The organism is Janthinobacterium sp. GMG2, assembly GCF_033949445.1.
In the GTDB taxonomy this organism is placed as follows: Bacteria; Pseudomonadota; Gammaproteobacteria; order Burkholderiales; family Burkholderiaceae_D; genus Janthinobacterium; species Janthinobacterium aestuarii.
The window spans coordinates 57,672-288,357 of record NZ_JAXAWA010000004.1 but is presented as its reverse complement, the minus strand read 5'-3'; the positions used below and the strand labels follow the sequence as shown (position 1 = coordinate 288,357).

Genomic DNA, 230,686 nt, shown 5'->3' with positions numbered 1-230,686 from the left:
ACCATGCCGCTGTTCGTCAACAGCAAGGTCGGATCGTTGCCTGGCACCAGGGAGCTGGAACGGACGATGGAATGGCCCTTGGACTCGAAAAATTTGAGGAACTTGTCGCGGATTTCAGTTGATTTCATGTTTTTTTGGCAAAGAGTGGCGGCAGCTTTAAAGGGAAGATTATACGTGATCTAGGTACGGGAATTGGCGCCGGGCAGCCAGCATTGTTGCAAGCCTGCCCACGCATGCCGCCCCGCCCGCTCAGGCCGGGTCGTGGTGGCTGGCGCAGGCGTGTGGCGCGGGCTTGGCCTTGGCGGCCGCAGCCCCCGTGACGCCCGCGGCGGCGTTGCAGTCGGCGCAGCGGCCGTACAGGGTCAGTTCATGGCGCTCGACGACAAAGCCTTGCGGCGCCATGCGCTTCAAGTCGCCCGGGCAATCATGCACGTCGAACACGCGCTGGCACGTGGTGCACTGGAAATGGTGGTGATGGTGATTGGCCGCCGTGTTCGACTCGTAGCGCGGGTTTTCACCGGGCAAGGTCACCACATGCACCTTTTCTTCCAGCACCAGGGACTTCAAGTTGCGGTAAACGGTGGCGATGCCCAGCTGCGTCACTTGCAAGCTGGCCTGTTCGAGGATTTCCTGCGCCGACAAGGGGCGCTGGGCCGACTCGATGGCGGCTTGAATTGCGGTTTTTTGACGTGTTGTGCGTTCCATAGCCGACAGAATACACCATCCGCCTGTATCTACCGCCCGGAAAAACTGTCACACAGTAATGATAATGGGTTATCATTATCAACTTAGGGCAGGCATTTACCTGTCACGCGCTGCCCCAACCCTGCCAATACCGATAGCGAATAAGGAACTTTTGCCCATGTCCGTCCGTCCTCACCAACCCACTCCCCTCGCGTTGGCCATCATGCTGGCCTTTGCCGCTCCCGCCAGCGCACTGGCGCAGCAGGCGACAACCTTGCCCGCCGTCACCGTCTCGGCCAGCGCCCTGGCCCTGGGCAGCGACGACATGAGCACGCCCGTTACCGTACTCGAAGGCGACGCACTGGTGCTGGCAAGGGCGGCGACCCTCGGCGAAACCCTGGCCGGCCAACCCGGTATCGCGTCCAGCCATTTCGGCGCCGGCGCCAGCCGTCCCATCATCCGCGGCATGGATGGCCCGCGCGTCAAGGTGCTGTCCGATGGCGCCGAAGTGCAGGATGCGTCGACCATCAGCCCCGACCATGCCGTCGCGGCCGAACCGATGCTGTCGGAACAGATTGAAGTCCTGCGCGGCCCCTCCGCGCTGGCCTACGGCGGCGGTGCCGTCGGCGGTGTCGTCAATGTGATCGACAAGAAAATCCCCACGCGCGTGCCCGCAAAAGGTTTTGAAGGCAGCGCGGAAGTGCGCGCCAACTCGGCCGCGCGCGAAAAGGCGGGCGCCTTTGAAGTGACTGGCGGCTCCGGCAACATCGCCTTCCACGCGGAAGGCGTCAAGCGCGACGCAAAAGAATACAAGGTCGGCAGCGGCTGGGAGGGCGGCTCGAAAGTAGCCGGCAGCTACAACAAGACGGACACGGGCAGCGTGGGCGTGTCGTGGGTGAGCGAGCGCGGTTTCCTGGGCCTGGCCTTCACCAGCCAGCACGCGGAATATGGATTACCCGGCCACAACCACGAATTCGAAAGCTGCCACCCGCACGGCACGCACCTGCATTGCGGCGGCCACGAAGGCCACGATCACGGTGATGAAGAGGAACATGATCACGACCACGAAGATGGTGCCGTTCCCTACGTGAAACTGAAGAGCGAACGCTGGGACGTGCGCGGCGAATTGCGCGATCCCGTACCCGGCTTCGCCAAGCTGCGCCTGCGCGCTTCGTTCACCGATTACAAGCACGATGAAATCGAAGGCACGGAAATCGCCACCACCTTCAAGAACAAGGGCCGCGATGCACGCCTGGAAATGGAGCACCATCCCGTCTTCGGCTGGCGCGGCGTGGTCGGCCTGCAAACGTCGAAACGCGATTTCTCCGCCTTGGGCGAGGAAGCGTACGTGGCGCCGACGGTAACGAAGAAACACGCGGCTTTCCTGGTCGAGGAATACAAGCTCGACCAATGGCGCTTCGAGGCGGGCTTGCGCCACGAATGGCAAGACATCACGGTCGACAGCGCCACCCTGCAAGACCGCAGCGCCAAGGGCACGTCGGTCTCGCTGGGCGCCGTGTGGAAATTCGCGCCCCAGTATTCGCTCGGCTCGACCATTTCCCGCACGCACCGTTTGCCCAGCGCCGAGGAATTGTATGCACACGGCGTGCACATGGCCACAGCCACGTATGAGCTGGGCAATGAAAACCTGGGCAAGGAAACGTCGAACAATATCGACTTGACCTTGCGCAAATATGCGGGCGCCACGACGTTCTCGGCCAGCGCCTACCGCAACAAGGTCGATAACTACATCTTCGGCTCCACCCTGGACAGCCACGAAGGCTTCCAGCTGATCCAGTACGCCCAGCGCGATGCCACGTTTACGGGCGTGGAAGGCCAGATCCGCCAGCAACTGAACCCCATGTTCGGCGCCAGCGTGTTCGGCGACTACGTGCGGGCCAAGCTGGCCGACGGCGGCGGCAACTTGCCGCGCATACCGGCCCAGCGCGTCGGCGTGAAATTCGACGCCAACTGGCAGGCATGGAGCGGCGTGGCCGAGTTCTACCGCGTGGGCAAGCAGGATAAAGTGGCCGCATTCGAAACGGCAACGCCGGGCTACAACATGCTGAACCTCTCCGCCAACTACGACACGCGCATCGGCACGACGCCGGCCCAGTTCTACATCAAGGCGAACAACCTGACGAATGAACTGGCGTACAGCCATACTTCGTTCATCAAGAATGCGGCGCCGTTGATGGGACGTAACTTGACGGTCGGCATGCGTGTAACGTTCTAAGCTGTTTGAAACGTAGGTCGGCTTAGCGCGCAAGCGGGTAAGCCGACAACACCAGCGGCGCCAACAATGTTGTCGGATTACGGCGCTGCGCGCCTAATCCGACCTACGCCATGGATGGAATAATATCTATCCTGTCCGTACAAAACCCATCCACGCCCCAGGCCAGCAATTCGCTGGCCCGCTCGGGTGTGTTGACGGTGTAGCAGAACAGCCCGTATCCCGCCTCCTTGACCTCTCGCGCCAGTTCCGGCGTCAGTTGCTGGTGGTCGCAATGGATGGCCACCACGTCCAGTTCCTTTGCTTTTTTCGCCCAATCAGAAGGTATCTGTTCGACCAGCCAGCCGCGCGCCAGTTCCGGCGCCGCCTGGCGCGCCTCCTGCAAGGCTTCGATGCTGAACGACGACAGCAGCGGCAGCAATTCGCCAGCGGCGATTTCCTGTGCAAAGTGGTCGCGCGTGGCGCGCGCCACCACCGTCCCTGTCTGCGCGTCGAAGCCGGGCGCCGGTTTGATTTCGATATTCATCCAGATGCGCTGCGCCTTGCAATACGCCACCACGGCGTCAAAAGTAGGCACGCCTTCGCCCGCGAATGCGGGGCCGAACCAGGCACCCGCCTCCATCGTCCCCAGCTGCGCGGCCGTGTAGTCATTGATACGGCCGCTGCCGGCCACGGTGCGGCCCAGTTCGGGATCGTGCACGACGACGGGTACGCCATCGGACGCCAGCATGACGTCGAATTCCACGGCACGGTAGCCGTAGGCCAGGCCGCAGCGCAGGGCGGCCACGGTGTTTTCAGGCGCCAGGATGCCGCCGCCGCGGTGCGCGAGGGTGCGTGGATAGGGCCACATGGGATTCCTTTAAGCAATTCTATGGAGGCAAGACAGTCTTGCCATACTATCGCGTGCCAATGCTGAAAAGTAAAGCGGCCGCCGTTTGACGGCCCGCCGCAGCGATTGGCGCCCCGCCAGCCCCGTTTCGTCGCAGCCCGGTTGCGCGCTGGCCTGCGCTGGCACACAATGCCCCATCGCTACCAGCAGACACTTCCATGAAATCCGACGTCCCTTTCGCCGAAGCCCCCGCCAGGCGCCGCTTCCCCTACTACCGCATGCTGCTCGACGCGCGCTACGCGGTGGTGCTGAACGTGATCTGCGCGCTGGTCATTACGTTCATGCTCAATCCAGGCAGCCATTTTGGACAAAACCTGGTCGCCTCGATGTGCATCGGCACGATCGCCTTCCTGCTGATCGACGGCATGCGCCTGACATTATGGGGTGCAGGCCAGCGGCCCAGATTCCTGCCCTTCATGCTCATCATCCTGCTGTCCGTGCCCGTTGCGCAAATGCTGGGTTTGCTCCTGTTCGGCTGGCTGACGGGTGTGGACGTGGGCGGCTTCGAAAACCTGCTGCCCACGCAAATGATGGGCACACTCGTATTCACCCTGCTGGCCACGGGCGGCGCCGTGCTGTTTTTCTCCAGCCGAGAAAAGATTGCCCGCCTGCAAATGGCGGCTGCCGAGGAAAAAGCCCGCGCCGAATCCGTGGCGCGCCAGGCCATGCAGGCGCAACTACAATTGCTACAGGCGCAGATCGAACCGCACATGCTGTTCAACACCTTGGCCAACCTGCAGGGCCTGATCAGCTTTGACCCCGACCGCGCCCAGTTGCTGCTCGACCAGCTGATCCAGTACTTGCGCGCCACCCTCTCTTCCTCGCGCGCCGAGTCCACCACCCTGGAACAGGAGTTTTCCCTGATGCAAGCCTACCTGGGCCTGATGTCGATACGCATGGGCGCGCGCCTGCGCTTTACGCTGGACTTGCCCGCAGCCTTGCGCCAAATCAAGGTGCCGCCCATGCTGTTGCAGCCGCTGGTGGAAAACGCCATCCAGCATGGCCTGGAACCAAAGATCGAAGGCGGCCACATCCACGTGCAGGCGTCCACGGATGGCGGCGTGCTACTGCTCACCGTCAGCGACGACGGCCTGGGCCTCGACCATCCGGGCCAGACCAAGGGCACGCAGCTGGGCGTGGCGAATATCCGCGAGCGCCTGCACGGCATGCATCGCGATGCCGCCAGCCTGTCACTGGACGCCAATACGCCGGCAGGCGTCATCGCCCGCCTTCAATTACCGATTCACTCCACCACCGCGAGCCCCACGCCATGACCAGCCCCACCCCGCGCGCCCTGATCGCCGAAGACGAACCCATACTCGCCGCCGCCCTCACGCACGCCTTGCAGCGGCTGTGGCCGGAACTCGACATCGTTGCCACCTGCCCCAACGGCGTGGAAGCCTTGCGGCAAGGCCTGGCGCTGCAGCCCGACATTCTGTTTCTCGACATCAAGATGCCAGGCAAGACGGGCCTGGAAGCGGCCGAAGAACTGGCAGAGCAATGGCCGGACGGCGTCCCGTTTCCCCACATCGTGTTTGTGACCGCCTACGACGAATACGCGCTGGCCGCCTTCGAGCATGCGGCCGCCGACTACGTCTTGAAACCCGTCAACGATGCGCGCCTGGGCAAGACGGTGGAACGTTTGCAGCAGCGCTTGCGCGACAGCAGCGTTGGCAAAGGCGTTGGCAACGGCACCGCTACAGCAACAGCAACAGCAACAGCAACATCAACATCAACATCGACCTCAGCGCCAGCGACGACCGCCACGGCAGCGCCGGCAGCCGGAACCGCCAGCGATGACAACATGGCCCGCCTGCTGAGCCAACTGCAAGCCATGCTGCCGCCGGCGCCGCGCCTGCAGATGATACGGGCGGCCGTGGGCAACAGCGTGCGCATGATCGCCTTGGCCGACGTCGTGTATTTCGAAGCGCTGGACAAATACATCAACGTCGTGTGCCAGGACAGCGAAGCGCTGATACGCACGAGCCTGAAGGAGCTGCTGCCCCAGCTGGACCCGCAACAATTCTGGCAAATCCACCGGGGCACCATCGTCAACGCCAGCGCCATCGCCACGGCCGTGCGTGACGAGGCCGGCAAGCTGTCGCTGACCCTGCGCCAGCACCCCGCGCAACTGCGCGTCAGCCCTTTATATGCGCATCTGTTCCGCCAGATGTAAAACGTTCAAGAGCCAATGCCTAGTGCATCTGGTGCTTCAAGTCAGACAACTCATCATGCACCTTGAGCACGGCGCTCTTCATTTCCGGCGTCACGCTGGTCGCCGTGCCGCACGCCCGCTTGGCGCGGTCGCCCAGCGATTCCATCTGGTCGACTGCTTGCCGGATGCGCGCATCGTCTTGCGTGTCGATGGCTTGCCGCACGGCGCTCTTTTGCTGGTCCAGCTGGTTGATACAATCCTTCAAGTCCATCGGCATGCCCTGCTGCTGGCCGCACAGCTGGGCCGCCTGGCCGATCGCGTGTTCGATGGCGCCAAAGCGCCGTGCCACTTCCTTTACCTGCATCATGATGTGTCCTCCCATGGTGTCTGTAGTTGGATCGTCACGCCGGCACAGGGTTCCCCACCAGCGGCCATGGGGGTCGAAATTTCCATCAGGCACTTTTTTGTAAGCGCTTGTGACATTTTAGATAATGATCAAATCCTTCAGATACATTGGCGTACCTGAACCCCCATGCCGCCCATGATCTCGTTGCCGCCCCTGCCCCGCCGCGCTCCCGGCCTGCTGCTGATCGTTCTGCTGCACGGGGGCCTGGCATACGTCGTCTTGCAGTCACGGCCCCGCACCGTCACGGACGAGAACCTGCCGCAGGGCCCGGCCATCACCTGGCTGCGCTACAGTGCGCCTGCGCCGTCCAAGCCCGTACCCCTAGCGTTACCCAGCACCAAACCAGCCACCGCAAGAGTGCCGCGCCTGCCAGCACCCATCAGCCGTCCCCTGCCGCCAGCAGCCGCCGAGCCGGCGCCAGCGCCAGCAATGCTAGAAGCGATCATGCTCGTCCCGCCACCGAGCGCGGCCGATATCCTGGCGCAAGCCAAGCGCGACGTGGGCAAGATCGACAAGGATTTACGCAAAGAATTCCCGCAACGGGGTGGGGAGAAATTCGACGACACGGGCTACAAGCGCATGCAGCAGGGCTTTGCCGAAGCCTACGCGGCCGTGCCGCCGAAATGGTACGAGGCGTCAAAGATCGAGGAAATCGGTGCCAATGAGGCCAGGGGCAGCCGCACGTATAAAATCACCAGCGCGCTGGGCAGCTTGTGCGTGACCACGCGCGCCGGCAAGAGTGGGGAAACGATGATCGGCATGTGTCCCAAGTAGCGGCTCAGCCCACCGCTTCGCGCGCCCCCAGCGGCTGCAGATGGCGCAGACGCAAGGCGATCAGCACGCCGCCACCGAGGCACAGGCCCAGCATGATGACCACGCCCGTCCAGCCGTCGAAGCCCCACATCATGCCCGAGGCGGAACCGATCAGGCTCGAACCCAGGTAGTAGAACAGCAAGTAGAAGGCCGAGGCCAGCGCCTGTGGCGCGCGCGCGCGGCGGCTGACCCAGCTGCTGGCGATCGAGTGCGAGGCAAAGAAGCCGAAGGTGGCCAGCGCCATGCCGATGACGATCAGCGGCAGCGAGTCGAACAGCGTCAATAAAATGCCGGACAGCATCAGCAACAGCATGATCCACAGCACCCCCCGGCGCCCCAGGCGGTCCACCAGGCGCCCCGCCCAGACGGAGCTGAAAATGCCGATCAGATACAAAAAGGCCAGCAAGCCGACCGTGCTCTGGCGCAAGCCAAATGGCGCGGCCAGCAGGCGGTAGCCGATATAGTTATACAGGCTGACGAAACAGCCCATCAGCACGAAGGCGAGGCAAAACAGCCACGGCAAGCCCCGGTCGGAAAAATGCTGGCGGATGGCGTGCGGCAAGGCGTTCCAGCCTTTTGTACTGGGCACGAAATTTTTCGATGCGGGCAGGCTGCGCCAGAATTCCGCCGCCGCCAGCACGCCGGCCACGCCCAGCACGCCCAGAGCCCAGCGCCACGACAGGAAATCGCTGAGCATGGACGCCACCAGCCGTCCCGACATGCCGCCAAACGCGCTGCCGGCAATATACAGCCCCATCGACAGGCCCAGGGAAGGACCCTCGATTTCCTCGCCCAGGTAAGCCATGGCCACGGCCGGCATGCCGCCCAGGGCTACGCCCAGCGCGGCGCGGATGGCCAGCAGCTGCGCATAATCCTGCGCGAAGGCGGACAAAATCGTGAGTATCGCGGCGGAAAACATCGACGCCACCATCAAGGGCTTGCGGCCGACACGGTCCGACACGGCGCTCAGCAGCACCAGCGAGATGGCCAGCAAGCCGCTCGACACGGAGAGCGACCAGCTGCTTTGCGCCGGCGTCAGATGGAACTGGTGCGACAGCAAGGGGAACAGGGGCTGGATGCAGTACAGCAAGCTGAAGGTGGAAAAGCCGCCAAAGAACAGGGCGCGGTTGCTGCGCTTGAATTCGATGGAACCCTTGGCGATGGCCGTGCGGGGAGCGGGAGCGGAAACCGGAATGGCGGATGAGGCAGCGGGGGCAAAAGCAAGCGATGAATCAGACATGGCCATGTTTCAAAGAGGAGCGAGTCTTCATCTTAGGATTGCCAACTCATATCGTCCAATATATATTCAAGGCCCAACTCATACTTTAAAACGATTACTGAACATGGAACTGCGCCACCTCCGTTACTTTGTCGCCGTCGCCGAGGAGCTGCACTTCACGCGCGCGGCCGAGCGCCTGCACATCGGCCAGCCGCCGCTGAGCCAGCAAATCCAGGCGCTGGAAGCGGAATTGGGTGCGCAGTTGTTCGAGCGCAACAAGCGCTCCGTGCGGCTGACGGAAGCAGGCCGTCTTTTCCTCGACGATGCGCGGCGCATCCTGGCCCTGTCGGAACAGGCAGCCGTGACGGCGCGCCGGGCCCAGCGGGGCGAAGCGGGCGAATTGCGCATCGGCTTTACCTTTTCCACGCCGTTCACGCCCTATTTCGCCACCGTCATCAACCGCTACCGCCAGCAGTTCCCGCACGTCACCTTGACCTTGCACGAAATGGCGACCTTGCATCAACTGGAAGCGATCTCGGGCAGGACGATGGATCTGGGCTTCGTGCGCCCGCCGGAAACGACATATCCATCCGATATCAAGCTGACGCAACTGCGCCAGGATCCGCTGTTCCTCGTCTTGCCCGTCGACCACGCGCTGGCGGCCAAGGACGCGATCGCCATTGCCGACATGGCGGGCGAAGGCTTTGTCATGTATCCCAAGGATGCGGGCACGGGGATTTATCCGCAGATCTTCCGCCTGTGCAAGGCGGCCGGCTTCGTGCCCCAGGTGGCGCAGGAAGCGGGCGAGGCATCGACCATCATCGGCCTGGTCGCTGCCGGCTGCGGTATTTCCGTGCTGCCCGCCTCATTCGACCGCATCCGCATGGATGGCGTGTGCTACCGCCCCATCGCCGACCCGCAGGCGACCACCAGCCTGTTACTGGCGCAAAGAGAAGAAGAGACGTCGCCGCTGGTGGCGGCGTTTGTGAAACTGGCCGAGGAAGCGGCCATGGAAGAGAAAGAATAGGCCGATGAGGCCGGCGTAGGTCGGCGTAGGTCGGATTAGGCCGCAGGCCGTAATCCGACAATCGCATGCGTCAAGTCGCAGGTCGGATTAGCCCAAAGGGCGTAATCCGACACCAGCGGTCACGAGTAATCCGCGTCCAGCTCCGAACCCGCATAATTTTCCAGGTCCTCGAACAGGCTCTTCATGCTGGCCCGCGTGAGGATTTTATGCACGACGGTGCAGCTGCGGCGGTACGACTCGATGCGGTCGAGCAAGACCGGATGGTGCTGCACGGGAACCTTGGCCACCAGGGCGGCCCAGCCTTCCTCGAAGTCGGGCTTGTTCTTGCGCACGGAACGCACGAAGCGTTCAAACTCCTTTTGACCCGTGCGCGCGATGATGCGTCCGCCGCCTTCGATGGCGAAGATGATGGCCAGCGCGATGACGCCCTCGGCATTCAAGTCGCTGTCGCTGACGGGGCCGTTGTCATGGTGGCGGCGCAGCCAGCTTGCCAGGCGCACGACGGCTTGCACTTCCTTGCGCTGTTGCAATTGAACCGCATACTTTTCATAGCCGGCCCAGTTCTGGTTCGGGTCGGCCTGGCAAATATCGATGAACAGCTCCCGCAGGCGCCGCTGCAGGTAGACAGGGTCCTGGTCGTATTCGCCGACGAGGGCGTCTTCGGGCAGCTGCGACAATTCCTTGATCAGGCGAAAGCCCACCTGGAACGCGTGCTCGGCGCCGTGCTCGACGAGGAAATCGAGCGCGGCCTGGTCGCCCTCATGCGTGACGGCCTGCTCCAGGCCCAAGGACACGCCGCCCACCGTCAGGTACAGCGCTTTCTGGATGCCGTCGGCCGTGCGTTCATTCGTGAACTTCTCGGCCACCATGGCCGTGATGCCCGTCAATTCGTCGGCCAGGTTCAGGGCCGCGTCCTCGCGCGGGTCGCCCGGCAACAGTTTGATGGCGCGCACGAGGCGCGGAAGATTCTCTACAACAATTGCTGGCAGCATTAGACGTTCCCTGCTTTCATTACGAGAAAATGCCCGTGCCCAGGCTGCGGCGCGTGCTGGAACGCGGCGCGCTGCGCGTGCTCGGCACTTGCTTGCGCAGGCGGTACAGCAATTCCTTGGTGCTCCGCTGCAACATGGTCGGCTCTTCGTCCGGGTCATCCGAGTATTCCGCGTCGGCCAGGTCGGCGCTGTGGCGGAAGTCGGGGAACAGTTCGAACAGCGAGCGGTCCCAGCCGTCTTCATTCGCTTGCGCCAGTTCGATGGCCAGCGGCACGACGTCGTTGTCGGACGAGGTCACGCCCGTCACGTACGGTCCCTTGATGACGATCTCGCCCGCCACTTCGAGGATTTCCTTCGGCGCCATCGAGAACAGGATGGCGAACGCCGTGGCGCCCCAGTCGGTGGCGGACGCTTCGAGCAGCAGCTCGCGGCGGCGCTCGGCGTCGTCGGTGGAAAACACCACGCCGTGGATGTGCGCGAACAGGGCTTCGGCGATGCGTTCAGGATCGTCCTCGATCTGGTCGTCGCTCCAGGTGGCGGCGATGAAGGCCAGGCTGTCGGCCCACGCCTTCGGCGGCACCAGCAGGGTTGCCAGCGACATCTTGCCGCCATCAAAGCCGGCCAGGTGCAGGGCCGTTACCTGTGGCGGGATCGCGCTCAGCACTTCCACCACGGCCAGGTCGCCATACTGGTCGGCCGCGTCGGCAAACGCCTGCTCGGCGTGGCCCAGCGAACCGGACAGCACCAATTCCGTGACCTGTTTCGTCAGCGCGGGAAGATTGCTCTTTTGTTCCGTGTTATCGGCCATGGTCATCTCCATCCTGGTCAAACATCTGGGCGAAATCGTCGGTGGCTTCGTCTTCGTCGTGATCGTCGTCGCCGTCGTCATTGGCAGCCAGCTGGTCGAGCGACTGGTCGTCGTCGTCCCACAGGCGCGGATTCTTGTGCAGGAAAGCCGTGATGATGGCCTGGCGCGCCAGGTCGGGGAAGCTCTCTTCGATGGCGGCGTACATCTTCGCCGCTTCCGGCGCGGCGCAGGCGGCCATGGAAAACACGCGGGCCGGGTCGCCGAACTCGTAGTCTTCGCTTTCGGCCAGCAAGCCTTTCGGGTCGCTGAAGGTGATGTGGTCGACCAGCGCGAAGGCCAGCATGTTCACGTCTTCGATGCCGCCGCCGCTCGCGTATTCACCGACCAATGCATCGACCATGCTCTTGTAGTTCTTGCGGTTCGGCGGGTCGCCGAGGATGCCTTCGATCTGGCCTTCCAGCTCGCGCGACTGGTACGCGAATTCAGGGTGTACTCTTCTCATGCTGTGCTTTCCAATGTAATGCGCGGCGCTGATAAAAGCGCCGTTGTTGTTGTTTTCAAGTAATTCGGGCCGGCTGATGCGGGCCGCATCGTTTTAGTCGGCAGGTAATACTGTGCCATGTAAACGAAACACGCCGCACCACAGCGCATACGCTTCCGCTTCCGGATCGATGATGATGCGGTGGTTCACGCTCTGGTCGTATTCGGCGCGCTTGGCCGGGTCGGCCAAGATTTCATACGCCTTGGTGACGCTCTTGAAGCGCGCCTCGGCGCCGGGGGCCTGGTTGCGGTCGGGGTGGAAGCGCATGGCCAGCGAACGGTAAACCTTCTTGATTTCATCGTCGCTGGCATTGGGCGCGACACCGAGGACGTTATATAAATTTTCCATAAAAGGCTCCGGGGTCACGTTTTTCTACTAATTAAAGGCGAATTATCCTATAGAACGGCGTCGGCGTCGCTTGCATGCCGGGAAATGGGGGTAAATACGTGCTTATAAAGCGCTTGCGGTACGGTAAAATGCTTTTTACTGTCACTCTTCCGCATTGATCAATGAGCAACGATAAACCGAATACCGCCGCGCCAGCGCTGGCGCCCAATTTCTTGCGTAACATCATCGAAGCCGACCTGGCTACCGGCGCCCACGTGCGTCCCGGCCTGCCCCAGGTGATCACGCGTTTCCCGCCGGAGCCGAACGGCTACCTGCACGTGGGCCACGCCAAGTCGATCTGCGTCAACTTCGGCCTGGCGCGCGATTACGCCGGCCAGTGCAACCTGCGCTTCGACGACACCAATCCGGCCAAGGAAGAGCAGGAATACGTCGACACCATCATGGACAGCGTGAAATGGCTGGGCTTTGACTGGGAGCCGAAACAGGCCGATGGCCAGAGCCACCTGCACTACGCGAGCGACTATTTCGACCAGCTGTACGCGATGGCCGAGTACCTGATCACGGCCGGCTTTGCCTACGTCGACAGCCAGAGCGCCGAAGACATGGCCGCCAACCGCGGCAATTTCGGCCAGGCCGGCAAGAATTCGCCGTTCCGCGACCGTCCGCGCGACGAATCGCTGGCCCTGTTCCGCGCCATGAAGGCGGGCGAATTCAAGGATGGCGAACACATCCTGCGCGCGAAGATGAGCGAAGATGCCATGAGTTCGCCGAACATGAACTTGCGCGACCCGGCTATCTACCGCATCCGCCATGCGCACCACCACCGCACGGGCGACGCCTGGTGCATCTATCCGATGTACGACTACACGCACCCGATCTCGGACGCGCTGGAAAACATCACGCATTCGATCTGCACCCTGGAATTCCAGGATCACCGCCCGTTCTACGACTGGCTGCTGGAAACCCTGTCGGCCGGCGGCTTCTTCGCCAAGCCCGTGCCGCACCAGTACGAATTCTCGCGCCTGAACCTGACGTACATCGTCACCAGCAAGCGCAAGCTGCGCCAGCTGGTGGAAGAAAACATCGTCGACGGCTGGGACGACCCGCGCATGCCGACCCTGGTGGGCATGCGCCGCCGCGGCTACACGCCGGAAGCGATCCAGCTGATGTGCGAACGCACGGGCGTGACGAAATCGGACGGCTGGATCGACTACAGCGTGCTCGAAGGCTGTTTGCGCGAAGACCTGGACCCGAAAGCGCCCCGTACGGTGGCCGTGCTGCGTCCTTTGAAACTGATCATCGACAATTTCCCCGAAGGCGAAAGCGTGGAATGCACGGCGCCCGTGCACCCGCACTTCCCCGAGCGCGGCTTGCGCACCTTCCCCATCTCGCGCGAGCTGTGGATCGAGGAAGACGACTTCATGGAAGTGCCGAACAAGGGCTATTTCCGTCTGTATCCGCCGATCGACGACAAGCCGGGCAGCCGCGTGCGTTTGCGCTACGGCTACGTGATCGAGTGCACGGGCTACGACAAGGATGACAACGGCAAAGTCATCGCCGTGCATTGCACCTACTTCCCGGACAGCAAGTCGGGCACGGAAGGCAGCTCCAACTACAAGGTCAAGGGCAATATGCACTGGGTCAGCGCGCCGACGGCCATTGCCGCCGAAGTACGCCTGTACGACCGCCTGTTTACGGACCCGCAGCCGGATGCGGGCGGCAAGGACTTCAAGCTGGCCCTGAATCCGCTGGCCAAGGAAGTGGTGCAAGCGTGGCTGGAACCGGGCGCTGAACTGGCCCAGCCGGAAGAGCGCTTCCAGTTCGAGCGCCACGGTTATTTTGCGGCCGACCGCGTCGACAGCCAGCCTGGCAAGCCCGTCTTCAATCGCATCGTCACCCTGAAAGACAGCTGGCAACCCGCCAAATAAAGGCTGATGGCACACGAAAAAAACCGCTGCGGCGGTTTTTTTCGTTTCAGCGAGAAATATTGCCTGTTGACTATAATAACGATAATTTTGTATATTAGGCAGCTATTGAGCAATTTGCAATTTTAATAGCGCTTACACAACGCAGCCTAGCCTCCGCCGCCCAGGCGGCACCCGATTCCTCTTCCTGATGCGGATGGCGATGTCTTCTACTGCCGGCGAACACCCCTTATCTGCTGAAAAAAGACCACTGTGGCTGCTCGGCTTCGTGATGTCGACGATGGTGGGCCTGCTGTTCTATATGGCCGCCTCGCTGTCGATCGAAAACGATGCCAGCGAGCTATTCAACAATCTGGCCCGCAATACCCAGAAAAACATCGAATCGCGCGTCAAGTCGTATGCCAACCTGCTGCGCGGCACGGCCAGCCTGTTCCACGCCAACGAACACGTGAGCCGTGAGCAATTTCATCGCTACGTGGCGAACATCGCCCTGCAACAGAACTACCCGGGGGTGATGAACCTCAATTACAGCCAGGAACTGGACGAGACGCAGCGCGCCGCCGTCGAAGCGGCCATGCAGCGCGACTATCCGCCCGGGCGCGACGGCTATCCGGCGTTTGCCATCCATCCGCCCGCCCCGCGCGCGCACTATTCCGTGCTGGTGTATATCGAACCGATTGCCAGCGCCCCTGAAAAATATGGCTATGACATCGCCTCGCGCCCCCTGATCGCCGAAATGCTGGCGCAGTCGCGCGATTCTGGCCACATCAGCAATTCCGGCGTGCCCGTGCCGATGCAAGGCCGCCCCCAATTGACGGGCATGGCCATGCGCCTGCCCGTGTACCGTTTTGGCATGCCGGTCGATACGGTGGAGCAGCGGCGCGCGGCGTACCAGGGTTCCGTCGGCATCGGCTACGACCTGGTGACGATGATGCGCAGCGCGCTGGCGGACATGCCGGTACGCAACGTCCGCCTGACCCTGTTCGATATCGGCCCGCAGGCGCGCGCACCGCTAGACTTACCGCACGACATGCGCCCCATCTTCGACAGCACGACGGCAGGCATGCATGCGCCATGGTGGCTGCCCGGCAATTCCGGCCGCTACCTGAGCAGCACGATGCTGATCGAACATAATAGCCGCGTGTGGCAAGCACTGTTCAGCGTGCGCAAGAGCGACCTGTATACGCGCTTCGACGCCTTTTTGCCCTGGCTGGCCCTGCTGATAGGCTTTGCCAGCACCATGCTGCTGTACATGCTGTTCCACACTCTGGCATCGTCGCGCCGGCGCGCCATCCAGATGGCGAACGGCATGACGGAGGAATTGCGCGCCAGTCAGATCCGTCTGCAGCTGTCGCACCAGAAACTGCGCCGCTTGGCGGCCCATGCCGACCAGATCAAGGAAGAAGAGCGCAAGCGCATCGCGCGCGAAATCCATGACGACCTGGGACAGAACCTGCTGGTGCTGCGCATCGACGCAGACATGCTGGCCTCGCGCACGCATCGCCGCCACCCGCGCCTGAATGCCCGCGCCCGCTCGACCCTGGAACAGATCGACGCCACCATCAAGAGCGTGCGGCAGATCATCAACGACTTGCGCCCTACCGTACTGGACCTGGGCGTGAATGCGGCCGTCGAATGGCAGGTGGCGCAATTTCGCCAGCGCACGGGCATCGCCTGCGAAGTGAGCGAAAGCCATGACGACATTTGCCTCAGCGACCAGTGCGCGACGGCCCTGTTCCGCATCCTGCAAGAGTCGCTCAGCAACATTTCCCAGCATGCCCATGCCAGCCGCGTGCAGGTCAAGCTGGAAAAGTGCCGCGATACGGTATCGATGAGCATCAGCGACAACGGCGTGGGCGCCGCCATCGACGGGCGCAACAAGCTGGGCTCGTTTGGCCTCGTGGGCATCGAGGAGCGCATAAAATTGCTGGGCGGCACTTTTTACATCGAAAGCAGCCCCGGCGCCGGCATGAGCGTGCACGTCAGCGTACCGCTGGGCGCGGATGCCACCGCCTTTCCCTACCAGGAAGAAAGCCGGGTCAGCAACTGACCGGCGCCCGCCCGCATGAAGCAAGCTCAGCTTGCATATTTCGTAATTAGATGCAATATTAATGTGGAACAACTCAGCGCCCGCCCGCCATGGGCCAGGCATTCCTCGACTACTTGCCAGGAGTACGCACCCGCCGCTTTCCCTTGTTTCACCGTATTTCCCACAACGCTCTTTACAAAAGGACATTCATGGATACGAACGACAGTTTCAAGGCAATTGCCGATTTGAATTTGGACGCGATCAAGGTCAAGCTGATGCACCGGGAGTCAGGCGAGGGATGGAGCCTGGAAAAAGCAAATGCGGTGGAATTCGAATACCGCCGCTTTCTGATCCTGATGAAACAGTTTCCGGAAGAAGAAACGGCGCCGCTGATGGACGTTGATACCTTCTGGCACTACCACATTCTCGACACCCTGAAATATGCGGCCGACTGCGAACAGGTATTCGGTTACTTCCTCCATCACTTCCCCTACATCGGCTTGCGCGGCGAAGACGACGAAGCGGCGCACCATCGCGTGGGCGAGCGCATGAAGCAGCTATATGAGCAAACGTTCGGAGAAGACTATATCCGCGCGGCGACGGCGTATTCGGGGCGCGCCGTACAGGCGGCGTATTCGGGACGGGCTGTGCAGGCTGCGTATTCAGGACGGGCTGTCCAAACAGCATTTTCCAGTGCGGCGGTACAGGCAACGGCATACTCGGGCCGGGCCGTGCAAACGGCGTTTTCCAGTGCGGCCGTGCAGGCGACGGCGTATTCGGGCCGCGCGACCGGGGCTGCCAGCACCGCATTTTCCAGCGCGCCTGCCTCACTTACCGCAGCGGTGGTCAAATCGTCTTCGACTGGCCTGGAAATGGGGCGCTTCTATGTTGATCGTCCGGTATTGAACCGCGATCCGCAATAGAAAAGCGGAAAACAGATGTGGCTGCCGCACGCGGCAAGCCTGACTTACCCAGACGGCACCTCTCAGTTTGCCGTCTGTCAGGCGCTCTTAGGCAGCCATCAACTCGCGCAGTTCACGAATGCTGAAATCGCTGATTTCATGCATGCGGATGAGGATCGTGGCGCCGATCGGCAAGGTGTTGTGACGAATCTTGCTGATAACAGGTGGCGCCACTTCCAGAGCTCGCGACAAGGCGGCATCGTTTTTCAGTTGCAGCTTGTCGATGATCGCATCGAGGACGCGATTCGGGTTGTAGGTAGGCAAAGAGGTAATTTGTTTGAGAGACATGATCAAAAATCCGTACTTGTTGTATTAGGGCAATAAAAGACAGAATGTCCCTTCTGCACTAATTCAGGGTAAACACACTAAAAAGCGCCATCACTTATGCGGCTTTTACGCCACAAACAATATAATACACGCTATTGTTGATTTTTGCGTAACTTAGAGCAAAATTGTGATAATTGAAGAGAATTGACGCACTTGGAATGTGCTAGAGGATAACTCAAATCGGAAAAATTTGCTGCACGTCATCAATTTTTACGATGAGCAACACCGCTATGCATGAGCCAGGCTATGGCCATGAGGGTGCCCAGGCGGGCCATTTCCGTAGATAAATGCCAGCCTTGCGCGGCCACGCCGGCCGGGGTGGCAAGTGGGCAAATGCATGGGGAATCGTCCGCGCAGCACCAGGCCAGTTGCCGGCGAATTTCATCGGGCGGTGGTGGGGGTTGCAGCGCATGTTCGCGCCGGCGCATATAAGCGCGCACTTGCTCCTTGCTGGGGTGACTCGTTGCTCGCATGGCTCGCTCCTGCTGACGGGAAACAACGTCACGCTGGTTGTAGATGCAGAGCCCGCCACAAGAGCCCAGACGCGTGACGACATTGCTCACCATATCGCCAGCGCGCCATGGCGCGTTTGCGGTGCATCAAATGGCACGGCCCCGGTGTTGCGCCGGAACCCGTACTGCCCCACGGCCTGCTTCCGTCTTATTTCTTTTGCTGGCGCACGCGCTGTTGCTGTTTTTCCTGCGTTTGCTGGCGGTTCTGCTTGCGCTCGAACAGGGTGACCGCATCTTTCTTGGCTTGCTCGACGGTACGCATTTCTTCATGCGCATCGTGCGGGACGAAAAATTCGGCGTCCTGCGCCGCCACGACCAGCTTGATGGCGGCTTCGTCGTCGAGGTCGTACAGTTCCGTCAGGACGGTGGTGACCTCGTCCAGGTATTCTTCGTAAGTGAGGGTGCTCATGCTGTCTTCCTTAAGTGAGTGGCGCAGCGCGGGAACGGCGCGCTGCGCGCCGGCCCAGCAAAGTGCGCAGATAACCGGCCATTTTACCCGATGCCGGCGCCATCGGCGGACAGCGCCCGCAAGGCATCGGCCACGCGCGCGTAGCGCAGGCGCACGCCCAGCTCGCGCTTGATGCGCGTATTGTGCAATCGGCGCGATTCGGACATGAACGACAACAGCATCGGCGTGACCACTTGCCGCAGCGCGGCACGGGGCAGGCGCGGCGGGCGCGGCAGGCCGAACGTGTCGGCCACGGCATCGAAATACTCGGCCATCTTGAGTTCGCTGTCATCGCTGGCGTGATACACGCGTCCCGGCTTGCCGCGCCACAAGGCCCGTTCGATGATGCGCGCCAGGTCGTCGGCATGGATATGGTTGGTGTACACATCGTCATCCGCGGCCAGGGCCGGTGTGCCTTCGCGCAAGCGTTTCAAGGGCAAGCGGTCGTCCGCATAGATGCCGGGCACGCGCAGGATGGCCACCTTGGCGCCGCGTCGCGCGCCCCAGCCGCGCAATACCTGTTCGGCGTCCACCCTCCGCTTCGCGCGCGCATTCGCCGGCGCCGTCGTGCGCGTTTCATCGACCCAGGCGCCAGCGCAATCGCCATACACGCCGCTGGTGCTCACATACACCATGCGTGCATGCTCGGGTAAAATGGCGGCCAGATTGCGCGTGCGCCGGTCCAGCAAGCCCGACGATAGGGGCGGCGCCAGGTGCACGATCATCGTCGCCAGTCCCGCCAGCCGTTTCAGGCTGGCGCGGTCGTCGAGGTTAGCCACGATGGGCACGGCGCCGGCTTCCCGCAACTGCGCGCAGCGCGCCGGCTGGCTGGTGACGGCAAAGACGCGAAAGCGCGCGCGCAGCAGGGGCAGCAAGCGCATGCCGACGTCGCCGCAGCCCAGGATCAGCAGGCGCGGCAAGCCTGACGGCTTGCGCAAAGAGTGCATTAACATATTTTTCATCTCAAGGATTGTATGACTTTTCAAGTTACTGTTCAGCCCAGCGGCCACCAGTTCAGCTGCGAAGCGGACGAAACCGTGCTGGCGGCGGCGATACGCGCCGGCGTGGGCTTGCCGTATGGTTGTAAAAATGGCGCCTGCGGTTCCTGCAAGGGCAAAGTGGTTTCCGGCACCGTCCAGCACAAGGCGCACCAGCAGCGCGCCCTGACGCCGGAAGAGGAAGCGGCCGGCTTTTCCCTGTTCTGCTGCGCCACCACGGACGCCGACCTCGTCATCGAAGCGCGCGAAGTGGCGGGCAGCAGCGACTACCCGATCAAGAAAATGCCGTCGCGCGTGACCACCATCGAAAAAGTCGCGCCCGACGTCGTCGTGCTGACCCTGCAGTTGCCGGCCAGCGAGCGCCTCAACTACCGCGCCGGACAGTATATCGAAATCCTGTTGCGCGACAACAAACGCCGCAGCTACAGCATGGCCAGCGCGCCCGCCGACGGCGGCCCCGTGACCCTGCACATCCGCCACCTGCCGGGCGGCCTGTTTACCGACCAGGTATTTGGCACCATGAAGGAGCGCGACATCCTGCGCTTCGAAGGCCCGATGGGCACTTTCTTCCTGCGCGAAGATTCCGACAAGCCCGTCGTGCTGCTGGCCTCGGGCACGGGCTTTGCACCCTTGAAAGCCATCGTCGAGCACATGATCAACGAGCGCTCCACGCGCCCGATCACCCTGTACTGGGGCGGCCGCCGTCCGCATGACCTGTACATGGATGCGCTGTGCCGCCAGTGGGCCGCCGACTTGCCGCAGTTCACCTATGTGCCCGTCGTGTCGGACGCCCTGCCGGAAGACGCGTGGGAAGGCCGCACGGGCTTCGTGCACCAGGCCGTTATCGCGGACTTGCCCGACCTGTCAGGCCACCAGGTATATGCCTGCGGCGCGCCCGTGATGGTCGATTCGGCCCACCGCGACTTCGTGCAACTGTGCCAGTTGCCAGCCGACGAGTTCTACGCCGACGCTTTCACCACGGAAGCCGACCTGGCCAAGTAAGCGTCACCGTCCAGACAGCGGGGCGCGGCTGGTGCGGCGCCCGCTGCCACCACCGCTCTACCCCGCTGCTTCCTGGAAATTTCATGTCTCTCGCCTCTGCCGGCAACGGCTTCAGCATCCTGCGTCACCGCAACTTCGCCTTTTATCTTTCCGCCCGCGTGCTGGGCACGGTGGCCGTGCAGATGCAAAGCGTGGCCATCGGCTGGCAGGTGTACCAGATCACGGGCAGCCTGTTCGACCTGGGCTTGATCGGCCTGGCGCAATTCGCCCCCTTCCTCGTATTGATTTTGCCGGCAGGCCATGTGGCCGACCGCTACAACCGCCGCAACATCATCGCCTGGTGCCTGGCGGCGCAGCTCGCTTGCGCGCTGGCCCTGCTGGCGTTCACCCTGAGCGGACTTTCCATCGTGTGGCCCGTGTTTGCCGTGCTGGTGCTGTTCGGCAGCGCGCGCGCCTTCATGATGCCGGCCACGCAAGCCGTGCTGGTGAACATGGTGCCCACGCAACACTTCAGCCGCGCCGTCGCGCTCAGCTCGTCGAGCTCGCACGTGGCCATCATCCTGGGCCCCACCCTGGGCGGCTTGCTGTATTACTTCGGCCCCAAGGTCGTGTATTTGATCTCGTCCGCGCTGCTGGTCGTGTCCGTCCTGCTGATGCGCGCCACCACGCCGGCGCCGCAGGTGGTCAAGCGCGAACCCGTCAGCTGGCATACCCTGCTTGAAGGCTTGCGTTTCGTCTGGTCGAAACCCATCGTGCTAGGCGCCATTTCACTCGACCTATTCGCCGTGCTGTTCGGCGGTGCCACGGCCCTGCTGCCGGCGCTCGCGCACGACGTGCTGCATATCGGCCCCAGCGGACTGGGCCTGCTGCGCACGGCGCCCGGCGCCGGCGCGGCCCTGTGCTCGATCGCGCTGGCCATCTTCCCTATCACGCGCAGGGTGGGCCCATGGATGTTCGGCGGCGTGGCCGTCTTCGGCCTGGGCACGCTGGTGCTGGGCAGCACCAGCTATTTCCCGCTGGCGCTGGCGGCGCTGTTCCTGATGGGCGCCGGCGACATGGTCAGCGTCTACATCCGCCACCTGCTGGTGCAATTCGAGACGCCCGACGAAATCCGCGGCCGGGTCAGCGCCGTGAACGCCGTCTTCATCGGCGCCTCGAACGAGCTGGGCGAATTCGAGTCGGGCCTCACGGCCGGCTGGTTCGGCCTCGTGCGCGCCGTGCTCTTCGGCGGTGCCTCCACCCTGGCCGTGACGGGCATCTGGGCCGTGCTGTTCCCCGTGCTATCGCGCATGGACCGCTTCCCCCACCACGAGAAGGAAGCGGCCGCCAGGACGGCCACCACGGCGGCAACTTAAGCGCTAAGATGCGCTATCCCAACAGATGCATCCTGGCACCATGAAAATCACGCTTCCGTTCCGCAGCTTCATCCGCAGCCGCCCCCACCTGAGCCTGGCCACGGCCATCGGCGTGGCGGCCGGCCTGCTGCTGCCCGCATCGTGGCAACAGATGACGCGGTTGCTGACGGCGTGGAACGTGGCCGTCTGGTTCTACCTGGCGACGATGGCCTGGATGATGATGCGCGCCAACCACCACCGCGTGAAAATGATGGCGGCGCGCCAGGACGAGCGGGCGGCAACAGTCTTGTCGGCCCTGTCCGTCGCATCCGTGATGAGCCTGGTGGCCATCGTCTCGCAGCTGTCTTCAATGAAAGACCTGGCGCCGGACGAGCGCGCACTGCACTACGGCTTGACGATCCTCACCCTGGTCGGCTCCTGGTTCCTCGTCGGCACCCTGTTCTGCTTCCACTACGCCCACCTGTATTACCAAGCCGATCCCGCACTGCGCCCCCTGAAGTTTCCCGACGACGAGCAAAACCCCGATTACTGGGATTTTCTGTATTTCGCCTTCACCATCGCCGTGGCCGTGCAGACGTCGGACGTTTCCGTGCAGACGCGCATGATGCGGCAAATCGTGCTGGGGCAATCCGTGCTGAGCTTTTTCTTCAACCTGGTCGTGCTGGGGCTGTCGATCAATATCGCCGCCGGTCTGATCAATGGTTGAAATAATTTCGTAGTGGAAACTTGACCTGGCTGAAGGGTTAAGCTCATCTTAATCGTGCGCACCCTCTTGAAATACTGGAAAGAGGAGTAAGATAAGTTCCATGCACAGAGGTCATGTGCATGGGGCAGCAACCAGGCCGCAGCTCGCCTGAGATGGGTTTTTTTTGAATTGACAGGAGTAAGCATATGCAAATCAATATTCATACCGACAGCACCATCGCCAACACCGCTGGACTGAACGAACATGTGCAATCCGTACTTGAAAGCGCACTGAACCGCTTCCGCGACAACCTGACCCGCATCGAAGTCCACATCAGCGACACGAATGGCCCGAAAGGCGGCGCCGACGATATTCGCTGCGTCATGGAAGCACGCGTTGCTGGCTACCAACCGATCGCCGTGACCGAACAGAACGCCACCGTGCATCAATCCGTTGCCGGCGCCACCGACAAACTGAAACGCGCCATCGATAGCGCCCTGGGCCGCCTGCAAGACAGCAAGCGCCACGCCACCGGCAAGAATGCCGTGATCGATACGGCCGAAGCGGAAGAAACCGCCGAGTAATTCCCCACCTGCAGGATTTCCAGAGACTGAGGCAGCCGTTCAAGGCTGCCTTTGCACATCTGGACCCGCCTTCCTGCGCGACAATATCCATAGCAGAACAGCAAGCATTCCGGCGTATTAACACCGCAATGAAATAATTGTCGTATTTCTCACAGTAAGTGACATCAAGCAAGCCTTTGGCGTTACAGCCAAGGCCGCTTTACGCTATCATGAAGCTACCGGCCCTCTGCTCGCGCGCGCCGGCTTTTTGAAAGTGTGATTGTGGAACAGATCGGCAACTTCGGCGCTTCAGGCTGCAACATCGGCGATTTACAGCTATTTCGCGATGGGGCGGATAGCCAGACGGCCGCCATGCTGGCGCCCTGCCCCGTCATGCGCCTCGAAGCGGGCGAAGCCATTGCCGACACACAGGGTACTTGCCTGTACATCGTCCTGCGCGGTTCGCTGGCCGTGGCCGCCGACATCCACACGGGCATGGATGACGGCACCGTCAGCAAGGTCTTGCCCGGCGAAAGCGTGGGCGAACAATCAGTGCTCGATGAAGCGAGCAACCTGGCCGCCATTTCCGCCCTGGAAGAAACCGACTTGCTGGTGATCGACGCGGCTGTCGTCTGGGAATTGATCGAGCAATCGAACGGCCTGGCGCGCAACCTGCTGCGGCTGCTGTCTTTCCGCATCCGCGCCGCCAACGCCCTGCTGCGCCGCCGGCAGAAACTGGGCGAGTTCTACCGCCAGCTGTCGATGGTCGACAGCCTGACGGGCCTGTACAACCGCGCCTGGCTCACGGATTTACTGCCGAACATGATCGTCACGGCCCACGCCAGCGGCTCGCCGCTGTCGCTGGTGATGATAGACCTCGACCATTTCAAGCGCTTCAACGACACGCACGGCCACCAGGCGGGCGACCAGGCGCTGCGCATCGCCGCGCAAGTGCTGGGCGCGGCCCTGCGGCCCACGGATTTTGCCGTGCGCTACGGTGGCGAGGAAATGATGGTGATTTTGCCCGATACCAATGAACACGTGGCCCTGCGGGTCGCCGAACGCTTGTGCGAACGCATGCAGCAAGCCGTCATCTTCGCCGACATGCGCAGCGCGCTGCCGCACATCACGGGCTCGTTCGGCGTGTCCAGCCTAGCGGCCGAACAGGATGACCATGCGCTGATCGCGACGGCCGACGCGGCGCTCTACCGCGCGAAGGCAGGCGGACGCAACCGGGTAATGCTATAGATCAGGCGGCCTTGCTGTCGGCCGGCTTGGTCGCATCCGGCTTGGCAGCGTCATCCTTCTTGCTGCTGTGCGCGGCGATGAAATCCGCATAGCCCTTCTGCACCAGTTCATACGTCTTGTCGATATTGCCGGCGATATCACCACCTAGCACTTTCAAGCCTTCCAGGATATCGCGCGCTTCCTTGAAGCCTTTTTCCATGCCGCCGCTGATGGTATCCATGAACTTGGTCAAGGCCGCATCGTCATCCAGGTCGGGATTCTGTTTCTTGAAGGCGTCAAAAAACCCGGTCGACAGCGATACAATGCGGCTCGCCGTCGCTTCGGCGCTATTGTCCTGCGACGCCGCGTTCTGGATCGCATCGTCGCCGTATTGGCCCTTCAGCGCTTCATTGATGTTGGTGATGGCCGTCTTGTACAGCAGCGCCAGCGGCTCGTTCTCGGAACCGATCGACACGTTCAGCGACGCCTGCATGATGGAGGCGTTCAATTGCAGCTTCGTGCGGTCGTTGACGCTCATTTCAGCGTTGATGCCGTCCTTTTGCTGGACTTTATCGTCCTTGCCGGCAACACCCGTACTGACGGATGTCACGGAAGGGTTGGAATTGCCGCCTGCGGCGATGGGAATTGACACGATAGACCTCCTTGAACGGGCAATGTATGCCACCATGCGGGAAACGCGATGATGACCATCCTCTCGTGTAGTATCGGCAGGTTTTCAGAAAACTGTAGCAGCGGCGCGTTTACGGCCCGGATAACCAATCAAGTAACCAAGTAATGACCATCAATGACTAACCAGACCTTTCTTTGGCACGACTACGAAACCTTTGGCGCCCAGCCGCGCCGCGACCGCCCGGCCCAGTTCGCCGCCATCCGCACGGATGCCGAACTCAACGAGATCGGCGAGCCGATCATGCTGTATTGCCAGCCTGCCAATGATTTCCTGCCCGATCCGCAATCGTGCCTGATCACGGGCATCACGCCGCAGCAGTGTCTGCAGCTGGGCGTGCCCGAACACCAGTTCGCCGCCACCATCGAAGCGGCCTTTTCGGAGCCGGGCACCATCGGCGTGGGCTACAACACCATCCGTTTCGACGATGAAGTCACGCGTTTCCTGTTCTGGCGCAACCTGATCGATCCGTATGCGCGCGAATGGAAAAACCATTGCGGCCGCTGGGACATCCTCGACGTCGTGCGCATGACGCATGCGCTGCGCCCGGAAGGTATTCAATGGCCGAAGCGCGACGATGGCCAGACCAGTTTCAAGCTGGAACACTTGAGCAAGGCCAACGGCCTGGCCCACGAAGCGGCGCACGATGCGCTGTCGGACGTGCGCGCCACCATCGCCCTGGCGCGCCTGATCAAGCAGAAACAGCCGAAACTGTTCGAATTCTGCCTGGCGCTGCACAAGAAGGACCGGGTCGCCAGCGAAATGGGCATGCACCTGGCCGCCGGCGAGCGCCAGCCTTTCCTGCACGTGTCGGGCATGTTCCCTGCCGAACGGGGCTGTGTGGGCGTCGTCTGGCCGCTGGCCACGCATCCGAGCAACAAGAACGAGATCCTCGTCTGGGATTGCGCCTACGATCCGCGCGAACTGTTCAGCCTGGACGCCGACACCATCCGCACGCGGCTGTTCACGCGCAAGGAAGCCATGCCCGAAGGCATGACGCGCCTGCCCGTGAAAAGCGTGCATCTGAATAAGTCGCCCATGCTGGTCGGCAACCTGAAAACGTTGTCGCCGGCCATGGCCGCGCAATGGGGCATCGACGTGGACGCCGCGAAGGTCAACGCGCAATTCGCCGCCACGGCGCCGAACATGGACGCGATCTGGGCCGAAGTGTTCCAGCGCCCGGGCGCGAATGTCGCGCTGGACGTGGATGAGGATCTGTATAACGGTTTTGTCAGCAACGACGACCGCCGCCTGCTCGAATCCTTGCGCCGCGAAACGCCGGCCAAGCTGGCCACGGCCCGCCCCTCGTTTGCCGACGAACGCCTGCAGGAATTGCTGTTCCGCTACCGCGCCCGCAATTTCCCGCAAACCCTGAGCGAAGCGGAAAGCCTGCGCTGGGAACAGCACCGCGCCGCCCGCCTGTTCGACGGCGACAGCGGCGCCCGCACCATCGAAATGCTGTTTACGGAAATCGACGTGCTGTCGGAATCGGTCGATGAGCGGGGAGAAGAGATTTTAGGCGAGCTGTACGACTACGCGGAGATGGTGGCGCCCATGCGCGACTGAAAGAGTGCGCGAGCCGGGTAGGTCGGATTAGCGGGCAGAAGGCCCGCGTAATCCGACAACATTGTTGACGTTACCGGTGTTGTCGGGTTACGGCCGCTGGCCTAACCCGACCTACATTTTTTATGGATGGCGCTTAAACCGAACGGTGCGCATTGATCGCATCGCGCGTTTCAATGGCCACGCGGCGCGCCGCGTCGGCGAAGTCTTCGCCAGCCTGCGGCGTGGCGTAGATGATGGCGCGCGACGAGCTGATCATCATGCCCATGCCGTTCGCCGTCTGGCCCGCGCCGACGGTGGCGGCGATGTCGCCGCCCTGGGCGCCGATGCCGGGCACCAGCAGCGGCATGTCGCCGACGATGGCGCGCACTTGCGCCAGTTCTTCAGGGAAGGTGGCGCCAACGACGAGCGCGCACTGGCCGTTCTTGTTCCATTTGTCGGCCACCAGGCGCGCCACGCGCTGGTACAGCGGTTCGCCGTCCGTATTCAGGAATTGCAGGTCCGAGCCGCCCGGGTTCGAAGTGCGGCACAGGATGATCACGCCGCGGTCTTTCCACGCCAGGTAGGGGTCGAGCGAATCTTCGCCCATGTAGGGATTCACGGTGACGGCGTCGGCGCCGTAGCGCTCGAACGCTTCGCGCGCGTATTGCGTGGCCGTCGCGCCGATGTCGCCCCGTTTCGCGTCGAGGATCAGCGGGATGTGCGGGTAGTTCTCGCGCACGTAGCGGCAGATGTCTTCCAGCTGCTTTTCCGCGCCCAGCGCGGCAAAATACGCGATCTGCGGCTTGAAGGCGCAGGCCAGGTCGGCCGTGGCGTCGATGATGCGCGTGCAAAAGGTGGTGATTCCATCAGGCAAGTCGCGCAGTTCGGCCGGCAGTTTCGCCAGGTCCGGGTCCAGGCCTACGCACAGCAGGGAATTATTGGCCGTCCACGCGGCGGATAATTTATTGATGAAATTCACGGCACACCTTCTCTATATTCAGTTGCAAACCCCGTATTGTAACGCGGCATGGACCCGGGAAGGCAGGCAGGGGCGGCGGCCAGCGCTTATTAAACCGACATTGCGGGCCGTTTCAGGTATATTTGCCTCACCTCCTTTACTCTGCACGGAACCCATCATGCAAATCACCAATCAATTCACAAAATGGCTGCGCCTGGCGCTGAGCGTCACCGTCCTGGCCGGCATCCTGACGGGCTGCGGCTACAACGACTTCCAGAGCAAGGACGAAGCAACCAAGGCCGCCTGGGGCGAAGTGGTCAACCAGTACCAGCGCCGCGCCGACCTGATTCCCAACCTGGTCAACACTGTCAAGGGCTATGCCACGCACGAACGCGAAACCCTGGAAGCGGTGACCAAGGCGCGCGCCGCCGCCACCAGCTTCCAGATCACGCCCGAAGTGCTGAACGACCCGGCCGCGTTCGAAAAATTCCAGCAAGTACAAGGGCAGCTGTCGTCGGCCCTGTCGCGCCTGATGGTCGTGTCCGAAAAATACCCTGACCTGAAGGCCGATACGAGCTTCCGCGATTTGCAGTCGCAGCTGGAAGGCACGGAAAACCGCATCACCGTGGCGCGCCAGCGCTACATCGTTGCAGTGCAGGATTACAACGTGCATGCGCGCAGCTTCCCGAACAACCTGACGGCCATGGTCTTCGGCTACAAGGTCAAGCCATCGTTCACGGTGGAAAACGAAAAAGCCATCTCGACCGCACCGACCGTCAACTTTGGCAAATAAGATGAAAGCCTGGTCTTATCTGGCGGCGCTGGCGACGGCGCTGCTGCTGTGGACGATGCCGCCAGCCGGCGCGCAGGGCTTGCAGCCTGTGCCGCCGCTGGCGGCGCGCGTGACGGACAACGCCGGCATGCTGGACACCAAGCAGAAAGCGGCGCTGGAAGGCGTGCTGGCCGATTACGAAGCCAAGACGGGCAGCCAGATCGCCGTGCTGCTGGTCAAGAGCACGGAACCGGAAGCCATCGAGCAGTACAGCATCCGCGTGACGGATGCCTGGAAGCTGGGCCGCAAGGGCGTCGATGACGGCGTTCTGCTGATGGTGGCGAAGGACAATCCATCGTCGCTGCGCCGCCTGCGCATCGAGGCGGGCCGCGGCGTGCAGGGCGTGCTGACGGATGCGCAATCGAAACGCATCCTGCAAGACGTGATCGCCCCCCATTTCAAGCAAAACGATTATTACGGCGGCCTGGTGGCCGGCGTGGGATCGATTGCCACCCTGCTGAACCAGGAGCAATTCCCCGCACCGGCCCAGCAGAAGGCGCCGGCCACGGTGGACGCGGGCGGCATGACCTTCTGGCTGCCGCTGCTGTTCTTCGGCTTTCTCGTCGTGCTGACCCTGTTCCGTTCGCGCGGCGGGCCTAACCGCCTGCAGCGCGGCAGCAACTGGTCCAGCGGCGCCACCGGCGTCGTGCTGGGCAGCATCCTCAGCCAGGCCCTGAACAACCGGGGCGGCGGTGGCGGCTTCGGCGGCGGAGGTGGTTTTGGCGGTGGCGGTGGCGGCGGTGGTTTCGGTGGCGGCGGCGGCGGATTTGACGGCGGCGGCGCCTCGGGAGATTGGTAATGACGAAACAACTGACATTCGGACAGCGCTGCGGACGCGCCTTGAAACATTTGCGGGGCACGCCGGCAACGGCGCGCCAGGCGTTTCCGGAACGCACCCTGAAAGCCATCGAGACGGCGATTGCCGACGGTGAAACGATGCACCGGGCCGAAGTGCGCCTGATCGTCGAAGCGGCCCTGACGCCAGGCATGGCCTACCAGGGCGTGAGCAACCGCGAGCGGGCGCGCGAACTGTTCGCCCAGTATGGTGTGTGGGATACGGAAGACAACGTTGGCGTGCTCATCTACATCAACCTGGCCGAGCACCAGGTCGATATCGTTGCCGACCGCAACGTGGGCCGCCGCGTCACGCCGGAACAGTGGCAAGCCGTATGCCGCACGATGACCAAGGGTTTCAAGGATGGCAATTACCACGACAGCACGCTCGATGCCTTGCAGCAGTTGAATACTTTGCTGCAAAGCCACTTCCCCGCTGACGGTACGCGCGGCAACCAGTTGCCGAACGAACCCATTCTCCTCTGATTCCTGCCCAGGGATTAAAATCTGCCCATTGCCGCGCAAGCCCGTGGCCTGGGCAGCGCCCCTATTATTCGCCGAGGAGCACACATGAAACTGATCAATAAAACCGCCATCGTCACGGGCGCCACGCAAGGCATCGGCCTGGCTTGCGCCACCCGCCTGATCGCCGAAGGGGCGCAAGTGATGCTGGTCGACATCAAGGAAGAAGGCGCGCAAGCGGCCGCGGCCCTCGGCCCGCAGGCGCACTTCTTTTGCGCCGACGTCAGCCAGAAGGCGGACGTCGATGCCATGCTGAAGGAAACGCTGGCCCAGTTCGGCCACATCGATATCCTCGTCAACAATGCGGGCGTCACGCACGCGGCCGATTTCCTCGACGTGTGCGAAGACGATTTCGACCGGGTCATGCGCATCAACCTGAAATCGATGTTCCTGTGCGGCCAGGCCGTGGCGCGCGAGATGGTCAAGCGCAACAGCGGCTGCATCATCAATATGTCCAGCGTGAATGCGGAACTGGCGATCCCGAACCAGGTGCCATACGTGGTGTCGAAAGGCGCCATCAACCAGCTGACCAAGGTCATGGCCTTGAACCTGGCACCGCACGGCGTGCGCGTGAACGGCATCGGGCCAGGCACCATCCTGACGGAACTGGCCAAGCAGGCGGTGCTGTCGAGCCCGGAGGCGCGCCACACGATATTGTCGCGCACGCCGCTGGGCCGCTGCGGCGAACCGGAAGAAGTGGCGGGCATCGCAGCCTTCCTGGCCAGCGACGACGCCACCTACATGACGGGCCAGACCATCTATGTCGATGGCGGGCGCATGGCGCTCAACTACACGGTAGCCGTGAAAGAATGAGGGCAAGACGAGGCAGTTATATCAAAAAACGATAATGGTTATCTGAAAAGACCATTAGACACATATCGTGCGACGCAGCATAATGCACCTGTCTCCACTATTCTCCTCCAAGAAAATAGTTTTAAGCCCGCTTTCACCAGCGGGCTTTTTTTTTCGCTATCAGTGCTGAAACACGGCCATTCTTGCCATGACGCACAATCTTCCCGGTCATTCTGCCTGCCGCAAAAAAAATGTTGCGACGTGTCATCAGGCCGTCATTTTCGCCCCCTATACTTGCTTCATCTGCTGTACAGGCAACCGATATGCCTGACTACAGACAGGTGTGCCGCGATGGCACACCACTCCACTTTCATGACCATGGCGGGCGCCGGCAAGACGCGCGACATGGTGAGCACCGAGCAACTCTCAACTCTTGACCCATTTCATTTGGGTTTTTGGCCCGCGCCCCCGCGGGCCTTTTTTTGCCCGCACGGCAAGCTATTGCGCAAAAACACGGCAGCCCGCCACGCACATGATATTGTGACTGCCTTTCCAACCGTCCTCACGCATCATGCCCGCACCATTGCCCGAACTCTGTTTTTCCGACCGCTATGAACGTCTGCGCTACCGCACCGCGCTGCTGCTGTATGCCCTGGTGATCCTGATCGGCGACATCCCCGGCGTGCGTGCGGACGTGGGCCAATATGCGTCGGGCGGCGTGCTGCATTCCGTCGGCTATGGCGTGCTGGCCCTGATCCTGTTCAGCGGCACGGCAGGCGGCATGGCGCGCCGGGCGCTGCTGTCGGTGCTGATGGTGGCGGCCATGGGCGCGCTGGACGAATTCATCCAGAGTTTCCTGCCTTACCGCCGTGGCGCCGTCAGCGACTGGGTGGTCGATATCACGGCCGCCGTGGCCGTGGTGCTGCCGCTCTACTTTTGCTGGCCCGGCATGGCCGCCGCCGCGCTGAAGAAACAGCAGGGCTGATCATGGCGCGGCGTCATCGCCGGCACCGAGCGCCAGCGGCAACTGGCCCTGGCCCGTTGCCGCCCGGCCGGCGATGCGGCGCAGCACCGTGCGCATCTCGCGCCGGCTGGCCGCTCCCGCCGCACGCGCCGCATCGCGCTGCATCTCCATCAACTGTTCCGACCGTGACAGCCTCGTCAAGGCATGCAGGGCCTGGGTCAGCGCATAGCGGGCGCGCGCACCGTTCGCTGCGCCCGGGGCGCCGTACACGGCAATCACCAACTCATTGATCAGCTTGACGCTATGGAAATCGGCAGACATTTATTCTCCTGAAATAAGCAACGGGGAACAAGGGAATGCGCGAACGCCGTGCCCGCCCTGCGCAAGAATGTCTTTTATACCAAGCTCGACAATTGAAGCACTTGATGTACCTCAATGTGAAATAACAAGTACCGAACATCTCAGTCCTCCTGCGCTCTTACTAGCAGCAGTTGCGGCCATGCCTGGCATGCGCCATTGACGCTGACCTCCGCCACACCCTGGAAACAGGGTTAACACTTTGTCAGACCAAGAGGAGAACAAGATGAGAGTAAAAAAAACCATGGCGCTGGCTGGCCTGCTGTGTACGCTGGCCGCCTGCAGTTCGGATCCGAATCGCACCAGCATGAGCAGCACGAACGGCCGCAGCGGTGAAAGCTACAGCAATACGGCCGGGACGGGCAGTGCTGGCAGCACGTCGGCCGGCACCGGCACCAACAGCACCATGAGCGACACCGGCACGGGCAGCAGCGGCACCGCAGGCACCGGCAGCGCCGACGCGCGCACCTCCACGGCCAACAATGCCATGAACATGGACGGCAGCCAATCGGGTGTGAGCATCGCCTCCGCCACGGTGCAATCGATCGAGCCGGTACCGCGCGGCATGGATCAGGGCAGCAGCGACATGCAATCGGGCAGTTCCGGCACGGCAGGCACCACCTCGGGCAACATGCAATACCGGGTCACCCTGCGCCTGGACGACGGCAGCACGCGGGCCATCATGCAAAACTCCCAGCCCGGCTACCAGATCGGCGATAGGGTCAAGGTGGTCAACGGCTTGCTGCAGCGCTATTAGCGATACCGGGGATCAGCACAGGGATCAGCGCGGCATGCACTGATTACGCCTGACCACTGGCGTTCGGGGTACTGAACGCCAGTGGCCTGCCGCGCCGCCAATGCCCGGGCAACAAACAAGAGGCAAGGCAGGATTCCATCTGCCTTGCCTCTTGCCTCTTGCCTCTTGCCTCTTGTCTCTTGCCTCTTGTCTCTTGCCTCTTGTCGGTTGCCCCTGGTGACTGTTGTGCCTATTGCTAGTCCCTCCTCCTCATCGTCTCCCTCATGTCCATCGTGCTCATCGTGTCTACCTCGCGCCGGGAGCGCCATTCCCGTGCTCCCGGCGCAAACGCCTACTCCACCATGCCTATCTTGCGCTGGCTTGCCGCCAGCCCGGCGATCAGTTCCGCCGCTTTTTTCCCGGCCAGGAAGGCGTGGTCGGAATTGTAGTATTCCCACTCACTGTAGCGTCCGGCCAGCACGATGTCCTGCGTGGACAGCCATGCTTTCACCAGCGCCACGTTGGCGGCCCGCGCATGGTCGTACACCACATAGGCGTAGGGCATGTCCACCTGATTGGCGGCCAGCAGGCGGTCATCGTCGCGCAGCAAGCCCACCGCAATGCAATCGGCCACGCAGCGGTCGATCAGGGCCTGTCCATCGAGCGGCAACGGTTTCCAGGGCGAATAACTGATCTCGCACGTGAGGCCGAAACCGCCCGGCGCATTGCAGTGGGGGCTGGCATTCCCTTGCAGGAAGATACGATGGAATATCGTCTCTTCCGGATAGTAAATCCAGTGTTTCTCGCTGATGTTTTCGCGTGCCACGCCCAAGTTGACGCAGCGCACGGAAATATGCCGCAAGGCGCGCGCCGCCGCCTGTACCTGCGGCGGCGCCTGCTCGCCGATCAGGCGCACCAGCTGCGGCAAGGGCATGGTACTGAGCAAGTGCTGGTAACGGAAGCGGCGGCCGTCGCCCAGCACGACCACATGCTGGCGCGGCAAGACCTGCACCACATCGGCATTGAGTTCCAGCTTGCCTTGCAGGTGCGGCAGGAAACCCGACATCAAGGCCTGGAAACCGCCGCGCAAGGGATAGCCGAAGCGCGCATTCGGGCCCATCGGCCTGGCCACCGGTTCCAGCGCCCCCTCGATGATTTCTTCCAGATTCGGCAAGGGAACACGCCCGCCCAGCCACGACGTTTCCATCTCGGCCAGGGGCACGGTCCACAATTTCTTGTTGTAGGGAATGGCGAAATGGCGGGCGATGCCACTGCCCCATACCTGATGGATGAATTGCTCGAAATTGGGCGCGCTCTGGGCTTGGGCTTGGGCTGGTGCCGCCACGGCATCGTGCACCTGCTCCAGCCCCGTGCCGCCGTCGGCGCAGCAGTCTTCCACGGCGCAGGCCGCTGCCGCTGCATTGCCGGGGGCCGCCGGCGCCTTGCCGTAGCGCGCCTCGATGGCGCCGACGATGCATTCCTTGATGACGGCCGGAGGCAAGCCGTACAACGCTCCCTGGAATGGATAGCGCGTGTAGACCTGCTTGCTGTAGACCCAGGCTTCGCGGTTTTGCCAGTGCAGGTTGGCGCCCAGCAAGGTGCGGTACATCTCGAGCACATAGTCGTCGTTGGAAAACATGATATGGCCCGCGTGATCGAAGGTAAAACCCCGGTCCTGGATGGAGCGGCACCAGCCGCCCACGGCGGCATTTTTATCCAGCAGCAAGGTATCGGCGCCCAGGTGATAGGCGGCGCTCAGTCCCGTCGGGCCGGCGCCGATGATGGCGCAGGCCACGGCTTGCGGCGCACCGGGGGGATGCAGCAGGTTGACATCGGCGCAGGCGCCAGGTGTGGCGGCCTGCGCCGTGCTGGCGGTGGGCACCTGCTGGCGTGCGCCCTGCCCCGGCGGTGTCGTGTCGAGCAAGGTGCGCATCTGCTCCACCGTGGCATCCCAGGAGGTGGCCTCGGCGATGGCGCGCATGCTGGCGGCCATCGCCGCGCGCTGTTCCGGCGTCGCGGCCAGCGCCGCCTCGCAGGCGGCAACAAAGGCTTCCGGCGTATCGGCAATGGCCACGATGTCGCCATACGGCACGGCCACATCGGTGATCGACGTGCTGACGATGGGCAGCTGTGCCGCCATGTATTCGAGCACCTTGGTCGGACTGATGAAGCGGGTCGCTTCATTTCTGGCGAAGGGCAGCAGACACACGTCCCAGCCGGCCAGGAAATGCGGCAGCGCCTGGTAAGGCTGCTGGCCCAGGTAATGGATATTCTGCCGCTGCGGCAGGCTGGCCGGGTCGATCTTGAGGATGGGACCGACCAGCACGATTTGCCAGTCGGGATGGGCGTCGGCCAGCGCCGCCACCAGGGCCGGCTCGAAACGCTCGTCGATCACGCCATAATAGCCGAGCCTGGGCCGGCCGATCTCCGCTTGCGCGGGATGGCCATTGTGGCGGTCCAGCGCCTGTTCGAAGTGCACGGTATCGACGCTGCTGGCGAAGCAATGGACGTTGGCGTGGCGCGTGCGCTTCGCCTCGAACAGGCTGGGGCCGCCCGCGAACACGAGGTCGGCGCGCGCCAGCAAGGCCGTTTCGCGCTGCAGCAGTTGCCGAGGCGCATTCTTGAATGCAGCCAGTTCATCCATGCAGTCATACACGACCAGATCCGCGTGCAGGGCCGGCAGCAGCGGCAGCGCCATCGGCGTATAGAACCACACGATGGGATCGTCGGCAGGCGTGATCTGGCTCAGCAGGGGCTGCAGCACGGCCAGCTGGTCGTCGTGAAAGCCGGGCGCCTGCACGGCCGTACGGGGCTGGCACACGGTCACGTTCGGTGCCGGCGTGGACAGTTCCAGCGTGCCGGGCCCATCGTGCCAGACGGGTTCCTCGACGAAGACCACGCGGTAGAACTGCGCCAGCCGTGACAGCAGCTGCTGCGGACGCTGATACACGAAATTCCAGCGCAAATGGGAAAAAACGATGATGGTTCGCATGCCAGTTCCTTTCTGCCCCGCCAGGGCAAACGTTGAACAAAGTTGTCCGGTCAGGCGCTGTGCCTGCCGTAGTGCCGCCGCGTAAGGGGGCACGAGGATGCGCCGCAGCCGCTCTCCCCCCTCGCCTTCCAGGCCGACATCCCACAGGCCGCTGTGGTGCCAGTGGCTGGCATCATCCCAGTCGGGCCGGTCGATAATGGGATAGATGCAGATGCCGCGCAGTGCGGCGCCATGCTGGACGGCCAGCGCCGCCTCGGCGGCCACCTCGCGTATCCACGCACCGCGCCCGCTGCCCACGTGGCTCGTTTCCGCCAGCAGCAGCGGCCGCTGATAGCGGGCCTGCACTTCCAGCAGCAGCTGGTGCAAGGGCATGCGGCGCGGTTCGCCCAGATGCCACCACAGGCGCAAATTGCTGCCGCTTTCCCACTGGTTGCTGTGGTAATAGTTCAGGCCGATCAAGTCCAGGTAGCGCGGCGCGCCGCCCAGTTCCGGCGCTTGCCGGCCGCACAGCATGTCCCACGCTTCGAACTGCGAGGCGCGCCAGGCCGCCGCCTGTGCAACCCAGTCCGTGCGTCCGGGCGGCGCGGTCACGTGGATCAGGGGATCGCATTGCAGGAAGCGCGCCTGCGGGCTGACGGCGCGGATGGCGTCGCAGCCGGCCACGGTGGCGCGCACCAGCTGCCGCTTGCCTTCGTGGCCCGCATCGGGCCGGTACATATTCAGGCATTGGAACATGTGCACCGACAAGCCCCAGCTGGTAAACGAGATTTCATTAATGGGCGAATACACGGGCGCGCGCCCCGCATATGGCGCGAGGAACTGCGCCGCCGCCCGGCAATAGCGGGCAAAGCGCGGCACGAAGTCGGGTGAAAACAGGTCGAGCTCGGGCGGCCAGCCGTAGTGGCAGAAAGTCCAGTTGATTTGCAGTCCCAGCTCCTGCGCCACGGCGGCGCGCTCCTCGATGCCGGAAAAATCGAACTGGCCATCGCGCTCGGCCAGGCGCCAGCCTATGCTTTCGCGCACGCTGCGGATGCCGAACTGGCGCAGCAGCAAATAGTCTTCGCGCACCCGGCCCAGGTGGCCCGTGGCACGGTTCATGTCCAGCGCCTGGCCGCCATGGGTAACGTGGTCGGCGCCCTCGTAGCCCGCCTGCCAGTAAGTCGGGAACGGCGCTGCCGCGCCATCGGTATCGGCCATGCCTGCTCCTCTTGATGTGATGAACCAGATGAAACTTGCCGGGCCCGGCTCGCGGTCAATTGAGCCGGATATTGCGGGTGGCCGCGCTGAGCAGCTCCAGCGCGGCCTTCGGCGTTCGGTCCGCCGTCAGCAAGCCATTGGTTTCCTGGAACGTGTCGGCGAACTGCGTGTAGCAAAAACCGCTGAACATCTGCGCCGTATTGACGACGTTCATCAGGCGCCGGTAAATATCAAGGAAGGCCGCCTCGTTGCCCACGCGCGCATAGCCCCAGGTTTCCGCCGATTCGCTCTGTTCCCTGTCAAAGGCAATGCCGCCAAATTCCGTGAGGACGATGGGCTGGCCCCGGTGCGGAAAGCCGTCGAGCGTGAGGATGCGTCCGCCCGGGCGGCGCTGGTCGAACAAGGTGGTGCGGGCCGAATCGCTGATCGCATAGCGCGCCTGCAGCCGTTCCGGATCGCAGTCGTAATCGTGGATGCCGAGGATGTCCGTGGCCGACGCTTCCCAGCCGTCGTTGCCGATCACGGGCCGCGTGGGGTCGAGCGTGCGCGTCAGGTGATACAGCGCCTCGACGGCGTTGCGGTGGGCCTGGATGGCCGTCAGGTTGGGCACGCCCCACGATTCATTGAACGGCACCCAGACGAGGATGCACGGATGGCTGTAGTCGCGCTCGATCACGTCCGTCCATTCGCGCACCATGCGCGTGATGGCCTTGCTGGAGAAGCGGTACGTCGATGGCATTTCTTCCCACACCAGCAAGCCCAGGCGGTCGGCCCAGTACAGGTAGCGCGGGTCTTCGATCTTCTGGTGCTTGCGCACGCCGTTGAAACCCAGGGCCTTGGCCAGCTCCACGTCGCGCCGCAGGGCGTCGTCGGAAGGCGCGGCCAGCAGGGTGTCGGGCCAGTAGCCCTGGTCGAGCACGAGGCGCAGCGGATACGGCCGGCCATTGAGCATGAAGCGGTCGCGGTTGATCGCCACCGAGCGCAGCGCCGTGTACGATTTGACCGTATCGAGCAGCTCGTCGCCATGCCACAAGGTCACTTCGGCATCGAGCAGGATGGGCCGTTCCGGACTCCACAGCAGTTCGTTGCGCGAATCGTCGATGCCGGGGTCGGAAAGGGCGATCTTGCGGCTCGCTTCGTTTTCGATCAGCTTGTACTGGTCGTCGGCCAGCAGGTTGTCGCCATGCCAGATGCGCACGGCCACCGTGAGGTCGTCCTGCAAGTCGCCCGTGGCGAAGACGTCGCAGCCGATCTCGTAGCCTTCGAACACGGGCGTCCAGCGCAGCTTGCCGATATAGGTGGCCGCCACGCGCTCGATCCACACGCTTTGCCAGATGCCCGTGGTGCGCGGATACCAGATGGAATGGGGCAGCAGCTGCCAGTCCTGCTTGCCGCGCGGCTTGGCCAGGTCGTGCGGATCGTCCTCGACGCGCACCGTCAGCACTTGCGGCCCGTCGGACAGCAGCGCATGGCTGATGTTGGCGACAAACGGCGTGTGGCCACCCTCGTGGTCGGCTACCACGTGCCCGTTCAGCCATACCTTGGCATGGTAGTCGACGGCACCGAAATGCAGCAGCACGCACGGGCCGCCCGGCTGCAGCAAAAATTCGCGCTGGTACCAGCAGACGCGGTGAAAACCACGATCGCCCACGCCGCTGGCCTGCGATTCCGGTGGGAACGGCACGATGATGTCGTGCGTCCATTCGATGCCGCCATCGGGCAGCCGGTAACGCCGCTCATTGTCGAAGGTGAAACGCCAGGCGCCGTTCAACGATTGCCAGTTTTCGCGCACCATCTGCGGGCGGGGATACGCGAAGCCGCCCTCGCCAGGCAGGGCTGTCCCGGCCTGGGCATCATTCGTATCGGATGGGGAGAGATGGTCATTGAGCATGCCTGTTGGAGGCATGCGGCACTGAGCAAGTTCCAAAGAAAGAGGCTTGCTTTTTTACGCATGAGCGAGATCAAGCCACGCTCAATTCAGCGGAACCACCATGCGTGCGCTGTGTCCTTCGGCGTTAAAGCGCTGCACCACCGTGCGCCCCGTACTGGCCGCGCACTGCTTGCGGCACAGGGCCACGCAGGCGCCGCCAAAACCGGCCCCCGTCAGGCGCGCGCCATACACGGCGGACTGCGCCGACAGCAGCGCCACCAAGGTATCGAGCACCGGCAGCGACACTTCGTAGTCGTCGCGCAGGCTGGCGTGCGACAGCGTCATCAACTGGCCGAAAAGCACGGGACCATGCTGGCCGCACGCTTGCAGCACGCGCAGGTTTTCGCTGACCACGTGGCGCGCGCGGCGGCGGTACGGCTCGGGCAAGCCTTCCACCACGGACGGCTCGCGCACGTCGCGCAACGCCGCCACGCCCAGCAGGCGCGCCGCCTGTTCGCACTCGGCGCGCCGCACGTTGTACGCGCTGCCTGCCAGGGTGCGCGGCACGCCGCTGTCGATGACCAGCACCTCGCTGTCATGGGGCAGCGCCAGCAGTTCATGGCGCAGGGTGCGCGCATCGAGCAGCAGCATATGGCGCTCGTCGGCCAGGCTGGACGCCATCTGGTCCATCACGCCGCAATTGACTTGCGCGTAGCGGATTTCCGCCTGCTGCCCCATCAGCGCCAGCGACACGTCGTCAATCTGCAGTCCCAGCAGCTGGCGCAGCGCGCGCAGCATGGCGATTTCCAGCGCCGCGCTGCTCGACAGGCCGGCGCCCGGCGGCACGTCCGAATCGATATGGCCACGCACGGCCGGCACCGCGACGCCGCGCTCCTCAAGCAGGCGGATGCAGCCTTCCAGGTAGCGGCCGAAACCGGGCGGCGCGGCGCACTGGCGCTCGAAACGCACGAGTTCGTCAAGGGTCGCCGAATAGAACTGATGGTGGCCGTCGGCGGCCAGCGCCAGCATCACGCGCGTGCGCTGCGGCGTGGCGCACGGCAGCATGTAGCCATCGTTGTAGTCCGTATGCTCGCCCAGCAGGTTGACCCTCCCGGGCGCCGAGGCCGCCACCACGGGGACGGCGCCGAAATACGCGTCGGGGGTGATCATGGCAACTCCAGGGTTAGCGGACGCAGCCGTCCCTCCACCGAGGTGACCGGCCAGTCCGGGTCGCAAGTCAGGTTGTGCAGGCGCCCGCCGCTGAGCAGGAAAGTGTCTTCCACCATGCTGCCGGGCAAACTGGGATGGAAAGCCAGGGCCATGCCGTCCTTCAGGGCAATTTCCGTGTGCGCGCCGGCGGCCACCTCGGGCGCGCGGTAGCCGGCGATGCCGCCCTGCCGGAATTCCTGCACCGTATCGGGCTGGCCCGCATACGCATAGGCGCTGTCGAGGGCGTGATACACCATGCTCAGCGCATGCCCCGCCACGCAGGCGTCGAGCGCCACCGCTTCCAGCGCGAGGATGGCCGCATCCGCTTCGCCGATGCCGTCGCGCGCGGGGCGGAAGCGGCGCTGGCGGCTCAGGCTGGCGCACAGGCCGTAAGCTTGCGCGCACAGCGCCAGCACGGCCCGCTCCCCCAGCGGCGACGCGGCCGGTGGCGCGCGCCGGTATCGCTCGAAGCGCTCGGCGCCCGCCGCCAGCACGTACACGGCGTGCAGGCCGCGCGACCACAGGGCACGGGCGCAGGCGCCGGCCAGGTCCTGCTCGCTCCAGTCGGGACGCGCGGCGCGCAGCGCTTCGCTGGCGGCCGCGGCGGCCAGGCGCCCCACTTCGCGGTAGCGCGCCTGTTCCGGCGCCAGCAGGGGCAGGCGCTCCTCGCGCAGGGCAACGGGCAGACAGCGTTCTTGCAGGCCGGGCCGGTCGCACAGCACGGGCCGCCCTCCCGCCGCATGCTGCACGAAATGCTCGCGCAATTCGGCCAGCCGCGGCTGCATCCACGGCGTCACTTGCCACGTCCAGCTGCCGCGCACTTCTTCCTGACGCAGCCGCTGCGCCTCGGCCGCATCCGTCAGGATGTAGGCCGCATCGCGCGTGACGAGCACCTCGGCACAGCCGCACTCGGCTGAGTGGCCGGCGCTGCCCGACGCCCCCGCCGTGGCCCAGGCGAACCAGTCCACGCCGCGCAAGCGCACCGCGCCAGCCCTTTCCTGTTCCAGCCAGCCGCGCATCTGCGCCAGCTTATGTGCAATTTCCAATTCCACATTCCAGTTCATGCGATTTCCTCTGACATTTCCCATGTCACGCGCACTTGCTGCAGCTGCCGCGCCGACTCCTCGGGCAAGGCATCCATGGCGTACATGCCGGCGGCCAGCTCCGTGCCGGCCAGGTATTTGAGCCGTTCGCGCGTGCGGTACGGCGGATAAAACTGTGCGTGCAGCTGCGTTTCCGGATGTGCGCGGCCGTCTGTCGGCGCCTGGTACCAGGCCATCAGATAGGGCATCTCGCGTTGCCACAGGCCGTCGTATTTCAGCAGGACGGTTTTCAGGGCGCGCGCCAGATCCTCGCGCTGCTCCACCGACAAGGCCGCAAAGCTGTCCGTCTGCCGCCGCGGCATCAGCCACGCTTCATACGGGTAGCGGGCACAGGCGGGAACAAAAGCGATGGCCTCCGGCCCCAGGTACAGCAATCGCGCGCCGCCATCGGCTTCGCGCCGCGCCATGTCCACCAGCAAGGCCTGGCCATGCTCGGCGAAATACGCGTGCTCCTGCTCCAGCATGCGCGCCGGCACCGGAGGAACAAAGGGATAGGCGTAGATCTGGCCATGCGGATGGTGCAGCGTCACGCCCACTTCCGCGCCACGGTTTTCGAACGGAAGCACGTAGGCGATGCCGGGCCGCTTGGCGAGTTCTTGCGTGCGCGCGGTCCACGCTTGCAGCAGCAAGACGATGTGACTGACGGGCAAGGTGCCCAGCGAGGCGCCGGCATCCTGGGCGAACACCACCACTTCGCACTGGCCGCTGGCGGGCGCCGTGGCGACCGTCAGGTCGGGCGGGTCATGGGCGCTCAGCGCCAGGGTGGGAAAGCGGTTGTCGAAGACGGCGATATCGTAGTCGCCGGCAGGCAGTTCCGTCGGATGCGCGGGATCGCGCGTGGGCGCCAGTGGGTTGTACTCTGGCGGAGGGAGGAAGGTGCGGCCCTGGCGATAGGCCGCGTACGCGACCCACTCGCCGCGCAAAGGATGCCAGCGCAAGTGCGGATTGGCTTCCTGCGGCAAGGGGAAAGGGCTCGGTGCAACGCCAGCGACGACGATGGGACGCCTACTGTAAAGGGTCAGCTGGCGCCCGTCGGGTTTGACGAGTTGCTCGCAATACATGATGTTTCACAATCTTAAGGCACGAATTCTTAAGACTGGGGCTGGCAAGGAAAGTTCCAGAGTTTGCGGCAACTCCGCCAGTTCAAGCAGCACCGATCCCGACCGGCACGAGTTTTTTACCGATCAGTACGCAAATTCCCGATTCGCATTATCATGTGCACAGCCTGTCATCCCTGCCGCTTTCAAGGCCGACCCTATTGTCGTCAGGGGATAGACAAATCGTCCATTGTGATTTTCCACCACGTCCCGATATCGCTACCATGATTCCATTTTCCATACTCGACCTGGCCCCCATCGCCGAAGGCAGCGACGCCAGCCAGTCGTTCAAGAACACGCTCGACCTGGCGCAGCACGGCGAACGCTGGGGCTACAACCGCTACTGGCTGGCCGAACACCACGGCATGCCCGGCATCGCCAGCGCCGCCACGGCCGTCGTCATCGCCCATGTGGCGGCCGGCACGACAACCATCCGTGTGGGTGCAGGCGGTGTGATGCTGCCGAACCACTCGCCGCTCGTCATCGCGGAACAGTTCGGCACTCTGGAAGCGCTGCATCCGGGCCGCATCGACCTGGGCCTGGGCCGCGCGCCCGGCTCCGACCAGACGACGGCGCGCGCGCTGCGCCGCGACTTGCAGTCCGACGCGGAACAGTTCCCGCAGGACGTGCTGGAATTGATCGACTATATGTCCGACGAGCCGCGCCAGCGCGTGCTGGCCGTACCCGGCAAGGGCGCGAAAGTGCCCGTGTGGATACTGGGCTCGAGCCTGTTCGGCGCCCAGCTGGCCGCCCACCTGGGCTTGCCGTATGCATTCGCCTCGCACTTCGCGCCGCAGATGATGATGCAAGCCGTGGCCTATTACCGCGAGCATTTCAAGCCGTCCAAGCAATTGGCGAAACCGTACGTGATGCTGGGCTTTAACGTGTTTGCCGCCGATACGGATGCGGAGGCGCACTTGCGCGCCACGTCGATGCAGCAGGCCTTCGTCAACCTGCGCACGGGCCGCCCGTCGCGTCTGCAGCCGCCCGTGCCCGGCTACCTTGAGCAATTGGGCCCGCAGGAACGCGCCATGCTCGACTCCGTCCTATCCTGCACGGCCATCGGCGCGCCGGACACCGTGAAGGCGAAGATGGCCGCCTTTATCGCCGAAACGGGCGCCGACGAGCTGATGATCACTTCGCAGATCTTCGAGCACCAGCACCGGCTGCGCTCGTATGAAATCACGGCGCAGGTGCATGCGGAGCTGGCAAGCGCGCAGTAAGTTTTAACTCTCCCTCGGTATATATCCCCATATACCCTTTTCCCGGCCGTCGGCAACGATCGCCGGGATTTTTTTGCCTGCTCGGCAAGAAATGCGCAGCCCCGCTATCATGCTTATCCAAAAGCATCACTCGAAGAAAGTTGTAACCGCATGAAATCCGCACCCTCTACCGTCGATGCCAGCGCCCTGCTGACGTCGACCCGCATCCTGCTGTTCGCCCTGTCCGCCGGCGTGCTCGTCGCCAGCCTCTACTATGTGCAGCCGCTCACCTCCATGCTGGCCGCCTCGTTTGGCGTCAGCGTGCCGCAAGCCGGTTATCTGGTCACGGCCACGCAGATCGGCTATGTGCTGGGCATCGTCTTCCTGGTCCCCCTCAGTGACGTGCTGAACCGCCGCAAGCTGCTGACGTGGATGCTGATCGCCAAGATCGGCGCCCTGCTGCTGGCCGCCACCAGCCAGAACATCATCGTCTTTGCCATCGCCAGCGTGCTGATGGGCATCACGTCCAGCGCCTTGATGGTGGTCACAGCCATGGTGGCCTCGTACGCGCCCGATCACAGTCGGGGCCGCATGGTGGGCACCGTCATGACGGGCTTGTTGCTGGGAATCTTGCTGGCGCGCACCGTGTCCGGCACGGTGTCGCAGATCAGCGGCGGCTGGCGCACCGTCTACGTGCTGGCCGCCATCGTCGTCGCGGCCCTGCTCGTCATGCTGCGCCGCATCCTGCCGAACGAGGCGCCACGCGGCAAGCTGCAATACGGAAAATTAATGGCTTCCCTGGCCGACATCATCCGCCAGGAACCATTGCTGCGCCAGCGCGCCCTGTTCTCGGGCCTGGGCCTGGGCACCTTCAGCGTGTTCTGGACGGGCCTGACCTTTTTGCTCAGCGGCGAACCCTATCACTATTCGGAAATGCAGATCGGCCTGTTCGGCCTGGCCGGCGCCACGGGCGCGTTTGCCGCCAACACGGCGGGCCGCATGGCCGACCGCGGCTACGCGCGCCAGGCCACCTGGCTGCTGGCCGTCGCCTCGATCGCAGGTTGGGCTCTGATCGGCTTTGGCGCCCATTCTCTCGTACTATTGCTGATCGGTATCGTGCTGCTGGACATGGGCGTGATGGGCTTGCAAGTCACGCACCAGTCCATCATCTATAAATTGGCGCCGCATGCGCGCGCAAGGGTGACCACCGTGTTCATCGCGGGCGGCTTCATCGGCGCATCGGCAGGCTCGGCCCTGGCCAGCGCCAGCTTTGCCGCCGGCGGCTGGCCCGCCCTGTGCATGGTGGGCGGCGCCATGCCGCTGCTGATGCTGATCGTGTGGAGCAAGTACCGGCACACGCAGCGGCGGCTGGAACGGGCAGCCTGATCCGACGCTACGGCGCCAGCCATGTTGTCGGGTTACGCGCTGGCGCGCTAACCCGACCTACGTGGCTTGTTTCACCAGTATCAGGCGTAGGTCGGATTAGCTCGTAGAGCGTAAGCCGACAACATTGTTGGCACAAACCACGCCTTACTTTGCAGCCTGCTCGCGCGCCTTGCCGAACGCATCGCCCGCCTTCCAGGCCGGCATCTTCGCCGCGTTGGCCACGGCTACACCCAGGTTCAAGGTAAATTGCGCCTGCTGCGTCATGCCCGACAAATCCCAGCTGGCGTCGTACTCATCGGTGACTTGATGGTAGCGGGGGCCATAGGCGGCCGCCTTGGCTTTCGACTTTTCCACGTCCTTGATGTACTCGCGTCCGCCATTGATGGAAAACGCGGGCACACCCGCCTTGGCAAAGCTGAAATGGTCGCTGCGGAAATAGCCGCCAGCCAGGTCGGGACGCGCTTGCGCGATGTGCATGCCCATGGCTTTGGCGGTTGCCGCCGCCATGGCGCCCAGCTCCGTGCGCTCGCTGCCTTGCGCACCGATGTCGTGCGTGGCGCCAACAAAGTTCAGGCTGTCCAGATTCAGTGCGGCCGCCGTCTTGTTCAAGGGCCACAGCGGGTCGGCCGCATACGCGGCGCTACCTAATAAACCCTGCTCCTCGGCCGCCACCCACAGGAAGATCTGCGTGCGCTTCGCAGGCTTTTTCACGGCTTCCTGCGCCATGGCCAGCAAACCTGCCGTGCCCGAGGCATTGTCGACGGCGCCGTTGTAGATCGTATCTCCCGCTTTTTCGTCATCCTTACCCTGCTTGCCCAAGTGGTCCCAGTGGCCGCTGTAGATGACGGCTTCCTCCTTCAATGCCGAATCCGTGCCCGGCACCATCCCGGCGATATTGAATTGCTCCACCTTGCGCACGATGGACTTCATTTCCCCGCTCAGCTTGGCGTTCAATACGACGGCCTTGAAGTCCTTGCTTTCCGCCTGCGCGCGCAAGGCGTCCAGGTCCTGGCCGCCGGCCGCAAACAGGCGGCGCGCAGCGTCTTCCGCGATCCAGCCCTGCAGCGGCGTACCGGCCGTGCGGTCCGCCAATTGGAAGCGCTCGCTGCCGCTCCAGCTGTTCTGCACCACGCTCCAGTCGTACGAGGCCGACGGTTTCGTGTGGATCAGCAATACGCCAGCGGCGCCCTGGCGCCTGGCTTCCTCGAACTTGTAGGTCCAGCGGCCGTAATAGGTCAGCGCCTTGCCAGCGAAACGGTTCGGATCAAGAGCAGTCGGCTGCGGGTCGTTGACCATCATGACGACGATCTTGTTTTTGACATCGACACCCTTGAAATCGTTCCAGCCTTCTTCCGGCGCCGTGATGCCGTAGCCGACAAATACCAGTGGCGCGTCGAACGTGTGCGCGGCAACGGAGTCGCCCGTGGCCCAGACCCAGTCCGGACCGAAGGCCAGCGGCACCGCCTTGCCGCCGGCCACCGCCTGCAGGCTGCTATCTTGCGGCAAGGATTTCACACCGGCGATTTGCACGCTCTGGCGGTAACTGTTGCCGCGCAAGGGTTTCAAGCCGGCCATCTGCGCCTGGGTTTCCAGGTACGCCACCGTCAGGTCGGCGCCGCGCTGGCCCGTGCCGCGGCCTTCCAGCAAATCGCTGGACAGGAAAGCCAGATGAGCGCGCAAGGGCGCTTCCTGCACCACGGGCAGACCGGTCGCGGCGTGGGCGGAAAACGCCAGCGCGGTCAAGGTCAGGGAAGAAAACAGCTTCTGCATAAGATCCTTTGGGTAAGAGGAGGAAAGCGGTACGGCGGATAGCCGAGCCGGCGATTGTATGCCATGGGGAAAGGCGCATCAAAATGCGGACGAAAAAAATCCCCGCGGCAAGGGCGGGGATGATTCAGGAAGAACGCTCAGACCAGCAGGGCCGCCGCCAGGGACTCGATCTCTTCCGCCGATTCCTCGAGGATGGTGTGCAAGGTGCTGCCACCGATGCCGAAATCGATCTTCGCCGCTGCCTGGCGCCGCGCGGCGCTTTCCGGCGGGTGCAAAGGCGAACCGACGGGCGACAGATCGTTGGCCAGCACCAGGGTCGCGCCCAAGGTGCGGGGCGGGAACGTGCTGCCGCCGTGCCACATGCCCTCCACGGCCTGCAAGACCAGGTCCGGCACTTGCAGCTGGCGCAGCACGCCGCGGCCGATCAGCTTTTCGCCGTATTCGATCCAGTCTTCCGTATTGTCGTCCAGCAAACCCGGATATTCCTCGGCGCGCGACAGCAGATAAAAGCCGCCCACTTCGTGCACGATGGCGGCGAACATGGCCGTTTCCACGTCCACGTGCGTAACTTTCTTGGCGATCACCTGGCTCAGCGCGGCCACATGGGCCGTGTGTTCCCACAGCCGGGCCGCCTTGGCGCGCAATTGCGGGTCCGTGATCTGGCTGCCCAGCTGGCGCACGATGACGGACGCCACCATCGATTTCAAGGTGGCAAAGCCCAGGCGCGAGACGGCCGCGCGCACATTGGCGATTTCATTGCCGGAACGGTTGTAGGCGGCCGAATTGGCCAATGCCACGACCCGGGCCGACAGCAGCGGCTCGGCCATGACCATGCGGGCGGCCGCTTCGATATGGCAATCGGGGTCGTCCAGCGCTTCCTGCAGCTTCAAGGTGGCCTTGACGTTGGCGGGGAACGTCAGCTCACCCTTGCTCGCTTGCAACGCGATAATCTTGAATACTTCCAATCTGTCCATGGGTCAATCTCCGGTACGGGCCTGTTCAGGCGCTGCTGTGTTGGACGGGCCGGGAATGCGCTCCCCGGCCCGGCTCCCGTTTCCGGCAATATTACAGCAAGTTTATACTCAAACCTATTACTTTCCGGAAACTTTCCCGGCCACGCCTTCGACAAAATAATCCATCTTCGTCAGCGCCGCATCGTCCAGCACGCCTTTGTCCAGGCGCACCTTGCCATCGTTATCCTTGATCGGCGCACTGAACGGATTGAGCTTACCAGCTACCAACTCTTTCTCACGTGCCAATACGAACTGTTTCACGTCGGTCGGCACGGCGGCGTTAATGCCTTCCAGCTTGACCATGCCATCCTTGATGCCGCCCCAGGTGCTGCTGGACTTCCACGTACCGTCGAGCACGGCTTGCGCCTGCTTCGTATAGTAGTCACCCCAGTGGTGGGTGACGGCGGCCAGTTGCGCTTTCGGTCCGTACTTTTTCATGTCCGAGTGGTAGGCGATCGCATACTTGCCTTTCTCTTCCGCCGCCTGCACCACGGCGGTCGAGTCCGTGTGATGGGTGACCACGTCGGCGCCCTGGCCGATCAGGGTGATGGCCGCGTCGCGCTCCTTGCCCGGATCGAACCAGCTATTGACCCACACCACTTTCACTTCCGCCTTGGGGTCGACGCTGCGCATGCCGCGCGTAAAGGCGTTAACGCCCTGCAACACTTCCGGGATGGGGAATGCCGCCACGTAACCGGCCACATGCGTCTTGCTCATCTTGCCTGCCAACACGCCGGCCAGGTAGCGGCCTTCGTAGAAACGGGCATTCGTGTTGGCCACGTTGACGGCCGTCTTGTAGCCCGTCAAATGAATGAACTTCACATTAGGAAATTGTTTCGCCACTTTCAAGGTGGGATTCATGTAGCCGAACGAGGTCGTGATGACCAGCTTGCTGCCCGTTTGCGCCAGGTCGCGGATCACCCGTTCCGCATCCGCGCTTTCCGGCACGTTTTCCACGTACTTGGTGGTGATCTTGCTGCCCAGCGCCTTTTCCATTTCCTTGCGCGCCTGGTCATGCTGGGTGGTCCAGCCCGCGTCGCCGATGGGGCTAATGTAAACAAAACCGACATTCAGCGGAGCGGCGGCGGGCGCGGCGGCCATGGCGGGCATCAAAATCGCACTGCAAACGGCGGCGCACAACAATTTCTTGGACATGGTTTTCCTTGTGGTCAGTGATTAATTTCCGGGATTGAAATTTTTCCCCAGCGAAGCGGGCATGTTGAGCTTGATGTAATTGGCGTTGCTGGAAATGAGCACGAGCACGACGATGGCCGCCACGTAGGGCAGCATCGACAGCAATTGCGACGCAATCGGTACGCCCAGCGCCTGCGCGTGGAACGTCAATATCGTGATGCCGCCGAACAAATAGGCGCCGCCCACCACGCGCGCGGGACGCCAGGTGGCAAAGGTCGTCAGCGCCAGCGCGATCCAGCCCCGCCCCGCCACCATGCCCTCGACCCACAGCGGCGTGTAGACGAGCGACAGGAAGGCACCGGCCAGACCGCAACAGGCGCCGCCGAACAGCACGGCCGCCAGGCGGATGCGGCGCACGGGGTAGCCGAGCGCATGCGCGGACGCGGGCGACTCGCCCACGGCCCGCAGCACCAATCCCGCCCGCGTGCGGTACAGAAACCAGGCGATGGCCAGGCACAGCAGCAAGGACAGATACACCATCGGATGCTGGCGGAACAGGGCCGGGCCCAGCACGGGAATGTCTTCCAGGAAGGGGATGCCGAAGCGGCCGTTCTGCAAGCTGTTGCCCACGTACTTCAAGCCGATATACGTGGACGCGCCCGCGCCAAACAGCGACAAAGCCAGACCCGTCGCATACTGGTTCGTGCCCAGCCACACGGTCAGCCAGGCAAAGAAGCCGGACAGCACCATGCTGGCGCCCGCTCCTGCCAGGAAGCCCAGGGTGGGACTGCCCGTGTTGACAGCCACGGCAAAGCCCGTGATGGCCGAGACCAGCATCATGCCTTCCGCGCCTAGGTTGACCACGCCCGCTTTTTCATTCACCAATAAACCGAGCGCGGCCAGCATCAGCGGCGTGCCCGCATTGATGCTGGCGGCGATCAACGGCGCGATGGTCAGCAGCAGGTTATCCATGTTTTCTCCAGCGCAGTTTGTATTGGATCAGCACGTCGCAAGCGAGCAAGGCGAACAGCAAGATGCCCTGGAACACGCCCGTGATGGCGCTGGGCAGACCAAGGCGCGACTGCGCCAGTTCGCCGCCGATATAAAACAGGGCCATGACGAAGCTGGAAAAAATCACGCCCACGGGATGCAAGCGGCCCACGAAGGCGACGATGATGGCGGCAAAGCCGTAGCCGGGCGAGACGGTGGGCGTCAACTGCCCCATCGGTCCCAGCACTTCGCAGGCGCCCGCCAGGCCCGACAGGGCGCCGCAGATCAGCAAGGAAGACCACAAGGTCTTGCGCGAGGAAAAGCCCGCATAGCGCGCGGCGGCGGGCGCCATGCCACCTACGCGCAGGCGGAAGCCGGCGATGCTTCTGGACAGGTACAGCCAGCCGCCCAGCGAGGCCAGCAAGGCAAACACGATACCCACGTGCAAGCGTGTGTCGCTGATCACCATCGGCAGCAGCAAGCCGTCCGACAGCAGTTTCGACTGGGGAAAATTGAAACCTTCCGGGTCGCGCAGCACGCCATACACAAGATAGCTGAGCAGCAATTGCGCGATGTAGACGAGCATCAGCGAGACGAGGATTTCGCTGGCGTTGTAGCGGTCGCGCAGCCACGCCACCAATCCCGCCCACGCCATGCCGCCCGCCATGCCGGCCACCAGGGACACGCCGATGATGGCCGCGCCGCCGACGCCATCGTCGAGGTACAGCGCGGCCGCGCCGCCGCAGATGGCGCCCAGGGTCAACTGCCCTTCGGCGCCGATGTTGTAGATGTTGGCGCGAAAGCAGATGGCCAGGCCGACGGCGATCAAGAGCAAAGGCGCCACCTTGAGACCCAGCTCGGACCAGCCGTGCGCGTCGCGCAAGGGTTCGACAAAGAAGACGGCCAGTCCCGCCAGCGGATCGTGTCCCAGCACAATAAACAGCAAAGCGCCGCACAGCACGGTGAGCAAGACGGCCAGCACCGGCGACAGCCACGACATCAGCCGCGACGGGGACGGACGGGCTTCCAGGCGCAAGGCAAACTTAGCCATGGGCTGCCTCCTGCGGCCACAACCCGCTCATCCATTGCCCCACCTGCGCCACGCTGGCCTCGCCCACGTCGAGCGACGGCGAGATTTTTCCCTTCGCCATCACCAGCAAGCGGTCGCTGATGTCGAACAATTCATCGAGTTCCTCCGATACGACCAGCAGCGCGCAACCGGCGTCGCGCAGCGCCAGCAATTCGGCGCGGATTTGCGCGGCCGCGCCCACGTCCACGCCCCAGGTCGGCTGCGCCACGACCAGCACCGTGGGCTCGCGCATGACTTCGCGGCCGACTATGTATTTCTGCAAGTTGCCGCCCGACAGGCTGCGCGCCAGCGCCTGCGGCCCGCCCGCTTTCACCTGGAAACGGGCGATGATGGCGGCCGCCCGCTGCGCGATGACGGTATGACGCACGAAGCCGTGGCGGATGGTGGCCGGTGTCTGCAGGCTCAACAAAACGTTGTCGGCCAGCGCCATGTCGGGCACGGCGCCGCGTCCCAGCCTTTCCTCGGGCACGAAGCCGAAGCCCAGCGCGCGCCGGCGCCCCGGCGGCAAGCGTCCGGCCGGCGTGCCGTTCAGGACGATGCTGGCGGCGGGGGCGCGCATGTCCTCGCCCGACAGGGCCGCCAGCAATTCCTGCTGGCCGTTGCCGGACACGCCCGCGATGCCGACGATCTCGCCCGCGCGCACGTCGAAATTGATGTCCGTCAACTGTGTGGCAAACGGGTGGCTCTTCGGCAGATCCAGTCCCTTGACGCTCAGCATGGCCGCACCGGGCGTGCGCGCCACGCGCGTGACGGCGGGCGGCTCGGCGCCGATCATCATGCGCGACAGGCTGGCCGCCGACTCTTGCGACGGATCGCACACGCCCGCGTTCTTGCCGGCGCGCACGACCGTGCAGGTATGGCACAGGGCGCGGATCTCGTCGAGCTTGTGGCTGATGTAGAGGATGCTGCAGCCTTCGGCCGCCAATTGGCGCAAAGTGGTAAACAGTTTTTCGACGGCGCCCGGCGTCAGCACGGATGTCGGCTCGTCGAGGATCAACAGTTGCGGCTTGGCCAGCAAGGCGCGCACGATTTCCACGCGCTGGCATTCGCCGACGGACAGGGTGTGAACGTGGCGCTGCGGCTCCAGGTCCAGGCCGTACTGGCGCGCCGTGTCTTCGATGCGCTGCGCCAGCTCCGCCATATTGGTGCCGGCCGGCAAACCGAGGGCGATGTTTTCCGTCACGGTCAAGGTGTCGAACAGGGAAAAGTGCTGGAACACCATGGCGATGCCGAGCGCCCGTGCGGCCGACGGGTTGGCGATCTCCACTTCGCGGCCATTCCACAGGATGCGGCCGCCATCGGGCTGCACGGCGCCGTAGATGATTTTCATTAAGGTCGATTTGCCGGCACCGTTTTCACCGAGCACGGCATGGATCTGTCCGGGCGCGACGGTGAGACAGATGCCGTCGTTGGCCACCACGGCCGGATAGCGCTTGCTGATATCGAGTAATTCCAGGCGTGCCGTCATTGTTTTTTTCGTGCCTCGCTGCATGGTATGCGGGATGTTGATCGGTGAAAAAAATCAACACTCTGTCTCTATCGTATCGGCATCCGCAGCGCTTGGGGGGCGGGCACGGCGGCGCGCATTTCTATTTCCGCAAAAAAACAACACCTGTATACAATTTTGAAAAAAATTATCAGCTTTACAGCGGCTGCCTTGCCCCGCAAGGGCGGGAAGGTGCGATGATTATATGCAGGAACTGATAGTAAGTATGCAGACAAGACATATCGCCCGACGCGGCGCTTCTCGCATCATGGATTGAACGGTGCGCAATTTTCCTCATCGCAACGCTTCGTGCGCACTACGCACCCTGCTATCCCCGTTCCCGTTTTCTCACACCATCAGGAGCCGAAAGTGCCAAAAAACCTACCGTGTCTGTTGCTCTGCCTCACTACCACTCTCGGCGTGGGCGCAACCGCCCAGGCTGCCGAATGGAGCGATACCGCGCTGAGCTGGCGCGCCGGCAATGACTACCGCGAGCCGTTCAATCCGGACGACATCAAGAAAAACATCTTCGCCATCACGCACGCCAGCGGCTACAAATACGGCAGCAATTTCGTCAATCTCGATTTCCTCATGTCCGACAGCAAGGACCCTGGCGCGCTCGGTAAAACGTCCGGCGCGCAGGAAGCGTATCTCGTGTACCGCAACACCATCGACATCGGCAAGGTGCGCGGCAGCGACATCAAGTTCGGCCCCGTGCGCGGCGTCGGCGTTACCCTGGGCTTCGACGTCAACACCAAGAACGACGTCGGCTACAACTCGCGCAAGCGCATGCTGGTGGCCGGCCCTACCCTGATGTGGGACGTGCCCGGCTTCTTCAACACCAGCCTGCTGTTGCTGCGCGAAAGCAACGCCCCCAGCGGCGCCTTCCCGCCCATCTCGCAAGTGACGGGCCGCTACACGTATAAAACGCACGCCATGCTGACGGGCGCCTGGGCCATCCCCCTGTCGCCGCTGTTCTCGTTCGAAGGCTTCTTTAACCTCATCGATTCGAAAGGCAAGGATGAAGTCGGCCGTGATACGGCGGTGGAAACAAACATCGACATGCAGGTGATGTTCGACGTGGGCGCGGCCCTGGGCAGCGCCAAGAACACCTTCCGCGTGGGCCTGGAATACCAGTACTGGAAGAACAAGTTCGGCAACTCGCCCGCCACCACGGGCAACGTGGGCCAGACGGCGAAGACGCCGATGATACGTGCGGAGTATCATTTCTAATTGCAGCAATCAATACCCACGAACGTAGCGAATGCCGGCATGGAAACTTTGTACTGGAGAGACTACGTTCGTGGACAGCCACTACAATATGACAAAGGCAAACGGAGCTGATTGCACACGCCCGTGCGCTTTCCGCATTTGACACGTCTGATTCCCTCCACGATACTTGACGCTTGCTCCACTCCGGTTAACAAGCGCCGTCGCCGCTTTGCCAGCACGCATGAACAGTCTTCTCTCCTCCTCCCCCTACATCGGCCGCTTCGCCCCCTCCCCCTCCGGTCCCCTGCACATGGGCTCGCTCGTTGCCGCCATGGCCAGTTATCTTGATGCGAAGGTGCATCGCGGCACGTGGCTGTTGCGTATCGAGGACCTGGACTATGACCGCAATGTTGAAGGCGCCGACGCCGGCATCCTGGCCAGCCTGCAGCGCTGCGGCATGCATTGGGATGGCGAGGCGACGTGGCAGAGCCGGCGGTTGCCGCTGTACGAGGCGGCGCTCAAGCAGTTGCAGGACGATGGGCTCGTGTATGCGTGCGGCTGTTCGCGCAAGGAGATCCAGGATTCGAACTTGCAGGCGGGAACGCCGAAGAATGGGGCCGCCGTGTATCCGGGCACGTGCCGTCACGGTTTGGCGCCGGGCAAGGCGGCGCGGGCCTTGCGGCTGCGGGTGCCGCAGGGGGCGGATGCGATGTACGCTTTTGCCGACCGCTGGGCGGGTCCGCAGCGGCAGGACCTGGCCAGCGAGGTGGGCGACTTCATCGTGCTGCGCGGCGACGGTTACTGGGCGTATCAACTGGCCGTGGTCGTCGACGATGGCGCGCAGGGTATCACGCAGGTGGTGCGCGGCGCGGACTTGCTCGATTCCACGCCGCGCCAGCTGTATCTGCAGGATGTGCTGGGCTTGCCCCATCCCGGCTTCCTGCACGTGCCTGTCGTCACGAACGACAGCGGCGAAAAGCTGTCCAAGCAGACGGGTGCCCTCGCCTTCGATACAGGAACACAAGCCGAACTACTGACGTCGGCGCTGCTGCCGGCCGCCCGCTTCCTCGGCCTCGACGTGCGTGCCGACAGCGTGGAAGATTTCTGGCGGCAAGCCATTCCCGCCTGGGCGCAAAGGCTGGCACAACTTCCCGAGCGGGCATAAAAAAACCCGCCGCGGCGAACCGTCGGCGGGTAGCAATGCAGGCGCCAGCCGCAAGGGCCGGCGCCTGGTATCAGGCAATTAGAAGTTGCCCTTGAACTGCACACCAAACTGACGTGGCTCATTGATGAAGCCCGTGCGGTTGTTGAAGTCGATGGCGCCCGTGATGCGCTGGGTGTCGGTGATGTTGCGGCCAAAAACGGCCATTTCATACTTGCCAGCATCCCAGGTGTAGCCTACGCGCAAGCCGCCTTCGACCATTGCCTTGCCGGTGAACTCGGTCGCTTCATACAGGAAGAAGTTGATCTTGCTGCGGTAAGCCCAGTCCGTGAAGACGAAGAATTCGCCGTTTTCCATCGGGATCGAATAACGGCCCGTGGCGGTGATCGTCCACTTCGGCGCTTGCGGCAATGGATTGCCATCGATGATGGCACGGTTGCCGGTGGTCAGCGAATCGGTCACGGTGCAACGCGTTTGGGCGCAGGTAGCGATCGACAGGCTTGGATCCTTGATTTCCGTGAAGTTGTAGCTGCCGCCCAGGGACATCTTCAGGCTCGGCGTGACAAAACCTTCCAGTTCCAGTTCCGCGCCGCGGCCGTTCGTCTTGGCTGCATTGATCAAACGCGTCACGTTCGAGGTACCGCCCACAACCGTCAACTGCTGGTTCTTCACCTGATAGTTGTACAGGCTGAAGGCCACGCGGGCGCGGCGCTCGAACAGGTCGGCCTTGATACCGGCTTCGAACGAGGTGATCGTTTCGGCATCGGCCACGGTGACGGGCACGCTGGTGCTGGCCGGAGCGATACTTGGCGCGCGGAAACCGGTGGCGACGCGGCCGTAGAAGTTCACGTCCTTGTTGTATTTATAGGTGCCGCTCAAGTCCCAGTTGACCTTGGCTTTGCTGACATCGGCGCTGGTCGGGCTGACCTGCACGATGTTGGTCGCTTCCACCGTGTTGAAATCCTTCTTGTCCTTGGTGTAGCGCAAGCCGGCGCGCAGCATGAAGTCATCGTTGACGGCGTAGTTGACGGAACCAAACGTTGCCCAGGCCGAGTTCTTCTGGCGGCTGGCCAGGTGTGTGGTCAGCACATGCGTGTTGGTATCGAAGTTGTCGGTGAAACCATTGGCATCTTCATTGAAGTAGTACACGCCAGCCTGCCAGTTGAGCGGACCGGCATTTTTCGATTCGGCGCGGAATTCTTGCGAGTATTGCTTCACACTGGTGATGCCGCCAGCCGTCTCAACCTGGAAAGGAATGAAGTTGGGGCTGGTCGGACCAAATCCGTTCGGCGTGCCGCCATCGATGTCGCCATGCGACACGTAATTGCCGACCTGTTCAAAGCCGGTGACCGAGTACAGTTTAATACCATCCAGGTCCCAGCTCAGGCGGGCGCTGGCGCCGTTGGTGCGCAGGCGCTGGAAGTTCGGTGCATTCGTGAACGACTTGTTCGGGTCGAAACCATCGACGATATCGTTTGTGCCCTGCTTGATCATGTTGGCGTAGAAGATGCGCGCGCTGCCCGTGGTGCTGCGCTGGTGCACATTGAACAGGGCGTTGAACATGGTGTTCGGTGCGTACAGCAGTTGCACGCGTTCGGCGTGTTCGTCGTAGCCGTCCAGCGCGTTTTTCTGGCCCGTAAACGTGTTGTCGACGTAATCGTCGCGGTGTTGGCGCAGGGTCGAGAAGCGCAGCGCCCATTCTTTGCTCAGCGGCACGTTGACGGCGCCGTCGAAGTTGGTCGTGTTGTGCGTGGCGGCGGAAACGTTGTAATAGCCTTCAACCTTGTCCAGGTTCGGCTTGACGGATTCGAACTTGACCACGCCGGCAGGCGTATTGCGGCCAAACAAGGTACCTTGCGGGCCGCGCAATACTTCCACGCCAGCCACGTCGAAAATCGGATAGCCCTTGAGGATAGGATTTTCTTGCACGACATCGTCGTAAATCAGGGAAACAGGTTGCGATGCAAAGATGTTGAAATCGGTGTTGCCGTAGCCGCGGATGTAGAAGCGGGGGAAGGTGCGGCCGTTCGACGATTCCACGTTCAGGCTCGGCACTTTGCCAGCCAGCACGCGGATATCCTGACCGCTGGAGACCAGCACGTCGAGCTTCTCGTCGCGCAGCAGCGAAACAGAGACAGGCACGTCGCGGATATTTTCCTTGCGGCGCTGCGCCGTCACGGTCACGGTTTCCAGCTGGCTGGCGGCAGGCGCCGTCTCAGCAGCGACTTCATCTGCATACGCCGCACCGATAGGCAGGGCTGCGGACAGTGCCAGCATGGCGGCGCTTTTGGCGCACAACCGCTTGTGCATCTTGGACATCTTGATCATGTTGTTTCCCAGAAGTTTAAAAAAAGAATTGCGAAACCTGTCTCCGGCTTATGTACGGCGCTGGATGATCGTGTGCACCATCACGGTGCAACAGCGCGAGCGGATGTCTCTCCGCTCCTGGCGTCACTGGCTCTGCCCTGGCTGTCGTGCTGGCTGACAGCGGTAGCGGCCGCATCTCCGGGATGTCTGATGAACACCAACTTTTGAGTAAGGCGCCAATTTAATTCAAGCGCCTTATGCGCTGCAAGAATATTGTTATGTAAAATATTCATTCATCAACATAAAGGGCCCACTAGTGGTTATTCAGCCACAATAACGCCCTTGCCTTGCGATTTGCCCTGATGACTTGCCGTATGGCATGCCTTTTTCGCCAGGCCAGACGAAAGCGGAATTGGCATCCTGCAAGACAGCCCCGACGGTAAAAATAGTTGTAATATCGCCAGACTTGCGCTGCCATGCCGCCCCATTCCAGTGCGGTGGCGGCCCCCTGCACCATCGTTGATCGCCGCCATGCCAGAACCCAGCCTGCCCAGCAATGCCGTCCCGTCCTCCACCGTCGCCGCCCAGGCGGCGCATTTACTGTTAAGCGCCCACTGCGACATCGTCTGGAGCACGAAAACCTTTGGCCAGTTCGATGCCGACCAGCCCACCTGGCGCGCCTTCACGGGCCAGACCGAGGCCGAACTGCTGGGCCGCGGCTGGGTCAATGCCCTGCATCCGGATGACCGCAACTTGCCTTACGTCGTGCCCTCGCATCTGACCAGCGTGTTCGAAGCGGAATACCGGCTGCGCCACGTCAGCGGCGCCTACCGCAACATGCTCGTGCGCATGCTGCCGGTATTGGCGCCCGATGGCAGCATCGTTGAATGGCTCGGTTCGCATTGTGACGTGACGCAGCAACGGCAGACGGAACAGCGGCTGCGCCTGGCCATGCAGGGCGGCCGCATGGGCACGTGGGAAATCGACCTGGGCAGCGGCAGCATGGCCTGCTCCGACGCCTTCAAGGCCAATCTGGGCCTGCCGCCTGACAGCCACATCGATTACGCGCAGCTGACGGGCGCCATGCTCGACGGCGACCTGCAGCACTGGCAAGCCGTAGTGCACGCGGCCATCGCCAGCGCTGGCGATTTCGAAATCGACCTGCGCGTGCGCTGGCCCGATGGTTCGCTGCACTGGGCGCACATGCGCGGCACCTGCGCCAGCGACGGCGCCGGCAACGTGATCGCCCTGTCCGGCATCTCGCTCGACCTGACGGCCAGCAAGCAGAACGAGGAAACCCTGCGCCTGACCCTGGCGGCCGGCGAAGTGGCCACCTGGAACTGGGACATCGTTGCCGACCGGGTCACAGCCGACAGCAATATGGCGCGTTTGTTCCCCGTCAATGCCGATGCGGCCACGGCGGCGCCGTTGGCGCGCTACCTGGACATCATCCATCCCGATGACCGCGAGCAAGTCAGCGCGCAGATTACCGAGGCGCTGCAGGCGCACACGCCGTTCGAGGCCAGTTATCGCGTCGGCGCCGGCGATGGCCAGTACCGCTCGGTCATCGCGCGGGGCCGCGCGGAATACGCGCCCGATGGCACGCCCCTGCAATTGCCCGGCGTCCTGCTCGACATCACGCGCCAGAAGCAGGTGGAAGATGCGCTGCGCCGCAGCGAGGAACGCTACCGCACCCTGATCGAGCTGATGGACCAGGCCTTTTGCGTGATCGAAATGCTGTACGACGAGCAGGGCCGCCCCGTCGATTTCCGCTACCTGGAAGGCAATCCCTCCTTCGTCAAGCAATCGGGGCTGGAAAACGCCATCGGCAAGACCATCCGCAGCTTCGTGCCCGACCACGACCAGCACTGGTTCGACCTGTACGACCAGGTCGTCAAGACCGGCGAGCCCGTGCGCTACGAAAACGAAGCCGTGGCCATGGAGCGCTGGTTCGAGGTCTTCGCCGCGCGCCTGGGCGGCCCCGGCAGCCGCCTGCTGACGGTATTGTTCAGCGACATCAGCGAGCGCAAGCGCTCGGAGCAGCAATTGCGCCAGCTGGCCGACAACCTGTCCGAAATGGACCAGCGCAAGACGGAATTCCTCGCTACCCTGGCGCACGAACTGCGCAACCCGCTCGCGCCCATCCGCAATGGCTTGCAGATCATGCGCCTGGCCGCCGACAAGCCCGCCACCGTGGCGCGCGTGCGCGACGTGATGGAGCGGCAAGTCAATCAGATGGTGCATCTGGTCAATGATTTACTGGACGTGGCCCGCATCACGCGGGGGCAGATCGAACTCAAGCTTGAACGCACGGACTTGAAAACCATCATCGCCAGCGCCGTGGAAACGAGCATGCCGCTGATCGAAGCGGGCCGTCACCAGTTACAAGTGGAACTCGACGAGCAGGCACTGCCGCTCGAGGCCGACCCCACGCGCCTGGCGCAAGTACTGGGCAATTTGCTCAACAATGCCGCCAAGTACACGCCGGCCGGCGGCCACATCAGCTTGCGCGCATTACGCGATGGCCACGAGGCATTGATCGAAGTCAAGGACAGCGGCGTGGGTATACCCGCTGAATCGATCGCGACCGTGTTTGACATGTTCACACAGGTGGGACAAAACATGGGCAGGGCTCAGGGCGGCCTGGGCATCGGCCTGTCGCTCGTGCGTCGCCTGGCCGAGTTGCATGACGGCAGCGCCACGGTGGCCAGTCCCGGTGCCGGCCTGGGCAGCACCTTCAGCGTGCGCTTGCCGCTGCTGGCGGCGGCGCCAGCAACACCCGCATCACCCGCCGCGCCCGCCGCGTCCGCCATTGCCGCCAGCGGCCCGCAATTCCGCGTGCTGGTGGTCGACGACAATGTCGACGCGGCCGTTACCCTCGCCGCCGTACTCGACATGATGGGCCATGCCACGCAGGTGGCCCACGATGGCGCGCAGGCCCTGGCTGTGGCGCCGCAATTCTTGCCAGACGTCATCTTCCTCGACATCGGCCTGCCCGGCATGAACGGCTACGAAGTGGCGCGCGCGCTGCGCCGGATACCGGCCGGCGCCAACGTCGTGCTCGTTGCATTGACAGGCTGGGGCGCAGAAAACGACCGCAGCCAGTCGAGCGCGGCCGGCTTCGACCACCATCTGACCAAACCGGCCAACCTGCTCGCCATCGGCGAACTGCTGGCCACCCTTTCCACTCCAAAAACACTGACAGACCATGACTGAATCCCTGAACCACGTCCGCCGCAACCTCCTGCTGGCCGGCGGCGCTACCCTGCTGTGCCCGGCACCGTTGCTGTTTGCCGCGCCCGCCACCAGCATCGCCACCGCCCAGACGCAACTGGCCGCGCTGGAACAAGCCGCAGGCGGACGCCTCGGCGTTGCCGCCTGGCGCCAGGGCAGCGAGCTGCGCGTTACCTATCGCGCCGACGAACGCTTTCCCTTGGCCAGCACTTTCAAGGCCATGCTGGCGGGTGCCGTGCTGGCCCGCAGCGCCAGCCAGCCGGGCTTGCTGGACCAGCACGTGCGTTACGAGAAAAAAGAACTGGTCACCTATTCGCCCATCACGGAAAAGCACCTGGCCGACGGCATGAACGTGGCCGATCTGTGCGCCGCCACCTTGCAATACAGCGACAATAGCGCGGCCAATTTCCTGATGACACTCTTGGGCGGGCCGCAAGCCGTGACGGCGTTTGCGCGTAGCATCGGCAATACGGTGTTCCAGCTGGAACGCTGGGAAACGGAATTGAACAGCGCCATCCCCGGCGAAGTGCGCGATACGGCCAGCCCCGCGTCGATGGCGCACAGCTTGCAGCAATTATTATTGGGAAATAGCTTGCCGGCACCACAGCGCCAGCAACTGGACACCTGGATGCGCGGCAACACGACGGGCGACAAGCGCATCCGCGCCGGCGTGCCGGCCGGCTGGCAAGTGGCCGATAAAACCGGCTCGGGCGCCTATGGCAGCGTCAACGATATCGGCGTGGCCTACCCGGCCAGCGGCGCACCGCTGGTGATCGCCGTGTACTACACGCGCGAACAGAAAAATGCGGACACGAACCAGGACATCATCACGGCCGCCACGCGCATCGTGACGGCCGCGCTGGTGTAATTACTTCGGCAGTGCCGCCATGAACCCCGCATACGTCGACCAGGCGGGGTCGGCCGCGCTGCGGATTTCGATCGGGAACTTTGGACGCGGCGCCAGCGCCGTGTTCAGGCGATTGAAGAATTCTTCGCCCGACTGCGTGTAATAAATCCATTCGCGCAAGTTTTCGCCCGTGGACACCAGCGCCAAGGTGGCGAAGCCGTCTTCTTCCACCACGGGCGCCAGCGCCGCTTCCAGTTCCTCCATGTGCTCGCGCTCGTTCGGCGCGGGCATGCCCGTTTCGTCCTCATAACGCCAGGCAATGATGATGCGGTCCGGCTGCGACGACAGGTCCCAGTCGTCATGGAAAGTATCGACATAGCGGTAGATGATGGCCATTTCGTCGCTATGCGTGACGATGGTGCCCCAACTGCGGGCGGAAGTGGAATTTTCGTTCATGGTTGCAACAGTCAAAAAAATAAATCGAGGGTGCGCAGCTTACAGCACCGGCGGGCAAGTCACATTCCATGCATCATACTGGGCACCGCTCTTGCGCAGCCAGACGCGGGCGTAGCTGTCGCGGTCGCTCTTGAACACGAGCGCATAACGCTCTTCCGCACGCGCTGCGGCGGCGCCCACGTCGACGGCCGCCAGCGAAAACTTCAGCGCCCGCAACGGGGCGCAGGCCGTATTGCCAGCCATCAGCAAGCGCGCCCGTTCCAGCAGCGACTTTTGATAAAGCAACACGCCTTCCAGTTCCCCATCGGGGACACGCTGCAGCATGCGCACGGGTTCAGCCACAGGCCGGCAGGTGCCACGGTCGAGCCAGGCGTAATACTCCATCCCCGCCTCCTGCCAGCGCGCCTGCTTGCCCTCGCCGTGCAGCACGAACTTGGTGCGCTGCGTCCGGCACAGTGCGCCATGGCCGCGATACGGCGAGGTTTCCACGCTGCCCACCACTTCGCTGCCGCGTCCGCCCACCACGGGCACGCTCTCGAACACGGTGCGCGCAGCGGGCTCGCCCGGATATTGCTGCGCATAAAACTCCAGCAAGGACGCGCGCTGCTGCGCATCCACCGCCACCGCCTCGGCGGCACTGGCAGAGAGGCACATGGCCGACACGACACACAGCGCCAAGGGGCGCACGAAATAAGCTGGCATGTATCCTGGCATGGCATTCCTTCAATCGACGTTCAGGGGCGGGTATCGCCCAAGCGCAGATTATATAGTTAGCAGGAAATACCGGGAGAAGTGCGCGTCAGGACGTGTGCAAGCTGACGTCCTCGGGCGCGACGGGGCACAGCGCACGTTCCAGTATAAAAATGGGGCGCAATCGCTGCGCCCCACTATCCAAGCTGCAACTTCCTCACGCCATCAGCGCTGGTAATTCTTGAAGAAATTCCAGCTGATCACGGTGGCGTCCGGGCCCAGTTCATCGCTGAAGGGCCAGCCGGGAGGGCCGCCGCTCCAAGCGTGGTTCATGCCCTCGACCGTGTATTTTTGCGCAATGACGGCGCCGTTGCGCAGGTACGTGTCGATGGAGTAGCTGCGGCCGTACGGCACCGTCTGGCGCACGATGCTGTCGGCACGGTAGCGCACGCTGTCATTGTCGAGGCCATCGTCGCCGTAGTCGCTGGTCTGCAGGAATTGCTCGATGGTTTGCTCGCCGTTGACGGGATTGACGACGATGTCGGACGTGCCGTGGAATACCATCGTCGGCATCAACCGGCGCGGCGAGCCGGAGCAGCGCCACGCATCCTTGCCCCGCACTTTCGGGTCGAACGAGCTGCCGTTGAACAGCGAGTCGGCGGCCGTGACCAGGCCGGTGGCACCCTTGTACATGCCGCCCGAATGCACCATCACGGCGGCGAACACGTCCGAGTAGCAGGCGGCCATGATGGACGCCATGGCGCCGCCCGCCGAGATGCCCGTCACATACACGCGGCTATCCTGCACCGCATATTGGTTCTTGACCTTGTTCAATATGCCCATCAGCACGGCCGGCTCGCCCGTGCCCCGCTCCTGGTTCAGCGGCAACATGAAATTCCAGCAGCGCATGGGGTTGGCCGTGACGTTCTGGCGCGGATAAACGACGATGAAGTTTTCACTGTCCGCCAGCTGGTTGTAGCGGCTGACGGCGGCCATGCTGTTGGGCTCGGAACCGCAGCCGTGCAGCATCAGCACCACGGGCAGCGGCGTGTTCGGATTGTAGTTGCTCGGTAGCCAGACCTGGTATTCACGCGAGCCCCACAGGCTCGCGTACAGGCCGAAGTCCCACTGCCCGGCGGCAGCCGGCAGCGCAGCCAGCAAGCCGCAGGCGGCAATGAGTGCGGATACGAAGTGACGCAGTTGGTGATGCAGATGTGCCATGCCAGTCTCCTGATTGTTATTAAGGACGAAAACAGCGACAACAAACCAGCCTGGCGCTAACCAGGCTGGCACTTCAACAACCTTTTAGAACTTGTAGCCAGCCTTGGCGATGATCTGGCGCGGCGGACCGTAGAAACCGTCAAGGATGAACACGGCCGGAATGTTGTAGCCATCCGTGCGGTAGCGCTTGTTGCCCAGGTTGCTGCCGTGCAGGCTGAAGGTCCAGTTCTTCGGTGCTTCCCACACGACGCCAGCCGTCCAGATGCTGTAGCCGCCCTGCGCCAGCGTTTCGCTCAAGTCCGTGGTCGGGTAGACCTTGCTGCGGTAGCCATAGCCGACCATGCTGCGCAAGGCGCCGCCGAAGACGTCGCGGTCCGTGCGCATCAGGTTCAAGCCCACTTGCCGGGCGGGCGTATTGCTGAACTTTTGCGTGTCCGCGATGTTCTTGCCACCGCTCATGAACTCGTCATAGTTGGCGTTCAGCAGGGCGAGGAAACCGTTGACTTCCCACTGGCGGTTTGGCCGCCACGAAAATTCGAACTCGGCGCCTTTCACGGTCGCCTTGCCCGCATTCGTGAAGTCGCCATAGAAGCCCGGCACGCCGCCCGGCTGCACATAGCTGGTAAACACGGACAACTGGATATCCTTGTAGCGGTTGTAAAACAGGGCCACGTTGGCGTCGAAGGTATCGTCCGGCGCCGCGTACTTCATGCCCACTTCCAGCGCGTCGAGTTTTTCATCCTTGTACGGCCGCGCCGAGTCCGGCACCACCAGGTTGTTGGCGCGCACGTTGTAGCCGCCCGACTTGAAACCGCGCGACAGGTTGCTGTAGAAATTCGTCGTCTTCGACGCTTCGTAGCGCACGGACAATTTCGGCGAGGTATTGCTGACTGACAAAGATTTGTCGAAATCGGCCGCCGTCTGGATGGGCCGCGTAAAGCCCACGTCCGCAAAAGCGCGGTTGAGCACGATGGCGCGCTTTTCCTCGCGCGTGTGGCGCAAGCCCGCATTGATGCTCCACACCTTGCCCAGCGGCCAGGTCCAGTCCGTGTACAGCGCCGTGCTGTCCGTCTCGACCGTGCTGACGGCGGCCGTGAACTGGCGCCCCAGGAAATTGTTGTAGATGCCGCCGCCGGCCGTGCCTTCGAAGCGGTACAGGCCGATCACGCCGGCGCCGTAGTCGCCGCTGTACGAGGCCTGCAACTCCAGGCTCTTCTGCTCGTCGCGCGAGTCGCCGAACACGTCGGCAATCGGCTGCGGCAGGCCGTCGAAGTCGATGGTTTGCTCGGACGTGCTGCGCCGCTTGGCGCCAATCACTTTGACGGACCAGTCGTTCGACAAGGTGTAGTTGGCCACCAGCGAGCCGCCCCGGTTGTGCGTGAAGTTATGGCCCGGCATGCCGCTCTGGATATCGTACGCATCCGTGCTGGCCGGCCGCCTGAGCGGGTCGAACGCGCTCACGCCCATGCGCTGGAAGCCGCGCACGCCGGACTTGTCATCTGTGGCGTCCAGGCTCAGCACGACGGTCAAAGGGATGTCTTGCGGAAAATAGCCGACGGACAGGCGCGCGGCCGTGCTGTCCTGGTCGCTGACCTGTTCGCCATTGAAGGTGTTGCGGCCGAAACCATCGCGGTCCAGCTTGGCGGCGGCCAGGCGCGCGCGCCAGGTGCCGCTCTCGTTGGCCAGATTGAAGGCGGCCTTGAAGTTGCGCTGGTTGTAGTTGCCGATACCCACTTCCGCCGACGCGCCGTTTTCCTTCGCCAAGGGGCGCGAGATGTACTTGATGGCGCCGCCGATGGTGTTCTTGCCGTACAGGGTGCCTTGCGGACCGCGCAGCACTTCGATGCGCTGCACGTCGAACACGTCGAGCAAGGCGCCTTGCGGCCGGGCCATGTAGACGTCGTCGAAATAAATGCCCACGCCCGGGTCAACGCCCCAGACGGGATCGGCCTGGCCCACACCGCGAATGAAGGCCGTCAAGGTGGTGTTCGTGCCGCGCGACGCGTACACGGTCAGGTTCGGCACGCGCTCCTGCAAGTCGGCCAGGTTCTGGATATTCGCCCGTTCCAGGGCCTTGGCGGAAAACGCCGTGACGGCCAGCGGCACGTCCTGCAGGCGCTCTTCGCGGCGGCGGGCAGAGACCGTCACGGTTTCCATGCGTTCTTTCGCCTCGCTGGCTTCCTGGGCGCTGGCGGCGGTGGCCGGGATGGTTTCCTGCGCCTGGGCCTGGGTGGCAAAAGCGCCGGCAACGGCGAGGGCGGCGGGCATCAATTTCAAAGCAAGTTTCATAGCGTCTCCAATGTCAGGCTTGCCTGCCACCAGGGAAGACGACCGGATGCCAGGATCGCAAGACGTAGCGGTACCCGCGCGCGCAATGCGAGCACCTGCCCTGCGATGACTGTTTCCCGGCCCTCGGCCCGTGCGGCGAGTGGCCTGTTTATTTTGAATTTATAGTAAGGAAGGACTGCAACAAGGTATTCACACGCTGCGCCTGGTCCAGGGGCGTGGCGTGGCGCGAGTTCGCGATGATCTCGATCTCGCACTGCTGAAACTGTGCGGCAAAGGCCCGCTTGCTGGCGACGGGCGTGTAATCCTGGTCGGCCGCCATGATGAAAACGGGCATGGCCAGGGCCTGGAAGTGAGGATCGATATCCCAGTGAAAAATGGCGTCCAGCGCGGCCAGGTAGGCGCGCTTGTCCATGCCCGCCATCTGCGTGGCGAAGCGCTCGACGAGGGCCTTCTGGGCAGGATCGGGAAACAGCTTCTTGCCGATGATCTTGCCCATGGTTTTCAGGCCAAACGTGGCGATCACCGTGCGGCGCAGCCAGTAGGCAAACAGCAGCGCGGCAGGTTTTCTGCCTTGGAACGGTTGAGAATTGATCAGGCACAAACTGGCCACCCTGCCCGGCGCACGGTTGGCCATTTCCAGGCCCACCATGCCACCCAGGGAAAAGCCGACGATGTGCGCGCGCGGCACGTCGAGCTGGTCCATCAGGTTGAAAAGGTCGTTGGCGAAGTCGCCGATCTGCCAGTCGCCATTCGGCGCGGGACTGGCGCCATGGCCGCGCAGGTCGGGCACGATCAGACGAAAGGTACCGCCAAGGGCGTCGATTTGCGGGCGCCAGTCTTCGGCGCAGGAACCGAGGCCGTGCAGCAAGAAAACGGGCTCTGACTGCGCGGCTTCGCCCTGCCCCGTCTCAGTTCCGAGACCCAGGTCGAGGTAATGCAATGGAACATCGGATGTCGTGTGACGCCGCATTCTGTCTCCTTGCTGTTGAACATGCTTTGTGTTCAGGTGCAGGAATATGTTTTCCCGCTGTTGGAAAACATAATACGGAATCCGAATTCCGATTTCAAGTTAAATCGCTAAATAGTTCAAGTCAGGTAATTTAAAGCAACACGCACCAGTTCATCCTCGAGCGCCGCACCCGACAAAAAGGACAGCGAGCCCGTCAGGGTGTGCTGGTTCAGGATGCCCAGCAGCACGGGCGGCACCACCATCATCGCCTGTGTCGGGTTCGGGTGGCGGATGCTCGATGACTTGCTGGCCAGCACGGCTACAGTGCGTTGCGAGATCAGATGATTGATCTGATGCACCCTGTCGCGAAATTGTGCATCCTGCGACGCGCGCGTGATCAAGGCGCGCAAGACGCCGCTGCGCCCGCCATTCACGGCCACGAACATGGCCACCATGGCGCGGATGAACTCTTCCAGGCTGCGCCCTTCCCACTGGCGCAGCTCCGTCAGTGTCTCGACCTTTTCCACCATGTCGGAAAAAAAGCGCTGCAGCAGCAAGCGGCTCAAGGTGTCCTTGTCGCCCAACAAACGGTAAAACGTGCCCACCGAGGTTTCCGCCAGTTTCGCCAGGTCGGCCACGCCGATTTCATCGAAACGGTTTTCCGCCAGTAACTGTTCACCGACCTGTAGCAGGCGCTCGAACGCCTGCTTGCTGCGCGCCTGGGTGGGCTCGGGGGGAACGATCATTTGCGGGAAGGGCATCGGAAAGGAAGGCATGCGGCGTCGGCGTCTCTCGATAGTGGAACCGTGGTTCCGTTATGGGTGCGCGTATTGTAACGCGGGAGACGGACGATGGGTGCGTTCAAATGTGCTACCTGCCCTGCCACTCCATATAGACGTCGGCGCGCTGGTAATGGGCGTCGCCGGCCGGCCGCGCCACGTGGACAAAACCGCTGCTTTCATACAGTCGGATGGCGGGTGCCAGCTTGCTGTTCGACTCCAGGAACAGCAGTTGCGCACCGCTGGCCTCGAAGGCATCGAAAGCCCGTTCGATCAGCCGGCGCGCGATGCCCAGCCCTTGGCACTCTGGCGTGACGGCCATTTTCGACAGCTCGATGCTGACGTCATCGGCGCGGATCAGCGCGCAAGTGCCAACGATCCTGCCATCGAGGCGCGCGAGGAAAATCTGCCCGCCGGCGTCAAGTATCGAGCTTTGCGGATCGGACAGCACCTTGTCGTCCAGCGCCTCGACATAGAAATAGCGCTCCAGCCATGCGATATTCAGGCGCTTGAAGTCGGCAGCATAGGGCGCGGCGTAATCGATGATCTCCACGGCGGCCCGCTCGCGCTGGCGCCGGCAGGCGGCGATCGTCTCGCCGAAACCTTGCGCCTGCAAGCGCGCTTCCGCCCGGTCCAGGCTGGCCATCAGCTGCGGCGTGCCCTGCTCGAACACGCTATCGACGGCCGCGCGCACATCGTCCCACAGCGGCGCCATCTCGCGCAGCAAGGCTAGTCCGGCGTCGGACAGCGCCAGCAGGCGCCGCCGCTCGTCCTTGGCATCCGGCATCTCCACCACCATACCGGCATCGAGCAGCTTGCGTCCCAGCTGCACCACCACCGGATGCGTCTGCCCGATCTGCGCGGCCAGGGCCGTGATCGATGTGGGGCCGTTGTCGCGCAGCAGCAATAACAAAGGGAAACAGCGCGACGTCAGCTCGACGCCAGCCGCCACATAACTGGTATCGACACCGGCATACAGTTGATCGGAAAGACGGCGCAGGCGGCTGGCCAGCATCAGGGAGCCGTAGGTTTGCAGGGTGGAGGTCATGATTAGCAAGATATATGTAAGCAGTTACGTATACCGTAACGTAAACCAGCTTTACCGGTCAAGCGCAGACTTACTCCTCTTCCATTGCCTCTTGCAGCCTGGTCTGGAATACCGCCTCGGCCAGTTCGCCCAGTCCCGGCCACACTTGCGTCAGCCAGCGCCTGCCCTCCTCGCTCGGCTCCACATACGGCGCGTCGCGCGTGGCGCAGGCCAGGCCGATCGCGATGACCTGCCCCGCATTGTCCAGGCCGCCGGCGATCATGGCGTCGATGGGCAAGGCGATCAGCTCGGCAGTCAAATGCGGACGCAGCAGGCAGGCGGGCGCGATGATGGCGAACGATGCTTCCACATAGCTCCAGCAGTTGGTGGGCCAGTGGGCATTTTTCACGCTTTCCAGGAAGACAGCATCACTGAACGTTTCCGAATGGGCTTGCGCCTGCGCATAAAAGGCGGCAAGGGCGACGAGTTGGGGTGGGGAAGTCCAAGTGGGCATAGCGCATGATCCAGAGGGCGCCGCTCCTGCTTGGCGGCAATGGCGGACTGTAGCATGTTCAACCGGCACGCTGAAACACGGCTGGCCCGGGCATCCTGCCGGCATCGCTCTCGCCCTTTTAATGAGGAAATCCATGTCGGTCTACGGCATCACCATCCCCGGCTTTGCACAGATGCCGCGCTCCCTGACGACGCTGTTAGCCAAAGGCGAAGAACGCGCCCAGGCGCTGGGTTTCGATGCGAAAAACCTGCTCGACGCGCGGCTGGCGCCCGACATGCACACACTGGCGCGGCAGGTGGAATCACGTGCACCCAGGCGAAGGAAGCCGTGTGCCGGCTGACGCGGCAAGCGCTACCCCAGCTCGCCACGCCCGCCAACCTGCGACAAGCCGGGGCGCTGTTTCCGGCGTAAAGCCTAAAAGCGCTCGTCGCGCAGCGCCGGCATCACCAGTTCGCGCACAAACGAGGCATTCGACAGGCTCAGCAGCATACGCACGACGGCGACGACGTCATGCACGGGAATCAGCTCGCCTTCGCCACGCGCGGCAGCGTCCGCCAGCGGCACGGCCAAGCCATCATAGGTATTCAGGTAGCCCAGCTGCAATGCCGTCACGGCCAGTCCCTGTTCGCGGAAACCTTCGCGCAAGGCGTCGGCGATGCCGTTCAGGGCGAATTTCGACGCGCTGAACGTCACTTCCGGGCGGCCGCTCTGACGCAGGCCTGACGTGGAGCCCGTGAGTATCAGCTGCGGCTTGCAGCTGGCCAGCAAGCGGGGCACCAGACGCTTGAGCAGCAATATCGTTGCCGTGATGTTGGTATTGACCATGTCGACGATGGCGTCGTCCGCATCGCCGAGAAAAGCGTAGTCATCGCTGAAGGCCTTTTCTTCCCACACACCGAGGTTGTAGATCACGGCGTCCAGTGCGGCAGGCGCTTCGCGCGCGATGCGTTCGACGGCCTCGGCGGGTGCCGCCAGGTCCGCGCCGATCCATTGCAGCTGCGTGCCCTGGCCGGCGGGCAAGTCGACAGGTTGCTGGCGCGATACGCCGATGACGGCATGTCCGTCAGCGAGCAGACCATCCACCAGCGCGCGTCCCAGGCCCCGGCTGGCGCCCACGATCATGATGTTCATGCAGTATCCTTTCCAATGAAGTCAACGCTGATGATAGCGGCGTTGTATTAAGCACAGCTGAGGCTGCTCCCCCTACCCGCGCGCCTGTCACAGCATTTACTCACGCGGCGGAAATGCGTATGCTAGATCTGGCAATCTCCGATAACACACAAGAACGAGACACATGCCTACTTCCAACACCGCCGCAATCAACGCCGCAAGCCGTCCCCTCACCCAACAAGACTACAAAACCCTGTCGCTGGCCGCCCTCGGCGGCGCGCTGGAATTCTACGACTTCATCATCTTCGTCTTCTTTGCCAACGCCATCGGCCAGTTGTTCTTCCCACCGGAAATGCCGGAATGGCTGCGCTTGCTGCAAACCTTCGGCATCTTTGCCGCCGGTTACGTCGTGCGTCCGCTGGGCGGCATCGTCATGGCCCACTTCGGCGACTTGCTCGGCCGCAAGCGCATGTTTACTCTCTCCATCCTGATGATGGCCGTGCCGACACTGCTGATCGGCCTGCTGCCGACGTATGCCACCATCGGCCTGGCCGCCCCGCTGCTGCTGCTGTTGATGCGCATCTTCCAGGGCGCGGCCGTGGGCGGCGAAGTGCCGGGCGCCTGGGTGTTTGTGTCCGAACACGTGCCGAGCCGTTTCACGGGCTTTGCCTGCGGCGTGCTGACGGCGGGCCTGACCGTCGGCATCCTGCTCGGTTCGCTCGTCGCGACGGGCTTGAACACCGTCTACACGCCGGCAGAAATCACCGATGGCGCCTGGCGCTATCCATTCCTGCTGGGCGGCATCTTCGGCTTCGGCGCCATGTATCTGCGCCGCTGGCTGCATGAAACACCGGTGTTTGCGGAAATGCAGCAGCGCAAGGCGCTGGCCACGGAAATGCCCTTGAAATCCGTGCTGCGCAGCCACCGCGGCGCCGTCGTCGTCTCGATGCTGCTGACGTGGATGCTGTCGGCCGGCATCGTCGTCGTCATCCTGATGACGCCTGCCCTGCTGCAAAAGATCCACCACATCGCGCCGCGCACCACCCTGGTCGCCAATACCGTGGCAACACTGTGCCTGGCCTTCGGCTGCATCATCGCCGGCATGCTGGCCGACCGCCTGGGCGGCAAGCGCGTGATCTTCGTCGGCTCCGTGCTGCTGGCCATTTCCACATATATCTTCTACACCACCGTCGGCAGCCGCCCCGACCTGCTGCTGCCTTTGTACGCAATGACGGGCCTGTTCGTCGGCGTCGTCGGCGCCGTGCCCTATGTGCTGGTGCAAGCGTTCCCGGCGCAGGTGCGCTTCTCCGGGCTGTCGTTCTCCTACAATTTGTCGTACGCGATTTTTGGCGGCCTGACGCCCGTGGTCGTGACCCTGATGCTGAAGAACAACGTGCTGGGCCCCGCCTATTATGTAATCGGCGTGTGCGTGGTGGGCATGCTGACGGCGCTGTTCATCAAGGATCAGCGGCAGACCGTGGGACGCTAGACCCGTTCCCCTGCGGCAATCACTCCGGCAATATTCTCCAGGCAGGCGCCAAGTGCGCCTGCCATCCATTCCAGGCTACCAGCATGCATGCCCACCATCCCGCACTGATCATCATCGACATGCAACAAGGCATGGCCAGCCCCGCTGCCGGGAGCCGCAACAATCCCGCTGCGGAACGCCAGATTGCCGCCCTGCTGCAAGCCTGGCGCGCGGCAGGCGCCACCGTCGTGCACGTGCGCCACATTTCCAGAACACCAGGCTCGCCATTCTGGCCCGGCCAACCCGGCGTGGAATTTCAGGCAGCGCTGGCGCCTTTGCCGGAAGAGCATGTCGTGGAGAAAAATGTGCCCGATGCCTTCATCCACTCGGGACTGGAACGCTGGCTGCGCGTGCGCAGCATCAGCAAGCTCGTCATCGTGGGCGTCAGCACCAACAATTCCGTGGAGTCGAGCGCACGCACGGCGGGCAATCTGGGCTTTGCCACGCAAGTCGTCGCCGATGCGTGTTTTGCATTTGCGCAAGTCGATTATGCGGGCACGCCGAGAACGGCGGACGAGGTGCATGCGATGGCGCTGGCCAATTTGCACGGCGAGTATGCGCAAGTGGTGACCGCTGCGGACGTGATCGATGCGCTGTCCCGCCCCTGACCTGCGCCAGCGCCCCATCTTGACTACCAGGCTGTTGCCGGCACACGACAGTCACGCTGGAACAGCCCTCCCACAAGGCCTCCCGCCCATTCCCTGCAGACATGCACAAGCTTGCGCCACCTTCGGGTGGCTTTTTTTCGCCCCGATTTGTCGCGCTGCACCAAATTCTGAAAAGACGTTTCACATCGCGGAATTTCCGACAACAGACTCAGCCAGAAACTCTCTCACTTTTTGAAAATTCATTTCATATCATGAAAAATAATAATTAATCACTTTAAAAACAAAGACTTAATTTAAGTTATATGTCTTATATAAGACTTGAAAATCAATACGGATAAGCCTACTATTTAGTCATGCAGTTCGCATCGACACAGCGGCGCACTCGACGATTTTCTCAAACTTAGTTTTTCTTTAGGAGATACACATGTCCCAATATCAAGACGACATCAAGGCTGTTGCCGGTTTGAAAGACCAACAAGGTAGCGCCTGGAACGCCATCAATCCCGAGTCCGCCGCCCGCATGCGCGCCCAGAACAAATTCAAGACGGGCCTGGACATCGCCAAGTACACGGCGAAGATCATGCGCAACGACATGGCCGCCTACGATGCGGACCCATCGAAGTACACCCAATCGCTCGGCTGCTGGCACGGTTTCATCGGTCAACAGAAGATGATCTCGATCAAGAAGCACTTCAACAGCACCGACCGCCGCTACCTCTACCTGTCCGGCTGGATGGTCGCCGCCCTGCGCTCCGAGTTCGGCCCGCTGCCAGACCAGTCGATGCATGAAAAAACCGCCGTCTCGGCACTGATCAAGGAACTCTACACCTTCCTGCGCCAGGCCGATGCCCGCGAACTGGGCGGCCTGTTCCGCCAGCTGGACGCCGCTCAAGGTGCTGAGAAGCAAGCCATCCAGGCCAAGATCGACGGCCACGTCACCCACGTCGTGCCCATCATCGCCGACATCGACGCCGGTTTCGGCAATGCCGAAGCGACCTATTTGCTGGCGAAACAGTTCATTGAAGCGGGCGCCTGCTGCATCCAGATCGAAAACCAGGTGTCCGACGAGAAACAATGCGGACACCAGGACGGTAAAGTCACGGTGCCGCACGAAGACTTCCTGGCCAAGATCCGCGCCATCCGCTACGCCTTCCTGGAACTGGGCGTGGACGACGGCATCATCGTCGCCCGCACCGATTCGCTGGGCGCCGGCCTGACCAAGCAGATCGCCGTCACCAATGAACCAGGCGACCTGGGCGACCAATACAACTCCTTCCTCGACTGCGAAGAAGTGTCGGCCGACGCGCTGGGCAATGGCGACGTCATCATCAAGCGCGAAGGCAAGCTGCTGCGTCCTAAGCGCCTGCCGAGCAACCTGTTCCAGTTCCGCGCCGGTTCCGGCGAAGAGCGTTGCGTGCTCGACTGCATCACCTCCTTGCAAAACGGCGCCGACCTGCTGTGGATCGAAACGGAAAAACCGCATATCGCGCAAATCGGCGGCATGGTCAGCGAAATCCGCAAGGTCATCCCGAACGCCAAGCTGGTGTACAACAACAGCCCGTCGTTCAACTGGACCCTGAACTTCCGCCAGCAAATCTTCGACGGCATGAAAGCGGCAGGCAAGGACGTGTCCGCCTACGACCGCGCCCAGCTGATGAGCGTGGAATACGACCAGACGGAACTGGCGATCGCCGCCGACGAGAAGATCCGCACCTTCCAGGCCGACTCGGCCCGCGAAGCCGGCATCTTCCACCACCTGATCACCCTGCCGACCTACCACACGGCAGCCTTGTCGACCGACAACCTGGCCAAGGAATACTTCGGCGACCAGGGCATGCTGGGCTACGTGGCCGGCGTACAGCGCAAGGAAATCCGCCAGGGCATCGCCTGCGTGAAACATCAAAACATGTCCGGCTCGGACATCGGCGACGATCACAAGGATTACTTCAGCGGCGAAGCGGCGCTGAAGGCGGCTGGCAAAGACAACACCATGAACCAGTTCTGAGCTTTTGGATTGGCTGTAAAGTGAAAAACCCGCTTCGGCGGGTTTTTTTTCGTTAACCGAACGGCAATCCCGCTTGCTGATGAATGTTAATGCTTGATAGGCATACCGCGAATCGATAGCGCCGATGCTAACGGCAATCGATATCGTTCTACCCGGCCGTGCTGCCATTCCTGTCATTAAATTCGTAAAAATTAATTAATACCGTCGTTTATCCAGCTCGACAGTGTTATTTCACCGCTGCATTGCAGCCCCTTCCTGCATTTCCTCTATTTGCCGATGACAAAGCCTTAAAAAATTATTGATCATTTATTTCTCCGCAAGGTCTGGTCTGGCGAAGCCGAAGATACGGTGGAGCGCGGGATTGCCTGCCGGTCCAGAAGGAATTGATTGGGACGCCATGGCCGGCTGGAAGCGGATGTCCCTTATCCAGTGCCTCGCATCCCTGCTGCCGGGTTTATGCAAGCGGCTGGCTGAAAATTGGCCGCACCGGAAAGTATCGAGGATTTTCCCCGAAACTTTATGTGAAATATCGGCTTGACCGCCCTTGATAGGGTCTCATCCTTCAAGATATGATGACAAAAAAATTGATTTTGGGAAATATACACAATACACCGACATTTCGCTCCCGCACTTAAAAAGCTAAAGCGAAATATTTTGCAACCGAGCGAGAGTAGCTCAATAAGAAACACTCAATACAAAGGACTTTCAAGCATGGCAAATGATTTGGACGAAGTAACCGGCCCGATAAATGAGCAGGGGCGCGACATCAACGTCATCAGCAAGCAGATTTCCGTCCAAGTCGGCACCGGGTCGCTAATATTTGAAATCGCCCTGTGGACCGTCCTTCCGCTGATCGGAGGCTTGGCGCTGCTGACCGGTGCGTTGCCGCAAACGTACAGCTTGGCACTCCTGGTGCTGGGGGCACTGCCAGGCCTGGTCTTCCTGTTCATGAAGATCTCCGCCTTGGCGTATCTGCGCAAGCTGCAGCAGAAAATCCAGGCCGATGCTTCACAGATCGACAATTACCTGGAACAGCGCGTCGTCGTCCTGAACAACGTGGTTGGCCTGGTCGCAAAAGCGATCGACCTCGACAAGGACGTGATGAAGTCGGTAGCAGCTTACCGGAGCGGACAGAACCCCGATGCCGAACGCAATCAGGCATCCCAGAAAATCGACGGGATTTTTTCCCGCATCAGCCTGGCGTGCGAAGCCTATCCCGATCTGAAGGCACAAGCCGTCATCGCCGACGCCATGCGCCAAAACAGTTATCTGCAAAAGGAAGTGACCGCCGCGCGCACGCTGTATAACGATACCGTAGGCATGTGGAACCAGGACGTCTTTGCCTGGCCGACCAAGCAGATCGTTGCGGCGCGGCAAGGTTATACCACCCGCATTCCTTTCACTGCCTCCGCCGAAACCAAGGCTGCCGCCCGGAGCGTCTTCTTTTGATCAACGACGTCCATGAACCATTGGAGCAGTATTCTTCCCATTTCAAAAATGCTCACGCCAGCAATACGTCGGACTTTTTCGAAGACCTCGTGCACCAGTCCGGCGTGGACGAGAACGCCAACATCACGACGGTGCAGGAACTACGCGTGCTCGAAAAGCAGGCCGCGGGCGCCGGTTCCAGCAACAAATGGTGGCGTATCCTGCGCGGCGCCAGCATCGTGGCCGCGCTACTGGCGGCACTCTATATCTACGCCTATCACGCATGGCCATGGCTCATGGTCCCGGCGATTGCGCTTGCCGCTGCGATTCATACGCTCAACCGCATCATCAACGATTCCGACGCGCAGTTAAAGCGGCTGCAGGAAGCCTGCGACGAAAAGCGTGCCGTGGCCTGGGGCCAGATGGTGCCGCTGAACCGCCTGTACGACTGGGATATCGTGGCGAAGCTGATGCAACAAACAGTGCCTCGCATCGCATTCGACCCGTATTTCAGCAACGGCCGCATGGAAGAGCTACGCAACAGCTTTGGCTGGTATGGCAATCTTGGTGAGAACCACTCGATCGAGTTCTCGCACAGCGGCGTACTGAATGGCAACCCGTTCATTCTTGCACGCACCTTGTCACACTCGATGGGCAGCAAGACATACCATGGCTCGCTGGCTATCAGCTGGACGGAACAGTACCGCAATTCGCAAGGCAAATCGGAAACCAGAACCCGCCACGAAACTCTGCGGGCATCGATCGAGCGTCCGATGCCCGAGTACGAAAACCAGACATTTATCGTCTACGGCAACGAAGCGGCGCCGGATCTCGTGTTCAGCCGCCACCCGTCAAAACTCTCCGGCCTGGAAGACGGCTTCTTCGACAAATGGCGGAAGAATCGCGCCATCAAGAAGCTGGAAGAAAAGTCCCGCGATGTCGACGAGGGGCATACTTTTACGGTGATGGCCAACCGCGAATTCGACGCCTTGTTCGATGCCACGGACCGCAACCATGAAGTCCAGTTCCGGCTGTTGTTCACGCCATTGGCGCAACAGGAAATGCTCAAGCTGCTCAAGGATAGTCAAACAGGTTTTGGCGACACCTTCGTATTCGAAAAAACCCGCATGATCAACGTCCTGGAATCGGGCCATATGCGCGCTACCGATATCAGCGGCGCCCCGGAGAAATTTCTTGCCTACGAACTCGCCCAGGCGCGCATGTTTTTCAACGCCTATCACAACGATTTCTTCAAGTCGTTCTACTTCGGGATCGCCCCGCTGCTTGCCATCCCCTTGTACCAACAGCATCGACCGCACTCGGACATCTATAAAGACACGTATTCGCACAAGCCCTGTTTCTGGGAGCATGAAGCGATTGCCAATTACCACGGCGAGGCGATGTTCAAGCATCCCGAGTGCGTCACGCGAAGTATCCTGAAGACATCCATGCAACAGGAGGCCGACGGATCGCAGAAAGTGCAGGTAACGGCCAGCGGCTTCCGCAGCATCGCGCGAACCCACTACGTTTCGGTGAGAGGCGGAGATGGCCGCTCCCATCAAGTTCCAGTGCATTGGGACGAGTACTTCGAGGTCGAGAATAGCGCCAACATGCTGGTAAAGGAAACGGCTTCGCCAGGCAACACTGCTGCGGATGAAGTCGCGTTGCCGCCGGCGTTTTCACAGCGTGGCATCGATGCCGGGAAGACCGTGCTTCGCCGCTCGATTGTTTCGGCGGTTTTGGCTGGTTAGGGCAGCTTCGCGGATTGCAGTGGCAGAAGTTGACCGCTTTAGTATGAAATCATAAAGCTGTGTGCCGGCATAGACGCGGGGTCACATAGACGCGGGGTCAGGTCCGCCATTTGGACACGAACTGTTGCGCTAGGTGCCGTAAAAACATGCTCACTCACAAAGCTGATTAGAACCACGAACGCGTGCCACAGGCGTGCGGGGCTGCCGCGCAGCGGTAGCAGTTGGTCGATTCGGAAAGGGCCGGTAGGCCCGATCCTTCGAATCTCCCACGCAGAGCGCGCAGGGTGAAGCAGAGAATTCGCAGAGCATCGCCCTGCGCCTGCGGAACGAAGTGCTTCTCTCCACGTACAGATGAAAAAAAAGCTACCCGAGGGTAGCTTTATGTTTTTTCGAGAGGGGGATTCGAATCATGGCTGAAAATGCGCATGAATAGCCGATTTCGACGGATATTAACTTGAAGAATGCCCTCAACGATGACCTTAACAAAAAATTACATAAAACACCACGAATTAATGCGAAAAAATATCCATTCGAGCAAAGGATTGAAAATCCTTGTGTCGTGGTTCGATTCCGCCCCGGCCACCAAGAATGCTTCAAAAAGAACGCCAACCGTAAGCCCTGTCTCACAAGAGGCAGAATGGTACGGTCCTCGTTTCGATAGCAATTGTCGCTAGAAATCCCAAAAACTAGTCCTTGCAAAATTGGACACACGCCCATAAATTTAGAAGGCCGGTCCTACTACACCCGGCAGCATGTAAGAGAGCAGCAACCTCCAACCTAAAAAATTGGAGGATTACTTGAACAAAATTAATCGCTTGAAGCGGGTCACTGACTCGGTTCTGAAGCATGCCTACAGCAACACCACGATCTACTTAACCATGATTGGAGCATTGTTTAACGAAGACTACCCCACCGCGCTTGCCTGCCTGAAGGCTGTCATCCTCCGAACTGTATTCGGGGCCGCCATTAGTCGCATCAAACGACAGAAGGATTTCGATGAAAAACCAAAGACCTAGCACTTCCACCCGTTAAGCTTTTCGTGCTCGGAGGTTGAACCTCCAAACCACTGCGCGGCTTAGACAGCGGCACAGAGCGGTAGTGTAGTTAGGGTATTTAGCAATCGACGTGACCAATGATAAATCCACTGTTACCTTTGAGAATCGGCAATGATGACCGGCACGAAGTTGTGTGGGCAGAATTGACTCATTGGTTATCACTTTACGAACATCTCGTCCAGCGTCAACAATACGTTAATGTCGAGGTGAAGGATTCGCCATTTGTTAGTAGCGTACTATTTGTACTGCTTCGTCGACTTGCAGAACTGAGAACGCAAGGCCAGCCGCCTCAGCAGCAAATTTTTCTTTGCCCGAAGATTCGTCCAGTACCTAAGCTTGGCCCCAGCGCGCGCGGTCCGCCGTGATTCGTGAAAAACCCAGAGGTTGATCTGCTAACCCTTCAATTTCAAGCTTAACCCTCTGGTCGTTCAAACTCGCCCCCGCAGGTAAGGCATTTGTCCCATTCTGTACTGATCACGTTACCATTGCAGTCAGCGTCAGTACATTCAGTTCGCTCGACATTCTCGGTTTGGTTGCAAATAAAGCAATGCAACTCTTCGCAAGTCGGCGATTTGGTCAAAAGCGTTGCGGAGCGAGACTGAAAACCATCTTCAGCGCAAGTAGAAAAAGTACAGTTAGAACATAGATATGCGCGACGTTTTTTATCAAAGCCAAAATTCTGCAGCACTGACTTTGGTGTCAATAGGTCTTTGATAGCATTAAATTCACGTACAACGCTTACCTCTACGCCCTCTGCAGTCCACAGGTGAGACGCAGACGAATCGGATAGAGCCTCACGCCGAGCATCTACCCATCTGATGGCTGGCATCAGTGAGTTGTAAATTTTTAGTATTTCGTCTATAAGCATCGTAGCGTTCACCTTTAAGTCAGGATTCACGGAATGCATAATAGAATTGCGCCTTATGCGCAGGGCTTCGAAACTTGTCGCGAAATCCTTGTCAAGTGGGGTAGCAGCGCAACTATCGTGCAAGCGCACGATATCTTGAGCGTCAACAGTTCGAAACTGCGAGAACGCAATATTGCCATCGGGACCCGGTTTCGGCCATTCTCGCGGTGCATTTAAGATCAATAGAAGAGGGCTTACATCAGCGATTCGACCCTTTAGCAGGAATTCTGCGCCCTGATGCGCAATCGCTAAAGCTGTGGAAAGTTTTGTATTCGACAACCGCCAATAAGCGTCTTCTTCTTCAACATCGATCCAGTCTTTGGCATCCTGTAACTGTGTGAGCAGAACTGCCACGATGTCCCAGGACTGATCCAATAATGCGCACCCAATTGCATCGAAGTCGCTCTTTGTCGGTATATCCTTGATCATCTACACCACCTTAGTACGTTGCCAGTCACTTCCCAACTGAACAAGCGTTGGGAAGGAATGGTGAAGCGAAAGAAAAAAGCGTTTTCCCTACTCCAAACTACTACGCCAAAATGGAGTAGCGCAAAGCGGAAAAACAATTTAAATTCAATTACTTACAGATTGCTCAAAATCCTGGCAGGGGGAGGGATTACTATCATAAACGAATCCATTTGGCGCATAATTGTCGGCTATGTTCAGATTGCCGCATACCCCAAAACATACCCTCACCGGCACCTAGACCTTCCGTATTTCACTTTATAAAATTCTAGGTCAAGTCATGTTTCGATATATAAATTTTCGGTTTAAGATTAAAACTTTTTACTAATTTCCGCCAAGCTTCTATTGCCAATAAAAACTGAACTGAATTTATATCCGTAATTTTTTCAACATCGCCTTCAAATACGAACCACAATCCTGCAGAAACCAACTGATGTTCAAAATCAACAGACTTCCTCATTATTAACTCAACCGAGTCTTTTGATTGCTCTATATTATAAATAAGATCATGGTTAGCTTCAGATATTTTAACGGAAATTATTTCATTTTCTTTATATAGGTCAGCAATTTCAACCTTATATTTCTGCCTTCCCTCGCTCAATGACCGTATTTGCGTAAGTTGCCGATCCAGCAATTCATAACCATGGTCAGTACATAGTTTTTTATTGAAATAACTTTCTCGATATACCACCTTATCATCAACATCTTCTTTTGCTAAAATCTTCCTTTCCTTCTCGGCCTTCCACGCAAGGTAATCTTTTTCGCTCAGATCAATCATTTTAACTAACTCGATGCTCTCAAGCGAGCGCTTAAGATAATCCATGAATATTTGATTGAACTTATACCACTCTCCATTTCGGAGGAAGTAGTATGAATTATCATGGAATATAGGAAGATCTAGGACCTCCTTGAGTCCTTTTGTAAAACTTCCAAGTTCATCATTCTGAAACTGGACTCGAATTGAATTAACATCAACAATATCCCTGTTTTCCTCAAGGAATTCACGAATGGCAGAAATTTCCAACGTGTTTCCGATATTTTTCTTATGATATTTATCTTGACCTGGATTCTTGGCTGACAGTCTATACTCATAGTCGTGAAAACTAAAGCAAATCGCTACTCCGTGAACGGAAAATTCTTCAACATTTACCTTCCCCTGTTCATCCCTTAGACATGCAAGCAGCAAACCATCTAAATCATCCCCCAATTCATTTTCCACCTGTTCAAGTTTTGGCAACTGAATTATTTCTTCCTTAACAGAATGAGCGTCAATCTGTTCGAAAACAGATGATAGATTCGACGGATGAATGTCCATATCCATTTGTATGGAATCAGCAAAAATTATATTTTTCTTTCCCCATATTTCCTTATCCGACGCTTTGAGTTTTAAATGGTCTACTGACTCCCCTGGCTCATAACTATCTTTTTGAAATTTCTCGTACGAAGAAACATCTTGTCGTTTGGAACCCGCGAAATATCGACTTTTCTTTAAAAGAATAGTATTTTCGTCAGCCATACGAACTGCTAAATTTATGCCGAAATCCGAACTAATGAACTTAGATAAATAGAAGTGAGCTTTACCTAAACTGATGGCATATATTCTTTCCTCGTTCTTAGTATCCGAGCAAAGCAGAACACCAAAATAAAAATAATTTTTAGGTTCATCCAGTCCATCTTTGAAAAAATCACGGTATGTTTGCCACCACCAAATAGGATTCCCCTCCACCTTTTCAGAAAAGTAAAATTTCATTTCGTATTCTTTAGACTGCAATGTCTTCTGTTCGAAAAGGCCGACCATTTCTAACTTTTGTTTTAGATCATTTAATCGTTCATGACGAATCTTATATATGTTGTAGGTATTGTGCATAATGACCCTCTCGATTCGCATGAGTCTAAAAAAATTAACAGATATGATCAGGATAGCATCTTGCCCAGTAGAAAAATACATAAAGTGTCACCGCGAAACGATGCTTGCAACAAAAGATGGCCAATACTTGTCCACCGTCCGCCGCTCAACTGTTCCGAAATTGTGGCAATGCACCATTCAGCGCCTGTCAACGCGCTAGAGGCACGACTTGGCGTCGGCGATGCTAAGGTCTCTCGCACGAAGCTTTGCGCATAGGACAACCGAAGCGAGGGAGCGAGGGTCAGGTCCGCCATTTAGACACAGACTGATGTATTGAGCGCCTTAGAAGCATGCTCGGTCGAAAACCTGATTAGAACCACGAACGCGCGCCGCAGGCGCGTCGGACTGCCGAGGAGCAAGGGGCAGGCTGCCATACGGACACGGACTCACGCAAAGGTGCAGTAGATGCATGCTCATTCGAAAGTCTAATGTGGGGTGTTACGTTGAGCACGAAGTGCGAATAAGCAGGTGGGAAGTTAGCTAACCGAAGGTTAGCTAACTTCACCTATCCTGCCCCGCTTCGCGCAGCGACTAAACCACAAAAATCGTCGGACACAACTTCGACCAAACCATTTTTTTACAGGTACGAAAGCAAATTTAGCAGGAATGTATGCCGAAACTAGCACGGTAGTTCCGCCCTTTACAGCGACTGAAACCCTTAAATCACCGGGTAATACCTCGGTCGAACCATTTTTTTGCAGGTACGAGAGCAGATTTAGCAGGAATGTATGCCGAAAGTAGCACGGTTGATCAGCGGCAATAGGCAGCGTCCAAGTGGGAACATTTGACATGCATCTGGGCCGACCTTGATCAATGTCAGCAACAAATTTTCATAGTCTGCTGTACGAGTACTACACGGCAATAGCGCGCTTCTCCTCCGATGGCTGCGCCTTTCCGCGTGGACAGAAAGAGCTCCCCACTGGAGGCGGTCAAAACGATTGCTAACAGGTATTGATGGCGTGAAATGCCAGCAGTCGCATGCACATGTGGCGGCGATACAGCAACAGGATCAATGAAATCGGGGCCGCGCCAATGCATCTATCGCATGAAGAATGCGCTGTCGATTGCCCAATTTTTAGCTGCTAAAGCTTCCACGAACCCGCTCCTGTGTCCAGCTTTGATCTCACACAAAGTGCGCGACAGGCTTGATCTAAGTGGCATGGCAGACCGATTCTTGTTGCACCAGTGATTCCAGCATTCGATACTGGAATCGCTTTTTCGGAATAATGATTGCGAGCGCGTTTAGACGAAGGACGAATCGGTCGCAGGGCAAGGCCTGCGGCATATGCCATTCGCCCCGGTGCTGCCGCTGGCATTTTTGATTCACGAAGGGGGACGCCATGAAAGCAGCGACAGCAGAATACCTGAAAGAGCGCCGCGTTGAACCTCGCATGGGCGAAGAGCGCTTCATCCGCCTGGGCGAAGTGCTGGCAACCTGCGGCAAGTCGCGCAGCAGCGTTTATGCGGGCATCAAGGAAGGCACCTTCCCTGCCCCCGTCAAGCTGCAGGGACGCTCCTCTGCATGGCTCAGGAGCGAGGTGCTACGCTGGATGCAAGCGTGTATCGAGGCCCGCAGACCTGCAGACACGGTATGCTCGATAATCGACACTTCATCAAGCACCAGGCCAATCGGCAACAAAGGGACCAGAGCCGAATGAAGCCGGGAAATATCGGGATACCTGCGGCATAGCGCCGTTCACTTCCGACGCTGCGCCACCCTGGCATCCCTCATGGCCTCATTCAAATCATCTTCATCAATGCCCAATCCAAGGCAGCCAAAGATGCTGTCGGCACAGTAGTCGTACAGCAAATCAATCACCTCTGCGCTGCGCTCCTTCTGGATTTTCTCCAGCATGACCTGCATGTCGCTTCGCACGGTTTCGTCGGCCTCGACGCGGCTCAGCGCCGGGAATACAAGGCCGTGCAACCGCTCCAGCGCTTGCCTGCCAACCTGGCTTACGCAGCGCTCTACCTTTCTATCATCCATGGCAACTGGAAGCAGGCAATGCCGCCTGACGGGCTTCGGTGGACGCATATGGGCCGCGTCGAACTCTGTGCGCGGATCCAGCCCGTCATGCAGCATCTGGCGGGCGACTGCGCGGCGGCATCGAGCAAGCGCCGACGAGACTTCCGGATAGTGGCCGAATGTCAGGGCATTTTCCTTGCCGTCCTTCTGGCGAAATTTCATGCGCCAGACCTTCGAGCCAGTCGGCATGACTTCAACATACAGGCCGTAGCCGTCGAATAACCTGAATGGTTTGTCCCCAGGCTCGGCCTGTATCAGCTGTTGCTCTGTCAGAGGTTCAATTCGTCTTGGCATGGCTGTCTCCTTAACGACGCGGCGCTGGCCACACCAGTTCCAGCGATCCATGATGGCCTGGCTTCGGCGTATCGCCGCGCTCGACGGCTTCCAGGTAGTCGGCCCACTCCTGCATCATCTTGCGGCGCTCCGCCAGGAACTGGGCGCGGTCGTAGGCGCTGGCCACCTTGTCCTTGGGCGCGTGCGCCAGCTGGCGGTCCACCACTTCATGGCGGTAGCCCAGGCGCTCCTTGATGGTGCTCATGGCCAGCGCCCGGAAGCCGTGGCCGGTCATGCGGCCTTTGTAGCCCATGCGGGCCAGCGCCACCAGCAGCGTGTTGTTGCTCAGCGGCTTGTCGTGGTCGCGCTGGTTGGGAAACAGGTACATGCCGCGGCCGGTGATGGTGTGCAGCTGGCGCAGCAAGGCCAGCGCCTGGCGCGAAAGGCAGACGTGGTGATTGGTCGTGTCGGGGTTGACGGTCAGCTTGCCGCGCTTCATGCGCTGCCAGGGAATGATCCACTCGCCGTTCTCCAGATCGACTTCGCTCCATGGCGTTTCTATCAGTTCGCTGGTGCGCACGAAGACCAGCAGCATCAGGCGCAGCGCGATGCGCGTCGGCTCGAACATGCGCGCCTCGTTGCGCGCCAGCGCGTCCAGGAAGGCGGGCAATTCATCGGCATCGATGGCGGCATAGTGCGAGGCGCGCTTGGTCTTTAGGACGTCCTTCATGTCCACCACCAGGTTGCGGTCGGCCAGGCCGCACTGGATGGCGTAGCTGAATATCTGCGAGCAGACGGCCTTCAGGCGATGCGCGATCTCGGTGGCGCCACGCGCCTCGATCTTGCGCAGCGTGGCAATCAATTCGCGGTGCCGGATTTCCGTGATCGGCCGGTCGCCGATACTTGGGAAAATATCGGCTTCCAGGCGCTGCAGCATGTTCCGTGCAGTACGCTCGCTCCATGTCGGCACCTTGTTCGCGTACCACTCGCGGGCGATTTTCTCGAAGGTATTGGATGCCTTTTCGGCGGCGAGCCGCCTGGCGTCGTCGCGGTGCTTGCCGGGATCGATTCCCTGCAGCTGCAAGCGGCGCGCCTCCGTGCGCTTTTCACGCGCCACCATGATCGAAATTTCCGGATAAGGTCCGAAGGTCAGCGTATTTTCCTTGCCATTCGATTGACGGAATTTCATGCGCCAGATCCGCGAACCGCTGGGCATCACTTCAACGTACAGGCCGCCACCATCGAACAGCTTGTATGACTTTTGCCTGGGCTTGGCATTTTTGACCTGGAACTCGGTCAGGGGAGGGATAATCTTGGCCATGGCTGTCTCCTCAGCATATGCGTCAGAAATCACTTTAGACCGGCGAATGAGGGCTTGGTTGCCAGACTTGGGGTAAGCTGATCTGTATCTAGCTCCGATTTTTGCTGGCTGCAGCTGGACAGTACTGGACGCCAGAATACAAAAAAACCGCTTTAGCACGGGCTAAAACGGTTTTTTCTGGACGTTCTTGGACTTCCTTGAACTGGCCAATGTGTATCCTTGGCGGAGAGAGGGGGATTCGAACCCCCGATAGGCTATGAACCTATACACGCTTTCCAGGCGTGCGACTTCAACCACTCATCCACCTCTCCTGCAGGCAATGTGTCTTACTTACATTGCGTACTATTTCTCGCTTGTCGCGAAGCCGCAGATTATAGCAAAGAATCTACGGACTGCCAAAGTTATTTACCGTTGGGTAAAAGTTGCGCTTCTACAGTAACCAAGTAAAGGCCGGGGTCGGACCCTCAGGGTCCGACCCCGGATGCTGGTTTGGGTTTGGGCTACCCAAGCAACATCAGGACGCTTCCTTCAACTGATCCAGAATCGCCGGATTCTCCAGGGTCGACACATCCTGCGTAATCGTCTCGCCCTTGGCCAGCACGCGCAGCAGGCGGCGCATGATTTTGCCGGAGCGGGTTTTTGGCAGGTTGTCGCCGAAACGGATTTCCTTCGGTTTCGCGATCGGGCCGATTTCCTTGCCGACCCAGTTGCGCAGCTCCAGGGCCAGCTTCTTGGCTTCCTCGCCCGTCGGACGCGCTTGCTTCAGCACCACGAAGGCGCAGATCGATTCGCCTGTCGTATCGTCCGGACGGCCCACCACGGCGGCCTCAGCCACCAGCGGGTTGGCAACCAGGGCCGATTCGATTTCCATCGTGCCCATGCGGTGGCCCGACACGTTCAAGACGTCATCGATGCGGCCCGTGATCGTGAAGTAGCCGGTGTCCTTGTTGCGGATGGCGCCGTCGCCTGCCAGGTACATCTTGCCGCCCAGCTCTTCCGGGAAATAGCTCGACTTGAAACGATCCGGGTTGTTCCAGATCGTGCGGATCATCGATGGCCATGGGCGTTTCACCACCAGAATACCGCCCTGGCCGTTCGGCACGTCCTGGCCCGCTTCGTCGACGATGGCGGCCATGATGCCTGGCAATGGCAGGGTGCAGGAACCGGGGACCATTGGCGTGGCGCCCGGCAGCGGGGTGATCATGTGGCCGCCCGTTTCCGTTTGCCAGAAAGTATCGACGATCGGGCATTTCTCGCCGCCGATGTTTTTGTAGTACCACATCCACGCTTCCGGATTGATTGGCTCGCCGACCGTGCCCAGCAGGCGCAAGCTCGTCAGGTCGTAGTTGCTTGGATGGACTTTCGGATCCACGTCGGCCGCCTTGATCAGCGAACGGATGGCCGTGGGGGCTGTGTAGAAAATGCTGACGTTGTGCTTCTTGATCGTTTCCCAGAAACGGCCAGCGTTCGGATAGGTCGGGATGCCTTCGAACACCACTTGCGTGGCGCCCACGGCCATCGGGCCATACGCGATGTAGCTGTGGCCCGTCACCCAGCCGATGTCAGCCGTGCACCAGAACACGTCGTCCGGCTTGATGTCGAAGCTCCACTTCATCGTCAGCGCGGCCCACAGCAGGTAGCCGCCGCTCGAGTGCTGCACGCCCTTCGGCGTGCCCGTCGAACCGGAGGTGTAGAGAATAAACAATGGATGCTCGGCATCGACCCATTCCGGCTCGCATTGCGCGCTCTGGCCTTCGACCAGCTCGTGCAGCCACGTGTCGCGGCCGGCCACCATCGGCAGGTCGCTGCCCGTGCGTTTATAGACGATGACGTTTTTCACGCAGTCGCAGCCGCCCAGCGCCAGCGCTTCGTCGACGATGGATTTCAATGGCAGCTTTTTGCCGCCGCGTAATTGCTCGTCGCCCGTGATGACGGCCACGGCGCCCGCGTCGATGATGCGTTCCTGCAAGGATTTGGCCGAGAAGCCGCCGAACACGACGGAATGGGTGGCGCCGATGCGCGCGCACGCTTGCATGGCGGCCACGCCTTCGACGGACATCGACATATAGATGATGACGCGGTCGCCCTTGGCGATACCCTTGGATTTCAGGCCGTTGGCGAACTTGCAGACTTTTTCGTGCAGTTCTTTATAGCTTGCTTTGGTGACGGTACCGTCGTCCGCCTCGAAAATGATGGCCGTCTTGTCGCCCAGGCCATTTTCGATGTTGCGGTCCAGGCAGTTGTATGACACGTTCAGCTGGCCGTCTTCGAACCATTTGTAGAATGGGGCGTTGTCTTCGTTCAGGGTGCGGGTGAACGGCTTTTTCCAGCTCAGGTTCTCGCGCGCCAGTTTGGCCCAGAAGCCTTCGTAGTCGCGTTCGGCCTCGGCCACCATGGCGCGGTAAGCGTCCATGCCGGAAATCGTTGCCTGTGCGGCAAATGCTGCCGACGGGTCAAATACGCGTGACTCTTCTGGTCCCTGCTGCTGTGTGCCCTGCCCTTGGTTCTCTGTAGCGCTCATGCTTGTCTCCAGTGTAGTAATTGTTTGCTAACACGATAGGCCCCATGTCTTACGGACGCCTTACATGTCGCGTTTATGCAGCGTTTACCCCTATCAAGGCTAACCATAAGCGCCTTCAGCAATAGGAGTCAAGGGGACGCCGTACAGTATTTTCGCTGGGAAAATGCGCGGTGCACCGAAGGTTCAATACCACTTTGTGTTTCATCAAACCTAATAATCAGAAGCAAGGCCATGCGCAGTAATCAACAGCAAGTGTAAAATGTCGGGCATGCCAAAAATTGGTATTTACTCCCCCAGGAAACCCCACATGATCGACCACCTACCACCGACTACCAAGCATACCAAGCTGCATCCGCTGTCCGCCTTCATCTTCATGTCGCGCTGGCTGCAGTTGCCGCTGTACCTGGGCCTGATCCTCGCACAATGCGTGTATGTATTTCATTTCTGGGTGGAATTGTCCGACCTGATCGGCGCCGTGTTCGGCAATGATGCGGCCCTGCAGCACGTCATCAGCGCCGTGACCGTGCCTGGCGTGCCGCCGCCGGTCAAGCTGAACGAAGCGACCATCATGCTGGTGGTATTAGGCCTGATCGACGTGGTGATGATTTCGAACCTGTTGATCATGGTCATTATCGGCGGCTACGAAACCTTCGTTTCGCGCATGCACCTCGATGACCACCCAGACCAGCCGGAATGGTTGTCGCACGTAAATGCTTCCGTGCTAAAGACGAAATTGGCGATGGCCATCATCGGCATCTCGTCCATCCACCTGCTGAAGACCTTCATCAACGCCACCGCGTACGCCAAGGAACCGAATGTGGTCATCGCGCAAACGGTGATCCACATGGTCTTCATCCTGTCCGCCATGGCGATCGCGTACACCGACCGCATCATGACGGTGACGCAGAACCAGGCACGACCGCACTAAACCCGAAGCCCATGGCTGCCAGCGGCGGCCATGGGCTTTCAGCAAAGAGTCCTACCCTTCTTATTCACCGCGAGAACACCATGACTGTCATAAAGCAAGAAGACCTGATCGAATCCGTCGCCGCAGCGTTGCAGTACATTAGCTACTACCACCCTGCTGATTACATCGAGCACTTGGCGCGCGCCTACGCGGCCGAGCAAAGCCCGGCGGCAAAAGATGCGATCGCGCAAATCCTGACCAACTCGCGCATGTGCGCGGAAGGCAAGCGTCCTATCTGCCAGGACACGGGTATCGTCAACGTCTTCCTGAAAATCGGCATGGGCGTGCGCTTCGAAGGCTTCTCCGGCACCGTCACCGACGCCGTCAACGAAGGCGTGCGCCGCGCGTACAACTTCGACGACAACAAGCTGCGCGCTTCCATCGTGGCCGACCCGCATTTCGACCGCAAGAACACCAAGGACAACACGCCAGCCGTCGTGCACATGGAATTGGTCGAAGGCAATACCGTCGACGTGAAAGTGGCTGCCAAGGGCGGCGGTTCGGAAAACAAATCGAAGATGATCATGATGAACCCGTCCGACTCGCTGGTCGACTGGGTTATGAAGACCGTGCCCACCATGGGCGCCGGCTGGTGCCCGCCTGGCATGCTGGGCATTGGCATCGGCGGCACGGCCGAAAAAGCCATGCTGATGGCAAAAGAAGTGTTGATGGAAGACATCGACATGTTTGAGCTGAAACAACGCGGCCCGCAAAACAAGCTGGAAGAACTGCGTATCGAGCTGTGCGACAAGATCAACTCGCTGGGCATCGGCGCGCAAGGCCTGGGCGGCTTGACGACCGTGCTCGACGTGAAAATCATGATGCACCCGACGCACGCCGCGTCGAAGCCCGTCGCCATGATCCCGAACTGCGCCGCCACGCGCCACGGCCACTTCGTGCTGGACGGCTCGGGCCCTGCCTACATGGAACCGCCATCGCTGTCGTCGTGGCCGGAAGTGCACTGGACGCCGGACACGGAAAAGTCCAAGCGCGTCGACCTGAACACCCTGACGAAAGAAGAAGTCGCTTCGTGGACGCCGGGCCAGACCTTGCTGCTGAACGGCAAGATGCTGACGGGCCGCGACGCCGCGCACAAGCGCATCCAGGACATGCTGGCCAAGGGCGAAGAATTGCCGGTCGACTTCAAGAACCGCGTGATCTACTACGTCGGCCCGGTCGACCCGGTACGCGACGAAGCCGTCGGCCCGGCCGGTCCGACGACCGCCACGCGCATGGACAAATTCACCGACATGATGCTGGAAAAAACCGGCCTGATCGCCATGATCGGCAAGGCCGAGCGTGGCCCCATCGCCATCGAATCGATCCAGAAGCACCAGTCGGCCTATCTGATGGCCGTGGGCGGCGCCGCCTACCTGGTGTCGAAAGCCATCAAGCACGCCAAGGTGCTGGGCTTTGCCGACATGGGCATGGAAGCGATCTACGAATTCGACGTCGTCGACATGCCGGTGACGGTGGCCGTGGATGCGAAAGGCACCTCGGTGCACAACACGGGCCCGAAAGAGTGGCAGGCGAAGATCGAGCAACTCAATAGCGTGAGCAAGATTCCCGTGACGGTTGCTTAAACAAGCTCTACCATTAACGCCGCGCAGCAATCAGCGCGGCGTTTTTTTATCTACTCCGGTTTCCCATGACTTCTATTGCAAGCAATGCCCACCCTGACGCGCCCATCGGCATTTTTGACTCCGGCGTGGGCGGCCTGTCGGTGCTGCGCCATATCCGTGCGCAGCTGCCGCAGGAAGACCTGATTTACTTTGCCGATTCCGGCCATGCGCCGTATGGCGACAAGACGGAACAGCAGGTGATCGACCGTTCACTGGCAGTAGCCAGCTACCTGCTGCTGCAGGGCGCAAAAGCACTGGTCGTCGCCTGCAACACGGCCACGATCGCCGCCATCAAGGCGCTGCGCGCGCGCTACCCGGACCTGCCCATCGTCGGCGTCGAGCCGGGCCTGAAACCGGCGGCCGCCATCAGCCGCAACGGCAAGATCGGTGTGCTGGCGACCGAGCGCACCTTGCGCGGCGACAAGCTGCTGGCCTTGCGCGAACAAGTCAGCAGCGCGACGGGCGCCACGTTCATCTTGCAGCCCTGCGTCGGCCTGGTCGAACGCATCGAACAGTCCGCGATGGGCAGCGACCCGCTCGACGCCACCAGCGCCATGCTCGACCGCTATATCGCGCCCCTGCTGGCGCAAGGCGTCGATACCCTCGTCCTCGGCTGCACCCACTACCCTTTCGTACAGGACGCCATCGAACGCACGGTACGCGCGCATACGCAGGAAAAGATCACCCTCGTCGATACCGGAGAAGCCGTGGCGCGCCAGCTGACCCGCTTGCTCGACGCTGCCAGCCTGCGCCGCAGCGGCAACGACGCGCCACAGCTGCAGGGCTACACGACGGCCAAGGTCGAAGCCCTGGAGCAAGCCTTCGCCGGTTTGCTGGACTTGCAGCCGCCTGTCGAACACCTGTCCGTATGAGGGAAAACAGGCGTTTTCATGCAATCTTTCGATTCTTTAAAAAAGACTGCATTTAGATTTGCCACTTTGCCGAGTTCTTTGTATAATTCGGCACCTGTTCAGCAAAACAGCTAAACAGGTAAGTAAGACAGTGGTGGCTGTAGCTCAGTTGGTAGAGTCCAGGATTGTGATTCCTGTTGTCGTGGGTTCGAGCCCCATCAGCCACCCCACAGAATGCGTAGAAAAATCAAAGGGTTACATGCTTCGGCTTGTAATCCTTTTTTTGCATTTTCCAACTAATTTTCGTATTTCCCAATGGGTTCTCGCCGTACCCCGCCCGTATCACTTATCTGCACAACTTACATTATCAAGTATGACTCTCCGTCTAATTGCACCCGAAGTTCTGCACTAATAAGCCCTAGCAACCCGATATAAGGCCCCAAGTTACGTTCAAGCTTGTCCGTTGTCGACGCGACATCCTGAAGCCAACGCACTTACCACAGTGCCGCCCGCATATCGGCCGAGTTGTTGCGTACTCCGATGGCCTTCAACTGCAAGTTGTTCAGGGAAAGCATAAACCTACTCATAATCAACCTCCTCTAGCCGTCACCACAGAGAAGGGCATAACTTCCTGCGGCGGTCGCATACAATAAATTCCATACGCCATTCTGCAGGTAAGTTGGTCCATTTTTGCCCTCCTGATCACCTTCACGCTGCCAACCTCGCCATATCAAAAAACAATCGCGCATCCCAGCACAACCCTCCGCATGCAATCGCGGATACTTGTGGTCATTGCGTCAGAAGAATATGCCACACCGCAATCTTGTCTGTGTCGCGATATTCCCTTACTTAACTAGGTTCAGGGCGGCCAAGGTGCGCCTTTTTCATATATCAGGCGTGACACGCGACCAAGTGTGCGTAATTAGTGTCAAACGAAAAAAGGCGAAAAAGAAGTATTCGAGTTGCGAGAATGGTCGAGCAGATTACGGGTTATTGTTACGCATGCAAGACAGTAAAACAATCAAAAATACAATTGCCTTTTACATAACTAAAAGGCGGTGCCTACACTCGCAGCGGATGGGAGTCGGTATGGAACGACGCAATGTTCGCATGGACCGCTTCAATCGATCCAGTAGCACCCCATAAACTCAAGGCGCGAAAATAATGAGATTACTCTTAATAGACAGCTTGCGATAAAAGTATTAAACTAAATAAGGAATTCGAATCCACTTTTAAATTAATTTAACATACTGTATATTTTTCGCTACAAAATGTCTTCCCCGCCGAAATAACCACAAAACCAGATCGACCAACATAAAATTCATAAAGGCGAGCACAACAGAATGAAATTCAAAAAACATACAAATTCTACACTGGATTCGGCTTTGGCAAGGTACGAAGATTTATATTTAATTTCTCTTTTATTAATTTGTGATTTTTTTCAGGGATAACAAGACTAACTGCCTTTCGTAAATTAGAATTGCTCGCGCCTTGCAAATTATATTTAAACATTGTAAGAAATATAGTATTCAGAGCAATTAAGGCGTTACGTTCCCTAGTCGACCAAGCACCTAAATCTGCTATGGAAATAACGTTTAGTCCTTCGATACTTCCATTTTTTGTTACTCGGAAAGAGTTCGAAGAGCCATGTACTGCCTTCGACAAAGTAGAATATTCTGATTTAATGGCTTCAATTCCAGAATCTTGCTCCCCGATCTCCTCAAAATTAGGATGCTTTCCTAAATAGTTAACAACCTCCGTAAATCCGATTCTAAATTTTCCAACCTGCCATTGAGACAATTCAACTGGATGCTCAAAATAATAAAGTCCGTAGAGAGAATTCTCTATACACGATCTAAGGGACATTAAGGCAACACGCCAAGCACCTTGCCTTGCCAACGAATGGGACATAATTGCATCATTTTGCGCTTCCTTGAAAAAAGATTCCGCCCCTTCAGATGCAATTTTTTCAATTAATTCTCCACGCCAAGCCTGAAGAGAAACTAATCGCCTATAACTAATTTTGAATTTCTCGTTATACTCTGCCAAACCTGCAATGGCGGAATTAATACCATCCGGCAGAGCGTTATAAAATCGACTGAAGTTTTCATCAACCTCTTCAATATAGTTCTTCATTATCACTTCAGTAAAATAGTTAACGCTTCCGCCAATTCACTAGATGCCGACGCCACTGGCTTTCCTTTTTTCGCTGTTAAACGAAGTCTCTCAACTGGATTATTGCTTAAATATTTTAATAATTTTCCATATATATCTCGATTGGCATCTCTTGGTCTTATCTCTATATCAAAACCATACTCATCGATTAAGTCAATCCACTGTTGCTTAGGGACATTATTAAGCCCGACAAGCATTCCGAGGGCTTGAGGCATATCTTCTGGCCGCACCGTAGCCTTATCGCTTGCCGTAGGTGAAAGCGTTGAAACATCAACATCTTCCAATTCCACATTTGGTCCCGACTTTAAAACTTTTGCCATCATAATAAGATGTTTGGCAAAATCGTGACTTTTCATTTTTACGCCTCCACATTAGCTAATATTGCTTTACAAACTTGATTAAAATCATATATCGCTTCTGCATCGCCGGAATCAAAAATTGGCCGATGTAAGGCCGCCGATTTACTAACCGAAACCCGCTCTCGAATAGCCGTTCTTAATACCGATTTTTTAAATTGATTTCTCAATGTAACTTCTGTTTCTTCGCGATGAATTGCTGGGCGCCCAACTCTGGAAATTACAATTCCTGCATTAGTTGGTGCTTGATCTAAATCTGCACCAAAATCAGAAACTCGGCTCAATAATAAACTCACACCTATGCTTGACAGGAAATCAAGCGATACCGGCACTACATAGTGGGTGGATATGGCGAGGGCATTCTGTGTCGGCAGAGTAAGATTGGGCGGGCAATCACATACAATTATATCGTAATCATCCATCACATCTGCCAATGCTTTCTTCAACCTTAATTCCCGGAATCTGGCGCTGGCTAAATCTAAGTCAACAGTAAATAAATCGATATGCGACGGGATGAGATCGACATTAAGGAAAACATTTTCAATTACGACTTCAGCTACCGTCTTTGTGGCCCCTCCAGCATCTACGTGCTTGCGTGCCCCAAGAAGATCGGAGATCGTTCCATTTGCTTTCGCTATCTCCCATGCAGGCACACCAATTGTTGAAAAAGTTGCATTTGTCTGAGGATCTAAGTCCACTAGTAAAGTTTTATAGCCTTTCAGGCCACAGTAGGCGGCAAAGTTGACAGCAAGAGCCGTTTTACCCACACCGCCCTTGAGATTTATGCAAGATAGAACTTTTGCCACTTTTTACCCCTTTAATCGTATAAAATTACCAGAAAGAAAACTTTTACGTTTGTTTGCAACTTTAGCATATGCAAAACATCAAGTGTGACTTTAGAATAACTAAGATCGAAAGTTCGAAAGGTTTGGGCCGCATACAGTTAGCTGAGGAGAGTTGAAAAAGGTACCACGCAGTAAGAAGCGAGAGTATCTACGTTTTCTAATATTTTTCCAACAGCTGAGTGCAAGCTCGCTTGAATAGGGGATAAATTATTTCAATTCGCGGCAAAAATAAATCATAAGCAATTGATTTTAAACAATAAATTATGGAAATCATCTTGAAATGTGCTTCCTGTTGTCGTGGGTTCGAGCCCCATCAGCCACCCCACAGAATAAAGAAGAGCCCGGTTTTCGAACCGGGCTTTTTCTATTCCGGCGCCCGTTTTATCTCTCCTCACATACCCGCCCCGGTATCGCTTCCTGCAAAAAATTCATTAGTGCAAATTTGACCATCGCCCTACTCTGGGGTGCGGCCTGGACCGCCCCATAAAAACAGTACGGAGACAACGATGAAGCAAATCCTGGCAGCACTGTGCCTGATGTTCTGCGCCCATGCGCAAGCGATCAACCTGGCGGGCGTGCCCAACGCGCACGACCCCGGCACTCTCACGCGCGACGGCGACACGTATTTCAATTTCACGACGGGCGACGGCATCTGGTATTCCACCTCGACGGACCTGCTGAAATGGTCAGCCGGCCCCGCGCCCGTGTTCAGCACGCCGCCGGCCTGGATCGCCAATAAAATCCCCAATTTCAGCGGCTCGTATTGGGCGCCGGACGTGATCCACATGAACGGCTACTATTATCTGTATTACTCGGTCTCCACCTTCGGCACGTCCGTGTCGGCCATCGGCGTGGCCCGTTCCGCCTCGCTGAAAAACCCGAGCTGGACGGACCTGGGCATCGTCGTGCAATCGTATGGAGGCGGCGCGGAAATCAATGCCATCGACCCGGCCCTGTTCCGCGATTATGACGGCAAGGTCTACATGTCGTATGGCTCGTTTTTCGGCGGCATCGGCGTGACGGAAATCAACCAGGCCACGGGCAAGACGAGCGGCAACGTGACGACCATCCTCGGTGGCGGCGGCAAGGATATCGAAGCGCCTTACATCACGCACGACGGCGAGTACTACTATCTGTTCGTCAACCGCGGCAAGTGCTGCCAGGGCGCCGCCAGTACGTATTACGTGGAAGTGCAGCGCGCCAGCAGCGTGACAGGGCCGTACAGCGGCACGCGCACGGTGCTGCCTAACCTCGACGGCAAGTACAAGGGCCCGGGCCATATCGGCGTACTCAAGCAAGATGGCTGCAACTACACCTCGATCCACTACTACGACGTCAACGACAATGGCGCGGCCAAGCTCGATATTTTAAAGATGACGTATGACAGCGGCTGGCCCAGCCTGACGCGCAATTTCTCCATCGCCAGCTGCGGCGGCATCTCGGATGGACCCACGGTGCTGCGCTCGCGCCTGAGCGGCAAGGCGCTGGCTGTGGCGGGCGCCGGGACGGCGAATGGCGCGCTGGTGCAGCAGCAAACGTATACGGGGGCAAAACACCAGCAATGGTATGTGGTGGGACACGGCGATGGCTACTACAGCCTGATCAATGCGAACAGCCTGCTGGGTCTGGACGACTACAACAACTCGACCACGGCCGGCACGAATATCGCGCAATGGAGCTACTGGGGCGGACTGGGCCAGCAATGGCGCTTCGCCAGCCCTGCTGCCAGCTACCAGACGATCAGCAACCGCTACAGCAACCTGACCCTGGATGTACTCAACTTGAGCACGGCGGAAAATGCGCAGATCATCCAGTGGAATCTGACCAATGCGAACAACCAGCAGTGGTCGCTGAGCCGGCCGTAAGTCAGCGAACTACCCCGCCAGCACCGACTGCACCGTCGTCGCCAGGTCTTCCAGGCGCACGGGTTTGACGAGGAAGTGGCGGAAGCCGACGGCCAGCGCGTCGTCCATGTACATGGGCAGGCTGTGGCCGGTGACGGCGATCAGCACGGCGTTGGCCGTCTCGGGATTGTGGTGCAGGCGGCGGCCGATTTCGATGCCGCTGATGCCAGGCATTTCGATGTCGAGGTAGACGGCGTCGGGCACGCACAGCTTGACTTGCTCGACGGCCATCTGCCAGTTGCGCACCACCACGGCGTGGTGGCCCAGCGCTTCGAGCAGCATGGCCAGCGATTCGCCCACTTCCTGGTTGTCGTCGACCACCAGCAGATTCAATTTGCGCGCAGCACTTGCCGGCTGGTCGCCCTGGCGGCGTTCCACGGAGGAAATGCCTGGTGTCGTTTCAGTTGTCTGGCTCATTGTACGTTCACGTCTGACGGCTGCAAAAGCGGGAGTATACAAGAAGCGCCCGCAATGCCGCCGCACCCGAGCAATGGTGCCAAGCGGCAATCCAAACCGCCCACCGTACCGCGCCAGCAACACTTCCCCATCACACAGGCAGGCATATAGCCACTACGCAACATTCGCAATTGACGGATAAAATGAGAATCATTATCATTCTTATCCCCTTGCGCCGGATGTCCACGCCACGATGTTGTCGCGCCGCCCGATTGCCCGCGCAAACATTGTCACTACGGAGATCCATGCATGGCCGCCACATTTTCCACACTGCCCTTTTCGCTGCGCCCGTGCGCGCTGGCCATCGCCCTCGCTTGCCTGAACGCGCCCATCGCCGCGCAGGCACAGCAAGCCAATACGGCCGATAACGCCGGCCCCATCCTGGAATCGATCCAGGTCAGCAGCAACCTGCTGGGCACCAGCATGGCCGCCAGCACGAAGAATTTCGCGGGCGCCCGCACCGTGGTGCAAAAGGACGACATCGAGAACTCGGGCGCAACCAGCCTCAGCGACGTAATGCGCCGCATTCCCGGTGTGCAGATCAGCGACAACTCGGGCAGCGCCGGCAGCGCCATCTCCCTGAATATCGGCGTGCGCGGCCTGGCCGGGCGCTATTCGCCGCGCAGCACGGTCTTGCTGGACGGCATCCCGATGTCGGTGGCGCCGTATGGCCAGCCGCAACTGTCGTTCGCGCCCGTCAGCCTGGCCAATGTCGAGACGGTCGACGTGGTGCGCGGCGGCGGCGCCGTGCGCTTCGGCCCGCAAAACGTGGGCGGCATCATCAACTTCAAGACGCGCCGTGTGCCCACCACGCCAGGCATCACGGGCGACGCCACCGTGCGCTACAACTCGTACAGCGAAGTGGGCCACAACACGCAGGCCAGCTTCTTTGCCGGCACCCAGCTCGACAGCGGCCTGGGCCTGGCCGTGCTGTATTCGGGCATCCGCGGCAGCGACTGGCGCGTGGGCAGCGATGAAAAAGTCAACGACTTCGCCCTCAAATTCCGCTACGACCTGAGCCCGACGGCCGAGGTGTACGGCAAACTGTCCTACTACGACGTGACGTCGCGCACGCCGGGCGGCCTGACCGCCGCGCAATACAAAGCCGACCCGTTCCAGAACACACGCCCGACCGACTTCTGGAGCGGCGAGCGCAAGGCCTTCGACATCGGCTACCTGAATGCCATGTCAAACACGCAGGAATTCGAGGTGCGCGCCTATTACAACAAGAGCTCGCGCGAAAGTACCCTGATCAATGCGAACCGCACCGGCCTGGGCCGTCAGCCGCGCAACTATGAAACGACGGCCATCGAGCCGCGCTACACGCAGCGCTTTACGACCGGCAAGGTATCGCAGGACGTCACCGTCGGCTACCGCTACCTGGCCGAGCGGGCTGACGAAAGCATCTACAACGTCGTCATCGCCACCGGCGTGCAACAAAAGCCGACGCGCTTCGCCGACAACTCGACCGATGCGCAAGCCGTGTATATCGACGACAAGATCGCCATCGACGCGTGGCGCATCACGCCGGGCGTGCGCTACGAGCACATCAAGACGGAACGCTTCAACCACTTGCCGACTGACCAGAAGATCGATCTGCTCAATAACAAGGCCCTGCCCTCGCTGAACGTGGCCTACTTGCTCAACAACAACGTGACCCTGTTCGGCAACTACAACAGCTCGTTTGGCGCCGTGCAAAATACGCAGCTCAATGCGCAATCGAGCAAGAACCCGTTGCAGCCGGAGCTGGCGAAAACGGCCGAGCTGGGCGCGCGCTGGAAGAGCGGCCAGCTGTCGGCCGAAGCGACCTTGTTCAACATCAAGTTCGACAACCAGATCCAGTCCATCGGCAGCGGCGAGAACGTCGTCTTCTACAACGTGGGCGCCACGCACCACCGGGGCCTGGAATCGGCCGTCGACTACCACTTCGACAAGTCCGGCCCGCTGGCCGGCTTGAACGCCTACGCCACCTACACCTACACCAAGGCGACCTTGCAGGATGGCGTGAACGCGGGCAACGACGTGCCCTTCTATTCGCGCACCACGGATACCGTCGGCGCCCACTACCAGCTGGGCGCCTGGGGCTTCGACCTGTCGAGCAGCCACCAGAGCCGCCAGTTCGCCGACGAAGCCAACACCGTGGCGGAAAATGCGGCAGGCAGCCTGGGCGTGATTCCCGGCTTCCGTACCTGGAACACGCAAGTGAAATGGAAAGTACCGGGGCAAAATGGCCTGGAACTGGTTGCCGGTGTCAACAACCTCGCCGACAAGCGCTACTTCACGCGCACCTCGGACGGCAACCTGGGCAAACTGGTGGGTGCACCGCGCATGGTTTACCTGCAGGGCCGCCTGGCGTTCTGATGTCCTTGCACAGCTGCGCCCGTCAAAGCGCAGCGGACGTACAAATGCCGCCCCGCCGTATGGCTGGGCGGCATTTTCCCTAAAAAATGAGTGCACCACATCAATAAATGTTGCCATAAAGAATTAAATTGGCGCTACAATAGCGGGGTATCAAGCAATGCCAAGCATCGCTCCGCCAGGGCCCCTACCCCGCCCTGATCATCAGCACGCATTTATTGAACAGGAAGGCTGGCACCGCCGGGCCCGATCGCGCTCCCGGCACGGCCACCGCACACGCACCATGTCCGCAGAAAAAACCATTACCGAAACGAGTTCCTACGGCAAGGAAACGCCCGTGGGACGTCCCGACATCGATGGCCGCGCCGGCATTTTCGTGCCCACGGCAGAATTCGACATCAGCAACAACACCACCATCCGCAAGGGCGCGGGCATTGTCGGCTTCGGCAACCTCGATGGCACCCTGACCGTGTATTTCGAAGCGAACCGCTTCGACGAAAGCAATCTGCACAAGTGGGAACACAAGGCGCGCAAGGCATATGACCGCATGGTCATGGGCGCGCCTACGGTGTCGAAAGCAAAAATCGATGCGCGCATGCTGGAACAGGTGGGCATCATCGATGGCATGGGGATCAATCTCAAGCACCCGGAACGCCTGACGCACTGGCTGACGATTTCGAACGTGCCGGACACGGCGCCGGAAGAGCCGGTAGTGCGCTGGAAAAACCGCTAGACGCCCGGAAAGCGAGGCGGGGCGCCAGGCGCGAGGTGTTGTCCTACATCGTGGCGGACATTCATCCGATGCCCAAAGGCATCAACTCATCCTATGATGAAAGCCTGACAACACACCTCATTCCACTCAGGAGTACGACATGTCCCGCCTCATCCCGATCAGCTTTGGCGCCTTGCAAATAGGTCTGGCAGCGGCGGCGATGTACATCCTGTGCTCGGCGGACGTGCTGCACCAGACGGCCGTGTATTTCCACTAATAAAATGAAAAAGCCGGGCAAGCAATGCTTGTCCGGCTTTGTCCTGCCTACGACCGCAATAGACTAGCGGCGGCCGTGGTAGCGGCCATGCCCGCCCCAGCCGCCGCGGTGTCCACCGTAGCGCCCAAAGCCAAACATGAAGTCCAGCCCGATTGTCACGGGCGGATTGTAATAATACGGTTGCGGTGCGTACACGGGCGCCGGCACATACACGGGCTGCTGAACGTAGACAGGCTGTTGCTGCACATACACGGGCTCATTCGTATATTCCACTCGCGGTGCGCTCATCACGCGACCCGACTGCACCGGCTCGGACGAGACCGTATGCCATTCATAGGGATTGTAGGCCCCCTGCGGCGCGCGCGAACCGTAATACGCGGGACCGGGGGGCGCCACGGCGCAGCCACCCAAGGCGGCCAGCGAAATTACTGCCAACAGGGTTTTCATCGCAATTCTCCTAATGTGTACTACTTAATTAAGCACTATAAGAAATTACGCTGAGCTTTGCTGCGCTTTTACCGATTGTTACACCCCGACGCACGCCGCAACATGAAATGTGGCAATGGCGCCACAAGCGACCCGCACCGCATGTTTCCTCAAATAAACGGAATCGCGCACGTATCGATGGCCTTGCCGGCAGCATCGTAGCGCTGCACGCACACCTGGTAGCGCACGCCGTAATCGAGCTCGACCTGCTCGACCTTGCCATACTTCAATTTCCAGCTGGGTTGCACCTGTTGCCGGCCTTCCAGCGCGGCCACGTCCTGGGGAATCGCCATCGCCGTTTGCGTCTCGCCCTGGCGCGCATCCTGGCGTCGCGCCACGTCGATCGATACGCTTACGGCCAGGTCCACGCCGCCATCCGCATAGCTGAGCGTGGGCGCGCCGCGCTGCGCCCGCATCACGCCCCAGGCGCAAGGCTTGCCGCCGGCCTCGCATTGCTTCAGCTGCGCCAGCGGGAAATACTCAGGGGCAATCTTTCCATTCTTGATGGGCCAGCTTGTGCGCACGCCGTCGCGCTTGCCCGTCAGGGGATTGTCCCAGCTCAGGCTATTGACGACGGCCACGGTCTGCCCCGCCTGCAAGCCCACGGGCGTGCCCAGCGATGCGCAGGCGGAAAGCAGCAAACCGGTGGCGGCCAGGGAGGAAAGTGTCAGGATGCGCTGCATGATAGGCCTCTTGTGGTGGGAGATCCCGAAGATATGTTTCGAGGGTAACAGAATCGGCGGCAACAGTGCCGTTGGCTGACGCACATAACAGTACGGGCGGCACCCTTGCAGGCGCCGCCCGTAGCGGATACGGCCATGCCGGGAGCCTGGCTCCCGGCGATACGCGGATCAGTCCAGCTTCCAGGCGTAATCGACCTTGGTCCAGGTTTGCGCTGCGGCGCCATCCTTGGTGCCCGGCTTGAACTTGCATGCGGACAGGGCCTTGATGGCGGCCTTGTCCAGGTTCTTGAAGCCGCTGCTCTTCTCGACTTTCGAATCGGCAACGCTACCATCGGCATTGACCAGGAAGGACATCGACACGGTGCCCTGCTCTTCGTTCATCAGCGAGGCTTTCGGATAGTCGGCCTTGCAGTTCTTGGCATCGAACGACGCCGGCACCTCGGCCGCGAAGGCGGCGGAAGAAACGGACACCAGCAAGGCTGCTGCAACACTCATCAAACGCTTATTCTCAAACATGTGCTTCCCCATGATTATTATCAAATACGGTAGTTACCATTTCCTGTGCGCTGTTGGCCGCGCTTAAAACTCTTCCCACTCGTCATTGCTGCCGGCGCCTGCCGCCTTGCGTGGCGCCGCAGCAGCCACGGGAGCGGCCGCTTCCGTCTTGCGCGTCAGCGACTTCACCGGGCGCAATGCCGGCGCCGGCTTGCGCACGGCCACCGGTGCCGCAGCGACCGCTACCGGTGCCGGCACATACGCCGCCGGTTTCTCTTCGCCTTCGACCAGTTTGAAGATGCTGACCACGTGGGCCAGTTCGGCCGCCTGGTCCTGCAAGCTTTGCGCCGCGGCGGCTGCCTGCTCCACCAGGGCCGCATTTTGCTGCGTCATGCCATCCATCTCGATGATCGACAGGTTGACCTGTTCGATGCCGGCGCTTTGTTCCTGGCTGGCACTGGCGATCTCGCTCATGATGTCGGTCACGCGGCGCACGCTGTCGACCACTTCACCCATCGTTACGCCAGCCTGGCCGACCAGACGCGTACCGCGTTCCGTCTTCTCGGCCGAATCGTCGATGAGGATCTTGATTTCCTTCGCGGCGCCGGCGGAACGCTGGGCCAGGTTGCGCACTTCCGACGCCACCACGGCAAAACCGCGGCCTTGCTCGCCGGCACGTGCCGCTTCCACGGCAGCGTTCAGCGCCAGGATGTTGGTCTGGAAGGCGATGCCATCGATCACGCCAATGATGTCGACAATCTTCTTCGCCGACTCGTTGATCGAGCTCATGGTGTCAACCACTTGCGACACCACGGAACCGCCCTTGATGGCGACATCCGAAGCGGTGGCGGCCAGCTTGTTGGCTTCGCGCGCATTGTCCGCATTCTGTTTCACGGTCGAGGTCAGCTCTTCCATGGCCGACGCCGTTTTTTCCAGCGCGCTGGCTTGCATTTCCGTGCGCGACGACAGATCGATATTGCCATCGGCAATTTCACGCGAGGCCGTGCCGATGGTTTCCGTACCGACGCGCACCTGGCCGACGATGCCCACCAGGCTGTTGCGCATTTCCTTCATTTCCGCCAGCAGGCTGGACGTATCGGAAGGCTGCGTGTGGATGCCGATCGACAAGTCGCCATTGGCGATGCTGCCGGCGATCGATGCCGTGTAGTCAGGTTCGCCGCCCAGCTGTTTCAGCAGGCCGCGGGTAATCACCAGTGCCGCCGCCACGCCCATCGCCACGGCCAGTACGCCGAGGATGATCATGAACAGGCGCGCGCTGTCGAAGGCCTTGCGGGCATCCGATTGCATCTGCTCGTTGAGCTTGTCTTCCAGCACGGCCAGCTGCTCCAGCGCTTCCATCCATTTTTTCTGTACCGGACGGATTTCCTTGATCATCACGCGCGTGGCGCCTTCCGCATCGTTGGCCATCCACAATGCGGATGCCTTGGCGATGGCCGGCATGGCGGCCGCTTCGTATTCCTTGATCGAGGTCAGCAGCGCTTTTTCTTCAGGAGTGGACTCGACGGCGAATTTCTCTTCGAGCTTCTTCTGCGTTTCCTGATAGGTGCTCGTCTGCGTCTTGATACGCGCCATCTCTGGCTCCATATCGCCCGCATCGGTCATCAGGGTCAGGATGCGCAGCGAGGTGATGCGGTCGCTGACGTTGCCACGCATGTCGATCACGAGGCGGGTGACGACGTTGTTGACATTGATCACGTGATCGAGACGCTCCTGGATTTGCGCCATGCGCGCGATGCCGAGGACGGTCACGGCCACCAGCAGAACCAGTACCAGGGCGAAACCCAGGCCCAGGCGGGTACCAACCTTCATTTTTGCTAAATTCATTTCGGCTCTTCGTAAATGAAACTATTGATAAGGATTTTTGCCCGGCACGACAAGACGAAGGCTGCGCAACACCGGTGTCCGCCCTTACCCATTGGTATGCTGGCGGTATCCGGCCGCACGCAGCCCGGGGTACTTCCTGGTCTTTCAGCAGCCCTGGAAATGCCAGTGACTGCGAATGCAAACTTGCTCCGCACGCTGAATTTTTGACACCGTTGATGTGAGATCAACATCAAACATTCATATGAGAAATATTTGTCTATAATCAATTATAGGTGTAAATTTTGCCTCAAAGCAAGCAATATGTACCCGAATAAATGGCTGATTAACTTTCTTCGGGGAAATGGCAACAACGCCGTTTCTTGCCTCTTAGAAATGCCCCACGACAGTGCGGGCATGCGCCGAAACAGCGCATTTACAACACATGGCGTAGCCATATTGCATCGTTTTGGGAGAGGTACTCAGAGGAAGGGGAAGTGCGGACAATACCAGTGCGCAGCGGCACCGGTATAGACAAGTTGGCTCAGCTGTCCCAGCTGCACTGCATCACATAGGTGTGGCACTCTGTGCCGAAGACAAAGACGCTCCAGATGGCGCCCAATTGACCGGCCAGGCTGCGCTGGCCAGACGATACCAGTTGATACCAGCGGGGCTCGGCGTCCAGCAGTTCGGCCAGTTCGCGCTCGAAACCGTCATATAAACGGGCGTCGAGCGGCTGGCGGTCCGCCTCGCTCGTCGGATGGAGGCGCTCGAGCAGCCACTGGCGCGGCGTGCACAAGACGCCGCTGCACACGACCGTTTCGAGCGGCTGCAGGCGCAAGCCGTCGGGCGTCACATCCAGCGCACGGCACAAGGCATCGAACGATGCCTGCGGCGCGGCGGGCCCCAGATACGTGCAGAGCAAGTCGCTGCCGTCATCCTTGAGCGCGCTGACGGCTTGCAAATAACCGTCGATGTGGCGCGCATGGCCGTGGAAATCGTCCATTACGCAGGCAGCGACAAGCGCGCGGCCGCTTCCAGCAGCAACCGCGGGTCGCCCGAAGCCAGCTTCTTGGAATCGGACAAGGTCTGGCGGAAGCCGCGCGCGCCGGGCAGGTTTTGCATCAGGCCCAGCATGTGGCGCGTGACGCTGTTCAGCTTTAATCTCCCCGCTTCTTTTTCCAGCTGTGCGCTGATATACGGAATCATCGCTTCGAGCACCTGTTCGCGCGTTTTGACAGGAGCATCGTCGCCGTAATAGCGCTGGTCGAACTGCGCCATCACATACGGGTTGTGATACGCCTCGCGGCCCAGCATCACGCCGTCCAGGTGCTGCAGGTGCAGGTCGATCTCATCGAGCGTCTTGATGCCGCCATTGATGATGAACTCGAACTGGGGAAAGTCGCGCTTCAAGCGGTAGGCATAGTCATACTTGAGTGGTGGCACTTCGCGGTTTTCCTTCGGGCTCAGGCCTTTCAGGATGGCGTTGCGCGCATGTACGATAAACGTCTTGCAGCCGGCGTCGGCCACGGTGCCGACGAAGTCGCGCACGAAGTCGTACGACTCGCTGTCATTGATGCCGATACGGTGCTTGACGGTCACGTCGATGTCGACCACGTCGCGCATGGCTTTCACGCAGTCGGCCACCAGTTGCGGTTCGGCCATCAGGCAGGCGCCGAATGCGCCCTTTTGCACGCGCTCGGACGGGCAGCCGCAGTTCAGGTTGACTTCGTCGTAGCCCCACTGCTGGCCCAGCTTCGCGCTGGTGGCCAGATCCTTCGGATCGCTGCCGCCCAGCTGCAGTGCGACCGGATGCTCTTCCTCGTTGAAGCGCAAATGGCGCTCCACGTCGCCGTACACAAGCGCACCCGTCGTCACCATCTCGGTGTAGAGCCAGGTATGGCGCGTGATTTCGCGGTGGAACTTACGGCAATGGCGGTCAGTCCAGTCCATCATCGGGGCGACGGACAGGCGGCGGGAAGGCAAAGAAGTGGAAGTCATGGTGTCTACAAAAAACAGGGGCTGCAAATGACAAACCCGCTGCGCGCCTCACCGGTGAAGGAAAGGCGGAGCAACGGGCTTGAGCGCGGCATGGCCCGCAGGCCATGCTCTACAACAGATTACGAATCACGCGACGCTTTTTTACGCTCGTGCTCTTTCAGGAAGCGCTTGCGCAGACGGATCGATTTAGGCGTGATTTCCACCAGTTCGTCGTCCTCGATGAATTCGACTGCGTATTCCAGCGACATCTGGATTGGCGGTACCAGGCGCACCGCTTCGTCGGTACCCGACGAACGCACGTTGGTCAGCTGCTTGCCCTTGATCGGGTTGACGACCAGGTCGTTGTCGCGCGAGTGGATACCGATGACCATGCCTTCGTAGACTGGGTCATTGTGCGACACGAACATGCGGCCGCGGTCTTGCAGTTTCCAGATAGCGTAGGCAACAGCAGCACCGTCATCTTGCGAGATCAGCACGCCGTTACGACGGCCAGCCATTTCGCCACGGGTGTTGTCGACTGGCGCGTATTCATGGAATACGTGGCTCATCAGGCCGGTGCCGCGGGTCAGGGTCATGAATTCGCCCTGGAAGCCGATCAGGCCACGCGCCGGGATCAGGTACTCAAGACGCACGCGGCCCTTGCCATCCGATTCCATGTTTTGCAGGTCGCCGCGACGACGGCCCAGTTCTTCCATGACGCCGCCCTGGTTGACTTCTTCAACGTCAACGGACAGGTTTTCAAACGGCTCGTGGCGCACGCCATCGACCATCTTGAAGACCACGCGTGGACGCGATACGGCCAGCTCGAAGCCTTCGCGGCGCATGTTTTCGATCAGAATCGTCAGGTGCAGCTCGCCGCGGCCCGATACTTCGAAGATCGTGTCGTCGTCGGTTGGTGCCACGCGCAGAGCAACGTTGGCTTTCAATTCTTTTTCCAGACGGTCACGCAGTTGACGCGAGGTAACGAACTTGCCTTCGCGGCCAGCCAGTGGCGAGTTGTTGACCATGAAGTTCATGGTCAGGGTCGGCTCGTCGACGGTCAGCATAGGCAGCGCTTCAGGCGTGTCCAGTGCGCACAGGGTCGAACCGATGCCGATTTCGTCGATACCGTTGATCAGGCAGATGTCGCCGGCGACGGCTTCGTCAACCAACACGCGCTCCAGGCCCTTGAAGTTCAACACCTGGTTGATGCGGCCCTTGATCGGGGTCGCGCCTGGGCCATTGATGACCAGCACGTCCTGGCCGACTTTGACGGTACCGCGGTTGACGCGGCCAATGCCGATCTTGCCGACGTACGACGAGTAGTCCAGCGAGGTGATCTGCATTTGCAGCGGGCCTTCAGGATTGTCGTCGCGTACTGGAACGTGTTCCAGGATGGCATCGAACATCGGCTTCATGTCGCCGCCGCGCACGTCTTCGGTCAGACCGGCATAGCCGTTCAGGCCCGATGCGTAAATGATAGGGAAATCCAGTTGTTCGTCGGTAGCGCCCAGCTTGTCGAACAGTTCGAACGTCTGGTTGATGGCCCAGTCCGGACGTGCGCCTGGACGGTCGATCTTGTTGACGATAACGATAGGCTTCAGACCCAGTGCCAGCGCTTTACGCGTGACGAAACGGGTTTGCGGCATCGGGCCTTCCTGTGCATCGATCAGCAGCAGAACCGAGTCCACCATCGACAGAACACGTTCCACTTCGCCGCCGAAGTCGGCGTGGCCTGGGGTGTCGACGATGTTGATGTGGGTGCCTTCGTACTCAACGGCGCAGTTCTTCGACAGAATCGTAATGCCGCGCTCCTTTTCCAGGTCGTTCGAGTCCATGACTCGGGTGTCGACCGCTTGGTTTTCACGGAAGGTGCCGGACTGGCGCAGCAGCTGATCCACCAGCGTGGTTTTGCCGTGGTCAACGTGGGCGATAATGGCGATATTACGAATTGCGCGTTTTGTATTTGACATGGTCGTAGTAGTTACTGAAAAACTGCGGAGTGCGTACAAGGTGTACGAGATACCCGAATGCTAATCTATTTCCGGAACCGCGTAGTATAGCATGTTGCGTTGCAACGCTATCTAAAAATGCTGGCGGCTCTTGCAGTCGGGGACGATTTGTTTAAAAAAGCGACACTGGTTCAAGAGTGTCGCTGGGTAATGTGACGTTGCCGTGACTTATTGGTGCGCCGTGGCAATGAGACGTTCCGGCGCCAGGATGCTGTATTCCTGCAACTGGCCCGTGCCCAACAACTTGCTGTCGTGATACACGCGCACCCTGCCCGGCTCGGCTGGCACGACGACGTCTTCCTTGCCCAGCGCGATGCGCTGGCCATGCAGGAAGCGCTTGGCCAATTCTTCCGTCAGCTGGACGGCAGGGAAACTCGACAGCAAGGCATCGACGGGAGCCAGCAAGCTCAGCGGCGCGGCATGCGCCGTCAACTCATCCAGGGTAACGACGCCGTCAAGCGTCAGGTTGCCCACGTGCGTGCGGCGCAAGGCGTTCAGATGGCCGCCGCAACCGAGGGCATGGCCGATGTCTTCGCCCAGCACACGGATATACGTACCCTTGCTGCACATCACGGACAATTTCAGGAACGGGGCTTCATAGCCGAGGAACTCGAGCTTGTGGATAGTCACCGGGCGCGCTTCGCGCTCCAGGGTGATGCCTGCCCTTGCATACTCATATAGGGGCTTGCCGTCCCGTTTCAAGGCAGAGTACATGGGCGGCGTCTGCAGGATAGGCCCGCGGAACTGCGCCAGCACGGCTTCGATCTGCTCTTCGGTGACGTTGACGTCGCGCGTTTCCAGCACGTCGCCTTCCGTATCGCCCGTATCCGTCGTCTGCCCCAGGTGCACCAGGGTTTCGTAGGTTTTGTCGGCTTCCAGCAAGTCCTGCGAGAACTTGGTCGCCTCGCCAAAGCACAGCGGCAGCAAGCCCGTGGCGAACGGATCCAGGGTGCCCGTATGGCCCGCCTTCTTTGCGTTCAAGACGCGCTTGGCCTTGATCAGGGCGTCATTGCTGGACCAGCCGACAGGCTTATCCAGCAGCAAGACGCCATCGACCAGGTCGCGCACCCGCTTGATGCCGGGCGGTTTCTTCGGACCCGCCACTGTTATTGCTCGTCCGCTTCTGGTTTGGCATCCGGCTCGGCGTCGGCCGCGCGCGTGGCGTTGGCCTTGTCGATCAGCAGCGACATTTCCATGCCGCGCGAGGTCGAGCTGTCGTGCACGAAATGCAGCATCGGCAGGGTGTGGATGTGCAGGCGCTTGCCCAGCAAGCCACGGATGAAGCCGGACGCGGCCATCAGGCCTTCGGTGGTGTTCTTGATGGCTTCCTTGCTGTCTTTCAACATCGTGAAAAACACCTTGGCGTGCGCGTAATCGGGCGTGATCTGCACTTCGGTGATGGTGATCATCGTGCCGACGCGCGGATCCTTCAATTCGTAGGCGACGATTTCAGCCAGATCGCGCTGGATCTGGTCGGCCACGCGCAAGCCGCGCGCTGGCATGGTTTTGCTATGTTTAGCCATGATTTTATGCTGTCCTAAGTGCCGCAGGGCGCATGGGTCAAACGGTTGCCCGTTGACCAATGCGCCCCACGTGTTTGCGCGGACATCACTATGTCCGCGCCATTGCTTCTGTGATTACAGGGTACGAGCGATTTCCTGGACTTCGAACACTTCCAGCGTGTCGCCAACCTGAATGTCGTTGTAGTTCTTCAGCGACAGGCCGCACTCCAGACCGGCGCGAACTTCTTTCGCATCGTCCTTGAAGCGTTTCAGGGAGTCGATCTCGCCGCTCCACACCACGATGTTGTTGCGCAACAGGCGGACGGAAGAAGCACGCTTGACCACGCCATCGGTGACCAGGCAACCGGCAATCGCGCCGACTTTCGAGACCAGGATAACCTGGCGGATCTCGACTTGGCCGATAACGGTTTCGCGTTTCTCTGGTGCCAACATGCCCGACAACGCCGATTTGATCTCGTCGATCGCATCGTAAATGATGTTGTAGTAGCGAATGTCCACGCCATTCGACTCGGCCAGCTTGCGTGCCTGGGCATCAGCACGGGCGTTAAAGCCGATGATGACCGCTTTCGAGGCGACTGCCAGGTTGACGTCCGATTCCGTGATGCCACCGACGGCCGCGTGAACCACTTGTACGCGCACTTCGGAGGTCGACAGTTTCTGCAGCGAACCGACCAGCGCTTCTTGCGAACCTTGCACGTCGGTTTTGATGATCAATGGCAAGTTTTTCACTTCGCCTTCGGCCATCTGGTCGAACATGTTTTCCAGTTTCGCAGCTTGCTGTTTCGCCAGTTTCACGTCGCGGAACTTACCTTGACGGAACAGACCGATTTCACGCGCTTTGCGCTCGTCAGCCATGACGACGACTTCTTCACCGGCAACCGGCACTTCCGTCAGACCCTGGATTTCGACCGGAATCGAAGGACCCGCTTCAGCGATCGACTTGCCGTTCTCGTCCAGCATGGCGCGAACACGGCCATACGAAGAGCCAGCCAGAATCACGTCGCCGCGTTTCAGGGTACCGGACTGCACCAGGATCGTCGCGACAGGACCACGGCCCTTGTCCAGACGCGCCTCGACGACCAGGCCGCGCGCAGGCGCATCGACCGGTGCCGTCAGTTCCAGCACTTCGGCTTGCAACAGCACTTGTTCCAGCAGGTCGTCGATACCTTGACCCGTTTTCGCCGACACCGGCACGAATGGCGATTCGCCACCGTATTCTTCCGGTACGACTTGTTCTGCGACCAGTTCCTGCGTCACGCGGTCAACGTTGCCGCCTGGTTTGTCGACCTTGTTGATCGCCACCACCAGCGGTACGCCGGCTGCTTTCGCATGGGCAATCGCTTCTTTCGTTTGCGGCATCACGCCATCGTCGGCGGCAACCACCAGAATGACGATGTCGGTTGCCTTGGCGCCACGGGCACGCATCGCGGTAAACGCTTCGTGGCCCGGGGTGTCGAGGAAGGTGATCATGCCGCGTGGCGTATCGACGTGGTAAGCGCCGATATGCTGCGTAATGCCGCCCGCTTCGCCGGAGGCAACCTTGGCGCGACGGATGTAATCGAGCAGCGAGGTCTTGCCATGGTCGACGTGACCCATGACGGTGACCACCGGTGCGCGTGGCTTGGTTTCGAAGTGCGCGTGTTCGCCCACATCGGCCAGCAGCGCTTCCGGATCGTCCAGTTCGGCGGCGAACGCCTTGTGGCCCATTTCTTCCACCAGAATCATGGCGGTTTCCTGGTCCAGCACCTGGTTGATCGTGCACATCTGGCCCAATTTCATCAAATGCTTGATGACTTCGGATGCCTTGACGGACATCTTGTGTGCCAGTTCGGCCACGGTGATCGTTTCCGGTACGTGCACGTCCTTGACGACGGCTTCCGTAGGAGCCTGGAAGTTCGATTCACGGTCGTCATGGTGCGTCGGGCGACGGCCCTTCGCGCCACCGCGCCAGCTGTCACGACCGCCTGGGCCGCTATTGCCGCGTGGTTTCGGACCACCGGTGGTGCCGCGTTTTTTCGCGTCATCGGACCAGGTGGACGACACATTGGCCGACTTGATCGATTTCTTGTCTGCAACAGCAGGCTTCTTGTCGCCCGGCTTGTCGCCAGGTTTCTTGTCAGCAGGCTTGTGCAGGGTGCCTTCCGGCGCCTTCGGCTTGACGGGAACCGGTACGGGTTCCGGTGCCTTGATGGCGCGGCGTGGCGCGTTCATCATGGCCTTGATCTGGGCAACTTCGTCGGCAACGGCCTTGCGTGCACGCTCGGTGGCTTCCGCTTTGTCAGCGGCTTCCTTGGCGGCAACAGCAGCGGCAGCCGCTTTCTTCTTCGCTTCTTCAGCGGCAGCAGCTTTCTTCGCTTCGGCGGCGGCGTCGTCAACGACAGGCGCAGCGGCGCTGGCGGCAGGCGCGGCAGCAGCCTTGGCAGCGGCTTTCTTCGCTTCTGCTTCAGCTTCTTTCTTCGCAGCCAATTCAGCCTGTTGCGTGGCTTTCGCCTGGGCTTCTTTTTCCGCGTCGAGCTTGGCCAGACGTTCTTGCTTTTCGCGCAGATCGGCTTCCTGGCGGGCGATCAGTTCAGCCTGTTTACGGGCTTCTTCTTCACGGCGCGCCACGTCGGCGGGATCGATCACCGGTGCGGCAGGCGCGACCGGTTCTGCTGCGACCGGCGCAGCTTCGTCACGCTGGACGAAAGTGCGTTTCTTGCGCACTTCCACCTGGATGGTGCGCGATTTGCCGGTGGCGTCAGCTTGCTTGATCTCAGTCGTTTCCTTGCGGGTCACGGTGATTTTTTTCTTTTCTGTGTCAGCCGCTGCGCCGTGTGTGCGGCGCAGATGATCCAAAAGCTTGTCCTTATCATCTTTCGACAATGGATCTGACGTCGAACTTTTCTCGACGCCGGCAGAACGCAGCTGCGTCAGCAGCAAATCTGCAGGCATCTTCAGTTCGGTGGCAAATTGGGCTACGTTGTTACTCGCCATTCAGTCCTCTTTTCTATGTGTCGCGGAGATGATAAAGATACTCAAATTAAGCCTTTGCGGATTCGGCCAGACTCCATGCCTTGGCTTGCAACGCCTTGGCACGATCGTCGTATTTCGAGTCAACCAACTTCATCTCATCGTCGGTCACATCTTTAAATTCACTTGTAATCAGTTCACGCGCACGGTCCGCAGACAAGGCCAGGATTGCGCCAAATTCGTCGTATGCCAGTGCTGCAAATGCTTCAACGGTCTTGATACCAGCCAGACCCAGCTTGCCGGCGGTAATGCGGTCCATGCCTTCCAGACCCACCAACGCCTCGTCCATGCCTTCCAGACCCTCTTCCGAAGCAATCGCTTCGGTAACCAGCGCATCACGCGCACGGGTACGGAGTTCATTGACGGTATCTTCGTCAAACGATTCGATTTCCAGCATTTCGGAAATTGGCACGTAAGCGATTTCTTCCAGACTGGCGAAACCTTCTTCCACCAGAATATCGGCCACTTCCTGGTCGACATCGAGCTTTTCCATGAACAGGATGCGCACGGCAGCCGTTTCCTGGGCAGCTTTGTCAGCCGATTCTTCGGCCGTCATGATGTTGATCTTCCAGCCGGTCAGGTCCGAGGCCAGGCGCACGTTCTGGCCGGAACGGCCGATCGCGATTGCCAGGTTTTCTTCGTCCACAACGACATCCATCGCGTGTTTTTCTTCATCGACCATGATCGACGACACGTTCGCCGGAGCCAGGGCGCCGATGACGAACTGCGCCGGATCTTCCGACCACAGCACGATGTCGACACGTTCGCCACCGAGTTCGCCGGTCACGGCCTGCACGCGCGAACCGCGCATGCCGACGCAAGTACCGATCGGGTCGATGCGCTTGTCGGCCGTGTAGACGGCGATCTTGGCGCGGACGCCGGCATCGCGGGCTGCGGATTTGATTTCCAGCATGCCTTGCTCGATTTCCGGCACTTCCAGTTCGAACAGTTTCATGATGAATTCCGGCGCGGTGCGCGACAGAATCACTTGCGGGCCGCGCATGTTGCGGTCGATGCGCAAGATGAAGGCACGCACACGGTCGCCGATACGCAGATTCTCTTTCGGGATCATCTGGTCGCGTGGCAGACGCGCTTCGATCTTGCCCGATTCGACGATGGCGTCGCCGCGTTCCATGCGCTTGATGGTGCCGGTGACGAGCGAATCGCCGCGTTCCAGGAAGTCGACCAGGATCTGTTCGCGTTCGGCGTCACGTACGCGCTGCAGGACAACCTGTTTGGTATCCTGGGCGAAACGGCGGCCGAATTCGACAGATTCGATCGGTTCTTCGATATGGTCATCGACTTCGATATCGGCGATCTGTTCTTTTGCCTCGAAATGCAGGATCTCCTGATCCGGCAATTGCAGGCCCGCTTCATCGGGCACGACGTGCCAGCGGCGGAACGATTCGAATTCGCCCGTTTCGCGGTCGATCGAAACGCGGATGTCTACCTCACCCTCATACCGTTTCTTCGTGGCTTGCGCCAACGCGAATTCGAGGGCGCCGAAGACGACATCTTTATCGACGTTTTTTTCGCGCGCCAGCGCGTCAACCAATAATAAAACTTCGCGGCTCATGCTTTGCGTCCCTTAAAAACCACCTGCGGCACCAAGCGTGCCTTATCCACATCGGCGAGCGTAAACTCCAACATCGCCGGACCATCCTTACCTTCAAATTCCAACGACAATTTATCGCCCACGGGTTCTTGCAGAATCCCCTGGAACGATTTCCGGTTGTTCGTACCCGGCATCGCCACAGTCAGCTTGACGATGATTTCCTGGCCTGCGAAACGGACAAAGTCTTCCAGCTTGCGCACCGGACGATCGAGACCCGGGGAAGAAATCTCGAGACGCTCGTAAGGAACGTTCTCTACCGTCAACACATGCGATAACTGGTGACTCACCGTGGCACAGTCTTCGACCGTGATCGGACCTTTTTCAGCGGCATCGGCGGCGCTGAAATCAATAAAGACGCGCAGCAGCCCGCGCTCGGCACGTTCGACATCAACGAGCTCATAGCCCAGACCTGTAACTGTCTTTTCAATTAATCCCAACTGCTGCAAAAAATTCTCCAGAAATAAGGCCCGTTTTCGGCATGACGGCGCCGCAATGAGCGCCGACACCATGCAAAAACACGCATTCAAGTCATATATGGCCCCTTGCGGAGCCATTACAAACGGTTCAACAAAAAAAAAAATGGGCATCTGCCCATCTTCTTGTATTTCCCCAACCAGATGAAAGCACTCCCCACCAAACAACCCTGCGGAGAACTTTTATTAGGCTGCAGATTATAACCTCTTATTAACTTCGCCGCAATGCCGCACACGAGGAGCGGCCCGGCTTACAACAGTTACAAGAGCGCGCACCCGCGGCAGATCGGCGGGCGCGCAAGAAGAAACTCTTCCCGATTAACCTTTGCTGCGGCGGCGCGGCATGCCATCCATGCCGCCACGATCCATGCCGCCACGCGGCTGTCCACCGGAACGCGCTTGCCCACCGGCGCCACCACCCGTATTGCGGCGCGGACCCGTGTTGGCGAAGCCGAATGCCGTTTGCAGCGGATCGGGCTGGCGCGGACCGCGCTGCGGCGCGCGGCCTTCGCCGCCACCGGCCGGACGGCCTTGACCCTGGCCTGCCGCACGCGGCGGACGGCCCTGGCCTTGCGGCGCGCCTTCGAACGAGGCCGACGAACGGGGCTGGCCGCCCTGGAACGGGCCTTGCGGCTGGCCACGGCCAGGACCACGGGCTTCGCCTGGACGACCGGCGCCGCCTGGACGACCCTGGCCTTGCGGACGGGCAAACTGGCCTTGCGGCTGGCCACGGCGCGGCGCGACCGGGAAAGGATCGGCGTTGCGGTTGCTCACATCGATACGGTTGCCATTCGGCTCGTCATCGCGGCTCGCCTTGCGCGCTTCGCGGCCCTTGGCGGCGCCAGCGGCACGGGGGTCGCCCGATGCCGGCATTTTCTTTTCGATGCCGTAGGCGGTCAACAGATCGCGCACGGTGTTTTCATCCATCTCTTCCCAGCGGCCGCGTTTGAGGCCGCTCGGCAGGGTCATGGCGCCGTAGCGGGTACGGATCAGGCGCGACACAGTCAGGCCGATCGCTTCGAACATGCGGCGCACTTCGCGGTTACGGCCTTCGCCGATCACCACGCGATACCACTTGTTGATGCCTTCGCCGCCGCCATCGGCGATCTTCGAGAACTGCGCCAGGCCGTCTTCCAGCTCGACGCCGGCCAGCAGTTTCTGGCGCATGCCCTCTTCCAGCTCGCCCAGGGTACGCACGGCGTACTCGCGGTCGATGCCGTAGCGCGGGTGCATCAGACGGTTGGCCAAGTCACCGGAGGTAGTAAACAGCAGCAAGCCTTCCGTGTTGAAGTCGAGGCGGCCAACGGCCAGCCACTTGCCCGCTTTCATGGTCGGCAGGCGGTCGAATACGGATGGACGGCCGTCCGGGTCGTTGTGGCTGACGATTTCGCCGGCCGGCTTGTGGTAGACCAACACACGCGGCGGCTTCTTGCTGACGCGGCGCTGGATCAACTTGCCGTTGATGCGCACGTGGTCGCTCGGCAGGATGCGCTGGCCGATGTGGGCCGGTTCGCCATTGACGGACACGCGGCCCGAAATGATCAGGTCTTCCATGTCGCGGCGCGAACCGAGACCGGCTTCGGCAAGCACCTTGTGCAGCTTCGGCGCGTCGTCGTCGGACGTCAGGTCGCGGCGCACGGCCACTTTCTGTACGCGGCCCGTGCCGCCTTCTTCGCTGTCGAACGCGTCGGAAGTGACGAACGAGAACACGGCATCAGCGTCGCTGAGTTTACCTGGCGCAGCCTGGCGGCCCTTGCCCTTTTTACGGCTCTTGCCGGCATTCTTGCCAGCGCCCGGCACGTCGTTGCGCGGACCGCGCGGCAGGCGCGGGCCGGAAACGAGGTTGCCTTCGGCATCGAACACGTCGGCGACAGGCGCGGCGGCTTGCTCGACGACAGGTGCTGCTGCAACGGCGTCGGCTGCCTGCGGCGCTTCGGCGCGCGGCGGCTGGCGCAGTGCGCGTTCCGCCTGCACGCCACGCATCTGACGCGGACCACGGGTAGGACGTGCTTCGGCCGGCTTGTCAGCGACGGCTTCGGGTGCCGTTTCAGCGACGGCGGCAGCGGCCTTGACGGCGGCGCGGGCGCGCGGCGGACGCGGCGCAGGTGCGGCAACGGCTTCGGCGGCCGCTTCGGCGGCGTCGGCCACGGCCTTCAGGGCTGGCTTGGCGCGGGTTTTCTTGGCGGCTGGCACAGCTTCAGCAGCGGCGGCGGCAACGGGCGCGTCGGCGGCCACGTCGGCTTTCGTGCGGCGCTTCGGCTTGGCAGCGGCGGTGTCGCCTGCAGCAACGGCAGCGGCCGTATCAGCTTCGATCTGGGCCTTGGTGCGGCGCTTGGGCTTGGCAACGATGGATTCGTCGCTGGCGGTAACTGTCTCGGGTGTGTTCGGATTATTCATTCTTCGTTTCTTGGCTGTGCTGACCTGGCGCAGCGTCAACCGTTAGTTCTGGCGCAGGGTCGTGAGTGTAGGCTTCGTCCGTGGGCGAAGCATCGGGGCCGGCATCAAGGCTTGCTGTCACATCTACATCTGTCACAGCCGTATTGCTACCTGCACCAAGCTGGGGGACAAGCTCATTGCTTGCCTTGTCAAAATTTTCCTGCAGGGCCGCTTCCAGGGCTTCGAGCCCATTGCCCTGCATCTCGCTGATTTGCTGCAAAGGCGGCAGCTGGGACAGCGATTGCAAACCCAGGTCATCCAAAAATTGCTTGGTGGTGGCCAGCAAGGCCGGCCGTCCCACCACGTCGCGGTAGCCGATGGCATCGACCCAGCCACGGTCTTCCAGCATCTTGATCGTCTGCGAATTGACGGCAACGCCGCGAATTTCCTCGATATCGCCGCGCGTCACCGGCTGGCGATAGGCGATGATGGCGAGGGTTTCCAGGGTCGCCCGCGAATACTTGGGCGGCCGCTCGGGCGTCAAACGGTCGAGATACATCTTCATTTCCGGACGGCTTTGAAAGCGCCAGCCCGATGCGAGACTGACGATCTCGATGCCGCGCCCTTCCCATTCATCGCGCAACTCTTCCAGCAACTGCTTGATCGTATCGGCGCCAACGCCGACACCGCGCACGCGACCATTCTCGTCCGCATCGACGAACAGCTTCTTCAAGCTGTGGATCGTCAGCGATTCACGAGCGCACAGCAACGCGGTTTCGAGGACTTTTTTAGCCTCAATTGTATTCATAGCAATTCTGTGCGGATGTGTGTTGCAATTCGTATGCAGAGAAAGAAATCAAAAACGTTCATTTCAACGTAACAGATGGCAGACATCGATGATGACGCCGTGCTGGGTTACTAGTTGAGGCTGTTTTTCCGACGCCTTGGCCGATGCGCGCAAAGCGGGACTAAAGCGGATGCAGTGAAAGTCCTGCCATCCATGGTGCTGGCCTTAAATAACCAGCAATGAAACGAACTCCGGAGCAGCTGCTTTTCCCGTGGCGGCGAACCAGCCAGACAGGAGAGCGACAGTCGTCGTTTCATCCAACGATGCCAATTGTACCTGATAAAAAGCGGAAAAGCGCAAAACCGGGCAAAACACGCGTTTTACCCGGCACTGGCGCGACATATCGGCCCCTACTCGCACATCACTGGGAGGCGAGTTTCTCCGAGAGAATGGCCGATGCGCCCAGGAAAGCTGGGTACTGCGCCGTGATGACGAAGGTCGGCACTTGCGAGACGTAATTGGCGAAGCGGCCCTTGCGCTCGAAGCGGGCGCGGAAACCGGAGCGGTCGAAACGCGCACCCAGACGTGGCACGATGCCGCCGCCGATATAGATACCGCCCAGCGCGCCCAGGGTGACGGCGACGTTGCCCGCCACGGTGCCGAGCATGCAGCAGAACGCTTCGATGACGTCGTCGCACAGCTGCGATTCACCGGCCAGCGCGCGGCGCGTGATTTCCGCCGCTGTCAAGTCTTCGGCCGGCACGCCCGCGCGGTCGGCCAGGGCACGGTAGATCAGTTCCAGGCCATCGCCGGAAATCAGGCGCTCGGCCGAGACGTGCTCGTATTCGCGCCAGGCGAATTGCAGGATGCTCACTTCCACTTCATTGAACGGCGCAAAGCTGACGTGGCCGCCTTCGCTTTGCAGGGCGATCCAGCCGCCGTGCGATGGAATCAGACCCGACACACCCAGGCCCGTGCCGGCGCCGATCAGGCCGATGGCCGTGTTCGGACGGGCCGTGCCCGCGCCCACCTGGTGCTTTTGCTCGCTCGACAGTTGCGGCAGGGAGCGCGCCAGGGCCGTGAAATCGTTGACCACGTCCAGAGTCGTGAAGCCGCACTCTTCGCGCATGGCGCGGATCGAGAACGACCAGTGGTGGTTCGTCATGCTGAGGAAATCGCCGTCGACCGGGTTGGCGATGGCGATCACGGCATGGCGCACGGCTTGCCCGCCAGCGGCAGCGATGTGCGGCAAGGCCAGGTAGGCTTGCAGGGCGGCGGACAGGCTAGGGTAATCGGCACAGGGCAATACTTCCACCAGGGTGATGTGGCCAGCGGCCACTTCCAGGGCGAAACGGGCATTGGTGCCGCCCACGTCGGCCAGCAGGCGCGGTCCATCGGCGAAGGCGGAAGTCGGCAGTACGGGAGAAGACGAAGCGCTCATGATTTTAAATGATGAAGTGGGACGCATGGGACGCCAAGCTTAAAGGATGAATGCGCCCGGAGGCAAGCAAAGTTTGTAGTTTAAGTACATCAAAACAAGCCTTTATTGGTAGTTCCACTCCAAATGCAACAGGCAACGCCAAAATTGCTTAGAAACAATGATTTATAGTAAGTGCTCGCACTCATCAGGCACACGAAAAGCATGCTGCACAGCAGCAGGAGCCGCCTTGAAAACAGAGTATGCCGGAGTTTGCGCAAAGCCGCTTTGTACGCGGCGGCGCGGGTGCGGCGCCGCCGTCCTGACGCTGCCGCAAAGCGGTTTTCGTATTATTACTACCGGTTTTTGACTGCCCGCCTGGCGAGCAGGAAGCAGTGCGATCAGGAGGGCAAGCCTTCGCCCAGCAGGCTGGCGGGCGCCGGCTGGTCCGAGCGGTAGGCGGCATTCCAGGCGTCCAGGCCGCCATGCAGGGGCTTGGCGCGGTGAAAGCCGTGCTGGTGCAGCAGCTTGGCCACTTGCGCGGCCGTCACGTCGTTGGGACAGCTGCAATACACGATGATGTGGCGGTCCTTGTCCATGGCGATCATGGCGGGCACCGGCTCCTTGCCATTGAAGAACAAGGCGCCCGGTACGGCCGGTTCCAGCGCCTGGGCCGTGGCACTGCGCGCGTCGACCATCAGCGGCTCCTCGCCCTGCTCTATGAGTTCGAGCAATTCATCGATGCCGATGCGCTCGATCTGCAAGGCCTGGCGGAAACGCCGGCGTTCAAGGAATTTGTACAGCAGGAACAAGCCCAGCAAGGTGGCCAGCATCAGCAAGGCCGTGCTGCCCATGGTGCTGAGCAAGTCGAGCACCTGCTGCACGCTGGAATGGAAAATCACGCCGACGACGATGCCCGTACCGCTCCACAGCAAGGCGCCCAGGCCCGCGTACAGGAAGAACAGGCCCGGCGGCGTACCCAGCGCGCCCGACATCGGTGCGGCGACGGTATTGAAGCCCGGCACGAACTTGGAGACGATCAGGGCTTTCGGGCCCCAGCGCTTGAATTTGTCTTCCGTCTGGCTGACGCAGTAATCGGGCGACAGCGAGATGCGACACAGCAGCCGCAGGATGCGCTTGCCGAAATGGCGGCCCGCGCGGAACCACGTGAAGTCGCTGATCAGGCAGGCGCTTAGCGCGGCGGCCAGTACCAGCGCCCCATTCATGTCGCCATCGACGGCCAGTGCCCCCGCCACCACGAGGATGGGAAAAGCGGGAATCGGCAGGCCGAGCTGCTCCACCAGCACGATGCCAAAGACTATCAGGACACCGTAATGTTCGAGCAGGTAAATGAGGTTGGGCATGGTCGCTATCTTACCGTAAAAGCGTGTTTAGATTTGCACGCCCTTCGGTATGGCGCTCAATAAGGTACGCGTGTACGGATGCACGGGATTGCGGTACAGTTCATCCGAATCGGCCAGTTCCACCACTTGCCCCTTGTGCATCACCATCACCTGGTCGGCGATGTATTTCACCACCGATAAATCGTGTGAAATGAAGATGTAGGACAGGCCGAACTCATCCTGTAAGTCCTGCAACAGATTGAGCACCTGCGCCTGCACCGACACGTCCAGCGCCGACACGGATTCGTCGCAGACGAGGATTTCCGGCTGCATGGTCAGGCAGCGGGCAATGGCGATGCGCTGGCGTTGACCACCCGAGAACTCGTGCGGATAGCGGTGGAAGGCCTGTTCCGGCAAGCCGACCTTATCGAGCAGCCAGTAGGCCTTGGCGATGCGTTCCTTGTCATCGGCGCCGATGTTGTGGATGCGCATCGGTTCGAGCAATATCTGTCCGACGGTAAACCTGGGATTCAAGGACGCATACGGATTCTGGAAGATGATCTGGATGCGGCGTTTATACGGCAAATACTCCTTGTTCGGCATGGCAATCAGGTCCTTGCCGTGAAACATGGCCGTGCCGCCCGTTGCCTGGTGCAGGCGCAGCAGGGTCAGGCCCACCGTCGTCTTGCCGGAGCCGGATTCGCCCACCACGCCCAGGGTCTTGCCGCGCGGCAAAGTGAACGACACATCCTTGACGGCCTGGAACTCGCGTTTGCCGAACAGGCCTTCGCGCGTATAAAAACTTTTACTTAAATTGTTGACCACCAGCACCGGTTCGTCACCGGGCGTGTAGCCACGCGTGCGCTGCTTCACCTCGACACCGGGACCCGCCTTGCCTTCCATGTAATCGGCAATCACGGGCAGGCGCCACGGGCGCTCATCGAGCGAGGGGCGGCAATGCAGCAGGGCCTTGGTATAACTGTCTTGCGGCGCTTCGAATACCTGGCGCACCTCGCCCGTCTCGCGCACTTCGCCATGGCGCATGACGATCACCTGGTCGGCGATCTCCCCCACCAGGCCCAGGTCGTGGGTAATGAACAGCACGGACATCTGATGCTTCTTTTGCAGCGCCGCGATCAAGTCCATGATCTGCTTCTGGATCGTCACGTCCAGCGCCGTCGTCGGCTCGTCGGCGATCAAGAGTTTCGGTTCGCAGGCGATCGCCATGGCGATCATCACGCGCTGCTGCTGGCCGCCCGACATCTGGCTCGGGTAGGCATCGATCTTCGTGGCCGGGTCGGGAATGCCCACTTCCTCGAGCAGCGCCAGCGTACGCGCCCGCGCCTGCTTGCGGTTCATGCCCATATGCTGACGCAGCACTTCGGCGATCTGGAAACCGACCGTAAACACAGGGTTCAAGGACGACATCGGCTCCTGGAAGATCATCGAAATATCCTTGCCGCACATGGTGCGCCGCTCGGCGATAGACAATTTGAGCAGGTCGCGCCCGCCAAAATGGATGCTCGAGGCGGGATCGATGATGGTGTTATCCGGCGGCAGCAAGCCCATCACGGCCAGCGAACTGACGGACTTGCCGCTGCCCGATTCGCCCACCAGCGCGACGGTGCTGTTGCGCGGCACGTTGAACGAAATGCCCTTGACGGCTTCGAACGTGGTCTTCTTGTCCAGGCGGAAGGTGACGCGCAGGTCGCGCACTTCCAACAGGTTATTCTGGTCCATGAGCAACTCCTATTTCACTTTGGGGTCGAGCGCATCGCGCAAGGCATCGGTAAACAGCGAGAACGCCGTCACCAGCACGGCCATCGCCGTGGCGGCGGCTGTCAGCTGCCACCATTTGCCCAGGATCAGTTCATTTTGTGCCTCGTTAAGCATGCTGCCCCACGAGACGGTACCCACCGGTACGCCAAAGCCGAGGAAGCTCAAAATCACTTCCGCCTTGATGAAGCCCACCACGAGGATGGACATTTGCACCAGCGCCACGTGACTGACGTTCGGGAAGATATGCGAGAACATCTTGCGCCAGTGCGAGGCGCCGATGGCGTCGGCCGCCATCACGTATTCGCGCGCCTTGTGCTTGATGTATTCGGCGCGGATCAAGCGGTACGGCCCCGTCCAGCCCGTCAAGCCGAGGATCAGCACGATGGTCAGCACGCCCTTCTGTTGCAGCACGGCCGCCACCGTCAAGATCATCAGGATGGATGGAATCGACGTAAAGATGCTGTAGAACCAGTTGAAGAAATCATCGACGACGCCGCCGAAGTAGCCGGACACGGCGCCAAACAAGGTACCCAGCACCACGGCCAGCAAGGCTGCCACCAGGCCCACGACGATCGACGTTTCACCGCCCTTGATGGTTTTCTGGATGATGTCATGACCCCACTTGTCGGCGCCGAACGGCAGTGTCGCCGCCTTGTGCGTGACGAGTTTCTTGGCCTTGCCCATGCCGGCGCGCAAGGCCGTCAAGTCGTCGGCCAGCGGGTCGGTGACGCCGTACATCTCCACGCCAGCCGATGGATTGCTACCCATCTGGGCGCGCAGTTCGGCGATGTCGTCGGCCAGCGGATCGAGCACGTTGACGGGGGTGGGCGCGCTGCGCTCATCAGGCAGGGGAATGGCGCCATCGGCGGCCACGTCCTTGTCGGCGCCGACAAACGTGGGCGGCGCATAGCTGACGGCCACTTCGTCTTCCCAATTCGAGGCGACCAGGCCGCTGGCCGATGCCAGCACCAGCAGGAAAAAGGCGCCGACCACGGCCAGCGATACCATTGCAATCTTGTCGCCGCGCAAACGGCGCCACGCCAGGGCCCACAGGCCGGGCGATGTATGAGGTTTCGACATCGTCTCTTTCTACTTCAGTTGTACGCGAGGATCGACCGCCTGGTACAGCAGGTCGGTGAGCAGGTTGAAGAGCATGGTGGCGGCGGCAACATAGACGGTGATCGCCTTGATCACCGGAAAGTCGCTGCGCTCGACGGCCAGGATCACTTCACGCCCGATACCGGGGATGCCGAAGAAGCGCTCGAGCAGGAAAGCGCCGATCAGCAGGGCCGGCAAGTTCGACATCACATAGGTAATGATGGGAATGGCGGCGTTGCGCAGCACGTGCACCCACATGATGCGGCCTTCCTTGAGGCCCTTGGCGCGCGCCGTGCGCACGTAATCCTGGTTCGCCTCGTCCAGCACGAAGGTACGGAACAGGCGCAGGGTCGGCGCGATCGAGACGGCCAGGCCGATCAGAATCGGCAAAGTCGAATAGCGCAGCAGGTTTTCCCAGAAGCTGTCGCCCCAGCCCTGCACGGGGAACAGGCCCAGTTTATAAGCAAAGCCGTACTGGAAGACGATGATGTAGACGAGAATGGAAATCGACATGCCCACCGTGCAGGCGATCATGACGGCGCGGTCCGTCAGCGAGCCGCGCACGAAAGCGATGGCCAGCGCCAGCGCCACGCCAAAAAACGTTTCCAGCACGGTCAGCGGGATCAGTACCATCATCGACGGGCCCAGGCGCGAGGTGATGATGTGCGACACGGATTCGCCCGTGGCCCAGCTCTGGCCGAAATCGAACGTGACGATCTGCTTGATGAAGATCCATAGCTGCACGTAATACGGCTGGTCGACGCCGAGCTGGCGGCGGATGTTGGCGATGCTTTCCGCACTCGACATCTTGCCGGCCAGGATATAGGCGGGGTCGCCGCCCACCCAGTTAAACAGGATAAACACCAACAGGACGACGCCCAGCATGGTGGGCAGCATCTGCCACAGGCGGCGCAGGATATAAGCAAACATAATGATTCCTTGTTGTTATAAGCTGCGCTTATTTTTTAGCCGAGTCGGCAGCTGGCGCCACCGGCGCACCGTTGCTGTCGATATCCATGTACGCCCACTCCTGGAACAGGATCGGGTGCTTCTTGTAGCCGAGCACCGACTTTTGCGCCAGCATGTTGCGGTAGCGCGCATAGCCGATCAGGGCGCCCGCGTTCACTTCCAGGCGGCGCGCCATCTTGTGGAACAGCTCGTCGCGCTCGGGGCTGGCCGGCATGGCCTGGCTGGCCGCATACCACTTGTCGTATTCGGGATCCTGGTAGCAGCCATTGTTGTTCTGGTGCGTGTTCGGGCCGTAGAACAGCTGCATGAAGTTGTCGCCGTCCGGATAGTCGGCCAGCCATGGCGCCGTGCGCGTCTGCATCTTGCACTGCTTTTCCGTCTTTAAAATGTCGGAAAAGATCATGCGGTCGTTTTCCATGCGGATGCCCAGCGAGTTGTAGGTCTTGCGCCACATTTCCGCCTGCAGCACGCCATTGGCTTCATTGCGCGAAGCGTAGCGGATCAGCAGCGGCTTGCCGTCCGGCAAAGTGCGCCAGCCATCGGCACCCTTCTTGTAGCCGAATTTGTCGAGCAACTTGTTCGCCAGCACGGGATCGTATTGCAGCAGGGATTTGTAGTGGGGATCGTAGCCGACGACGCCGGGCGGGATCGGATAGTCGAGGCGCTTGGCCTGGCCATTCCAGATGATGCGGATTTCTTCGTCGATGTTGTGCGCCATGGCAATGGCACGGCGCAGGGCGATCTTTTCCTTGCTGAAACCGCCCAAGGTCGGATCTTCCATATTCCAGTAGTAATAGCTGATCTCGGGATCCAGCAGGCGCGACAGTTGCACGCCCTTCTCCGCCAGCTCGGGACGCAGCTTGCCGTTGAGCAGCGCTTTCGGCGCCAGCGGGCCATCGAGCCAGAACACGTCCGTGCCGCCGCTCTGGAACGACAGCCAGCGCGACTGGTCCTCGATCATGACGGAAATTTCAATGCGGTCGATGGCGGGAATGCGCTTGCCCTGCATCTGGCGCACGATGCGCTGGTCGTCCGGGTCGTCGCCAGCCAGGAAATTCCACGTTTCCGGCAAGTGCTGCGGGTTGCGATTCAACACGATGCGGTTGCCGCGCGTCCATTCGCCCAAGGTGTAGTAGCCGGTACCGACGGGATTCGAACCCACTTCGCCCTTCACGTCGCCGTATTTCTCCACCACTTCGCGCGCCACGGCGGACGTCGGCACGTAGGCGAGGATCATGGGGAAATTGAAATCGGTCTTGGTGAGGGTCACGCGCAGGGTGTACGGGTCGAGGATTTCCAGGCCGGCCACCTTCTTGCTGTAGTCGAGCTTGTTCGACTTGGCCGCATCCTTGGCCAGGTCGTCCAGTCCCACTACCTTGCCTTCGAACAGCCAGCTGTGCGGCGAGGCCAGGCGCGGGTCGAACAGGCGCTTCCACGAATACACGTAGTCGGCCATCGTCAGTTCGCGGCGCTTGCCGCCGAACGCCGGGTCGGGCGTGTAATACATGCCTTTTTTCAGGCGGATGGTGTAGGTCTTGCCGTCGGCGGACACTTCCGGCATGGCAGCCGCGGCACCGGGCACCACCTTGACGGGGCGCGCCAGGTAGTCATAGGTGTACAGGGTGTCGAAGACGGCCTGCGTGATGTGGTTCGAATACAGGTCGCGCGCGGTGGCCGGATCGAAACCCGTCTCGGCGGCCGGCAAGATATAGCGCAAGGTTTTCACCGGCGCGCCTGCGGCAGCAGGGGCGGCATCGGCGGCAACGGCCGCCAGCGGCAGGGTGGCCAGGCAGGCGAGCAGCGCCACGCGCCGCATCCATGGTGACTTCATGTAATACCCTTCATCTCGATTATCTGTCGCACCGTATTGGTGCGCTTGTACTGGCTTCCCCCTGGGATACAGGATTCCACCGCCAAAACCAGTCCATCCTCGCAAGATCTATGCCTTGTTCATGGCCAGCCGCGTCTACATACGGGCGAGCCGGAAAAAGGCGTAACGATAACGCATATTCTGTTCGCCGGGCGAAAAGCCGCAGCGCTGGCGTGACGCGCAGCCACGGCCGCCAGCCTCACGGGGAGAATCTTCCGCAGCGCAGCATAGACAGGCGGCGTCCATGGAAAATCGGCCTGGCAGCAACCCTTATGGCCGTCAATGACAGCTGTTTTTATGGCAGTACGGAAAATACGCATCGCACTGCAACATTAAAATAATTGCAATTATTGAAACGCATCAACATGATAAAAAACACTGTTGTTTCCATGCTGAAAGCAGATGTGTGTGCGTTGACAAGGTTTCTCGGCAAGTGGTCTTATCAATCACGACGGCTCACACGATATGCCGTTTGATCCATGGCGATTGCCGACGCAGCAATCTTTATCACCCTGGCAAAGCTGTGCCGCACAAGGGCCGGCCGAGCACACTTTCGGAGTTCTGAGAATGATGATGGAAACAGTGATGTCCCGCTCCGTACGCCTGATTTTTTCGGGTAGCGTAGCAGCGCTCAGCCTGGGCATGATGGCGGCGCCGGCAATGGCGCAAGACGCCAATGTACAACGTGTGGAAATTACAGGCTCGAGCATCAAACGGGCCACGGCCGAGACCGCATCGCCGGTCCAGGTCATCAGCCGCGACGACTTGATGAAATCGGGCAAGGCCACCGTCGCCGAATACCTGCAAACCCTGACCGCCGATGGCGCCGGCTCCCTGCCGACGGGCTTCGGCAACGGCTTTGCCGCCGGTTCCACGGCCATCTCGCTGCGCGGCCTGGGCGCCACCTCGACCCTGGTCCTGCTCAACGGCCGCCGCATGGCGCCATTCGCGCGCGCCGATGACGGCCAGAAGAGCTTTACCGACCTGTCCACCGTGCCGATGCAGATCGTCGAACGCATTGAAATCCTCAAGGACGGCGCCTCGTCGACCTACGGCGCAGACGCCATCGCCGGCGTCGTCAACATCATCCTGCGCAAGGACTTCGAAGGGCTGACCCTGAAAGGCGACACGGGCATCTCTGGCGACAGCGACGCCAAGCAGCACCGCGCCTCGCTGACTTTCGGCAAGGGCAACCTCGATACGGATAAATTCAACTTCGTCGTCAATGCCGAATACAGCAAATCGGACATGCTGATGAACAGCGACCGCGCCGGCCGCAAATGGATAGGCAAGGCCGACCTGCGCCCGTATGGCTATGCGATCAACACCCAGTTCGCCGGCGGCTACATCAATGGCAACAACGATGCAAATGCGGCACCGACAGGCCTGATCCGCGACCCCGTCACCAACAACTATGTGTCCCTGCCCGGCTGCTCGAGCTTGTCCGTGTCTTCACCGCAAGATCCGAAGGGCGGCTGTTTGTGGCACCACGACCAGTTCCGCGCGATGCAGCCGAAGATCGAATCGATCAACCTGTACACGCGCGGCACCTGGCAAGTCAATGCCGACACCCAGGTGTATGCGGAAGCGGGCTACTCGAAGCGCGATACGGCGTTCGCCATGATACCGCCGTCGGTCACGCCCACCGTCGCCTTCCCGCCGAACGCCGGCAACAAGGCGGGCGTCATCAACTATGCCACCGGCACCGGCACCAGCATCGTGCTGGCCGCCAACCACCCGCAAAATCCGTATGGCGTGCCGGTGCGCGTGCGCTACCAGGCGTTCGACGTGGGCGCCAGCACGCGCACCGCCAACAACGAGTTCAACCGCATCGTGCTCGGCGTCAAGGGCAATGCCATGGGCTGGGACTACGATGCCGGCTACACGCATTCGGAATCGAAACTGCACCTCGATTACAGCAACATGCTGAACATGGCCGTCGTTAGGGATGCGCTAGGCAATCCGAACAGCCAATATTTCCCGTACTACATCGGCGCGCAGGCGGGCAAGAATCCCGCATCGCTGTACGCGGCCATGGTGACGAACGCCACCTCCGATTCCACGACCAAGCTCGACATCATCGACTTCAAGGCCACGCGCGAACTGATGCAGTTGCCCGGTGGCGCCATGGGCCTGGCGATCGGCGCGGAACACCGCCGCGACAAGCTCGACAATCCATCGCTGACGGGCACGGAAGACGGTTCCATCAACGCCAGCTACGTGGCCGCCAAGGGCGACAGCAAGGTCTCGGCCGTGTTCCTCGAAGTGCTGGCGCCCGTCATCAAGACGGTGGAACTGTCGGGCGCCTTGCGTTACGACAAATACGACCGTTTCTCGTCGACCACGCCGAAACTGGGCGCCAAGTGGACGCCGCTGAAAACCTTCGCCGTGCGCGGCACGTATTCGGAAGGTTTCCGCGCACCGGGCCCGGCCGAAAGCAACGCCGATTCGCAATCGACGGGCACCTCGACCGTGAGCGATCCCGTGCGCTGCCCGGGCGGCACCCGCCTGCCGGGCGCCAATGCCAGCGACTGCGAACTGCAAGTGGCGGCCGTGAAGGTCGGCGACCCCAGCCTCAAGCCGGAAAAATCCAAGGGCTACACCCTGGGCCTGGTGTGGGATCCGTTCAACGATACCAGCCTGTCGCTCGATGCCTGGAAGATCAAGCGTGAAAACGAGATCAATCCGCTGCCGTACAACGAAGCAGCCGCCCTGCCGACAGCCATCCGCGCCGACAACAACCTGACCATCAATGGCGTCGTCACGCCGAACACGGGCACCTTGCTGATCACCAAGGCGCCGTACCGCAACTCCAGCTTCACGGAGATCAAGGGTATCGACCTGGATGTCAAGCAGCGCGTGCGCCTGGGCGACTACGGCCGCGCCACGTTCGGCCTGACCTGGACCCATATCGCTTCGTGGGTACGGGCCGAGTCGTCCACCGTGCGCTACCAGTTCGCCGGCACGCATGGCAATTGCGACACGTCCAACTGCGCCGGCACGCCGAAGGACAAGATCAATCTGACCGGCTCGTGGGACCTGGGCAACTGGAACGTCAGCGGCGTGCTGAACTACCGTTCGGACATGAAGAACATCCTGTTTGAAGGCAAGCCGTGCGCTTCCAAGCTGGCCGACGGCACCGCGGCGCCGAACGGTTGCAAGCTCGCCTCGTTCACCACGCTCGACCTGTCGAGCCGCTGGAACGTCAACAAGCAGTTGCAATTGTTTGCCTCGATCAACAACGTGACCGACAAGATCGCGCCGCTCGACCCGCTGACCTACGGCGGCATGAGCTACAACCCGATGGATGCCAGCGGCGCCATCGGCCGCTACTTCAAACTGGGCGCCAGCTACAAGTTCTTCTAAGCCGACATCCGTACCCTGACGCAAGGCGGTGAGCAATCACCGCCTTTTTTTCGCCCGGACTGTGGCGCCAGGTCGCTCATCCGCACAGCTCTTGTGCCAGCACAAACCTTAGCTGCTGCGCGCCTGTAAAACTCCCTTGCAGGCCACTTGGCCAAACCCACGCCACAGGAGTGTCAGATGACGCAAACCCGCAGCCCCTCCCCCACCTTGCGCCTGCTGTGCGCAGCCTTGCTCGGCGCGTATGGCCATGCGGCCATGGCGCAGGACACCGGCACCGCCGGCGAGCCCCCTGCCATGCAGCGTGTCGAAGTCACCGGTTCCTCCATCAAGCGCCTCGTCTCGGAAACGGCGACGCCCTTGTCCATCTTCAAGGCCGAAGATTTCGCCAAGCAGGGCTTGACGACGGCCCAGGAAGTGCTGAGCAAGATACCCTCGAACGCGTCGAGCATGGGCAGCGGCAATGCAGTCGGCGGCAATACCAGCGGCTTGCCCACGGGCGGTCAGGCCAGCGCCGACTTGCGCGGCCTGGGCGGCGACAAGACCCTGGTACTGCTCAACGGCCGGCGCATCGCCAACCATCCGTATGACGGCGCCAGCGTCGACCTGAACATCATCCCGATCGCTGCCCTGGAGCGTGTCGAAGTGCTGCGCGACGGCGCCTCGGCCATCTACGGCACGGACGCCATCGGCGGCGTCATCAACTTCATCACGAAGCGCTCCGTCAACGTCACGAATATCACCGCCGAGGTCGTCTCGCCCGAACACAAGGGTGGCGGCGAGCACCGCATCAACCTGTCGACGGGTTTCGGCAAGCTCGACACGGACGGCTACAATATTTTCGGCGTGCTCGACTACCACAAGCAAAAAGTGCTGACGTCGCAGGACCGTGACTTTTCCAAGACCGGCATCATCCCCTCGCGCGGGCTGTCCATTACCAGCGGCACGACTTTCCCCGGCAACTACTTCGATGCGGCGGCCAATGGCGGCGACGGCTTGGCCGGCAATCCCTACGCGGCCAGCGGTTGCCTGCCGCCCTTGTCGGTGGCAGCCACCAACGGCACCTGCCGCCAGGATTACACGCGCCAGATCGACAACCTGCCCGCACAGGAACAGCTGGCATTCTTCGGCAAGGGCGCCTTCAAGCTCGGTGGCGGCCATTTGGCCACGGTGGAATACCTGCATTCGGAAAACAAGGTGAAGGCACGCACGGCGCCGCCGCCGCAAACGGGCTTGATCCTGCCCAGCACCAGTCCATACTATCCGGGCAATGCGGGCGGCGTGCCGGCCCAGCCGGGCCTGTCGGGCCAGCCACTGAGCGTCAACTGGCGCCCCGTGGAAGCAGGCCAGCGGCAGATCGATTCGGATGGCAAGGCGGACCGCCTGGTGCTGGCGCTCGAAGGCGAGCTGTCCGGCTGGGACTACAAGACGGGCCTGAGCCACGCGATCAGCAAGTCGTCGGAAAAGTTCACGGGTGGCTATGTGCAGGATGCGGGCTTTGCCGCTGGCGTGTTGAACGGCATCCTGAACCCGTTCGGCGTGCAGGACGCGGCCGGCAAGGCTTACCTGGACAGCACCGCCCTGCGCGGCGAGGTGCAGAACGCCAAGGTCACCACGACGGGCTTCGACATCAAGGGCAGCCGCGAACTGATGCAGCTGGCCGGCGGCCCGCTGGCCATCGCTTTGGGTGGCGAAGTACGGCACGAAAAGGCCGACTTCAATGTCAACCGCGATATCGCCGGCCAGGCCGCCAGTTCCGGCTTGTCCGGCTCGCTGTCGAAGAGCGGCTCGCGCACGATCCAGGCCGTCTTCGGCGAAGTCAACCTGCCCTTGATCAAGGATCTGGAAGTGCAGCTGGCCGCCCGCTTCGACCACTACAGCGACGTGGGCAGCACCACCAATCCGAAGCTGGCCCTGCGCTACCAGGCCAGCAGCGCGCTGGTGCTGCGCGGCTCGGCCAGCACGGGTTTCCGCGCGCCCACCTTGTTTGAAAAGAATGCGCCGCCATCGAAGAACGATACCAACGATACCTACGACGACCCCATCCTGTGCCCGGGCGGCGTGCCGCAGCCCGGCGCCAATCCCCTGCGCGATTGCGACTTGCAGCAATTCAAGCTGCAGGGCGGCAATGAAAACCTGAAACCGGAAAAATCCACCACCTTCGCCGTCGGCCTCGTGCTCGAACCGATCAAGGAAGTCACGCTCGCCATCGATTACTGGAACATCCATTTGAAGGACAAGATTTCGTCCCTGCCCGAGCAATCGATCTTCGGCAACTACGAAAAATACAAGGCTTTGTTCCTGCGCAATCCCGATGGTTCGCCCTACGCCATCCTGGACTTGAACGACAACCTCGGCGAAGTGAAAACGGACGGTATCGACGTCAGCCTGAATGCGCGCCTGGCCCGAGGCGCGTATGGCGATGTCAGCGTGTCGGTCGATGGCACGTGGACCCACAAGTATGACTACCAGAACGAGCGCGGCGGCGAATTCATTGCCAACGTGGGCCGCTATGCGGACAACAATCCCGTGTTCCGCTGGAAACATACGGCAGCGCTGAACTGGCGCCTGGGCAACTGGGGCGCCACCGTGTCGCAATCGTTCAAGTCCGGCTACACGGACCAGAATCTGGTCGAGCCGCCATACCGCCACGATGTGCCGTCATACAGCCTGCTCAACGTGTCGGGCAGTTACGTGTGGAAAGGCTTGTTGCTGACGGCCGGCGTGAAAAACCTGCTGGACAGGGAACCACCGTTCTCGAACCAGGGCACCCTGTTCCAGAAAGGCTATGACCCGCGCTATACGGACCCGATCGGGCGCGCCTACTACTTGCGCGGCAGCTATACGTTTTGAGGGAGTGACGGAAGAAAGACAGACCAGACAGCGCTGGCCAGCGTGTGCCAGCCATGCCAAAGACGGCGCCATCAGCGATGATGTGCGCCGTTTTATTTTACGCATCTGAGCAGGGCTGACAAGGGTCCGCGATACTTTATTGCTGAAGGATTACAAAAAAAACAGGGAAATGTTGCATTTCGTCCAAAAAGTCCGCACGAAATTGACAATCTGAATCGTGAATGTTTTGATGAGGGCCCTGAAAATTTACAGAATTTTCATTGGTGGATTTGTAAAAAGGCAAATAAATTGTTAGTAAGCAACAAGTTATTTCAAAATAATTGCCGCCTTTATCACAATAACAAGGAATTTCAGATGATGATAGAAAATGTAATATCGCGGTCGCTGCGCCTGATGTTTGCAGGCGGCATGGCCCTGAGCATGCACGCCGCGTATGCACAAGAAACAACAGATGGCACCATGCAACGCGTGGAAGTCACCGGTTCGAGCATCAAGCGCATCGCTTCCGAAGCGTCGCTGCCGGTGCAGTCGTTCAACCAGAAAGACATCAAGAAAACCGGCGTCACCACGGTGACCGATTTCATCCAGCAAATTCCTGCGATGCAGGGCTTCTCCGTGGCCGCCGATTCGGTGGGCGGCGGCGGCGGCGGCGTCACCACGGCTTCGATCCACGATATCGGCGCAGCCTACACGCTGGTGCTGCTGAACGGCCGCCGTATTGCGCCATCCAATTCCGGCACCACCATCGACCTGAACTCGATCCCCCTGTCGGCCATCGAGCGCGTGGAAGTGCTGACGGACGGCGCCTCGGCACTGTATGGCGCCGACGCCATCGCCGGCGTGGTCAACTTCATCCTGAAAAAAGGCGCATCGCCGCTGGAAATCAATGCCAAGTACTCGCGTCCTGAAGAAAAAGGCGGCGCCAGCAACTCGATTTCCATCAGCAAGGGCTTCGGCGACATCGACGAAGACGGCTACAGCATCTTCGTGTCGGCCAGCCATGACGAACAAAAATCGCTGAAAGCATCGCAGCGCAGCTTCGCGAAAAGCGGCATCATCAATTTCAACGATCCGAAGAACGGCAAGGCACTGCAATTCATCAACGGTTCCTCGCGCTCGGCGCCAGGCAACGCAACTGTCGATTACGATGCCATCGATCCTGCCACCGGCAAGACAGTCAGCAAGTCCGTCAACCTGAACCCGTACGCACTGGCCCATGGCGGCAAATGCGCCGCCAGCAACATGGATTTCTATGGCGACGGCAACTGCTATTTCGATTCGCCATCGACCATCGAAATCAATCCCGAATCGAAGCGCGACGCCATCTTCAGCTCGGGTACCGTCAAACTGGGCAAAACCGGCTTCCAGGGTTTCTATGACCTCGCCTACACGGAAGCGCGCGTCGTCGCCAGCATTGCGCCATACCCGGCCGATTTCTCCGTCGATGTCGGCTCGCCGCTGTTCAACAAATATCTGGCGCCGAACCTGACGCCAGCGCAACTGGCCAACGCCACGGGCGCCGTCGCCAAATACCGCCTGTCGGAAATGGGCAACCGCGTCTACGACTACGGCACCAAGGCCACCCACATCGTCGCCGGCATCGATGGCAATGCATTCGGCTGGGACATCAACTCCGCCGTAACGTACTCGAAAAACAAGCAGACGCAAGAATACGTCAGCGGTTTCCCGCTGGCGGACAAATTCGACGCGCAAGTAGCCGCCGGCAATATCGACCCGTTCGCCTACCCGGTCGGTTCCATGCCGGATGCCATGCGCCAGGCACTGCTGGGCACGGGCTTCAGCGGCACCTACAACACGCAAACCGTGGAAATGAAGGGCATCGACGGCCGCGCTTCGCGTCCTGTGTTCTCGCTGCCAGGCGGCACGGCCATGCTGGGCGTGGGCGCCGACTACCGCAACACCTCGTACAAGGTGCAGCAGGCGAATGTTGCCAAACAGGCGCAGATCCTGTTTGACAATGCACAAGTCGACAGCGAATACGCACGCGACAATGCCGGCGCCTACGCCGAGCTGATGATGCCAATCTCGAAAAAACTGGAAATGACCGGCTCGCTGCGTTACGACCAGATCGGATCCATCGACGACAAGCTGACGGGCAAGACGGTAGGCAAGAAAGAAAACGCCACCACCTGGAAAGTCAGCGGCAAGTATTCCGCCACCAAGAGCCTGATGTTCCGCGCCGCTGCCGGCACCGGCTTCCGCGCCGCCAGCATGCAGGAAATCGCCGGTCCACTGGAAGACTGGGGCGTCACGGGCGGTAACTATCAATGCCCATTGACGGCAGCGAACGGCATGGGCGGCCATCCGCTGGCCAGCTACTGCAGCGGCGTGGGACGCCAGCAATTCGAAGCCTTCCAGGGCGGCAACCCGGACCTGAAGCCGGAAACGTCGAAGCAATGGAGCATCGGTACCGTGTTCGAACCAATCGACAGCCTGTCGATGTCGTTCGACCTGTGGAACGTGGAAATCCGCGACCAGGTGACCGCCGTGTCCGAAGGCCTGATCTTCAACGATCCTGCCAAGTACGCCAATCTGTTCACCACCAAGCACATCAGCTCGACGGGCAAGGACGTGCTGGCCATCAAGCTGCTGCCGATTAACATCGGCAAGGTGGAAAACCGCGGTATCGACTACGACTTCACCCACAAGATGAAGCTGCTGGACGGCCGCCTGACGAGCCGCCTGATGGGTACCTACCTGCTGCGTTCGCGCTACACGACGCCGGGCACCGATGATCAATGGGAAACCAGCCTGAATCGCTACGGTTCGAACGACAAGGTCAGCTTCCGCAACATCATCCGTGCCACCACCACGTATGAGACAGCCAAGTTCACGCATACGCTGAGCGCCAGCTACCGCAACGGCTATACGGACAAGGAACAGACGGCTGACGATTGCGCCGTGATCGTGGCTGGCAGCCCTGGCGAATGCTATGGCATCCAACTGGAAGTGCCGAGCTATACCACCTTCGACTTCCAGACGGCTTACCGTCCGATGAAGAACGTGGAAATCACGGGCGGCATCCTGAACCTGTTCGACCGCAATCCGCCGTTCACCCTGCGTAACACGGGTTCGCATCAAGTGGGCTACAACCCATCGTACTCGAGCGCTCTGGGCCGCCAGTTCTACCTGAGCGGTTCCTACAAGTTCTAAGCTGACGGCATCTGCTCTCGGCTGAAAACTGAAAAGCCCGGAAAGCTTAGCTTTCCGGGCTTTTTTTCATGCTGCGCGCCACGTCACTTATTCCGCGTCGCCCTTCAAGCGGCGCTGCTTGACGGCTGCCGCCAGGTTTTCCAGCACGGCCACGCTGGCGCTCCAGTCGATGCAACCGTCCGTGACGGACTGGCCGTAGATCAATTCCTTGCCCGGGATCAAATCCTGGCGCCCCGCCACCAGGTGCGATTCCACCATCACGCCGACGATGCGGTCGTCGCCGCCCGCCACCTGGCTGGCGATGTCGGCGCACACGGGAATCTGGTTTTCCGGTTTTTTCGAGCTGTTCGCATGCGAGGCGTCGATCATCAGGCGCGCCGCCAGGCCTTGCGCCGCGATCGCCTTGCAAGCGTCGTCCACGCTGGCCGCGTCATAGTTCGGCGTTTTGCCGCCGCGCAAGATGATGTGGCAATCCTCATTGCCGTTGGTCGAGACGATGGCCGAGTGGCCGCCCTTCGTGACGGAAAGGAAATGGTGCGGCTGCGAGGCGGCCTTGATGGCTTCCACGGCGATTTTCACATTGCCGTCCGTGCCATTCTTGAAGCCGACGGGACAGGACAATCCCGACGCCAGCTCGCGGTGCACCTGCGATTCCGTCGTGCGCGCGCCGATGGCGCCCCAGCTGATCAGGTCGGCGATATATTGCGGGCTGATCACGTCGAGGAACTCGGTACCGGCCGGCAAGCCCAGCTCATTGATATCGCGCAACAGTTCGCGCGCCATGCGCAAGCCGTCGTTGATGCGGAAGCTGTTGTCCATGTACGGATCGTTGATCAGGCCCTTCCAGCCCACCGTGGTGCGCGGCTTCTCGAAGTAGACGCGCATGACGATTTCCAGTTCGCCCGCAAAACGCGCGCGCTCCTTCACCAGCAGGCGCGCATATTCCATCGCCGCCTTGGTGTCGTGGATGGAGCAAGGCCCGATCACCACCATCAGGCGGTCGTCCTGGCCGTGCAGGATACGGTGCAGGGCAATGCGGGCGCTGGCGGCGGTCTGTTCGGCTTGCTCCGAGCAGGCGAATTCGCGGATCAGGTGGGACGGCGGGGTCAATTCCTTCATTTCGCGAATTCGCAAATCATCGGTGCGGGGCATCATTTTCTCCAAAATTTAAGGATGGGTAAAACATCTGGGTAAAAAAAAACCGCCATCAGTGGCGGTTTTTTAGAATTTGCTGGGATCTCGTTTTGCTGCTACGTGAACCGACCGCTACTCCACCGCCTTTGGGTTGGAATTGCTAAAGTAAAAATAAGCGGTAAAAAAGTGGCGAGCGAACATGCGAGTCATCCGTAAGTGATGAACGACTATAAACCTAAATTGCAAGGGTTGGCAAGCATATTTGTCGGCAAAGCCGCATGCCGCTGCCGTTTTACACTGCAAAGTACGTTAAAAAGCATAAAAAGTTGCGCGCTGCCCATACCCGTCCGCAGGCCACTACCGCTGTGTCCGTCGTGGCAACCACGCCACGCCAGCCATTCTATCGACGACAAGCGGGGCACTCCTTGATCCAGATCTAATCCCGGCATCGGCTCACGGACAAAACTCAAGGACGCATCAACGACCTTTGACTGCCTGACCTTTCCGGAGAACCGCATGATCCCTACCCTATCCTTACCATCCGCTGCCTTTTCACCACCCAGACTGGGCCTGGCACTGGCCAGTGCGTTGCTGAGTCTCCCCGTCCTGGCGCAGGATGCTGCCCCCGTTGCCCGCGTGGAAATCACCGGTTCGAACATCCGCCGCGCGCAGGCGGAAACGGCGTCGGCCGTGCAAACGCTGAACGCGGCCGACATTGAAAAATCGGGCAAGTCCAGCGTGGCCGAACTGCTGCAGACCCTGGCCGTCGACAACCAGGGCTCGGTGCCCACCACCTTCGGCAACGGCTTTGCCGCCGGCGCTTCCGGCGTATCGCTGCGAGGCCTGGGTACGGCCTCGACCCTGGTGCTGCTGAACGGGCGCCGCGTCGCGCCGTATGGCTTGGCCGACGATGGCCAGAAGGTATTCGCCGACCTGAACATCATTCCCCTGGAAGCGGTGGAACGGGTGGAAATCCTCAAGGATGGCGCCTCGGCCATCTACGGTTCGGACGCGATTGCCGGCGTTGTCAACGTGATCCTGCGGCGCGACTACCAGGGCACGGCCATCAAGGGCAATTACGGCAAGACGAAGGAGTGGGACGGGCGCGATGCGCGCGCCGCCATCACGCACGGCTTCGGCGACATCGACAGCGACCGCTACAACGTGCTGCTGAACCTCGAGTACAGCGAAAAAGCCGCCATCTGGAACCGCGACCGGGCCGGACGGGGTGCCGTGGGCCGCAGCGACTTGCGCGACCTGGGTTTCAGCGCGCAGGAGTCGCTCAGCGGTGCGGGCGCCATCACCACCAACAACGCGGCCGGCAGCGCCGTCAACGGCAATGTGCGCAATCCCGACACGCTCGACTACTACAACCGCGGCAACCTGTCCGGCGCGGGTTTTACACGCACCTTCCCCGGCGCCGCCTGCGGCAATTTCACCACGCATCCGCAAGGCGACCCGGGCGGCGGCTGCCTGACCGATGCCGCGCAGCAGTACGGGCAGATCCAGCCCAAGCAAAAGAACATCAATTTCTTCGGCCGCGCCGCCTGGCAACTGACGCCAGCACTGCAGACGTATGCGGAACTGAACGTGTATCACAGCGAATCAAACTCGGCCACCACGCCATCGACGGTCAGCGGCTCGGTCGGCTACCCGGGCGGGCCCGTCAGCAATGCGGGCGTGTCGCTCGGCGCAGCCCACCCGGACAATCCATATTTCGGCACGGCGGCGCGGCTGCGCTACCTGGCGGCCGACGTGGGACCGCGCCTGTCGGAAGTCAATTCCACCTTCACGCGCTTTGTGGCCGGCATCAAGGGCACGGTGGCGGGCTGGGATATCGACAGCGCCTTGCTGTACTCGCAGAACAAGGTGTCGAACGACTTGAACGGCTACCTGCAGCGCGACGTCGCCTTCGCCCTGCTCAACCCGACCGCCGCGAACGTGGCGGCGGCCAGCCTGAACCCCGCCTATGCGGCCCTGCCGGCCGGCAGCCTGTGGCGCATCGCGGAAAACGCGGGCCTCAATTCGCCCGAGCTGTACGCGGCCCTGTCGCCGCGCATCTCGAACGATGCCAAGACGCATATCGCGCAAATCGACTTCAAGGCCAGCCGCGAGGTGGCCAAGCTGGACGGCGGCGGCCTGGGCGTGGCCGTGGGTGCGGAATTCCGCCATGAATCGACGGAACTCAAGCCCACCACGGGCACGGAGCGGGGCAATATCATCGGCCTAGGCTATTCCGCCTACAAGGGCAGCCGCAACGCCTCGGCCATCTACGCCGAAGTGCTGGCGCCCGTGCTGAAAACCGTCGAGCTGTCAGGCGCCCTGCGCGCCGACCATTTCACCGACGTGGGCAATTCCTACACGCCGAAAGTGGGCGTGAAATGGACGCCCATGCGCGAACTGGCCCTGCGCGGCACCTTCGCCAAGGGCTTCCGCGCCCCCAGCGCGGCGGAAAACGGCGTCGGCGGCCTGGCCGCGTTCTCCACCGCCAGCGATCCGCTGCGCTGCGCGCTGGGCGTGGAAGTGGCGTGCGATCCCGCGCCGATCGCCGTCATCACCTCGCCCAATCCGAACCTGTCGCCGGAGCGTTCGCGCAGCTTTTCCGTCGGCGCCGTGTGGGACCCGCTGCCGCGCAGCAGCGTTTCCGTGGATCTGTGGCAAATCCGCCGCAAGAATGAAATCAACCAGGAGCAAACGGATGCGGCCATTGCCGCCGGCAACGTGGCGCGCGACCCATCGACGGCCACCGGCATTGCCGGCGATCCGGGCGCCATCACGGCCGTGCTGGCCAACTATGTGAATTCGGCGCAAACGACGGTGCGCGGCATCGATATCGACGCCCGCCAGCGCTTCAACCTGGGCGGCGACTATGGCAACCTGACCTTCGACCTGAAGTGGACGCATCTGTACAAATGGCTGCGCACGGAACGCGATGGCACGCAGCGCGATTTTGCCGGCACGCATGGCAATTGCGATGTGTCCAACTGCATGGGTACGCCGGACGACCGCATCAACCTGGGCGCCACCTGGGAACGCCAGAACTGGCGGGTCACGGCCAACGTCAACTACCGTGCGCCGCTCGACAACATACTGTTCAAGAATGACCCGGACGGTTGCGCCACGCATTTCGCCGACGGCACGGACGCGCCGCGCGGCTGCCGCATCGCCTCGTTCACCACGGTGGACCTGACGGCCCGCTGGCTGGCCACGCCCAAGCTGGAAGTGTTTGCGACGATACAAAACCTGTTCGACAAGATCGCCCCGCTCGACCCGCTGACGTATGGCGCCACGGGCTACAACCCGCTCGACTACGCGGGCGCGGCAGGACGGTTCATCAGTGCGGGGGTGAAGTATAAATTCTGAGAAATAGCGGTGGTGTCGGGTTGCGCCCTTCGGGCTAACCCGACCTACACGATCAGCATGCCAGAAATGTAGGTAGGATGATTAGCGCGGCGCAGCCGCGCGTAATCCGACACCGTTGTTGGCCGCGCAGTGCCCGAAAAGATCAGGCAGTCCCGCCAACCGTGATGCCATCGAGGCGCAAGGTCGGCTGCCCCACGCCCACGGGCACGCTCTGCCCTTCCTTGCCGCACACGCCCACGCCCGAATCGAGGCGCATGTCGTTGCCGATCATGGAGACACGGTTGAGCACGTCCGGACCGTTGCCGATCAGGGTCGCGCCCTTCACCGGGTAGCTGAGCTTGCCGTTTTCGATCATGTACGCTTCGCTGGCCGAGAAGACGAACTTGCCGTTCGTGATGTCGACCTGGCCGCCGCCGAAGTTGACGGCATACAAGCCGTTCTTGACGGAAGCGAGGATCTCGCCCGGGTCCTTGTCGCCGCCCAGCATGTACGTATTTGTCATGCGCGGCATGGGCAGGTGGGCGAACGATTCGCGGCGCGCATTGCCCGTCACGGGCATCTTCATCAGGCGCGCGTTCATCGTGTCCTGGATGTAACCCTTGAGGATGCCGTCCTCGATCAGGGTCGTGCACTGCGTCGGGTTGCCCTCGTCGTCGATGTTCAGGGAACCGCGCCGGCCAGCCAGGGTGCCGTCATCGACCACGGTGACGCCCTTGGCAGCCACGCGCTCGCCGATGCGGCCCGAAAACGCGGACGAACCCTTGCGGTTGAAATCGCCTTCCAGGCCATGGCCGATCGCTTCGTGCAGCAGGATGCCGGGCCAGCCCGGTCCCAGCACGATGGTCATGGGACCGGCTGGCGCGGGGCGCGCTTCCAGGTTCACCAGCGCCGAATTGACGGCGTCCGTCGCGTATTGTTCCAGCACGGCATCGCTGAAATAGTCATAGCTGAAGCGCCCGCCACCACCGGCCGAGCCCGTTTCGCGGCGGCCATTCTGTTCCGCGATCACGGTCAGCGACACGCGTACCAGCGGGCGGATGTCGGCCGCCAGCACACCGTCGCTGCGCAGCACCAGCACCACGTCGTATTCGCCAGCCAGGCCCGCCATCACTTGCACCACGCGAGGATCTTTCGCGCGCGCCATCTTTTCCACGCGCTCGAGCAGCTGCACCTTGGCCGTGGCATCGAGCGAGGCCAGTGGATCGTTGGGCAGATACAAGGAACGCCCGCCCTGCGGCTGCATCTGGCCCGCGATCTTGATTTTGCCGGCGCCAGCGCGCGCAATCGTGCGCGTGGCCGCCGCCGCTTCCAGCAGGGCCCGCTCGGAAATGTCGTCGGAATACGCAAACGCCGTCTTGTCGCCGGACACGGCGCGCACGCCCACGCCCTGGTCGATGGAAAAGCTGCCCGTCTTGACGATGCCCTCTTCCAGGCTCCAGCCTTCGCTCTTGGTCGACTGGAAATACAGGTCGGCATAGTCGACCTTGTGCGTAAACATCGTGCCCAGGGCCTTGAGCAGCTTGTCTTCGTCCAGGCCGAACGGCGTGAGCAGGATATCGCGTGCCACGGCCAGGCTGGACAGATTGGGTTCAAATGGGATCATGGCTTTTTCTCACAATTCAATTTACATGGTGCGGTGCGTGAGGGCCGGCAGCGACTCGCGCACGCCGGCCAAAAACACCAGGTCGATCTCGCCGCTGACCACGCCCTCGCCTTCGGGCAGCACGGCGATCACTTCGCCCCACGGGTCGATCAGCATGCTGTGGCCCCAGGTGCGCCGGCCGTTCGGATGCAGGCCGCCCTGCGCCGAGGCCAGCACATAGCACTGGTTTTCGATGGCGCGCGCGCGCAGCAGCACTTCCCAATGGGCGCTGCCCGTCGTATGGGTAAACGCGGCCGGCACGACGATCAGCGCGCAATCGCCCATGGCGCGGTACAGTTCGGGGAAGCGCAGGTCGTAGCAGATTGACAGGCCGACGCGGCCGAACGGCGTCTCGATAGCGCGCACCTGCGCACCGGGCACAATGGTGCGCGATTCATTGTACGACTCGATGCCGCGCGTAAAACCGAACAGGTGGATCTTGTCATAGCGGCCGGCCGGTTCGCCTTGCGGATCGTACACGAGCGTCGTATTCAAGACCTTGCCTTCCTGGCCCGAGATCAGGGGCAAGGTGCCGCCGATCAGCCAGATGCCATGCTGCAGCGCCATCTGCGCCATGCCATCCTGGATGGGCCCGCTACCGGGCTGTTCCGCATGCGCCAGCTTGTCCGTTTCCTGCTTGCCCATGATGGCCCAGTATTCAGGCAGCACCACCAGTTGCGCGCCACCGGCGGCGGCCTGCGCCACCAGGCGCCGCGCCGTGGCCAGGTTGTCTTCCACGGAAGGCGAGGAAATCATTTGTACTGCTGCGACTGTATGCATCATTGCCACCTCTTATCCATTCGAACGCCTCGCCTATTTCGCCACGGCCTCCACCGCCGCAGCGGCAGGCACGGCGACAGGTTCCAATTTACCACCATCGAGTTTGGTCACGACGGGCGATTTCCACGGGCCGGCGATCTGCATATGGTAAGTGAGCGCCTTCATCACGGGCGCACGCAGGAACAGCTGCGCCAGGAAACTGCCCAGGCCGATGACGGGATTGACGGCCAGCGCATACACGAGCGGCCCCGTTCCCAGGTTAAATTCAGGGATCACCACCACGTGCAGATTCGTCGTTTCATTGGCGATATCGGCCGTGCCATCCATCAGCACGGTGGCCGCCACGCCATGCATCTTGAGGTTGTTCGTCGTCACGACGCCGCGCTTGATGCTGGCGTTGGCCGTGATGCCGTCGAAGGCCAAGCCTTCGGAAAACACGTCGTGGAAATCGAGTTTCAGCAAGCGGGGCAAGGCTTGCAAGCTGAGCACGCCCAACAGCTTGGCCGCGCCCGGGTCCTGCTTGAGGAACTGGCCCGACTCCACGTTCATCTCGATCTGCCCCGACAAGGTGGGAATGTCGAACGAATACGGCAAGCCGTTCCAGGCGATGTCGCCGCTCAGACGGCCCTTGCCGCGGCGCACCGTGTCGGCAAAGCCGAAGCGGTCTAGCAGCTTGCCCGCGTCGACGATGTCGAGGCCGAAACGCAGGCTGGTCGTGCTCTGCCCATCCTTGATGACCCATTTGCCACTGCCGCTCAGCGCGCCATCGGGGTTCGACAATTGCAGCTTGCCCACGCGCCACTCGCGTCCGCCCGCCGCCATGGTGTTATAGGCCTGCAACTCCAGCCGGCCGATCTTCTTGTTGAACAGCTCGAATTGCTCGGCGACGATATCGAGCGAAGGAATCGACTGGGCGCCGCTTTTTCCTTCCAGTAAATTTTTCACATCGTTGGCGGCCGACTCCGGAATGATCAGCGAGGACAGGCGCGCCGTCATCTTGCCCAGGCCGGATGGCGTTTCCAGCCACGTCACATAGCCCGACACCTGTTTCGCATCGATATTGGCTTGCCACACATCCTTTTGATGCGTGGCGCCCACCACCACGTTTTCCAGCTTGCGCTCGCCCAGCATCAGTTCACTGGCGCGGGCCGCCATCATGTCCGGCACGACGTATTGCGCGATATCGGGCGCATCGTCGGCGCCGCCGCTATCGGCGGACGCCGTCGCGCTGCCGGCGATCTCGCTGCCGGCGGCGATCCAGCTGTCCACGTCCAGGGTTTTCATATTCACGTTGAGCATCATGCCGCTCTCCGGTTCCGGCGCCGGCACGTTCACGCCGATACCGCCGCGCACCAGGCGCCATGCATCCTTGCCCTGCTTCTGGCGCTGGTAGCGCGCAGCGATGCCGGAGCCCAGCGCGATGCGGATATCGTCCGTGCGCAAGCCGGCGCCATTGGCAGCATTGCCCGTCAGGGTGAATTTCACGGGCAGGCTGTCGCCGGCCGGTTTTTTCAGGGGAGCGGGGAAATCCAGGCCCAGGCCCGTCAGCGGCGACTCGACATTGACCACCACCTGGTGGTCGCGGGCCGTGATCAAGCCGCTGTAACGGGCGCCGCCATTCAAATGTTTCGCCAGGCGCTGCAGCACGGGCGCCGGATAGGTTTTGCGCAAGCCATCGATGGTCATGTTGCCGGCAATTTTCACCTGGATGGAGCTGTCCGGCTGCGTGCCGCCCGAGATGGCCAGCGGCCCGCCCAGCAGGCTGCCATTCAAACCATTCAGGTTGACGCCTTTTTCGTTGAATTCGATCTTGCCCTGCGTGCCCAGCACGGGCGGCATGTCGTGGAACAGCACCACGTCGTTGCCCGCCAGCTGCAAGCTGCCTTGCACGGTCGACTCGAGCATGCGCTCGATCGGCAAGTGCAATTTGAGGGCCAGCTTGGCATTGCCCGTCGCCGTCGTTTCATCCGTGAAATGCTCGATCCAGCCCAGCACGGGGCTGGCCGTCACGTACTTGAGAAATTCCTGCATCGGGCCGGCCGCATTGCCGTCGATATCGAGCAAGGTATCTAACACGGTCAGGTCGGGGATCACGGCTTTGACATTCGTCAAAGCCACGCCGCCCGTGGTGGCCGTGTCGCCGCGAATTTCCATGCGCGCGCGCTCGAACACAAAACTGCCCTTGATCTTTTCCGCCTGCGGCCACAGGGGCGCCTTGCCCGCCAGCGGACCGCTTTCCGCAAATTCGCCGGGCGCATAATTCAAGGTGCCGTTCTCGATCTTGCCGGCGATACGGAAATCGCCACGGTTGCGCTGGGCAGGCGTGTCGGCCTTGAACGGGAAATGTTCGAGTTCGCCGCGCAGGCGCAGGCTGACATCGCGCGCCACGCCGCCTTCCAGCGCGCCCGTCAGCCAGTGGCGCAGGTGCTCGGGCGTTTGCAGCGGCAGATAGCGGCCGATGGTGTTGATCTGGAAATTATCGATCGTGCCCGTCAAGTCGACCTGGCCCAGGTTCTTGCCGTCGAGAGGCAAACGCTGCGAACCATGCAGGGCGACTCGCATGCCTTCTTGATTAAGATCAAGCCTGTCCAGGTCGACTTGTAGCATATTGTCTGCTTGGAAAGCCCAGCGCGCCTCCATTTCGAACTGTTCGAATGGCAAGGCCGGCTCACTCAAATAGGAGGCCAGTTGCAATACCAATCCCCGTGCATCGATATCGACCTTGCCGCCCTTGTCGCTGGCGTCGATACTGCCAGTCAAATGTTCGAAACCGGGGATAGCCGGTGCGGCTGCCTGCGCGGGGCCGGTCGCCGTCTTCGCCACGGCCAGGCGCACCGGCTGCGCGTTCAGGCCCAGATCGATGAACTTGCCGCGCAAACGGTAGCTGGCCGGTGTCGCCATTTCGCCTTCCCATTGCGCGGCAAAATCCTGCAAACGCCCGCGCGGCGCCAGGGCGTCGAGACGCTGGCGCTGCTGTTCCCCCAGCGGCAGCTTGTCGGCCAGTGCGGCCAGGGTTTGCAAATCGAGCGATTTGGCCGTGATTTCCGTGCGCGCCGGCTTGCGCTTGGTGGCAGCAATGAAACGCTCGGACAAAGTCGTGGGCGGCAGGCTGAGGCCGTCTCGGGTTTCCACCGCGAAATTCGTCAACTCCACCTGGTGCCCATTCGCGCCAAACGTCGGTTTACCATCGGGTGTCTGCGAGAGCTCTTCTTTTGCCGAAATGCGTCCGCTGACCGACAGCAAGTCGAGCGGCGCGATATGCTCGCCCAACTGCGCCGTCACATCCGTCAAACCCACGTCGGCCGTGAAACCGGCCAGGCGCGCGTGATCCAGGCTCAGCCAGGCGCGCAGGGCGCCCTTGCCCTGGCTCAGTTCGAACGGGTAATCGAGGTAGCGGCGCCAGGCGGCCAGGTCGGCGTTTTTCAGGTCGGCGTACAGCTCGCCTTTCCACATCGACACATCGGAGATGCGCGTGCTGAAAGGCGGATGCGTGAAGTGAGCGCGCACATCGATGGGCGCGGCCAGACTGGCGGGTGGCGTGGCCTGCAAGCCCAGCCGGTGGCTGCGCCAGCGGTTGCGCAGCAGCAGATTGACCTGGGATAAGGCCAGCTCAGGTGTCCCACGCGCCTCGTCCGTCCAGCGCACCTTGCCATCGCGAATGATGATGTCATGCTGCGACAGCAGCCAGTCGGCGCCCTTGCCATCGCTGCCTTGCGTACTGTCGATCAACACCCCGGCCACGTACAGCTTGCCATCCTTGCTGCGCCGCACGTCCAGGTCCGGCCGCGTGATTTCCAGGGTAGTAAAGCGCACTGAACCGAGCACGCTCCACCACGACACGGTGGCCGATATGCTCGGCAAGCTCAGCGCCTGGCGGCCCGCCTGGTCACGCAGGGTCACGTCGCCGAGGAAGAGATTGGGACGAACGCCATGCCAGGAGGCATAAATACGCGCAATGCTGACAGGGTTGCCCAGCGCACGGCTGGCCGCCCGCTCGATATCGCCTTTGTAATAATCGATATTCGGCAGAATCGCGTAGCGCAGGAATAAAAACAGCACGGCGAAGGCGAAATACGCGAGCAGCACCAATTTGATGGTAAAACCCAACACATGGTGGGTGGCCAGGTTGGCCATGCGATAGGCGGCACGCAGCCGCTGCCAGCGCAGAGCCAATGGCACATGTTCTGTCACGCTTGCTTCTGGCGGTTTTTGCATCAATAAGCTAATAAACTGGCCCGGCGTCAAATAATGGCAAAAATCGTCTGCATTCGTGGTGCGCGCCTGCATCCTTGCGCTTGCGTCTGAGCAAAGCCTCCCTTACCATCGTCCGGAAGAGCACGCAATGCCGGCCGTGAGGCCAGCGGCATAATTTTACCGCATCCCCCGCCGTTCGCAGCCAAGTTAAACAAGAACATGCACGCCGCATCCACGAGACACTTACCGATACCATGAGCACACAGCCTTTGATTTCCGCCTCCCGTTTCTACCAGCGCTGGCTGGACGCCGCCCCCGAGCGCGCCGCGCAGGTAGCCCAACTGGTGCGCGCGCCGCTGGACGGGCTCGATTTTGCCGCCGAGCTGGCCGCCCAGGCGAGCGCCGCCACCCCGCCGCTGCCGCCCGAGCGGGCCATGCGCCGCCTGCGCAACCTGCTCGTTTGCGGCCTGATCGCACGCGATCTGGAAGGCCAGGCCGACTTGAACGAAGTCGTCACGGCCATGACGGGCTTTGCCGATTTCGCCATCCGCACGCACGTGGACGCCATCATGGCCGAGATGGTGGCCCTGCACGGCATGCCTGTCGGCGAGGAATCGGGTGAGGAACAGGCCTTGATGGTGTTGGCGATGGGCAAGCAGGGCGGCGGCGAGCTCAATGTCTCGTCCGATATCGACCTGATCTTTGTGTATCCGGAAGATGGCGACACGCAAGTCACCGTACCGGGCCAACGCAGCCTGTCCAACCACGAGTTTTTTATTCGCATGGGCAAGAAGCTGATCGCCGCCCTGGCCGAGATCACGCAAGACGGTTTTACTTTCCGCGTAGATATGGCACTGCGTCCGAACGGGAACTCGGGGCCGCTGGCCGCCAGCCTGGGCATGGTGGAGCAATACCTGATCGTGCAGGGCCGCGAATGGGAGCGCTATGCCTGGGTCAAGGCGCGCGCCGTGACGGGCAAGCCGGAAGATATCGCGTCACTTGACGCCATCGTGCGCCCGTTCGTCTTCCGCCGCTACCTCGATTTCGGCGTCATTGATGCCATCCGCACCATGCACGGCCAAATCCGCGCCGAGGTCAACCGCCAGGAGCGGCTGCATCCGGACCGCAGCAACAACGTCAAGCTGGGCCGGGGTGGCATCCGTGAAATCGAATTCCTGGCCCAGGTATTCCAATTGATACGGGGCGGGCGCGACGCCGAGCTGCGCGAGCGTTCCACGCGCGCCACCCTGCGCACGGTAGCGGACAAGGGCTTATTGGAGCCGGTCATCGTGGAACAGCTGCTCGGTTCCTACACCTTCCTGCGCAACCTCGAACACCGGCTGCAGTATCTTGACGATGCGCAAACCCACACCCTGCCCGCCAACGAGGCCGACCGCCTGACCGTGGCGCAGATGATGGGCTTGCCCGACACTGCCACCCTGCTGGCCCAGCTGGAAGCGCACCGCGTGTTTGTTGCCGGCCAGTTCGACGAAATGTTCAGCGACAAGAGCAGCGGCACACCGCCGGCCGACACGGGCATCGACCCGCAGACGTCGAACGACTGCGCCGCCTCGGACCAGCAGGAAGCCATCGAAGCGCGCTTTGCCGCCCTGGGCTTCCATGAGCCGGCCGCCTGCGCGCGCCGCCTGCTGGCCACGTGGCAGGCGCCGCGGCTGCAATCGCTGCCCGAGGCGAGCCGCACGCGCCTCGTCGCCCTCGTCAATTCCGCCCTGCCTTTGATCACCGATTGCTCCGTGTCCAACGGGAACGCCAGCCAGCTGGCCACCCTGGGCCGCCTGCTCGATTTTCTGGAAGCTATCGCGCGCCGCTCGGCTTATCTGTCGCTGCTGACGGAATACCCGCATACGCTCGAGCGCGTCGTGCGCATGGTGTGCGCCAGCGGCTGGGCCGCCACCTTCCTCACGCAGCACCCGATCCTGCTGGACGAACTGCTGGACGAGCGCATCCGCAACACGGTGCCGGACCCGGCCGCGCTGGCGCTCGACCTGCAGCGCCAGCTCGACGATGCGCCCGGCGACACGGAGCGGCAAATGGATATCCTGCGCGAAATGCACCACGCACAGCTGTTCCAGTGCCTGGCGCAAGACTTGGCGGGCGACCTCAGCGTGGAAAAGCTGGCCGACTACCTGTCGCAGCTGGCCGACATCATCGTCGCCGCCACTGTGCAAGCAGTCTGGCAAACGTTACCGACGCGCCACCGCGAGGTGCCGAAATTCGCCGTCATCGCGTACGGCAAGCTGGGCGGCAAGGAACTCGGCTATGTCTCCGACCTCGACGTCATTTTCCTGTTCGACGACGACGACCAGGAAGCGCCCGGCCTGTACGCCAAGCTGGCGCAGCGCTTCATTACCTGGATGACTTCGCACACGTCGGCCGGCATCCTGTTCGACATCGACATCGCCCTGCGCCCCGACGGCGCCTCGGGCATGCTGGTTTCCAGCGTGCAGGCCTTCGAGCGCTACCAGGGCAGCGCGGCCTGGGTGTGGGAGCACCAGGCGCTCACGCGCGCGCGCTTCTGCGCGGGCGACGCCACCATCGGCAAGCATTTCGAACGCATCCGCGACACGATTTTGCGCAAGGAGCGCCCGGAAAACGGCCCGCTCAAGGGCGAAGTGGTAGCCATGCGCAAGAAGATGCTCGATGCCCATCCGCCCCGCCACGGCAGCTTTGATTTGAAGCAAGATCCGGGCGGAATGATCGACATCGAATTCATGGTGCAATACCTGGTGCTCCAGCATGCGGCGCAGTATCCGCAGTTGACGGCCAACTCGGGCAATATCGCGCTGCTGCGCCTGTGCGGCGAACTGGGCCTGATCGACGCCCAGCTGGCCGCCCAGGTCGCCGACGCCTACCGCGCGCTGCGCAAGCTCCAGCACCAGTTGCGCCTGCAAGGGCAAGACCTGGCCCGCGTGGAACCGGAACGGGTGCGCGTGCATGCGGACAACGTGATGCGCCTGTGGCAAGCCATCTTCGGCGCCGCAGCCTGAGGCCGGCCCGGGCATGCCGCTCCATTACCTGTCCCGGCTGAGCGGATCGGCGCGCGATACGCAAGCCAATCTGCAGCTGGGCTGCGTGCTGGCGCTGGTGGCCGGCGCCGTGAACGCGGGCGGCTTTCTTGCCATCGGCGGCTACACCTCGCACATGACGGGCATCGTCTCTGGCATGGCGGACGACCTGGCGCTGGGCAATATCACGGTGGCCCTGGCCGCGCTGGGCGCGTGGCTGGCCTTTGTCAGCGGCGCGGCCGTCACGGCCATCATGGTGAACTGGGGCAAGCGGCGGCGCCTGCACAGCCAGTTTGCCGCCAGCCTGCTGCTGGAAGCGGCATTACTGCTGCTGTTCGGCTTGACGGGCAATTACCTGGCAACCATGCCCGACGTGCTGGGCCCCGTCACCATCTTGCTGCTGTGCTTTGTCATGGGCTTGCAGAACGCCATCATCACCAAGATTTCTGGCGCCGTCATCCGCACCACGCACGTGACGGGCCTGTCCACCGACATCGGCATCGAACTGGGCAAGATGGCGTATTACAACCGGCGCCACCTGCCGGACCGGATGGTCAAGGTCAACCGCGGCAAGCTCAGAACGCACAGCCTGCTGATCGCCTGCTTCTTCATCGGCGGCGTCAGCGGCGCCCTGGCCTTCAAGCACATCGGCTTCCCCGCCGCCACCATCCTGCTCGCCGGCGTGCTGACCCTGCTGTCGGGCGTACCCGTGCTGCGCGACTTGCGCCTTCTATGGCGCTTCTACCGCCGTCGCCTGCACACGCAACGTTAATAAAAATATTTTTCTTTGAAGCAATAACAGTCTGATTTTAATGCTAATATTTTTCTGCGCTTGGCGAGCCCATCATGCCTGCCCTGGCGGCCTTTTGAGTTGACACCCTACCGTTGTCCAATTGTGAAAGCGAGAAAAATGATTTCCATTAAAAAATCCCTGTTTGTCTTTGCCGCTGCTGTCGGCATCGCCGCCTCGTTTGCCAGCAACGCGACCGAACATGCACGCAGACCGCCGGATAGGTGCAACTACCTCCTGAACAGCTGCTATCAGGGCAATAGCAATGACTGCGAACTGTGGTACGCACAGTGCGCCAATCTCGACCCTGAATAAGCGGACGAAAAAAAACGCCCAGTTCAAACTGGGCGTTTTTTCTTATGCGGTCAAAAAATTACTTCGCCGACATCAGTGCGACGGTGGTGTCGAGCATGCGGTTCGAGAAACCCCACTCGTTGTCGTACCACGACGATACTTTCACCAGGCGGCCCGACACTTTGGTCAGGGTCGAATCGAAGTTCGACGAAGCCGGGTTGTGGTTGAAGTCGATCGAGACCAGCGGTTCGGTCTGGTACGTCAGAATGCCTTCCAGGGCGCCTTCCGAAGCGGCCTTCATCAGCGCATTGACTTCTTCCACGGTGGTGTCGCGCTTGGCGATGAACGACAGGTCGACCAGCGAGACGTTGATGGTCGGCACGCGGATGGCGAAGCCGTCCAGCTTGCCATTCAGCTCAGGCAACACCAGGCCCACGGCGGCAGCGGCGCCCGTCTTGGTCGGGATCATGCTCATGGTGGCCGAACGGGCGCGGCGCAGGTCTTCATGCATCACGTCGGACAGCACCTGGTCGTTGGTGTAGGCGTGCACGGTGGTCATCAGGCCCGTTTCGATGCCGATGGCGTCGTTCAGCGGCTTGACCAGCGGTGCCAGGCAGTTGGTGGTGCACGAAGCGTTCGAGATGACGGTGTCGGTCGATTTCAGTACCGAGTGGTTCACGCCGAACACGACGGTCGCATCGACGTCCTTGCCGCCTGGTGCCGAAATGATGACTTTTTTCGCGCCGCCCTTCAAGTGAGCCGAAGCTTTCTCTTTGGTGGTGAAAAAGCCCGTGCACTCCAGCACGACGTCCACGCCCAGCTCGCCCCATGGGATTTCAGCAGGATTGCGCTGTGCGAATACGCGGATCGGATCGCCATTGACGATCATGTTGTCGCCTTCGACGGTGACCGTGCCCGGGAACTTGCCGTGCGCGGTGTCGTAGCGGGTCAGGTGGGCGTTCGATTTGGCATCGCCCAGGTCGTTGATGGCAACGATCTGGATATCCTGTTTCTTGCCGCCTTCGTAGAAAGCGCGCAACACATTACGGCCGATGCGGCCGTAGCCATTGATTGCAACTTTGATCGTCATACTCTGCTCCTGATTAAAAAAGAAGGTACATGCACGGCCCCGACGAGCACATCGCCAGGACCGTTAAAAATCAATATTAGCCAGCGATAACGGCTTTCACCTTGGCGACGACGTTCTCGACCGTGAAGCCGAAGTGCTTGAACAGCACGCCGGCAGGCGCCGATTCGCCAAACGTGTCGATACCGACCACGGCGCCTTCCAGGCCCACGTATTTGTACCAGAAGCTGGTCACGCCCGCTTCGATGGCCACGCGCGGCACGCCTTTCGTCAGCACGCTGGCCTTGTAGGCGGCGTCCTGGCGGTCGTACACGTCGGTCGACGGCATCGACACCACGCGTACGGCGATACCTTCGGCAGCCAGCGCGCTGGCGGCGGCGACGGCCAGTTCCACTTCGGAACCGGTGGCGATCAGGATCGCCTTGGCGTCGGCCACGTCGTTCAGCACATAGCCACCGCGGTAGATGTTCTCGATCTGTTCGGCGCTACGTTCTTGATATGGCAGGTTCTGGCGCGAGAAGATCAGGGTCGACGGGCCATCCTTGCGGCGCACGGCGGCGCCCCAGGCAGCAGCCGACTCGACGGTGTCGCATGGACGCCAGTTGTCCAGGTTCGGGATCAAGCGCATCGACGAGACGTGCTCGACCGATTGGTGCGTCGGGCCGTCTTCGCCCAGGCCGATCGAATCGTGGGTGAACACGAAGATCGAACGCAGTTTCATCAGGGCGGCCATGCGCAGGGCATTGCGGCTGTAGTCGGAGAACGTCAGGAACGTGGCGCCGAACGGGATGTAGCCGCCGTGCAAGGTGATGCCGTTCATGATGGCGCTCATGCCGAATTCGCGCACGCCGTAGTTGATGTGGTTGCCAGGCTGGCCCGAACGCACGGCCACGCACTCTTTCCAGTTGGTCAGGTTCGAACCGGTCAGGTCGGCCGAGCCGCCCAGGAATTCCGGCAGGGACGAAGCCAGCGCCTGGATGGCGTTCTGGCTGGCCTTGCGGGTGGCGATGTTTTCTTTCTTTTCCACGCAGGAAGCGATGGCAGCCGACAGGGCCGTTTCAAATGCCTGTGGCAACTCGCCTTGCATGCGGCGGGTCAGTTCAGCGGCTTGCTGCGGGAATTCGCGGCTGTAGGCGGCAAAGCGTTCGTTCCAGTCCGCTTCCAGCAGGGCGCCCTGTTCCTTGGCATCCCAGGCCGCGTACACGTCGGCCGGCATCTCGAACGGAGCGGCATCCCAGCCGATGTATTCGCGCACGGCGGCGATTTCCTTGTCGCCCAGCGCGGCGCCGTGGACCTTGTCGCCGCCTTGCAGGTTCGGCGAACCCTTGCCGATGATGGTCTTGCAGCAAATCAGGGTTGGCTTCGATGCGGTCTTGGCGGCGGCGATGGCGGCAGCCACGGCGGCAACATCGTGGCCGTCGACGGCGCGGATGACGTTCCAGCCATACGCTTCGAAGCGCGCCGGGGTGTCGTCCGTGAACCAGCCTTCGACTTTGCCGTCGATGGAAATGCCGTTGTCGTCGTACAGGGCGATCAGTTTGTTCAGGCCCAGGGTGCCGGCCAGCGCGCACACTTCGTGCGAAATGCCTTCCATCAGGCAACCATCACCAACGAATGCATAGGTGTAGTGGTTGACGATGTCGTGGCCAGGCTTGTTGAATTCAGCGGCCAGCAATTGCTCCGACAGAGCCATGCCGACGGCGTTGGCGATGCCCTGGCCCAGCGGGCCGGTGGTCGTTTCCACGCCTGGCGTGATGTCGACTTCCGGGTGGCCCGGGGTTTTCGAATGCATCTGGCGGAAGGCCTTGATGTCATCCATCGACAGCTCGTAGCCAGTCAGGTGCAGCAGCGCGTAGTGCAGCATGGAGCCGTGGCCGTTCGACAACAGGAAGCGGTCGCGGTTCTGCCATTTCGGGTTCGCGGGATTGTGGCGATAGTGACCACTCCACAGGGCAACTGCGATCTCGGCCATGCCCATCGGCATGCCTGGATGGCCGGAGTTGGCCTTTTGTACAGCGTCCATTGCCAGTGCGCGGATCGCATTGGCCATTTTGGTAGTCGGGAGCGTAGTTGTCATGATGGTGTGGGTCAGTCGCGAGTTTGGGATTCGTTTGCAACAGCACGGACAAGAAAGAACCCAGGCCGGCTGCTTTATGTAGTCAACTATTTTACCAGACTAGGGGGCCGCAAATTAGAATTGCGGCGTACTGGCCAGCCAAATGGCTATACTTTGACGTCTTTCCACCCCACATATACCCCCGTTGAGGATTTGCATGCCGCGTTTTTTCTGCCCCCAGCCGCTCGTCGCCGGCACCACCGTTTCCCTGCCGGAGGCTGTCGCCCACCATGTCCAGGTCGTGCGCCTGGCGCCGGGCGACGTCATCACCCTGTTCAATGGCGAAGGCGGCGAAGTGCAGGCGAGCCTGGTGGCGGTCGCCAAGCGCAGCGTAACGGCGCAAATCCAGGCGCACGTGGCGCGCGAGGCGGAACTGCCTTACGCCGTGACCCTGGCGCAGGCGCTGCCGGAAGCGTCGAAAATGGACTGGATCATCGAAAAAGCCATCGAACTGGGCGCGGCCGGCATCGTGCCGCTGTCGGCGCAGCGCTGCGTGGTACGCCTGTCCGCCGAGCGGGCCGAGAAAAAACTCGCGCATTGGCAAGGCATCATCGTATCCGCATCGGAACAATGCGGACGCAACCGGCTGGCACAGCTGGCGCCATTGCAAGACTTCAATAGCTGGAGCAGCCAGCAAGATTTACATAAACGCATCATCCTGACGCCGCGCGCGCAGCAATCGCTGGCCGACTGGGCGCGTCACCAGCCGCCGCAGGCGATCACCGTGATGGTGGGGCCGGAAGGGGGATTTTCGGAAGCGGAAGAAAAGGCGGCCCTGGCCGCCGGCGCCATCGGCTTGAGCATGGGGCCGCGCATCCTGCGCACGGAAACGGCGGGACTGACGGCGCTGGCGACGCTGAGTGCCTTGTGGGGCGGGATGTAGGACGCCAGCGGCGCCATCATGAAAAAGCCACCCGAAAAATCCGGGTGGCTTTTTATGCCAGACATGCAGGTCTGCCAGCGTGCTGACACGCCGGCAGGTACTGATTACATGAAGTGGTAGTTGGCGCTGACGCGGAAATAACGGCCTTGACCATTGTGCAGCTGGGTGTTGAAGCCTTCCACTGGGTAACGCGGATCGTATGGCGCTTTGATATCAAAGACGTTCTTGATATTGAACGACAGCGTCAAATCCTTGAAGCCCGTGTACGAATAGGCCAGATTGGTCGTAGTCCAGCTCTTCACGCTGCAGTTGGTGATGTAGTTGCTGAACTTCGGCAAGCCACCCAGTTGATACGCGGTTGATGGCTGTCCCGAGCCGTACTGGCAGTATGGCTTCTCGTAGAACACATCGTTGTCGCTGCGGCGCAGCAACGATACGGCCCCCACGAAATCAACCGACGTGGTCAGCGAGTGATCACCACGCGTCCAATTGACCGATGCACTAGCACGGTTTTTCGGATTGTCGCCAACCGACGTTGACCAGTCGGAAATTCCGCCAGCAGAACCCGAGGTGTCGGTCGCTACGTCGCCGGGACGCTCGGCACGCTTGAAGCTCATCAGATAGCTCCAGTTCACATTGGCGGTCAGACGGCCCATGTCGCCCAGCGATTTGCGGAAGGCGACTTCAACGTCCACACCCTTCACTTCGGTGCTGCCCTGGTTCACATACGAACGGTTGACCTGATAGATCGGGCCGCTATTTGCGATAGGCTTGCCGCTACCATCAACCAATTGGTTGGCCGCGCTATTGTCGCGCACCACGTTGGCGGGGTAGCGATCAGCATGGTCGATCATGTACTGTGCGCTGAACAAGGCGGTCTCATCGACTTTTTTGATACGATAGTAGTCGATCAGCACGTCGATATCTTTGGTCGGCGCGAGGATCAGGCCAAGCGAGTAGCTCTTCGACTTTTCAGGACGCAGGTCAGGCGTTGCCGACGACAGGCTGGAAATACCCTTGGCGCAATCGCTCTTGTCCGCGCCAGGGACTGGATTGACACCGTCCGGGCAGCGCAGCGAATCGGTTACCGTCTGGAACGACTGCACACCGCCTGGCGACACTTGCGTCAGCGCAGGAGCACGGAAACCTTCCGCGTACGTGCTGCGAATGGCAACTTGATCGTTGACCGTCAGCTTGCCGCCCACTTTCGGAACAAAATTGCCCTTCAAGTTAGGGTATTTGTCGTAACGGCCAGCAAAGTCCATCTCGAAATTCTTGGTCCACGGCGTACGCACTTCAAAGAAGGCGGAGCTAACGTTGCGGCGGCCGTCGGCAACCGAGTTGGCCAGACCAATGATATCGCCACGCTGTACTGCCAAGTCTGGCGTCAGGCCGATTTTCTCTTGACGGAATTCAGCACCAAACGCCACGCCTACCTGGCCGCCACCCAGCTGACCGAAGGCCGAGCTAGCCTTGGCGTCAATCTGACTTACTTGCGCGAAACCGCGGTTGGTAAGGTCGCGCGTGACGCTAGGATCGGCGTTGGCCTGGGCCAGGGTCCACCCCTGGGTCATGACTTTTTGCAGGGTCGGACGATACAGCATGCCGAGCGTCTCTTCCTTGCGCTCGGCGCGGTTCCACAGGAAACCGGTTTCCCAGTCCCACTCGCCGACGGTGCCACGCAAGCCAGCCAGCAAACGGTAGGTTTCATTGGTATTGACTGCGCCACCGTCCGCGCTGACACGGTATCCGACCGCCGCGCGCTGTGTCGGGAACGGATTGTCAGGATGGCCAACCGGCAAAATCATCTGAAATTGCTGAGGAGCGCCGTCCAGCAGGAAGACGGTCGTGGACGCCGTACCGCGGAATGCCGTAGGCGCACGCAGGTAGGTACGTTCCGAACGGCTATAGCCAGCCTCCGCAAACGCAGTCATGCTCGGCGTGATTTCATACGTGGCGCGCGACAGCACATTGGCGTCCTTGCCTGCGCTTTGCACTTCCGAATAATCGTTGGTATTGAAATTACAGAACGTACGGCCCACCAGGGTATCGGTTGCCGTCAGATTATGCGCCACACGGTCGCCTGTAATCTGTTGCGAGGTAGGGCAATCGAGCCGATTCTTGACCAGGTCGCGCAAGGCGTAGGTATTGGCGAAGTTCTTGCCGCCAGGCGTGCGCTCGGCATAGAAGAACGGCGACGTGCTCAGGCTGCTCGAAAACGGGTTCAGGCGGGCGTTGATGTCCGCGTACATGCCTTTTTGGACGTCGTTGACGTTCTTGATCAGGGTGCTGTCGCGCTTGGCAACGTCAAAGCTGACGAAAGCGTTGAAACGGTCCTTGCCGAAGCCGAAGATACCACTGAGATTCTGGCGTGCAAACTCGCCATCATCGTTGGCACTGACGCTGGCAGTCAGTTCAGCACCCGTGTAATTGGTCTTGGTAATAAAATTGACCACGCCGGCGATCGCGTCGGAACCATATACGGCCGAGGCACCATCCTTGAATACTTCAACGCGTTCGATGGCCGAAACAGGAATACTGTTCAAGTCATATACAGCCGATTTACCCTGGTTCGGATCGGCATACGCGGAAGCCGTGATGCGGCGGCCGTTCAGCAATACCAGCGTGGAAGAGGAGCCCAGGCCACGCAAGGAAGCCGTTGCCGCGCCGCGCGAAAAACCACCATCAGTCACGTCAACCGAAGAGCCCGAGCCAAAAGCGGGGATCGAGTGCAGCAGCTCGGCCACCGTATTGGCGCCCGTCGCAGCGATCTGCTTGGCATTCAGGGTCTGGATCGGCGACGAACCTTCTTTTTCGGAACGCTTGATGTTCGACCCTGTCACCAGGACTTTTTGCACAGCAGGTTCGGCGGACACTTCTTGCGCCATGACTACCATGTGGGACGATGCCAAGGTGAGCGCTACTGCGATGACACTGCGCTTCAGTACAATTTTATTATCCAATTATTTTCTCCGTACAAGCCACTCTCACAGCCTGCTCTTATGCAACTGACTGTTGACCAAGGAAATTTTGGGTTCAACTTCCTTGGCAACCCGGTCTAGGTTCGCCGTTCACCTCCCGGCTTGTTTGCACAAAATGCGATAAACATTTTGCCTAGAAGACATATAAAAACATTTATCATCATAAAGTGTCAAATATATGTAGCACAGTTACACTTAATTACAACAGTAAGGAAATTTTTCACATTTTCGGACGCAAAAACAGCGTGGCGACATGTACGAGAACGTGGCGCTGAGGAGAGGCGGCAGGAGACACAATGCAGATGAGACAGACGCCAGGAGAAGACTATCCAAACGGAAGTCATTGCAGGATCACAGTTGAGCACAGCAATGCTACATTGTCAATCTAGAACATATATCTGGCATGACTATGTACACAAAACAACAATCTTATGGCATTTATAGCAGGACGTTTTCCGTTCGCCAGAAACGTTATTGGAGCGTGTCCGATCTGACGGTGACACCATTAAGGCGGTGACACCATCAAGAAAACGCCCCGCAAGCTTTGCAGCTTGCGGGGCGCCAGAAACTTCCAGACTTGCCTGTACATCCCAGCCTACGCCAGCTGACCAAGGTCAGCCGGCGAAGGCGGAGTCACATCAGAACTTGTGGCTGTACTGTGCCGACAAGCGCACGGTGCGCGGGCTCGAATACGCATTGACCATGCCGGCGGTTGGGCTGACTGCAGTACCGGCGGCGCTGGTGTTGTACGCCTCGTCGATCGATTGCGCCACTTGACGGTTGGTTGCGTTCAGCACGTCGACTTTCAGCACGATGCCCTTGATTTGCTCTGGCTTGTAGATGAAGTTCAAGTCCAGGCGCATTTCCGTTGGCAGCGTACCGTAAGCGCCGCGGCCGTTCGGGCCGGTTGGGCACAGGAAGAAGATCGAGCCGTATTGCGACAAGCCCAAGCCCTGTTGATCCATGGACGCTGGGATATTGCAAGTACGCGACATTGGACGGCCCGTTGCCACCAGCAAGTTGCCACCGACGCCGAACTGGCTCGTGAACTCATAGTAGCCGTAGGTTTTCAACTGATGCGCACGGTTGTTCGGCAACAAGCCGCTGCCGTTGACCATCGTTTCAGGGAAGTCCCAGCCCGAGCTGAAGCCCACGTCGGCCTGGCCGTTATCCGACTTGGTCTGGCCTTCCTGATTGCCTTCGCTGCGCGACCACGTGTAGTTCATCTTGCCATACCAGCCATTGCGCATCGGATGTTCGAGCATGAATTCCAGCGCCGTGTAGGTACGCTTGGCTTTTTCCGGGAAGCCTGCATCGGCAGCCGAAATCGTCACCGCGCGCTGTGCACCGTTTGGTCCCACTGGGATCATGAAGGTGTTGTCCTTGCCTGGATTGAACAGGGCGCCGTTCCAGCCATGATCGTCGAAGTACTCTTTTTCAGCGCCCGTCAGCTTGGCCGAGATGGCACGTGGATCCGAGTAGTCATCGATCGTGTTTTTCAGCTTGCGGTAGGTAAACTTGATACCGCCGTTGAAATCAGGCGTCAGGGCCTTCTCGAAGCCCAGGTTGATCTCGTCCTGGAAGTGAGCCTTCAAGTTGGTCGCAGCCAATTCATTGGCGCGTTTTTCCTGGCCAAATTCATTGTTAGCCGACACGACATTGCTGATCGGGTTCAAGCCCAGCGGTGCGCCGGTGGTTGGGTTGACGCCGGTGTAGGTGTAGAAGCGGTCGGTGTTCAGCGAAGCGCCGGCAAAACGTACGGCCATGTTGGCAGGCAATTGCATGAAATAGCGGCCAGCCGTACCGAAGACTTTCAGGGAACCGTCGCCGTACACATTCCAGGCCGCATTCAAGCGCGGTGCCAGCATGTTTTTCTGTTCCACGAAGGTTTCGCCGATACCGTTCATGTTCTTGAACGACTCATTGCGCAAGCCCAGTGTCACGACCAGGTTTTCAGTGGCTTGATAACGGTCCTCGATGTACTGCGCCGATTGCTCGACGGTCGGAGTGGAGCCGCCGCGCTGCAGATTTTCACGCACGTAGTAACCTTGGGTACCATAACCGCCGCCAGCTGCCGGCGACATATTGTGGCCAGACAATACCGTGTTCGGATTGGTCTTCAGGTACGTCCAGGTACCGCCGCCAGCCGCTTCCGTGCCGTTCAGGGCATTGATCTTGTTGTGATCCAGACCGCCGCGTATCGTATGCTGCTTGGCCAGTTTGTATTCCAGATCCAGGCGATAGCCGCGGTTGGTATCTTGCGCACCATCACGCAACAGGGCCGAGCTGAAACCTTGCACCTGGCTAGGCTGGTAATTCACGCCTGGCACCTGGTTATCCGGGGAGGCAACGACAGGACGCAAGCCTGGAATGTAGCCAAACGGATTTTGCTCGCGTTGCGTCTTGGCCTGGCCGATCAGGGCTTGCACGGTCAGATCATCGGTCACATAGCTGGTCAGCTTGAGGATGTCGATGTTGGAGCCCTGGGCTGCCGCCAGCGCAGCGCCGGTGGCGTTCAGGAACAGCACACCTGCCGAATAGTTCTTGAATTTGGCGCCACCGTTCTGCACATAGCCGCGCTTCTTGGTGTCATAGTTGAAGCCGTAGTATTGATCGTTAACATTCGACTCGTCCGAAATATGCGTGTATTCGAGGCGGTTGTTGTCGGTGATATTCCAGTCGATCTTGGCGATATAGCGCGGCACCTCGGATTTTTGCACCAGCCAGCCGGTCTGGTTGTTCACGGTGCTGGTCGAGGCCAGGCGTGCCGTTTCGCGGTCCATCTTGGTAAATTCGCCACCCAGATAGATGAACAGCTTGTCCTTGATCAGCGGGCCGCTGACGTAGGCGTTGTAGACCTTCTCGGTCAGCTTGTCGCCTTCGCGGTAGTTGTAGATCTTGCCATCCGTTTTGGGATTGGCGCCCGTGTTCGGGAACATGATGTTCTTGGCTTTGCCGCGCAGCGAATCAGGCGCGTAGGTAAAGCCAGCACCGAATTCCCAGTTATTGGTACCGCTCTTGGTGGTGATATTGACCACGCCACCCGTCGAACGTCCAAACTCGGCGCCGTAGCCGCCGGTGATGATTTGCGCTTCAGCAATCGAGCCGAAAGGCAGGGAAGAGTAGCCAACCTGGTACAGGCTGTTGGTGACGGGGAAACCGTTGATATACGCCGCATTTTCCGACGCGCTGGAGCCGCCGAAGCTGGCGGCGTTGTTGCCGTAGCGCGAGTCGGCGCGCGTGGTGCCGCCTGCCAATTGCACAATGTTGGCAACCGTAGGCGCCAGTGGCAGGGTAGCCAGCTCGCGCGAATTGAAGGAGGAACCGGAGTTGGAGCTGGTGACATCGATCGCGCGGCGGCGGCTCGTCACGTTCACGGTTTGCACTTGCTGCAGCGCTACTTCGCTTTCCTGGCCGATGCGTACTTCCACGTCCTGCGTGCTGACGACGGAAGAACCTTTCAGCAGCGTTACCTTGTAGTTACCGACTGGCAGGGAGGTGATGCGGAAAGTACCGCTTGCATCGGGCGAAATGGTCCGCTTGAAGCCATTGTCGGAACCGACGATCTGCACCGACGCGCTGGCATCCGGCGCAATCTTGCCGATGATGTTGCCCGTGGCATTCGACTGTGCCATTACCGTTGGAACAATCGCAACGCTCAATACCGACGCGCTGAAAGCGATCGTTAATGCACGTGCTATTACAGTTTTTCTCAACATGTCATTCCCTATTTATTTATGAGCGCAGTATTACTGCTTTGGTAAAGGAGTTTATCACTCACACTTATGCGTTTTTGAACGCTTTTTACTCTCATCACCTTGTAATCCCGTCACACAAGGCATCCTCTCGGTCCACTTTGCATAGGCAAAGAAAACAGAATGACACATCGGAACATATTGAAACGGACTGGTCAATAAAATTAGGAAAACTGTTCTGTTGGCGCAACACTTCTATTTATCCAGGAAACAGGCGCGCGGAAACGCATCCAGGCTGAATGAAAACATTCGCGGACGATAATCAAACTTGCTTGGAATGCCTGCAAACAGTGGCTTTGCACCAATGGAATCAGAATACTGCAGGAAGAGTTGTTTCTAAAAAGATGGATATAAAGAGCCCGCAAAATAAATGACGCACAAGACGAAATTATTTTACGGAACGAGGCCGAATATATTGCAGATCCATCCCGCAATAAATCAATCAGATTTTTTCAGAATAGTTCCGTATAAAAAGAAATTCCTCGTCATCATCTTAAAATAAAAATCCCGCACTCCATTGAGGAAGTGGCAGCGGCAAGAGACAACGCTGCTCATTTCCTTAAATGCGTGCGAAACAAAGATACGGAATTGCACCTGCGAGTAACAAAACACTATCAAATCACACGCAATGGCAAGGCGTCAACAAAATCAAGCGGCCACAACAAAAAAGCAACACAAATTTACCCGAAAAATTAGGTCCGGATTTGCGCGCCCCAACAAGGGGCGGCGGATGCACCAGCAGCGCACTGGTTTGCACCAGTTTGTGGCAGCAAGGAAACATCTCCAGATTCCCTCACGGCACGGTGGCAAGCATGCGCACAGACGGTATGCCTGCCTTTTTCGTCCCCAAAAAAGTCCGGATAAACGAGGCAGCGAGCATTGTGGAGGTAAAATAGCGGCCGGATGCCCTCACGCGTCACCACACACTCTCCGCTAGATACGGAGCCCGGCAATTTTTAAAAATACACACCATGTTGCGACTCAACGAAGTAAAACTCCCCCTCGAACACGACGAAGCGGCACTGCCCGCCGCCATCCTGGCGCGCCTCGGCATTGCCGCCGATGAGCTGCTCGGCTTTACCGTCTTCAAGCGCAGCTATGACGCGCGCAAGCGCAGTGCCGTGGTGTTGATTTACTCGCTGCACGTGGACGTCAAGAATGAAGCGGCCGTGCTGGCGCGCCTGGGCCACGATATCCATCTGATGCCCGCGCCCGACACCGACTATAAATTCGTCGCCGGCGGCGAACAGCTGGCCGGCCATACCAATGAACCGCGCCCCATCGTCATCGGCACGGGCCCGTGCGGCCTGTTCGTGGCGCTGATCCTGGCACAGATGGGCTTGCGCCCCCTCATCCTGGAACGGGGCAAACAGGTGCGCGAGCGCACGGTCGACACCTTCGGCTTCTGGCGCAAGCGCGAGCTGAACCCGGAATCGAACGTGCAGTTTGGCGAAGGCGGCGCCGGCACCTTCTCGGACGGCAAGCTGTACAGCCAGATCAAGGATCCCAAGCATTACGGCCGCAAGGTACTGACGGAATTCGTCAAGGCCGGCGCGCCTGAAGAAATCATGTATGTGAGCAAGCCACACATCGGTACCTTCCGCCTGGTCAAGATGGTGGAAGAAATGCGCGCCAATATCGAACAGCTGGGCGGCGAATACCGCTTCAGCAGCAAAGTGGTCGATCTCGACATCGAGCCAGGCAGCGATGGCGGCCAGGTGCGCGGCGTGGTGCTGGACAATGGCGAAACCATCGCCAGCAACCACGTCGTGCTGGCCATCGGCCACAGCGCGCGCGACACCTTCGAGATGCTGCACCGCCGCGGCGTGTACATCGAAGCGAAACCGTTCTCGATCGGCTTCCGCGTGGAACACCCGCAATCCTTGATCGATAGCTGCCGCTTCGGCCCCAGCGCCGGCCACCCGATCCTGGGCGCGGCCGACTACAAGCTCGTGCACCACGCCAGCAATGGCCGCTCCGTGTACAGCTTCTGCATGTGCCCGGGCGGCACGGTGGTGGCAGCAGCATCCGAACCAGGCCGCCTGGTGACGAACGGCATGAGCCAGTACTCGCGCAACGAGCGCAACGCCAACAGCGCCATCGTCGTCGGCATCACGCCGGCCGACTACCCGGGCGACCCGCTGGCCGGCATCGCCCTCCAGCGCGAACTGGAAGAGCGAGCGTTTGCCTTGGGCGGCGGCAACTACGATGCCCCAGGACAATTGGTCGGCGACTTCGTGGCCGGCCGCGCCTCGACGGAATTTGGCAGCGTGGTGCCGTCGTACAAGCCGGCCGTGCACCTGACCGACCTGGCGCCGTCCTTGCCCGAATACGCGATCACGGCCCTGCGCGAAGCGTTTCCGGCCTTCAACAAACAGATCAAGGGCTACTACAAGGCCGATGCCGTGCTGACGGGCGTGGAAACGCGTACCTCGTCGCCGATCCGCATCAAGCGCCGCGACGACGACCTGCAAAGCCTGAACACGCGGGGACTGTTCCCCGCCGGCGAAGGCGCCGGCTATGCGGGCGGCATCCTGTCGGCGGCCGTCGACGGCATCAAGGTGGCCGAGGCGGTGGCCCTGTCGATGGCGGCGCGCCGCTAGGCCCTGCCCTCCCCGCGCTGCGGCGGGACGAAAAAAAACCGGCACTCAGTGCCGGTTTTTTGTTGCCTGCGTACCTTGCTTAAAACTTGTACGAAGCATTCAGGTAGCCCGTACGGCCGCGCGGATCGTAGTAGCGGTCGTCATAGCCGAATTGCTGGCCGCGGTTCGCGCCGGCCGTCGATGGCACGAATGGCGGGCTCTTGTCGGTCAGGTTCAGCAGGCCGGCGGTCAGGACCCAGCTCTTGCTTGGAGTCCATACCGTTTGCCAGTCGAGGGTCGAATAGAAACCTACCTGCATGCGGATCTTTTCCTGGCCCGTCACGGCGCCCGACGCGTCGAGCACGTCGACCGACGTTTCCTGGTCCTTGTAGCCGGACAGGAAATTGACGGTCAGCGAGTTGGACCAATTGCCCGTTTTCAGGGTGTTCGTCCACTGGCCGCGCGTGCGGAACGTCACCGAGCCCAGATCGGCGAAGTTGCCCAGCGCCGAATAATACCTGCCATTGCGTTCCAGCTGCACGTCCTCGCGCAGCATCTGCGTCGCGTTCAGCTGCGACGTGAACAGGCCGATGCCGGAGCGGTAACGGGCGCTGACATCGATATCGACACCGGTGGCAAACGACTTGCCCAAGTTCTGGTTGTCAGCCAGGAAGGCCAGGTAGGTAGTCCCCGTGCCCACGTCCTTGTTGACGCCCCAGGATTTCGGGAAGTTGGCCGGATTGGCAAATACCAGCTGTTCGGTCAGTTGGCCGAAGGAATCGCGGATCTGCACATGCCACAGGTCGGCGCCCAGGGTGATGGCGCTGATCGGCTCGTAACGGAAGCCGATGGTTGCCTGTTTCGATTTCTCAGGCTGCAATTCGCGGTTGCCGCCGGCCAGCTGGTCGTACTGGCGGTTGCCTGGCTGGCATTGCGCATTGAGACGCGTGGCGATTGCCTGCAAGGCTGGCGAGCACGTGTACTTGTCGCTAGTGACGCCGTAGCCGCGCTGCAAGGCGTTGACTTGTGGCACTGTCGGCGCATGGAAACCATTGCCGACCGAACCGCGAATCAGCAAGGTAGGTGCCGGCGTCCACTTGAAGCTGGCCTTGGCCGTGGTTGCACCACCAAAGTCCGAGAATTCATCGAAACGCAAGGCGGCGCCCAATTCCAGCTCTTTCAGCACAGGCGCGATGACTTCGCCAAAAATGCCCTTCGACGTACGGCTGGCGCTGTACGGCTGGCTGCTGGCCGCGTCGCCGAAACGCTGGTCGCATTCCAGCCCCGTCGTGCCGCCGCACAAGGTGCCCTTCACGGGATCGGCCAGGATGCCTTGCGCAAACGGACTTGGCTTGGCGGAGAATTCCTCGCGGTTGATGTTCACGCCCATGCCCAGCATCATTGCGCCGCCAGGCAGTCGGCGCAGTTCCGTCGAGCCATTCAGGTTAATCGTCTGCAGGCGCGAAGTGCCGCCGTCCCAGTAACCGGAGTACGCGGCCGACTTGATCGCTTCCTGTGCCGCAGGGGACTGCTTGCCCGGGCCGACGAAGGGATCGAGCAAGCCGCTCGACGTGAGGTTATTGACGGCAATGGCGCCAGGATAACCGGAAATACTGCCTTTTACGCGGCTTTCGGAGAAGTTATAGGCTGCGTTATAGTCCCAGCCGGCCAGAATGCCGCGCGTGCCGACCACCACACTGGCAAAATCTGCCGTATCTTTCGAGGTACGCTGGCCCATGTCGAACAAGCGGTAGAACGCCGTGCTATCGCCGGTGATACCCGCTGGCACCAAATACTTGTCATGCAGCGGCGTGCCCGCATCGACGGCGATCGCGCCAGGTACGGGAGCGATACGCGAAGTCTGTTTGGTGCGTGACAGCAATACGTCCGCATACACTTCCTGGCCGGCGAGCTTGAAGGTGCCCGACGCCATGAAGTTGTCGCGTTTGCGTTCCGGATAGATTTCCAGGTCCTTGGTAAAGTCATAGCCGCAATAGTCATCGACCAGGCCGCTGCCATCGTTATACGGTTCGATCACGCGGAACGTCTTTTCCGGGCAGGAACCGTTGGCCTTCTGGTAAGGGCTGATCAGCTGGCCATTGTCATCGGTGGCATTGGCAGGAATCGGGCTGGCCGAAAACTGCTGCTTCTGATAGCGCTTGCCATTGGCCGAGAATTGCACCTTGCCCGTGTTGGCGAACTTGCGGTCGACGGAAGCGAGCTTGTCGCGCTCATCGTGGCCAAAGGTCAGCACCACGTTGTAGCCATCTTCGTCCAGATTGCCAAAGCCCTTGGTGGCGCTGAGGCGTTTTTCACGCGCACCGTTTTTGGGTGCGGAATAGCCGATGGTCACATCACCGATCGTCGTATCGTGCTTGGTAATGAAGTTGACCACGCCGGCGATGGCATCGGCACCGTACAGGGCGGAGGCGCCATCGGTCAGCAGTTCCACGCGTTCAATTGCCGAGATAGGGATCGAGTTCAAGTCGAAGCCAGCGGCGAAACCCGTCAGCGTCTGGCCGCCGAACTGGGCCAGGCGTTTGCCGTTCAGCAAGACGAGCGTACGCGTCTCACCCACGTTATGCACGGAAATGCCGGAAAAACCGAAGGTGCTGCCGCCAACCGAGGAGCTTTCACTGGTGGCGCCCTGGGCGGAAGAGAGTTTCTTGACCAGATCGGTGACCGAGGTGGCGCCCGATGTGCGGATGGCTTCAGCGGTCAGGACAGTGACCGGCAAAGCGCCTTCGGCGGCGATACGTTTGATCGACGAGCCGGTGACTTCAACGCGCTGGATTTGCGCATCGGCGCCCTGCGCATCTTGTGCAATCGCGGACTGCGAAACAACTGACATGGCGGCAACTACACCACCGGCGCAGACGATGCGAACTGCACGAGAGATGACGGTTTCTTTAAGCATGGTGAACCCTTTTTTTCATTTGTACGGTTATATATGACTCCGGATTTGCTACCCGGATTGCACTCGTTCATCTAAAGGAAACGTCTCGCACGGCACCTGATCAGGCACCGTGAAGTTCGCTGGGACACTTGTACAGAAATGGCACTAGGAGACTAAAAGTCAACTAGACAACTACATAGAATCACGGCAAGAATATGAGTGTCAACAGAACTCAGCATGCGTATGGCGTACATACAACATGTGAAAAACGGAGGCGGCTGAGATGGGACGGCCTCTCCCCGCTAGACGGGAGGCCGCGCGGTGTCAGTTGGCCAGCGGCAGCCTGATTTGTATATGACAGCCGGGAGTGCAGTCGATGGCGCACACCTGGCCGCCCAGTTGCTGCACGATGGTGTAGACGATGTGCATGCCCAGGCCGGAGCCGCCCTGGCCACGCTTGGTGGTGAAAAACGGTTCAAACATGTGTTCGCGCACGGCCGGCGCCAGGCCGATGCCGTCGTCGGAAAAGTCCAGCAGCAGCCAGCGCGCATCGGCGCCATCGCCGTCCGCCTCGATGCGCGCGCGTATCGTGATGCGGCCCGGGCCGCCCTGCGGATAGCCGTGGCGCGCGCTGTTCATTAAGAGGTTCGAAAGGATTTGAGACAGCTTGCCGGCCGCCAGGCGCACTTGGCAATCGGGGGCGATATCGAGTTCCACGCCCAGCGCCGCCTTGCGCAGTTCCGGGCTGTGCGCCGACACCAGGCCGTGCACATAGTCGTGCAGCGCCAGGTCGGCCACGTATTCGCTGACCTGGTCCACGGCCAGCTGCTTGAAATTGCCGATCAGGTCGGCGGCGCGCGCCAGGTTGCGTTCGATCAGGGCGGCCGCGCCTTTCAGGGATTCGGCAATGTCGATCAGTTCGGCGCGGCTGACCTTGGCGCCGCCCAGCAGTTGCACCAGCTGGTCGGCATAGCTGCCCATGCTCGACGCCGCCGTCAGCGCCACGCCGATCGGCGTGTTGACTTCATGCGAGACACCGGCCACGAGCGAACCGAGGGCCGCCATCTGTTCCTGCTCGATCAGGTTCGCCTGCGCCGCCACCAGCGACTCGGTGCGCACGCGCACGATTTCTTCCAGCTGCTGGGTGCGCTCCTGGTGCTGCAGCTCGGCCGCGCCGCGCGCCGAGAAGATCGACAGCAGCAGCAAGGCCAGCAAGCGCTTGTTTTCATCGATGGGACGCGTATCGATGGCCGACAGGATGCCCAGGGTCTTGCCATCGGTATCGATCAGCGGCATGCCGACATAGCTTTCCGCATGCATGTCGACCAGGAGGGTATCAAGTGGAAAGCGACGCTGGATATCGCTGCCGTGAAAACACATGCTCTGGCAGGTCACGTCCTGGCAAGGCGTGTGCTGCAGGCTGTATTCGATATTCGGCTGATAGTCGCCGCCACCCCACAGGGCCAGGGTGCGGATGCCTTCGCTGCCATCGTCCATGCGCACCAGCCGACCGGCAATCACATAGTGCACGTCGAGCGCTTCGGCCAGATCCTTGACGAGGATACGCAGGAAATCGTCGCCCCGGGCGTGCGCCGTCGACGCGGTGATCGAGCGCAGGGCCGCCTCCGCCAGGGTGCGCCGCTGCTCGGGATCGAACAGGGGTTCTTGCGAATTCACATCAAACAACGGAATACTCATGAATGCTCCTGCGCAGCACGGAAAGCGCAGGCAAAGCTGCCGGCGCGGCGATCCTCAGCAAAGGTCCGGGTCAACGGACTTGCCGCGATTGTACCCCTGGCTATTGTTTAATAATACAGATACACAGGAATTTTTTATAACCAGCCGGAACGCTTGAACAAGTAATACATATAACCGCAGACACAGCTCATCACTGCCACGGCGGCCGGATAACCATAATGCCAGTCCAGTTCCGGCATGAACTTGAAATTCATGCCCCAGATGCCGGCAAACGCGGTAAATACGGCGAAAATAGCGGCCCAGGCCGCCAACTGCTTGTTCACTTCGCTCTCATCGATGGCCACCATCGACAGATTCACCTGGATCGCCGTGCTGATCGTGTCGCGGATGGTGTCGAGCGTGCCGTTGATGCGCGCCAGATGGTCATGCACGTCGCGGAAATACTCCTGTGTATCGTGGCACAGCGGCGGCACCCTTCCGCCGTGCAGCTTGCCCACCGCTTCCATCAGGGGCGCGACCACGTGGCGCAAGACCATGACCTTGCGTTTCAATTGATACAGCCGTTCGATATTGTCGCGCTCGGTGCCACGGTCGAAGATGCGATCCTCGATCAATTCCAGTTCCGATTCGAGCGCGTCGAGCACGGGAAAGTACCGGTCGACGACGGCGTCCATCAACGCGTACAGCACGAAGGCCGAACCCTGGCGCAGCAGATGCGGCTCGCGCTCGGCGCGCGCGCGCACGCCGAGGAAACCTTGCGAGCTGTTGCTGCGCGACGAGAGCACGTAATTGGCGCCGACAAAAATGTCGACTTCGCCCAGCACCAGTTCGTTCTCGACCATTTCCACGGTTTTCACGACAGCGAACAGGGAGTCGCCATATTCCTCGATCTTCGGCCGCTGGTGGCCCCGCTGCGCGTCTTCCACCGCCAGTTCGTGCAGGCAAAACTCGTGCTGCATCTGTTTCAGCTCGTCCGGCGTGGCGTCGAGCAGGGCGACCCAGACGAAACAATCGGGGCGCTCGACGTAATCGCTGATATCGTCGATCGGCAAGTCGGCCAGTTTTTTGCCATCCTGGTAGGCCACGCAGTTAATCAGCATACAGTTTCCACAATAAAGTTAAAACCGGACGAAACAGTCCGGCAGGCGCTAGCTTACCTTATCGCCTGCTGTGGGTGTTGTGGCGTGCGAGGAACGCCAGGAGGGGAAGCGGACGGGGCGGAGCCCCGTCCAGACGGCAATCAGTCGTCCTTGGCGCCGTCGATGCCCAGTTCGGAGATCTTGCGGGTGATGGTGTTGCGGCCGATGCCCAGGCGCACGGCAGCGTCGTTCTTGCGCCCGTGCGTATGCTTGAGCGCCGTCTTGATCAGGGCCGACTCGAACTGGCGCCCCAGCACGGCCATGACTTCCTGTTGCCCCGCGCCCAGCATGCCGGCCGCCTGCAATTCCAGCAAGCCGATCCAGCCCGGCGGCGCGCCGTTGGCGGGCGCGACGGCTTCAAAGACCTGGCCGCCGTGCGGGTGGGCAACGGCTGCTGGCGCAGCTTCGCCCGCCGCCGCAGTGGCCGCGCTATCGCCCTGCCCCTGCGTCAATTCCAGCGGCAAATCCTTGATTTCCACCGTCTGGCCCGGCGCCATGACGGTGATCCAGTTGCACAGATTTTCCAGCTGGCGCACATTGCCGGGCAAATCGAGGCTGCTCAAGAACTGCATCGTCGGTTCGCTCATGCGTTTGGCTTCGACGCCCAGCTGGCGTGCGCTTTGCACCAGAAAGTGGCGCACCAGGATGGGGATATCCTCGCGCCGCTCCCTCAAACTGGGCAGGCGCAAACGGATCACGTTCAGGCGGTGATACAAGTCTTCGCGGAACAGGCCGTCGCGCACGCGCTGCTCGAGGTTCTGGTGCGTGGCCGTAATGACGCGCACGTTCGCCTTCATCGGCTGATGGCCGCCGACGCGATAGAAATGGCCGTCGGACAACACGCGCAGCAAACGCGTCTGCAGGTCGAACGGCATGTCGCCGATTTCATCGAGGAACAAGGTGCCGTTCTCGGCCTGCTCGAAGCGGCCCCGGCGCGTCGTCTGCGCGCCCGTAAAGGCGCCGCGTTCGTGGCCGAACAGTTCGGATTCGAGCAAATCCTTCGGTATCGCCGCCGTGTTGAGGGCAATGAACGGCTGCGCCGCGCGCGGGCTGTGCTTGTGCAGCGCGCGCGCCACAAGCTCCTTGCCGGAACCGGATTCGCCCGTGATCAGCACCGTCACGTTCGATTGCGACAACCGGCCGATGGCGCGGAAGACTTCCTGCATGGCCGGCGCCTGGCCGAGGATTTCCGGGGTTTCGGACGGGCCCGATTCAACGCTCGTTTCGCGCAGGCTCTCTTCCAGCGCGCGCCGGATCAGCTCGACAGCCTTGTCGATATCGAAGGGCTTGGCCAGGTATTCGAAGGCGCCGCCCTGGAAGGCCGCGACGGCCGAATCGAGGTCGGAAAAGGCCGTGATGATGATGACCGGCAAGCCGGGAAAGCGCGACTTGACCGTCTGCAGCAATTCCAGGCCGGACGCGCCCGGCATGCGGATATCGGACACGAGCACTTGCGGCGTGTCAAATTCCAGCGCGGCGATGGCGTCGCGCGCATTGGCAAAACTCTTGGTGGCGAGATTTTCCCGCGCCAGGGCTTTTTCCAGCACCCAGCGGATTGATTCGTCGTCGTCAACTATCCAGATTGGCTTCATTAGTGTGTGCGTCCCGCAATGGATTTCATGGGTGGGATACCTCCTCGCTTATGGCAAGGGTAGAACGATCCTGAAATCGGTGTATCCAGGCCGGCTTTCGCACTCGATCACGCCCAGGTGCTGTTGCACGAAGGTTTGCGCCAAGGTCAGCCCCAGCCCGCTGCCGCCTTCCCTGCCCGACACCAGCGGGTAGAAAATCCGGTCGCGGATCTGGGGTGCGATGCCCGGTCCATTGTCAATGATATGCAAGTCTAATGCCAGGTTGTAGCGGACCTTGGCCAGGGTCACTTGGCGCGCCACGCGCGTCTTGAAAATGAGCTCCGCATCGCCCGCCTCGATACGTTCTGCCAGCGCTTGCGCCGCGTTGTGCGCGATGTTGAGCACGGTCTGTATCAGCTGCTCCTTGTCGCCGCGAAACTCGGGAATCGAAGCATCGTAATCGCGCGAAATGGTCAGGCCGCTGGGGAACTCGGCCAGGATCAGGCTGCGTACCCTTTCGCACACTTCGTGGATATTCACGTCGCCGACGATATGCGGGCGGCGGTGCGGCGCCAGCAAACGGTCGACCAGGGTTTGCAGGCGGTCCGCTTCCTTGATGATGACTTGCGTGTACTCGCGCAGCTCGCTCAGGTGCAGGGCCGGCAATTCCAGCTCCAGCAGCTGGGCCGCGCCGCGGATGCCGCCCAGCGGGTTCTTGATTTCATGCGCCAGGTTGCGGATCAGCTCCTTGTTGACCTGGCTCTGGTCGAGGATGCGCTCCTCGCGGTCAAGTTTGAGCTGCTGCACGTTTTCGCGCAGCTCGATCAGCACGCCGTCGCGCGGCGCGTCGAGCGCACTGATGATGCTGTGCACGCGCAGCGGCTCGCGCCCCAGGCGCTCCAGAGTCAGGTCCTGGCGCAAGTCGGAAAATTTATGTTCGAGCGCCTGCGCGCAAATGCCGGCCAGCTCGTCGGGATTCAAGAACAGCGCCGTCAGCTTTTGCCGCGACAGGGCCTTCAACGAGCTTTCCAGCAAGTTTTCCGCCGCCGCGTTGGCATAGCTGATGCGGCCGTCGCCGTCGAGCAGGATCACGGCCGAAGCGAGCAAATCAAGGCCGGCCAGATGGGCCGGGCGGCTGGAATGGTTGTCTAGTGTCATGTGCTTTACCGAATATTCGCGATCTCGCGTTTCAGGGCCTCGACGTTCTGCTGTGTCCGGCTAATGTTGTCCTTCAACTGCGCCACTCGTTCCTGGTATTTCGCGTAATTGCGCTCATTGCCCTGGCGCTCAGGCTGGCCGCCGTTGAACTCCAGGCGCTGCGCCGCCAGCTTCTGCTCTTCGCTGCGCAATTCGTCCTGCAGGATCTGGCGCCGGTCCAGGTCGCGCGCGCGCTGCTCGGCGCCATCGACCTTGGGAAACGCGCCTGCGGCAGGTGCTGCCGTGGCCGCCGCCTGCGTGGCGGGCCGGGACGGCGCGCCGGCCAGCGGCGCCGTCTTGCGTGGCGGCTCCGTCATGGCGCCCGGCAAATCGAGCAGCTGGCAATGCGCGCCAGCCCGCTTGTCCGTGTACGTCTTGTGTCCTTGCGCATCGGCGCACACATACAGCTGCCCGTGCGCCTGTGCTGCCGCGCCCAGCAATCCTGCCATCAGCGCCATTCTGTAATGCTTGGTCAATCTCTACTCCTGTCGGCGCGTGCCGCATCGTTCCTGGGCCGACTATACAACAACGCACTGTGGCGCCATAACAAAAAACGCGGGCAAGACCATCGCCTCACCCGCGTTTTTTTATTCACTACCGGCACATTGCCGGCGTGGCGCCATTACAGCGAGTAGTACATGTCGAACTCGGCAGGATGCGTGGTCATGCGCATGCGCTGTACGTCCTGCATTTTCAGTTCCAGGTAAGCATCGATCATCGAATCGCTGAATACGCCACCACGGGTCAGGAACTCGCGGTCCTTGTCCAGTGCGTCCAGGGCTTCTTCCAGCGAAGCGCACACGGTCGGGATCAGTGCGTCTTCTTCCGGCGGCAGATGGTACAGATCTTTCGAGGCGGCTTCGCCCGGATGGATCTTGTTGGCAACGCCGTCCAGGCCAGCCATCAGCAGTGCGGCGAAGCACAGGTACGGGTTCGCCAGTGGATCCGGGAAGCGCGCTTCGACGCGGCGGCCTTTTGGATTGGCCACGTGCGGGATACGGATCGAGGCGGAACGGTTTTTCGCCGAGTACGCCAGTTTCACTGGAGCTTCGTAGCCTGGTACCAGACGCTTGTACGAGTTGGTGCCTGGGTTGGTGATCGCGTTCAATGCCTTGGCGTGCTTGATGATGCCGCCGATGTAGTACAGGGCGAAATCGGACAGGCCGGCATAGCCGTCGCCAGCGAACAGGTTTTTGCCATCTTTCCATACGGATTGATGCACGTGCATGCCCGAACCGTTGTCGCCAACGATAGGTTTCGGCATGAAGGTGGCGGTCTTGCCATAGCTGTGCGCCACGTTCCACACTACGTATTTCAGGTTTTGCGTCCAGTCGGCGCGCTCGACCAGGGTCGAGAACTTGGTGCCGATTTCATTCTGGCCGGCGCCGGCCACTTCGTGATGATGTACCTCAACCGGGATGCCCAGCGATTCCAGAATCAGACACATTTCCGAACGCATGTCCTGGAAGCTGTCCACTGGTGGCACGGGGAAATAGCCGCCCTTGACGGTAGGACGGTGGCCGCTGTTGCCGCCTTCGATGTCCTTGCCGGTCGACCACGAACCTTCGTCCGAACCGATCTTGACGAAGCAGCCCGACATGTCGATCTTCCAGCGCACGCTGTCGAAGATGAAGAATTCTGGCTCAGGGCCGAAGTAGGCGGTGTCGCCCATGCCCGACGATTTCAGGTAGGCTTCGGCGCGTTTCGCGATCGAGCGCGGGTCGCGGTCGTAGCCCTTGCCGTCCGACGGTTCGATCACGTCGCACTGCATGAACAGGGTCGTTTCTTCCATGAACGGGTCGATATTGGCCGTGTTTGGATCCGGCAGCAAGATCATGTCGGACGCTTCAATGCCTTTCCAGCCAGCGATCGAAGAACCGTCAAAGGCGTGGCCCGATTCAAATTTGTCCATGTCGAAGTGCGACACGGGAACCGTCACGTGCTGCTCTTTACCACGGGTATCAGCAAAGCGGAAATCAACGAATTTGACTTCGTTTTCTTCTACCATCTTCAAGACTTCTGCGGCTGTCATTGCCATGCGTATCTCCTAAATGAATGTGGGGTGAGCCGACCTTAGTGCGTCTGGGCTGATGAAGCGAAGCAAACATTGCGTGCCACCAAAACTCATAAGGATCATAGCAGATTCCATGCCAGCCTCTGGTGGGATGTCGCCGCCAAGGTCAAAACCCGGCCATGCCAGTGAAAGTTTTCCTGCCCGCGATTTTCATGCTGGGTTTGCGTCAAATCAAGAATGCACTATGCAAGTGCAAAAAACGAATAACGCACCATTATTGTGCATTTTGCGCCAATTCCTGAAAAATGCCTTGTTATGGTGCATGCGCCATGCACCGTGATTTCCCGTTTGCGGGGCGCCGACGGCGCACTATAATCGACCACACCTGCCCACTTTCATCGAGGACGCCATGACCACCGCCGCCGACATCCTGACCACCGCCCGTAGCCGGGCCAATGAAGGTACGCCGTATGCCGGCGCCGTCACGCCGCAGGAAGCGTATGACTTGCTGCAGGGCGATCCCGCCGTCAAGCTCATCGATGTGCGCACGAATGCCGAGCGCGACTGGGTGGGGCGGGTCGATATCGCCGATACCCAGCATGGTGCGGTGCAGTGGGCCACCTACCCCGGTGGCGTGCCGAATCCCGACTTTCTCGCGCAACTGGCCGCCCAGGCCGGCAAAGACGAGGTGCTGCTGTTCCTGTGCCGCTCCGGCGTGCGTTCGCGCCACGCGGCCAAACTGGCGACCGAACACGGCTACCTGCACTGCTTCGACATCCTCGAAGGCTTCGAGGGCGACAAGGATGCAGACGGCCACCGCAAGCAGATCGGCGGCTGGTGCAAGGCGGGACTGCCGTGGCTGGGCGCCTGACGCTGGCCACATCACTATCTGAACAGTGTTTGATCTGGCGGGCCACCCTGCGGTCCGCTATCGGCTACAACCATCCATGCGCGCCCGATTTTTTTCAACTACGGCGCAAATTCTCCTTGCGAATATGTACCTTATATAGTACAACGTAGAGGTGCGTCATGGATGCTTCCGGCTTGCGGCAGATTACCCTGCTGTTCTATGCGAACGGCAATGGCGGCGAACCCGTGCGCGACTGGCTCAAATCGCTGCCCATCGAAGAGCGCCATGTGATCGGACAAGACTTGATGCATGCGCAATGGCGCTGGCCCGTGGGCATGCCCCTGTGCCGCCATCTGGGGCAAGGATTGTCGGAAGTACGCAGCAGCCTGCCCGGCAACCGCATCGCGCGCGTGCTGATCTGCCATCACGGCGATTGCCTGGTGGCGCTGCACGGCTTTATCAAGAAAACCCGCGCCACGCCCGATGACGATCTGGCGCTGGCCCGCAAACGCTACAAGGAACTGACATGAACGCCACCGCTCCCCACCTCGGCAGCAGTCTCGACGACTTCCTCAAGGAAGAAGGCATTTTCGAGCAAACGCAAAACCGTGCCATCAAGGAAGTGATCGCCTGGCAACTGACGCAGGCGATGCAGGAACAAGCGATGTCGAAGACGCGCATGGCGGCCCTGCTGCAGACGAGCCGCTCGCAGCTCGACCGCCTGCTCGACCCCAGCAGCGACGTAACCCTGTCGACCCTGGAGCGAGCCGCCGCGCTGGTTGGACGCAAGCTGTCGATCACCCTCATTTAGTACGCCTATCAAAACCTACTACGCGTCGTAATTTGCGGTCTGCGATGCTCACTGTACCTTCGTACAGCTGCGCTTCTCAACCACAACTTCCTTCCGCTCGCTACGGTTTTGTTAGGCGTTGTTAAGCGAGTTAATCGCTCAGGCCGGCTCGCCCACCTCAGCGGCAGGGTGCTCGCCCATCAGGGACAGAATGCGCTTGCGCACGAAATTGATGTGGCTGCGCAAGCCATACAGGCCATCGGCAAACGACAGGGGAATCGAGATCTGGTTGACCATTTCCTCGATCTGATCGAGCCGCTTCAATTGCGCCGCATACACTTGCGCGCGCTGCTCTGGCGGCACGTCCTCCAGCGCCTGCTCGACCGTGCGCAACTGGCCATACCAGCGGTACACGCGCGAGCGGATGCGCCATACATACAGCGGCGGCACCACGCGCGACAGGGGCAGGATCAAGGCACCGAGCGCCACCACCAGCACCCACATACGGTCAAAGAAATTGGCCAGCCAGAAACTCATATAGCGCTGCAGCACTGGCGCGCCATCCTTGTAAAATTTCAGCGCTTCCGGTGCCACGGGAATTTCCGTGTACCGCGCGGACGGGAACTGCCCCTGCTGCTGGAACCAGCCCGTGCCGCCATGGATACGGGCCGCCGCCTGCACGAACAGGTCAACGAGGGCCGGATGCAAGTCTTCGCGCGCGACTAAGGTGGCCGTCGGCGCGATCAGATGATAATCCTGCGCAGGAATGTTCTGCCCCAGGTCGACTATGCCGCGCGGCAAGACGACATGCGTGAGGAAAGGCAAACGCCGCGTGTACGCCTCCGCTTGTGAAAAATCAAACAGCTTGATGCCCGGCGTTTGCAGCAGCATCTGGATCAGCGGCGCTTCCGGGGCCGAACTGAACACGAGGCCATCGATGCGCCCTTCCAGCAGCTCCACGGTGGCAGGCGTGTTTTGCAAGTCGCTCACCGTCAGCTCGTTCGCCTCCACGCCATTGACGGACAGCAACTGCCGGAACAGGCCGGGCACGCCCGTGCCTTCCGGTCCCAGGTTGATCTTCATGCCCTTCAATTGCGCCAGCTCCGTCACCGCCTTGTCTTCGCGCATGAAGAGCCAGACGGGTTCCGTAAACAGGCTGCCCAGGGAAATGAGGCCGTGGCGCTCGGCATCCTCGTGCTCCGTCGAGCCGCTTTGCACGAAAGCGATATCGGTCTTGCCACTATTTAAGCGCTGCAGGTTGTCCTGCGAACCCAGCGACGGCTGCAAGGTCACCTTGATGCCGTGCTTGGCCAGGGTGGCCACATATTTTTTTCCGAACTCTTCATACGCGCTGTTATCCTGCCCCGTCGACAGGCTTACCTGGCGCGGCGGCGCCGGGTCGACCAGCCAGTAAGCGAGCGCGCAAAATGCGCCGACGAGCAGCAAGGTGGGACCGGCGGTAGCGAGGAAATCGCGCACGGAAAAGCGGCTGAACGCGAGGATTTTGGACATGTGGTGGCGCATAGGTTTCATGGGTGGCTACGATGCCAAGAAAAGCTCAACTATGCAAGGCACTTTCACATGCGCGGCGTGGCCAAATCCGCTACAGTGCAAGATCGACCACCTGCCCTCTGGAGCCCCGCATGCTGAAAATTCTTGGAAAAGCCGCCTCGATCAATGTCCGCAAGGTCCTGTGGACATGCGATGAACTCGACTTGCCGTACGAACGCGAAGACTGGGGCAGCGGCTTTCGCGGCACGGACGACCCGGCTTTCCTGGCCTTGAACCCGAACGCCATGGTGCCCGTGCTGCTCGATGGCGACCTGGTGCTGTGGGAATCGAACACGATATGCCGCTACCTGTGCGCCCAGGCGGGCCGCGACGACTTGCTGCCAAGCACGCCCCGCGCCCGCGCGGAAGTGGAAAAATGGATGGACTGGCAGATGGGCGACCTCAACAACAGCTGGCGCTACGCCTTCATGTCGCTGGTGCGCCAGAGCCCGGCACACCAGGATGCGGCGCAGCTGGCGGCCGGCATTGCCGGCTGGAACAAGATGATGGGCGTGCTGGAACAGCAGCTGCAGCGCACGGGCGCCTTCGTCTGCGGCGAAGCATTCACCTTGGCCGACATCATGCTGGGCTTGTCCGTCAAGCGCTGGCTGATGGCCCCGATGCAGCGTCCCGGCTATCCTGCCATCGCCGCTTATCACGCGCGTCTGGCGGACAAGACGGCCTTGTTTTCCGGCTAAAAAAAACGCCGGCGCGAACGCCGGCGTTTTGCTACAACTGCCTGCCAGCGGCTAATTCGTGCACTGTTTCGCCACGCCTTCGGCCGGCGCAGGCGCCTCGATCAGCGGCATCAGGCTTGGCGCCAGCGACACCAGCAGTTGCACGGGCAAGGCGCTCGTGAAATCGTAGTTCTTCGATTCCGGCCCGCGCACGTACGCCGTCATGCTGCCGTAGAAGCGCTCGCCGATATTGAACACGAACGTGGCGGAACGATTCACGTAGCGCGACTCGATCAGGCGGCCGCCGGCGCCATACACGTCGAAACGCTGGTCGCCCGTACCCGTCTTGCCGCCCATGGGGATCGGCACGCCGTCGGCGCCGACAAACGCCGTCTTCGCCCGCTTGGCCGTGCCGTCCGACACCACTTCGCGAATGGCCTTGGCAACGGCGCGCGCCACGTCCGGCGACAACACTTGCTCCGCTTCCACCTTGCTGCCCCGCTTGACCATCGTGTCATACGGCGTATTGGCCGCGAAATGCATGGAATCGATGCGCACGCTCGGTTTGCGCACACCATCGTTGATGATGATGCCCATCAACTCGGCCAGCGCGGCGGGACGGTCGGCCGACGCGCCCAAGGTCGTCGCATACGACGGCACGAGCGAGTCGAACGGATAACCCATCTTCTTCCACTGGCGGTGGATTTCCAGGAAACCTTCCACTTCCAGCAAGTTGGCGATGCGACGGTCCTGCGCATGCTTGCGGTGCGTATTGAACAGCCATTTATACACTTCCTGGCGTTCCTTCTCGCTGGCCGCCACCATCTGCGACAGTGTCGAGCCTTCGTGCTGGCGCAGGTACGCCACCATCCACAGTTCCAGCGGATGCACGTTGGCCAGGTAGCCGCGGTCGGCCAGCGACCAGTTTTCCATCGCGTACTGCTGGTACATCTTGGCCACGCGCTCGGGCGGCACTTCGTTTTGCGACGTCAGGTTGGCGTTGAGGAAATCGCCGAATTCCGCGACAGTCCCCTTCGGATTGACGGTGCGGAAGATATTGGCCAGGCGCACTGGTGTCGGGCGGATGCTGGCCAGCAGGATTTTTTCCTGCTCGTCGACGCTCTTGCCACGGTACTTCTGGTAGAAGCGGTGCAGGAACTCGCGCCCTTCCTTGTCGGCAAAACGGCTCAGGTACTGGGCCCGGCGCGGATCGTCGGCGTCCGCCAGCAGCGAGGCCGAGGAGTCGGGGCGCGAAAACATGTAGTAGCGGGCCACGTCGCGCATCAGGCGCACGAACACCAGGTTGGTCGACTGGCGCAGCGCCTGCTGCACCGTCATGATGCGGCTGTCGTCGAGCTTGGAGAAGTTGCCGAAATGGTGCAAGCCGCCGCCCGTGAAGAAGCCTTCGCCCGGGTTGCCCGAATATTTGCGCTCCATGGCGGCCGCCAGCATGGTAGGCAGGTTGCGCGCCTCGCCGAGCGCCAACGGTTTCAGATAGGCAATCGCCCACTGCGACAGCATGTCCTTCGGATCGACGGCGATCTTGCCCAGCTCGGCGGCGCCCATGCCGCTGTAGCGCTGGTGCAGCTGGTCGATGATGTCCATATACGTGACCAGGGTGCGCAGCTTGGCCGTGGAACCGAGGTCCAGCTTGGCGCCCTCGTTGATGTCGAGCGGCTGGTCGTAGTTATCGGTCTGCACGCGCAGCAAGTTGGCCTGGTCGCCCTTTTGCAGCAAGGTAAAGCTGTAGACGACATTGGCCGGGTCGCCATTGCCCAGCATGCCCTTGCCCGTCAGGCCGGCCGCCTTCGCCACTTCCGGGTCGCGCAGCTCGCGCAAGACCTTGGTGACGGCGTTTTGCGCCTGCGCGTCGAGCGTGCTGACCACTTTCAGGTCCAGGCGGTCGAGGTTGTACAGGCGCGGATCGCCGAGCATGCTGGCCAGGTGATTGCGCACGGCATTCGAGGCCTTGCGCGTGACAAACGAGGTCGACGCTTCCGATTGCACGCCCGAGGCCGTCGACGGACGCAGCTTTTCGGCGATGGCCGCATCGCGCAGCTGCGGCGAAATCACGCCCGCTTGCGCCAGCAGACGCAGATGGCTGTTGGTCAATTCTTCCAGGTCGGCACCGCCGGCCACCAGGTAATGCGAAGGACGGCGCTGCGCGATCAGCAAACTCAGCGCCTGCTTGTAGGCCAGCGCGCTGCCCGGCTGGTCCATCTTACCTTTGAGCAAAGTTTTCACTTCGGCAAATGGACGGCCATACCAGACCCACATACCGTCGCCGATGCCGTTGACTTCGCCAAAACCGCTCTTTGCCGACAGCGGCACGGTGTTCAGGTAATTGACGACGATCTTGCGCCGCGCTTCCATGGTGTTTTCGCCATCCTGGTACGAGCGCAGGCTGGCCGAAATCATCTGCAGCAGCTTGTCCTGCATGGAACTGGTGCGGCCATCTTCCGAATGCCGGTATTTTTCGATCTGCGTGGCCAGGGTGCTGCCGCCGCCACTGCGGTGGCCGCCGAACAGGTTCAGCGCCTTGTCGAGGACAGCCTTGCTCAGGCGGTCCCATTCCACGGCCGGATTGCGCTCGGGCGTGCCCGGGTCGAGCAACTCGCGGTTTTCGATGAAGAGCAGGCTTTGCACGAGCGCGGGCGGCGCTTCGGCGAAGCCGTCGAACATGCGCTCGGGGTAGCTGGCCGCGAACAGCGGCGCGGCGCGGCAATCGAGGATGGTCAGTCCCGCGCGGTTTTTCTCGTGATACGTGGCAAAGATGCCCCGGTCGACCAGTTGCACCATCTTCGGCGACATGCGCGCCTGCGCCGTGACGGCATAGTCGCGTGCGTTCAGCTTGGTGATGAAGTCCGGCAGGCTGGCATAGCCAAGGCGCTCGTCGTAAGGCCCGTGCTGCGGATAGCGGATGGCGCCCGCCGGTGCGGGACCAGGCTCGACCTTGAACGCCAGCTGGCGGTCCAGGCGCGTGAAAAACTCCGCCTGCAGGGCCGACGTGCGCACTTCGCGCATGACGAACCACGCCACGCCGGCGATCAGCGCCAGCACGATGATGGCAAAGATGGGCCAGATGCGCGAACGGCGCTTCTTCGGCGGACTTGCCGGCGGCGGCGCCTCGGCGCCCGTGTCGGCGAGTGGATCAGAAGGGGGCCGCTCTTGCGCGGCCAAATTGACGCCTGTGTCTTTCATGGGATGCTGGGGTAAGGTTGGGTTTGGACGGCGCGGGAAATGCGGTAGCGATACCGCTCCGCGCGGGATAAGACGAGGGCCAGCCAGGGCCGGTCACAACAAAGCTTGCTTAACATGATGTCCATACCGGTGAATCAAAAAAACACGCTACTGCACAGGCAGGCGACCCCGCGCTCGACACGCAAGGCCCCTGTTCACCATTCCACCACATCGGCATGAAAACGACTGACGAGCGCACACAAAAATCTTGCTTCATTGAAGATTTTCGCAAAAAAACAACGTCTTGGAATGTACGCTTGCGTACATAGATGCAAAGCGGGCTGAGCGCCAGCGAAAAAGCCGCCGGCGCCGGGCTGGCCGCATGTCAGATGGTGGTGTATTCCGCCTGCAAGGTATCGAGCGCGGCGCACATCTGCGCAAAGGCGGCCTCGGCCTGCGCGGGCTCACCCTTGACGCCCAGTTCGATATGCCGGCGCGTCTGCGCATCGCCCACGCTGGGTAGGCTGAACACCTTGATCAGCGGGAACTCCGCTTCCAGGCGCACCATCAGCGGCGTGAGCAGCGATTCGGCCGTTTCGTACACGAGCAAGGCGTGTTCCGCATGCGGCACCTGGTTGAACAGGTGCGCATAATGCGTGTCGAGCACCCATTCGATCATGGGCCAGGACATGACGGGAAAGCCGGGCACAAAATAATGCTCGCGCACGGCAAAGCCGGCAATCTTGTTGTACGGATTCGGAATCAGCTCGGCCCCTTCGACAAATTCCGCCATTTTCAGGCGGTGCAGGTTTTCCGGCGAGTTCAAATCGGCCGGCACGCCCGCCTCTTCGCCCATTTCCGTGATCCGTTGCTGGATATTGAGCTTGCCCTGCGGATGCAGCACCAGCGGCAAGCCCAGCGCATCGGCCGCCGCCTGGCGCGTATGGTCGTCCGGCGTGGCGCCGATGCCGCCAAAGCTGAAGACGATGTCGCCGCTGGCAAAGCTGCGCTTGAGCAAGGCCACCAGGCGGGCCGGCTCGTCGCCCACGTATTCCGCCCAGCTCAGCTGCAAGCCCCGCGCCTTGAGCATGCTTACCACTTTCGGGAAATGCTGGTCCGTGCGCTTGCCCGACAGGATTTCGTCGCCAATGATGATCAATCCGATAGCCATGAAGCTCCCTCGTAGAATTCGATAAGAATGGTCAGGCGTCCGCCGGCGCCACGTCGGTCATGCCGCGTACGCCCCGCAAACGCGACAGTGCTTCCAGGCAGTAATACTGGAACCACAGACCCGTAAAGATAAAGATCAGCACATACAGCCAGATGGCGAACGCCGCCAGGAAGGGGAAGAACACCACCGCCATCACGCCGCCCATCCACAGCATGCCGGGCACGGCGCCGGCCACGCCCGACACCATGCCGATGGCCAGCAAGGGCCAGCGCTGCTCGCGCATGATGGCGTGGCGCTCTTCCGCGCTGGCGTAATCGGCCATGGCGTCATACGCCATCACGCGGTAGGTCAGCCAGCCCCACAGCACGGCTTGCCCCACCAGGGCGGCGGGCGGAAACGCGTACAGGGGCAGCATGATGACCCAGGCGATGATGAACAGCAAGAACGTGGCCAGCGAAGTGGCGACGCTGCCGAGCAGGCTGCCGCCATGCTTCTTGTCCAGTTGCGGATAGTGCCGCCCGCCCACGTGGCGGCCGATGGCCGGCATGGCGAACAGGCCCATGAAGATCAGCGCCGTCAAGATCATCAGCGGCAGCAGCATGAACATGGCGATCAGCGGCACGATCACGGTTTTCAGCTTATCCAAGCCAAAGGTGGACAGCACCTGACCGCTGGTGCGGAAGAAGTCGTACTGCGTGAACTGCGCATGCAGGCTGTCGATCAGCGGCTGCAAGCCCACATACAGCAGTCCTCCCCACAGCACCAGCGAGAGGATGAACGGCGCCACGCTCAGCAGCAATATCCTGCCGTGCAATTGCGACAGCAAGGCGCGGCCATACGAATTCAACACATTACGCATCAACGGCGTCCTTTTCGTTTAATTCTTGCAAATTCCACCATGCGGCGCAGGCCCAGCCATTGCTGCTGCCAGAAGCCGCGGCCATAGTCGCGTCCCGGCCGGCCCATGCCCTTGCTGTCGATGCGGGCCAGCTGGTCGCGCACGCCCGTGCGCGCATAGCCGGCCGAGAAATTCGCGGTGCCCAGCAGCATATCCCAAATCGGCAAGACCACACCGAAGTTGCAACCGCCCATGCTGCCCTTGCCTTTCGACTCGTGTCCCACGCCGATCGCATGGTGTGTACGGTGGAAACGGGGCGAGATCAACAGCCGCTCGCCGATGCGGCCGAAGTGTATCCTCACATTCGCATGCTGCAAGCTTTGCAGAATGCGGGAAACCGACACCAGCAGCACGTACTGGCCCGGCGGCACGCCGATACCGAGCGCCACCAGCGCCATCACCACGTCGCGCAGAAAGTCATCGAGCAGGTGGTTGCGGTCATCGCTCCACAAGTTCATGTTTTGCTGGCTGTGATGCAGGCTGTGCAAGCCCCACCACCAGCCGAAATGGTGCGAAGCCCGGTGATAGCAATAGTCGACGAAGTCCAGTATCACAAAATAAATGATAAAACTGAGCAAGGGACTGATGCCGGGCAACAGCGATTCCAGGTTGAATGGATGAATATCATCGAAACGCAAGGCGCCCGCCAGCGCATCCATCAGCGGATCGAGCGTGAAGAAGACGACGACAGAAAACAGGCCGATCCGGTGCAGCACGGTGTAGATGAAATCGTTCCAGCGGGCGCGCGGGTCGGTGATCTTTTGCGCGGGAATCAGGGCTTCGAGCGGGCGCAGCACGAGAAACAGCAGCACCAGTTCGCACAGGCCGATCAGCAGCCACTCCGTGCCTTCGAACGCTTCTTCCGTGAATTCGCCAAAGCCCAGGTGATAGACGAGGGGATTGACCACCGTCTGGAACAGCCAGCCTTGCGCCACGCCAAAGGCGTCGACCACCGCATCGATGACGGGCGTGACGAAGCCGAGGATGTCGGCGGCCATCATGGCTGGCCCTTCTTCTGCGCATAGGCAGGATGCTCGCGCAGGGTGGCAAAGCAGAAACCCTTGTCTTGCAGGCCGGAAATCAAAGCATCGAGGTTGGCCGGTGCCCACGCATCCTTGCGCGACCAGATGCCCATGTGCGAAATGAAAATGTCGCCGCTGCGCAAGTTCGCCAGCGCTTTTTTCAGCAGCATGGCGTTCGGATACTTGTCGCTGGGCAGCTCATCGCCGGAATACCCCGCCGGCGCCCAGCCCGCGTGCTGGTAGCCGCAGGCGCTGCCGGCCGCCAGGGTGCGCGGCGACGTGTAGCCGCCCGGCGCGCGCCAGAATGGGTCGAGCTTGTGGCCGGTCAGTTCCTGGAAGCGCGTATCGACACGGCGCAATTCCTCGCAGAACTGCTTATCGCTAAACGACGCCAGTTTGCCGCCGTCCTTGCCGAACTGGGGCTTGACCTGGATCAAGCCGTTGGCCAGATCCTTCTTCCAGTACACGTGGTCAAACGTATGCGTGCCGAATGCATGGCCTTCGGCGACCCGGGCTTTCCAGTACGGCGCCCACGAGGCATCGAGCGAATAGTCGCCGCGCGTGGTCTTTTCATTGGCCAGGAAGAAGGTTGCCTTCACATGGCGCTGATTCAGCACGTCGGCGATCAGTTGCGCTTGCGACTGGCTGCCTGTGTCGAACGTCATATAGATCGTGCCCTTGCAGGCGGCCGGCGCTGAAGATGCGGCTGGGACCGGTGCTGCAGGTGCCGGTGTGGCGGCATACGCAGGGGACAGCATGGCGCTGGCGCACAGCAGCATGGCGGACACGCGGCCCGCAGGAATCAGGTGTTTCATCATCACACCCACCATCACATGCGCGGCGAGTGGGTGGCGAAATACACGCCATGGGGCGAGCGGCCTACCGGTATGGTCTTGATGACCTTGCGCGTGGTCAGGTCGATCACGGCCACTTTCTTGATCCAGCGCAGGGTCACCCACATGGTCTTGCCATCGGGCGTGATTTCCATGCAGTCCGGGCCGCCCGGCACATTGATGGTGCCCACGTTTTCCAGGGTTTGCTGGTCAATGATGTTGATGGTGTTCGAGACGCGGTTCGAGACGAACGTCATGCGGTTGTCACCGAGCGCGCGGAAATTATGCGTGCCGGCGCCCGCCTTGATGCGCTTGACGGTCTTTTGCGTGCGCCAGTCGATCACTTCCACGTAATCGCTGCCCATGATGCCGACGAGCAAATGCTTGCCATCGGGCGTCATCGTGATGCCAGCTGGCGCGGGGCCGACAGGCATGGTCCATTTGACGGTTTGCGTGGCCAGGTCGATGGCGCTGACCTGGTTGCTGCCCTGCTGCGTGATGAAGGCCATGGTGCTGTCGGCCGTGAACGCCATGTGGCTGGGCAGTTTCGGCAGCGGGATGCGCTTGGCCAGGGTCAGGTTCTTGCCGTCGTAGCGGTACAGGTCGATGCGGTCCAGGCGCAGCGAATTCGAAATGAACCATTTCTGGTCTGGCGAAAAGCCGATTTGGTAAGGATCGAGGATGTTGCTGATGCGGCGCTGGATCTGGCCCGAGACAGGATCGAGGAAAATCAGCTCGTTGCCGACGGAACTGGCGACGATCAGCGACTTGCCGTCCGGCGTCTCCATCAGATGGTGCGGTTCCTTGCCGACGGCAAAGGTAGACAGGGGAGCATAGGTTTTCTGGTCCAGCAGTTGCACCGTAGCATCACGGGAATTGAGCACCACCACCACTTCGGCTTGCGCCGTCGATATTGCGGAAACCAGGCACAGCGAGGAAAAAACAAGGCGGCGTAGACTGCGGAACATGGAAGAAATCACTGTTAAATACAAAACATGCATTTTACGTGGAACACTGTATTTATTGTGTGAAATCCCCCCTTAAATACAACCGGCAGCCACACATCGGCGTAATTTCCGGTTTTCGCTTGCGCCGGGCCTGGAATGGCGCTTTGCAACTCATTGCTCTACAATCTGAAGCTTTCATCGCCTACACAAGGATTATCATGACCACCACCACTACCGCTTCCGGCCTGCAATACATCGATACCGTCGTTGGCGAAGGCGCTGAAGCGCAAGCCGGCAACAATGTTGTCGTGCATTACACGGGCTGGCTGCAAAACGACGACGGCAGCGCCGGTTCGAAATTTGACTCGAGCAAGGACCGCAACGATCCATTCGAATTCCCGCTGGGCGCAGGCCGCGTCATCCAGGGTTGGGACGAAGGCGTGCAAGGCATGAAAGTGGGCGGCAAGCGCCAGCTGATCATCCCTGCGGCACTGGGCTATGGCGCACGCGGCGCCGGCGGCGTGATTCCACCGAACGCCACCCTGATTTTCGACGTCGAACTGCTGGGCGTATAAGAAGCTGAAGGCTGCGTTCCAAGGACCGTGCCAGACGCCGCCCCTGTTCACTCAGCGGCGGCGTTTTTGTTTTGAGGGTGTCCTCTAATGCACGGCGCGCTTTTTTCACTATGATGTCAGGCACTGCAGCACGCACGGTGGCCACTCCGCCGGGCCTGCCGCACTTTTCCAGCGATTCCATCAGCACACAGGAGCCATCATGAGTTTACAAGAGCAATTCGAACAAGCGCAGCTCGATTCCAAGACCCTGTCCGAACGTCCGGACAATATGACCTTGTTGAAAATCTACGCCTTGTTCAAGCAAGCCTCGAGCGGCGACGCCACGGGCGAGCGTCCTGGCATGACCGACTTCGTCAACCGCGCCAAGTTCGACGCCTGGGCGGCCCTGGCCGGCACCTCGAAAGAAGATGCGCAGCAACAATACATCGACCTGATCGAAGACTTGAAGGACTGATCGTCCCTCCCTGCCCCGGCGCCAGCCGGGGCAGTATAATTTCTGCATGACACCATCACCGAATTCCCTGGTTTCCCTGGCCCATGCCGCCGACCTGCCCCGCTTGTTCGATGTCTGGCACCTGTCCGTACGCGCCACCCACGATTTCCTCACCGATAGCGATATCGCCTTCCTGATACCCTTCGTCCGCGAAGAGCTGGCCAGAGTGACGGCCGAACGCCTGCTGCACGTGCTGCGCGCCGATGACGGCGTCGCCTATGCCTTCCTGTGCGTCGAGCACACCAAGATCGAGATGCTGTTCGTACATCCCGACCAGCGCGGCAGCGGCGCCGGCCGCGCGCTCGTGCGGCACGCCATCGCGGCCCTGGGCGCCACGGCCGTCGATGTCAACGAACACAACATGCAAGCGCATGGCTTTTACCTCCACCTGGGCTTTATCGGGGAAAGCCGCTCCAAACGCGACCCGTTCGGCAAGCCTTTCCCCATTTTGCACCTGAAACTGGCCGAAAACGGCTAAAAACTCACCAAAAACCACCAAAACAGGCCGTTAACGCAAAAGTGGCTACCAAATCGGTAGCCACTTTTTCATGTTGAAACGGCGCTAGAACTTACTTTTTCGCCGCTGCCAGCGCTTGCGCGATCCAGCCGTCAAACTTTTGCTGGTGGAACTTGATCCAGCCAGCCGTATGGCGCGCGATATCGGCTTGCGTGTTTTCGCCACGGCGCATGCGCTCGTTCTGCGCATTGATGTCGGCCACGGGCAGTTGCATCACTTCGAACAGCTTGGCTGCGGCCGGGTTTTTCTCGGCCCAGGCCTTGTTCGACACAATGCGCGCCGTGTTGACGGCAAAGCCGTAGTCGCTGCCATTGTCCAGACGCGTGTTTACTTTCTCCGGATTGGCCGAGAATGGCACTTTCAGCCAGACCACGTCCTTGCCCGGCACCAGCACGCCGCTGACCCAGTACGGCGTCCACGTGTAGTACAAAATCGGCTCGCCACGCTTGTAGCGCCCCATGGTGTCGGCGATCAGGGCCGCATAGCTGCCCTGCACGTGCGTCACCGTTTCGCGCAATTTATACGCATCCATGTGGTTCTCGATCAGCGCTTCGCAGCCCCAGCCGGGATTGCAGCCAGTCAAGTCGGCCTTGCCATCGCCGTCGTGATCGAACAGCTTGGCCAGGTTCGGGTCGCGCAACTGGTCGATATTCGTGATGTTGTACTTTTCGGCCGTCGCCTTGTCGATCAGATAACCTTGCGCGGCAGGACCGGCGTATTGGCCAGTGCGCAACAGCTTGGCGTCGCCGCCCGCATTGTTATAGAAATCCTTGTGCATCGGGTCCCAGTGCACGGCCATGAAGGTGGCGTCGCCGTTGGCAATGGCGATATGCGCGGTCGGATACTCCACTTCCTTGATCGGCTGTACTTCGTAGCCGAGCTTTTCCAAGGCTTTGTCGACCAGCATGGTCTGGAAGGTTTCTTCCGCGATCGAGCTTTGCAGCGCCTGCACCTTGATGCCCTTGCCGGGCAGCGCATCGGCGTGCGCGGCCGGCGTCTGCGCCATGGCCAGGCTCGTGGTCAGGGCCATGGCGGCGATCGCCAGGGCGGAAAACAGCTGGAACTTGCGTTGCGATTTTTGCGTCTCTTTGAAATGTGCGATTTGATGCATGTAAATCCTTTCTTATTGTGCGTTGGCCAGCGTAGCTTGCTGTGCAACATTATTTTTCTCCATGTTGCCGCGCACCAGGCGCAGCACGAAACCGGCAGGACCCGTCTGGTACCAGTGGCGCACGCCACGGCGTGGCTGGCCCATCGCTTGCGTCAAGCGGTCCAGGGTGATGGCCAGCAGCACGATACCGAGGCCACCGACGGTTGCCAGTCCCATGTCCAGGCGGCCGATGCCGCGCAATACCATCTGGCCCAGGCCACCGACGGCGATCATCGAGGCGATCACGACCATCGACAGCGACAGCATCAGCGACTGGTTGATACCCGCCATGATGGACGGCATGGCCAGCGGGAATTGCACGCGGGTCAGCAACTGCCACGGCGAGGCGCCATAGGCGCGGGCCGCTTCGATCAGGTCGGGACGCACCTGCCGGATGCCGAGGTTGGTCAGACGCACGAGCGGCGGCAGGGCAAAGATGATCGTCACGATCACGCCTGGCGCATTACCGATACCAAACAGCATCACCACCGGCACCAGGTAGACGAAGGCGGGCGTCGTCTGCATGGCATCGAGCAAAGGGCGCAGGATATTCTGTGCGCGGTCGCTGCTGGCCAGGAAAATACCGAGCGGCAAACCGATGGCCAGGCAGAAGGCCAAGGAGGTGAGCACCAGCGACAAGGTCGTCATGGCTTCCGGCCAGATGCCCAGCATCGATACGACCAGCAGCGCCAGCACGGTGCCGATGGCCAAGGTGCGGCTGGTAAATTGCCAAGCCAGCAAGCCGATGATGGCGATGACCGTCAGCGACGGGGCCGCCAGGAGCACGCCTTCCACGCCGGACAGCACGCTGTCGATCGGCGCGCGCACGGCCTGGAAGAATGGGCGGAAATGCGCGACGACCCAGCCCAGGCCCTGGTTGATCCAGCTTTCCAGCGGCAGCGAGCCGTCGAAAATCTGCGTCAGGTGAAAACCGGAGGCCGCGTGTTCCGGCTGTACGGCCGGTCCGGCCGCATCCAGCCAGGACGTGTCGCCCGGCGGCGTCAGCGCCCAGGGATTGATTTGAGCGGCCGGCTGTTCAACAACAGCTTCTACTGTGGAAACGGTGCTTGGATTCATGCTTGTCCTTTCTGTTGTTGTTCGGCAATGGCTGGCGTATCGCGGTCGAGGAACTTCAGCAAGGTCGTCTTGCTGATGGCGCCGCGGAAACTGCCGTCATCGGCCACCACTGGGACGGCGTAAGGCAGCTGCGCCACCTGGCCGAACAGGCCGGCGACGGGCTCGTCTGCATTGATGGTCTGCACGTCAGGCAGATAGGCATGCGCCAGGCCCAGCGGGCCCACATGGCCGTCGAGCGCACTGCGCAGCGAATCGGCCGACACGACGCCGAGGAACTTGCGCTGCGGATTGACGACGTAGGCAAACGCGCGATCCTGCTCTTCCAGCATCGACAGCGCGGCGCGCGAGCCGCGGCTCGGCGACTCGGACACGACGATCTGGCTCTTGCGGGCAATATCGCTGGCCTTGAACACGGCCGCAGCATCGACGCCGCGCACGAAGTTGCGCACGTAATCGTTGGCCGGTTTGCGCAGGATTTCTTCCGGCGTGCCCACTTGCACCACGTGGCCATCTTTCATGATGGCGACGCGGTCGCCGATGCGCATGGCTTCATCGAGGTCATGCGAAATGAAGACGATGGTGCGGCGCTTGATCTGTTGCAGGCGCAGCAGTTCCGATTGCATTTCCGTACGGATGATCGGATCGAGCGCGGAAAACGCTTCATCCATCAGCAGGATCGACGGATCGCAAGCCAGCGCACGGGCCAGGCCCACGCGCTGCTGCATGCCGCCCGACAATTCGTCGGGATAGCTGGCGCCGTAGCCGTCCAGGCCCACTTGCTCCAGCGCTTGCTGGGCCAGCGCATGGCGCTCGGCCTTGGGCATGCCGGCCAGTTCCATGCCGAAGGCAGTGTTGTCGAGCACGGTAATTTGCGGCAGCAGCGCGAACGACTGGAACACCATGCTGATGTCCTTGCGGCGCAGGGCACGCAGCTGGGCATCCGGCAAGGTGTTGATGTCGTTGCCGTCGATCAGGATGCGGCCGGCCGTCGGCTCGATCAGGCGGTTCAGCATGCGCACCAGGGTCGACTTGCCCGAACCGGACAGGCCCATGATGACGAAGATCTCGCCCGCTTCAATGGTAAAGGTGGCGTCGAAAACGCCGATGGTGCAATCGGTCTTGGCCAGGATGTCCTGCTTGCTGGCGCCTTGATGAACGAGTTCAAGTGCTTCTTCTGGCTTGTCGCCGAACACTTTGAACACATGGTCGATAATGATTTGTTTTGCCACGATGTGGTTCTCCCTCGATTTGACGAATGGAATGAAACCCAGCAAGCCTGCTAGCTTGCGGCGGGAATCAACAAACCCTGTTGCGTCGGCTACGCCACGGCGCAAAAAGCGCACGGGAGCGACAGGAAACAGGGGGTGACACGCGTGTGACCAGCGGATGGCCAAAGCCGGTGCCGGGGTGCCGTGTGCGTGCTAAAAGAGGCTGTGGTTCAGGACTTTTAACAACGCTAGCGCCATGCAAATACATGGCACCAAATGTATTTGACCGAAAAAAAATCGACCAAGCTACTTTTAACTGGATGCGGGTGTAAAACCCGAAGAATTATTCACCACTGAGCGAGTGGAGAGTACTGCGAAGCAGAAGGTGAAACGCGGTGTAGCTGTTGTAAATATGACTCAAGTATAACGCAAAAAGCCGCCAAAGTCCAATGGCTTTCCAAATAGAAATGTGCTAGCAATGTTCGCTAGCGTACAGTCAGACGTAAAAAAGGCGAAAAGCGACGTGTTTTCGTCGTCTTTTCGCCTTCCGCCGCAGCGCCATTTTTACCACCAAACTTGGCGCCAGACAAGCGGGGCAAACGCCATCAAGCTGGCTCGGTAAACACCTTGCGCATCTTCTCGGCAATCTTGCCTTCGATAGTGGAAGCAAAGGCGCTGAGCATGAAGCCCAGCTTGATTTGCAGTTGCGCCTGCTCTTTTTCCAGGGTCAGCGAACCATCAACGCCGCTGCGCTCGAAGCGCAGCACATCGCCATCCCAGGCGCACGCCAAATCATATTCCTGGGCCAGCTTGTCGGCCACTTGCTGCGCCGCTTCGCGCGCCTTTGCTGCCGTCAGCTTATGTTGCTGAACTATATTTATATCCGCCATCAAACGATCCTTTTATTATAAAAACGGGTGCCATACGGCCAGCATCATACCAGCCGCCATGCGGCGGGCGCGGCCGAAGCTGGCGCCGGACGGCTAAAAAAGCCCGTCCTTCCCGCGCATCGCTTGCGCCGTATCAAACCGGATACGCCGAAGCGGGACGACTATTCCAGTTCCAGCTGCGCGTGTCTTGGAGAGCTACCATGGACCAGAAAGTCATCGTGCCGGTCGAAGCCGTACTGACCAAATGCGTGTCCCTGCCTGTCGGCTATGTCCCCACCCCCTCGGCGCCGTACCGCCAGCACCGCAAGAATGCGCAACTGACTCTGCAGCCGGGGCCGCCCCGCCTGACCGAGGCCACGGTGCGCAACGCGGCCGCCGTGCCCGTCGGTTCGCGCGTGCTGATCTGGAAGCAAGACCCGTCCGTCAGCGAACTGGGCACGCGCAAGACCTTCCTGCCCGGTCTGATCCTGCAAGGCCCGCGCGACGCGCGCGTCACGTTCGGCGAACCGGGCATCGCGCAGGTCAGTCCGAATGCCTTCGGCGACTTCATCGTTTCGCCCAACACCGACCAGTTCGATGCCGTGCACACGTTTGCCATCGTGCGCATGACATTGACCATGTACCAGCGCGCGCTGGCCAGCAACGACACGGCGCCGCCCCTGCCCTGGCAATGGAATAGCGCCAGCAACACGGCACCGCTGCGCGTGTTCCCGCACGGCTTGCCCAATGTCATGAATGCCTATTACAGCCGCAGCGACAAGGCGCTCAAGTTCGGCGATTTCATTCCCAGCGGCGCCACCGAGCGCGTCTACACCTGCCGCTCGCTCGACATCGTCTCGCATGAAACAGGGCACGCCGTGCTCGATGGCCTCAAGCCCAACTGGCTGCTCAGCAACAACCCGCCGCAGACGGGCGGCTTGCACGAATCGTTCGGCGACCTGACCGCCATCTTCCTGGCCCTGTCGCAGCTGGACCAGGTGGAAGCGGTCATTGCGCAAACGAAATCCGACCTGCACGATAAAACGTTTCTGGCTGACCTGGCCGAGCAGTTCGGCCTGGCCCTGGGCCGGCCGAACGGCTTGCGCAATGCCGACAACGACATCAAGTTGTCGGAGGCAGGCACGGAAGTGCACGCCATCTCGCAAGTGTTTACGGGCGCCATCTACGACATCCTGGCCGACATCTTTGCCCACGAACGCCAGCCACAGCTGGAAGACGACGCGGCCGTGCTGCACCGCTGCGGCGACTACCTGCGCAGCCTCGTCCTGCGCGCCCTCGTGGCATCGCCCGACCAGGCCGCCACCTATGCCGACGTGGCCGGCCACATGCTGACGATCGCCGAGACCGATGGCAACAGCGCCTACCTGGACTTCATCCGCAACAGCTTTACCGTGCGCGAAGTGCTCAAGGCCAATGCCATGACGGAGGATGGGCAAATGACATTTGCCCCCGCTGTCGTCGACGAAGATGACGCCGTGCAAGACAGGCGCGCCTGCTGCGGTACCATGAACCATGCGGAATACAGCGAGTCGGATCAATTGCTCGAAGCGGAGCGCGAAGCGCTGGCCGCCTGGTGCCGCAGTTACGGCCCCAAATAGACAGCACTGCAGCGCACCAGCGCGCCCTATCCAGGCCTGCCGGAACAGCGGCAGGCCGTGGCGCGTCCCACCACCACCCCAACAGCAAGGAGCAGCATGAAAATTTCAGCCCGCAGCAGCGGCGGCTTTGCCGGCCTGAGTGAACAGTACGAGATCGATACGCAAGCCCATCCGGCTGGCCCCGGGCTGGAAGCGGCACTGGCCAGCAGCGGCTTTTTCACGCACGCGCAGGCGGCGGGCGAACAGGTGGGCGCCGATATTCCCCACTGGCAGATCACCGTCGACGCGCCCAACGCGCGGCGCACCATCACGTTTGCCGAGGATGGCAGTGCTGAAAATGCACGTTGGCAGCAATTGCTGACGCAAATACGCGCCAGCGCCTGATAGTTTCGGCACGATTTGGCACTTATTTTTACCGATCTTGATTTGGGTAAAACAAAAACACCACACGGCAAGCCAGCGCGCCGCCCGCCCTGCACCCTGCCGCATCGGGCGACTGTCGCTTTCTTGCCGCGTTCTTCATCGCAACGTCCCGGATAGTCGCTGAATTGCCCGCTCTGCGCGGCAACGCCACTGCCAAAAAATGAATTTGCTTATATGTATTGTATATAAGCGGGATTTGTGAGAAATAGCGAATTGCCTTAAAATACAATGCTTTGCTTTAGTACGCGCCGCCGAGGTTCCTGCAGGCGCTACAGCACCTCCCCCAAATTGATAGGACTGTTATGACCCACGTTGTCACCGAATCCTGCATCGCCTGTCGCTATACCGACTGCGTCGATGTCTGCCCGGTAGATTGTTTCCGGGAAGGCCCAAACTTCCTGGCAATCGATCCGGACGAATGTATTGACTGCGCCGTCTGCGTGGCAGAGTGCCCGGTGAACGCGATTTTCGCGGAAGAAGACGTGCCGGGCGACCAGCAAGCCTTCATCAAGATCAACGTCGATCTGGCGCGTAACTGGCCTTCGATCACCAAGACGAAGGCTGCCTTGCCGGAAGCCGAGCAATACAAGGACGTCAAGGACAAGCTCGACATGCTGGTGCGCTAAGCGCACGGCAGCTGCGGCGGCAATTCTTGCGGGGAAGGCTCTTCCCCGCAGGGGCGTAGCGGCAAAAAAACAGACAAAAAGCAGCGGAAACGCTGCTTTTTTTGCTTTTAAAGCATGGTTGCAGGTCTATCCATGCAAGTGTGGCGCGCTGTCACAACTATGCGCAAACTGTGGATCTATGCGCGGTAAAGCACATTTTGTCCTCAACAAATATCGTAAAATTGGATTATGATATTTGAGCCGATATTGGCGCTTGGAATCAAACAAGGACTCTATATGCTTTACCAACTGCACGAACTGCAACGCTCTTTCCTCACTCCGGTGATGCAATGGGCAGACATGTCCTCCAAGTTATTTACCAACCCGGTTTCTCCACTGGCCCACACTCCGTTTTCGCAACGCATCGCAGCCGGCTACGAGCTGATGTACCGCCTTGGCAAAGACTACGAAAAACCGCAATTCGATATCCAATCCGTTCTCGTCCAAGGCGAGAGCGTCGACATCCGCGAACACGTTGTCGTGACAAAACCGTTTTGCCGCCTGATTCACTTCAAAAAAGAAACCACTGGCTTGCAACAGCCCAAAGTTTTGCTGGTTGCCCCCCTGTCCGGTCACCACTCGACCCTGCTGCGCGACACCGTGCGCGGCTTGCTGGCCGAGCACGATGTCTACATCACCGACTGGACGGACGCGCGCATGGTACCGCTGACGGAAGGCCCGTTCCACCTGGACGACTACATTTATTATGTGCAGGAATTCATCCGCCTGCTGGCGCCTGACTTGCACGTGATTTCCGTCTGTCAACCGACCGTGCCCGTGCTGGCAGCCATCTCGCTGATGGCGACGGCAAAAGATCCGCACATGCCGAAAACCATGACGATGATGGGCGGCCCGATCGATCCGCGCCGCTCGCCCACGCAAGTGAACAACCTGGCGACGGAAAAGAAATTCTCGTGGTTTGAAAACACCGTGATCTACGCGGTGCCGCCGAACTACCCGGGCTTTGGCCGCAAGGTGTATCCGGGCTTCCTGCAGCACGCCGGTTTCATCGCCATGAACCCGGGCCGCCACGCGCAAAGCCACCGCGAGTTCTACATGCACCTGGTGACGGGCGACGATGAGCCGGCGGAAGGCCATCGCCAGTTCTACAACGAGTACAACGCCGTGCTGGACATGCCGGCCGAGTACTACCTGGAAACGATTAAAACGGTTTTCCAGGAATTCAGCCTGCCGATGGGCACGTGGAAAGTGGGCGGCCAGCTGGTGCGTCCGCAAGACATCACGAACGTGGCGCTGTTCACGGTAGAAGGCGAACTGGACGACATTTCCGGCGCCGGCCAGACGCAGGCGGCGCATGATTTATGCTCCGGCATTCCTGCCGAGATGCAACAAGACTTCGTGGCGCCGAAATGCGGCCACTACGGCATCTTCTCGGGCCGCCGCTGGCGCGAAATCATTTGCCCGAAAATCGGCGAATTCATTCAGAAACACGGCTGATACACGGCATCTCCATCAAAACGCCACGCCAGTTCACACTGGCGTGGCGTTTTCTTTTAGGCACGTACAACAGCGGCGCCACACGTCAAGGGGAGGATGGGGCCGTGGCCAGGCTCTGATCGAGCCGCTTCCAGTAATCGCGTTCCAGCCGGGCCGTGTCGATATCGCGCGCCGCCTCGTTGAAGCGCTTTTGCCGCGCAGCACCTTCGGCATCGCGCTGGAAGCACACGTAGACGGGGCGCTCCTTGAAGACGGTATCGATGATGGCGATGCGTTCCCGTTCGGCCTTGCTGAAGTTGCGCCCCATCAGCAAGTGCTGCAGGACATGGCGCTCGATGACGATCACGCGGTAACGCTTGATCAACAGCTTCTTCAGATTCGTCGCGTCGTTCAAGCCCTCTTCCGTCTTCAGTTCGCCGCGCGCCACCATGCCATCGAACTGCTCCCCATTCGCATAACCGGCCACGGTGCCGATGCGCAGCTTGCCCAGATCGGCCAGTGTGGCGCCGGGCGCGCCATCTTCCTTCAAATAGGCCAGCACGCCCTGCGTATTGCCAACCGGCACAGAAAAGTGGCAGAGCTTTTCCCGTTCCGGCGTGCGCCAGACGGCCAGCAGCCCGGCGTAGCGGGGGCTGGCCAGGCCAAACTGCATGGCGCGCTTCCAGGGGAAATATTCATACTTGACTGCATAGCCGAGGCGCTCGAAGACGGCGCTGACCATGGCGCCCGACATGCCGTCGGCAGGCAGGCTGCGGGTAATGAAGGGCGGCCAGTCTTCCGCCGCGAAGCGGACGATGCGCGAGCTGGCAGCGCCCGGCGCCGCCATGGGCGAGGCCGCCTGCCCGTACGCAAGGGCAAGTGTAGAGTGCATGAGCAAACAGAAGGGCAAACCAACTGTCCGGAGGAAACGCATGTTTGGCTCCTATGGCCTGGCGCGCATTGCAATGCAGGCGCGGCAACAGGACTGGCGGTCGGCTTTTGATAACTAACTTGATAAAATCATGCTCCCACAAAAAAAAGAAATTGCAAAGTTGTTTATTTGCACTTTGACATTCCCAAGGGAAATAAAATACGATTGCGGCGCGCCTGCAACAGCCCGCCATGACACACCTTATCCCCTCTTGCGAAACAGGTTTTTACTTGTGCGCGCCCCGGATGGCCGATAATGGCGTTTTACCGTATCGAAGATGACCGTGCCGCATCCCGCCTCTCCCTCACTTGCCGACCAGATCGAAGACTTGCTGCCGCAAACGCAATGCACCAAATGCGGCTACAACGGCTGCCGCCCGTATGCGGAAGCGATAGCCGCCGGCAGCGCCGACATCAACCAGTGCCCACCGGGCGGCGCGCAAGGCATCGCGCGCCTGGCCGGTTTGCTGGGCAAAAAAGTCATCCCGCTCAATCCCGTCAACGGCCTCGAACGTCCGCGATCTGTCGCCTATATCGACGAATCGCTGTGTATCGGCTGTACCCTGTGCATCCAGGCCTGTCCCGTGGACGCCATCGTCGGCGCCGCCAAGCAGATGCATACGGTGGTCACGGACCTATGCACGGGCTGCGACCTGTGCGTGGCACCCTGCCCCGTCGACTGCATCGTCATGTACCCGGTCAGCGGCGACGCCACGGGCTGGGATGCCTGGAGCCAGGCAGAGGCCGATGACGCGCGCGCGCGCCACGATTTCCGCACGCAGCGCCTGCGCCGCGAAGCCGAGGCCAACGACGCGCGCCTGGCCGCCAAGGCCGTCGCCAAGATGCAGGAAGTGACACAGGAAGTGCCCGTCACGCCAGATGAACAAGCAGAAAAGGAGCGCAAGCGCGCCATCATCGCCGCCGCCATGGAGCGCGCGCGCGCCAAGGCCGCTGCCGCCAGCACGGACACCGCCCCGCCAGCCCCCAACACGCCGAAAAAAGACGCATGAACGCCGCCAAACGCCTGGAAATCTTTACGCGCTTCCGCGCCGCCAATCCATCCCCGAAAACGGAACTCGAATACACGACGCCGTTCGAGTTGCTGATCGCCGTGCTGCTGTCGGCGCAAGCAACGGACGTGTCCGTCAACAAGGCGACCCGTTTGCTGTATCCGGTCGCCAATACGCCGGCCAAGATACTGGCGCTGGGCGTTGACGAGCTGGCCAGCTACATCCGCACCATCGGCCTGTTCCGCACCAAGGCGAAGAACGTCATCGCCACCTGCCAGATCCTGCTCGAGCAGCACGGCGGCGAAGTGCCGCGCGACCGCGCCTCGCTGGAAGCCTTGCCCGGCGTGGGCCGCAAGACGGCCAATGTGGTCATGAACACGGCGTTTGGCGAACCGACGATGGCCGTCGACACGCACATCTTCCGCGTCTCGAACCGCACCGGCATCGCGCCGGGCAAGAATGTCGATATCGTCGAGCAAAAGCTATTGAAGTTCGTACCAAAAGAATTCCTGCACGACGCCCACCATTGGCTCATCCTGCACGGCCGCTACACGTGTACGGCGCGCAAGCCGCAATGCTGGAACTGCATGATCGCCGACCTGTGCGATTACAAGGACAAGTCGCCGATGCCGGCTGTGGTGTAGTCAAAAAAAAACGGCCCGAATGGGCCGCTGTGATTACGTCGTAGGTCGGATTAGCGCGCAGCGCGTAATCCGACAGGACGCGGCAACAATGTTGTCGGATTACGCTCCGCTAATCCGACCTACAGCAAGACCATATTATCGCGGTGAATCAGCTCATGGCCTTCCATGTAGCCGAGGATGGACTCGATCTCGGTGGACGGCTTGCGCATGATGCGGCGCGCTTCGCCGCTCGTGTAGTTCGACAGGCCGCGCGCCACGGGCACGCCGTCCGCGTCGACGCAGGTGATGACGGCGCCGCGGCCGAACTCGCCGTTCACGCCCGTCACGCCGATCGGCAACAATGATTTGCCTTCCTGACGCAGCTTTTGCACGGCGCCCGCATCGAGCACGACGGCGCCAGCCGTATGCAGATGATCGGCCATCCACTGCTTGCGCGCCGTCAATTGCCCCGTTTGCGCCCGCAGCTCCGTGCCGATCGCTTCGCCCTGGGCGAGACGGCTGAGCACGTCGCTGTCGCGGCCCCAGGCGATGATCGTATGGGCGCCGGACTTGGCGGCGCGCTTGGCGGCGAGGATTTTCGTCAGCATGCCGCCGCGTCCCAGGCTGCTGCCGGCGCCGCCGGCCATCGCTTCCAGGGCCGGGTCGCCGGCGATGCCTTGCGTGATCAGGTAGGCGTTCGGGTCCTTGCGCGGATCGGCCGAGAACAAGCCGTGCTGGTCCGTCAGGATGACGAGCGCATCGGCTTCGATCAGGTTGGCGACCAGGGCGCCCAGGGTGTCGTTGTCGCCGAACTTGATTTCATCGGTGACGACCGTGTCGTTTTCATTAATGATCGGCACCACGCCCAGGCGCAGCAAGGTCGTCAGGGTGGAGCGGGCATTGAGGTAGCGTTCGCGGTCGGCCAGGTCGGCATGCGTGAGCAGCACTTGCGCCGTACCGAGGCTGTGGGCGCGGAAGCTGCTTTCATAGATTTGCGCCAGGCCCATCTGGCCAACGGCGGCGCACGCCTGCAATTCGTGGATATCGGTGGGGCGCTGCTCGAAACCGAGGCGTAGCATGCCTTCGGCGATCGCGCCGGAGCTCACGAGCACGACTTCCTTGCCCAGGGCGCGCAAGCCGGAAATCTGCGCGGCCCAGCGCGCGATGGCGGCATGGTCGAGCCCGCGGCCATCGTTGGTGACCAGCGAGGAGCCGACTTTGATGATGATGCGGGTAGCTTTTTGAATCACGGAATCCATGGGGCGGCGCTCTTCACTTAATAGACGTCAGCGCGCAGGACGCAGCAGCAGCAAGACCAGTCCCGCCGTCAGCTCCATTGCGCACATGAACAACACAAAACCCTGGGGCAAGCCGAAGCTGATGGCCGCGAACAGACGGCCGGCGGGCTGCGCCAGGACCAACATTGCAGTGATATCGCCGAGGACAGGCGGTTCGCCCTGCCGTGCCGCGAACAGCGCCAGGAGCGCGGTAGCGCCCCAGACACCGACATGAGTAGCGTAGAACTGGCTGTAGCCATTGACGCCATTGAGGAAGATGCCCATGCCGGCCGCCATTGCATCGGCGAACAGCAGACAGGCGACCGCGCTCAGCCCGTAAGCATACGCGATCAGATGCAATACACGGCGCTGCCACGCTTGCTTGCGCGCGGACGCGGCAGCGACCGTTTGTACCGACATCAGGATAAAGCCTTAGTCGAGGATCTTGAAACGCGGATCATCCGGGTCGATCGACGAGATACCGCGTGCTTCTTCGGTCATCTGCGTTTCTTCGGCACGGCTTTCGCTGTGTTTCTTCTCTTCCAGATGCTGGTAAATCGCATTCACCAGTTCCGGACAACCTTGATGGTTCAGCGCGGAGATCTCGAAGACGGGACCTTTCCAGGCGAAACGCTTGAGGAAGTCCTTGACGATCTTCTTGCGCTCTTCTTCCGGCACCATGTCGAGCTTGTTCAACACCAGCCAGCGCGGCTTGTCGACCAGCGACTCGTCGTACTTCTTCAATTCCTTGACCAGCGCCTTGGCTTCCTTGACAGGATCGACGTTGGTTTCAAACGGCGCCAGGTCGACGATGTGCAACAGCAGACCCGTGCGCTGCAAGTGACGCAGGAATTGATGGCCCAGGCCGGCGCCTTCGGAAGCGCCTTCGATCAAGCCGGGAATATCGGCGATCACAAAGCTCTTCTCGTGCGACACGCGCACCACGCCCAAGTTCGGGTGCAGGGTGGTAAATGGGTAATCGGCAATTTTCGGACGCGCGTTCGAGACGGCCGAAATGAAGGTCGACTTGCCGGCGTTCGGCATGCCCAGCAGGCCAACGTCAGCCAGCACTTTCAATTCCAGGCGCAGTTCGCGGCGTTCGCCTTCCTTGCCCTCGCCTTTTTGGCGTGGTGCGCGGTTGGTCGAGGACTTGAAGTGGATATTGCCCCAGCCGCCTTCGCCGCCCTTGGCCAGCATTTCGGTCTGGCCGTGCTCGGTCAGGTCAGCCAGGATTTCGCCGCTCGCGTTGTCGATGATCAAGGTGCCGACCGGCATGCGCAGGTGGATGTCATCGGCGCCCTTGCCATAGCAATCTGCGCCACGGCCAGGCTCGCCATTGCGAGCCTTGTGCATTTTGGAGAAGCGGAAATCGACGAGCGTGTTGATATTGCGGTCGGCGACTGCCCAAATGGTGCCGCCCTTGCCGCCATCGCCGCCATCGGGACCGCCGAAAGGCCGGAATTTTTCACGGCAGAAAGAGGCGCAGCCGTTGCCGCCATCGCCCGCGATGACTTCGATTTTTGCTTCGTCGATAAACTTCATAATTTTGCCGCCATAAAACTAAAAAGGCTCTACCTTGGGCAGAGCCTTTCGATTGAAGGCTTGCGCCTTACATCATGCGATCATTGCGGAGCGAACTGGCGCTCCGCGATGAATTACGCTGGTACTGCTGCGTTAGGTACAACGGTCACGAATTGCTTCGAGCCAGCACCTTTGACAACGAACTTCACTTTGCCCGCGATCAGCGCGAACAACGTGTGGTCCTTGCCCATGCCTACGCCTTCGCCGGCGCGCACTGGGGTGCCGCGTTGACGAATGATGATGCCGCCAGCATTGATAGCTTGGCCGCCGTAGACTTTAACGCCCAGACGTTTTGATTCTGAATCACGGCCGTTTCGCGTTGTGCCGCCGCCTTTTTTATGTGCCATTTAAGACTCCTTGATAGCTGATTAATTCAAACAGCGGCGATTAGCCGTTGATCGAAACGATTTGGATTTCGGTAAAATTCTGGCGATGGCCTTGATGCTTTTGGTAGTGCTTACGACGACGCATCTTGAAAATTTTGACCTTATCATGGCGACCATGCGCCACAACCGTAACCAGTACCGTTGCACCTTCGACCAATGGAGCACCAAACTTGATGCTGTCGCCCGCGCCTACTGCGAGAACTTGATCGATGGTGATTTCGGAACCAATGTCTGCCGGTATCTGTTCTACTTTAAGTTTTTCGCCAGCGACAACTTTGTATTGTTTGCCACCGGTTTTTATGACCGCGTACATGATTTGAAACCTCATCAAATGTTGAAAGAATTTGTCCCATTGCCGTGCAAAGCAAGCCGTACACAACAGGGGGAACCAGCGATTATACACGGACTGAGAAATTGCGTCAAAAACTATTCACAAAGGCCGATGATCGTGGTATGTCGACAACCCGGCCGTCATGTCAGGCTTGCGCCAGGCGGACAGCAAAACGCGCGCCAGTGCCAACAAGATCAATCAATTGCCCTACAGTCATAGGCAAACGTCACGCACGCGCAAGCCTTGTCGTATAATCGCGGCACCCACAATCTAATGCAGGTTCGCCTTGTCTGACGCTAACAAACACGTTAACCAAAACACCATCGTGCAAACGATTGCCGCCGATATGGATGCAGTCAATACGGTGATCCGCCAAAAGTTGCACTCCGATGTGATTCTGATCAACCAGATCGCTGAATACATCATCAGCGCAGGCGGCAAACGCATCCGTCCCGTGCTGATTTTGCTGGTGGCCAATGCCCACGCCTATCGCGGCACGGCGCACCATGAACTGGCCGCCGTGGTCGAATTCATCCACACGGCCACCCTGCTGCACGATGACGTCGTCGACGAATCGTCGATGCGCCGCGGACGCCAGACGGCCAATGCCCTGTTCGGCAATGCCGCGTCGGTGCTGGTGGGCGACTTCCTGCACTCGCGCTCGTTCCAGCTGATGGTGTCGCTCAATAATATGCGCGTCATGCAAATCCTCTCGGACGCCACCAACGTGATCGCCGAAGGCGAAGTGCTGCAATTGCTGAACATGCACGATCCGGACGTGACGCAAGAAAGCTATTTGAACGTCATCCGCTCGAAGACGGCCAAGCTGTTCGAAGCGTCGGCGCAACTGGGCGCCCTGATCGCCGGTGCCAGCGAAGACGATATCGAAGCGGCAGCCGAATACGGCCGCTCGCTGGGTACGGCGTTCCAGCTGATCGACGACGTGCTCGACTATGCAGGCGACGCCGCCGAAATCGGCAAGAACGTGGGTGACGACTTGCGCGAAGGCAAACCGACCATGCCGCTGATCTGGCTGATGGAAAACGGTACGCCGGAACAGCGCGAACTGGTGCGCAGCTGCATCGAGCAAGGCGACGAACAGCATTTCGACACCGTCCTGACGGCCATCACCAGCAGTGGCGCCCTCGACTACACGCGCAAGCAGGCGGAAATCGCCGGCCAGCGCGCCGCCGACGCCATCGCTGGCTGGCCGGACAGCGTCTACAAGCAATCGATGCTGCAACTGTGCTCGTTTGCCGTGGACCGCAATCACTGATCGCGTTTTACTCTCCATAATACAAAACGGCGCCAATGGCGCCGTTTTTTTCATGCCCGCCTATTTCACCGGCTTGCCATCGGCGCCGACCACGGCCTGGCCATCTTCCTTGGCAAACGCCCCTTGCTGCGGCAGCGGCAGGATCTCCAGCACCTTTTCCGACGGCCGGCACAGGCGCACGCCCAGTTCCGTGACGACGATGGGACGGTTGATCAAAATAGGATGGGCTTGCATGGCGTCCAGCAGGGCAGCATCGCTCAGCTCGGGATTGGCCAGGCCCAGCTCGTCGTACAGGGCGCCCTTGTCGCGCATGACGGCGCGCACGGACAGGCCCGCGCGCTTGATCAGGTCGACCAGCTCCTCGCGCGTCGGCGGATGCTTGACGTAATCGATGATGACGGGCTCGACGCCCGTGTTGCGGATCAGGGCCAGGGTATTGCGCGACGTGCCGCACGCCGTGTTGTGATAAATCGTGATCGTCATGTCGTGATGTCCTTCAGTTAGTGGGTTCGTTGACGCAGCAAGGCGCGCCAGCACAGCAGTTCTCGGTCAAAAAGGCCAGCAAGCCGTTCATGCCCGCATAGTTGGCGGCGTAGATGATGGAGCGGCCCGCCTTGCTCGCCGTCACCAGATTGGCATGCGCCAGTTCTTTCAGGTGAAACGACAGCGACGATGGCGCGATCGCCAGCGCTTCGGCGATTTTCGTCGCGGCCATGCCTTCCGGCCCCGCTTGCACCAGCAGGCGGAACACGGCCAGCCGCGATTCCTGCGCCAGCGCGGCCAGGGCCGCGATGGCGGCCGTGCTCGTCAGTGGCTCGGCTTGCGCCGCGATTGAGTTTTCATTTTCCATATTTCAATAATAGTCGAATTATTGAATCATTTCAAGCGAGGTGTCTTACGTAACCCAGCGCACCGACTGTTATGGCCTATCGGTCTACCTTGATGAAAAAATCACTGCGATTGGCATCCTCATGACACGCTCAACCCCGCTCAAAATCCTCGGCTGGAGCCTGGCCGCCCTGCTCGCCCTGATCACCATCGTCGTCATCTTCGTGCTGACCTTCGACTGGAACCGCGCCCGCCCCTACATCAACGAAAAGGTGTCGGAAAGCACGGGCCGCAGCTTCGTCATCGGCGGCGACCTGCAGGTGAAATGGCAGCAGGGGCTGAAGACGGAGCCGGGCTGGCGCCGCTATGTGCCGCGCCCCGTCATCAGCGCGCAGGACGTGCGCATGAGCAACCCGGACTGGGCGACGGCCGGCCCGCAACTGGCCAGCGCGAAACGTATCGACGTGGCCATCCATCCCTTGCCCCTGTTGCAGCATCGCGTGGTGCTGACGGACCTGGCGCTCCAGGCGCCCAATATTGCCCTGCAGCGGCGCGCCGATGGCAGCAACAGCTGGACCTTGAAAGACAACGGTCCTTCGGCATGGGACGTGGAAATCCAGCGCATGGCCTTCGGTGACGGCGTCATCCGCTATCTGGACGAAGGTATCGCCCTCGACGTGCACGCCAAGGTCAGCTCGACGGCGCCCGACGCCACGCCCGGCGATGCGCCAGGCAGCGCGCCCGTACAGAAATACGGCATCGCATTCACCCTGGGCGGCAGCTACCGCAAGGCGCCCGTGACAGGCGGCGGCAAGGCGGGCGCCGTGCTGTCATTGACCGACAACAACACCGTGTATCCCGTACAGGCGCATGCCGTGCTGGGCAAGAACAAGGCCAGCATCGATGGCACGCTGACGGACCCGCGCTCGCTGTCCGGCATCGATTTGCAGCTGAGCCTCGCTGGCGCCAGCATGGCGGACCTGTACCCGCTGACGGGCGTGCTGCTGCCGGAAACGCCGGACTACGCGACCAAGGGTCGCCTGCTGGGCAAGAAGGACGGTGCCAGCTGGAACTGGACCTACCAGAATTTCAAAGGCACGGTGGGCGAGAGCGACCTGGCCGGCACCCTGCAATATCTGCCACGCCAGCCCCGGCCCCTGCTGCGCGGCGAAGTGGCGTCGCAGCAGCTGCGCCTGGAAGACCTGGGCCCCACCATCGGTGCCGACAGCAATGCGCGCAAACAGGCGCGCGGCAAGGCGCCCGTGCAACCCGGGAATAAAGCCTTGCCAGTGGAACAGTTCAATACGGCCAAATGGGATGCGCTCGACGCCGATGTGAAGTTCACGGGCAAGAAACTGGTACGCACGCACGATATCCCGCTCAACGATATCGTCGCCAACATCCGCATGAAAGACAAGGTGCTGAGTTTGACGCCGCTCAATTTCGGCATGGCCGGCGGCAACATCACCTCGAACATCACGCTCGACGGCCGTCAAAAGACCATTGCCGCGCAAGCCAAGGTGGCGGCGCGCCACCTCAAGATACGCGAGCTGTTCCCCAAGCTGCAATCGATGCAAGCGAGCTTCGGTGAAGTGTATGGCGACGCGGCGCTGACGGGCCACGGCAATTCCGTCTCGGCCATGCTGGCCAGCGCGAATGGCGAGCTGGCAGCCACCGTCAGCGAAGGCTCCGTCAGCCAGTTCATGCTGGAACTGGCGGGCCTGAACCTGGCCAACGCCGTCTTCGTGAAAATCTTTGGCGACAAGCAAGTCCACCTGAACTGCCTGGCCAGCGACTTCGCCGTCACGAATGGCCAGGCCGACGTGCGCCGCTTCGTGCTCGATACGGACACGGCCGTCGTGAATGTCACGGGCAACGTCAACCTGGCCACCGAAACCCTGGACCTCGACGTGCGCCCGCGTACCAAGGGCGCCCGCATCATCACCCTGCGCACGCCGCTGTACGCCAAAGGCACGTTCAAGAACCCGGACGTGGGCCCGCAAAAAGGCCCGCTGGCCCTGAAAGCGGGCGCCGCCGTGGCTCTGGCCACCGTCGTCACGCCGCTGGCCGCCCTGCTGCCGCTGGTCAACGTCGACAAAGCCCCCGACACGGACTGCGCCGCCGTCATGGCGCAAGCGAACGCCACCCGCAAGGCCCCGACTTCGCCCGCGACGAATGCGCCAGCGAAAAAAGTGAGCGAAGCGGAAATCAAGAAGGCCCAGCAGGAAAAGAAATAAGCAGGCTTGCAGCAAACAGCCTTGATACAGCCGCTTGAAACCCGCCCCGCCATCTGCTGTAATAAAGAAAAGCGGGGTGTGGCTCAGCCTGGTAGAGCGCTGCGTTCGGGACGCAGAGGCCGGAGGTTCGAATCCTCTCACCCCGACTAAAATTCTTTTTAGGTACCTCCTCGAGGGAGCTGATGGCCGAGTTCGACTGCAGCCGAAGCGTTAGCATGCAAAATATCATTTCATGCCCGACGTTTTCCCATCGTTGTCGGTTTGACCGACACTAAAGCAGCGTGCCGGCAATGTCACTAGCAAGTTGCCACTACTTGCTCCAAGTAACTTTAGGCTGTGAAAGAGCCTGAGTCAGTCAAACTCCGGATTGTCTACCTCCTCCAGAGTTGCCGCAAAACTGCACTCCCGCAAGCGTTTTTCGAGCATTTCCTGAGGAGGAAAGTCCATTTCCAATGCGCGATAGTAACCTTCAACGTCCGTGTCGTCGAATCCCTTCACCCGATATTCGACCGGGACTACACATCGTGAAAAAAACTCTGCCTTGGGTGACTTGCGTAGAGCGGCAATTACACCATCCGCCACGGAGCCATGCGGACCTATTTGGATCGGGGCCTTCAAAGTGAACTCTTCAATTCCGTGCGTCAGTCCAAAATACATTCCGCCAGAAATAACATTAATTAGCGTATCCCAGTGGCAGTAGCAAATATCGTCGCTGTACATACCATCGCGCAAGTAAGAATTAGTGATAACTAGACCAAAGACCCTAGTTACTTTTCCGCGCAGACCATCATCACTAGCCCATTCGGAAATTTGGTTTAGATCGTGCTTTAGCGCGGCACATTGTTTACGACATTGCCCAGCTTTTTTATCTAACCGTATTTCGGTCTCATAAAATTCGTACGCCTCAGCTGGTGAGGGAATGGAAGCTGTTTCGATAACAAACGCCGTATCATCGATTACGATCAGTAAATCGATATCTTCGTCCGACTTGTGACGCGGGTGTAAGGCTGCTCCTACGAAACGCATGTGACTCTGATACGAACTTTTTCTGATCGCGCTACGTATCGCCTCTGCCAATATCGCTTCGTTAGTGGGCCCTTTGCTATCAAAGGCAATAGCAAGTTTTTTATGACTTTTGGCCCAGGCGCCCAACAAACGCGCATGATGCGCTCCTTGCAGTGGCCACCAAAGCAACATCACATCATCCCCTGCTGACAGCAACGGCTTGTCCCACAACGTAGCGCCTTTGGAAGGAGTAAAGCAGAGGAAGTCAATACACTGCTTTACCTTATCTGAAGATAGCACCACACACCCTTTAATTGCCCCGATTATTTCATCTCGCGGAAAGCGACTTACGACTATTGTCGATAGGTTGCTCTTATCCTTGACCATATCTAGCGGCTGTGCCAACGCATGAAGCTGCCCTGCTATCGTCGCCAACTCCCCCCAAATGACCATGATCTCGCTGATATGCAGTCCCACTTGAGGATGAATCTCTTGGACAAAATTTCCGAGCGTGGCATCTTGCAGTATGCCGTGCGAGCGACGCGCTTCCAGCAATAACTTACGCTCGTCTTCAGGCACCAGAAAAGCAGGCAGAGCTCGCACGGTTAAACGACCGTCATACAGTTGTACGTATGGTACTAGAACATTGTTGTCGGGAATATCCGGATTCGCGCCTCGGAAGCTTTCGATTGCTCTTGCCATCAGGGCTGGACGCCGCGCAAGATCAACTGTACCGCGCGTTACCAAATCTCTGCCAGACTCATCGACAAAATAGCTTTGGCCATCCGGCGCGACCGCAACAGCCGCTCCCCACCAAACCACCGAGTTCCAGACCCTCTGGATCGACAAACTGTGCTGGGCGAGGGCCATAAGCCGGTTCAGTGCATCGTCGAGGGCAATACCTTCTTGCTGTTCGGTCTCCAACTTTCCCAGCCCACCAGTACGCCCTAGCAATTTCAATGCACTACCGATGGCGTCTACAATTGCTTCCAAGGGCACCTGCAAAGAGTGAGAGTTACCTGCTGCATCGGTAAAGCACCGCATTTCATTCATTCGTTCCCTGGAAATTACCTCCACCCCTTCCAGCGCCTTTTTAAAACTGTTGAATACCCTGAGCTGAACTTCGTTGATCCGCGTGGAGAAAAATTGGGGCAGTTCATCGAGTGTCCGAAAGTGAAGGTTTGATGCAAGATGATCAACACTCCCATGTACACGCTCAGTCTGATGAGCGAGCACTAGTCCTAGTAGATAGACGTGATGATCTGTGGGGCTACCATCACGTTGCGCCAGATAAGCTTGGTGCCAAACATCTCGGTCGAAGCCGTAGCCGGTCGGATTGGGTAAAGAATTACGCTCCTGCCTGAGCGTTTCAACAAAGTTCAGCCTCATGAGGTAGACCTTTCTAAGGAGAAATAAGGACACGCAGCATAGTTCCCGCGTGGGGGGAGCGCAACATGTTACCTTAGCTAAGTGAAGCAGCAAGGTTATTGATCAGCCTTCTGTAATTTCCAGACAAAACCCGTCCGAAACATCTAAGATGACTGCGCACCTTCGAACTGGTCGAGATGGCAGGAAGGCAAAAATTCCAGACTAGCGCACGTCACGTGAAGGCCGCGATGGTCGTCTAATCGCCATACCGCTTGGCGGAACATCGAGACAAGGTAAGGCCAGGAGTGTTCTAGCAATCGTACAACACGCTAAGACTTCCCGCGAGGGAAGCGACAGGCGCTTCGTATTCGCTCCAAAGGGCACAACATCACGTGAGGGTCGCGATGGTCGGGTCGTGGCAATTCCACGTGTTCGCCGAAGTGCAGTAGCTCCAGATGGTCGTGCGCAGTGATTAAGAGCCAGTTGGTTTACAAATCTCACTAAAAAAACCAAATGGGCAATAAAAATACACTGCGCACATGATTTTCTTCGTTTTTCCATTTTTCTGCAATGCAGTACTAAGTATAATACTTTCCAAAAAAATAAACCAAAAACCGTATAGGTACTGACTCTCGAAATAAGCGCCCATTATTCGGGACGCAGAGGCCGGAGGTTCGAATCCTCTCACCCCGACCAGCCTTTTCCCTCGCGCGCCGGCTTGAACTGCCTGCACCTTGACCTGCGCGTTGGCGGCTTGCCGGGAAGTATGATATTAACTGCATTATTAATATCTTGACCACTTCTCGCGCAAGGGCCTGACCGATGTCTTTCCTGATAGTTCTGGCCGCACTGGCCTTCCTCATGCTGGCCGCCTACCGCGGCTACAGCGTGATCCTGTTTGCGCCCGTCGCTGCGCTCGGTGCCGTGCTGCTGACCGATCCGTCGGCCGTGCCGGCCGTCTTCAGCGGCATCTTCATGGAAAAGATGGTGGGCTTTATCAAGCTGTATTTCCCCGTCTTTTTGCTCGGCGCCGTGTTCGGTAAACTAATTGAGCTGTCCGGTTTTTCCCAGTCCATCGTCGTGGCGGCCATTCGCTATATCGGCAGCTCTCGCGCGAATGCCGTCATCGTTGCCGTGTGCGCAGCGCTGACGTACGGCGGCGTGTCGCTGTTCGTCGTGGTGTTTGCCGTTTATCCGTTTGCGGCCGAGCTGTACCGCCAGAGCAATATCCCCAAGCGGCTGATGCCGGGGGCCATTGCCCTGGGCGCGTTTTCCTTCACCATGGATACGTTACCGGGCACGCCGCAGATCCAGAACATCATCCCCACCACTTTCTTCAACACCACCGGCTGGGCCGCGCCGTGGCTGGGCACCATCGGCGCCGTACTGACGGTGATCATGGGACTGGCTTTTCTTGAGTGGCGCCGCCGTTCCGTCATGGCGACGGGCGAAGGTTATGGGGCCGAGGCCGACAAGGCCACGGCCGGCGTGGGCGGCTTGCCCCATCCGCTGCTGTCGGTGGCGCCTCTGGTGCTGGTGGGCGTGGCCAACTTTGCGCTGACCAAACTGATTCCCCAATGGTACGGCGATAGCTACGTGCTCACCGCCGAGGCCCTGCCGGGCTTGCATGCGCCCGTGTCGACGTCGATCGGCGCAGTGACCGGTATCTGGGCCGTGGAAGGCGCCTTGTTGCTGGGAATTTTGCTCGTCTGCGCGACGGCCTTCGGGCGCATCCGCGCCGCGTTTGCCGAAGGCACCAAGGCGGCCGTGGGCGGCGCCTTGCTGGCAGCCATGAATACGGCGTCCGAATACGGTTTTGGCGGCGTCATCGCGGCCCTGCCCGGTTTTCTTGCCGTCAGCAACACCTTGCGCAGCGTGCCCGATCCGCTCGTCAACGCGGCCGTGTCCGTGACGACCCTGGCCGGCATCACGGGCTCGGCCTCGGGTGGCATGAGTATCGCGCTGGCTGCCATGTCGGACAGTTTTATCCAGGCCGCGCAGCAGGCGCACATTCCGCTCGAAGTCATGCACCGCGTCGTGGCCATGGCCAGCGGCGGCATGGATACCTTGCCGCACAATGGCGCCGTGATCACCCTGCTGGCCGTCACGGGCCTCACGCACCGCCAGTCCTACCGCGACATTTTCGGCATCACCGTCATCAAGACGGTGGCCGTGTTCCTCGTCATTGCCATCTATTACATGACGGGACTGGTCTGAGGGTTGGGGCAAGCTACAGCCGCGACGACGATGTCGGCTTTGCCAACGCATGCGCCGGCTTGAACAAATGGCTGATGCCCATGGTCAGCAACGGACCAGCCAGCGCCAGGTAGGAACTGTCCACGCCATACGGATTGCCCGCCAGGAACCAGCCGATGGTGGCGATCACCGAGACGATCACGCCGACAAAGGCGCCGCGCGGTGTGCCGAATTTCGGCGCATAGAAGGCCATCAGCACCAGCACGGCGAGCGTGGCGCGCAGGGCCTTGCCGAGGAAGGCAATCATCAGCAGCTTTTCCGCATACAGCGCCAGCACCAGCGGCAGCAGGCCGGCCACGACGATGGCGATGCGCAGGAACATCAGCGATTTCGCGTCGTTCTTCGCCTTGTTGTACCAGGGATCATAAAAATCCTTCATGGCCAGGGTGGCCGATGCCAGGGTGGTGGCGGAAATGCCGCCAAACAGGGCGCCGGCCAGGCCCACGATCATGATGCTGGCGGAAAACGCCGGCATGTGGGCGATCATCGTGGGAAACGCGTCGATCGACTTCATGCCCGGGTACAGCACGGCGCTGCACATGCCGATCAGGGCCGCCATCAGGCCGAACGGGATCATCAGCGACGACACGTAATAGCAGGCGCGCTTGGCTACGGCCGGGTTGTCCGTGCTGACCAGGGCCTGGATCACGTATTGCGTGGCGAAGATGGAACCGATGCCGCCGATCATCCAGGCGATGATCTGGCCCCAGCCGATCTCGACCCAGTTGAACATCTTGGCCGGCAACTGCGCCTGCAGCGCGCCGATGCCGCCCGTTGCTTCCAGCGCATACGCGAGCGCCAGGATCACGCCCAGGTATTTGACGATGGAGTGGGCGAAATTCGTGTACACGACAGAGCGCATGCCGCCCAGGCTGACATAGATCACGGTGATGGCGCCGACCAGCAAGATGGCGACCGTCTTGTTGATGTGCAGCACCGCCGCCAGCACGGCGCCGCCGCTCGCATACAGGGCAACGGCAACGATGCTCAGCGCGACGATGGTGAGGATGGACGCCGCATAGCGCACGGGCTCGCCGTAGGTTTGCGCGAGGATGCCGGAAATCGTCGACTGCCCGCTTTCCTTGTATTTTTTGACCAGCACGATGGCCAGCAGGAAAAAGCCCAGCGACAGCGCCACCAGATTCCAGGCGGCGGAAATGCCCAGTTCATAGCCCTTCTGGGCCGTGCCGATGCTGACGGAACTGCCGATGAATTCCGACAGCAGCAAGGCGCCGATCAGGAAGGCGGGATAATTGCGCCCGCCCGCCGTCATGCCCTCGGCGCTGTTGGCATGCTTGCGCACGCTATAGGTAATGTACGACATGAGGGCGAAATAGCCCACCGTGACCGCAGCGATAATGATCAATCTGTTTTCCATCCGTCTACTCCAAGTCTGCTTTTCTTATTATTATTTTTCAAGAAAGCTTCCCCTGCCGCATGCCGCATGCCAGTCTTGCCGGCGGCGGTGCTCAAGAGAAAGCCGCATTCCCGCCGTACCGATACGGTACAGCAAGCCTCACAATAAAAAAGTCCGCAACTGCGCCGTAAACATGTCCGCCGCCTCGATGTTCGAGATATGCGAAGCGGGCAGGCTTGCCAGACGGGCTCCCGCGATCTGCTGCTGCAGCCAGCGCCCGTCGTCGATGGTGGTCACGGGATCGTGCTCGCCCGCGATGATCAAGGTCGGCACGGCGATCGTGCCCACGCCATCGTGCAAGTCCGTCCGGGCCAGCACATCGCAACAGGCGGCGTAACCGTCCGCATCCTGGCTGCGCAAAATGCCGGCCAGGCGCGCCACCGTCTCCGCTTCGCGTTCGATAAACTGCGGCGTGAACCAGCGCGTGGCGGCGCTATCGGCCACCGCGGCCATACCGTCGCGGCGCACTTGCTCCGATCGCAGCTGCCACGGCGCGGCGCCGCCGATGCGCGCTGCCGTATTCGCCAGCACGAGGCGCGTCAAGCGCCGCGGCTGGTGTATGCCCAGCCACTGGCCCGTCAAGCCGCCCATGGAAATGCCGCAGAAGGCGGCGCGTTCGATATCGAGGTGGTCGAGCAGCGCCACCACGTCCAGCCCCAGCCGGTCGATGCCGAACGACGCGCCGCCGCTGGCCGACCGGCCATGGCCGCGCGTATCGTAGCGCACGACAAAAAAGTCACCGGCCAGCGCGGCCGCCTGCGCATCCCACATGGACAGGTCCGTGCCGAGGGAATTCGACAGGACCAGGCAAGGCTTGCCGCGCTCGCCATCCGTGCGGTAATGCAGGCGAATACCGTCCACGTCGCACGTCTGCCCGACAGTGTCATTGCCTATCTGCGTCATGGCATGTCTCCTCAAAAATCGTCGTCGCGCACCGACGAGGGATGGCGGCACAGCGGCATCACGTCGATCTGCATATAGGGAAACAGCGGCAGGGAGGTCAGCAAATTATGCAGCTCGTCCACGCTGTCCACGTCGAAGACGCTGACGTTCGCGTACTGGCCAGCGATGCGCCACAGGTGGCGCCACTTGCCCTCGTGCTGCAGGCGCTGGGCCAGTTCCTTTTCCGTCTGTTTCAGTTGCGCCGCCTGCTCGGCGGGCATGCTCAAGGGCAGATTCACGTTCATGCGTACATGGAATAACATGGTTTCTCCTTATTGACGCTGCATGACGCGCAGCTTGTCCATATCGATCTCGACGCCCAGGCCCGGCCCTGTCGGCACCTGCAGCATGAAGTCGCGGTACACGAGCGGCTCGCGCAAGACTTCCTGCGTCAGCAGCAAAGGCCCGAACAGTTCCGTGCCCCAGGCCAGTTCCGCGAACGTGGAGCAGACGTGGGCCGTGGCGGCCGTGCCGACGCCGCCTTCGAGCATGGTGCCGCCGTACAGGCCCACGCCCGCCAGGCGCGCCACGGTGGCCACTTCCAGCGCGGGCAGCAAGCCGCCCGACTGGGTGATTTTTACGGCATACACGTCGGCCGCATCGGCCTGCGCCAGCGCCAGCGCATCGGCCGGACCGTGCAAGGCTTCGTCGGCCATGATGGCCACGTCGAAGCGCTGCTTCAGGCGCGCCAGCGCGGCGCGGTTGCCGGCCTTGACGGGCTGCTCGATCAGGTCGACGCCGCCCGCTTCCAGTGCGGCGATGCCGCGCACGGCGTCCGTCTCGCTCCAGGCCTGGTTGACGTCGACGCGCACGCTGGCCCGTTCACCCAGCGCCCGCTTGATCTCCAGCACGTGGGCCACGTCATCCATCACGTCGCGCAGGCCGATCTTCAGCTTGAAGATGCGGTGGCGGCGCAGTTCCAGCATTTTTTCCCCTTCGGCTATATCGCGCGCCGTGTCGCCGCTGGCCAGCACCCAGGCCACGGGCAGCGCATCGCGCACGCGGCCGCCCAGCAGTTCTGACAGCGGCACGCCCAGGCGGCGCGCCTGGGCATCCAGCAGGGCCGTCTCGATCGCGCACTTGGCAAAGCGATTGCCCTGGATGACCTTGCGCACCTTGGCCATGGCCTTTGCCACTGCACTCGCTTCCATGCCGACCAGCAGCGGCGCGATATAGGTATCGATATTCGTCTTGATGCTTTCCGGGCTTTCGCCGCCGTAGCCCAAGCCGCCGATGGTGGTCGCTTCGCCCCAGCCCGTGATGCCGTCGGCGCAGCGCAGCCGCACCAGCACCAGGGTTTGCGTATTCATGGTGGCGACCGACATGCGGTGCGGGCGGATGGTAGGCACATCGACCAGGTAGGTCTCGATATTTTGAATCATATTTATTCCGTATAATTCTGTGGAGTGGTGACACGATATTCCCCGAATCTCCCCACGTCCAACACCGAGTTGGTATCAAACCTATACCTGAAAGGTATGAAGATGGAATTACGGCACTTGCGCTACTTCGTTGCGGTCGCGGAGGAAAGGAACTTCACGCGGGCCGCCGCGCGCCTGCACATCGCGCAGCCGCCGTTGAGCCGGCAGATGCAGCAGCTGGAAGAAACCCTGGGCGTGGCGCTGATCGAAAAAGGGTCGCGGCCGCTGCGGCTGACGGAAGCGGGCGAGTTTTTCCTCGCCCATGCACGCCCCCTGCTCGACCAGGTGCGCGACCTGCAGGCGATGACGCAGCGCGTGGGCAAGCTGGAACGCACGCTGTCGATCGGCTTCGTCGCCTCGACCCTGTATGGAGAATTGCCCGACATCGTGCACCGCTTTTGCGAGCGCCATCCCGAGGTCGACGTGACCCTGCATGAAATGACGACGGTGCAGCAGTTGAAGGCCCTGAAGGAAGGCCGCATCGACGTGGGTTTCGGGCGTTTGAAAAGCGAAGACCCCAGCATCCGCCGCATTCTGCTGCGCGAGGAGCGGCTGGTGGTGGCCCTGCCGCCCGGCCACCGCTTGGCCAAGGGAGAAGGCGGATTGCGCCTGACGGACCTGACCCACGAAACCCTGCTCGTGTATCCGAAAGCGCCCCGCCCCAGCTTTGCCGACCAGGTGCTGGCCATGTTCAGCGAAGGCAATGTCACGCCCGGCCCCGTCACGGAAGTGCGCGAGCTGCAGATTTCCATGGGACTGGTGGCGGCCGGCCAGGGCATTTCCATCGTGCCCGAAAGCGTGCAAGCCATGCATCACCGGAACGTCGTGTACCGCAAGCTCGACGACAAGCATGCGTTCTCGCCCATCTTATTCAGCATGCGGCATAGGGACCGCTCGCCGGAACTGGAAAACATCCTCGCCGCCGTGTACTCGATCTACGATGAACACGGCATCGTGCACGTCAAGGAAAGCCTGTAGCTATGACTACGCGGCGTCGGCCAGCAATTCCGGGCGCAGCGCGCGGATGCGCAGCTCCGTGAAATAGCCGCCCGCCTCGTTGTAGCGCAGGTAGTGGCGGCCGCAGTTCATGCAGCGGGCCACCTGGCTCAGGTTCGCGGGATAGTAGCGCGGCGCGATGGGCGCATCGATGCTGTCGTAGCGCGTGCCGTGCGGGTGGTATTCGGCAAACGTCGGTTCCTCGTACGGGTCTTCGCGCAGGGTGCCGATTTCTTCAAAGCGGTCCAGCTCCAGCGAGGTAGGCAGGCGCTGCCAGGCGTCCAGCGGGACGGCGCAGCAGCTGCATTTTTTGGTCACCAGCGCCGACGCGGCGGCCAGTGCGGACAAGGCGGGAAAGTCGATGAATACCATGTTCAGCCGTTACAAGGGGGCGGCCCATGGCAACGAGCCTGGCCGCACCCCTTATTCTAGCGCAGTCGCATCCTGCCGATACGCGCACCGCATTTCGCCAGCCCCAGCTCGAGCAACAGCAACATGCCGCCGGAAACGAGCAGCAGCGGCATCAGCGCACACATGGCAGCCGCCGCCAGCCAGGCCAGCATGGAAGGCGACGTCCAGGCGCCCGGCAGCAGCTTGGGCAAGCCCAGCGAGCCTGGCAAGCGTCGCTTGAAAAACATCACCCAGCCCGATACCAGCGAGAACAGCACGCTGGCGCCAAAGACCAGCAGCAAGGCCTGGTTCCACCAGCCGAATTCGCCGCGGTGAAACGGGATGCCGATGGCGGTGGCCTTGCCGAACGCCGTCTGCGCCTCCCAGCCCGCATAGTACAAAGGCTTGCCGCTGTAGGCATCGAACTGCAGGTCGAAGCGCAAGGTGGGCTGGCTGCGGTCGGCCATCGTGGCGCGCCACACATCGTCCTGGCTGGCCGGCGCCGTCAGCTGCACGGCGATGGCCGGCGCATGGCTGCGCGCCACCTTCCACGCATCTTGCCAGTCGAGCGGAGCACCCGCCTCGGTCGAATGCAGGCCGCGCGGCGCGGGCGGCGGCGCCTGGCCGCTGACGTCCCGCAGCGCGCGGATGCGCCCGCCTGCCTGCTGGCTCCACGTCAGCCCCGTCGTCAGGATCACGAAGCTGACGATACCGAGCGCCACGCCGAGAAACGCATGCCACTGGCGCCAGCCATTGCGGCCCCGCGCGCCCCACTTCGGCAAACCCGATTGGGCGCCGCGCGGCCACCAGAGCACCACGCCCGTCACCAGCATCACCATCAGCCAGCTGGCGGCCAGCTCGATCATCCAGCGCCAGCCATCGTTTTGCAGCAAACGCGAATGCAGCTTTTTTGCCCAGTTGCCGAAACGCTCGCTGCTGGCCAGGCTGCCCAGCACGCGCGCATCATAGGGGTTCACATACATGACGATGGCTTGCGCAGGCAGGCCGAACTTCGGCCTGGCCTTCACCGGCATCCCATGTCCAGCATGTTCATCGTGCGCGCCGCCGGGCGGCGCGAACGCCACTTGCACCGCATCGTCCTGCTGAAACGGCGGCACCACGTGCTGCACCGTCCAGCCACGCGGCGCGGCCCGTTCGGCGGCCGCCACGGCGGCGTCCAGCGGCAGCATGGACGCTTGCGGCGCCACATGATCGAGGTGCTGGTACAGCCTTGCCTCGATCTGCGGCGTGAACACGTACAGGATGCCCGTCAGGGTGGCCACCAGCGCGAAGGGCGAGGCGATCAGCGCGGCCCAGAAGTGGATGCGCCAGTACAGGCTTTTGCGGCGCGCGATGAGAAAGGTAAAATCGTCCATGGCCGTCCTCACAGTGCGCTATAGGTATAGGACAGGCCCAGCATCACGCTGCGCGGCGCACCGGGCGTGTACTGGTTCTGCGTATTGGCCGCGTAGCTGCCCGTGCCCGCGTAACTGCTGCTAGCCGAATCGGCGTAGCGCTTATCCATCAGATTGCGCACCTGCGCCCACGCTTCCACCCCGCGCGCGAGCTGATAATTGGCGCGCAGATTCAGCAGCGCATGCCCCTTGTACTCCACCGTGTTGGCGTTGTTCATCCAGTAGCGGCCCTGGTGCACGGCTTCGAGCGCGATACGCGCGCCCGCCACAGGCTTGTAGCCGACCTCGAACGAGGTGATGTCGCGCGGCGCCTGCGGCATGGTGCGGCCGCTGTAATCGAGGCTGGAGGACACCTGGTAGCGCAGGTAGCGGTGGCGCGCAATGGCCGTGGCGAAGCGCGCGTCGAACGGGCCGCTGTCATAGTTCAGGCCCAGCTCCAGCCCCTCGCTGCGCGTGCGCCCCGCATTGCGGTTTTCGCTATTCCCCGGTGACACGGTATAGCTGACGATGGTGTCGCGCCCGTCGAGCCGGTACAGGGCCGTATCGAGTTTCAAACGCCCCTGCAAAAAAGCCCAGCGCAAGCCCAGCTCATAGTTGTTGTAGATGGACGGCTGCAAGTTGGCGATGCCCGTCTTGCCATACAGCTGGCTCACTTCGGGCGGCGTGAAACCCTGGCTGACGTTTGCATACGCGCTGCCCGCATGGCCGATGGCGTAGGTGGCGCCCAGCTTCGGACTCACATGCGAAAAGCTGCGCGACTCGTCGGGCGCGCCGTAACTGGCGCTGCCGCCCGGCGCCAGCCTGTTATGGTAGTCGTAGCGGATGGCGTCCGAACGGCCGCCCAGCACCACACGCGTGCCGGCCAGCGGCGTAAATTCCCACTGTGCGAAGACGGCCGTGTTGAGGATGTCCGTCTGGTAGTCGCGCACGCCCTGCGGATTGGACGCATTGGCCAGCGAGTAGCGCAGGTAGCGGCCCGTGGCCGCATCGCGCACGATGGACAGGTTATCGCTGACAAAGGGATTGTCGCTCTTGTCGACATACACGCCGGCGATCAGGCGCGAACGCAGCCAGGCGAATTCCTGCTGGTGCTTCACGTCCAGCCCCAGTGAATCGACGTGGTTGTTGTTGATGACGCCCTTGCACAGCAGTCCCGCGCAACTGCCGATGGAATACGCGGGAAGCTGCCCATGGTCGTTCTTGCGCGTAAACACGGTGACGGTGCTGGTGCCATTGGCCGTCGTCTGCCCTTCCCATGCCAGATTCATGCGCGTGCTCCTGTCCTTGCGGTAGGTGAACGTATTCAGGCTTTTGCCGGGATTGCGGCGGTAGTCGTTCTCGAACAGGCTGCCCGTCATGGCCGCATCGAGATCCGTGTGGACGATGGTGGCGCGCAGCTGCGACGTGGGGCTGAGCGCATAGTCGGCGCGCAGCGAGAACGAATCCTTGTCGCCATAGCTGTACTCTTGCCAGTTGTCGCGCGAGCGGCGCGAACTGTAATGGGAAAAGCGCAGTCCCAGCGGGCCCCAGGTATCGCTGGCGGCCGTGTCGTAGCGCGTGTAGCCGCCCACGTTATCGCGCCGCACGCCCACGCTTGCCGTCGGTGTCGCGCTGGCGCCGGCCGTGAGGAAATTGACGGCGCCGCCGACGGCATTGCTGCCGTACAGCGAGGAAGCGGCGCCCTTCACCACCTCCACGCCGCTGGCTCCCGCCATGTTCATCTCGTTGAGAGAATTGTGGTTGAAGACGCCCAGCGGACGGATGGGAATGCCGTCTTCCAGGTACTGGTAGACGGCATTCGTGCCGATGGGCTGGCGGATGCTCATGCTGTGCTGTTCGTTGCCCAGGTCATTCCAGTACACGCCGGCGATGCGGTTGAGGATATCGCCCATGGTCTTGGGCTTGTCGCGTTCCAGCGTTTTGGCATTGACGACGCCGATCGCTTGCGGCGTTTCGGACAGCCACGATTGCGCGCGCGAGCCGGAAACGACGACGGTGTCGATGGCGTGATCAGTTTGGTCAGGTTGCTGCGCCTGCGCGCACGGGTAAGCCACGGTGATGGCCGCGGCCAGCACCAGTAATTTCTTGTTCATGTGATTCTCGTCTAAGTGTGCGGATGCGGCGCGTCACACGCCAAGGTGGACGGCGCCAGCATTGAAAATGCAAAAACTCAGGCGAGAGCGGGCGGAGCGCGCGATTGCGCGGTGGACCAGATGAACAGCGGTGCGGGTGACTGGTAGTACAGGGATGGGAAAATGGCCGTGCCGCTGGCCACAAGCAGCGGCAGCACGGGGCTGGTCGGCGGCAGGCCGACGGAGCCCGCATGCGTGGAACAGAAGGCGCAATGCTCCATCTGCATGACCTTGTCGCCTGACTTTTCATCGGCGGCGCCGTCACCGGCCTGCACAAGCTGGACAAAACGGATGCCGGCCACCGAGCAGATTTCCGCCCAACCGGAGCCGGATTCCTGCTTGGCGTTGGCGACGGCCTGGGAAATCGATGGCGCGAGCGCCGCCAGCAGGATCGCGAAACAGGCGATCCAGGCGGCGAAGCGGCGCGTGAACAAGGTCATTCCCATGGCCGCATTTTACCAGCGGCCGCCGGGACTGGGTAGCGGAAAGCGGCTCAGGCGGCCGGGCAGGCGGCGTTGCCGCTGTCAAAAGCGCGCACGACGCTTGCCGTATCGGCGGCGATGCGGTTCACGGCCCGGCGGTGGCCGAGCACCAGTTCATCGTAGCCGGCGCCCACCTTTTCATTGGCGATCGTGCGGCAAGTGACCACCTTGTTGCTGGCCAGCTGGCGCACGCTCCACACGGCGTCGATCAGCGCGTACTGGCCCATCACCGACTCGAAGCGCTGCACATTGGTGCTGATGCGGTATACGGGCAGCTTGTCCGGGTATGGCGTGCGGAACACATCGATGGCGCCCAGATCGTTCGTCACGGCCGTCGACAAGGCCTGGCCGATCTCGCCTGCCAGCGGCCCCGCCCAGCGCTGCTGCTCCAGCAGTTCGATGCGGCCAGATGGCGCCGTCACGACGAACTGGTTGCGGCTCACCTGCTGCGGCACGCTGACGGCCAGCACCTCGACATAATATTTGACGGGCTTGGCCGGCTGCGCGTCGGCACCGCCGCTCAGCGTATAGAAATGCTCGGGCTGGGGCGTGGAGCAGGCGCCCAGCAGACTGGCCGCCAGCAGCGCGGAAAAAATCGGTTTCATCATTTTTTTTCATCTCCTTTTTTACCGCGGATCAGGGACTCGGGATGACGTTCCAGGTAATCCGACAGGGCATTGAGCGACTGCAGGGTTTGCGTCAGCTGCTGCAAGGCCTGGCGCACGTCCGACTGCAGCGGCGAATCCTTTTGCAGCACCTGTTCGGCCGAACCAAAAGTCTGTTTCGCCGCCGTCAGGGTGTCGCGCATTTCCGGCACCACCTGGCCATCGAGCTGCTTGAACAGGGTATTGGCCTGCTTGATGGTGGCGTTCAGGTTATTGCCGATCTCCGCGTACGGCACCTGATCGAGCTTGCGGGCGATGCTGGCGATCTGCGTCTGCAATTCATCGAGGGTATTCGGCACGGTCGGCACTTCCAGCGGGTATTTGTTCGGATCGAGCGCCACCTTCGGCGCTTTCGGGAAGAAGTCGAGCGCGATGTACAGCTGACTGGTCAGCAGGTTGCCCGTGCGTAGCTGGGCGCGCAAGCCACGGCTGACCATGCGTTCGAGCAGCTGGTGGCCGGCCGAGCCTTCCTCATCGTCGACGGCGGCCTTGAAGCGCATGCCCAGGCGGGCCGGGTACAGGTTGACGGTGACGGGCATGCGGAAGTTCTTCTTCACGGGGTCAAATTCGATGCCGACCGAACGCACCTCGCCCAGCACGATGCCGCGGAAGTCCACCGTGGCGCCAGGCTGCAAGCCGCGCAGGGACTGGTCGAAATAGAACACGGTGGTGATCGCCTCGCCATCGGGCTCGCGCATGGCGCTGGCCTCGTCGGCCGCCAGGCGGTAGTTGGTGCCGGCCGGCGCCGGTTCGACGGGTTTGCGGCCATTTTCCGCCTCGAAGGCGATACCGCCCACCAGCATGGCGGCCAGCGATTGCGTATTCAGTTTAAAACCGTTCGAATCGAGGCGCACGTCGACGCCGCTGGCATGCCACCAGCGCGCATCCTTGCCGACAAACTGGTCGTACGGCGCATTGACGAAAACCGACATGGTGATGCCGTTGCCATCCTTGTCCAGCGCGAAGCTGACCACCTTGCCCACGCGCAGGCGATGGAAGAACAGGGGCGAGCCCACGTCGACGGAGCCGAGGCTGTCCGCATGCAAGGTGTACAGCTTGCCCTTCTGGTCTCCCGCCACGGCGGGCGGGCTCTCCATGCCGATGAAGTTCTCCTTTTTGGCTTCCGACTTGCCCGTGTCGACGCCGATGTAGGCGCCCGACAGCAAGGTGCCCAGCCCTGTCACGCCGCTGGCACCGATCTGCGGACGCACCACCCAGAAACGCGAATCGGCGGTGGCGAAGCGGCGCGCTTCCTTGCTCATGTCGATCGTCACCAGCACCTTGCTCAAGTCGTCGCCCAGGGTGATGGCGCGCACCTGGCCGATATCGACATCCTTGTACTTGACCTTGGTCTTGCCCGGCTCCAGGCCTTCGGCGCTCTTGAAGCTGACCGTCACCGTGGGTCCCTGGTCGAGGATGGACTTGGCGGCCAGGCCGGCGCCGATCAGCGCGGCCAGCAGCGGAATGAGCCACACCAGCGACGGTAGCCAGCGGCTGGCCGAGTCCACATCGGGTTCGGGCAAAGGCCGTGCGCCGGTTTCGGCAAGGTCGCCCGTTTCTTTGTCAGCCATGCTGTTCTCCAATCACTGTATTGTTTCCGGTATTTTCTGCGCTGCCGCGTTCTTCATCCTCGGCCGCCTTGTCGTCAACGGGATCCCAGATCAGGCGCGGGTCGAACTGCATCGCCGCCAGCATGGTCAGCACCACCACGGCGCCAAAGGCCAGCGCGCCGGGTCCGGCCGTGATCACGGCCAGCGACTTGAAGCGCACCAGCGCCACCGTCAGGGTGACGACAAAGATGTCGAGCATGGACCAGCGGCCGATGAATTCGACCATGCGGTACAAAATGGTGCGTTGGCGCGGCCGCCAGCGCGAACGCCGCTGCGCCGTGAACGCCAGCAGCGCCAGCACGCCCAGTTTCAGCATCGGCACGACCACGCTGGCGATGAAAATAATGATGGCCAGGCCCTTCGAGCCGCTGGTCCAGAACAGCACCACGCCGCTCATGATGGTGTCGTCCTGTGCGCCGAACAGCGATTGCGTCACCATCACGGGCAGCAGGTTGGCGGGAATGTAGAGGATCATGGCGGCGATCAGCAAGGCCCAGGTACGGTTGATGCTGTCCGGTTTGCGCACGTGCAGGGCCGTGCCGCAGCGCACGCACGCCAGGTGCCTGCCCTTGCCCAGGGGCGGTGCCACCAGGCCGCAGGCATGGCAGGGAACCACCTTCTCACCCGGAGCGAAGGCCTTGTAGCGCATGCCGGGCAGCGCCTGGCGGGTCAGGTCGTCGCCCAGGTTCCACAGGGCCTTGGGGTCGAACGAGACGACGATGGCCAGCATCAGGGTCAGCGCGCCAAACGCGAACAAGCCAGGTTGCGGCAGCACCGTGGCCAGGCTGGTCATCTTGACGACGGTGATCAGGATGCCGATCATCAGCACCTCCGTCATGCCCCATTCGCGCGCCGTCTGCACGGCGCGCAGCACGCGGTTAAAGCCCGGCACCTTGACGCCGCAGCGCAAGCCCAGCGCCACATACAGCAGGGAACCGAGTTCGATGGCGGGAAAGAGGATGGTAAACAGGAAGACCATCGCCGCCACGATGTGCATCTGCTCGTACCACAGCACGCGGATGGAACCGAGCAAGGTGGCGCTGGAGGTCAGGCCATTGACATCGAGTTCGACGATGGGGAAAAACTGGGCGATCAGGAAGACGAAGGCGGCGCCCAGGGTCAGCGCCACCACCTTGGTCAATTCGGCCGATGCGCCGCGCGCGTGCGCGCCCCGGTACAGCACCGAGCGGCAACGGATACAGCGCGCCTTTTCGCGGGGACGCAGCGGACGTTTGCGGTACAGCACGCCGCAGTCATGACAGCTAATCAGGTCGTATCGGTGCACAGTGTGAAGTTTGCCAGCGCCCGAAGCGCGACTTTCCCATGTTAATGCCAGCCATCATGACAGAGTTGGCATTTTCCTGCACTACGGCACTATTCTTTTCCACGCCCCCGCAGCAGCGCCTCCACGGCGCGGCCGATTTGCAGCACTTGATCGTCCGCGCCGGCCAGGCCGCAAATGCCCAGCCCCACGGGCAGTTCGCCGTCCGCATGGCACGGCAAGGACAGCGCGCAGCCGTCGAGGAAGTTGATCACGCTGGCGTTGCGCAGTACGAGGCCATTCGTGGCAAAGAAGGTGGCGTCATCCGATTCCAATGGCGCGACCTGCGGCGCGACGATGGCTACGCTGGGCATCAGCCAGGCGTCGTATGGCGCCAGGCGCTGCTCCGCGATGGCGATCAGGCGCGCGCGCGCATCAAGTAAATCGATGTAGTCCGCTGCGCCCTGCTGCTGGCCGCGGCGGATGCGCGCCGCCACGCGCTGGTCGTACTGCGCGCCCTTCTCTTCCAGGAGCGCCCTGTGCCAGTGCCAGGCTTCCGCCGCCACCAGGCCGCCACCGCCATTGATACCCGGCAGTTCCAGCAACTCAGGAAAATCGAACTGCTCCACCAGGGCGCCCGCTTGCCGCAGCTGGTCCAGCGCCGCGTCGAAAGCCTGCTGCACCTGCGGCTCCACGTGCGTACCGACGTAGTCCAGGGTAAAACCGAAGCGCAAGCCTTTCAATGCCGGCGCCTGCGCGTCGACGTCATGGCCCGACAAGGCCGCGTACAAAATGGCGCAGCAGTCGACGCTGTGCGCGATGGGGCCGGCCGAATCGAGGGAGCGCGACAAGGGCACGGTGCCGGCCAGCGACACGGACGCCGCCGTCGGCTTGAAGCCCGTCAGGCCGCAAAAGGCGGACGGGATGCGGATCGAGCCGCCCGTGTCCGTGCCCAGTGCGCCGGCCGCCATGTCCAGCGCCACCGTCACGGCGCCGCCCGAGGTGGAGCCGCCCGCCACGCGCCCGCCGTCGTGCGGATTGCGCGGCGTGCCGTGATGGGGATTCAGGCCCAGGCCGGAAAACGCGAATTCGCTCATATTGGTGCGGCCCAGCAGGACGGCGCCGGCCGCGCGCAGGCGCGCCACGGCGCCCGCGTCTGCCTCGGCGGGCGGCGCGCCGGCCAGCGCCAGCGAGGCGGCGCTGCTGGCTTGCCCTTTGACGTCGAACAGGTCCTTGATCGAGATGGGCACGCCGGCCAGCGGCGAGGCAACGATGCCGGCGGCGCGCGCCGCATCGCTGGCCCGCGCCTCCATCAGCGCCTGTTCGCCATCGAGGCTGACATAGGCATGGCCGCCCTGCGCCCGGTGCGCTTCGGCGCGCGCCAGCATCTGCTGTGTCAGCGCCACGCTGGTGATGCGGCCGGCGGCCAGGTCGGCGGCCAGTTCTCGGATGGTCTTGGTCATTGTTTTATCCTTCCACGGGCAGGGTTTGCACGGCATAGCGGTGCTGCAGGCGGCGCTGCAAGGCTGGATCATACAGCTCCAGCGCGAACGCGTCGCCATGGCCCATCTCGCCGATGATCGGTTGCGTGCCGCAAAACATGGCGCTGCCCACGGGCAGAGTCGCCTGCCCCGTGTAGCGCTGAATCAGGTCTTCCGGCGACAGCATGCGCGTCACGGGACCGTCCTGGTACAGGGCCGGCACGCCGGCACGCTCGCGCCAGGAACGCATCTGCAGCTGGTCCCAGTGGCCGGCCACGTCGGCATAGCGCCACAAGGTGCCGCCCACGGGCTTGCCGCACATCTGCTTCGACACCGTCACGCCATAGCTTTCCACCTTGCGGTCCGTATGATCGGAACCGATACCCACCAGCAGGCCGTATTCCGTGGAAAACAGCACGAATTCCGCTTCGCCCGAGGAATCGCCGCCCGGCACTTCGATGGCGGCGTCGCTCGAGAGCAATGCCGCCGAGACGCGGTAAAACGTGGGCACGCTTTTCGGGCGCGCCACGCCGATGGCTTCCAGTTCGGCGATATGGTGTTCCACCATCGCCATGTCGCGGCCCGTCCAGCCGGCAATGATCAGGCGGTCGATATCGAAGGTGACGGGGCCGTGGCCGGCCAGTTGAAAACGCAATGTCGTCATGATGTTATTCCTCAAGAGGGCCGCGGCCCGTTTCGCGCGCCGCAAAGACGGCGGCGCCGGTGATCAGCAAGGCCGCCGCCACGTACAGCGAGACGGCCACGGTGCTGTTGTACGAACGGTACAGACTGGCGATGACGAGCGGGGCGAAACCGCCGCCGATGACACCGGCCAGGGTGTAGGCCAGCGAGGAACCCGCATAGCGCACCTTGGTGGGGAACTGCTCGATGACGAAGGCCGCTTGCGGGCCGTACATGATGGCGTGGATGACCAGGCCCACGACGACGGCCGTGACGATGGCGGCCGGGCTGGCCGTGTCTAACAAGGTGAAGAAGGCAAACGCCCACACGAGGCCCAGGATGGCGCCCAGCGCATACACGGGGCGGCGGCCGATCTTGTCCGACAGCGTGCCAAACACGGGCACCGCCAGCGCATTGCACGCCGTGCCGACCATGATGGCCGTCAGCGCCAGGGTTGACGACAAATGCAGCACCGTTGTCACATACGTCAGGGTGAACACCACCACCAGCGCATACAGCACGTCCGAGCCGATACGCACGCCGCCGGCGATCAGCAGACGGCGCCAGTACACGCGCAGCACGTCGCCGATCGGCGCTTCCGCCTTCGCATCCTGCTGGTCGAGTTCCTTGAACAGCGGGGTTTCCTCGATGCCGCTGCGTATCCACATGCCGAACGCCACCAGCAGCAGACTGGCGATGAACGGCATGCGCCAGCCCCAATCCATGAACGCCTCATGCGGCAGAAGGTAGGTGATCAGGCCGATGCAGCCGGTCGCCAACAAGGTGCCGAACGACGGTCCCACCTGCGTCCACGAGGCGTTGCGGCCACGCTTGTCCGGCGCCCCGTGTTCGACGGAGATCAGCACGGCGCCCGCCCATTCGCCGCCCAAGGCGATGCCCTGCACGAAACGCAATGCCACCAGCAGGATGGGGCTCCAGATGCCGGCCGTCGCGTACGTCGGCAAGAGGCCCATCAAGCCCGTCGTCACGCCCATCAGCATCAGGGTCACGACCAGCACCCAGCGGCGCCCCAGCTTGTCGCCCAGATGGCCGAAGATCACGCCGCCGATAGGGCGCGAGATGTAGCCGACCGCATATGTGGAAAAGGCCAGGATGGTGCCCGTCAGCGGGTCGAACGAGGGAAAGAACAGGTGGTTGAAAATCAGCGCGGCCATGGTGTTGTAGACGGTGAAGTCATACCATTCCAGGGTCGTGCCGACCATGCTGGCCGTGGCCAGGCGGCCCGTCTTGGCCGCCGTGGCCTTCTCGCCCGGTGCCTGGGCTGCCGGATGCGCAGCGTTCGTATATGTGGTCATAGCCTACCTCTCTCGTCAGTTTTATTGCAGGCCCGGCGCAGGATGCTTTGCCCTGCGCCGTGGCCCGTGTCTCGTGTTATCGGTGCCGGCAAGATGCCCGCGGCCGTGTCAGGCCGCGTGCAGGTCCGCCTCGCGCAATTGCCAGGACAACTGCAGGATGGCCGCCTGTTCCGCATCGAGTCCCAGCGCCGCGCTGGCGGCATTGGCGGCCGCCATGGCGGCACTTTCGGACGACGCGTCGATCAGGAAAATCGGGTCGAGCACGCGGCCCTCCGTCCGTTCCGCCGGCAAGGGGCCGGACAGATTCGCGTCCGGTGTCAGCAGGCGCGTGGCGATGACGCCGTCGTTCTGCAGCAGCTTCGTTCCCAGCGCGGCCATGGCGTCCACGGCTTGCGCATCCTGGCCGATGGCTGGCGCGCCCAGGCGCAGAACGGCCAGCCAGGCGCCCGTGCCCATGCCCGTTTCCGCCTCGATGGCACATACACGGCGCATCGGATCGACCATGCGCTGCAAGTTCGTCAGCGACCATGGCGTCTGCTGGCCGAAAGCCTTGAAGTAGTCGGGCGTCTGGAAAGCGCCCAGCGACACGGTGCGGTACAGGCCCAGGTATTTGCGCGGGCCGCGCACGCTCTGGTAGCGCGTGCCGCTGACGAAGCCGGGAATGCGCACGCGCTCTTCCACGTGTTCGCGGTCGTACCAGCGGTTGAAATCGCGTTCGTGTTCGGGGTCGGCGCTGGTCCAGACAAACAGCAAGCCTGGCAAGGTGGGGGACGTCGTCATGATGGTTCCGTTCTGCGTTATGGGTGGTGTGCCAACCCAGAATAGGTGGCACGCCATCACTTGGCAAACGGGTTATTCTGAACGCGACTGATAAGTTTTTCTTGTGGGTGGGGATGAGGCCAAAAATGTTGTCGGATTACGCGCCTGGGCGCTAATCAGAACTACGCCACAGCGTCAAGCTCCGTACTCCTCCGCGAGCCCCACACTGAATCGGGCCGCCTCCTCGCACGCCAGCATGGCCACCAACTGGATCGCTTCCGTGGTGATGTCTTCGCTGTAACTGATGACGATGCGCTGCGGCGCCAGGCTGCTGGTGCAGGGAATCAGGGCGATGTGGCCCTGTTCGATTTCCTCGCGCAGGGGCGCCAGCGGCAGCACGGCGATACCGAAGCCCGCTTTGACCAGGCGCACGATGGCGGAGATCGAGCTGACGCAATGGACCCGTCCCAGCTGCACGCCCTCGTCCTGGCACAGCGCCTTTAAAGCGGAATGCGGCTGCGAGCCCCGGTTCATGGTGATGATCGGATGCTGCGCCAGTTGCGCCACCGTATATGGCTTGCCCGTGTCGGGCCAGTCGGCGGCCCTGCCGGCCCAGCCCATGGCGATGGCGCCGCTGCCCGTGCTGCGGATATGGTCGCCCGTCAGCATGTCCGTCTGCAGCGCGATATCGAGTTCGCCCTGCTGCAGCTGTTCGTGCAGGCGCCGCGTCGATTCCGACGTCAGCTGAATCTCGATGCCCGGATAGCGCTCCTGCACGCGCTGCAGGAACGGGATCAGCCAGGTATGCACGATGGTTTCGATGACGCCGATGCGCACCTCGCCCGTGATCAGCGCGGGCGAGGAATTGGCCGCATACATGTCGCGGCACAGTTCCAGCATGCGTTCGGCGTACACGAGCAGATTGCGCCCGGCAAAGGTCAGGCGGATTTCACGCGCGTCGCGGTCGAACAAACGCGTGCCGAAATCCTGCTCCAGCGACGCGATGCGGTTCGAGATGGCCGCCTGCGTGATGTGCAGCTTGTCGGCCGCCGTGCGAAAGCTGCCCAGCCGCGCAGCCCAGACAAACGCTTCGAGAAAACGGGTATTCAATGGGGGCTCTTCTTCACAGGTTGAGTGTCCGCCCCATTGTAAGCCAAAGCACCCGCCCTATTTCTCGCCCAGGAAGTCGAGCAGGGTCAGGGCCACGATCTTGCTCGCCTTGCGCAAATCGTCGAGCGCCAGGCGCTCGTCGGCCTTCTTCGCGTTCGACTCTGGCACCGTGCGCGGGCCGGCGCCATACAGCACGGCAGGAATGCCACGCTCGCCATACAGGCGCGCATCCGCATACAGGGGCGTGCCGACGGCGGGAATGGTCTCGCCCAGAATCGCTTGCGCGTTTTTCTGCAGGCTGCCGACCAGCTGTTCGGAACCGGGCAAGGGCCGCAGCGCGTGCGACAGCAGCAGGCGACGGATCTCGAGGCGGATGCCAGGCTCGCCGCGCACGGCGTCCTCGATCAGCGCGCGCACCTGCGCCTCCACCGCCACCGGGTCTTCTTCGGGAATCATGCGGCGGTCCATCTTCATGACGACCTTGCCTGGCACCACATTGGTATTCGTGCCGCCATCGATGCGGCCCACGAGCATGGTGGGCGAGTCGATGCCGGCCACTTTGGACTTGATCTTTTTCAGCTCCGGCAGCTGGCCATAGATCGCATTGAGGATCTTGTTGGCCGCCTGCAGCGCGTCGTGCCCCGTCTCCGGCATCGAGCCGTGGCCCGACTTGCCGTGCACGGTGATTTCCAGCTGCAGGCAGGCGTTGTGCGCCGTGACGATGCCGTAGCTGAAACCGGCGGCGATGACGAAATCGGGCTTCGTCAGCTGCTGTTCCAGCAGCCAGCCCGGCCCCAGCAAGCCGCCGAATTCCTCGTCGTACGTAAAATGCAGTTCCAGCTGGCCCTTCAAGGGAATGCCCAGGGCTTCGAGCGCGCGCGCGGCAAACACATAGGTGGCGAAATCGCCTTTCGACACGGCCGTCGCGCGGCCATAGATATAGCCATCGTCGATCTGGCCGCCGTACGGCGGATACGTCCAGTTGTCGCCGGGCGGCACCACGTCGCCATGCGCATTCAGGGCCACGGTCGGCCCGCCCGCGCCATAAGGGCGGCGCACGATCAGGTTGGTGATGCTCTGCATGCCATATGCCTCGACCTGGTCCTTTGGGACGGCATGCTTTTCAGCGTTCCAGCCATACGCCTGCAGCAGCTGCGCCACCAGGTCCGCATGGGGCCCGTTATTGCCGGGCGGCGTATCCGTCGGCTGCTGCACCACCTTCTGTAAAAATGCGACTTCCTCGTCGAAGTG

The 230,686-nt window shown here is 61.1% G+C and carries 184 protein-coding genes and 3 tRNA genes (2 of these 187 only partly in view); 69 read left to right on the top strand and 118 right to left on the bottom strand.

Annotated features, from left to right (window positions below; genetic code table 11):
• A protein-coding gene (gene alaS / locus SKZ59_RS17030; RefSeq protein ID WP_319992421.1) for an alanine--tRNA ligase crosses the window boundary here: on the bottom strand, positions 1-128 show its start. It extends 2,485 nt beyond the left edge of the window; 128 of the gene's 2,613 nt are visible here — the first part of the coding sequence; it begins with the start codon at positions 126-128; its stop codon lies beyond the left edge, outside the window.
• Between the two features lie 121 nt (positions 129-249).
• Positions 250-705, bottom strand: a complete 456-nt coding sequence (locus SKZ59_RS17025; RefSeq protein ID WP_034759891.1) for a Fur family transcriptional regulator — start codon at positions 703-705, stop codon at positions 250-252.
• Positions 706-862: 157 nt separating this feature from the next.
• Between SKZ59_RS17025 and SKZ59_RS17020 the strand changes: the two genes are divergently transcribed.
• Complete coding sequence (locus SKZ59_RS17020) at positions 863-2,920, top strand: TonB-dependent receptor domain-containing protein (protein WP_319992420.1); 2,058 nt, start codon at positions 863-865, stop codon at positions 2,918-2,920.
• A gap of 103 nt (positions 2,921-3,023) precedes the next feature.
• Here the strand turns inward: SKZ59_RS17020 and ugpQ are convergent, their stop codons facing one another.
• A complete protein-coding gene (gene ugpQ, locus SKZ59_RS17015) occupies positions 3,024-3,767 on the bottom strand; it encodes a glycerophosphodiester phosphodiesterase (protein ID WP_319992419.1) in 744 nt (247 codons plus the stop codon).
• A 197-nt stretch (positions 3,768-3,964) separates the two neighbouring features.
• On the opposite strand from ugpQ, the gene SKZ59_RS17010 reads away from it, so the two are divergent.
• Positions 3,965-5,080: a sensor histidine kinase gene (locus SKZ59_RS17010; RefSeq protein WP_319992418.1), complete on the top strand. Its 1,116-nt coding sequence runs from the start codon at positions 3,965-3,967 to the stop codon at positions 5,078-5,080.
• Entirely contained in the window at positions 5,077-5,982 is a 906-nt protein-coding gene (locus SKZ59_RS17005) for a LytTR family DNA-binding domain-containing protein (protein ID WP_319992417.1), read from the top strand. The genes SKZ59_RS17010 and SKZ59_RS17005 overlap by 4 nt, the downstream gene beginning before the upstream one ends.
• Before the next feature lie 19 nt (positions 5,983-6,001).
• Here SKZ59_RS17005 and SKZ59_RS17000 read toward each other — a convergent pair whose 3' ends face one another.
• The gene (locus SKZ59_RS17000) at positions 6,002-6,328 is read right to left on the bottom strand and encodes a hypothetical protein (RefSeq protein WP_034759909.1); all 327 of its coding nucleotides are present in this window, start codon (positions 6,326-6,328) and stop codon (positions 6,002-6,004) included.
• 165 nt (positions 6,329-6,493) lie between these two features.
• On the opposite strand from SKZ59_RS17000, the gene SKZ59_RS16995 reads away from it, so the two are divergent.
• A complete protein-coding gene (locus tag SKZ59_RS16995) occupies positions 6,494-7,141 on the top strand; it encodes a hypothetical protein (RefSeq protein ID WP_319992416.1) in 648 nt (215 codons plus the stop codon).
• 4 nt (positions 7,142-7,145) lie between these two features.
• On the opposite strand, the gene SKZ59_RS16990 is transcribed toward SKZ59_RS16995, so the two are convergent.
• Complete coding sequence (locus SKZ59_RS16990; protein WP_319992415.1) at positions 7,146-8,420, bottom strand: MFS transporter; 1,275 nt, start codon at positions 8,418-8,420, stop codon at positions 7,146-7,148.
• 103 nt (positions 8,421-8,523) lie between these two features.
• Here SKZ59_RS16990 and SKZ59_RS16985 point away from each other — a divergent pair, with 103 nt between their 5' ends.
• Positions 8,524-9,426 (top strand): LysR substrate-binding domain-containing protein, encoded by a 903-nt coding sequence (locus tag SKZ59_RS16985; protein ID WP_072454357.1) that lies wholly within the window; start codon positions 8,524-8,526, stop codon positions 9,424-9,426.
• A gap of 119 nt (positions 9,427-9,545) precedes the next feature.
• Here the strand turns inward: SKZ59_RS16985 and SKZ59_RS16980 are convergent, their stop codons facing one another.
• From SKZ59_RS16980 to SKZ59_RS16965, 4 genes are all read right to left on the bottom strand, one after another.
• The gene (locus SKZ59_RS16980; RefSeq protein WP_034759925.1) at positions 9,546-10,418 is read right to left on the bottom strand and encodes a hypothetical protein; all 873 of its coding nucleotides are present in this window, start codon (positions 10,416-10,418) and stop codon (positions 9,546-9,548) included.
• A 19-nt stretch (positions 10,419-10,437) separates the two neighbouring features.
• Positions 10,438-11,226, bottom strand: coding sequence for a hypothetical protein (locus SKZ59_RS16975; protein WP_046685338.1), 789 nt, complete (start codon positions 11,224-11,226; stop codon positions 10,438-10,440).
• Positions 11,216-11,728, bottom strand: coding sequence for a hypothetical protein (locus SKZ59_RS16970; RefSeq protein WP_034759931.1), 513 nt, complete (start codon positions 11,726-11,728; stop codon positions 11,216-11,218). The genes SKZ59_RS16975 and SKZ59_RS16970 overlap by 11 nt, the downstream gene beginning before the upstream one ends.
• A gap of 93 nt (positions 11,729-11,821) precedes the next feature.
• Positions 11,822-12,115: a DnaJ domain-containing protein gene (locus tag SKZ59_RS16965; protein WP_010395442.1), complete on the bottom strand. Its 294-nt coding sequence runs from the start codon at positions 12,113-12,115 to the stop codon at positions 11,822-11,824.
• Positions 12,116-12,276: 161 nt separating this feature from the next.
• On the opposite strand from SKZ59_RS16965, the gene SKZ59_RS16960 reads away from it, so the two are divergent.
• The 3 genes from SKZ59_RS16960 to SKZ59_RS16950 all read left to right on the top strand — a co-directional run bounded on the left by SKZ59_RS16960 (position 12,277) and on the right by SKZ59_RS16950 (position 16,992).
• Positions 12,277-14,043, top strand: a complete 1,767-nt coding sequence (locus tag SKZ59_RS16960) for a glutamine--tRNA ligase/YqeY domain fusion protein (protein WP_319992414.1) — start codon at positions 12,277-12,279, stop codon at positions 14,041-14,043.
• Between the two features lie 199 nt (positions 14,044-14,242).
• The gene (locus tag SKZ59_RS16955; protein ID WP_319992413.1) at positions 14,243-16,090 is read left to right on the top strand and encodes a CHASE domain-containing protein; all 1,848 of its coding nucleotides are present in this window, start codon (positions 14,243-14,245) and stop codon (positions 16,088-16,090) included.
• Between the two features lie 89 nt (positions 16,091-16,179).
• Entirely contained in the window at positions 16,180-16,992 is an 813-nt protein-coding gene (locus SKZ59_RS16950; protein ID WP_319992412.1) for a hypothetical protein, read from the top strand.
• Between the two features lie 87 nt (positions 16,993-17,079).
• Here SKZ59_RS16950 and SKZ59_RS16945 read toward each other — a convergent pair whose 3' ends face one another.
• The 3 genes from SKZ59_RS16945 to SKZ59_RS16935 all read right to left on the bottom strand — a co-directional run bounded on the left by SKZ59_RS16945 (position 17,080) and on the right by SKZ59_RS16935 (position 19,280).
• A complete protein-coding gene (locus SKZ59_RS16945) occupies positions 17,080-17,319 on the bottom strand; it encodes a hypothetical protein (RefSeq protein ID WP_029496207.1) in 240 nt (79 codons plus the stop codon).
• Between the two features lie 699 nt (positions 17,320-18,018).
• Entirely contained in the window at positions 18,019-18,279 is a 261-nt protein-coding gene (locus SKZ59_RS16940) for a hypothetical protein (RefSeq protein ID WP_034759943.1), read from the bottom strand.
• 83 nt (positions 18,280-18,362) lie between these two features.
• Complete coding sequence (locus SKZ59_RS16935; protein WP_319992411.1) at positions 18,363-19,280, bottom strand: SDR family oxidoreductase; 918 nt, start codon at positions 19,278-19,280, stop codon at positions 18,363-18,365.
• A 12-nt stretch (positions 19,281-19,292) separates the two neighbouring features.
• Here SKZ59_RS16935 and SKZ59_RS16930 point away from each other — a divergent pair, with 12 nt between their 5' ends.
• The 5 genes from SKZ59_RS16930 to SKZ59_RS16910 all read left to right on the top strand — a co-directional run bounded on the left by SKZ59_RS16930 (position 19,293) and on the right by SKZ59_RS16910 (position 24,169).
• The gene (locus SKZ59_RS16930) at positions 19,293-20,318 is read left to right on the top strand and encodes a CDP-6-deoxy-delta-3,4-glucoseen reductase (protein WP_319992410.1); all 1,026 of its coding nucleotides are present in this window, start codon (positions 19,293-19,295) and stop codon (positions 20,316-20,318) included.
• 83 nt (positions 20,319-20,401) lie between these two features.
• Positions 20,402-21,673: an MFS transporter gene (locus SKZ59_RS16925; RefSeq protein ID WP_319992409.1), complete on the top strand. Its 1,272-nt coding sequence runs from the start codon at positions 20,402-20,404 to the stop codon at positions 21,671-21,673.
• Between the two features lie 40 nt (positions 21,674-21,713).
• On the top strand, positions 21,714-22,379 hold the full coding sequence (locus SKZ59_RS16920) for a DUF1345 domain-containing protein (RefSeq protein ID WP_034760363.1): 666 nt from the start codon (positions 21,714-21,716) through the stop codon (positions 22,377-22,379).
• A gap of 185 nt (positions 22,380-22,564) precedes the next feature.
• A complete protein-coding gene (locus SKZ59_RS16915; protein ID WP_034781728.1) occupies positions 22,565-22,942 on the top strand; it encodes an HPF/RaiA family ribosome-associated protein in 378 nt (125 codons plus the stop codon).
• 261 nt (positions 22,943-23,203) lie between these two features.
• On the top strand, positions 23,204-24,169 hold the full coding sequence (locus SKZ59_RS16910; RefSeq protein ID WP_034760367.1) for a GGDEF domain-containing protein: 966 nt from the start codon (positions 23,204-23,206) through the stop codon (positions 24,167-24,169).
• Between the two features lies 1 nt (position 24,170).
• Here SKZ59_RS16910 and SKZ59_RS16905 read toward each other — a convergent pair whose 3' ends face one another.
• Positions 24,171-24,800 carry a DUF5610 domain-containing protein gene (locus SKZ59_RS16905; RefSeq protein WP_254798468.1) on the bottom strand — a complete coding sequence of 210 codons (630 nt, stop codon included), beginning with the start codon at positions 24,798-24,800 and terminating at the stop codon, positions 24,171-24,173.
• Between the two features lie 153 nt (positions 24,801-24,953).
• Between SKZ59_RS16905 and sbcB the strand changes: the two genes are divergently transcribed.
• The gene (sbcB, locus tag SKZ59_RS16900) at positions 24,954-26,402 is read left to right on the top strand and encodes an exodeoxyribonuclease I (RefSeq protein WP_319992408.1); all 1,449 of its coding nucleotides are present in this window, start codon (positions 24,954-24,956) and stop codon (positions 26,400-26,402) included.
• Positions 26,403-26,535: 133 nt separating this feature from the next.
• Here sbcB and pyrF read toward each other — a convergent pair whose 3' ends face one another.
• Positions 26,536-27,360: an orotidine-5'-phosphate decarboxylase gene (gene pyrF / locus SKZ59_RS16895; protein ID WP_319992407.1), complete on the bottom strand. Its 825-nt coding sequence runs from the start codon at positions 27,358-27,360 to the stop codon at positions 26,536-26,538.
• A gap of 157 nt (positions 27,361-27,517) precedes the next feature.
• Here pyrF and SKZ59_RS16890 point away from each other — a divergent pair, with 157 nt between their 5' ends.
• From SKZ59_RS16890 to SKZ59_RS16870, 5 genes are all read left to right on the top strand, one after another.
• A complete protein-coding gene (locus SKZ59_RS16890) occupies positions 27,518-28,132 on the top strand; it encodes a LemA family protein (protein WP_034759964.1) in 615 nt (204 codons plus the stop codon).
• A gap of 1 nt (position 28,133) precedes the next feature.
• Positions 28,134-28,970, top strand: coding sequence for a TPM domain-containing protein (locus tag SKZ59_RS16885; RefSeq protein ID WP_070303282.1), 837 nt, complete (start codon positions 28,134-28,136; stop codon positions 28,968-28,970).
• Positions 28,970-29,491: a TPM domain-containing protein gene (locus tag SKZ59_RS16880; RefSeq protein ID WP_070303283.1), complete on the top strand. Its 522-nt coding sequence runs from the start codon at positions 28,970-28,972 to the stop codon at positions 29,489-29,491. Before SKZ59_RS16885 ends, SKZ59_RS16880 begins: the two co-directional genes overlap by 1 nt.
• 84 nt (positions 29,492-29,575) lie before the next feature.
• Positions 29,576-30,340, top strand: coding sequence for an SDR family oxidoreductase (locus tag SKZ59_RS16875; protein WP_319992406.1), 765 nt, complete (start codon positions 29,576-29,578; stop codon positions 30,338-30,340).
• A gap of 550 nt (positions 30,341-30,890) precedes the next feature.
• A complete protein-coding gene (locus tag SKZ59_RS16870) occupies positions 30,891-31,304 on the top strand; it encodes a VanZ family protein (protein ID WP_072454347.1) in 414 nt (137 codons plus the stop codon).
• Here SKZ59_RS16870 and SKZ59_RS16865 read toward each other — a convergent pair whose 3' ends face one another.
• Positions 31,305-31,604 carry a hypothetical protein gene (locus tag SKZ59_RS16865; RefSeq protein ID WP_034759974.1) on the bottom strand — a complete coding sequence of 100 codons (300 nt, stop codon included), beginning with the start codon at positions 31,602-31,604 and terminating at the stop codon, positions 31,305-31,307.
• Positions 31,605-31,866: 262 nt separating this feature from the next.
• Here SKZ59_RS16865 and SKZ59_RS16860 point away from each other — a divergent pair, with 262 nt between their 5' ends.
• The gene (locus tag SKZ59_RS16860) at positions 31,867-32,397 is read left to right on the top strand and encodes a hypothetical protein (RefSeq protein WP_319992405.1); all 531 of its coding nucleotides are present in this window, start codon (positions 31,867-31,869) and stop codon (positions 32,395-32,397) included.
• A 331-nt stretch (positions 32,398-32,728) separates the two neighbouring features.
• On the opposite strand, the gene SKZ59_RS16855 is transcribed toward SKZ59_RS16860, so the two are convergent.
• The 5 genes from SKZ59_RS16855 to galT all read right to left on the bottom strand — a co-directional run bounded on the left by SKZ59_RS16855 (position 32,729) and on the right by galT (position 41,808).
• Positions 32,729-36,565 carry an NAD(P)-binding protein gene (locus SKZ59_RS16855; protein WP_319992404.1) on the bottom strand — a complete coding sequence of 1,279 codons (3,837 nt, stop codon included), beginning with the start codon at positions 36,563-36,565 and terminating at the stop codon, positions 32,729-32,731.
• Positions 36,566-36,620: 55 nt separating this feature from the next.
• Positions 36,621-38,360, bottom strand: coding sequence for a glycoside hydrolase family 2 protein (locus SKZ59_RS16850; protein ID WP_413774572.1), 1,740 nt, complete (start codon positions 38,358-38,360; stop codon positions 36,621-36,623).
• Positions 38,361-38,537: 177 nt separating this feature from the next.
• Positions 38,538-39,605 carry a galactokinase gene (galK, locus tag SKZ59_RS16845; protein WP_319992402.1) on the bottom strand — a complete coding sequence of 356 codons (1,068 nt, stop codon included), beginning with the start codon at positions 39,603-39,605 and terminating at the stop codon, positions 38,538-38,540.
• Complete coding sequence (locus SKZ59_RS16840) at positions 39,602-40,708, bottom strand: peptidase M24 (protein WP_219329538.1); 1,107 nt, start codon at positions 40,706-40,708, stop codon at positions 39,602-39,604. Before SKZ59_RS16840 ends, galK begins: the two co-directional genes overlap by 4 nt.
• Positions 40,705-41,808 (bottom strand): galactose-1-phosphate uridylyltransferase, encoded by a 1,104-nt coding sequence (galT, locus tag SKZ59_RS16835; RefSeq protein WP_319992401.1) that lies wholly within the window; start codon positions 41,806-41,808, stop codon positions 40,705-40,707. Before galT ends, SKZ59_RS16840 begins: the two co-directional genes overlap by 4 nt.
• Positions 41,809-42,068: 260 nt before the next feature.
• Between galT and SKZ59_RS16830 the strand changes: the two genes are divergently transcribed.
• Together SKZ59_RS16830 and SKZ59_RS16825 are read left to right on the top strand one after the other, a co-directional pair.
• Positions 42,069-43,067: an LLM class flavin-dependent oxidoreductase gene (locus SKZ59_RS16830; RefSeq protein WP_319992400.1), complete on the top strand. Its 999-nt coding sequence runs from the start codon at positions 42,069-42,071 to the stop codon at positions 43,065-43,067.
• A gap of 150 nt (positions 43,068-43,217) precedes the next feature.
• The gene (locus SKZ59_RS16825; protein ID WP_319992399.1) at positions 43,218-44,432 is read left to right on the top strand and encodes an MFS transporter; all 1,215 of its coding nucleotides are present in this window, start codon (positions 43,218-43,220) and stop codon (positions 44,430-44,432) included.
• Between the two features lie 144 nt (positions 44,433-44,576).
• On the opposite strand, the gene SKZ59_RS16820 is transcribed toward SKZ59_RS16825, so the two are convergent.
• The 6 genes from SKZ59_RS16820 to SKZ59_RS16795 all read right to left on the bottom strand — a co-directional run bounded on the left by SKZ59_RS16820 (position 44,577) and on the right by SKZ59_RS16795 (position 51,897).
• Positions 44,577-46,202, bottom strand: coding sequence for a M28 family peptidase (locus SKZ59_RS16820; protein ID WP_319992398.1), 1,626 nt, complete (start codon positions 46,200-46,202; stop codon positions 44,577-44,579).
• 137 nt (positions 46,203-46,339) lie between these two features.
• Entirely contained in the window at positions 46,340-47,176 is an 837-nt protein-coding gene (locus SKZ59_RS16815; protein ID WP_128140386.1) for an HDOD domain-containing protein, read from the bottom strand.
• A gap of 117 nt (positions 47,177-47,293) precedes the next feature.
• Complete coding sequence (locus SKZ59_RS16810) at positions 47,294-48,370, bottom strand: BMP family ABC transporter substrate-binding protein (RefSeq protein ID WP_319992397.1); 1,077 nt, start codon at positions 48,368-48,370, stop codon at positions 47,294-47,296.
• A 21-nt stretch (positions 48,371-48,391) separates the two neighbouring features.
• Entirely contained in the window at positions 48,392-49,321 is a 930-nt protein-coding gene (locus SKZ59_RS16805) for an ABC transporter permease (protein WP_034760016.1), read from the bottom strand.
• The gene (locus SKZ59_RS16800; RefSeq protein ID WP_319992396.1) at positions 49,314-50,390 is read right to left on the bottom strand and encodes an ABC transporter permease; all 1,077 of its coding nucleotides are present in this window, start codon (positions 50,388-50,390) and stop codon (positions 49,314-49,316) included. Before SKZ59_RS16800 ends, SKZ59_RS16805 begins: the two co-directional genes overlap by 8 nt.
• Positions 50,383-51,897, bottom strand: a complete 1,515-nt coding sequence (locus SKZ59_RS16795) for an ABC transporter ATP-binding protein (RefSeq protein ID WP_319992395.1) — start codon at positions 51,895-51,897, stop codon at positions 50,383-50,385. The genes SKZ59_RS16800 and SKZ59_RS16795 overlap by 8 nt, the downstream gene beginning before the upstream one ends.
• A gap of 44 nt (positions 51,898-51,941) precedes the next feature.
• Between SKZ59_RS16795 and SKZ59_RS16790 the strand changes: the two genes are divergently transcribed.
• The 3 genes from SKZ59_RS16790 to gluQRS all read left to right on the top strand — a co-directional run bounded on the left by SKZ59_RS16790 (position 51,942) and on the right by gluQRS (position 54,292).
• Entirely contained in the window at positions 51,942-52,133 is a 192-nt protein-coding gene (locus SKZ59_RS16790; protein WP_319992394.1) for a hypothetical protein, read from the top strand.
• Positions 52,134-52,335: 202 nt separating this feature from the next.
• The gene (locus tag SKZ59_RS16785; protein WP_319992570.1) at positions 52,336-53,148 is read left to right on the top strand and encodes an outer envelope protein; all 813 of its coding nucleotides are present in this window, start codon (positions 52,336-52,338) and stop codon (positions 53,146-53,148) included.
• 166 nt (positions 53,149-53,314) lie between these two features.
• Positions 53,315-54,292: a tRNA glutamyl-Q(34) synthetase GluQRS gene (gene gluQRS, locus SKZ59_RS16780; RefSeq protein ID WP_072454336.1), complete on the top strand. Its 978-nt coding sequence runs from the start codon at positions 53,315-53,317 to the stop codon at positions 54,290-54,292.
• A 78-nt stretch (positions 54,293-54,370) separates the two neighbouring features.
• Here the strand turns inward: gluQRS and SKZ59_RS16775 are convergent, their stop codons facing one another.
• Complete coding sequence (locus SKZ59_RS16775; RefSeq protein WP_319992393.1) at positions 54,371-56,617, bottom strand: TonB-dependent receptor; 2,247 nt, start codon at positions 56,615-56,617, stop codon at positions 54,371-54,373.
• A 510-nt stretch (positions 56,618-57,127) separates the two neighbouring features.
• Here SKZ59_RS16775 and SKZ59_RS16770 point away from each other — a divergent pair.
• Together SKZ59_RS16770 and bla are read left to right on the top strand one after the other, a co-directional pair.
• A complete protein-coding gene (locus tag SKZ59_RS16770; RefSeq protein ID WP_319992392.1) occupies positions 57,128-59,812 on the top strand; it encodes a PAS domain-containing protein in 2,685 nt (894 codons plus the stop codon).
• Entirely contained in the window at positions 59,805-60,698 is an 894-nt protein-coding gene (gene bla / locus SKZ59_RS16765) for a class A beta-lactamase (protein WP_319992391.1), read from the top strand. Before SKZ59_RS16770 ends, bla begins: the two co-directional genes overlap by 8 nt.
• Here bla and SKZ59_RS16760 read toward each other — a convergent pair whose 3' ends face one another.
• The 8 genes from SKZ59_RS16760 to SKZ59_RS16725 all read right to left on the bottom strand — a co-directional run bounded on the left by SKZ59_RS16760 (position 60,699) and on the right by SKZ59_RS16725 (position 68,602).
• Positions 60,699-61,133, bottom strand: a complete 435-nt coding sequence (locus tag SKZ59_RS16760) for a DUF695 domain-containing protein (RefSeq protein ID WP_052755885.1) — start codon at positions 61,131-61,133, stop codon at positions 60,699-60,701.
• A 39-nt stretch (positions 61,134-61,172) separates the two neighbouring features.
• On the bottom strand, positions 61,173-61,835 hold the full coding sequence (locus SKZ59_RS16755; protein ID WP_319992390.1) for a hypothetical protein: 663 nt from the start codon (positions 61,833-61,835) through the stop codon (positions 61,173-61,175).
• 213 nt (positions 61,836-62,048) lie between these two features.
• On the bottom strand, positions 62,049-63,044 hold the full coding sequence (locus SKZ59_RS16750; RefSeq protein ID WP_319992389.1) for a PHB depolymerase family esterase: 996 nt from the start codon (positions 63,042-63,044) through the stop codon (positions 62,049-62,051).
• An 84-nt stretch (positions 63,045-63,128) separates the two neighbouring features.
• Positions 63,129-65,333: a TonB-dependent receptor gene (locus tag SKZ59_RS16745; RefSeq protein WP_319992388.1), complete on the bottom strand. Its 2,205-nt coding sequence runs from the start codon at positions 65,331-65,333 to the stop codon at positions 63,129-63,131.
• A gap of 148 nt (positions 65,334-65,481) precedes the next feature.
• Entirely contained in the window at positions 65,482-66,303 is an 822-nt protein-coding gene (locus tag SKZ59_RS16740) for an alpha/beta fold hydrolase (RefSeq protein ID WP_219329527.1), read from the bottom strand.
• 116 nt (positions 66,304-66,419) lie between these two features.
• Complete coding sequence (locus SKZ59_RS16735) at positions 66,420-67,058, bottom strand: TetR/AcrR family transcriptional regulator (RefSeq protein WP_035825265.1); 639 nt, start codon at positions 67,056-67,058, stop codon at positions 66,420-66,422.
• A 94-nt stretch (positions 67,059-67,152) separates the two neighbouring features.
• A complete protein-coding gene (locus SKZ59_RS16730; protein ID WP_319992387.1) occupies positions 67,153-68,109 on the bottom strand; it encodes a bifunctional helix-turn-helix transcriptional regulator/GNAT family N-acetyltransferase in 957 nt (318 codons plus the stop codon).
• 70 nt (positions 68,110-68,179) lie between these two features.
• Positions 68,180-68,602 (bottom strand): hypothetical protein, encoded by a 423-nt coding sequence (locus SKZ59_RS16725; RefSeq protein WP_319992386.1) that lies wholly within the window; start codon positions 68,600-68,602, stop codon positions 68,180-68,182.
• A gap of 133 nt (positions 68,603-68,735) precedes the next feature.
• Between SKZ59_RS16725 and SKZ59_RS16720 the strand changes: the two genes are divergently transcribed.
• Positions 68,736-68,942, top strand: coding sequence for a DUF1993 family protein (locus tag SKZ59_RS16720; protein WP_219329524.1), 207 nt, complete (start codon positions 68,736-68,738; stop codon positions 68,940-68,942).
• Positions 68,943-69,016: 74 nt separating this feature from the next.
• Here SKZ59_RS16720 and SKZ59_RS16715 read toward each other — a convergent pair whose 3' ends face one another.
• Complete coding sequence (locus SKZ59_RS16715) at positions 69,017-69,733, bottom strand: SDR family oxidoreductase (protein WP_319992385.1); 717 nt, start codon at positions 69,731-69,733, stop codon at positions 69,017-69,019.
• A 163-nt stretch (positions 69,734-69,896) separates the two neighbouring features.
• Here SKZ59_RS16715 and SKZ59_RS16710 point away from each other — a divergent pair, with 163 nt between their 5' ends.
• From SKZ59_RS16710 to SKZ59_RS16685, 6 genes are all read left to right on the top strand, one after another.
• Positions 69,897-71,201 (top strand): MFS transporter, encoded by a 1,305-nt coding sequence (locus SKZ59_RS16710; protein ID WP_034760055.1) that lies wholly within the window; start codon positions 69,897-69,899, stop codon positions 71,199-71,201.
• Positions 71,202-71,284: 83 nt separating this feature from the next.
• Positions 71,285-71,848 carry a cysteine hydrolase family protein gene (locus tag SKZ59_RS16705; RefSeq protein ID WP_319992384.1) on the top strand — a complete coding sequence of 188 codons (564 nt, stop codon included), beginning with the start codon at positions 71,285-71,287 and terminating at the stop codon, positions 71,846-71,848.
• A gap of 424 nt (positions 71,849-72,272) precedes the next feature.
• The gene (locus SKZ59_RS16700; protein WP_072454323.1) at positions 72,273-73,853 is read left to right on the top strand and encodes an isocitrate lyase; all 1,581 of its coding nucleotides are present in this window, start codon (positions 72,273-72,275) and stop codon (positions 73,851-73,853) included.
• Between the two features lie 711 nt (positions 73,854-74,564).
• Positions 74,565-75,302, top strand: coding sequence for a LemA family protein (locus SKZ59_RS16695; protein WP_046685382.1), 738 nt, complete (start codon positions 74,565-74,567; stop codon positions 75,300-75,302).
• Positions 75,299-77,032 carry an MAG1210 family protein gene (locus SKZ59_RS16690; RefSeq protein WP_319992383.1) on the top strand — a complete coding sequence of 578 codons (1,734 nt, stop codon included), beginning with the start codon at positions 75,299-75,301 and terminating at the stop codon, positions 77,030-77,032. Before SKZ59_RS16695 ends, SKZ59_RS16690 begins: the two co-directional genes overlap by 4 nt.
• A 797-nt stretch (positions 77,033-77,829) precedes the next feature.
• Positions 77,830-78,048, top strand: coding sequence for a hypothetical protein (locus tag SKZ59_RS16685; RefSeq protein WP_319992382.1), 219 nt, complete (start codon positions 77,830-77,832; stop codon positions 78,046-78,048).
• Between the two features lie 451 nt (positions 78,049-78,499).
• On the opposite strand, the gene SKZ59_RS16680 is transcribed toward SKZ59_RS16685, so the two are convergent.
• Entirely contained in the window at positions 78,500-79,423 is a 924-nt protein-coding gene (locus SKZ59_RS16680) for a hypothetical protein (protein ID WP_319992381.1), read from the bottom strand.
• 304 nt (positions 79,424-79,727) lie between these two features.
• Positions 79,728-81,326 carry a DUF6119 family protein gene (locus SKZ59_RS16675; protein ID WP_319992380.1) on the bottom strand — a complete coding sequence of 533 codons (1,599 nt, stop codon included), beginning with the start codon at positions 81,324-81,326 and terminating at the stop codon, positions 79,728-79,730.
• 1,379 nt (positions 81,327-82,705) lie between these two features.
• Between SKZ59_RS16675 and SKZ59_RS16670 the strand changes: the two genes are divergently transcribed.
• Positions 82,706-83,023, top strand: a complete 318-nt coding sequence (locus tag SKZ59_RS16670) for a helix-turn-helix transcriptional regulator (RefSeq protein ID WP_217635092.1) — start codon at positions 82,706-82,708, stop codon at positions 83,021-83,023.
• Between the two features lie 38 nt (positions 83,024-83,061).
• Here the strand turns inward: SKZ59_RS16670 and SKZ59_RS16665 are convergent, their stop codons facing one another.
• From SKZ59_RS16665 to acs, 4 genes are all read right to left on the bottom strand, one after another.
• On the bottom strand, positions 83,062-83,685 hold the full coding sequence (locus tag SKZ59_RS16665) for a DUF4102 domain-containing protein (protein ID WP_175539367.1): 624 nt from the start codon (positions 83,683-83,685) through the stop codon (positions 83,062-83,064).
• 10 nt (positions 83,686-83,695) lie between these two features.
• Positions 83,696-84,985: a tyrosine-type recombinase/integrase gene (locus tag SKZ59_RS16660; RefSeq protein WP_319992379.1), complete on the bottom strand. Its 1,290-nt coding sequence runs from the start codon at positions 84,983-84,985 to the stop codon at positions 83,696-83,698.
• A 220-nt stretch (positions 84,986-85,205) separates the two neighbouring features.
• Positions 85,206-85,296, bottom strand: a tRNA-Ser gene (locus SKZ59_RS16655).
• Between the two features lie 203 nt (positions 85,297-85,499).
• Positions 85,500-87,506, bottom strand: a complete 2,007-nt coding sequence (gene acs, locus SKZ59_RS16650) for an acetate--CoA ligase (protein ID WP_319992378.1) — start codon at positions 87,504-87,506, stop codon at positions 85,500-85,502.
• Positions 87,507-87,813: 307 nt separating this feature from the next.
• On the opposite strand from acs, the gene SKZ59_RS16645 reads away from it, so the two are divergent.
• From SKZ59_RS16645 to SKZ59_RS16630, 4 genes are all read left to right on the top strand, one after another.
• Positions 87,814-88,434: a YqhA family protein gene (locus tag SKZ59_RS16645; RefSeq protein WP_034760097.1), complete on the top strand. Its 621-nt coding sequence runs from the start codon at positions 87,814-87,816 to the stop codon at positions 88,432-88,434.
• An 80-nt stretch (positions 88,435-88,514) separates the two neighbouring features.
• On the top strand, positions 88,515-90,056 hold the full coding sequence (locus SKZ59_RS16640; protein ID WP_319992377.1) for a fumarate hydratase: 1,542 nt from the start codon (positions 88,515-88,517) through the stop codon (positions 90,054-90,056).
• A 65-nt stretch (positions 90,057-90,121) separates the two neighbouring features.
• Positions 90,122-90,967: a glutamate racemase gene (murI, locus tag SKZ59_RS16635; protein ID WP_319992376.1), complete on the top strand. Its 846-nt coding sequence runs from the start codon at positions 90,122-90,124 to the stop codon at positions 90,965-90,967.
• Positions 90,968-91,100: 133 nt separating this feature from the next.
• A tRNA-His gene (locus SKZ59_RS16630) sits at positions 91,101-91,176 on the top strand.
• Positions 91,177-92,314: 1,138 nt separating this feature from the next.
• On the opposite strand, the gene SKZ59_RS16625 is transcribed toward SKZ59_RS16630, so the two are convergent.
• The 3 genes from SKZ59_RS16625 to SKZ59_RS16615 are packed head-to-tail and all read right to left on the bottom strand — an operon-like array spanning position 92,315 to position 94,283.
• Positions 92,315-93,082: a hypothetical protein gene (locus tag SKZ59_RS16625; RefSeq protein WP_319992375.1), complete on the bottom strand. Its 768-nt coding sequence runs from the start codon at positions 93,080-93,082 to the stop codon at positions 92,315-92,317.
• A gap of 2 nt (positions 93,083-93,084) precedes the next feature.
• Positions 93,085-93,477: a hypothetical protein gene (locus SKZ59_RS16620; RefSeq protein WP_319992374.1), complete on the bottom strand. Its 393-nt coding sequence runs from the start codon at positions 93,475-93,477 to the stop codon at positions 93,085-93,087.
• A 2-nt stretch (positions 93,478-93,479) separates the two neighbouring features.
• Positions 93,480-94,283, bottom strand: a complete 804-nt coding sequence (locus SKZ59_RS16615; RefSeq protein ID WP_319992373.1) for a ParA family protein — start codon at positions 94,281-94,283, stop codon at positions 93,480-93,482.
• 545 nt (positions 94,284-94,828) lie between these two features.
• On the opposite strand from SKZ59_RS16615, the gene SKZ59_RS16610 reads away from it, so the two are divergent.
• The gene (locus SKZ59_RS16610) at positions 94,829-96,187 is read left to right on the top strand and encodes a family 43 glycosylhydrolase (protein WP_319992372.1); all 1,359 of its coding nucleotides are present in this window, start codon (positions 94,829-94,831) and stop codon (positions 96,185-96,187) included.
• A gap of 9 nt (positions 96,188-96,196) precedes the next feature.
• Here the strand turns inward: SKZ59_RS16610 and SKZ59_RS16605 are convergent, their stop codons facing one another.
• The gene (locus SKZ59_RS16605) at positions 96,197-96,643 is read right to left on the bottom strand and encodes a response regulator (protein WP_081368151.1); all 447 of its coding nucleotides are present in this window, start codon (positions 96,641-96,643) and stop codon (positions 96,197-96,199) included.
• 288 nt (positions 96,644-96,931) lie between these two features.
• On the opposite strand from SKZ59_RS16605, the gene SKZ59_RS16600 reads away from it, so the two are divergent.
• Positions 96,932-99,043 carry a TonB-dependent siderophore receptor gene (locus tag SKZ59_RS16600; protein WP_319992371.1) on the top strand — a complete coding sequence of 704 codons (2,112 nt, stop codon included), beginning with the start codon at positions 96,932-96,934 and terminating at the stop codon, positions 99,041-99,043.
• A 280-nt stretch (positions 99,044-99,323) separates the two neighbouring features.
• A complete protein-coding gene (locus SKZ59_RS16595; protein ID WP_034760117.1) occupies positions 99,324-99,773 on the top strand; it encodes a hypothetical protein in 450 nt (149 codons plus the stop codon).
• A gap of 319 nt (positions 99,774-100,092) precedes the next feature.
• On the opposite strand, the gene SKZ59_RS16590 is transcribed toward SKZ59_RS16595, so the two are convergent.
• From SKZ59_RS16590 to SKZ59_RS16495, 20 genes are all read right to left on the bottom strand, one after another.
• The gene (locus SKZ59_RS16590; protein ID WP_034782540.1) at positions 100,093-100,476 is read right to left on the bottom strand and encodes a hypothetical protein; all 384 of its coding nucleotides are present in this window, start codon (positions 100,474-100,476) and stop codon (positions 100,093-100,095) included.
• Between the two features lie 149 nt (positions 100,477-100,625).
• Positions 100,626-101,198 carry a hypothetical protein gene (locus SKZ59_RS16585; protein ID WP_139090181.1) on the bottom strand — a complete coding sequence of 191 codons (573 nt, stop codon included), beginning with the start codon at positions 101,196-101,198 and terminating at the stop codon, positions 100,626-100,628.
• 168 nt (positions 101,199-101,366) lie between these two features.
• Positions 101,367-101,714, bottom strand: a complete 348-nt coding sequence (locus SKZ59_RS16580) for an energy transducer TonB (protein ID WP_034760455.1) — start codon at positions 101,712-101,714, stop codon at positions 101,367-101,369.
• A 63-nt stretch (positions 101,715-101,777) separates the two neighbouring features.
• A complete protein-coding gene (locus tag SKZ59_RS16575) occupies positions 101,778-103,538 on the bottom strand; it encodes a methyl-accepting chemotaxis protein (RefSeq protein ID WP_413774568.1) in 1,761 nt (586 codons plus the stop codon).
• Between the two features lie 520 nt (positions 103,539-104,058).
• Positions 104,059-104,520: a hypothetical protein gene (locus tag SKZ59_RS16570; protein ID WP_319992370.1), complete on the bottom strand. Its 462-nt coding sequence runs from the start codon at positions 104,518-104,520 to the stop codon at positions 104,059-104,061.
• Positions 104,520-105,515, bottom strand: coding sequence for a tRNA dihydrouridine(20/20a) synthase DusA (dusA, locus tag SKZ59_RS16565; protein ID WP_319992369.1), 996 nt, complete (start codon positions 105,513-105,515; stop codon positions 104,520-104,522). Before dusA ends, SKZ59_RS16570 begins: the two co-directional genes overlap by 1 nt.
• Positions 105,516-105,634: 119 nt before the next feature.
• Positions 105,635-107,467, bottom strand: coding sequence for a translational GTPase TypA (gene typA / locus SKZ59_RS16560; protein WP_034760139.1), 1,833 nt, complete (start codon positions 107,465-107,467; stop codon positions 105,635-105,637).
• A gap of 207 nt (positions 107,468-107,674) precedes the next feature.
• Positions 107,675-108,610, bottom strand: coding sequence for a tRNA pseudouridine(55) synthase TruB (gene truB / locus SKZ59_RS16555; protein ID WP_070303331.1), 936 nt, complete (start codon positions 108,608-108,610; stop codon positions 107,675-107,677).
• Between the two features lie 2 nt (positions 108,611-108,612).
• Positions 108,613-109,029: a 30S ribosome-binding factor RbfA gene (rbfA, locus tag SKZ59_RS16550; protein WP_034760142.1), complete on the bottom strand. Its 417-nt coding sequence runs from the start codon at positions 109,027-109,029 to the stop codon at positions 108,613-108,615.
• A 114-nt stretch (positions 109,030-109,143) separates the two neighbouring features.
• Complete coding sequence (infB, locus tag SKZ59_RS16545) at positions 109,144-112,002, bottom strand: translation initiation factor IF-2 (protein WP_034760145.1); 2,859 nt, start codon at positions 112,000-112,002, stop codon at positions 109,144-109,146.
• 46 nt (positions 112,003-112,048) lie between these two features.
• A complete protein-coding gene (gene nusA, locus SKZ59_RS16540) occupies positions 112,049-113,614 on the bottom strand; it encodes a transcription termination factor NusA (protein WP_034760148.1) in 1,566 nt (521 codons plus the stop codon).
• A complete protein-coding gene (gene rimP, locus SKZ59_RS16535; protein WP_034760462.1) occupies positions 113,611-114,099 on the bottom strand; it encodes a ribosome maturation factor RimP in 489 nt (162 codons plus the stop codon). Before rimP ends, nusA begins: the two co-directional genes overlap by 4 nt.
• Positions 114,100-114,444: 345 nt before the next feature.
• Positions 114,445-116,523: a 23S rRNA pseudouridine(2605) synthase RluB gene (rluB, locus tag SKZ59_RS16530; RefSeq protein ID WP_319992368.1), complete on the bottom strand. Its 2,079-nt coding sequence runs from the start codon at positions 116,521-116,523 to the stop codon at positions 114,445-114,447.
• The gene (gene scpB, locus SKZ59_RS16525; RefSeq protein ID WP_034760153.1) at positions 116,516-117,310 is read right to left on the bottom strand and encodes an SMC-Scp complex subunit ScpB; all 795 of its coding nucleotides are present in this window, start codon (positions 117,308-117,310) and stop codon (positions 116,516-116,518) included. The genes rluB and scpB overlap by 8 nt, the downstream gene beginning before the upstream one ends.
• Positions 117,311-117,710: 400 nt before the next feature.
• A complete protein-coding gene (locus SKZ59_RS16520; RefSeq protein WP_072454300.1) occupies positions 117,711-118,730 on the bottom strand; it encodes a glucokinase in 1,020 nt (339 codons plus the stop codon).
• Positions 118,731-119,107: 377 nt separating this feature from the next.
• Positions 119,108-120,070: a VTT domain-containing protein gene (locus tag SKZ59_RS16515; RefSeq protein WP_319992367.1), complete on the bottom strand. Its 963-nt coding sequence runs from the start codon at positions 120,068-120,070 to the stop codon at positions 119,108-119,110.
• A gap of 27 nt (positions 120,071-120,097) precedes the next feature.
• Complete coding sequence (locus tag SKZ59_RS16510; protein ID WP_319992366.1) at positions 120,098-121,789, bottom strand: ABC transporter ATP-binding protein; 1,692 nt, start codon at positions 121,787-121,789, stop codon at positions 120,098-120,100.
• Positions 121,790-121,798: 9 nt separating this feature from the next.
• Positions 121,799-122,908 (bottom strand): ABC transporter permease, encoded by a 1,110-nt coding sequence (locus tag SKZ59_RS16505; RefSeq protein WP_319992365.1) that lies wholly within the window; start codon positions 122,906-122,908, stop codon positions 121,799-121,801.
• A gap of 9 nt (positions 122,909-122,917) precedes the next feature.
• Positions 122,918-123,856, bottom strand: a complete 939-nt coding sequence (locus tag SKZ59_RS16500; protein ID WP_034760169.1) for an ABC transporter permease — start codon at positions 123,854-123,856, stop codon at positions 122,918-122,920.
• A gap of 28 nt (positions 123,857-123,884) precedes the next feature.
• The gene (locus tag SKZ59_RS16495) at positions 123,885-125,726 is read right to left on the bottom strand and encodes an ABC transporter substrate-binding protein (RefSeq protein WP_319992364.1); all 1,842 of its coding nucleotides are present in this window, start codon (positions 125,724-125,726) and stop codon (positions 123,885-123,887) included.
• A 624-nt stretch (positions 125,727-126,350) separates the two neighbouring features.
• Here SKZ59_RS16495 and SKZ59_RS16490 point away from each other — a divergent pair.
• The 3 genes from SKZ59_RS16490 (at position 126,351) to SKZ59_RS16480 (ending at position 135,155) form a co-directional block, all read left to right on the top strand.
• Complete coding sequence (locus tag SKZ59_RS16490; RefSeq protein ID WP_219329497.1) at positions 126,351-129,131, top strand: TonB-dependent receptor; 2,781 nt, start codon at positions 126,351-126,353, stop codon at positions 129,129-129,131.
• A gap of 177 nt (positions 129,132-129,308) precedes the next feature.
• Positions 129,309-131,981 (top strand): TonB-dependent receptor, encoded by a 2,673-nt coding sequence (locus SKZ59_RS16485; RefSeq protein ID WP_319992363.1) that lies wholly within the window; start codon positions 129,309-129,311, stop codon positions 131,979-131,981.
• Between the two features lie 354 nt (positions 131,982-132,335).
• Positions 132,336-135,155 (top strand): TonB-dependent receptor, encoded by a 2,820-nt coding sequence (locus tag SKZ59_RS16480; protein ID WP_070303337.1) that lies wholly within the window; start codon positions 132,336-132,338, stop codon positions 135,153-135,155.
• Between the two features lie 87 nt (positions 135,156-135,242).
• On the opposite strand, the gene aroG is transcribed toward SKZ59_RS16480, so the two are convergent.
• Positions 135,243-136,307, bottom strand: a complete 1,065-nt coding sequence (gene aroG / locus SKZ59_RS16475; protein WP_034760477.1) for a 3-deoxy-7-phosphoheptulonate synthase AroG — start codon at positions 136,305-136,307, stop codon at positions 135,243-135,245.
• 498 nt (positions 136,308-136,805) lie between these two features.
• Here aroG and SKZ59_RS16470 point away from each other — a divergent pair, with 498 nt between their 5' ends.
• Positions 136,806-139,652 (top strand): TonB-dependent receptor, encoded by a 2,847-nt coding sequence (locus SKZ59_RS16470; protein ID WP_034760178.1) that lies wholly within the window; start codon positions 136,806-136,808, stop codon positions 139,650-139,652.
• A 142-nt stretch (positions 139,653-139,794) separates the two neighbouring features.
• On the opposite strand, the gene tldD is transcribed toward SKZ59_RS16470, so the two are convergent.
• The 3 genes from tldD to SKZ59_RS16455 are packed head-to-tail and all read right to left on the bottom strand — an operon-like array spanning position 139,795 to position 146,265.
• The gene (gene tldD / locus SKZ59_RS16465; protein WP_058050878.1) at positions 139,795-141,255 is read right to left on the bottom strand and encodes a metalloprotease TldD; all 1,461 of its coding nucleotides are present in this window, start codon (positions 141,253-141,255) and stop codon (positions 139,795-139,797) included.
• A gap of 21 nt (positions 141,256-141,276) precedes the next feature.
• Positions 141,277-142,077: a carbon-nitrogen hydrolase family protein gene (locus tag SKZ59_RS16460; protein WP_319992362.1), complete on the bottom strand. Its 801-nt coding sequence runs from the start codon at positions 142,075-142,077 to the stop codon at positions 141,277-141,279.
• 30 nt (positions 142,078-142,107) lie between these two features.
• Positions 142,108-146,265 carry a YhdP family protein gene (locus SKZ59_RS16455; RefSeq protein ID WP_319992361.1) on the bottom strand — a complete coding sequence of 1,386 codons (4,158 nt, stop codon included), beginning with the start codon at positions 146,263-146,265 and terminating at the stop codon, positions 142,108-142,110.
• Positions 146,266-146,522: 257 nt separating this feature from the next.
• Between SKZ59_RS16455 and glnE the strand changes: the two genes are divergently transcribed.
• The 3 genes from glnE to SKZ59_RS16440 all read left to right on the top strand — a co-directional run bounded on the left by glnE (position 146,523) and on the right by SKZ59_RS16440 (position 150,399).
• Positions 146,523-149,276, top strand: coding sequence for a bifunctional [glutamate--ammonia ligase]-adenylyl-L-tyrosine phosphorylase/[glutamate--ammonia-ligase] adenylyltransferase (gene glnE / locus SKZ59_RS16450; protein ID WP_413774567.1), 2,754 nt, complete (start codon positions 146,523-146,525; stop codon positions 149,274-149,276).
• A gap of 13 nt (positions 149,277-149,289) precedes the next feature.
• Positions 149,290-150,066, top strand: a complete 777-nt coding sequence (locus tag SKZ59_RS16445; protein WP_034760193.1) for a YoaK family protein — start codon at positions 149,290-149,292, stop codon at positions 150,064-150,066.
• Between the two features lie 138 nt (positions 150,067-150,204).
• Positions 150,205-150,399, top strand: a complete 195-nt coding sequence (locus SKZ59_RS16440) for a hypothetical protein (RefSeq protein WP_319992360.1) — start codon at positions 150,205-150,207, stop codon at positions 150,397-150,399.
• Between the two features lie 58 nt (positions 150,400-150,457).
• Here the strand turns inward: SKZ59_RS16440 and gap are convergent, their stop codons facing one another.
• Positions 150,458-151,468, bottom strand: coding sequence for a type I glyceraldehyde-3-phosphate dehydrogenase (gap, locus tag SKZ59_RS16435; RefSeq protein ID WP_010395244.1), 1,011 nt, complete (start codon positions 151,466-151,468; stop codon positions 150,458-150,460).
• 76 nt (positions 151,469-151,544) lie between these two features.
• On the bottom strand, positions 151,545-153,542 hold the full coding sequence (gene tkt / locus SKZ59_RS16430; protein WP_070303341.1) for a transketolase: 1,998 nt from the start codon (positions 153,540-153,542) through the stop codon (positions 151,545-151,547).
• A gap of 196 nt (positions 153,543-153,738) precedes the next feature.
• On the opposite strand from tkt, the gene SKZ59_RS16425 reads away from it, so the two are divergent.
• Positions 153,739-154,464, top strand: a complete 726-nt coding sequence (locus tag SKZ59_RS16425; RefSeq protein WP_319992359.1) for a 16S rRNA (uracil(1498)-N(3))-methyltransferase — start codon at positions 153,739-153,741, stop codon at positions 154,462-154,464.
• A gap of 104 nt (positions 154,465-154,568) precedes the next feature.
• Here the strand turns inward: SKZ59_RS16425 and SKZ59_RS16420 are convergent, their stop codons facing one another.
• Complete coding sequence (locus SKZ59_RS16420) at positions 154,569-157,427, bottom strand: TonB-dependent receptor (protein WP_139143388.1); 2,859 nt, start codon at positions 157,425-157,427, stop codon at positions 154,569-154,571.
• A 656-nt stretch (positions 157,428-158,083) separates the two neighbouring features.
• Entirely contained in the window at positions 158,084-161,080 is a 2,997-nt protein-coding gene (locus SKZ59_RS16415) for a carboxypeptidase regulatory-like domain-containing protein (RefSeq protein WP_051992113.1), read from the bottom strand.
• 1,091 nt (positions 161,081-162,171) lie between these two features.
• On the opposite strand from SKZ59_RS16415, the gene SKZ59_RS16410 reads away from it, so the two are divergent.
• Positions 162,172-163,803: an NAD(P)/FAD-dependent oxidoreductase gene (locus SKZ59_RS16410; protein ID WP_070303344.1), complete on the top strand. Its 1,632-nt coding sequence runs from the start codon at positions 162,172-162,174 to the stop codon at positions 163,801-163,803.
• Between the two features lie 79 nt (positions 163,804-163,882).
• On the opposite strand, the gene SKZ59_RS16405 is transcribed toward SKZ59_RS16410, so the two are convergent.
• The 7 genes from SKZ59_RS16405 to glnA form a co-directional block, all read right to left on the bottom strand.
• A complete protein-coding gene (locus SKZ59_RS16405; RefSeq protein WP_254671621.1) occupies positions 163,883-166,699 on the bottom strand; it encodes a TonB-dependent receptor plug domain-containing protein in 2,817 nt (938 codons plus the stop codon).
• A gap of 303 nt (positions 166,700-167,002) precedes the next feature.
• Positions 167,003-168,376 (bottom strand): GAF domain-containing sensor histidine kinase, encoded by a 1,374-nt coding sequence (locus tag SKZ59_RS16400; RefSeq protein WP_034760214.1) that lies wholly within the window; start codon positions 168,374-168,376, stop codon positions 167,003-167,005.
• A gap of 134 nt (positions 168,377-168,510) precedes the next feature.
• Positions 168,511-169,476: a magnesium/cobalt transporter CorA gene (gene corA, locus SKZ59_RS16395; protein ID WP_034760218.1), complete on the bottom strand. Its 966-nt coding sequence runs from the start codon at positions 169,474-169,476 to the stop codon at positions 168,511-168,513.
• Between the two features lie 140 nt (positions 169,477-169,616).
• Positions 169,617-171,107, bottom strand: coding sequence for a nitrogen regulation protein NR(I) (gene ntrC / locus SKZ59_RS16390; protein WP_034760223.1), 1,491 nt, complete (start codon positions 171,105-171,107; stop codon positions 169,617-169,619).
• 48 nt (positions 171,108-171,155) lie between these two features.
• Positions 171,156-172,244 (bottom strand): nitrogen regulation protein NR(II), encoded by a 1,089-nt coding sequence (gene glnL, locus SKZ59_RS16385; protein WP_034760227.1) that lies wholly within the window; start codon positions 172,242-172,244, stop codon positions 171,156-171,158.
• A gap of 5 nt (positions 172,245-172,249) precedes the next feature.
• A complete protein-coding gene (locus SKZ59_RS16380) occupies positions 172,250-172,732 on the bottom strand; it encodes a DUF4124 domain-containing protein (RefSeq protein WP_070303448.1) in 483 nt (160 codons plus the stop codon).
• A 173-nt stretch (positions 172,733-172,905) separates the two neighbouring features.
• Positions 172,906-174,321 carry a type I glutamate--ammonia ligase gene (gene glnA, locus SKZ59_RS16375; RefSeq protein ID WP_029496182.1) on the bottom strand — a complete coding sequence of 472 codons (1,416 nt, stop codon included), beginning with the start codon at positions 174,319-174,321 and terminating at the stop codon, positions 172,906-172,908.
• Between the two features lie 385 nt (positions 174,322-174,706).
• Here glnA and SKZ59_RS16370 point away from each other — a divergent pair, with 385 nt between their 5' ends.
• From SKZ59_RS16370 to SKZ59_RS16360, 3 genes are all read left to right on the top strand, one after another.
• Positions 174,707-175,168 carry a rhodanese-like domain-containing protein gene (locus SKZ59_RS16370; RefSeq protein WP_070303347.1) on the top strand — a complete coding sequence of 154 codons (462 nt, stop codon included), beginning with the start codon at positions 174,707-174,709 and terminating at the stop codon, positions 175,166-175,168.
• A 158-nt stretch (positions 175,169-175,326) separates the two neighbouring features.
• The gene (locus tag SKZ59_RS16365; protein ID WP_100875765.1) at positions 175,327-175,677 is read left to right on the top strand and encodes a type II toxin-antitoxin system RelE/ParE family toxin; all 351 of its coding nucleotides are present in this window, start codon (positions 175,327-175,329) and stop codon (positions 175,675-175,677) included.
• A complete protein-coding gene (locus tag SKZ59_RS16360) occupies positions 175,674-175,958 on the top strand; it encodes an XRE family transcriptional regulator (protein WP_070303349.1) in 285 nt (94 codons plus the stop codon). Before SKZ59_RS16365 ends, SKZ59_RS16360 begins: the two co-directional genes overlap by 4 nt.
• A gap of 138 nt (positions 175,959-176,096) precedes the next feature.
• Here SKZ59_RS16360 and SKZ59_RS16355 read toward each other — a convergent pair whose 3' ends face one another.
• Positions 176,097-177,449, bottom strand: a complete 1,353-nt coding sequence (locus SKZ59_RS16355; protein WP_070303449.1) for a TAXI family TRAP transporter solute-binding subunit — start codon at positions 177,447-177,449, stop codon at positions 176,097-176,099.
• Between the two features lie 131 nt (positions 177,450-177,580).
• Here SKZ59_RS16355 and SKZ59_RS16350 point away from each other — a divergent pair, with 131 nt between their 5' ends.
• Positions 177,581-178,186 (top strand): glutathione S-transferase, encoded by a 606-nt coding sequence (locus tag SKZ59_RS16350; protein WP_319992358.1) that lies wholly within the window; start codon positions 177,581-177,583, stop codon positions 178,184-178,186.
• 51 nt (positions 178,187-178,237) lie between these two features.
• Here the strand turns inward: SKZ59_RS16350 and SKZ59_RS16345 are convergent, their stop codons facing one another.
• The 6 genes from SKZ59_RS16345 to SKZ59_RS16320 all read right to left on the bottom strand — a co-directional run bounded on the left by SKZ59_RS16345 (position 178,238) and on the right by SKZ59_RS16320 (position 186,237).
• Positions 178,238-181,366 (bottom strand): transglycosylase domain-containing protein, encoded by a 3,129-nt coding sequence (locus SKZ59_RS16345; protein ID WP_319992357.1) that lies wholly within the window; start codon positions 181,364-181,366, stop codon positions 178,238-178,240.
• 364 nt (positions 181,367-181,730) lie between these two features.
• Positions 181,731-182,516 (bottom strand): competence/damage-inducible protein A, encoded by a 786-nt coding sequence (locus SKZ59_RS16340; protein ID WP_034760254.1) that lies wholly within the window; start codon positions 182,514-182,516, stop codon positions 181,731-181,733.
• Between the two features lie 31 nt (positions 182,517-182,547).
• A complete protein-coding gene (locus SKZ59_RS16335; protein ID WP_319992356.1) occupies positions 182,548-183,375 on the bottom strand; it encodes an EI24 domain-containing protein in 828 nt (275 codons plus the stop codon).
• A complete protein-coding gene (locus tag SKZ59_RS16330; RefSeq protein ID WP_413774566.1) occupies positions 183,375-184,415 on the bottom strand; it encodes a sterol desaturase family protein in 1,041 nt (346 codons plus the stop codon). Before SKZ59_RS16330 ends, SKZ59_RS16335 begins: the two co-directional genes overlap by 1 nt.
• Positions 184,412-185,251, bottom strand: coding sequence for a polysaccharide deacetylase family protein (locus SKZ59_RS16325; RefSeq protein WP_319992567.1), 840 nt, complete (start codon positions 185,249-185,251; stop codon positions 184,412-184,414). Before SKZ59_RS16325 ends, SKZ59_RS16330 begins: the two co-directional genes overlap by 4 nt.
• Before the next feature lie 14 nt (positions 185,252-185,265).
• The gene (locus tag SKZ59_RS16320) at positions 185,266-186,237 is read right to left on the bottom strand and encodes a beta-propeller fold lactonase family protein (protein ID WP_034760259.1); all 972 of its coding nucleotides are present in this window, start codon (positions 186,235-186,237) and stop codon (positions 185,266-185,268) included.
• A 197-nt stretch (positions 186,238-186,434) separates the two neighbouring features.
• On the opposite strand from SKZ59_RS16320, the gene SKZ59_RS16315 reads away from it, so the two are divergent.
• The 3 genes from SKZ59_RS16315 (at position 186,435) to SKZ59_RS16305 (ending at position 187,762) form a co-directional block, all read left to right on the top strand.
• The gene (locus SKZ59_RS16315; protein WP_034760263.1) at positions 186,435-186,791 is read left to right on the top strand and encodes an FKBP-type peptidyl-prolyl cis-trans isomerase; all 357 of its coding nucleotides are present in this window, start codon (positions 186,435-186,437) and stop codon (positions 186,789-186,791) included.
• Positions 186,792-186,990: 199 nt separating this feature from the next.
• The gene (locus SKZ59_RS16310; RefSeq protein ID WP_034760268.1) at positions 186,991-187,245 is read left to right on the top strand and encodes an acyl-CoA-binding protein; all 255 of its coding nucleotides are present in this window, start codon (positions 186,991-186,993) and stop codon (positions 187,243-187,245) included.
• Between the two features lie 46 nt (positions 187,246-187,291).
• Entirely contained in the window at positions 187,292-187,762 is a 471-nt protein-coding gene (locus SKZ59_RS16305; protein WP_319992355.1) for a GNAT family N-acetyltransferase, read from the top strand.
• 91 nt (positions 187,763-187,853) lie between these two features.
• Here the strand turns inward: SKZ59_RS16305 and proX are convergent, their stop codons facing one another.
• The 4 genes from proX to SKZ59_RS16285 all read right to left on the bottom strand — a co-directional run bounded on the left by proX (position 187,854) and on the right by SKZ59_RS16285 (position 192,126).
• Positions 187,854-188,912 (bottom strand): glycine betaine/L-proline ABC transporter substrate-binding protein ProX, encoded by a 1,059-nt coding sequence (gene proX / locus SKZ59_RS16300; protein ID WP_072454278.1) that lies wholly within the window; start codon positions 188,910-188,912, stop codon positions 187,854-187,856.
• 12 nt (positions 188,913-188,924) lie between these two features.
• Positions 188,925-190,028 (bottom strand): glycine betaine/L-proline ABC transporter permease ProW, encoded by a 1,104-nt coding sequence (proW, locus tag SKZ59_RS16295; protein ID WP_319992354.1) that lies wholly within the window; start codon positions 190,026-190,028, stop codon positions 188,925-188,927.
• On the bottom strand, positions 190,025-191,257 hold the full coding sequence (proV, locus tag SKZ59_RS16290; protein WP_035828675.1) for a glycine betaine/L-proline ABC transporter ATP-binding protein ProV: 1,233 nt from the start codon (positions 191,255-191,257) through the stop codon (positions 190,025-190,027). Before proV ends, proW begins: the two co-directional genes overlap by 4 nt.
• Before the next feature lie 584 nt (positions 191,258-191,841).
• Positions 191,842-192,126, bottom strand: a complete 285-nt coding sequence (locus tag SKZ59_RS16285; RefSeq protein WP_034760280.1) for a polyhydroxyalkanoic acid system family protein — start codon at positions 192,124-192,126, stop codon at positions 191,842-191,844.
• Positions 192,127-192,326: 200 nt separating this feature from the next.
• Between SKZ59_RS16285 and SKZ59_RS16280 the strand changes: the two genes are divergently transcribed.
• From SKZ59_RS16280 to SKZ59_RS16265, 4 genes are all read left to right on the top strand, one after another.
• Complete coding sequence (locus SKZ59_RS16280; RefSeq protein WP_219330049.1) at positions 192,327-193,724, top strand: hypothetical protein; 1,398 nt, start codon at positions 192,327-192,329, stop codon at positions 193,722-193,724.
• A gap of 96 nt (positions 193,725-193,820) precedes the next feature.
• Positions 193,821-194,108: a protealysin inhibitor emfourin gene (locus tag SKZ59_RS16275; RefSeq protein WP_034754675.1), complete on the top strand. Its 288-nt coding sequence runs from the start codon at positions 193,821-193,823 to the stop codon at positions 194,106-194,108.
• A 341-nt stretch (positions 194,109-194,449) separates the two neighbouring features.
• A complete protein-coding gene (gene fdxA, locus SKZ59_RS16270; RefSeq protein ID WP_010395176.1) occupies positions 194,450-194,773 on the top strand; it encodes a ferredoxin FdxA in 324 nt (107 codons plus the stop codon).
• Between the two features lie 276 nt (positions 194,774-195,049).
• A complete protein-coding gene (locus SKZ59_RS16265) occupies positions 195,050-196,270 on the top strand; it encodes a polyhydroxyalkanoate depolymerase (protein ID WP_072454276.1) in 1,221 nt (406 codons plus the stop codon).
• Between the two features lie 85 nt (positions 196,271-196,355).
• Here SKZ59_RS16265 and SKZ59_RS16260 read toward each other — a convergent pair whose 3' ends face one another.
• Positions 196,356-197,141, bottom strand: a complete 786-nt coding sequence (locus SKZ59_RS16260) for a substrate-binding periplasmic protein (protein WP_319992353.1) — start codon at positions 197,139-197,141, stop codon at positions 196,356-196,358.
• Between the two features lie 316 nt (positions 197,142-197,457).
• Here SKZ59_RS16260 and rsxB point away from each other — a divergent pair, with 316 nt between their 5' ends.
• Both rsxB and nth read left to right on the top strand, forming a co-directional pair.
• Entirely contained in the window at positions 197,458-198,189 is a 732-nt protein-coding gene (gene rsxB / locus SKZ59_RS16255) for an electron transport complex subunit RsxB (protein ID WP_319992352.1), read from the top strand.
• A complete protein-coding gene (gene nth / locus SKZ59_RS16250; protein ID WP_035825095.1) occupies positions 198,186-198,833 on the top strand; it encodes an endonuclease III in 648 nt (215 codons plus the stop codon). The genes rsxB and nth overlap by 4 nt, the downstream gene beginning before the upstream one ends.
• 119 nt (positions 198,834-198,952) lie before the next feature.
• On the opposite strand, the gene proB is transcribed toward nth, so the two are convergent.
• From proB to rplU, 5 genes are all read right to left on the bottom strand, one after another.
• Complete coding sequence (proB, locus tag SKZ59_RS16245; RefSeq protein WP_319992351.1) at positions 198,953-200,071, bottom strand: glutamate 5-kinase; 1,119 nt, start codon at positions 200,069-200,071, stop codon at positions 198,953-198,955.
• Positions 200,072-200,098: 27 nt separating this feature from the next.
• A complete protein-coding gene (locus tag SKZ59_RS16240; protein ID WP_319992350.1) occupies positions 200,099-200,509 on the bottom strand; it encodes a hypothetical protein in 411 nt (136 codons plus the stop codon).
• A gap of 12 nt (positions 200,510-200,521) precedes the next feature.
• Positions 200,522-201,631, bottom strand: coding sequence for a GTPase ObgE (gene obgE / locus SKZ59_RS16235; RefSeq protein ID WP_034754647.1), 1,110 nt, complete (start codon positions 201,629-201,631; stop codon positions 200,522-200,524).
• A 113-nt stretch (positions 201,632-201,744) separates the two neighbouring features.
• Positions 201,745-202,017: a 50S ribosomal protein L27 gene (gene rpmA / locus SKZ59_RS16230; RefSeq protein WP_010395157.1), complete on the bottom strand. Its 273-nt coding sequence runs from the start codon at positions 202,015-202,017 to the stop codon at positions 201,745-201,747.
• A 40-nt stretch (positions 202,018-202,057) separates the two neighbouring features.
• On the bottom strand, positions 202,058-202,369 hold the full coding sequence (gene rplU / locus SKZ59_RS16225) for a 50S ribosomal protein L21 (RefSeq protein WP_034754730.1): 312 nt from the start codon (positions 202,367-202,369) through the stop codon (positions 202,058-202,060).
• Positions 202,370-202,673: 304 nt separating this feature from the next.
• Here rplU and ispB point away from each other — a divergent pair, with 304 nt between their 5' ends.
• Positions 202,674-203,663: an octaprenyl diphosphate synthase gene (ispB, locus tag SKZ59_RS16220; RefSeq protein ID WP_034754644.1), complete on the top strand. Its 990-nt coding sequence runs from the start codon at positions 202,674-202,676 to the stop codon at positions 203,661-203,663.
• Between the two features lie 60 nt (positions 203,664-203,723).
• Here the strand turns inward: ispB and arsC are convergent, their stop codons facing one another.
• Positions 203,724-204,146 carry an arsenate reductase (glutaredoxin) gene (arsC, locus tag SKZ59_RS16215; RefSeq protein WP_219330051.1) on the bottom strand — a complete coding sequence of 141 codons (423 nt, stop codon included), beginning with the start codon at positions 204,144-204,146 and terminating at the stop codon, positions 203,724-203,726.
• A 13-nt stretch (positions 204,147-204,159) separates the two neighbouring features.
• Positions 204,160-204,513: a metalloregulator ArsR/SmtB family transcription factor gene (locus tag SKZ59_RS16210; RefSeq protein ID WP_319992349.1), complete on the bottom strand. Its 354-nt coding sequence runs from the start codon at positions 204,511-204,513 to the stop codon at positions 204,160-204,162.
• A gap of 121 nt (positions 204,514-204,634) precedes the next feature.
• Between SKZ59_RS16210 and SKZ59_RS16205 the strand changes: the two genes are divergently transcribed.
• A complete protein-coding gene (locus tag SKZ59_RS16205) occupies positions 204,635-206,728 on the top strand; it encodes an AsmA family protein (protein ID WP_319992348.1) in 2,094 nt (697 codons plus the stop codon).
• A gap of 72 nt (positions 206,729-206,800) precedes the next feature.
• Positions 206,801-206,874 (top strand) — tRNA-Pro (locus SKZ59_RS16200).
• 205 nt (positions 206,875-207,079) lie between these two features.
• On the opposite strand, the gene SKZ59_RS16195 is transcribed toward SKZ59_RS16200, so the two are convergent.
• On the bottom strand, positions 207,080-209,122 hold the full coding sequence (locus tag SKZ59_RS16195; RefSeq protein ID WP_319992347.1) for a hypothetical protein: 2,043 nt from the start codon (positions 209,120-209,122) through the stop codon (positions 207,080-207,082).
• A gap of 801 nt (positions 209,123-209,923) precedes the next feature.
• Here SKZ59_RS16195 and SKZ59_RS16190 point away from each other — a divergent pair.
• Complete coding sequence (locus SKZ59_RS16190; protein ID WP_319992346.1) at positions 209,924-211,318, top strand: GntP family permease; 1,395 nt, start codon at positions 209,924-209,926, stop codon at positions 211,316-211,318.
• 13 nt (positions 211,319-211,331) lie between these two features.
• On the opposite strand, the gene SKZ59_RS16185 is transcribed toward SKZ59_RS16190, so the two are convergent.
• From SKZ59_RS16185 to SKZ59_RS16170, 4 genes are all read right to left on the bottom strand, one after another.
• On the bottom strand, positions 211,332-212,723 hold the full coding sequence (locus SKZ59_RS16185; RefSeq protein WP_319992345.1) for a sodium:solute symporter family protein: 1,392 nt from the start codon (positions 212,721-212,723) through the stop codon (positions 211,332-211,334).
• Positions 212,724-212,873: 150 nt separating this feature from the next.
• Positions 212,874-213,677, bottom strand: coding sequence for a 3-oxoadipate enol-lactonase (gene pcaD, locus SKZ59_RS16180; protein WP_319992344.1), 804 nt, complete (start codon positions 213,675-213,677; stop codon positions 212,874-212,876).
• An 11-nt stretch (positions 213,678-213,688) separates the two neighbouring features.
• Entirely contained in the window at positions 213,689-213,979 is a 291-nt protein-coding gene (gene catC, locus SKZ59_RS16175) for a muconolactone Delta-isomerase (protein ID WP_319992343.1), read from the bottom strand.
• A 9-nt stretch (positions 213,980-213,988) separates the two neighbouring features.
• Positions 213,989-215,098 (bottom strand): muconate/chloromuconate family cycloisomerase, encoded by a 1,110-nt coding sequence (locus tag SKZ59_RS16170; RefSeq protein ID WP_319992342.1) that lies wholly within the window; start codon positions 215,096-215,098, stop codon positions 213,989-213,991.
• A 102-nt stretch (positions 215,099-215,200) separates the two neighbouring features.
• On the opposite strand from SKZ59_RS16170, the gene SKZ59_RS16165 reads away from it, so the two are divergent.
• Entirely contained in the window at positions 215,201-216,115 is a 915-nt protein-coding gene (locus SKZ59_RS16165) for a LysR family transcriptional regulator (protein WP_319992341.1), read from the top strand.
• A 6-nt stretch (positions 216,116-216,121) separates the two neighbouring features.
• Here the strand turns inward: SKZ59_RS16165 and SKZ59_RS16160 are convergent, their stop codons facing one another.
• The 13 genes from SKZ59_RS16160 to SKZ59_RS16100 form a co-directional block, all read right to left on the bottom strand.
• Positions 216,122-216,505 carry a hypothetical protein gene (locus SKZ59_RS16160; RefSeq protein ID WP_219330059.1) on the bottom strand — a complete coding sequence of 128 codons (384 nt, stop codon included), beginning with the start codon at positions 216,503-216,505 and terminating at the stop codon, positions 216,122-216,124.
• A gap of 56 nt (positions 216,506-216,561) precedes the next feature.
• Positions 216,562-217,899: a PepSY-associated TM helix domain-containing protein gene (locus tag SKZ59_RS16155; RefSeq protein ID WP_319992340.1), complete on the bottom strand. Its 1,338-nt coding sequence runs from the start codon at positions 217,897-217,899 to the stop codon at positions 216,562-216,564.
• An 8-nt stretch (positions 217,900-217,907) separates the two neighbouring features.
• The gene (locus SKZ59_RS16150) at positions 217,908-220,031 is read right to left on the bottom strand and encodes a TonB-dependent receptor family protein (RefSeq protein WP_319992339.1); all 2,124 of its coding nucleotides are present in this window, start codon (positions 220,029-220,031) and stop codon (positions 217,908-217,910) included.
• Positions 220,032-220,108: 77 nt separating this feature from the next.
• A complete protein-coding gene (locus SKZ59_RS16145; protein ID WP_319992338.1) occupies positions 220,109-220,516 on the bottom strand; it encodes a DUF2946 domain-containing protein in 408 nt (135 codons plus the stop codon).
• A 47-nt stretch (positions 220,517-220,563) separates the two neighbouring features.
• Complete coding sequence (locus SKZ59_RS16140) at positions 220,564-221,160, bottom strand: membrane integrity-associated transporter subunit PqiC (protein WP_070303397.1); 597 nt, start codon at positions 221,158-221,160, stop codon at positions 220,564-220,566.
• Complete coding sequence (locus tag SKZ59_RS16135; RefSeq protein WP_319992337.1) at positions 221,157-222,788, bottom strand: intermembrane transport protein PqiB; 1,632 nt, start codon at positions 222,786-222,788, stop codon at positions 221,157-221,159. The genes SKZ59_RS16140 and SKZ59_RS16135 overlap by 4 nt, the downstream gene beginning before the upstream one ends.
• Positions 222,781-224,073 carry a paraquat-inducible protein A gene (locus SKZ59_RS16130; RefSeq protein ID WP_413774565.1) on the bottom strand — a complete coding sequence of 431 codons (1,293 nt, stop codon included), beginning with the start codon at positions 224,071-224,073 and terminating at the stop codon, positions 222,781-222,783. Before SKZ59_RS16130 ends, SKZ59_RS16135 begins: the two co-directional genes overlap by 8 nt.
• Before the next feature lie 128 nt (positions 224,074-224,201).
• On the bottom strand, positions 224,202-225,551 hold the full coding sequence (locus SKZ59_RS16125; protein WP_319992335.1) for an amidase: 1,350 nt from the start codon (positions 225,549-225,551) through the stop codon (positions 224,202-224,204).
• Positions 225,552-225,555: 4 nt separating this feature from the next.
• On the bottom strand, positions 225,556-226,233 hold the full coding sequence (locus SKZ59_RS16120) for a DUF2848 domain-containing protein (RefSeq protein WP_319992334.1): 678 nt from the start codon (positions 226,231-226,233) through the stop codon (positions 225,556-225,558).
• A gap of 4 nt (positions 226,234-226,237) precedes the next feature.
• A complete protein-coding gene (locus SKZ59_RS16115) occupies positions 226,238-227,566 on the bottom strand; it encodes an MFS transporter (protein WP_319992333.1) in 1,329 nt (442 codons plus the stop codon).
• A 108-nt stretch (positions 227,567-227,674) separates the two neighbouring features.
• Positions 227,675-228,346 (bottom strand): DUF4286 family protein, encoded by a 672-nt coding sequence (locus tag SKZ59_RS16110; RefSeq protein ID WP_319992332.1) that lies wholly within the window; start codon positions 228,344-228,346, stop codon positions 227,675-227,677.
• A 174-nt stretch (positions 228,347-228,520) separates the two neighbouring features.
• A complete protein-coding gene (locus SKZ59_RS16105) occupies positions 228,521-229,435 on the bottom strand; it encodes a LysR family transcriptional regulator (RefSeq protein ID WP_219330066.1) in 915 nt (304 codons plus the stop codon).
• 57 nt (positions 229,436-229,492) lie between these two features.
• Positions 229,493-230,686 carry the 3' portion of a M20/M25/M40 family metallo-hydrolase gene (locus SKZ59_RS16100; RefSeq protein WP_319992331.1) on the bottom strand. It continues 42 nt past the right edge of the window, so only the last 1,194 of its 1,236 coding nucleotides appear in the window; the start codon falls outside the window, past its right edge; it ends in the stop codon at positions 229,493-229,495.

Coding starts and splice junctions, on each gene's coding strand:
- SKZ59_RS16210 (WP_319992349.1), bottom strand. CDS start 204,513: ATGGAAAATGAAAACTCAATCGCGGCGCAAGCCGAGCCACTGACGAGC.
- SKZ59_RS16355 (WP_070303449.1), bottom strand. CDS start 177,449: ATGTCCAAAATCCTCGCGTTCAGCCGCTTTTCCGTGCGCGATTTCCTC.
- SKZ59_RS16325 (WP_319992567.1), bottom strand. CDS start 185,251: ATGAAACACCTGATTCCTGCGGGCCGCGTGTCCGCCATGCTGCTGTGC.
- SKZ59_RS16595 (WP_034760117.1), top strand. CDS start 99,324: ATGTCCGCAGAAAAAACCATTACCGAAACGAGTTCCTACGGCAAGGAA.
- SKZ59_RS16345 (WP_319992357.1), bottom strand. CDS start 181,366: ATGAAAGACACAGGCGTCAATTTGGCCGCGCAAGAGCGGCCCCCTTCT.
- bla (WP_319992391.1), top strand. CDS start 59,805: ATGACTGAATCCCTGAACCACGTCCGCCGCAACCTCCTGCTGGCCGGC.
- tldD (WP_058050878.1), bottom strand. CDS start 141,255: ATGATCCCATTTGAACCCAATCTGTCCAGCCTGGCCGTGGCACGCGAT.
- SKZ59_RS16150 (WP_319992339.1), bottom strand. CDS start 220,031: ATGAACAAGAAATTACTGGTGCTGGCCGCGGCCATCACCGTGGCTTAC.
- SKZ59_RS16945 (WP_029496207.1), bottom strand. CDS start 17,319: ATGTCTCTCAAACAAATTACCTCTTTGCCTACCTACAACCCGAATCGC.
- SKZ59_RS16960 (WP_319992414.1), top strand. CDS start 12,277: ATGAGCAACGATAAACCGAATACCGCCGCGCCAGCGCTGGCGCCCAAT.
- SKZ59_RS16620 (WP_319992374.1), bottom strand. CDS start 93,477: ATGAAAAGTCACGATTTTGCCAAACATCTTATTATGATGGCAAAAGTT.
- acs (WP_319992378.1), bottom strand. CDS start 87,506: ATGAGCGCTACAGAGAACCAAGGGCAGGGCACACAGCAGCAGGGACCA.
- SKZ59_RS16680 (WP_319992381.1), bottom strand. CDS start 79,423: ATGATCAAGGATATACCGACAAAGAGCGACTTCGATGCAATTGGGTGC.
- SKZ59_RS16710 (WP_034760055.1), top strand. CDS start 69,897: ATGCCTACTTCCAACACCGCCGCAATCAACGCCGCAAGCCGTCCCCTC.
- SKZ59_RS16670 (WP_217635092.1), top strand. CDS start 82,706: ATGAAAGCAGCGACAGCAGAATACCTGAAAGAGCGCCGCGTTGAACCT.
- glnE (WP_413774567.1), top strand. CDS start 146,523: ATGAGCACACAGCCTTTGATTTCCGCCTCCCGTTTCTACCAGCGCTGG.
- SKZ59_RS16775 (WP_319992393.1), bottom strand. CDS start 56,617: ATGATCAAGATGTCCAAGATGCACAAGCGGTTGTGCGCCAAAAGCGCC.
- SKZ59_RS16730 (WP_319992387.1), bottom strand. CDS start 68,109: ATGACCTCCACCCTGCAAACCTACGGCTCCCTGATGCTGGCCAGCCGC.
- SKZ59_RS16660 (WP_319992379.1), bottom strand. CDS start 84,985: ATGGCCAAGATTATCCCTCCCCTGACCGAGTTCCAGGTCAAAAATGCC.
- tkt (WP_070303341.1), bottom strand. CDS start 153,542: ATGACAACTACGCTCCCGACTACCAAAATGGCCAATGCGATCCGCGCA.
- SKZ59_RS16110 (WP_319992332.1), bottom strand. CDS start 228,346: ATGACGACGTCCCCCACCTTGCCAGGCTTGCTGTTTGTCTGGACCAGC.
- SKZ59_RS16510 (WP_319992366.1), bottom strand. CDS start 121,789: ATGGACCAGAATAACCTGTTGGAAGTGCGCGACCTGCGCGTCACCTTC.
- SKZ59_RS16935 (WP_319992411.1), bottom strand. CDS start 19,280: ATGAAAAATATGTTAATGCACTCTTTGCGCAAGCCGTCAGGCTTGCCG.
- SKZ59_RS17025 (WP_034759891.1), bottom strand. CDS start 705: ATGGAACGCACAACACGTCAAAAAACCGCAATTCAAGCCGCCATCGAG.
- SKZ59_RS16720 (WP_219329524.1), top strand. CDS start 68,736: ATGTCGGTCTACGGCATCACCATCCCCGGCTTTGCACAGATGCCGCGC.
- SKZ59_RS16160 (WP_219330059.1), bottom strand. CDS start 216,505: ATGGTATTCATCGACTTTCCCGCCTTGTCCGCACTGGCCGCCGCGTCG.
- SKZ59_RS16760 (WP_052755885.1), bottom strand. CDS start 61,133: ATGAACGAAAATTCCACTTCCGCCCGCAGTTGGGGCACCATCGTCACG.
- SKZ59_RS16360 (WP_070303349.1), top strand. CDS start 175,674: ATGAACGCCACCGCTCCCCACCTCGGCAGCAGTCTCGACGACTTCCTC.
- SKZ59_RS16520 (WP_072454300.1), bottom strand. CDS start 118,730: ATGAGCGCTTCGTCTTCTCCCGTACTGCCGACTTCCGCCTTCGCCGAT.
- SKZ59_RS16170 (WP_319992342.1), bottom strand. CDS start 215,098: ATGATTCAAAATATCGAGACCTACCTGGTCGATGTGCCTACCATCCGC.
- SKZ59_RS16725 (WP_319992386.1), bottom strand. CDS start 68,602: ATGCCCACTTGGACTTCCCCACCCCAACTCGTCGCCCTTGCCGCCTTT.
- SKZ59_RS16115 (WP_319992333.1), bottom strand. CDS start 227,566: ATGACCACATATACGAACGCTGCGCATCCGGCAGCCCAGGCACCGGGC.
- rplU (WP_034754730.1), bottom strand. CDS start 202,369: ATGTACGCGGTCATAAAAACCGGTGGCAAACAATACAAAGTTGTCGCT.
- fdxA (WP_010395176.1), top strand. CDS start 194,450: ATGACCCACGTTGTCACCGAATCCTGCATCGCCTGTCGCTATACCGAC.
- galT (WP_319992401.1), bottom strand. CDS start 41,808: ATGTATTGCGAGCAACTCGTCAAACCCGACGGGCGCCAGCTGACCCTT.
- obgE (WP_034754647.1), bottom strand. CDS start 201,631: ATGAAGTTTATCGACGAAGCAAAAATCGAAGTCATCGCGGGCGATGGC.
- SKZ59_RS16645 (WP_034760097.1), top strand. CDS start 87,814: ATGATCGACCACCTACCACCGACTACCAAGCATACCAAGCTGCATCCG.
- SKZ59_RS16735 (WP_035825265.1), bottom strand. CDS start 67,058: ATGCCTTCCTTTCCGATGCCCTTCCCGCAAATGATCGTTCCCCCCGAG.
- SKZ59_RS16950 (WP_319992412.1), top strand. CDS start 16,180: ATGGGCCAGGCATTCCTCGACTACTTGCCAGGAGTACGCACCCGCCGC.
- SKZ59_RS16120 (WP_319992334.1), bottom strand. CDS start 226,233: ATGACGACATTGCGTTTTCAACTGGCCGGCCACGGCCCCGTCACCTTC.
- SKZ59_RS16485 (WP_319992363.1), top strand. CDS start 129,309: ATGACGCAAACCCGCAGCCCCTCCCCCACCTTGCGCCTGCTGTGCGCA.
- glnA (WP_029496182.1), bottom strand. CDS start 174,321: ATGGCAATGACAGCCGCAGAAGTCTTGAAGATGGTAGAAGAAAACGAA.
- SKZ59_RS16830 (WP_319992400.1), top strand. CDS start 42,069: ATGATTCCATTTTCCATACTCGACCTGGCCCCCATCGCCGAAGGCAGC.
- SKZ59_RS16405 (WP_254671621.1), bottom strand. CDS start 166,699: ATGCTTAAAGAAACCGTCATCTCTCGTGCAGTTCGCATCGTCTGCGCC.
- SKZ59_RS16985 (WP_072454357.1), top strand. CDS start 8,524: ATGGAACTGCGCCACCTCCGTTACTTTGTCGCCGTCGCCGAGGAGCTG.
- SKZ59_RS16410 (WP_070303344.1), top strand. CDS start 162,172: ATGTTGCGACTCAACGAAGTAAAACTCCCCCTCGAACACGACGAAGCG.
- SKZ59_RS16445 (WP_034760193.1), top strand. CDS start 149,290: ATGCCGCTCCATTACCTGTCCCGGCTGAGCGGATCGGCGCGCGATACG.
- SKZ59_RS16805 (WP_034760016.1), bottom strand. CDS start 49,321: ATGGATAACCTGCTGCTGACCATCGCGCCGTTGATCGCCGCCAGCATC.
- SKZ59_RS16460 (WP_319992362.1), bottom strand. CDS start 142,077: ATGATGCATACAGTCGCAGCAGTACAAATGATTTCCTCGCCTTCCGTG.
- SKZ59_RS16875 (WP_319992406.1), top strand. CDS start 29,576: ATGAAACTGATCAATAAAACCGCCATCGTCACGGGCGCCACGCAAGGC.
- SKZ59_RS16965 (WP_010395442.1), bottom strand. CDS start 12,115: ATGGAAAATTTATATAACGTCCTCGGTGTCGCGCCCAATGCCAGCGAC.
- SKZ59_RS16955 (WP_319992413.1), top strand. CDS start 14,243: ATGTCTTCTACTGCCGGCGAACACCCCTTATCTGCTGAAAAAAGACCA.
- SKZ59_RS16940 (WP_034759943.1), bottom strand. CDS start 18,279: ATGAGCACCCTCACTTACGAAGAATACCTGGACGAGGTCACCACCGTC.
- SKZ59_RS16125 (WP_319992335.1), bottom strand. CDS start 225,551: ATGACCAAGACCATCCGAGAACTGGCCGCCGACCTGGCCGCCGGCCGC.
- SKZ59_RS16305 (WP_319992355.1), top strand. CDS start 187,292: ATGACACCATCACCGAATTCCCTGGTTTCCCTGGCCCATGCCGCCGAC.
- SKZ59_RS16500 (WP_034760169.1), bottom strand. CDS start 123,856: ATGTTTGCTTATATCCTGCGCCGCCTGTGGCAGATGCTGCCCACCATG.
- typA (WP_034760139.1), bottom strand. CDS start 107,467: ATGTCAAATACAAAACGCGCAATTCGTAATATCGCCATTATCGCCCAC.
- SKZ59_RS16505 (WP_319992365.1), bottom strand. CDS start 122,908: ATGTCGAAACCTCATACATCGCCCGGCCTGTGGGCCCTGGCGTGGCGC.
- SKZ59_RS16600 (WP_319992371.1), top strand. CDS start 96,932: ATGGCCGCCACATTTTCCACACTGCCCTTTTCGCTGCGCCCGTGCGCG.
- pcaD (WP_319992344.1), bottom strand. CDS start 213,677: ATGACGCAGATAGGCAATGACACTGTCGGGCAGACGTGCGACGTGGAC.
- SKZ59_RS16585 (WP_139090181.1), bottom strand. CDS start 101,198: ATGCAGCGCATCCTGACACTTTCCTCCCTGGCCGCCACCGGTTTGCTG.
- aroG (WP_034760477.1), bottom strand. CDS start 136,307: ATGCCCCGCACCGATGATTTGCGAATTCGCGAAATGAAGGAATTGACC.
- SKZ59_RS16920 (WP_034760363.1), top strand. CDS start 21,714: ATGAAAATCACGCTTCCGTTCCGCAGCTTCATCCGCAGCCGCCCCCAC.
- SKZ59_RS17000 (WP_034759909.1), bottom strand. CDS start 6,328: ATGATGCAGGTAAAGGAAGTGGCACGGCGCTTTGGCGCCATCGAACAC.
- SKZ59_RS16990 (WP_319992415.1), bottom strand. CDS start 8,420: ATGTCTGATTCATCGCTTGCTTTTGCCCCCGCTGCCTCATCCGCCATT.
- SKZ59_RS16880 (WP_070303283.1), top strand. CDS start 28,970: ATGACGAAACAACTGACATTCGGACAGCGCTGCGGACGCGCCTTGAAA.
- SKZ59_RS16675 (WP_319992380.1), bottom strand. CDS start 81,326: ATGCACAATACCTACAACATATATAAGATTCGTCATGAACGATTAAAT.
- rsxB (WP_319992352.1), top strand. CDS start 197,458: ATGACCGTGCCGCATCCCGCCTCTCCCTCACTTGCCGACCAGATCGAA.
- SKZ59_RS16995 (WP_319992416.1), top strand. CDS start 6,494: ATGCCGCCCATGATCTCGTTGCCGCCCCTGCCCCGCCGCGCTCCCGGC.
- SKZ59_RS16925 (WP_319992409.1), top strand. CDS start 20,402: ATGTCTCTCGCCTCTGCCGGCAACGGCTTCAGCATCCTGCGTCACCGC.
- SKZ59_RS16610 (WP_319992372.1), top strand. CDS start 94,829: ATGAAGCAAATCCTGGCAGCACTGTGCCTGATGTTCTGCGCCCATGCG.
- SKZ59_RS16870 (WP_072454347.1), top strand. CDS start 30,891: ATGCCCGCACCATTGCCCGAACTCTGTTTTTCCGACCGCTATGAACGT.
- SKZ59_RS16815 (WP_128140386.1), bottom strand. CDS start 47,176: ATGGACAGATTGGAAGTATTCAAGATTATCGCGTTGCAAGCGAGCAAG.
- SKZ59_RS16515 (WP_319992367.1), bottom strand. CDS start 120,070: ATGCCCAACCTCATTTACCTGCTCGAACATTACGGTGTCCTGATAGTC.
- SKZ59_RS16915 (WP_034781728.1), top strand. CDS start 22,565: ATGCAAATCAATATTCATACCGACAGCACCATCGCCAACACCGCTGGA.
- SKZ59_RS16240 (WP_319992350.1), bottom strand. CDS start 200,509: ATGTCGGTACAAACGGTCGCTGCCGCGTCCGCGCGCAAGCAAGCGTGG.
- SKZ59_RS16740 (WP_219329527.1), bottom strand. CDS start 66,303: ATGCGGCGTCACACGACATCCGATGTTCCATTGCATTACCTCGACCTG.
- SKZ59_RS16315 (WP_034760263.1), top strand. CDS start 186,435: ATGACCACCACCACTACCGCTTCCGGCCTGCAATACATCGATACCGTC.
- SKZ59_RS16425 (WP_319992359.1), top strand. CDS start 153,739: ATGCCGCGTTTTTTCTGCCCCCAGCCGCTCGTCGCCGGCACCACCGTT.
- rluB (WP_319992368.1), bottom strand. CDS start 116,523: ATGAATAATCCGAACACACCCGAGACAGTTACCGCCAGCGACGAATCC.
- scpB (WP_034760153.1), bottom strand. CDS start 117,310: ATGAATACAATTGAGGCTAAAAAAGTCCTCGAAACCGCGTTGCTGTGC.
- SKZ59_RS16570 (WP_319992370.1), bottom strand. CDS start 104,520: ATGGACGATTTCCACGGCCATGCGCGCCACATCGACGGTTATTTGCAA.
- SKZ59_RS16590 (WP_034782540.1), bottom strand. CDS start 100,476: ATGAAAACCCTGTTGGCAGTAATTTCGCTGGCCGCCTTGGGTGGCTGC.
- SKZ59_RS16155 (WP_319992340.1), bottom strand. CDS start 217,899: ATGGACGATTTTACCTTTCTCATCGCGCGCCGCAAAAGCCTGTACTGG.
- SKZ59_RS16750 (WP_319992389.1), bottom strand. CDS start 63,044: ATGGCACATCTGCATCACCAACTGCGTCACTTCGTATCCGCACTCATT.
- SKZ59_RS16575 (WP_413774568.1), bottom strand. CDS start 103,538: ATGAATTTAGCAAAAATGAAGGTTGGTACCCGCCTGGGCCTGGGTTTC.
- SKZ59_RS16820 (WP_319992398.1), bottom strand. CDS start 46,202: ATGCAGAAGCTGTTTTCTTCCCTGACCTTGACCGCGCTGGCGTTTTCC.
- SKZ59_RS16470 (WP_034760178.1), top strand. CDS start 136,806: ATGATCCCTACCCTATCCTTACCATCCGCTGCCTTTTCACCACCCAGA.
- SKZ59_RS16400 (WP_034760214.1), bottom strand. CDS start 168,376: ATGAGTATTCCGTTGTTTGATGTGAATTCGCAAGAACCCCTGTTCGAT.
- SKZ59_RS16715 (WP_319992385.1), bottom strand. CDS start 69,733: ATGAACATCATGATCGTGGGCGCCAGCCGGGGCCTGGGACGCGCGCTG.
- SKZ59_RS16190 (WP_319992346.1), top strand. CDS start 209,924: ATGTCTTTCCTGATAGTTCTGGCCGCACTGGCCTTCCTCATGCTGGCC.
- SKZ59_RS16705 (WP_319992384.1), top strand. CDS start 71,285: ATGCATGCCCACCATCCCGCACTGATCATCATCGACATGCAACAAGGC.
- SKZ59_RS16890 (WP_034759964.1), top strand. CDS start 27,518: ATGCAAATCACCAATCAATTCACAAAATGGCTGCGCCTGGCGCTGAGC.
- SKZ59_RS16380 (WP_070303448.1), bottom strand. CDS start 172,732: ATGGCAGGATTGCTGGGCGCGGCAGCACAGGCGCACGGGCAGCTGTAT.
- ntrC (WP_034760223.1), bottom strand. CDS start 171,107: ATGAAGCCAATCTGGATAGTTGACGACGACGAATCAATCCGCTGGGTG.
- SKZ59_RS16275 (WP_034754675.1), top strand. CDS start 193,821: ATGAAAATTTCAGCCCGCAGCAGCGGCGGCTTTGCCGGCCTGAGTGAA.
- murI (WP_319992376.1), top strand. CDS start 90,122: ATGACTTCTATTGCAAGCAATGCCCACCCTGACGCGCCCATCGGCATT.
- SKZ59_RS16865 (WP_034759974.1), bottom strand. CDS start 31,604: ATGTCTGCCGATTTCCATAGCGTCAAGCTGATCAATGAGTTGGTGATT.
- nusA (WP_034760148.1), bottom strand. CDS start 113,614: ATGAGCCGCGAAGTTTTATTATTGGTTGACGCGCTGGCGCGCGAAAAA.
- arsC (WP_219330051.1), bottom strand. CDS start 204,146: ATGACGATCACGATTTATCACAACACGGCGTGCGGCACGTCGCGCAAT.
- proW (WP_319992354.1), bottom strand. CDS start 190,028: ATGAATCCAAGCACCGTTTCCACAGTAGAAGCTGTTGTTGAACAGCCG.
- proB (WP_319992351.1), bottom strand. CDS start 200,071: ATGGATTCCGTGATTCAAAAAGCTACCCGCATCATCATCAAAGTCGGC.
- SKZ59_RS16975 (WP_046685338.1), bottom strand. CDS start 11,226: ATGGCCGATAACACGGAACAAAAGAGCAATCTTCCCGCGCTGACGAAA.
- SKZ59_RS16800 (WP_319992396.1), bottom strand. CDS start 50,390: ATGGCTAAGTTTGCCTTGCGCCTGGAAGCCCGTCCGTCCCCGTCGCGG.
- SKZ59_RS16370 (WP_070303347.1), top strand. CDS start 174,707: ATGACCACCGCCGCCGACATCCTGACCACCGCCCGTAGCCGGGCCAAT.
- SKZ59_RS16810 (WP_319992397.1), bottom strand. CDS start 48,370: ATGTCCAAGAAATTGTTGTGCGCCGCCGTTTGCAGTGCGATTTTGATG.
- dusA (WP_319992369.1), bottom strand. CDS start 105,515: ATGACTTCCACTTCTTTGCCTTCCCGCCGCCTGTCCGTCGCCCCGATG.
- SKZ59_RS16625 (WP_319992375.1), bottom strand. CDS start 93,082: ATGAAGAACTATATTGAAGAGGTTGATGAAAACTTCAGTCGATTTTAT.
- infB (WP_034760145.1), bottom strand. CDS start 112,002: ATGGCGAGTAACAACGTAGCCCAATTTGCCACCGAACTGAAGATGCCT.
- SKZ59_RS16165 (WP_319992341.1), top strand. CDS start 215,201: ATGGAATTACGGCACTTGCGCTACTTCGTTGCGGTCGCGGAGGAAAGG.
- SKZ59_RS16310 (WP_034760268.1), top strand. CDS start 186,991: ATGAGTTTACAAGAGCAATTCGAACAAGCGCAGCTCGATTCCAAGACC.
- SKZ59_RS16755 (WP_319992390.1), bottom strand. CDS start 61,835: ATGCCAGCTTATTTCGTGCGCCCCTTGGCGCTGTGTGTCGTGTCGGCC.
- SKZ59_RS16695 (WP_046685382.1), top strand. CDS start 74,565: ATGGCAAATGATTTGGACGAAGTAACCGGCCCGATAAATGAGCAGGGG.
- SKZ59_RS17020 (WP_319992420.1), top strand. CDS start 863: ATGTCCGTCCGTCCTCACCAACCCACTCCCCTCGCGTTGGCCATCATG.
- rbfA (WP_034760142.1), bottom strand. CDS start 109,029: ATGGCTAAACATAGCAAAACCATGCCAGCGCGCGGCTTGCGCGTGGCC.
- SKZ59_RS16145 (WP_319992338.1), bottom strand. CDS start 220,516: ATGGGAATGACCTTGTTCACGCGCCGCTTCGCCGCCTGGATCGCCTGT.
- proX (WP_072454278.1), bottom strand. CDS start 188,912: ATGCATCAAATCGCACATTTCAAAGAGACGCAAAAATCGCAACGCAAG.
- SKZ59_RS16795 (WP_319992395.1), bottom strand. CDS start 51,897: ATGACGGCACGCCTGGAATTACTCGATATCAGCAAGCGCTATCCGGCC.
- SKZ59_RS16930 (WP_319992410.1), top strand. CDS start 19,293: ATGACTTTTCAAGTTACTGTTCAGCCCAGCGGCCACCAGTTCAGCTGC.
- glnL (WP_034760227.1), bottom strand. CDS start 172,244: ATGACACTAGACAACCATTCCAGCCGCCCGGCCCATCTGGCCGGCCTT.
- SKZ59_RS16745 (WP_319992388.1), bottom strand. CDS start 65,333: ATGAAACTTGCTTTGAAATTGATGCCCGCCGCCCTCGCCGTTGCCGGC.
- SKZ59_RS16885 (WP_070303282.1), top strand. CDS start 28,134: ATGAAAGCCTGGTCTTATCTGGCGGCGCTGGCGACGGCGCTGCTGCTG.
- SKZ59_RS16285 (WP_034760280.1), bottom strand. CDS start 192,126: ATGGCGGATATAAATATAGTTCAGCAACATAAGCTGACGGCAGCAAAG.
- gap (WP_010395244.1), bottom strand. CDS start 151,468: ATGACGATCAAAGTTGCAATCAATGGCTACGGCCGCATCGGCCGTAAT.
- SKZ59_RS16850 (WP_413774572.1), bottom strand. CDS start 38,360: ATGGTGCGCGAAAACTGGCAATCGTTGAACGGCGCCTGGCGTTTCACC.
- SKZ59_RS16480 (WP_070303337.1), top strand. CDS start 132,336: ATGATGATAGAAAATGTAATATCGCGGTCGCTGCGCCTGATGTTTGCA.
- nth (WP_035825095.1), top strand. CDS start 198,186: ATGAACGCCGCCAAACGCCTGGAAATCTTTACGCGCTTCCGCGCCGCC.
- SKZ59_RS16840 (WP_219329538.1), bottom strand. CDS start 40,708: ATGAACTGGAATGTGGAATTGGAAATTGCACATAAGCTGGCGCAGATG.
- SKZ59_RS16855 (WP_319992404.1), bottom strand. CDS start 36,565: ATGGCCGATACCGATGGCGCGGCAGCGCCGTTCCCGACTTACTGGCAG.
- SKZ59_RS16340 (WP_034760254.1), bottom strand. CDS start 182,516: ATGGCTATCGGATTGATCATCATTGGCGACGAAATCCTGTCGGGCAAG.
- SKZ59_RS16135 (WP_319992337.1), bottom strand. CDS start 222,788: ATGGCTGACAAAGAAACGGGCGACCTTGCCGAAACCGGCGCACGGCCT.
- SKZ59_RS16195 (WP_319992347.1), bottom strand. CDS start 209,122: ATGAGGCTGAACTTTGTTGAAACGCTCAGGCAGGAGCGTAATTCTTTA.
- rpmA (WP_010395157.1), bottom strand. CDS start 202,017: ATGGCACATAAAAAAGGCGGCGGCACAACGCGAAACGGCCGTGATTCA.
- SKZ59_RS16335 (WP_319992356.1), bottom strand. CDS start 183,375: ATGCGTAATGTGTTGAATTCGTATGGCCGCGCCTTGCTGTCGCAATTG.
- SKZ59_RS16260 (WP_319992353.1), bottom strand. CDS start 197,141: ATGCACTCTACACTTGCCCTTGCGTACGGGCAGGCGGCCTCGCCCATG.
- galK (WP_319992402.1), bottom strand. CDS start 39,605: ATGATCACCCCCGACGCGTATTTCGGCGCCGTCCCCGTGGTGGCGGCC.
- SKZ59_RS16495 (WP_319992364.1), bottom strand. CDS start 125,726: ATGAAGTCACCATGGATGCGGCGCGTGGCGCTGCTCGCCTGCCTGGCC.
- SKZ59_RS16640 (WP_319992377.1), top strand. CDS start 88,515: ATGACTGTCATAAAGCAAGAAGACCTGATCGAATCCGTCGCCGCAGCG.
- SKZ59_RS16700 (WP_072454323.1), top strand. CDS start 72,273: ATGTCCCAATATCAAGACGACATCAAGGCTGTTGCCGGTTTGAAAGAC.
- ugpQ (WP_319992419.1), bottom strand. CDS start 3,767: ATGTGGCCCTATCCACGCACCCTCGCGCACCGCGGCGGCGGCATCCTG.
- SKZ59_RS16350 (WP_319992358.1), top strand. CDS start 177,581: ATGCTGAAAATTCTTGGAAAAGCCGCCTCGATCAATGTCCGCAAGGTC.
- SKZ59_RS16265 (WP_072454276.1), top strand. CDS start 195,050: ATGCTTTACCAACTGCACGAACTGCAACGCTCTTTCCTCACTCCGGTG.
- SKZ59_RS16415 (WP_051992113.1), bottom strand. CDS start 161,080: ATGGCACAGTCGAATGCCACGGGCAACATCATCGGCAAGATTGCGCCG.
- SKZ59_RS16580 (WP_034760455.1), bottom strand. CDS start 101,714: ATGTTTGAGAATAAGCGTTTGATGAGTGTTGCAGCAGCCTTGCTGGTG.
- SKZ59_RS17005 (WP_319992417.1), top strand. CDS start 5,077: ATGACCAGCCCCACCCCGCGCGCCCTGATCGCCGAAGACGAACCCATA.
- SKZ59_RS16825 (WP_319992399.1), top strand. CDS start 43,218: ATGAAATCCGCACCCTCTACCGTCGATGCCAGCGCCCTGCTGACGTCG.
- SKZ59_RS16490 (WP_219329497.1), top strand. CDS start 126,351: ATGTCCCGCTCCGTACGCCTGATTTTTTCGGGTAGCGTAGCAGCGCTC.
- SKZ59_RS16665 (WP_175539367.1), bottom strand. CDS start 83,685: ATGCCAAGACGAATTGAACCTCTGACAGAGCAACAGCTGATACAGGCC.
- SKZ59_RS17010 (WP_319992418.1), top strand. CDS start 3,965: ATGAAATCCGACGTCCCTTTCGCCGAAGCCCCCGCCAGGCGCCGCTTC.
- SKZ59_RS16320 (WP_034760259.1), bottom strand. CDS start 186,237: ATGTTCCGCAGTCTACGCCGCCTTGTTTTTTCCTCGCTGTGCCTGGTT.
- catC (WP_319992343.1), bottom strand. CDS start 213,979: ATGTTATTCCATGTACGCATGAACGTGAATCTGCCCTTGAGCATGCCC.
- SKZ59_RS16140 (WP_070303397.1), bottom strand. CDS start 221,160: ATGATGAAACCGATTTTTTCCGCGCTGCTGGCGGCCAGTCTGCTGGGC.
- SKZ59_RS16365 (WP_100875765.1), top strand. CDS start 175,327: ATGGATGCTTCCGGCTTGCGGCAGATTACCCTGCTGTTCTATGCGAAC.
- SKZ59_RS16770 (WP_319992392.1), top strand. CDS start 57,128: ATGCCAGAACCCAGCCTGCCCAGCAATGCCGTCCCGTCCTCCACCGTC.
- SKZ59_RS16280 (WP_219330049.1), top strand. CDS start 192,327: ATGGACCAGAAAGTCATCGTGCCGGTCGAAGCCGTACTGACCAAATGC.
- SKZ59_RS16440 (WP_319992360.1), top strand. CDS start 150,205: ATGATTTCCATTAAAAAATCCCTGTTTGTCTTTGCCGCTGCTGTCGGC.
- sbcB (WP_319992408.1), top strand. CDS start 24,954: ATGACTAACCAGACCTTTCTTTGGCACGACTACGAAACCTTTGGCGCC.
- SKZ59_RS16330 (WP_413774566.1), bottom strand. CDS start 184,415: ATGATGGCCGCCGACATCCTCGGCTTCGTCACGCCCGTCATCGATGCG.
- corA (WP_034760218.1), bottom strand. CDS start 169,476: ATGCTGATTAACTGCGTGGCCTACCAGGATGGCAAAAAACTGGCCGAC.
- SKZ59_RS16980 (WP_034759925.1), bottom strand. CDS start 10,418: ATGCTGCCAGCAATTGTTGTAGAGAATCTTCCGCGCCTCGTGCGCGCC.
- SKZ59_RS16970 (WP_034759931.1), bottom strand. CDS start 11,728: ATGAGAAGAGTACACCCTGAATTCGCGTACCAGTCGCGCGAGCTGGAA.
- SKZ59_RS16605 (WP_081368151.1), bottom strand. CDS start 96,643: ATGAGCCAGACAACTGAAACGACACCAGGCATTTCCTCCGTGGAACGC.
- SKZ59_RS16860 (WP_319992405.1), top strand. CDS start 31,867: ATGAGAGTAAAAAAAACCATGGCGCTGGCTGGCCTGCTGTGTACGCTG.
- SKZ59_RS16205 (WP_319992348.1), top strand. CDS start 204,635: ATGACACGCTCAACCCCGCTCAAAATCCTCGGCTGGAGCCTGGCCGCC.